Origin of the sequence: Streptomyces sp. NPDC047042, assembly GCF_040644035.1 — a bacterium.
In the GTDB taxonomy this organism is placed as follows: Bacteria; Actinomycetota; Actinomycetes; order Streptomycetales; family Streptomycetaceae; genus Streptomyces.
Genome location: NZ_JBEYVP010000012.1, coordinates 1 through 230,686 on the forward strand (window position 1 = coordinate 1; position 230,686 = coordinate 230,686).

At 68.9% G+C, this 230,686-nt stretch carries 189 protein-coding genes and 4 pseudogenes (1 of these 193 cut by a window edge); 86 read left to right on the plus strand and 107 right to left on the minus strand.

Annotated elements, in window-relative coordinates:
- Positions 1 to 106 precede the first annotated feature (106 nt).
- The gene (locus ABZ855_RS15675; protein WP_360806951.1) at positions 107 to 1,177 is read right to left on the minus strand and encodes a hypothetical protein; all 1,071 of its coding nucleotides are present in this window, start codon (positions 1,175 to 1,177) and stop codon (positions 107 to 109) included.
- A 92-nt stretch (positions 1,178 to 1,269) separates the two neighbouring features.
- On the opposite strand from ABZ855_RS15675, the gene ABZ855_RS15680 reads away from it, so the two are divergent.
- Positions 1,270 to 1,647 carry an NTP pyrophosphohydrolase gene (locus tag ABZ855_RS15680; RefSeq protein WP_360806952.1) on the plus strand — a complete coding sequence of 126 codons (378 nt, stop codon included), beginning with the start codon at positions 1,270 to 1,272 and terminating at the stop codon, positions 1,645 to 1,647.
- A gap of 62 nt (positions 1,648 to 1,709) precedes the next feature.
- Here ABZ855_RS15680 and ABZ855_RS15685 read toward each other — a convergent pair whose 3' ends face one another.
- The 9 genes from ABZ855_RS15685 to ngcE form a co-directional block, all read right to left on the minus strand.
- A complete protein-coding gene (locus ABZ855_RS15685; protein ID WP_360806954.1) occupies positions 1,710 to 3,215 on the minus strand; it encodes an amino acid permease in 1,506 nt (501 codons plus the stop codon).
- 145 nt (positions 3,216 to 3,360) lie between these two features.
- A complete protein-coding gene (gene dxs / locus ABZ855_RS15690) occupies positions 3,361 to 5,286 on the minus strand; it encodes a 1-deoxy-D-xylulose-5-phosphate synthase (protein WP_360806956.1) in 1,926 nt (641 codons plus the stop codon).
- Positions 5,287 to 5,547: 261 nt separating this feature from the next.
- A complete protein-coding gene (locus ABZ855_RS15695) occupies positions 5,548 to 6,867 on the minus strand; it encodes a sugar ABC transporter permease (RefSeq protein WP_360806958.1) in 1,320 nt (439 codons plus the stop codon).
- Positions 6,864 to 7,655: an ATP-binding cassette domain-containing protein gene (locus ABZ855_RS15700; protein WP_360806960.1), complete on the minus strand. Its 792-nt coding sequence runs from the start codon at positions 7,653 to 7,655 to the stop codon at positions 6,864 to 6,866. The genes ABZ855_RS15695 and ABZ855_RS15700 overlap by 4 nt, the downstream gene beginning before the upstream one ends.
- Positions 7,656 to 7,917: 262 nt before the next feature.
- The gene (locus ABZ855_RS15705; RefSeq protein ID WP_360806962.1) at positions 7,918 to 9,024 is read right to left on the minus strand and encodes a substrate-binding domain-containing protein; all 1,107 of its coding nucleotides are present in this window, start codon (positions 9,022 to 9,024) and stop codon (positions 7,918 to 7,920) included.
- Positions 9,025 to 9,146: 122 nt separating this feature from the next.
- A complete protein-coding gene (locus ABZ855_RS15710) occupies positions 9,147 to 10,346 on the minus strand; it encodes an ROK family transcriptional regulator (protein ID WP_360806964.1) in 1,200 nt (399 codons plus the stop codon).
- 193 nt (positions 10,347 to 10,539) lie between these two features.
- Positions 10,540 to 11,466, minus strand: a complete 927-nt coding sequence (locus ABZ855_RS15715; RefSeq protein WP_360806966.1) for a carbohydrate ABC transporter permease — start codon at positions 11,464 to 11,466, stop codon at positions 10,540 to 10,542.
- A 5-nt stretch (positions 11,467 to 11,471) separates the two neighbouring features.
- Positions 11,472 to 12,398 carry a sugar ABC transporter permease gene (locus tag ABZ855_RS15720; protein ID WP_360806968.1) on the minus strand — a complete coding sequence of 309 codons (927 nt, stop codon included), beginning with the start codon at positions 12,396 to 12,398 and terminating at the stop codon, positions 11,472 to 11,474.
- A 60-nt stretch (positions 12,399 to 12,458) separates the two neighbouring features.
- On the minus strand, positions 12,459 to 13,955 hold the full coding sequence (gene ngcE, locus ABZ855_RS15725; protein WP_360806970.1) for an N-acetylglucosamine/diacetylchitobiose ABC transporter substrate-binding protein: 1,497 nt from the start codon (positions 13,953 to 13,955) through the stop codon (positions 12,459 to 12,461).
- 454 nt (positions 13,956 to 14,409) lie between these two features.
- Here ngcE and ABZ855_RS15730 point away from each other — a divergent pair, with 454 nt between their 5' ends.
- On the plus strand, positions 14,410 to 18,240 hold the full coding sequence (locus ABZ855_RS15730) for a GH92 family glycosyl hydrolase (RefSeq protein WP_360806972.1): 3,831 nt from the start codon (positions 14,410 to 14,412) through the stop codon (positions 18,238 to 18,240).
- Positions 18,241 to 18,263: 23 nt separating this feature from the next.
- Here the strand turns inward: ABZ855_RS15730 and ABZ855_RS15735 are convergent, their stop codons facing one another.
- From ABZ855_RS15735 to ABZ855_RS15745, 3 genes are all read right to left on the minus strand, one after another.
- Positions 18,264 to 18,671 carry a hypothetical protein gene (locus tag ABZ855_RS15735; RefSeq protein WP_360806974.1) on the minus strand — a complete coding sequence of 136 codons (408 nt, stop codon included), beginning with the start codon at positions 18,669 to 18,671 and terminating at the stop codon, positions 18,264 to 18,266.
- Between the two features lie 12 nt (positions 18,672 to 18,683).
- Positions 18,684 to 21,971 (minus strand): GH92 family glycosyl hydrolase, encoded by a 3,288-nt coding sequence (locus ABZ855_RS15740; protein WP_360806976.1) that lies wholly within the window; start codon positions 21,969 to 21,971, stop codon positions 18,684 to 18,686.
- A 376-nt stretch (positions 21,972 to 22,347) separates the two neighbouring features.
- Positions 22,348 to 23,448 (minus strand): lytic polysaccharide monooxygenase, encoded by a 1,101-nt coding sequence (locus tag ABZ855_RS15745; protein WP_360806978.1) that lies wholly within the window; start codon positions 23,446 to 23,448, stop codon positions 22,348 to 22,350.
- A gap of 402 nt (positions 23,449 to 23,850) precedes the next feature.
- Between ABZ855_RS15745 and ABZ855_RS15750 the strand changes: the two genes are divergently transcribed.
- The 4 genes from ABZ855_RS15750 to ABZ855_RS15765 all read left to right on the plus strand — a co-directional run bounded on the left by ABZ855_RS15750 (position 23,851) and on the right by ABZ855_RS15765 (position 33,539).
- Entirely contained in the window at positions 23,851 to 27,525 is a 3,675-nt protein-coding gene (locus tag ABZ855_RS15750) for a S8 family serine peptidase (RefSeq protein ID WP_360806980.1), read from the plus strand.
- A gap of 105 nt (positions 27,526 to 27,630) precedes the next feature.
- The gene (locus tag ABZ855_RS15755; RefSeq protein ID WP_360806982.1) at positions 27,631 to 28,641 is read left to right on the plus strand and encodes a helix-turn-helix transcriptional regulator; all 1,011 of its coding nucleotides are present in this window, start codon (positions 27,631 to 27,633) and stop codon (positions 28,639 to 28,641) included.
- A 160-nt stretch (positions 28,642 to 28,801) separates the two neighbouring features.
- The gene (locus tag ABZ855_RS15760; protein WP_360806984.1) at positions 28,802 to 32,470 is read left to right on the plus strand and encodes a S8 family serine peptidase; all 3,669 of its coding nucleotides are present in this window, start codon (positions 28,802 to 28,804) and stop codon (positions 32,468 to 32,470) included.
- A gap of 58 nt (positions 32,471 to 32,528) precedes the next feature.
- Positions 32,529 to 33,539 (plus strand): LuxR C-terminal-related transcriptional regulator, encoded by a 1,011-nt coding sequence (locus ABZ855_RS15765; protein WP_360806986.1) that lies wholly within the window; start codon positions 32,529 to 32,531, stop codon positions 33,537 to 33,539.
- Positions 33,540 to 33,601: 62 nt separating this feature from the next.
- On the opposite strand, the gene acnA is transcribed toward ABZ855_RS15765, so the two are convergent.
- A complete protein-coding gene (acnA, locus tag ABZ855_RS15770) occupies positions 33,602 to 36,319 on the minus strand; it encodes an aconitate hydratase AcnA (RefSeq protein ID WP_360806988.1) in 2,718 nt (905 codons plus the stop codon).
- 209 nt (positions 36,320 to 36,528) lie between these two features.
- Between acnA and ABZ855_RS15775 the strand changes: the two are divergent.
- Positions 36,529 to 36,764: pseudogene (locus tag ABZ855_RS15775) on the plus strand (DUF4236 domain-containing protein).
- 65 nt (positions 36,765 to 36,829) lie between these two features.
- Positions 36,830 to 38,359 (plus strand): UDP-N-acetylglucosamine 1-carboxyvinyltransferase, encoded by a 1,530-nt coding sequence (locus tag ABZ855_RS15780; RefSeq protein ID WP_360806990.1) that lies wholly within the window; start codon positions 36,830 to 36,832, stop codon positions 38,357 to 38,359.
- A gap of 187 nt (positions 38,360 to 38,546) precedes the next feature.
- Here the strand turns inward: ABZ855_RS15780 and ABZ855_RS15785 are convergent, their stop codons facing one another.
- The gene (locus tag ABZ855_RS15785; RefSeq protein WP_360806992.1) at positions 38,547 to 39,002 is read right to left on the minus strand and encodes a hypothetical protein; all 456 of its coding nucleotides are present in this window, start codon (positions 39,000 to 39,002) and stop codon (positions 38,547 to 38,549) included.
- A gap of 678 nt (positions 39,003 to 39,680) precedes the next feature.
- On the opposite strand from ABZ855_RS15785, the gene ABZ855_RS15790 reads away from it, so the two are divergent.
- From ABZ855_RS15790 to ABZ855_RS15830, 9 genes are read left to right on the plus strand one after another with little or no spacing between them, the layout of a single operon-like run.
- Positions 39,681 to 40,565: a diiron oxygenase gene (locus ABZ855_RS15790; protein WP_360806994.1), complete on the plus strand. Its 885-nt coding sequence runs from the start codon at positions 39,681 to 39,683 to the stop codon at positions 40,563 to 40,565.
- Positions 40,562 to 41,410 (plus strand): aminoacyl--tRNA ligase-related protein, encoded by an 849-nt coding sequence (locus ABZ855_RS15795; protein ID WP_360806996.1) that lies wholly within the window; start codon positions 40,562 to 40,564, stop codon positions 41,408 to 41,410. Before ABZ855_RS15790 ends, ABZ855_RS15795 begins: the two co-directional genes overlap by 4 nt.
- Positions 41,397 to 42,434, plus strand: coding sequence for a nitronate monooxygenase (locus ABZ855_RS15800; protein ID WP_360806998.1), 1,038 nt, complete (start codon positions 41,397 to 41,399; stop codon positions 42,432 to 42,434). The genes ABZ855_RS15795 and ABZ855_RS15800 overlap by 14 nt, the downstream gene beginning before the upstream one ends.
- On the plus strand, positions 42,424 to 43,479 hold the full coding sequence (locus ABZ855_RS15805) for a methyltransferase (RefSeq protein ID WP_360807000.1): 1,056 nt from the start codon (positions 42,424 to 42,426) through the stop codon (positions 43,477 to 43,479). Before ABZ855_RS15800 ends, ABZ855_RS15805 begins: the two co-directional genes overlap by 11 nt.
- Positions 43,466 to 43,900 carry a 4'-phosphopantetheinyl transferase superfamily protein gene (locus ABZ855_RS15810; protein WP_360807002.1) on the plus strand — a complete coding sequence of 145 codons (435 nt, stop codon included), beginning with the start codon at positions 43,466 to 43,468 and terminating at the stop codon, positions 43,898 to 43,900. The genes ABZ855_RS15805 and ABZ855_RS15810 overlap by 14 nt, the downstream gene beginning before the upstream one ends.
- Positions 43,897 to 44,151 carry an acyl carrier protein gene (locus tag ABZ855_RS15815; protein ID WP_360807004.1) on the plus strand — a complete coding sequence of 85 codons (255 nt, stop codon included), beginning with the start codon at positions 43,897 to 43,899 and terminating at the stop codon, positions 44,149 to 44,151. Before ABZ855_RS15810 ends, ABZ855_RS15815 begins: the two co-directional genes overlap by 4 nt.
- Positions 44,148 to 44,819, plus strand: a complete 672-nt coding sequence (locus tag ABZ855_RS15820; RefSeq protein ID WP_360807006.1) for a cysteine hydrolase — start codon at positions 44,148 to 44,150, stop codon at positions 44,817 to 44,819. Before ABZ855_RS15815 ends, ABZ855_RS15820 begins: the two co-directional genes overlap by 4 nt.
- Positions 44,816 to 46,177 (plus strand): MFS transporter, encoded by a 1,362-nt coding sequence (locus ABZ855_RS15825; RefSeq protein ID WP_360807008.1) that lies wholly within the window; start codon positions 44,816 to 44,818, stop codon positions 46,175 to 46,177. The genes ABZ855_RS15820 and ABZ855_RS15825 overlap by 4 nt, the downstream gene beginning before the upstream one ends.
- Positions 46,174 to 47,565 carry a condensation domain-containing protein gene (locus tag ABZ855_RS15830; RefSeq protein WP_360807010.1) on the plus strand — a complete coding sequence of 464 codons (1,392 nt, stop codon included), beginning with the start codon at positions 46,174 to 46,176 and terminating at the stop codon, positions 47,563 to 47,565. Before ABZ855_RS15825 ends, ABZ855_RS15830 begins: the two co-directional genes overlap by 4 nt.
- Here the strand turns inward: ABZ855_RS15830 and ABZ855_RS15835 are convergent.
- The 4 genes from ABZ855_RS15835 to ABZ855_RS15850 all read right to left on the minus strand — a co-directional run bounded on the left by ABZ855_RS15835 (position 47,501) and on the right by ABZ855_RS15850 (position 49,806).
- Positions 47,501 to 48,373: an ATP-binding cassette domain-containing protein gene (locus ABZ855_RS15835; protein ID WP_360807012.1), complete on the minus strand. Its 873-nt coding sequence runs from the start codon at positions 48,371 to 48,373 to the stop codon at positions 47,501 to 47,503. The two genes, ABZ855_RS15830 and ABZ855_RS15835, sit on opposite strands and share 65 nt — an antisense overlap.
- 26 nt (positions 48,374 to 48,399) lie before the next feature.
- On the minus strand, positions 48,400 to 48,885 hold the full coding sequence (locus tag ABZ855_RS15840; RefSeq protein ID WP_360807014.1) for a hypothetical protein: 486 nt from the start codon (positions 48,883 to 48,885) through the stop codon (positions 48,400 to 48,402).
- On the minus strand, positions 48,882 to 49,016 hold the full coding sequence (locus ABZ855_RS15845; protein ID WP_360807016.1) for a hypothetical protein: 135 nt from the start codon (positions 49,014 to 49,016) through the stop codon (positions 48,882 to 48,884). Before ABZ855_RS15845 ends, ABZ855_RS15840 begins: the two co-directional genes overlap by 4 nt.
- 220 nt (positions 49,017 to 49,236) lie before the next feature.
- Complete coding sequence (locus ABZ855_RS15850) at positions 49,237 to 49,806, minus strand: TetR/AcrR family transcriptional regulator (RefSeq protein ID WP_360807018.1); 570 nt, start codon at positions 49,804 to 49,806, stop codon at positions 49,237 to 49,239.
- A gap of 190 nt (positions 49,807 to 49,996) precedes the next feature.
- On the opposite strand from ABZ855_RS15850, the gene ABZ855_RS15855 reads away from it, so the two are divergent.
- The 4 genes from ABZ855_RS15855 (at position 49,997) to ABZ855_RS15870 (ending at position 56,208) form a co-directional block, all read left to right on the plus strand.
- Complete coding sequence (locus ABZ855_RS15855) at positions 49,997 to 50,698, plus strand: SDR family oxidoreductase (protein ID WP_360807020.1); 702 nt, start codon at positions 49,997 to 49,999, stop codon at positions 50,696 to 50,698.
- A 682-nt stretch (positions 50,699 to 51,380) separates the two neighbouring features.
- The gene (locus ABZ855_RS15860; RefSeq protein WP_360807022.1) at positions 51,381 to 51,971 is read left to right on the plus strand and encodes a hypothetical protein; all 591 of its coding nucleotides are present in this window, start codon (positions 51,381 to 51,383) and stop codon (positions 51,969 to 51,971) included.
- Positions 51,968 to 54,352 (plus strand): carbohydrate binding domain-containing protein, encoded by a 2,385-nt coding sequence (locus ABZ855_RS15865; RefSeq protein WP_360807024.1) that lies wholly within the window; start codon positions 51,968 to 51,970, stop codon positions 54,350 to 54,352. Before ABZ855_RS15860 ends, ABZ855_RS15865 begins: the two co-directional genes overlap by 4 nt.
- A gap of 137 nt (positions 54,353 to 54,489) precedes the next feature.
- On the plus strand, positions 54,490 to 56,208 hold the full coding sequence (locus ABZ855_RS15870) for a CocE/NonD family hydrolase (protein WP_360807026.1): 1,719 nt from the start codon (positions 54,490 to 54,492) through the stop codon (positions 56,206 to 56,208).
- 72 nt (positions 56,209 to 56,280) lie between these two features.
- On the opposite strand, the gene ABZ855_RS15875 is transcribed toward ABZ855_RS15870, so the two are convergent.
- On the minus strand, positions 56,281 to 56,775 hold the full coding sequence (locus tag ABZ855_RS15875; RefSeq protein ID WP_360807317.1) for a MarR family transcriptional regulator: 495 nt from the start codon (positions 56,773 to 56,775) through the stop codon (positions 56,281 to 56,283).
- Positions 56,776 to 56,934: 159 nt separating this feature from the next.
- Positions 56,935 to 57,459, minus strand: a complete 525-nt coding sequence (locus tag ABZ855_RS15880) for a MarR family transcriptional regulator (RefSeq protein WP_360807028.1) — start codon at positions 57,457 to 57,459, stop codon at positions 56,935 to 56,937.
- A 122-nt stretch (positions 57,460 to 57,581) separates the two neighbouring features.
- Between ABZ855_RS15880 and ABZ855_RS15885 the strand changes: the two genes are divergently transcribed.
- Entirely contained in the window at positions 57,582 to 58,958 is a 1,377-nt protein-coding gene (locus ABZ855_RS15885) for a lanthionine synthetase LanC family protein (protein WP_360807030.1), read from the plus strand.
- 20 nt (positions 58,959 to 58,978) lie between these two features.
- Here the strand turns inward: ABZ855_RS15885 and ABZ855_RS15890 are convergent, their stop codons facing one another.
- The 7 genes from ABZ855_RS15890 to ABZ855_RS15920 form a co-directional block, all read right to left on the minus strand.
- Complete coding sequence (locus ABZ855_RS15890) at positions 58,979 to 61,075, minus strand: SpoIIE family protein phosphatase (protein WP_360807032.1); 2,097 nt, start codon at positions 61,073 to 61,075, stop codon at positions 58,979 to 58,981.
- 56 nt (positions 61,076 to 61,131) lie between these two features.
- Positions 61,132 to 61,803, minus strand: a complete 672-nt coding sequence (locus ABZ855_RS15895; RefSeq protein ID WP_360807034.1) for a GntR family transcriptional regulator — start codon at positions 61,801 to 61,803, stop codon at positions 61,132 to 61,134.
- A 63-nt stretch (positions 61,804 to 61,866) separates the two neighbouring features.
- A complete protein-coding gene (locus tag ABZ855_RS15900; protein ID WP_360807036.1) occupies positions 61,867 to 62,868 on the minus strand; it encodes a proline racemase family protein in 1,002 nt (333 codons plus the stop codon).
- A 67-nt stretch (positions 62,869 to 62,935) separates the two neighbouring features.
- Positions 62,936 to 63,835 (minus strand): dihydrodipicolinate synthase family protein, encoded by a 900-nt coding sequence (locus ABZ855_RS15905; RefSeq protein WP_360807038.1) that lies wholly within the window; start codon positions 63,833 to 63,835, stop codon positions 62,936 to 62,938.
- 99 nt (positions 63,836 to 63,934) lie between these two features.
- Positions 63,935 to 65,356 carry an FAD-dependent oxidoreductase gene (locus ABZ855_RS15910; protein ID WP_360807040.1) on the minus strand — a complete coding sequence of 474 codons (1,422 nt, stop codon included), beginning with the start codon at positions 65,354 to 65,356 and terminating at the stop codon, positions 63,935 to 63,937.
- On the minus strand, positions 65,340 to 65,651 hold the full coding sequence (locus ABZ855_RS15915) for a (2Fe-2S)-binding protein (RefSeq protein WP_360807042.1): 312 nt from the start codon (positions 65,649 to 65,651) through the stop codon (positions 65,340 to 65,342). Before ABZ855_RS15915 ends, ABZ855_RS15910 begins: the two co-directional genes overlap by 17 nt.
- Positions 65,648 to 66,832 (minus strand): FAD-dependent oxidoreductase, encoded by a 1,185-nt coding sequence (locus ABZ855_RS15920; RefSeq protein ID WP_360807044.1) that lies wholly within the window; start codon positions 66,830 to 66,832, stop codon positions 65,648 to 65,650. Before ABZ855_RS15920 ends, ABZ855_RS15915 begins: the two co-directional genes overlap by 4 nt.
- Positions 66,833 to 66,998: 166 nt before the next feature.
- On the opposite strand from ABZ855_RS15920, the gene ABZ855_RS15925 reads away from it, so the two are divergent.
- The 6 genes from ABZ855_RS15925 to ABZ855_RS15950 all read left to right on the plus strand — a co-directional run bounded on the left by ABZ855_RS15925 (position 66,999) and on the right by ABZ855_RS15950 (position 73,400).
- Positions 66,999 to 68,114: a TniQ family protein gene (locus tag ABZ855_RS15925; RefSeq protein ID WP_360807046.1), complete on the plus strand. Its 1,116-nt coding sequence runs from the start codon at positions 66,999 to 67,001 to the stop codon at positions 68,112 to 68,114.
- Entirely contained in the window at positions 68,095 to 68,871 is a 777-nt protein-coding gene (locus ABZ855_RS15930) for a TnsA-like heteromeric transposase endonuclease subunit (RefSeq protein WP_360807048.1), read from the plus strand. The genes ABZ855_RS15925 and ABZ855_RS15930 overlap by 20 nt, the downstream gene beginning before the upstream one ends.
- 124 nt (positions 68,872 to 68,995) lie before the next feature.
- A complete protein-coding gene (locus tag ABZ855_RS15935; RefSeq protein WP_360807050.1) occupies positions 68,996 to 71,017 on the plus strand; it encodes a transposase in 2,022 nt (673 codons plus the stop codon).
- Positions 71,017 to 72,207, plus strand: coding sequence for a TniB family NTP-binding protein (locus ABZ855_RS15940; RefSeq protein ID WP_360807052.1), 1,191 nt, complete (start codon positions 71,017 to 71,019; stop codon positions 72,205 to 72,207). The genes ABZ855_RS15935 and ABZ855_RS15940 overlap by 1 nt, the downstream gene beginning before the upstream one ends.
- 54 nt (positions 72,208 to 72,261) lie before the next feature.
- Complete coding sequence (locus ABZ855_RS15945; RefSeq protein WP_360807054.1) at positions 72,262 to 72,513, plus strand: hypothetical protein; 252 nt, start codon at positions 72,262 to 72,264, stop codon at positions 72,511 to 72,513.
- 5 nt (positions 72,514 to 72,518) lie between these two features.
- Positions 72,519 to 73,400 (plus strand): TniQ family protein, encoded by an 882-nt coding sequence (locus tag ABZ855_RS15950; RefSeq protein ID WP_360807056.1) that lies wholly within the window; start codon positions 72,519 to 72,521, stop codon positions 73,398 to 73,400.
- A 371-nt stretch (positions 73,401 to 73,771) separates the two neighbouring features.
- On the opposite strand, the gene ABZ855_RS15955 is transcribed toward ABZ855_RS15950, so the two are convergent.
- Entirely contained in the window at positions 73,772 to 75,247 is a 1,476-nt protein-coding gene (locus ABZ855_RS15955; protein WP_360807058.1) for a DUF6221 family protein, read from the minus strand.
- Positions 75,248 to 75,600: 353 nt separating this feature from the next.
- Between ABZ855_RS15955 and ABZ855_RS15960 the strand changes: the two genes are divergently transcribed.
- Positions 75,601 to 75,894 (plus strand): hypothetical protein, encoded by a 294-nt coding sequence (locus ABZ855_RS15960; RefSeq protein ID WP_360807060.1) that lies wholly within the window; start codon positions 75,601 to 75,603, stop codon positions 75,892 to 75,894.
- 234 nt (positions 75,895 to 76,128) lie between these two features.
- Here ABZ855_RS15960 and ABZ855_RS15965 read toward each other — a convergent pair whose 3' ends face one another.
- Positions 76,129 to 76,785 carry a TetR/AcrR family transcriptional regulator gene (locus tag ABZ855_RS15965; protein WP_360807062.1) on the minus strand — a complete coding sequence of 219 codons (657 nt, stop codon included), beginning with the start codon at positions 76,783 to 76,785 and terminating at the stop codon, positions 76,129 to 76,131.
- Positions 76,786 to 77,139: 354 nt separating this feature from the next.
- Between ABZ855_RS15965 and ABZ855_RS15970 the strand changes: the two genes are divergently transcribed.
- Complete coding sequence (locus ABZ855_RS15970; protein WP_360807064.1) at positions 77,140 to 78,216, plus strand: lipocalin family protein; 1,077 nt, start codon at positions 77,140 to 77,142, stop codon at positions 78,214 to 78,216.
- 220 nt (positions 78,217 to 78,436) lie between these two features.
- Positions 78,437 to 78,688 (plus strand): LysR substrate-binding domain-containing protein, encoded by a 252-nt coding sequence (locus ABZ855_RS15975; protein WP_360807319.1) that lies wholly within the window; start codon positions 78,437 to 78,439, stop codon positions 78,686 to 78,688.
- A gap of 64 nt (positions 78,689 to 78,752) precedes the next feature.
- Here ABZ855_RS15975 and ABZ855_RS15980 read toward each other — a convergent pair whose 3' ends face one another.
- Positions 78,753 to 79,175 (minus strand): heme-binding protein, encoded by a 423-nt coding sequence (locus ABZ855_RS15980; protein WP_010356455.1) that lies wholly within the window; start codon positions 79,173 to 79,175, stop codon positions 78,753 to 78,755.
- A gap of 119 nt (positions 79,176 to 79,294) precedes the next feature.
- Positions 79,295 to 79,936: a TetR/AcrR family transcriptional regulator gene (locus ABZ855_RS15985; RefSeq protein ID WP_360807067.1), complete on the minus strand. Its 642-nt coding sequence runs from the start codon at positions 79,934 to 79,936 to the stop codon at positions 79,295 to 79,297.
- Positions 79,937 to 80,147: 211 nt separating this feature from the next.
- On the opposite strand from ABZ855_RS15985, the gene ABZ855_RS15990 reads away from it, so the two are divergent.
- The 8 genes from ABZ855_RS15990 to ABZ855_RS16025 all read left to right on the plus strand — a co-directional run bounded on the left by ABZ855_RS15990 (position 80,148) and on the right by ABZ855_RS16025 (position 87,315).
- On the plus strand, positions 80,148 to 81,437 hold the full coding sequence (locus ABZ855_RS15990) for a Rieske 2Fe-2S domain-containing protein (protein WP_360807069.1): 1,290 nt from the start codon (positions 80,148 to 80,150) through the stop codon (positions 81,435 to 81,437).
- A 9-nt stretch (positions 81,438 to 81,446) separates the two neighbouring features.
- Complete coding sequence (locus ABZ855_RS15995) at positions 81,447 to 82,412, plus strand: PDR/VanB family oxidoreductase (RefSeq protein ID WP_360807071.1); 966 nt, start codon at positions 81,447 to 81,449, stop codon at positions 82,410 to 82,412.
- 32 nt (positions 82,413 to 82,444) lie between these two features.
- Positions 82,445 to 82,831, plus strand: coding sequence for a nuclear transport factor 2 family protein (locus ABZ855_RS16000; protein ID WP_360807073.1), 387 nt, complete (start codon positions 82,445 to 82,447; stop codon positions 82,829 to 82,831).
- A gap of 143 nt (positions 82,832 to 82,974) precedes the next feature.
- The gene (locus ABZ855_RS16005; RefSeq protein WP_360807075.1) at positions 82,975 to 84,465 is read left to right on the plus strand and encodes an aldehyde dehydrogenase; all 1,491 of its coding nucleotides are present in this window, start codon (positions 82,975 to 82,977) and stop codon (positions 84,463 to 84,465) included.
- A gap of 68 nt (positions 84,466 to 84,533) precedes the next feature.
- Positions 84,534 to 84,656 (plus strand): hypothetical protein, encoded by a 123-nt coding sequence (locus ABZ855_RS16010; protein ID WP_360807077.1) that lies wholly within the window; start codon positions 84,534 to 84,536, stop codon positions 84,654 to 84,656.
- Between the two features lie 45 nt (positions 84,657 to 84,701).
- On the plus strand, positions 84,702 to 85,298 hold the full coding sequence (locus ABZ855_RS16015) for a nuclear transport factor 2 family protein (RefSeq protein ID WP_360807079.1): 597 nt from the start codon (positions 84,702 to 84,704) through the stop codon (positions 85,296 to 85,298).
- Positions 85,298 to 86,365, plus strand: coding sequence for a maleylacetate reductase (locus ABZ855_RS16020; protein WP_360807321.1), 1,068 nt, complete (start codon positions 85,298 to 85,300; stop codon positions 86,363 to 86,365). The genes ABZ855_RS16015 and ABZ855_RS16020 overlap by 1 nt, the downstream gene beginning before the upstream one ends.
- An 11-nt stretch (positions 86,366 to 86,376) precedes the next feature.
- Complete coding sequence (locus tag ABZ855_RS16025; protein WP_360807081.1) at positions 86,377 to 87,315, plus strand: dioxygenase; 939 nt, start codon at positions 86,377 to 86,379, stop codon at positions 87,313 to 87,315.
- A gap of 72 nt (positions 87,316 to 87,387) precedes the next feature.
- Here the strand turns inward: ABZ855_RS16025 and ABZ855_RS16030 are convergent, their stop codons facing one another.
- From ABZ855_RS16030 to ABZ855_RS16050, 5 genes are all read right to left on the minus strand, one after another.
- Entirely contained in the window at positions 87,388 to 87,936 is a 549-nt protein-coding gene (locus ABZ855_RS16030) for a VOC family protein (protein ID WP_360807083.1), read from the minus strand.
- Positions 87,937 to 87,950: 14 nt separating this feature from the next.
- Positions 87,951 to 88,769, minus strand: coding sequence for an SDR family oxidoreductase (locus ABZ855_RS16035; RefSeq protein WP_360807084.1), 819 nt, complete (start codon positions 88,767 to 88,769; stop codon positions 87,951 to 87,953).
- 33 nt (positions 88,770 to 88,802) lie between these two features.
- Positions 88,803 to 90,500 carry a thiamine pyrophosphate-binding protein gene (locus tag ABZ855_RS16040; protein WP_360807086.1) on the minus strand — a complete coding sequence of 566 codons (1,698 nt, stop codon included), beginning with the start codon at positions 90,498 to 90,500 and terminating at the stop codon, positions 88,803 to 88,805.
- A gap of 197 nt (positions 90,501 to 90,697) precedes the next feature.
- Complete coding sequence (locus ABZ855_RS16045; RefSeq protein ID WP_360807088.1) at positions 90,698 to 91,798, minus strand: NAD(P)-dependent alcohol dehydrogenase; 1,101 nt, start codon at positions 91,796 to 91,798, stop codon at positions 90,698 to 90,700.
- Entirely contained in the window at positions 91,795 to 92,982 is a 1,188-nt protein-coding gene (locus ABZ855_RS16050) for an FAD-dependent monooxygenase (RefSeq protein WP_360807090.1), read from the minus strand. Before ABZ855_RS16050 ends, ABZ855_RS16045 begins: the two co-directional genes overlap by 4 nt.
- Positions 92,983 to 93,130: 148 nt before the next feature.
- On the opposite strand from ABZ855_RS16050, the gene ABZ855_RS16055 reads away from it, so the two are divergent.
- Positions 93,131 to 93,910 carry an IclR family transcriptional regulator gene (locus ABZ855_RS16055; RefSeq protein ID WP_360807092.1) on the plus strand — a complete coding sequence of 260 codons (780 nt, stop codon included), beginning with the start codon at positions 93,131 to 93,133 and terminating at the stop codon, positions 93,908 to 93,910.
- Positions 93,911 to 93,941: 31 nt separating this feature from the next.
- On the opposite strand, the gene ABZ855_RS16060 is transcribed toward ABZ855_RS16055, so the two are convergent.
- The 3 genes from ABZ855_RS16060 to ABZ855_RS16070 form a co-directional block, all read right to left on the minus strand.
- Positions 93,942 to 94,358: a nuclear transport factor 2 family protein gene (locus ABZ855_RS16060; RefSeq protein ID WP_360807094.1), complete on the minus strand. Its 417-nt coding sequence runs from the start codon at positions 94,356 to 94,358 to the stop codon at positions 93,942 to 93,944.
- Positions 94,359 to 94,514: 156 nt separating this feature from the next.
- The gene (locus ABZ855_RS16065) at positions 94,515 to 96,224 is read right to left on the minus strand and encodes an MFS transporter (RefSeq protein WP_360807096.1); all 1,710 of its coding nucleotides are present in this window, start codon (positions 96,222 to 96,224) and stop codon (positions 94,515 to 94,517) included.
- Positions 96,225 to 97,093: 869 nt separating this feature from the next.
- Complete coding sequence (locus tag ABZ855_RS16070) at positions 97,094 to 97,438, minus strand: helix-turn-helix domain-containing protein (protein ID WP_010356437.1); 345 nt, start codon at positions 97,436 to 97,438, stop codon at positions 97,094 to 97,096.
- A gap of 131 nt (positions 97,439 to 97,569) precedes the next feature.
- On the opposite strand from ABZ855_RS16070, the gene ABZ855_RS16075 reads away from it, so the two are divergent.
- The 3 genes from ABZ855_RS16075 to ABZ855_RS16085 all read left to right on the plus strand — a co-directional run bounded on the left by ABZ855_RS16075 (position 97,570) and on the right by ABZ855_RS16085 (position 99,889).
- Positions 97,570 to 98,472, plus strand: a complete 903-nt coding sequence (locus tag ABZ855_RS16075; RefSeq protein ID WP_360807098.1) for an NmrA family NAD(P)-binding protein — start codon at positions 97,570 to 97,572, stop codon at positions 98,470 to 98,472.
- Between the two features lie 78 nt (positions 98,473 to 98,550).
- Positions 98,551 to 99,375: an SDR family NAD(P)-dependent oxidoreductase gene (locus tag ABZ855_RS16080; RefSeq protein WP_360807100.1), complete on the plus strand. Its 825-nt coding sequence runs from the start codon at positions 98,551 to 98,553 to the stop codon at positions 99,373 to 99,375.
- A 265-nt stretch (positions 99,376 to 99,640) separates the two neighbouring features.
- Entirely contained in the window at positions 99,641 to 99,889 is a 249-nt protein-coding gene (locus ABZ855_RS16085) for a hypothetical protein (RefSeq protein ID WP_360807102.1), read from the plus strand.
- A gap of 115 nt (positions 99,890 to 100,004) precedes the next feature.
- Here ABZ855_RS16085 and ABZ855_RS16090 read toward each other — a convergent pair whose 3' ends face one another.
- Both ABZ855_RS16090 and ABZ855_RS16095 read right to left on the minus strand, forming a co-directional pair.
- On the minus strand, positions 100,005 to 100,436 hold the full coding sequence (locus tag ABZ855_RS16090; protein WP_360807104.1) for a cupin domain-containing protein: 432 nt from the start codon (positions 100,434 to 100,436) through the stop codon (positions 100,005 to 100,007).
- Positions 100,406 to 101,692 (minus strand): amidohydrolase family protein, encoded by a 1,287-nt coding sequence (locus tag ABZ855_RS16095; protein WP_360807106.1) that lies wholly within the window; start codon positions 101,690 to 101,692, stop codon positions 100,406 to 100,408. The genes ABZ855_RS16090 and ABZ855_RS16095 overlap by 31 nt, the downstream gene beginning before the upstream one ends.
- Before the next feature lie 695 nt (positions 101,693 to 102,387).
- On the opposite strand from ABZ855_RS16095, the gene ABZ855_RS16100 reads away from it, so the two are divergent.
- The 4 genes from ABZ855_RS16100 to ABZ855_RS16115 all read left to right on the plus strand — a co-directional run bounded on the left by ABZ855_RS16100 (position 102,388) and on the right by ABZ855_RS16115 (position 108,822).
- Entirely contained in the window at positions 102,388 to 104,685 is a 2,298-nt protein-coding gene (locus ABZ855_RS16100; RefSeq protein ID WP_360807108.1) for a LuxR C-terminal-related transcriptional regulator, read from the plus strand.
- 365 nt (positions 104,686 to 105,050) lie between these two features.
- Positions 105,051 to 106,877, plus strand: a complete 1,827-nt coding sequence (locus ABZ855_RS16105) for a LamG domain-containing protein (protein WP_360807110.1) — start codon at positions 105,051 to 105,053, stop codon at positions 106,875 to 106,877.
- A 40-nt stretch (positions 106,878 to 106,917) separates the two neighbouring features.
- Complete coding sequence (locus tag ABZ855_RS16110; protein ID WP_360807112.1) at positions 106,918 to 108,210, plus strand: RICIN domain-containing protein; 1,293 nt, start codon at positions 106,918 to 106,920, stop codon at positions 108,208 to 108,210.
- 279 nt (positions 108,211 to 108,489) lie between these two features.
- Positions 108,490 to 108,822, plus strand: coding sequence for a hypothetical protein (locus ABZ855_RS16115; RefSeq protein ID WP_360807114.1), 333 nt, complete (start codon positions 108,490 to 108,492; stop codon positions 108,820 to 108,822).
- 285 nt (positions 108,823 to 109,107) lie between these two features.
- On the opposite strand, the gene ABZ855_RS16120 is transcribed toward ABZ855_RS16115, so the two are convergent.
- The 5 genes and pseudogenes from ABZ855_RS16120 to ABZ855_RS16140 form a co-directional block, all read right to left on the minus strand.
- Positions 109,108 to 110,025 (minus strand): LysR family transcriptional regulator, encoded by a 918-nt coding sequence (locus tag ABZ855_RS16120; protein WP_360807116.1) that lies wholly within the window; start codon positions 110,023 to 110,025, stop codon positions 109,108 to 109,110.
- A 24-nt stretch (positions 110,026 to 110,049) separates the two neighbouring features.
- Positions 110,050 to 110,796 carry an SDR family oxidoreductase gene (locus ABZ855_RS16125; RefSeq protein ID WP_360807118.1) on the minus strand — a complete coding sequence of 249 codons (747 nt, stop codon included), beginning with the start codon at positions 110,794 to 110,796 and terminating at the stop codon, positions 110,050 to 110,052.
- Between the two features lie 130 nt (positions 110,797 to 110,926).
- On the minus strand, positions 110,927 to 111,400 hold the full coding sequence (locus ABZ855_RS16130) for a CoA transferase (protein WP_360807334.1): 474 nt from the start codon (positions 111,398 to 111,400) through the stop codon (positions 110,927 to 110,929).
- Between the two features lie 288 nt (positions 111,401 to 111,688).
- A pseudogene (locus tag ABZ855_RS16135) lies at positions 111,689 to 112,025 on the minus strand (CoA transferase); the annotation flags it as partial.
- Positions 112,026 to 112,288: 263 nt separating this feature from the next.
- Positions 112,289 to 113,206: a helix-turn-helix transcriptional regulator gene (locus tag ABZ855_RS16140; RefSeq protein ID WP_360807120.1), complete on the minus strand. Its 918-nt coding sequence runs from the start codon at positions 113,204 to 113,206 to the stop codon at positions 112,289 to 112,291.
- Between the two features lie 285 nt (positions 113,207 to 113,491).
- Between ABZ855_RS16140 and ABZ855_RS16145 the strand changes: the two genes are divergently transcribed.
- From ABZ855_RS16145 to ABZ855_RS16160, 4 genes are all read left to right on the plus strand, one after another.
- Positions 113,492 to 114,346 (plus strand): oxidoreductase, encoded by an 855-nt coding sequence (locus ABZ855_RS16145; RefSeq protein WP_360807122.1) that lies wholly within the window; start codon positions 113,492 to 113,494, stop codon positions 114,344 to 114,346.
- Between the two features lie 358 nt (positions 114,347 to 114,704).
- Positions 114,705 to 115,352: an SDR family NAD(P)-dependent oxidoreductase gene (locus ABZ855_RS16150; protein ID WP_360807124.1), complete on the plus strand. Its 648-nt coding sequence runs from the start codon at positions 114,705 to 114,707 to the stop codon at positions 115,350 to 115,352.
- Positions 115,285 to 116,088 carry an SDR family NAD(P)-dependent oxidoreductase gene (locus ABZ855_RS16155; RefSeq protein WP_360807126.1) on the plus strand — a complete coding sequence of 268 codons (804 nt, stop codon included), beginning with the start codon at positions 115,285 to 115,287 and terminating at the stop codon, positions 116,086 to 116,088. Before ABZ855_RS16150 ends, ABZ855_RS16155 begins: the two co-directional genes overlap by 68 nt.
- A gap of 727 nt (positions 116,089 to 116,815) precedes the next feature.
- Positions 116,816 to 117,541, plus strand: coding sequence for an MBL fold metallo-hydrolase (locus ABZ855_RS16160; protein WP_360807128.1), 726 nt, complete (start codon positions 116,816 to 116,818; stop codon positions 117,539 to 117,541).
- A 180-nt stretch (positions 117,542 to 117,721) separates the two neighbouring features.
- On the opposite strand, the gene ABZ855_RS16165 is transcribed toward ABZ855_RS16160, so the two are convergent.
- From ABZ855_RS16165 to ABZ855_RS16190, 6 genes are all read right to left on the minus strand, one after another.
- Entirely contained in the window at positions 117,722 to 118,111 is a 390-nt protein-coding gene (locus ABZ855_RS16165; protein ID WP_360807130.1) for a hypothetical protein, read from the minus strand.
- Between the two features lie 223 nt (positions 118,112 to 118,334).
- Positions 118,335 to 118,757: a hypothetical protein gene (locus tag ABZ855_RS16170; protein ID WP_360807132.1), complete on the minus strand. Its 423-nt coding sequence runs from the start codon at positions 118,755 to 118,757 to the stop codon at positions 118,335 to 118,337.
- Positions 118,757 to 119,134, minus strand: coding sequence for a nuclear transport factor 2 family protein (locus tag ABZ855_RS16175; protein ID WP_360807134.1), 378 nt, complete (start codon positions 119,132 to 119,134; stop codon positions 118,757 to 118,759). The genes ABZ855_RS16170 and ABZ855_RS16175 overlap by 1 nt, the downstream gene beginning before the upstream one ends.
- The gene (locus ABZ855_RS16180) at positions 119,135 to 120,334 is read right to left on the minus strand and encodes a hypothetical protein (RefSeq protein ID WP_360807136.1); all 1,200 of its coding nucleotides are present in this window, start codon (positions 120,332 to 120,334) and stop codon (positions 119,135 to 119,137) included.
- A 206-nt stretch (positions 120,335 to 120,540) separates the two neighbouring features.
- Complete coding sequence (locus ABZ855_RS16185; protein WP_360807138.1) at positions 120,541 to 121,557, minus strand: ABC transporter permease; 1,017 nt, start codon at positions 121,555 to 121,557, stop codon at positions 120,541 to 120,543.
- Entirely contained in the window at positions 121,557 to 123,140 is a 1,584-nt protein-coding gene (locus tag ABZ855_RS16190) for a sugar ABC transporter ATP-binding protein (protein WP_360807140.1), read from the minus strand. Before ABZ855_RS16190 ends, ABZ855_RS16185 begins: the two co-directional genes overlap by 1 nt.
- A gap of 505 nt (positions 123,141 to 123,645) precedes the next feature.
- Between ABZ855_RS16190 and ABZ855_RS16195 the strand changes: the two genes are divergently transcribed.
- Entirely contained in the window at positions 123,646 to 124,011 is a 366-nt protein-coding gene (locus ABZ855_RS16195; protein WP_360807142.1) for a nuclear transport factor 2 family protein, read from the plus strand.
- A 590-nt stretch (positions 124,012 to 124,601) separates the two neighbouring features.
- On the opposite strand, the gene ABZ855_RS16200 is transcribed toward ABZ855_RS16195, so the two are convergent.
- The 5 genes from ABZ855_RS16200 to ABZ855_RS16220 form a co-directional block, all read right to left on the minus strand.
- Positions 124,602 to 125,735 carry an AraC family transcriptional regulator gene (locus ABZ855_RS16200; RefSeq protein WP_360807144.1) on the minus strand — a complete coding sequence of 378 codons (1,134 nt, stop codon included), beginning with the start codon at positions 125,733 to 125,735 and terminating at the stop codon, positions 124,602 to 124,604.
- A gap of 221 nt (positions 125,736 to 125,956) precedes the next feature.
- Positions 125,957 to 126,772, minus strand: coding sequence for a maleylpyruvate isomerase N-terminal domain-containing protein (locus tag ABZ855_RS16205; RefSeq protein ID WP_360807146.1), 816 nt, complete (start codon positions 126,770 to 126,772; stop codon positions 125,957 to 125,959).
- On the minus strand, positions 126,769 to 127,332 hold the full coding sequence (locus ABZ855_RS16210) for a flavin reductase family protein (protein WP_360807148.1): 564 nt from the start codon (positions 127,330 to 127,332) through the stop codon (positions 126,769 to 126,771). Before ABZ855_RS16210 ends, ABZ855_RS16205 begins: the two co-directional genes overlap by 4 nt.
- Positions 127,333 to 127,491: 159 nt before the next feature.
- On the minus strand, positions 127,492 to 127,782 hold the full coding sequence (locus ABZ855_RS16215; RefSeq protein ID WP_360807150.1) for a putative quinol monooxygenase: 291 nt from the start codon (positions 127,780 to 127,782) through the stop codon (positions 127,492 to 127,494).
- A gap of 38 nt (positions 127,783 to 127,820) precedes the next feature.
- Positions 127,821 to 128,957, minus strand: a complete 1,137-nt coding sequence (locus ABZ855_RS16220) for an LLM class flavin-dependent oxidoreductase (protein WP_050987318.1) — start codon at positions 128,955 to 128,957, stop codon at positions 127,821 to 127,823.
- A gap of 1,137 nt (positions 128,958 to 130,094) precedes the next feature.
- Between ABZ855_RS16220 and ABZ855_RS16225 the strand changes: the two genes are divergently transcribed.
- On the plus strand, positions 130,095 to 130,700 hold the full coding sequence (locus tag ABZ855_RS16225) for a TetR/AcrR family transcriptional regulator (protein ID WP_360807152.1): 606 nt from the start codon (positions 130,095 to 130,097) through the stop codon (positions 130,698 to 130,700).
- A 522-nt stretch (positions 130,701 to 131,222) separates the two neighbouring features.
- Here the strand turns inward: ABZ855_RS16225 and ABZ855_RS16230 are convergent.
- From ABZ855_RS16230 to ABZ855_RS16280, 11 genes are all read right to left on the minus strand, one after another.
- Complete coding sequence (locus ABZ855_RS16230; RefSeq protein WP_360807154.1) at positions 131,223 to 131,666, minus strand: FmdB family zinc ribbon protein; 444 nt, start codon at positions 131,664 to 131,666, stop codon at positions 131,223 to 131,225.
- Between the two features lie 53 nt (positions 131,667 to 131,719).
- Positions 131,720 to 132,532: an N-acyl homoserine lactonase family protein gene (locus tag ABZ855_RS16235; protein WP_360807156.1), complete on the minus strand. Its 813-nt coding sequence runs from the start codon at positions 132,530 to 132,532 to the stop codon at positions 131,720 to 131,722.
- 80 nt (positions 132,533 to 132,612) lie between these two features.
- A complete protein-coding gene (locus ABZ855_RS16240) occupies positions 132,613 to 132,939 on the minus strand; it encodes a putative quinol monooxygenase (protein WP_360807158.1) in 327 nt (108 codons plus the stop codon).
- A gap of 89 nt (positions 132,940 to 133,028) precedes the next feature.
- Complete coding sequence (locus ABZ855_RS16245) at positions 133,029 to 133,784, minus strand: SDR family oxidoreductase (RefSeq protein ID WP_360807160.1); 756 nt, start codon at positions 133,782 to 133,784, stop codon at positions 133,029 to 133,031.
- Positions 133,781 to 134,908, minus strand: coding sequence for an alcohol dehydrogenase catalytic domain-containing protein (locus tag ABZ855_RS16250; RefSeq protein ID WP_360807162.1), 1,128 nt, complete (start codon positions 134,906 to 134,908; stop codon positions 133,781 to 133,783). Before ABZ855_RS16250 ends, ABZ855_RS16245 begins: the two co-directional genes overlap by 4 nt.
- 381 nt (positions 134,909 to 135,289) lie before the next feature.
- Positions 135,290 to 136,045, minus strand: coding sequence for an SDR family oxidoreductase (locus ABZ855_RS16255; RefSeq protein WP_360807164.1), 756 nt, complete (start codon positions 136,043 to 136,045; stop codon positions 135,290 to 135,292).
- A 175-nt stretch (positions 136,046 to 136,220) separates the two neighbouring features.
- The gene (locus tag ABZ855_RS16260) at positions 136,221 to 137,129 is read right to left on the minus strand and encodes an alpha/beta hydrolase (protein ID WP_360807166.1); all 909 of its coding nucleotides are present in this window, start codon (positions 137,127 to 137,129) and stop codon (positions 136,221 to 136,223) included.
- Positions 137,113 to 137,517: a hypothetical protein gene (locus ABZ855_RS16265; protein ID WP_360807168.1), complete on the minus strand. Its 405-nt coding sequence runs from the start codon at positions 137,515 to 137,517 to the stop codon at positions 137,113 to 137,115. The genes ABZ855_RS16260 and ABZ855_RS16265 overlap by 17 nt, the downstream gene beginning before the upstream one ends.
- Positions 137,517 to 138,341, minus strand: a complete 825-nt coding sequence (locus tag ABZ855_RS16270; RefSeq protein ID WP_360807170.1) for an N-acyl homoserine lactonase family protein — start codon at positions 138,339 to 138,341, stop codon at positions 137,517 to 137,519. The genes ABZ855_RS16265 and ABZ855_RS16270 overlap by 1 nt, the downstream gene beginning before the upstream one ends.
- A gap of 597 nt (positions 138,342 to 138,938) precedes the next feature.
- Positions 138,939 to 139,643, minus strand: coding sequence for a GntR family transcriptional regulator (locus ABZ855_RS16275; protein WP_360807172.1), 705 nt, complete (start codon positions 139,641 to 139,643; stop codon positions 138,939 to 138,941).
- 150 nt (positions 139,644 to 139,793) lie between these two features.
- Positions 139,794 to 140,213 (minus strand): carboxymuconolactone decarboxylase family protein, encoded by a 420-nt coding sequence (locus ABZ855_RS16280; RefSeq protein WP_360807174.1) that lies wholly within the window; start codon positions 140,211 to 140,213, stop codon positions 139,794 to 139,796.
- Between the two features lie 1,032 nt (positions 140,214 to 141,245).
- On the opposite strand from ABZ855_RS16280, the gene ABZ855_RS16285 reads away from it, so the two are divergent.
- From ABZ855_RS16285 to ABZ855_RS16300, 4 genes are all read left to right on the plus strand, one after another.
- Positions 141,246 to 142,478: a substrate-binding domain-containing protein gene (locus ABZ855_RS16285; RefSeq protein WP_360807176.1), complete on the plus strand. Its 1,233-nt coding sequence runs from the start codon at positions 141,246 to 141,248 to the stop codon at positions 142,476 to 142,478.
- 74 nt (positions 142,479 to 142,552) lie between these two features.
- The gene (locus tag ABZ855_RS16290; RefSeq protein ID WP_360807178.1) at positions 142,553 to 144,124 is read left to right on the plus strand and encodes a sugar ABC transporter ATP-binding protein; all 1,572 of its coding nucleotides are present in this window, start codon (positions 142,553 to 142,555) and stop codon (positions 144,122 to 144,124) included.
- 62 nt (positions 144,125 to 144,186) lie between these two features.
- A complete protein-coding gene (locus ABZ855_RS16295) occupies positions 144,187 to 145,137 on the plus strand; it encodes an ABC transporter permease (protein ID WP_360807180.1) in 951 nt (316 codons plus the stop codon).
- The gene (locus ABZ855_RS16300) at positions 145,134 to 146,183 is read left to right on the plus strand and encodes an ABC transporter permease (RefSeq protein WP_360807182.1); all 1,050 of its coding nucleotides are present in this window, start codon (positions 145,134 to 145,136) and stop codon (positions 146,181 to 146,183) included. Before ABZ855_RS16295 ends, ABZ855_RS16300 begins: the two co-directional genes overlap by 4 nt.
- An 87-nt stretch (positions 146,184 to 146,270) precedes the next feature.
- Here ABZ855_RS16300 and ABZ855_RS16305 read toward each other — a convergent pair whose 3' ends face one another.
- On the minus strand, positions 146,271 to 147,167 hold the full coding sequence (locus ABZ855_RS16305; RefSeq protein WP_360807184.1) for a LysR family transcriptional regulator: 897 nt from the start codon (positions 147,165 to 147,167) through the stop codon (positions 146,271 to 146,273).
- A 295-nt stretch (positions 147,168 to 147,462) separates the two neighbouring features.
- Between ABZ855_RS16305 and ABZ855_RS16310 the strand changes: the two genes are divergently transcribed.
- The 6 genes from ABZ855_RS16310 (at position 147,463) to ABZ855_RS16335 (ending at position 152,968) form a co-directional block, all read left to right on the plus strand.
- On the plus strand, positions 147,463 to 148,869 hold the full coding sequence (locus ABZ855_RS16310) for an NAD-dependent succinate-semialdehyde dehydrogenase (RefSeq protein WP_360807186.1): 1,407 nt from the start codon (positions 147,463 to 147,465) through the stop codon (positions 148,867 to 148,869).
- Entirely contained in the window at positions 148,866 to 149,249 is a 384-nt protein-coding gene (gene pcaC, locus ABZ855_RS16315; RefSeq protein ID WP_010356369.1) for a 4-carboxymuconolactone decarboxylase, read from the plus strand. The genes ABZ855_RS16310 and pcaC overlap by 4 nt, the downstream gene beginning before the upstream one ends.
- On the plus strand, positions 149,246 to 150,154 hold the full coding sequence (locus ABZ855_RS16320; protein ID WP_360807188.1) for an NAD(P)-dependent oxidoreductase: 909 nt from the start codon (positions 149,246 to 149,248) through the stop codon (positions 150,152 to 150,154). The genes pcaC and ABZ855_RS16320 overlap by 4 nt, the downstream gene beginning before the upstream one ends.
- Positions 150,147 to 150,521 carry a hypothetical protein gene (locus ABZ855_RS16325; RefSeq protein ID WP_010356367.1) on the plus strand — a complete coding sequence of 125 codons (375 nt, stop codon included), beginning with the start codon at positions 150,147 to 150,149 and terminating at the stop codon, positions 150,519 to 150,521. The genes ABZ855_RS16320 and ABZ855_RS16325 overlap by 8 nt, the downstream gene beginning before the upstream one ends.
- A 3-nt stretch (positions 150,522 to 150,524) precedes the next feature.
- Positions 150,525 to 151,439 (plus strand): alpha/beta hydrolase, encoded by a 915-nt coding sequence (locus tag ABZ855_RS16330; protein WP_360807190.1) that lies wholly within the window; start codon positions 150,525 to 150,527, stop codon positions 151,437 to 151,439.
- Between the two features lie 158 nt (positions 151,440 to 151,597).
- Entirely contained in the window at positions 151,598 to 152,968 is a 1,371-nt protein-coding gene (locus tag ABZ855_RS16335; RefSeq protein WP_360807192.1) for an MFS transporter, read from the plus strand.
- Between the two features lie 172 nt (positions 152,969 to 153,140).
- On the opposite strand, the gene ABZ855_RS16340 is transcribed toward ABZ855_RS16335, so the two are convergent.
- Both ABZ855_RS16340 and ABZ855_RS16345 read right to left on the minus strand, forming a co-directional pair.
- On the minus strand, positions 153,141 to 155,555 hold the full coding sequence (locus ABZ855_RS16340) for a SpoIIE family protein phosphatase (protein WP_360807194.1): 2,415 nt from the start codon (positions 155,553 to 155,555) through the stop codon (positions 153,141 to 153,143).
- 200 nt (positions 155,556 to 155,755) lie between these two features.
- Positions 155,756 to 156,361 (minus strand): TetR/AcrR family transcriptional regulator, encoded by a 606-nt coding sequence (locus ABZ855_RS16345; protein WP_360807324.1) that lies wholly within the window; start codon positions 156,359 to 156,361, stop codon positions 155,756 to 155,758.
- 243 nt (positions 156,362 to 156,604) lie between these two features.
- On the opposite strand from ABZ855_RS16345, the gene ABZ855_RS16350 reads away from it, so the two are divergent.
- Together ABZ855_RS16350 and ABZ855_RS16355 are read left to right on the plus strand one after the other, a co-directional pair.
- A complete protein-coding gene (locus ABZ855_RS16350; RefSeq protein ID WP_360807196.1) occupies positions 156,605 to 157,813 on the plus strand; it encodes an oxygenase MpaB family protein in 1,209 nt (402 codons plus the stop codon).
- Positions 157,814 to 157,959: 146 nt separating this feature from the next.
- Positions 157,960 to 159,471 carry an MFS transporter gene (locus ABZ855_RS16355; RefSeq protein WP_360807198.1) on the plus strand — a complete coding sequence of 504 codons (1,512 nt, stop codon included), beginning with the start codon at positions 157,960 to 157,962 and terminating at the stop codon, positions 159,469 to 159,471.
- 325 nt (positions 159,472 to 159,796) lie between these two features.
- On the opposite strand, the gene ABZ855_RS16360 is transcribed toward ABZ855_RS16355, so the two are convergent.
- From ABZ855_RS16360 to ABZ855_RS16375, 4 genes and pseudogenes are all read right to left on the minus strand, one after another.
- Positions 159,797 to 161,287, minus strand: coding sequence for a UvrD-helicase domain-containing protein (locus tag ABZ855_RS16360; protein ID WP_360807201.1), 1,491 nt, complete (start codon positions 161,285 to 161,287; stop codon positions 159,797 to 159,799).
- A 24-nt stretch (positions 161,288 to 161,311) separates the two neighbouring features.
- Positions 161,312 to 161,842: a hypothetical protein gene (locus tag ABZ855_RS16365; RefSeq protein ID WP_360807203.1), complete on the minus strand. Its 531-nt coding sequence runs from the start codon at positions 161,840 to 161,842 to the stop codon at positions 161,312 to 161,314.
- Positions 161,842 to 162,726, minus strand: coding sequence for a DUF6083 domain-containing protein (locus ABZ855_RS16370; RefSeq protein WP_360807205.1), 885 nt, complete (start codon positions 162,724 to 162,726; stop codon positions 161,842 to 161,844). The genes ABZ855_RS16365 and ABZ855_RS16370 overlap by 1 nt, the downstream gene beginning before the upstream one ends.
- Before the next feature lie 165 nt (positions 162,727 to 162,891).
- Positions 162,892 to 163,145, minus strand: a pseudogene (locus ABZ855_RS16375) (helix-turn-helix transcriptional regulator).
- Between the two features lie 618 nt (positions 163,146 to 163,763).
- On the opposite strand from ABZ855_RS16375, the gene ABZ855_RS16380 reads away from it, so the two are divergent.
- Positions 163,764 to 164,369, plus strand: coding sequence for a hypothetical protein (locus tag ABZ855_RS16380; protein ID WP_360807207.1), 606 nt, complete (start codon positions 163,764 to 163,766; stop codon positions 164,367 to 164,369).
- A 144-nt stretch (positions 164,370 to 164,513) separates the two neighbouring features.
- Here ABZ855_RS16380 and ABZ855_RS16385 read toward each other — a convergent pair whose 3' ends face one another.
- Positions 164,514 to 165,668, minus strand: a complete 1,155-nt coding sequence (locus tag ABZ855_RS16385) for a hypothetical protein (RefSeq protein ID WP_360807209.1) — start codon at positions 165,666 to 165,668, stop codon at positions 164,514 to 164,516.
- A gap of 248 nt (positions 165,669 to 165,916) precedes the next feature.
- Between ABZ855_RS16385 and ABZ855_RS16390 the strand changes: the two genes are divergently transcribed.
- The 4 genes and pseudogenes from ABZ855_RS16390 (at position 165,917) to ABZ855_RS16405 (ending at position 174,272) form a co-directional block, all read left to right on the plus strand.
- Positions 165,917 to 167,467 (plus strand): TIGR02677 family protein, encoded by a 1,551-nt coding sequence (locus ABZ855_RS16390; protein ID WP_360807211.1) that lies wholly within the window; start codon positions 165,917 to 165,919, stop codon positions 167,465 to 167,467.
- Positions 167,464 to 168,744 (plus strand): annotated as a pseudogene (locus ABZ855_RS16395) (TIGR02678 family protein). Before ABZ855_RS16390 ends, ABZ855_RS16395 begins: the two are co-directional and overlap by 4 nt.
- Positions 168,728 to 173,002: a TIGR02680 family protein gene (locus ABZ855_RS16400; RefSeq protein WP_360807213.1), complete on the plus strand. Its 4,275-nt coding sequence runs from the start codon at positions 168,728 to 168,730 to the stop codon at positions 173,000 to 173,002. The pseudogene ABZ855_RS16395 and the gene ABZ855_RS16400 overlap by 17 nt, the downstream one beginning before the upstream one ends.
- A gap of 1 nt (position 173,003) precedes the next feature.
- Positions 173,004 to 174,272 carry a Wadjet anti-phage system protein JetD domain-containing protein gene (locus ABZ855_RS16405; RefSeq protein WP_360807215.1) on the plus strand — a complete coding sequence of 423 codons (1,269 nt, stop codon included), beginning with the start codon at positions 173,004 to 173,006 and terminating at the stop codon, positions 174,270 to 174,272.
- A 212-nt stretch (positions 174,273 to 174,484) separates the two neighbouring features.
- On the opposite strand, the gene ABZ855_RS16410 is transcribed toward ABZ855_RS16405, so the two are convergent.
- From ABZ855_RS16410 to hisD, 4 genes are all read right to left on the minus strand, one after another.
- Positions 174,485 to 176,272: a thiamine pyrophosphate-binding protein gene (locus ABZ855_RS16410; RefSeq protein ID WP_360807217.1), complete on the minus strand. Its 1,788-nt coding sequence runs from the start codon at positions 176,270 to 176,272 to the stop codon at positions 174,485 to 174,487.
- Between the two features lie 36 nt (positions 176,273 to 176,308).
- The gene (locus ABZ855_RS16415) at positions 176,309 to 176,977 is read right to left on the minus strand and encodes a ThuA domain-containing protein (protein ID WP_360807219.1); all 669 of its coding nucleotides are present in this window, start codon (positions 176,975 to 176,977) and stop codon (positions 176,309 to 176,311) included.
- Entirely contained in the window at positions 176,974 to 178,584 is a 1,611-nt protein-coding gene (locus tag ABZ855_RS16420) for an amino acid permease (RefSeq protein ID WP_360807221.1), read from the minus strand. The genes ABZ855_RS16415 and ABZ855_RS16420 overlap by 4 nt, the downstream gene beginning before the upstream one ends.
- A 95-nt stretch (positions 178,585 to 178,679) precedes the next feature.
- On the minus strand, positions 178,680 to 180,005 hold the full coding sequence (hisD, locus tag ABZ855_RS16425) for a histidinol dehydrogenase (protein WP_360807223.1): 1,326 nt from the start codon (positions 180,003 to 180,005) through the stop codon (positions 178,680 to 178,682).
- A gap of 128 nt (positions 180,006 to 180,133) precedes the next feature.
- Between hisD and ABZ855_RS16430 the strand changes: the two genes are divergently transcribed.
- Positions 180,134 to 181,741 carry a PucR family transcriptional regulator gene (locus tag ABZ855_RS16430; protein WP_360807225.1) on the plus strand — a complete coding sequence of 536 codons (1,608 nt, stop codon included), beginning with the start codon at positions 180,134 to 180,136 and terminating at the stop codon, positions 181,739 to 181,741.
- A 20-nt stretch (positions 181,742 to 181,761) separates the two neighbouring features.
- On the opposite strand, the gene ABZ855_RS16435 is transcribed toward ABZ855_RS16430, so the two are convergent.
- A complete protein-coding gene (locus tag ABZ855_RS16435) occupies positions 181,762 to 183,345 on the minus strand; it encodes a GMC family oxidoreductase (RefSeq protein WP_360807227.1) in 1,584 nt (527 codons plus the stop codon).
- A 247-nt stretch (positions 183,346 to 183,592) separates the two neighbouring features.
- The gene (locus ABZ855_RS16440; RefSeq protein ID WP_360807229.1) at positions 183,593 to 184,354 is read right to left on the minus strand and encodes a DeoR/GlpR family DNA-binding transcription regulator; all 762 of its coding nucleotides are present in this window, start codon (positions 184,352 to 184,354) and stop codon (positions 183,593 to 183,595) included.
- A 91-nt stretch (positions 184,355 to 184,445) separates the two neighbouring features.
- Here ABZ855_RS16440 and ABZ855_RS16445 point away from each other — a divergent pair, with 91 nt between their 5' ends.
- The 4 genes from ABZ855_RS16445 to ABZ855_RS16460 all read left to right on the plus strand — a co-directional run bounded on the left by ABZ855_RS16445 (position 184,446) and on the right by ABZ855_RS16460 (position 188,667).
- Positions 184,446 to 185,702 carry an MFS transporter gene (locus tag ABZ855_RS16445; protein ID WP_360807231.1) on the plus strand — a complete coding sequence of 419 codons (1,257 nt, stop codon included), beginning with the start codon at positions 184,446 to 184,448 and terminating at the stop codon, positions 185,700 to 185,702.
- 103 nt (positions 185,703 to 185,805) lie between these two features.
- Positions 185,806 to 186,792 carry an LLM class flavin-dependent oxidoreductase gene (locus tag ABZ855_RS16450; RefSeq protein ID WP_360807233.1) on the plus strand — a complete coding sequence of 329 codons (987 nt, stop codon included), beginning with the start codon at positions 185,806 to 185,808 and terminating at the stop codon, positions 186,790 to 186,792.
- 35 nt (positions 186,793 to 186,827) lie between these two features.
- Positions 186,828 to 187,439 carry an HAD family phosphatase gene (locus ABZ855_RS16455; RefSeq protein ID WP_360807235.1) on the plus strand — a complete coding sequence of 204 codons (612 nt, stop codon included), beginning with the start codon at positions 186,828 to 186,830 and terminating at the stop codon, positions 187,437 to 187,439.
- A gap of 250 nt (positions 187,440 to 187,689) precedes the next feature.
- Positions 187,690 to 188,667 carry a M4 family metallopeptidase gene (locus tag ABZ855_RS16460; RefSeq protein ID WP_360807237.1) on the plus strand — a complete coding sequence of 326 codons (978 nt, stop codon included), beginning with the start codon at positions 187,690 to 187,692 and terminating at the stop codon, positions 188,665 to 188,667.
- A 379-nt stretch (positions 188,668 to 189,046) separates the two neighbouring features.
- On the opposite strand, the gene ABZ855_RS16465 is transcribed toward ABZ855_RS16460, so the two are convergent.
- Positions 189,047 to 189,565, minus strand: a complete 519-nt coding sequence (locus tag ABZ855_RS16465; RefSeq protein WP_360807239.1) for a DUF6299 family protein — start codon at positions 189,563 to 189,565, stop codon at positions 189,047 to 189,049.
- 291 nt (positions 189,566 to 189,856) lie between these two features.
- Here ABZ855_RS16465 and ABZ855_RS16470 point away from each other — a divergent pair, with 291 nt between their 5' ends.
- Positions 189,857 to 190,045, plus strand: a complete 189-nt coding sequence (locus tag ABZ855_RS16470) for a DUF5999 family protein (RefSeq protein WP_360807241.1) — start codon at positions 189,857 to 189,859, stop codon at positions 190,043 to 190,045.
- 15 nt (positions 190,046 to 190,060) lie between these two features.
- Here ABZ855_RS16470 and ABZ855_RS16475 read toward each other — a convergent pair whose 3' ends face one another.
- A complete protein-coding gene (locus tag ABZ855_RS16475) occupies positions 190,061 to 190,459 on the minus strand; it encodes a RidA family protein (protein ID WP_360807243.1) in 399 nt (132 codons plus the stop codon).
- Entirely contained in the window at positions 190,456 to 191,652 is a 1,197-nt protein-coding gene (locus ABZ855_RS16480; protein ID WP_360807245.1) for an acyl-CoA dehydrogenase family protein, read from the minus strand. Before ABZ855_RS16480 ends, ABZ855_RS16475 begins: the two co-directional genes overlap by 4 nt.
- A gap of 163 nt (positions 191,653 to 191,815) precedes the next feature.
- Here ABZ855_RS16480 and ABZ855_RS16485 point away from each other — a divergent pair, with 163 nt between their 5' ends.
- A complete protein-coding gene (locus ABZ855_RS16485; RefSeq protein ID WP_360807247.1) occupies positions 191,816 to 193,519 on the plus strand; it encodes an AMP-binding protein in 1,704 nt (567 codons plus the stop codon).
- Positions 193,520 to 193,594: 75 nt separating this feature from the next.
- Complete coding sequence (locus tag ABZ855_RS16490) at positions 193,595 to 194,410, plus strand: PaaX family transcriptional regulator C-terminal domain-containing protein (RefSeq protein ID WP_360807249.1); 816 nt, start codon at positions 193,595 to 193,597, stop codon at positions 194,408 to 194,410.
- 24 nt (positions 194,411 to 194,434) lie between these two features.
- Here ABZ855_RS16490 and ABZ855_RS16495 read toward each other — a convergent pair whose 3' ends face one another.
- On the minus strand, positions 194,435 to 196,726 hold the full coding sequence (locus ABZ855_RS16495; protein WP_360807251.1) for a bifunctional salicylyl-CoA 5-hydroxylase/oxidoreductase: 2,292 nt from the start codon (positions 196,724 to 196,726) through the stop codon (positions 194,435 to 194,437).
- The gene (locus tag ABZ855_RS16500; protein WP_360807253.1) at positions 196,723 to 197,553 is read right to left on the minus strand and encodes an enoyl-CoA hydratase family protein; all 831 of its coding nucleotides are present in this window, start codon (positions 197,551 to 197,553) and stop codon (positions 196,723 to 196,725) included. The genes ABZ855_RS16495 and ABZ855_RS16500 overlap by 4 nt, the downstream gene beginning before the upstream one ends.
- A 275-nt stretch (positions 197,554 to 197,828) precedes the next feature.
- Between ABZ855_RS16500 and ABZ855_RS16505 the strand changes: the two genes are divergently transcribed.
- A complete protein-coding gene (locus ABZ855_RS16505) occupies positions 197,829 to 198,281 on the plus strand; it encodes an ATP-binding protein (RefSeq protein WP_360807255.1) in 453 nt (150 codons plus the stop codon).
- A gap of 176 nt (positions 198,282 to 198,457) precedes the next feature.
- Here ABZ855_RS16505 and argF read toward each other — a convergent pair whose 3' ends face one another.
- Both argF and ABZ855_RS16515 read right to left on the minus strand, forming a co-directional pair.
- Positions 198,458 to 199,465 carry an ornithine carbamoyltransferase gene (gene argF / locus ABZ855_RS16510; RefSeq protein WP_360807257.1) on the minus strand — a complete coding sequence of 336 codons (1,008 nt, stop codon included), beginning with the start codon at positions 199,463 to 199,465 and terminating at the stop codon, positions 198,458 to 198,460.
- Positions 199,466 to 199,593: 128 nt separating this feature from the next.
- Complete coding sequence (locus ABZ855_RS16515) at positions 199,594 to 200,820, minus strand: arginine deiminase (protein ID WP_319199985.1); 1,227 nt, start codon at positions 200,818 to 200,820, stop codon at positions 199,594 to 199,596.
- A gap of 199 nt (positions 200,821 to 201,019) precedes the next feature.
- Here ABZ855_RS16515 and ABZ855_RS16520 point away from each other — a divergent pair, with 199 nt between their 5' ends.
- Both ABZ855_RS16520 and ABZ855_RS16525 read left to right on the plus strand, forming a co-directional pair.
- Positions 201,020 to 202,021 carry an SPFH domain-containing protein gene (locus ABZ855_RS16520; protein ID WP_360807260.1) on the plus strand — a complete coding sequence of 334 codons (1,002 nt, stop codon included), beginning with the start codon at positions 201,020 to 201,022 and terminating at the stop codon, positions 202,019 to 202,021.
- Positions 202,018 to 202,914 (plus strand): hypothetical protein, encoded by an 897-nt coding sequence (locus ABZ855_RS16525; protein WP_360807262.1) that lies wholly within the window; start codon positions 202,018 to 202,020, stop codon positions 202,912 to 202,914. Before ABZ855_RS16520 ends, ABZ855_RS16525 begins: the two co-directional genes overlap by 4 nt.
- Before the next feature lie 134 nt (positions 202,915 to 203,048).
- On the opposite strand, the gene ABZ855_RS16530 is transcribed toward ABZ855_RS16525, so the two are convergent.
- On the minus strand, positions 203,049 to 205,658 hold the full coding sequence (locus ABZ855_RS16530) for a polynucleotide kinase-phosphatase (RefSeq protein ID WP_360807264.1): 2,610 nt from the start codon (positions 205,656 to 205,658) through the stop codon (positions 203,049 to 203,051).
- Positions 205,655 to 207,166 carry a 3' terminal RNA ribose 2'-O-methyltransferase Hen1 gene (locus ABZ855_RS16535; protein ID WP_360807266.1) on the minus strand — a complete coding sequence of 504 codons (1,512 nt, stop codon included), beginning with the start codon at positions 207,164 to 207,166 and terminating at the stop codon, positions 205,655 to 205,657. The genes ABZ855_RS16530 and ABZ855_RS16535 overlap by 4 nt, the downstream gene beginning before the upstream one ends.
- A 192-nt stretch (positions 207,167 to 207,358) precedes the next feature.
- Here ABZ855_RS16535 and ABZ855_RS16540 point away from each other — a divergent pair, with 192 nt between their 5' ends.
- Positions 207,359 to 208,759: a M1 family metallopeptidase gene (locus ABZ855_RS16540; protein ID WP_360807268.1), complete on the plus strand. Its 1,401-nt coding sequence runs from the start codon at positions 207,359 to 207,361 to the stop codon at positions 208,757 to 208,759.
- A gap of 24 nt (positions 208,760 to 208,783) precedes the next feature.
- On the opposite strand, the gene ABZ855_RS16545 is transcribed toward ABZ855_RS16540, so the two are convergent.
- The 10 genes from ABZ855_RS16545 to ABZ855_RS16590 all read right to left on the minus strand — a co-directional run bounded on the left by ABZ855_RS16545 (position 208,784) and on the right by ABZ855_RS16590 (position 220,271).
- Positions 208,784 to 210,331 (minus strand): ATP-binding cassette domain-containing protein, encoded by a 1,548-nt coding sequence (locus tag ABZ855_RS16545; RefSeq protein WP_360807270.1) that lies wholly within the window; start codon positions 210,329 to 210,331, stop codon positions 208,784 to 208,786.
- Entirely contained in the window at positions 210,328 to 211,170 is an 843-nt protein-coding gene (locus tag ABZ855_RS16550) for an ABC transporter permease subunit (protein ID WP_360807272.1), read from the minus strand. The genes ABZ855_RS16545 and ABZ855_RS16550 overlap by 4 nt, the downstream gene beginning before the upstream one ends.
- Positions 211,167 to 212,120, minus strand: a complete 954-nt coding sequence (locus ABZ855_RS16555) for an ABC transporter permease (protein WP_360807274.1) — start codon at positions 212,118 to 212,120, stop codon at positions 211,167 to 211,169. The genes ABZ855_RS16550 and ABZ855_RS16555 overlap by 4 nt, the downstream gene beginning before the upstream one ends.
- On the minus strand, positions 212,117 to 213,700 hold the full coding sequence (locus ABZ855_RS16560; RefSeq protein WP_360807276.1) for an ABC transporter substrate-binding protein: 1,584 nt from the start codon (positions 213,698 to 213,700) through the stop codon (positions 212,117 to 212,119). The genes ABZ855_RS16555 and ABZ855_RS16560 overlap by 4 nt, the downstream gene beginning before the upstream one ends.
- 88 nt (positions 213,701 to 213,788) lie before the next feature.
- The gene (locus tag ABZ855_RS16565; RefSeq protein ID WP_360807278.1) at positions 213,789 to 214,574 is read right to left on the minus strand and encodes a class I SAM-dependent methyltransferase; all 786 of its coding nucleotides are present in this window, start codon (positions 214,572 to 214,574) and stop codon (positions 213,789 to 213,791) included.
- Between the two features lie 50 nt (positions 214,575 to 214,624).
- Entirely contained in the window at positions 214,625 to 215,872 is a 1,248-nt protein-coding gene (locus ABZ855_RS16570; protein WP_360807280.1) for an MFS transporter, read from the minus strand.
- Entirely contained in the window at positions 215,856 to 217,085 is a 1,230-nt protein-coding gene (locus ABZ855_RS16575; RefSeq protein WP_360807282.1) for a dipeptide epimerase, read from the minus strand. The genes ABZ855_RS16570 and ABZ855_RS16575 overlap by 17 nt, the downstream gene beginning before the upstream one ends.
- On the minus strand, positions 217,082 to 218,167 hold the full coding sequence (locus ABZ855_RS16580) for a pyridoxal-phosphate dependent enzyme (RefSeq protein WP_360807284.1): 1,086 nt from the start codon (positions 218,165 to 218,167) through the stop codon (positions 217,082 to 217,084). The genes ABZ855_RS16575 and ABZ855_RS16580 overlap by 4 nt, the downstream gene beginning before the upstream one ends.
- A complete protein-coding gene (locus tag ABZ855_RS16585; RefSeq protein ID WP_360807326.1) occupies positions 218,164 to 218,961 on the minus strand; it encodes a DUF364 domain-containing protein in 798 nt (265 codons plus the stop codon). Before ABZ855_RS16585 ends, ABZ855_RS16580 begins: the two co-directional genes overlap by 4 nt.
- A gap of 50 nt (positions 218,962 to 219,011) precedes the next feature.
- A complete protein-coding gene (locus ABZ855_RS16590) occupies positions 219,012 to 220,271 on the minus strand; it encodes an ATP-grasp domain-containing protein (RefSeq protein WP_360807286.1) in 1,260 nt (419 codons plus the stop codon).
- A gap of 445 nt (positions 220,272 to 220,716) precedes the next feature.
- On the opposite strand from ABZ855_RS16590, the gene ABZ855_RS16595 reads away from it, so the two are divergent.
- Positions 220,717 to 221,304, plus strand: coding sequence for an alpha/beta hydrolase (locus ABZ855_RS16595; protein WP_360807328.1), 588 nt, complete (start codon positions 220,717 to 220,719; stop codon positions 221,302 to 221,304).
- Between the two features lie 125 nt (positions 221,305 to 221,429).
- Here ABZ855_RS16595 and ABZ855_RS16600 read toward each other — a convergent pair whose 3' ends face one another.
- A complete protein-coding gene (locus tag ABZ855_RS16600) occupies positions 221,430 to 222,353 on the minus strand; it encodes an LLM class F420-dependent oxidoreductase (protein WP_360807288.1) in 924 nt (307 codons plus the stop codon).
- Positions 222,354 to 222,623: 270 nt separating this feature from the next.
- Between ABZ855_RS16600 and ABZ855_RS16605 the strand changes: the two genes are divergently transcribed.
- The gene (locus ABZ855_RS16605; protein ID WP_360807290.1) at positions 222,624 to 222,794 is read left to right on the plus strand and encodes a hypothetical protein; all 171 of its coding nucleotides are present in this window, start codon (positions 222,624 to 222,626) and stop codon (positions 222,792 to 222,794) included.
- A 154-nt stretch (positions 222,795 to 222,948) separates the two neighbouring features.
- Here ABZ855_RS16605 and ABZ855_RS16610 read toward each other — a convergent pair whose 3' ends face one another.
- From ABZ855_RS16610 to ABZ855_RS16625, 4 genes are all read right to left on the minus strand, one after another.
- Complete coding sequence (locus ABZ855_RS16610) at positions 222,949 to 223,422, minus strand: DUF6099 family protein (RefSeq protein WP_360807292.1); 474 nt, start codon at positions 223,420 to 223,422, stop codon at positions 222,949 to 222,951.
- A gap of 159 nt (positions 223,423 to 223,581) precedes the next feature.
- Positions 223,582 to 223,935, minus strand: coding sequence for a nucleotide pyrophosphohydrolase (locus ABZ855_RS16615; RefSeq protein WP_360807294.1), 354 nt, complete (start codon positions 223,933 to 223,935; stop codon positions 223,582 to 223,584).
- A complete protein-coding gene (locus ABZ855_RS16620) occupies positions 223,932 to 225,104 on the minus strand; it encodes an ATP-binding protein (RefSeq protein WP_360807296.1) in 1,173 nt (390 codons plus the stop codon). The genes ABZ855_RS16615 and ABZ855_RS16620 overlap by 4 nt, the downstream gene beginning before the upstream one ends.
- Before the next feature lie 95 nt (positions 225,105 to 225,199).
- A complete protein-coding gene (locus ABZ855_RS16625) occupies positions 225,200 to 225,589 on the minus strand; it encodes a cell division protein SepF (RefSeq protein ID WP_319199964.1) in 390 nt (129 codons plus the stop codon).
- 285 nt (positions 225,590 to 225,874) lie between these two features.
- On the opposite strand from ABZ855_RS16625, the gene ABZ855_RS16630 reads away from it, so the two are divergent.
- Positions 225,875 to 230,032, plus strand: coding sequence for a bifunctional nitrate reductase/sulfite reductase flavoprotein subunit alpha (locus tag ABZ855_RS16630; protein ID WP_360807299.1), 4,158 nt, complete (start codon positions 225,875 to 225,877; stop codon positions 230,030 to 230,032).
- A gap of 194 nt (positions 230,033 to 230,226) precedes the next feature.
- On the plus strand, positions 230,227 to 230,686 hold the start of the coding sequence (locus ABZ855_RS16635) for a hypothetical protein (protein WP_360807330.1). 1,268 nt of this gene lie beyond the right edge of the window; the window shows 460 of its 1,728 coding nt (coding positions 1–460); the start codon lies at positions 230,227 to 230,229; its stop codon lies off the right edge, out of view.

Genomic DNA, 230,686 nt, shown 5'->3' on the forward strand with positions numbered 1-230,686 from the left:
CGTCCGGCGTTTGAGGACGAGGCCGTTCAGGCCGAAGCGGGGGTCTGGGGGCGGCAGCCCCCAGGGATGGGACGGGTAGGGGCGGCGGGGGCGAGAGAGCTGCCCTCTACACCGTTTCCCACGCCTCCAGGGCCAGCCCAGGCTCGTTCTTTCGGCGGGACACCCTCAGGTTTCCGGCGCCCGGTGACGTCGTCGCCGCGACCACCTTGCCGTCCGCGTCCTCCGAGAGGGACACCCGTGCGTCCAGCGGCAGTTGGGGCCCCGACTCCGTCCACCACGCCCCCGCCGACTCCTGCTCGGTGGGATACGCGGCAAAGGCCACCCGCCCACTCGCCGACCGCTGGGCCAGCAACGTGCAGTCGACCCCGTCCAGGGTGCAGCGGATCACCGAGACCGGGCCGGGGCCGGCCCCCGGCAGCAGTTCGATCGGCTCGCTGCCCGCACGCCACACACAGACCGTGTCCGCCTCGTCCAGGTAGAACAGGCTCACGTGCTCCTCGGACGTGGCGACCGCCCGCAGGCTGCCAGGACGGGCCGACGCCTTCAGCGGGGCCTCGTCGAGCTCCGGGATGTGGCCGGGCCCGCGCTGCGTCCAGCGCAGGATGCCGTGCGGCGAGTTGCCGTACAGCTCGACGCGTCCGGAGGCACGCGTGACAGCCGTCAACTGCTCTTCCACGTCCTCGCCCTTGAGGTCCCGCCAGGGGCCCCAGCCGCCCTTCTCCTTCTGGCCGCGCATGCTGACACCGCCCACGGCGTTCCGTACGAACACATGGGCGCGCCCCTCCGCGTCGACGGCGACCGCAGGTACGCCGGTCCAGTCGCCCTTCTCGTTCGGGTGGCCCAGGCGCGTCCAGTCGAGGGCCGCGAGGGCGGGCCGGAAGTGCGTGGTGTGGACGAGGCCCGCCTCGCCGCGCACCGTGGGCCGCCATGTCGCCAAGTGGGCGTACTGGTCGGCGCCTTGGCCGACGCCGAGCATGGGATGCACACGCAGGTCTCCGCCGATGCGTCTGGGTGGGAGCCAGGGCCCGCCGGGCCGGGACTCCGCGCGGCAGACGATCTCGTCTCCCACGGCGTCGTACGTACTCAGCCGGCCGTCGCGACCCCGTATGAGCCAGTCACCGTTGACCGATTCGGGGCGCCCCGCGGCCGCGTTGGCGGAAGGAGGAACAATGGGCACTGGACCACTTTAGTGTGCTCTTACCTTCGTCGCGCCCCCAGGCCCCCTTATCCGGTACCTGGGATTCCGGTGCCGCGTGCGACCCTGAACCCATGGATGCCCCGCTGCTTGTGATCGTCGACGGCGCGAATGTCGTCGGCTCGGTTCCCGACGGCTGGTGGCGGGACCGGCACGGGGCCGCCGAACGCCTGCGGGACCGGCTGGTGGCGTACGCGGAGGGCGGACTGCCGGGCCGCACAGGGCCGTTGGAGATCGTCCTGGTGGTCGAGGGCGCCGCCCGTGGAGTGACGTCGGTCGCGGGCGTACGGGTCGTGCCGGCGCCCGGCAGCGGGGACGACCGGATGGTCGAGCTGGTCGCCGAGGCCGGGGACCGGGACGTTCTCGTCGTCACCGCCGATCGTGAACTGCGGCGGAGGGTCGGTGAGTTGGGCGCCGAGTGCACCGGTCCCCGTACGGTCAGGGGCGGTTAGGGGGCGGATGGGACGCCGACCTGCCGTACGGGGCCGATGGTCAACTCAGCTGAAGGGCCTGGTCAGTTGGTGCCTGTCTTCGCCGCCGGCTCCTCCTCGCGGCCGAGGCGGCTGTGGGAACGGCCATAGAGGAAGTACACGCCGAACCCGATGGCCATCCAGACGCCGAACCGCAGCCAGGTCTCGGTGGGCAGGTTGAGCATCAGCCACAGCGAGGCCAGTACCGACAGGATCGGCAGGACCGGCACCCAGGGGGTACGGAAGGACCGGTGCAGGTCGGGGCGGGTCCTGCGGAGGATGATCACGCTGATCGCGACGATGATGAAGGCGAACAGCGTGCCGATGTTCACCAGTTCACCGAGCGTCTCGAGACTGGTGAAGCCCGAGACGATCGCGATGATCACGCCGAGCAGGATGGTCGGCCGGTACGGCGTCCTGAAGCGCGGGTGGGTGTGCGAGAAGAACCGCGGCAGCAGCCCGTCGCGGCTCATCGCGAAGAACACGCGGGTCTGGCCGAGAAGCAGGATCATGCAGACGGTGATGAGTCCGATCGTGGCGCCGAAGCTGATCACACCCGCGAACCAGGGGTGTCCCGTGGACTTGAATGCCTCCGCGAGCGGGGCGGTCACGGACAGCTTCGTGTACTTCAGCATGCCGGTGACGACGATCGAGACAGCGACGTAGAGGGTGGTGCAGATCAGGAGTGAACCGAGGATGCCCCGGGGCATGTCGCGCTGCGGGTTGCGGGTCTCCTCGGCGGCCGTGGCCACCACGTCGAAACCGATGAACGCGAAGAACACGATCGAGGCACCGGTGAAGATGCCCATCACACCGAAGTTGGACGGTGCCCAGCCGAAGATCAGCTGAATCAGCGGGGCCTTGAGACTGCTCCCGGCCGGCACGGATTCGGCGGGAGGGATGAACGGGTCGTAGTTGGCGGACTTGACGATGAACGCCCCGGCGATGATCACGATGAGCACGACGGTCACCTTGATCGCCACGACCACCGTGGTGACCCGCGCGGACAGCTTCATACCGAGGACGAGCACACAGGTGAGGGCCAGGACCAGTAGCGCGGCGAAGAGGTCGAAGCCGAAGCCCGACGCACCGTCCCGGCCACCGAGCACCTCGGGAACCTGCCAGCCGAGGTTGTTGTCCAGGAACGACCGGAAGTAGCCGGACCAGCCCACCGCGACCACAGCCGTGCCCAGCGCGAACTCCAGGACCAGGTCCCAGCCGATGATCCAGGCGGGCAGCTCACCGATGGAGGCGTACGAGAAGGTGTACGCGGATCCCGCCACCGGGACCGTGGAGGCGAACTCCGCGTAGCAGAGGGCGGCGAGGGCGCAGACGACGCCCGCCACGACGAACGACAGGGAGATCGCCGGGCCGGAACTCAGCTTGGCGACCGAGCCCGTGTAGACGAAGATCCCGGTACCGATGATGACGCCGACGCCGAAGACCGTCAGGTCCAGCGCGGACAGGGATTTCTTGAGCGCGTGCTCCGGTTCCTCGGTGTCACGGATGGATTGTTCGACCTTCTTCGTTCTGAAGACGGTGCTGCTCACGGGTGTACCTCCCACGCTGTGTCGTCCCGGCAATGATCGGGAGGGGGCGTGGAGCGCCTGCCCCGACGCGAGGGATTTCACGCCAATGGGCCGGTCCCACCACCGTAAAGGGTGGGGAAACCGGCCCATCGGGGTTGCTCTGCGGTCAGTCGCGGGCGGGCTCCACCGAGTCGACCTCGGCCTGCTCGAACCGTCCGTCGATCTTGGAGACGAGCCCGGTGACCTGGCGGGCGATGTCCGGTGCGGTCAGCCCGATCTCCGCCATGACCTCGGCCCGGGAGGCGTGGTCGAGGAAGCGCGGCGGGATACCGAAGTCGCGCAGCGGTACGTCGACCCCGGCGTCCCGCAGTGCCTGTGCGACGGCCGAACCGACGCCGCCCACGCGGGAGTTGTCCTCGACCGTGACGACCACGCGGTGCCGCTCGGCGAGCGGGGCCATGGCCTCGTCGACCGGCTTCACCCAGCGGGGGTCGACGACGGTGGTCGAGATGCCCTGCTGGTCGAGCAGTCCGGCGATCTCGAGGCACATCGGCGCCAGCGCGCCCACGGAGACGAGGAGCACGTCGGGGGTGTCGGTGCCGGGCTCGCGCAGTACGTCCATGCCGCCGACGCGTCCCACGGCGGGTACGGCGGGGCCGACGGCGCCCTTCGAGAAGCGGACCACGGTCGGCGCGTCCTCGACCTGGACGGCCTCGCGGAGCTGGGCGCGGACCTGGTCGGCGTCGCGCGGGGCGGCGAGCCTCAGACCCGGGACGACTTGGAGGATCGACATGTCCCACATCCCGTTGTGGGAGGCGCCGTCGGTGCCGGTGACGCCGGCCCGGTCGAGCACGAAGGTCACGCCGCACTTGTGCAGCGCCACGTCCATGAGGACCTGGTCGAAGGCCCGGTTCAGGAAGGTGGCGTACACCGCGAAGACGGGGTGCACTCCCCCGGTGGCGAGCCCGGCCGCAGAGACGGCGCCGTGCTGCTCGGCGATGCCGACGTCGTAGATGCGGTCGGGGAAGGCGTCCGCGAACTTCTTCAGGCCGACGGGCTGGAGCATCGCGGCCGTGATGGCGACGATGTCCTCGCGCTCCCGGCCCAGTTCGACCATCTCGTCGCCGAACACGGAGGTCCAGTCGGCGCCCGAGGCCTTGACCGGCAGGCCGGTGTCGGGGTGGATGGGGCCGATGCCGTGGAAGCGGTCGGCCTCGTCCTGGAGGGCGGGCTGGTAGCCGCGGCCCTTCTCGGTGAGACAGTGCACGATGACGGGTCCGCCGAAGCGCTTGGCGCGGGCGAGCGCCGACTCCAGCGCCTCGATGTCGTGGCCGTCGATGGGGCCGACGTACTTGAGGCCGAGGTCCTCGAACATGCCCTGCGGGGCGATGAAGTCCTTGAGGCCCTTCTTGGCGCCGTGCAGGGTCTCGTACAGCGGTCTGCCGACGACCGGGGTCCGCTCCAGCAGGTCCTTGCCCTTGGCGAGGAACCGCTCGTAGCCGTCCGTCGTGCGCAGGGTGGCCAGGTGGTTGGCGAGGCCGCCGATGGTGGGCGCGTACGAACGTTCGTTGTCGTTGACGACGATGACCAGCGGGCGGTCCTTGGCGTCGGCGATGTTGTTCAGCGCCTCCCAGGCCATTCCGCCGGTGAGCGCGCCGTCGCCGATGACGGCGACCACGTGGTGGTCGTCGCGCCCCAGCACCTGGTTGGACTTGGCGAGGCCGTCGGCCCAGCCCAGGACCGTCGAGGCGTGCGAGTTCTCGATGATGTCGTGCTCGGACTCGGCCTGCGAGGGGTAGCCGGAGAGGCCGCCCTTCATCTTGAGCCTGGAGAAGTCCTGACGGCCGGTGAGCAGCTTGTGGACGTAGGACTGGTGGCCCGTGTCCCACAGCACCTTGTCCTTGGGCGAGTCGAAGACCCGGTGCAGGGCGATGGTGAGCTCGACGACACCGAGGTTGGGGCCGAGGTGGCCGCCGGTCTTGGAGACCGCGTCGACGAGGAAGGTCCGGATCTCCTCGGCCAGCTGATCGAGCTGCTCCGGGCTGAGCCGGTCAAGATCGCGCGGTCCCGTGATGCGGGTCAGCAGCGGCACCCGTGCCTCCTTGCAGTAGAGCTGATCGAGCTTTCGCCGGGTGTGTCGAGTCTAGTGTTCCGCCTCAGCAACCGACGCCCGGCCTCCGCGCGATAGGTCACGCAATCGGCCGTACCCAACGAATGTGCCCGGTATCGCCATGCGATACCGGGCACATTTGTCTGAAAGGCCGCCGAAGGCGCCTTTCAGGGGCGCGGGGAACTGCGCGACAAGCCACAGCGGGCCGGCAGCAAAAAGACCACCCTCACCCCTACGGCGCCATCACGCTCGACCAGCCGCCTTCTGACTCTTACGCGACACCGAGTCGATGACAACCGCACCCAACAGCACCGCCCCAGTGATCATGTACTGGATCGACGTGTTCATGTTGAGCAGATCCAGACCCGTCTGGATCGACTGGATCACCAACATACCCAGCAGCGCCGACCACACCGTGCCCCGCCCACCGAACAGCGACGTCCCACCGATGACCGCCGCCGCGATGGCCAGCATCAGCGTGTTGCCGCCACCGGACGTCAGCGAAGCGCTCTGCGTCTGTCCGGCGAAGAACATGCCGCCGATCGCCGCGAACATGCCGGCGATCGCGAAGACCGCGATCCGGATCAGCGGGACGTTGATACCCGCACGCCGGGCCGCCTCGATGCCGCCGCCGACCGCGAAGACCTTGCGGCCGAACGTCGTACGCCGCAGCACGAAGTCCACGATCACCAGGCACGCGAGGAAGATCACCAGCGCGTTGGACACGCCGGAGGCGGAGTTCAGCACGTACGCCGCGACGAACGCGGCCACCGCGAGCGCACCGACGCGCAGCGCGATCTCGGCGTTGGTCCGGTAGGGCACTCCCGCGGCCTTGCGGCGGCGCTGCTCGATGAGCGATCCGGCGAGCAGGGAGGCGACTCCGAGGCCGGCCAGCAGGTAGGCGCCGATGATGGCCTGGTCCATGAAGAAGGACCGCTGCCCGAGCAGGTGCACCGGGCCGGTGTCGGGGATGTTGATGGTGCCGGTCGAGCCGAGCAGCCACAGCATCAGGCCGTTCCAGCCGAGGAAGCCGGCCAGGGTGACCACGAAGGCCGGTACGCCGAGCCTGGCGAAGAACCAGCCGTGCAGACAGCCGATACCGATGCCGATCGCGATGGTCATCAGCAGGGCGAGCCATACGTTCACCCCGTGGTTGACCACGAACACGGCGAACAGTGTGGACGCCAGGCCGCTGACGGAGGCGACGGACAGGTCGATCTCGCCGAGCAGCAGCACGAACACCAGGCCGATGGCGATCATGCCGGTGGCCGACAGGTAGAAGCTGATGTTGGACATGTTCTCGGCGCTGAGGAACCGGTCGTTCTTCAACTGGAAGATGGTCCAGATGACGATCAGGCCGACGACGACCGGCAGGGAGCCGATCTCGCCGCCCTTCACCTTGCGCTTGAACTCGGTCCAGTAGCCCTTCAGGCCCTCTTCGCGGACCAGCAGCCGCGGGTCGACGACCTGGACGGCCGCGGCCGTCGGGTCGTCGGCGGGGGCCACGGTGGCCTGGGTCTCGACCACGCCGTCCTTCTTCGTTGTCTTCGACGTGTCGCTCACTTCGCGGCCTCCGTGCTGCGACGGCCCGCACGACGGGTCACGGCGTTCTCCGTGGCCCCGGTGATGGCGGAGATGATCTCTTCCTGACTGGTGTCCTTCACGGAGAAGGAACCGTTGTTCCTGCCCAGGCGCAGCACGGCGACGGTGTCGGCGACCGCCTTGACATCGGCCATGTTGTGGCTGATGAGGATGACGCCGAGGTTGCGCTCGCGCAGCCGCTCGACCAGGTCGAGGACCTGTGCGGTCTGCTCGACACCGAGGGCGGCGGTGGGCTCGTCGAGGATGACGACCTTGGGGTCTCCGATGAGGGCGCGGGCGATGGCCACGACCTGGCGCTGACCGCCGGAGAGGCTCGCGATCGGGATGCGCACGCTGGGGATGCGGATGGAGAGCGTGCTCAGCAGTTCACGCGAGTTCTTCTCCATCGTGACCTCGTCGATGACGCCGCGCCGCAGCAGCTCGCGTCCGAGGTAGAGGTTGCCGACGACATCGAGGTTGTCGCACAGCGCGAGGTCCTGGTAGACCGTCGCGACGCCGAGTCCCTGGGCGTCGTGCGGCTTGTTGATGCTGACCGGGTTGCCCTCCCACTCGATGACGCCGTCATCGATGGGGTGCACACCGGCGATCGTCTTGACCAGGGTGGACTTTCCTGCGCCGTTGTCGCCGACGAGCGCGACCACTTCTCCGGCGTGGACCTCCAGTTCGACATCGGTGAGGGCCTGAACCGCACCGAATCGCTTGGAGACTCCGCGCAACGCCAACACGGGCGTAGCGGACACGTGAACCATCTCCTTCGCCGCCTGACCGGCGGGGATGCCGCGCTGTCAAAAGGCGCGGAGGGTTGTGCACAAGGCACTGGTTTACAAGGTGAACATGCGCGATTTCGCTGCCGATGGCAACGGGTTCCGTCCGACGCCCGTCCCGGCAGCGGGGTCTGAAGGCCGGGGCGGGCGTCGGACAGGTCTCGCGGACCGCCGGGCGGTCATGTCCGGGCGGGCGCCCGTGAGAGCGCCCGCCCGGTGCCGGCGGACTCCTTTGCGCGCTGCGCGCCTACTGAAGACCGGCGGACTTGCAGGCGGCGGCGAACTCGCCGGTGCAGATCTCGGCGACCGTGTACAGCTTGTCCTTGACCACGGTGTCCTTGATGTTGGCCTTGGTCAGCGCGACCGGGACCAGCAGGTTCGAGGGCACGCTGTCGCCGGAACCGCTGGTCTGCTTCGTGGTGGCGAGCGAGTCGATGCTCTTGCCCTCCAGCAGGGCGACGGCAAGCTCGGCGGCGCCGTCGGCCTCGGGCTTGTACGCCTTGTAGATCGTGCTGGCCTGGGTGCCGGCGAGGATCCGCTGGATGCTGCTGAGCTCGGCGTCCTGACCGGTCAGCGGGATCTTGCTGATGCCCGCGCCCTTGAGGACGGTGGCGATGCCGCCGGCCATGCCGTCGTTGGCCGAGTAGACGCCCGCGATGTTCTTGGCGCCCAGCTGAGTGATGGCGGCGGACATCTTCTGGGCGGCGACCTTGTCGTCCCAGTCGCCGGCCTGCTCGTAGGCGATGTCGACCTTGCCGTCGAGGACGCTGTGGGCGCCCTTCTTGAACAGCGCGGCGTTCGGGTCCGAGGCCAGACCGTTGATCATCACGACCTTGGCCTTCGGGGTGGCCTTGGCGCCCAGCGCGTCGAGGAGGGACTGGCCCTGGAGCTGGCCGACCTTCTCGTTGTCGAAGGAGATGTACGCGGAGACCGGACCCTGGGCCAGACGGTCGTACGCGACGACCTTGATGCCCTTGTCGACGGCGGCCTGGATCGAGGACTTGATCGCGGCGGAGTCGACGGCGCTGATCGCGATGACCTTGACGCCCTTGGTGATCATGCTGCTGACCTGCTGGGCCTGCGTGGCAGCGCTGCCCGCCGCGTTGGCGTACTCCAGCTTGCAGTCGGAACAGAGTTCCTTGACCTTGGCGTCGAAGTACGGCTTGTCGAACTTCGCGTACCGGGTGGTGACGCTGTCGGGCAGGAGCAGACCGATCGACTTGTCGCCGCCCGAGCTGGTCTTGCTGCCGCTGTCGGAGTCCTTGTCGTCGCCGGCCTTGCCACAGGCGGCCACGGCAAGGGCCATGGAAATCGCCGTGGTTCCGATAACGACTCTACGCATCATGGCGTTCATTCGGTGGTGCCTCCCTGACAGGGCCGCAACGCTGCGGCCGAGGTGGCTGGAAGTCAACTCGGCCACACGTGCGACGTCAAGAAGTAAATCCTTAACGGGTTGGCAACGGCTTTGTTCGTTCTCTAGGTGAACGCAGGAGTCGCTGTGGTCAGCGTGCCGTCCAAAAGGGTCGAATCACCCATCTCGCTCAGCGCGAGAGCGAGTGCTCCGAGCACCTCCGCACGGCCTCCAAGTGCCCCTGGAAGAACGGACAGTTGACGTGCCGCACTGGGGATCGCGTAGCGGCCGACAGACTCTCTTATCGGACCGAGCACCAGCTCACCGGCCTCGGCGAGATCACCGCCGAGGACCACCCTGCTCGGGTTCAGCAGATTGCAGAGATTGGCGACTCCACTGCCGATGTGACGGCCGACGTCGGCGATCACGCGACGACAGCCCGGGTCGCCGTCCCGCGCCAGCCGTACGACACCTTCCATGGTCAGGTCGGTCCCGTGGCTGGACTGGAGGAGCGGCAGCACATAGCGCGCCGCCGCGAATGTCTCCAGGCAGCCCCGGTTTCCGCAACGGCAGACGGGGCCGGATTCATCAAGAGTAATATGCCCGATTTCTCCCGCTGTGCCACCCGGGCCCCGATAGATCTTGCCGCTGATCACCAGTCCGGCGCCGACACCGCTCGCGACCTTGATGTACGCCAGGTCGCGCACCCCCCTGCCGCTGCCCCAGACCAGCTCACCGAGGGCGCCCAGGTTGGCGTCGTTGTCCACGTGCACCGGCACGCCGAGGCGCCCGCGCATCTCCTCGCCCGGCCTGGTGCCGATCCAGCCCGGCAGGATCGCGCTGGAGCCCAGGGTGCCCGACTCCCCGTCGATCGGACCGGGTACGCCCAGGCCCACCCCGGCGATCTTGGACCGGTCGACCTCCGTTGCTACGATCAGGCGACTGACCAGCTCTTCCGCCCGGTCGAAGCCCTGCGCGGCGGAGGCGTCGACGTCCAGCGGCTCGGACTCCTCGGCCAGCACCTGGTGGGCGAGGTTGCCTATGGCGACCCGCAGGTGCGTATGGCCGAAGTCGATGCCGATGACGATGCCGGCGTCGCCGCTCAGCGAGACCGCGCGGGCCCTGCGGCCACCCGCCGAGGTGGGGGTGACCTCGACCGTTCCGCCGTCCTTCAGTTCGCGCACGATGTTGGACACCGTGGCCGCGGACAGACCCGTGGTCCGGGCGATCTCGGCCTGCGTGAGCGACCCGGCGAGGCGCACGGCCCGTACGACCCGTTCCAGGTTGGCTCGGTGCAGTGACGACTGCGACCCCGGAGTCTCCACGACGACCTCCTGCGCGCCGGGACCGCTGCGATGAGGCCCCGTCCATGTCCAACTAGTGAACTCTAAGCTGAGCCGTTAGGGTCGCCTCCCGTCAAGAGGTTGAACCGCATCCGAGGTCTTGTACACATTGGGGCGCGCGTGCGCCGTTTGTGGCCCGCACACGCGCGTACGGCGGCTGAACGGAAGGTTCCGGTTATTTCAGCGCGCCCGCCGTGAGTCCGGCCACCACCTGCCGCTGGAAGATGATGTACGCGGCCAGCACCGGCAGCATCGCCATCACCAGTCCGGCGAAGAGCCCTGACCAGTCTCCCTTGTAACCCTGGCTGGCGGCCAGCTGAACGAGGCCCTGGGTGAGGACCCGTTTGTCGGGGTCGGTGTTGAGCACCGTCGGGAGCATGTACTGGTTCCACTGGCCGAGGAAGTTGAAGATGCCCACGCTGATCAGGCCGGGCTTGGCCATCGGCAGCATGATCTGGAAGAAGGTCCGGGAGTGCGAGGCGCCGTCGACGAAGGCCGCCTCCGCCACCGACGTCGGCAGGGTCCGGAAGAACGCGGTCAGGAAGAAGACCGTGAACGGCAGCGAGTAGGCGATGTAGACCAGGATCAGCCCGTGGATCGAGTTCAGCAGCCCCATGTTGTTCACGACGTAGAACAGCGGGACCAGCGCCAGCATGATCGGGAAGCTCATGCCGCCGATGAACAGGAAGTAGATGAACCGGTTGCCCGGGAAGTCGAAGCGGGCGAGGACGTATGCCGCCATCGAGCCGAGCACCAGGGTGCCGATGAGCGAACCGCCCACCACCAGGATGGTGTTGAGGAAGTAGTCGCTCATGTTGGCGTCGGTCCAGGCCCGCGCCCAGTTGTCGAAGTGCAGCTCGTCCGGCAGGGCCCAGGGCGAGCTGAAGATCGCGTTGTCGTCCTTGAAGGAGGTCATCACCGCCCACAGGAGCGGCATCACGACCATGAACGCCCACAGGACGAGCATGCCGTGCGAGAAGACGTTGAGTACCCTGCCCTCCTTCTTCTCCCGCGTCCGTGTGCCGGGGCCGTTCTCCTTGCGCACGGGCCCACCGGACTGCTGGACAACCGTCTCCGACGGTGTGCTGTCGGTCGTCTTCATATGTGTCAGTACTCCAGCCGCTCGCGCCGGCCCAGCCGCATCACGAGGGCCGCGAAGGCCAGCGTGACGACGAGCAGGGCGACCCCGATGGTGGTTGCGTAGGCGGCCTGACCGTCGCGGAAGGCCTTCTGGTACACGTACAGGACCATGACGGTCGTCGAGTAGTCCGGGCCGCCGGGCCCGGTCGTCATGATCTGGACGACCGCGAACGACTCGGCGCCCAGCGCGAGAATGCCCATGTAGACCCAGCCGGACTGCACGGTGTCCCACAGCAGCGGCAGGGTGATCCGGAAGAACGTGGTCGCCCGGCCCGCGCCGTCGAGCAGCGCGGCCTCGTAGAGGTCCGCCGGGATGGACGCCATGCCCGCGGAGAACAGCACCACGAAGAAGCCGACCGTCGACCAGACCAACACGGCCATCACGCACCACAGCGCGAGATCCGGGTCGCCCAGCCAGAGCGGCTGGACGCTGTCGAGGCCGATGCCGCGCAGCAGCGAGTTGATCGCTCCGCTCTCCGGGTTGTACGCGAAGGCGAACAGCAGCGCGACGATCGCGATCGACAGCACCTGCGGGAAGAAGTAGACGATTTTGTAGAACGAGGAACCGCGGACCCCGGAAATCAGCGGTCCGCCGCGGCGGCGCTTCCCGCCCACATTGATCATGAAGGCGAAGAACAGCGCCAGACTGATCGTCACCAGCGGCAGCACCAACGCGAACACGAGGCTGTGCTGCAACGACTTCCAGAAGATTTCGTCGTCGAACATCCTCTTGTAGTTGTCCAGGCCGACCATCTTGAATTCCGGGCTCAGCCCGGTCCAGTCCGTGAACGAGTAATAGATGGACTGGATGAACGGCCAGATGACGAAAAGTGCGTACAGCCCCAGAGGGACCGCGAGGAATCCCACGATGAAGCGGTACTTGCCGTGCTGCATTACCACAGACCCCGTTCCGTACGCGGGTGCCGCCGCTGGTGACAGATCATCGGCTTCCGGTCACTGGTGCTTGTAGTGCTTGATCGACGAGTCCTTCGCGGTCTCGTCGGCGTAACCCTGGGCCTTCTTGACGGCCTCGGCCGGTGTGAGCCGCCCCGCCATCATCTCGCCGAGTACCGAGACCCCGATCTGCTCCTTCTGGAGCTTCACGTACCAGTCCTGCAGACGCGGGTTGACGACGTTGTTCCCGGCCTTCTCCAGCGCCGCCACACCGGACTTGAGGCCGGGGGTGAGGGTGATTCCGTCGGTGCCGCCGTTGAACGCGGTCAGCGACTTGACCTTGCTGGTGAAGTTCTTCGAGGACGCCTCGCTCAGCATGATGCGCAACTGCTCCATGCCGCCCGCCGTGTTCTTCGCCTTCGCGGGGACGATGAACGGCTCGCCGCCGGAGGCCCAGATCGTGCCGAACGGCAGCTTGTCGGAGCTGTCGATGCCGGTCGGCCCGGAGACGGCGAGGTCGAAGTCGGCGGGGATGACGTTGGCCGACTCGTTCTCCACCCAGGAGCCGTTCGGGATGAACAGCGCCTTGCCCTTGGCCCACGCGGTCTGCGACTGGATGTGGTCGAGACCGGGGGTGCCCTTGAGGACGTACCCCTTCTTGTAGAGCTCGTAGTACGCCTCGAAACAGGCCTTGACAGCCGGGTTCTTCCAGGCGTCGGGCTCCAGGTTGTCGATCGCGTCCAGAACCTCGACACCGCCGACCTTGCCGATCATCGCGTAGAGCGAGAAGGGCAGGTAGTACGGGTACTTGCCGGCGTAGGTCCAGCCGGCGATGCCCTTTTTCTTGGCCTTCTCGCACACGGCGAGCATCTCGTCCCACGTCTCCGGGTACGTGGCGTCGAGCGAGTCCAGGGCCTTCTGCGAGTACCAGACGCCGTACACCGTGTAGGCGTAGTACATGATCCACACCGGGTCGCCGTCGAACTGGCCCATCTCGACGATGCCAGGCCGCAGGGTGTCGCGGACCTTCTTGTTCGGGTCGTCGTAGGACGGGGCGTCCAGGAGCGGGGTCAGGTCGGCGAGCTGGTTCTTGCCGACCAGGACGCCCATGTCCATCTGTTCGGCGCCGGAGTTGTCGATCAGGTCCGGCGGGGTGCCCTGGTTGAAGCGGGGCTGGAGTGTGGACTGGATCTTCTGGGTGGCGGAGAACTTGACCTTCGCCTTCGGGAAGTTCGTCTCGTAGATCTTGACCGCGTCCTCGGCGTACTCCTTGCCGAAACCGCCGTCGAACAGCACGAACTCCAGCTGGGCGGTGTCGTTGACCGCCAGGGGGTTCTTCGCGGTCTTCTTGCCCGCCTTCGCCTTCTCCTCGTCGCCTCCGCCGCTGCTCGCACACGCGGACAGGAAGCCCATCGTGGGGACGGAGATCAGGCCGAGCGCCGCGGACCTCTTGATCAGGTCGCGGCGGCCGAGGCCGTCGGTCGTGGCGCGGGTGGTGCCGGTGGCGGCAGTGGTGGTGCGGTCGGGGGTGCGGCTGTCGTCGGAAGTGGATCCCATGCTCAAGTCCTCGCCTTCTCCAGGACTCAGGCGGTGAACCGGATCCTCCCGGCACCGCGATCGGGTCGAACTGGGTCGTGCAGGAAGTACTTAGTGCGTGATGCGCCCTGGTCAGAGGGAATACCCGGCGGGCCGCGCGTTCGGCACGTCAAACCACCCTTCCGGCTCCCCTCACACCTGGCGTCGACCGGTCGAACAGTGGCAGACGCCGACAGGTATAGTCCACTTCCCGTCAAAGGGGCAAGATCGAATGCAGGGTTGACCATCGGTCTTTTCCGAGTTGAGACCTCGCGGAAATATGCGGACCGCCCGCATCCCTTTGCGCGGGAAATTCGCGATATTGGGCCCGAATGCCGCACCCAACACCCTTGACATCACTGGTCACTTGACTCCCTACTGGTTCTTGCGCAACCAAGGTGACAACGTTGTCCAGGCGGCAGGAGGATGCTCTCGCATGCGGCAGGGAGTTCGGCGCAAACGTCGGTCCGGACTGGAGTTCGGATCAATTCCAGCCATCGCGGCAGTGTTCGCACTGGTGATCGGCGGACAGGGTGCGGCGACCGCACTGCCCGCCTCCGCACCGGCCGCACCGGCCGTCGAGAGGTCGTTCGCCTCCTCGTTCGAGGTGAACGAGCCGGCGCCCGACTGGCTGAACACCGTCGACACCGGGCCGGACGGCACGAAGCGGGCGTCCGGTGTCGACGGCGGCTACAGCAGCGGCATCCCGGGCAATGCGACCGACCATGTGACGGACGTCCGGGCGAGCGGCGAGAACACCGGCGGGGGCGAGGTGAAGGAGAACCTCGTCGACGGCGTGCCGGGGACCAAATGGCTCACGTTCGCGTCGACCGGCTGGGTCGAGTTCGACCTGGACGAGCCGATCGGCGTCGTCAGCTACGCGCTGACCTCGGCCAACGACCACGCCGAGCGGGACCCCGCCGACTGGACGCTCCAGGGCTCGCCGGACGGCACGACGGGCTGGACGACCATCGACAGCCGCAGCGGCGAGTCGTTCACCGAGCGCTTCAAGACCAGGTTGTACGACCTGTCGCCACCTGCCGAGTACCGGTACTTCCGGCTCGACATCGGACGGAACAACGGGGGTGCCATCACCCAGCTCGCCGACGTCCAGTTCTCGACGGGCGGCGTCGACGCTCCCGTTCCCCCGGACATGCTCTCGCTGGTCGACCGCGGCCCGAGCGGCTCGCCGACCGCGAAGGCCCGCGCCGGTTTCACGGGCAAACGGGCGCTGCGGTACACCGGCACCCACCGGGCGACCGGGCGGGCGTACTCGTCCAACAAGGTGTTCGACGTGAACGTGGCCGTGGACCCCGACACCGAGCTGTCGTACCGGGTCTTCCCGTCGATGGCGGACGGAGACCGCGACTACGACGCCACCAACGTGTCGGTGGACCTCGCCTTCACGGACGGAACCCTGCTGAGCGAACTGTCCGCGGTCGACCAGCACGGCTTCGCGCTCACGCCGCGGGGGCAGGGCGCGGCCAAGGTGCTGTACGTCAACCAGTGGAACCATGTCGCCTCGCGGATCGGGGCGGTGGCGCGGGGGAAGACCGTGGACCGGGTGCTGCTGGCGTACGACTCGCCGGCCGGTCCCGCGAAGTTCCGGGGCTGGATCGACGACGTGTCGCTGCGACCCGTCGCCCCCGAGGCGCCTCGGGAACACCTGTCCGACTATGCGGTGACCACTCGTGGCACCAACTCCAGCGGGGCCTTCTCGCGGGGCAACAACTTCCCGGCGACGGCCGTGCCGCACGGCTTCAACTTCTGGACGCCGGTGACCAACGCGGGTTCGCTGAGCTGGCTGTACGACTACGCGCGGGGCAACAACGCCGACAACCTGCCGACGATCCAGGCGTTCAGCGCGAGTCATGAGCCGAGCCCCTGGATGGGCGACCGGCAGACCTTCCAGGTGATGCCGTCGGCCGCCCCCGGGACCCCGGACACCGCCCGGACGGCACGGGCGCTGGCCTTCCGGCACGAGAACGAGACCGCGCGGCCGTACTACTACGGGGTGCGCTTCGAGAACGGCGTCAAGGCCGAGATGACGCCGACCGACCACGCGGCGGTGCTGCGCTTCACCTACCCCGGCGACGACGCGAACGTCCTCTTCGACAACGTCACCGACCAGGCGGCCCTGACCCTCGACCAGGACAACGGCACGTTCACCGGCTACTCGGACGTGAAGTCGGGGCTGTCGACGGGGGCGACCCGGCTGTTCGTGTACGGGGAGTTCGACGAGGACGCGGTGGTGACGGGCGGGGCGTCGAGCGGGGTCAAGGGCTATCTCCGGTTCAGCGCGCCGAGCGGGGTGGTGACCCTGCGGCTGGCCACCTCGCTCATCGGCGTCGAACAGGCGAAGGCCAATCTGCGTCAGGAGATCCCGGAGGGCACGTCCTTCGAGACGGTACGGGCCGGTGCGCAGCGGCAGTGGGACGGGCTGCTCGGCAAGGTCGAGGTGGAGGGGGCGACGCCGGACCAGCTGACGACGCTGTACTCCAGTCTGTACCGGCTGTACCTGTACCCCAACTCCGGCTTCGAGAAAGTCGGTTCGAAGTCCCAGTACGCGTCTCCGTTCTCCCCGATGCCGGGTCCCGACACCCCGACGCGCACCGGGGCGAAGATCGTGGACGGGAAGGTGTACGTCAACAACGGCTTCTGGGACACGTATCGGACGACGTGGCCCGCCTACTCCTTCCTGACACCACGTCAGGCGGGCGAGATGGTCGACGGGTTCGTGCAGCAGTACAAGGACGGCGGCTGGACCTCGCGCTGGTCCTCCCCCGGCTACGCCGACCTGATGACGGGCACCTCGTCGGACGTGGCGTTCGCCGACGCCTATGTGAAGGGCGTCGGGTTCGACGCTAAGTCGGCGTACGACGCGGCCGTGAAGAACGCGACCGTCGTGCCCCCGATGTCGGGCGTGGGCCGCAAGGGCATGGCGACCTCGCCCTTCCTCGGCTACACGAGCACCGAGACCCGTGAGGGCCTGTCGTGGGCGCTGGAGGGCTACCTCAACGACTACGGCATCGCCCGGATGGGCCAGGAGCTGTTCCGGCAGACGGGCGTGCAGCGGTACCGGGAGGAGTCCGAGTACTTCCTCAACCGGGCCCAGGACTATGTGCGGTTGTTCGACAAGGAGGCCGGCTTCTTCCAGGGCCGCAACGCGCGCGGCGACTGGCGGGTGGCGTCGTCGGCGTACGACCCGCGCGTCTGGGGCCACGACTACACGGAGACCAACGGCTGGGGATACGCCTTCACGGCCCCGCAGGACAGCCGGGGCCTGGCCAACCTGTACGGCGGCCGGACGGGCCTCGCGGACAAGCTCGACGACTACTTCGGGACACCGGAGACGGCCTCACCGGAGTTCGTGGGCTCGTACGGCGGGGTCATCCACGAGATGACGGAGGCGCGGGACGTCCGGATGGGCATGTACGGCCACTCCAACCAGGTGGCCCACCATGTGAACTACATGTACGACGCGGCCGGGCAGCCCTGGAAGACCCAGAAGAACGTCCGCGAGGTCCTCTCCCGCCTCTACGCGGGCAGTGAGATCGGCCAGGGTTACCACGGTGACGAGGACAACGGCGAGCAGTCGGCCTGGTTCCTGTTCTCGGCGCTGGGCTTCTATCCGCTGGTCATGGGCAGCGGCGAATACGCCATCGGCTCCCCGCTCTTCACCAAGGCGACAGTGCATCTGGAGAACGGCAAGGATTTGGTGGTCGAGGCGCCGGACAACAGCGCACGGAACGTGTACGTGCAGGGCCTGAAGGTCAACGGCCTTCCCTGGACGTCGACTTCACTCCCCCACTCGATCGTCTCCCAGGGCGGAACCCTTGAGTTCGACATGGGCCCCGAGCCCTCGACCTGGGGGACGGCGAAGAACGCGGCGCCGGTCTCGATCACCCAGGACGACGAGGTGCCGACGCCGCGCGCGGATCTGGTGGAGGGTGAGGGCGCGTTGTTCGACAACACGTCGGCGACGAGCGCGACGGTGACGTCCGTGGGCCTGCCGGTCGCCGGTTCCGTGAAGGCCGTCCAGTACACGCTGACGTCCGCCACCCAGGCCGAGGCCCCGACGGGCTGGAAGCTGCAGGGTTCCTCGGACGGCGCCAACTGGCGGACGCTGGACCGGCGTTCGGGTGAGTCGTTCAGGTGGGACCGGCAGACGCGGGCGTTCTCGGTGGCGTCCGGGGGCTCGTACTCGCGGTACCGGCTGAACCTCGACGGTGAGTCGACGCTGGCGGAGGTGGAGTTGCTGGGCTGACCGGTCCCCGCCTGCTTCGCCGGTCAGGGATCGGGGAAGCGGGCGGGGAGGTGGGGCAGCAAGCGGCGTAGGGCTGCGGCCTGCTGGTGGACCCGCATGAGCATGGAGCGGCGGTTGTGGACCGTGCCGGGGACGTCCTGGGGCGGGCCACAGCCGGCGGCGACGTAGGCCTTGTACAGTGACACGCTCCGACCTGCCGTGCTATCCGGCCCGATCAGGCTCAGACTCGTGCACACATAGGACTCGTGTCCGAGATAGACACTGATGCATACTTCCAGGCCCGCCCGGCGGTACGTCAGCTCAGCGCCGTAGAACCCCCACCGGAGGTCGTGCTCCTCCGGCTCCGAAAACTCCTCGGTCTCGACGAGGAACGCGAAGGCGTTGCGCGCCTCCGACTTGAACTCTTCGGGAAGGTTCGGCCGTCGCCCCATCTTTCGATGGTGTCAGCCAACAGCGAGGGTGAACACGTGCACGTTGGCATTGGCCGGAAGACGTACGCTCGCGATGCTCCGGCCCGGCGGTGCCTGGAACGGGCGGGTGGCGAAGATGTACGACGGGACCGGGTCGCGGCCCGATCCCGACACGTTGCGGTACGGCGTCCTCGCGACGACCTCGTTGCCGTACTGGACGGTGCCCGTCCCCCCGCCGAGCGTCCAGTCGGTGAGGGCCAGGTCGATCGAGTCGGTGGTGCCGTCGGTGTAGGTGACGGTCGCCTTCGTCTGTTGGTTGCCGAAGACTCCGCTGCCGAGGAACGACAACCGGGTTGCCGGGGCGGCGAGTTCGAGTGTCTGGGCCGTTGCCGACGCGTTGTCCGGGCGGCCCGGCGGTGAGGCCGGCCAGGTGAAGGCCAGGCCGGTCGCCAGCCTGCCCCGGGTGCCCGGGGTCAGGCCCGCCGCTGCCAGGGCCTGACGGGAGTAGCTCCAGCCGCCGCCGTCGTAGTCGGCCTCGGTGTGGTCGCCCGTGTCGTCGGAGGTGCCGGTGCTGTTGTAGGCGGCGAGGAGGGATCCCGGGGCCGCCACCGTGAGGGTGATCGGCTGCTCGTACGCCGTGTCCGTCGACGTCACCTTGATCCTCGCTTCGTGGAAGCCCTGCTCGACTCCGGTCCGCGCGGTGAGCGTGACCCGGCGGGAGCCGTCAACCAGCGTTCCGGAAACGGGTGTTGCCGTGATTCCCGGCGGGGTCTCCACCTCGAAGCGCACCTCCGGACCGGCGGTGTCGGCTTCCGTCATGGACAGTGCGCGGATGTCCACCGCCGCGCTGCCGCCCGGTGCGATCGTCGCGATGTCGGGACCGATCCCGATCTGGTACGGCTGTTCGCCCGCCCGGAAGGACGGTGGCGCGTCGGACGGGGCGCTGCCCCAGGTGGGGTCCGGGGTGGCGGCCAGGGTGTAGTCCAGGGTGCCACCGTGCCGGACGAAGGACGCCGGGAGCCACGGGCGGTCGCTCGTACGGCCGTTGACGGCGAGGGAGTGGACGTACGGGGTGTTCGCCGCCGCTCCCTGTGCGTGGATCGAGATGTCGTTGCCGTGGGGGCGGTTGATCTCGATCCTCGGGAACAGGGGTGAGGCCAAGACCAGTTCGGCTCGGGACGGCACCTGGGGGTACATGCCGAGCGCGGCGAAGACGTACCAGGAGGACATCGCGCCGAGGTCGTCGTTGCCGGGGATGCCGCCGGAGCGCGTCGACCAGAGCCTTGTCATCGCCGCGCGCACGGTTTCCTGGGTCTTGTGGGGTGCGCCCGCGTAGGCGTACAGGTAGGGGACGTTGACCGAGGGTTCGTTGTCCAGTTCGGACTTCTCGCCGCCGCTGCCCGTGAGGGCCCAGCTGCCGTCCGGATGGTGGAAGAAGGTGTCCAGGCGGTCAACTGCCCTGGCTGGGCCGCCCATTGCCGCGAACAGGCCTGCCGGGTTGTGCGGGACCATCCAAGTGTACTGGGCCGCCGTGCCCTCGACGAAGCCGTTGCCGGTGGACGGGGTGAAGCCGGGGACCCAACTGCCGTCCGCCTTGCGGTTGGTGACGTAGCCGGCGCCGCCCGGACGGGCCGCGATGTTGAAGTTGTTCTGCCACCACTGGGCGCGCTTCATGAAGGTGTCCGCCGTGTGTGCCCTGCCTGCCGCGCGGGCCAGTTCGGCGAGGGCGAAGTCCGCGCCCGACATCTCCAGTGTCTCCGCCGCGCCACCCCACGCGTTGGACACGGACGGCATGTAGTGATGGGCCAAGTACTTGTCCAGGGAGGGGCGTTGACCGACGGAGAGGACCGGCCTGCCGGCCGGTGACAGGTCCTGCCGCGTCGGTGTCGTCGCCGCCCGCAGCAGGGAGTCCAGCGCGCCGCGCAGGTCGAAACGGGTGCCGCCGAAGGCGCGGATCCCGGCGAGGGCGGCGGGCGACGGGTCGCCGTTCATGACGTGGGTGCCGCTCGCGCCGTGCAGCCAGCGGTCCCACAACCCGCCGTTCTGGCGGGCGAGTTCATAGAGGGACTGGGCGATGTCCGAGCCGGTGTCGGGGTCGAGGAGAGTGAGCAGCTGGACCTGGGAGCGGTAGACGTCCCAGCCGGAGAAGGTGCCGTACTGGTCGGCGTGGCCCGCCCGGACCGGATGGACTCCGCCGTCGGCCCCCCGGTAGCGGCGGTCGGTGTCGCTGATGACGTTCGGGTGGAGGAGGGAGTGATAGAGGGCCGTGTAGAAGGTGGTGCGTTCGGCTTCCGTGCCGCCGCCGACGCTGATGGCGGCCAGCCTTTCCCGCCAGGCCTTTCGGGCTGCGGACTCGACCGACGCGAAGGACCGGGTCGGCGGGTTCTCGGCGTCGAGGTTGGCCTCGGCGCCCTCCCGACTGACGTACGAGATACCGACCTTGATGCCCACTGGGCCTGCTCCGGGCTCGAACTCCACGTATCCGCCCGCCCCTTTGCCCGGCACGGGACGTCCGCCTGCGGCGGTGAAGCCGCCCGTTCCGCCGGACGCGGTGGTGGCACCCGGGGTCAGCCGGTCGTCCTGCCAGGTGCCGGACGTCTTGAAGGCGCGGTCGAAGCGGGCCGTGAAGTGGAGGGTGTAGTAGGGGCGCCGGGCTTCCGGGTCGATGTGGCCGCAGAAGTTGCCGGAGGTGACCGAGCCGGAGACCGTGCGGGCGGCGGGGTCGATCGTGACCGTCGAACCGGTCGAGCCCACCTCGGAGTTGGCGGTACGGATCAGCATCGAGGCCGGTCGGCCGGACGGATAGGTGAAGCGGGCGGAACCCGTGCGGGCGGTCGCCGTGAGGTCGGCGGTGACCCCGGAGGCCATGGTCACCCTGTAGTGGCCGGGCTCGGCCGTCTCGTCGGCGTGGCTGAAGTCGGCCGCGTACACCGCATCCTTGGTGTCGCTCGCCGGGGAGGACGTGACCTGGCCGGCGTACGGGAAGAAGGGGATGTCGCCGCTGCCGCCCGCGCAGCCCGTGCCGGACATGTGGGTGAGGCTGAAGCCACGGATCCGGGTGGCGTCGTAGTGGTAGCCGCCGGGGGCCGCCGTTCTGGTGGCGTCACCCCGGGTGTTCTCCGGACTCCAGGAGAGCATGCCGAACGGGACGACGGCGCCCGGGAAGACATCGCCGCCATTGCTGGTGCCGATCAGCGGATCGACGTACGGCGTCGGGTCCTCGACCAGGGGGTTCGCGGGTGCTGTCGCCGCGTGCGCCGGGACGGGCAGGCCCAGCGCCAGGGCGGCGGCCAGCAGCAGGGACGTAGGGCGGACACGCATGACGCGGCCCCTCCTCCTTCGGACGGGTCGCGCAGCACAGGTCGCACAGACCGCGGGGACAGTGACGTGCGCCAGCGGTACCACGGGAGAATGTCCGCCCCGGAGAGGACGCGCCCTGGTGTCACGCGTGCGGGGTACGGGGTGCACTCGCGTGGGTGATCAACGGGCTTGACGATGTTGTCCGTTGGGGCGATAGAGTGTTGTCCAGACCACTGGACAACGTTGTCTCACGTTGCCGTCTCACCCAGTTGTCGCACCCGAAGACGTACTTCCCCGGGCCCCTTCCCCCGTACCGGCCCGGCTCGCGGACCCGGTGGCCGGCAGCCACCGGGTCCGCCCTGAGCGGACTCAGCTTGCGATGTGCAGCCCCGCGGGTCTAACCGACCCGGCAGGGCAGGGTAGTCGCCGTGTCACCGCCCGAGCCCCGGACGACGTATCCGAACGTCGCCGACTTGCCCGGATCGAGGGAGCCGTTCCAGTTGGCGTTGTGGACCATCACCGCCTGGCCGTTGTAGGTCGCGTTGCCGTTCCAGAGGCTGTCGATCGCCTGGCCCGCCGGGAGCGACCAGTCGACCATCCAGCCGAGCATGGGCACGTTCCCGGAGTTGGTGACGGTCACCTCGGACTGGTAGCCGCCGTTCCAGCTGCCCGTCGTACGGCGGGTGGCCGTGCACGCGCCGGGCGGGGGCTCGGTGGGCGGGTTGCCGGGGTCCTTGATACCCGTCACCTCGCCGTTGCCGCCGTCGAAGACGACGTCGGAGCAGGAGTAGAACGTCTCCTGGCTGTCGGAACGCTGCCACACCATGTAGATGATGTGGCGCCCGGACTTGTTCGCCGGAAGCTTGCCGTTCCAGGAGTAGTTGGCCTCGACGTTGCCCGGGGTGCCGTTGAGCGGCGGGTGGTCGACGCTCAGGAACGGCTGGGACTCGATCGCGTCCCAGGTGAGCGTCTTGGTCGGGTCGAAGCCGTCCTTGGTGATGTAGACGTAGAACCAACCCGGATGCGCCGCCCACGCGTTGTACGAGAAGTCGACGTTGGCGCCCGAGGTGAGGTGGGTCAACGGCCAGTCGGCGCTGGGGGTGTTGAACCCGGTGAAGTTGGTGTTGCCGCCGCTGCACAGCTGCCCGTCCGGGACGAAGCCCCGGGTGCGGCCGGCGCCGTCCGAGCGCAGCACCGAGAACCAGTTGTAGAACGGCGTGGTCCCGCTGACCTGTTGTGCCGTCTTGCAGGCCGGGTTGATCGCCTTGATCTCGCCGGTGTCGGTGAGGGCGTCCTGCCAGCACAGGAAGGTGCGGCTGCCGGGTTTCATCGGGGTGCCGTGGGCCTCCGCGTCACCGCCCGCCGTGACGACCAGGCCGAGGGCCGGGATCGCGGTGAGCAGGGCCAGGAGGACGAGGAGGAGGGATCTGCCCCGGGTGGGGAGCAGTAATCGGCGTGGGGTGCGGGGGGAAGGTGGGGGTGATGATGTCAGGGCCATGTCATGAACTCCTTCAGTCGTACGCGGTGCGCCGTACGCCGTGGGATGCGTACGGAACGTGCGGGTGAAGGGGCGCACCCGGCGAGGGGTGCGCGTGAAGTGCCATGTGCGCGGGGGTGATACGTGGGGGGCGGTGGGGTGGGAGCGGCCCCCGCTTACGGGTTCCGGTCCGCTCGGTGTGGGAGCGCTCCCACCTCACTCCCTCTCGAAGCTAGCGCCGCGGGGTGAAGATGTAAACGCCTGACACATGGTCACGGAGCAGGGGCTTGGCCGAAGGCTGCATTGGCACTCCCCGGCCACAGGAATCCCTTGAGCATCATTTGGTGCGGCGCCCACGCTGATCACTGGCTTCCGCTCAACAGGCCGGAAGCTCTTTCAGCGTTCAGGGGAGGACGTCCACACATGCGAAGACTCCACGCGCTCGGAACCGTGGCGGGAGCGGCCGGACTGGTCGCGGGCCTGGTCGCGCCCGCGACGGCCGGTTCCGGGTCCACGGCCACCACCACCCTCGAGAGCCCCGGCAAGACCGCTTCCACGACACAGACCATCACCCTCATCACCGGCGACACCGTGTCGCTCACCACGGGAGCGGACGGCAAGAACGCCGTCGACGTCCGACGCGGCAAGGGGCGCGAGGCTGCCACCTTTCTGTCCAGCGAGAAGAACGGCGAGGTCAGCGTCCTGCCGACGGACGCCATCCCGCTGATCCAGGCCGGCCGACTCGACCCGACCCTGTTCAACGTCACCCAGTTGGCGAAGCAGGGCTACACCGACGCGAAGACCGGCGCCACCCCCGTGATCGCGACGTACAGCAGGGGCGACGCGACCCCCGACGGCGCGCGCCGGACGCTCGCGCTGCCCGGGATCGACGGCGCCGCGCTGAGCGCGAGGAAGTCCACCGCGTTCTGGGCCGACATCGCCCCGGAGCTGGGCACCGAGCCCACCGCGAAGGCCGCCAAGCAGCTCGGCGACGGCATCGACAAGCTCTGGCTGGACGCCCAGGTGCAGGCGTCCCTCGACGTGAGCGTGCCGCAGATCGGCGCACCCGAGGTGTGGAAGTCCGGTTACGACGGCAAGGGCGTCAGGGTCGCGGTACTCGACACGGGCGTGGACGCCGGGCACCCGGACCTCGCGGGAAAGATCGCGGAGTCCACGACCTTCGTGCCGGGAGAGTCGGTACAGGACGGTCACGGCCACGGCACGCATGTGGCATCCACGATCGTCGGTTCGGGCGCGGCCTCGGGGGGCCGCCTCAAGGGTGTGGCGCCGGGTGCGGAGCTGCTGGTCGGCAAGGTGCTGAACAACCTCGGCAAGGGCCAGTCCTCCTGGATCATCGCGGGCATGGAGTGGGCGGCGCACTCCGGTGCGAAGGTCGTCTCCATGTCGCTGGGCGGTACGGCGACCAGCTCCTCCGATGTGCTCAGTGAGACCGTCGACGAGTTGTCCGCGTCCACCGGTGCCCTCTTCGTGATCGCGTCGGGCAACGCGGGCCCGGGCGAGCAGACCGTGGGCACCCCGGGCATCGCCGACTCGGCGCTGACAGTGGGCGCGGTCGACAAGTCCGACAAGCTGGCCGATTTCTCCAGCCGGGGTCCGCGCCCCGGCGACTCGGCGGTCAAGCCGGAGATCACCGCGCCGGGCGTCGGCATCGTGGCGGCCCGTGCGGCGGGCACCAGCATGGGCAAGCCGGTGGACGACAACTACACGTCGGCGAACGGTACGTCGATGGCGACCCCGCATGTCGCGGGCGCGGCGGCGCTGGTAGCGCAGGCCCATCCGGACTGGACGGGAGCGCAGCTCAGGGAAGCGCTGGCGAGCACGGCGAAGACGAACGCCGACAACTCCGTCTTCGAGCAGGGCGACGGCCGGGTCGACGTCGTACGGGCGGTGCGTCAGAACGTCTTCGCCACCCCGACGCTGAGCTTCGGCAGGTTCGAAGACGGGGACAGCGGCGTCACCTCCAAGGACATCACGTACACCAACATCACTGACAAAGCGGTGGAGTTGAAGCTCTCGTCGTCGCTCGCCGACGTCACCTTGGGGGTCGCTACGCTGACCGTGCCCGCGCATGGCACCGCCTCGGTTCCGGTCGGCGTGGACCCGGCGCAGGAGACCGAGGGCCGGTACACGGGCCATGTCACGGCCACCGCCGACGGCGTCCAGGTCACCACGGGCATCGGGTTCGAGAAGGCCCCGAAGACGTACGACCTCAAGGTCTCCCTGCTGGACCGCAAGGGCAACCCGTCCACCGCAGGGTCGACCTACACACTCCAGGAGCTGAACGGCGCGTATCCCAACGAGTACGGCACCCTCGGCACCGGCTGGACCTGGCAGGTTCCGGCCGGCACCTACTCCATCGCGACCTGGATCCCGGACAAGGACGGAGGCGGGGTGACCGTCGGCACCTCGGTCGTCGGCAACCCCGAGATCAAGGTGAACGGGGACACCGAGGTCGTCCTCGACGCCCGCAAGGCGGTGGAGATCAAGCCGAGGACCAAGCAGGACTCCGAGTTCCAGGGCTTCACCACCAGCTGGCACCGCGAGGGACCAGGCAGCAAGTGGGGCTTGACGTACAGTCAGGGCTGGTGGACGGACCACATCTATGTCGCGCCGACGGCGCAGGTCACCGAGGGAACCCTGGAGTTCTCCGCCAAGTTCCGCCTGTACGCCAAGGAGTTGACGGCGAGTGTCACCGGCCCGGAGAAGTATGAGCTGTCCTCGCTCTACTACTGCCAGACGTACAACGACTTCCCGTTGAAGATCAGCGGTGACCGCAAGGTGCAGGCGGTGGACGCGGGCGGCGGTACCGCGGCCGACTTCGCCGGGCTGGACGTCAAGGGCAAGGTCGCGGTGGTCGGGCTCGGCGCCACGGAGCGGGCGCAGGGCGCTCTGGACAACGCGACCAAGGCCGGCGCCGGTTACCTCATCGCCTACCGCAAGACCCCGGGTTTCTGGCTCGAGGCCGTGGACCGCGCGACCACCGTTCCGCTGATGATCGCCACCGGCGAGGAGGGCGCCAAGCTGGCCGGACTGTTCAAGACCGGTAAGAAGGTCACCCTGAAGCTGGGCGGCACGCCGGTCAGCCCGTACGTCTACAACCTGCTCTCGGCGAACAGCGGTGCCATCTCGGCGAACCAGACGTACACCCTGGACAAGTCCAACACCGTGAAGAAGAAGGCCCGTTACTACGGGGCGACGGCCGGCGAGATCGGCGCGGACACCGTGTACACCTTCCGCCCCTGGCAGCTCTTCAGCATCGAGAACCCCAAGTACATGCAGCTCGGCACGGAACGCGACGAGTACTACTACGCCGACCCCGGCACCCGCACCCGGCACGTCGTCTACCCGAACTGGGACACGCTGAGGGGCCAGTGGAGCCCGATGCGGACCTTCGACAAGGCGGGCACCGAGAAGTCGACGGAGAACTGGCTGCGCCAGGTCGTCCGGCCCGGGACCAGCGAGGAGTACGGCCTCTCCGAGCGCACCGGCGACAAACTCACCATGTCGGTGACGGAGCTGAACGACCCCACGCCCGGTCACTACGGGTACATCGACGGCACCGACAACACCGCGAAGGGCAAGCTCTACGCGGACGGGCAACTGGTCGGTGACTCGCTGCTCGGCGGGTACGGCGTCTTCGACGTGCCGGCGGACAAGGCCGCCTACCGCTTCGTACTGGACGTGCAGCGCCGGGCGGCCTGGGCCAGGTACTCCACGAGTACGCACACCGAGTGGACCTTCGCCTCGGCCCGCACCGGCGCCACGACCGCGCTGCCGCTGCTGACCGTCGGCATCGCCCCGCGGGGGCTGGACCTCCTCAACAGGGTCGACCGCAAGCAGGAGTTGGAGATCGGGCTGCCGGTCGCCAACCAGCTGGGGAACGTGAAGGCGAGCAGTCTCAAGGCCTGGGTCTCCTACGACGACGGCACGTCCTGGAAGGAGGTGAAGGTGCGGGGCGGCAAGGCGCGGTTCAAGGCCGCGAAGGGCGCCGAGTCGGTGGCACTGCGCGTACGGGCCGCCGACAGTGACGGCAACGGGATCGACCAGACCGTGCTGCGGGCGTTCGGTCTGAAGTAGAGGACGTCTCTGAAGTAGAGGACGTCTCTGAAGTAGACGACTCCGAGGCGGGCCACCCGTAACCTGTGCGCCGGCCTTAACAAGCATCATCTAGCGTGCCCAGCCATGAACACGGCACACGAGAGCGCGCACGACACGGTAGGACAGGCCCCCGCCGCGAGCCCTTGGTCCGCGGTGGGGGTCTCCGCCTTCGACGAGCTGGTGTACCAGTCGGTCCTCCACCAGCCCGACGCGGGCGCGGCCGGCTGGGCGCTGCTGACCGGCGCCACTCCGGCCCGGGTCCGAGAGGCCTGCAACCGGCTGCTGGGGCTCGGGCTGCTGCAACCACCGGACTCCATGGGCGGGTTACGGGCGGTCGACCCGCGGGTGGCGATCCGCGCGCTGATCCGGCGGCGCGACACGGATTCCGAACTGCTGTCCGCCACCGCCGAGGAGATGGCGACGGCGTACGAGGCGGGGCTGCTGCGGGAGCAGCCGTCCCGGCTGGTCGAGGTGGTGTCCGGGGAGGGCGCCAACGCGGCCCGGCTGGAGGAGCTGTACGCGCGCGCCGAGCACGAGGTCTGCGTGTTCGACACTCCCCCGTATCTGGCCCCGCGTACCCCGCAGTTGGACCTCCAGGCCGATCTGCTCAGCCGCGGGATCGTGTACCGCACGGTGTACGCGGCGACCGCCCTGGAGGATCCGGACGTTCTCTTCCACGCCTGGAAGATGGTCGAACTCGGCGAGCAGGCCCGGGTGTTGCCCTCGGTGCCGGTCAAGTTGCTGGTGGTCGACGGCCGTCGCGCGATGCTTCCCCTGACCTCGTCCGACGCGGGCGGCTACTGCGCGGCGGTCGTGCGCCACTCGGCGGTGACCGAAGCCCTGCAGAAGCTCTTCGAGCTGGCCTGGCAGCAGGCGACGCCGCTCGGCCAGGGCACCGGTGAAGGTGAACTGTCCGAGGGCGAGCGGACGTTGATCCGGCTGCTGACCGCCGGGATGAAGGACGAGGCGGTGGCCCGCCATGCGGGCGTGAGTCTCCGGACCCTGCGGCGACGGCTGAGCGAGCTGCAGGACCAGGTGGGCGCGTCGAGCCGGTTCCAGCTGGGGGTACGGGCCGCGCAACGGGGCTGGGTGTAGGGGCGGGTCGGCCCGTCAACTTCCGTGGCCGAGAGAGGCGTTGGCACCCACCGGCCACAGCAATCCCTTGAGTCGCTGTGTGCGCAGGACCCACGCTGAGCACTGGCTTCCGCTCCACGAGGGCGGGGGCGTTTCAGCGTTCAGGGGAGGATCTCCACACATGCGAAGACTCCACGCCCTTTGGGCCGTGGCAGGAACGGCCGGGTTGCTCGCCGGGGCGGTCACGCCCGCGGCGGCCGGGCCCGCGTCCCCGCTCACCCGGGCCGGCACCACGCGGGCACCACAGGCCGAGACCCAGACCGTCACCCTCATCACCGGCGACACGGTTTCGGTCACCGCCGGACCCGACGGCAGGTCCGCCGTCGAGATCGAGCGCGGCAAGGGCCGCGCGACCGCCACGTTCTTGTCCACCGAGCGCGACGGCGAGGTCAGTGTCCTGCCGGTGGACGCCATCCCGCTGGTGAAGGCGGGCCGTCTCGACCCGGCCCTGTTCAACATCACCCAACTGGTGAAGCAGGGGTACGCCGACGCGAAAACCGGCACCACCCCGGTGATCGCGACGTACCGGAGCGGCAGCGCGACCCCGGACGGCGCACGTCGGACGCTCGAGCTGCCCGGGATCGACGGGGCCGCGCTGAGCGCGAAGAAGTCCACCGCCTTCTGGGCCGACATCGCCCCCGCCCTCGGCACGGAACCCACCACGAAGGCCGCGAAGCAGCTCGGCGAGGGCATCGACAAGATCTGGCTCGACGGCAAGGTGCAGGCGTCCCTCGACGTCAGCGTGCCCCAGATCGGCGCACCCGAGGTGTGGAAGTCGGGCTACGACGGCAAGGGCGTCGAGGTCGCGGTCCTGGACACCGGCGTGGACACCGGGCATCCGGATCTGGCCGGAAAGCTCGCCGAGACGCAGAGTTTCGTGCCGGGCGAGACAGTGCAGGACGGCCACGGGCACGGCACCCATGTGGCGTCCACGATCGTCGGCTCGGGCGCGGCATCGGACGGTAAGCGCAAGGGCGTGGCGCCCGGTGCGAAGCTGCTGGTCGGCAAGGTGCTGGACAAGACCGGCCACGGCCAGGACTCCTGGATCATCGCTGGCATGGAGTGGGCGGCCCGCTCCGGGGCAAAGATCGTGTCGATGTCGCTGGGCGGTGACGCGTCCGGCCCCTCCGACCTCATGAGCGAGACCGTCGACGAGCTGTCCGCGTCCACCGGCGCCCTCTTCGTGATCGCGGCGGGCAACTCCGGCCCGTCCGAGCAGACGGTCGGCACCCCGGGCATCGCCGACTCGGCGCTGACGGTCGGCGCGGTCGACAAGTCCGACAGGCTGGCCTCGTTCTCCAGCCGCGGCCCGCGCCTGGGCGACTCCGCGGTCAAGCCGGAGATCACGGCGCCGGGAGCGGCCATCACGGCGGCCCGCGCCGCCGGCACCCACATGCCCGGCAGCACGCCCGTCGACGACTACTACACGACGGCGAACGGTACGTCGATGGCGACCCCGCATGTCTCGGGCGCCGCCGCGCTGGTCGCCCAGGCCCATCCGGACTGGACGGGGCAGCAGATCAAGCAGGCGCTGGCGACCACGGCGAAGACCATGCCGGACGCCGATGTCTTCGAGCAGGGTGACGGCCGCGTCGACGCCGTACGGGCGGTGCAGCAGGGCGTCTTCGCGACGCCGACGCTGAGCTTCGGCAAGTACGAGGAGGCCGACACCGCGGCCGACAGCAAGGACATCACGTACACCAACACCACGGACACGGCCGTGGAGTTGAAGGTGTCGTCGTCACTCGCCGGCGCCTCGGCGAGCGCGGACAAGGTCACCGTTCCGGCGAAGGGCACCGCCACCGTCGCGGTCACGGTCGACCCGGCGAAGGAGGCGACGGGCCGGTACACCGGCCACATCACCGCGAGCGCGGACGGAGTCCTCGTCACCACCGCCGTCGGCTTCGAGAAGCTGCCGAAGACCTACGACCTGAAGGTGTCGCTGCTGGGCCGCGACGGCAAGGCGCCCACCTACGCGTCGATCTTCATGCTGCAGGAGTTGAACGGCGCGTACCCGGACACCTACGGGTTCCTCGGCAAGGGCTACACCTTCAAGGTGCCGGCCGGTACGTACTCCACGGCGTCCTGGATCTCGCAGCGGGACGCGGCCGGACTGGAGATCAGCACCTCGGTCGTCGGTGATCCGGAGATCAAGGTCGACAAGGACACCGAGGTGGTCCTCGACGCCCGCAAGGCGGTCGAGATCAAGCCGAGGACCAAGGAGGACTCCGAGTTCCAGGGCTTCAGCAGCAACTGGCACCGGGAGGGACCCGGCACCGCCTTCGGGGTGACCTACAGCCAGGGCTGGTGGACCGACCACCTCTATGTGGCGCCCACCGAGAAGGTCACCGAGGGCATGTTCGAGTTCTCCCCGAAGTTCCGGCTGTACGCCAAGGAACTGACGGCGAGCGTCACCGGGCCGGAGAAGTACGCACTGCCCCTCGACTACGCGCAGACCAACAGCGGCCTGCCCGTGAAGGTCAGCGGTGACCACACGGTTCGGGCGGTGGACGCCGGCGCCGGCACCGCGGCCGACTTCGCGGGACTCGACGTCAAGGGCAAGGTGGCGGTCGTCCGGATCGCCGCCGGTGGAACGCCGGACGAGGCACTGGTCAACGCGACGGCGGCCGGGGCCGGTTACGTCCTCGCCTATCGCGAGTCGCCCGGGTACTGGCTCGCGTCAGTGAAGAGCACGACGATCCCGCTGATGCTCGCCACCGGCGAGGACGGCGCGAAGCTCGGGACCCTGCTGAAGAGCGGGAAGAAGGTCAAGCTGAAGCTGGCCGGCACTCCGGTCAGCCCGTATGTGTACAGCGTGATGTTCCCGCAGGTGGGAGCCGTCTCGGCCAACCAGACGTACAACTTGAACAGCTCCAACACCGTGAAGCAGACGGTTCGTTACCGCGGAACCGGGGCCGGTGATGTCGGCAAGGACGCCGTGTACCGGTACCGCCCCTGGCAGCGGACCGACATCGCGACCACCACCAACGTGCGGCTCGGCACGGAGCGCACCGAGTACTACAACGTCTCCGACAGCCGGATCTGGCACGCCGTTTTTTCCGACTGGAAGGCGAACCAGCCCCAGTGGGGTCTCGTGCGGACCTTCGACAAGGCGGGCAAGCAGCCCGCCGAGGAATGGCTGGGCTCGGTCGTGCGCCCGGCGACCAGTCCGCAGTACGGCCTCTCCCAGCGCACCGGCGACAAACTCACCTTCCGCGTCCCGGAGTTGAGCGACGCCACACCGGGCCACTACGCGGCTGTGGACGGCGTCCAGGACACCGCGAAGGGCACGCTGTACGCGGACGGGCAGTTGGTCGGCAACACCGCGCGCGGTGGCTTCGGCGCCTTCGACGTCCCGGCGGCGAAGTCCTCGTACCGCCTTGTCGTCGACGCACAGCGCAGGTCCGACTGGGGGGTGTACTCCACCGGCACCCACACGGAGTGGTCCTTCGCCTCGGCGCACGCGGACCAGCAGACCGCGCTTCCGCTGCTCTCGGTCGACTATGCGGTGGCCGGGCTGGACCTCCTCAACAGTGCCAGGGCCGGGCACACTTCGAAGGTCGGCCTCTCGGTCCGGAACCAGTCCGGCGCCGTCACCGCCGGTTCCCTGAAGGCCTGGGTCTCGTACGACGACGGCACCTCCTGGAAGGAGGTGAAGGTCAAGCACGGCAAGGCCGAACTCAAGCACCCGAAGAAGGGCGCCGGGTTCGTGTCGCTGCGGGTGCGGGCCGCCGACCGGGAGGGCAACACCGTTGACCAGACGGTCGTAAGGGCGTTCGGCGTGAAGTAGGCGACAGCCGCCAGGTGTTGCGTAAATCCTTAACAAAGATCGTCTACCGTGCCGAGCCATGGTGAACACGGCATACGACACGGCAGGGCAGACCCCCGCCGCGAGCCCCTGGGCCGCGGTGGGGGTCTCCACGTTCGACGAGCTGCTGTACCAGGCCATCCTCAACCAGCCCGACGCCGGTGCGGCCGGCTGGGCGCTGCTGACCGGCGCCTCCCCGGCCCGGGTCCGCGAGGCCTGCAACCGGCTGCTGGGGCTCGGGCTGCTGCAACCACCGGACTCCATGGGCGGGTTACGGGCCGTGGACCCCCGGGTGGCGATCCGCGGGCTGATCCGGCGGCGTGAGACGGAGTCGGAACTGCTGTCCGCCACCGCGGAGGAGATGGCGACGGCGTACGAGGCGGGGCTGCTGCGCGAGGAGCCGACCCGGCTGGTCGAGGTGGCCTCCGGCGAGGGCGCCATCGCGGCCCGCCTGGAGGAGATGTACGCGCGCGCCGAGCACGAGGTGTGCCTCTTCGACACACCGCCCTATCTCGCGCCGCCCGCTCCGCAGGTGGATCTCCAGGCCGATCTGCTGCGTCGTGGAATCGTCTCGCGCGGGATCTACGCGGCGACCGCCCTGGAGGATCCGAACGTTCTCTCCCGCGCCCTGACGATGGTGGAACTCGGCGAGCAGGCGCGGGTGTTGCCGTCCGTGCCACTGAAGCTGCTGGTGGTCGACGGGTGCCGGGCGCTGCTGCCGCTGACCGCCTCCGCGGCCGGCGGCTACTGTGCCGTCGTGGTGTGGCACTCGGCGGTGACCGAGGCCCTGCAGAAGCTGTTCGAGATGGCCTGGCAACGGGCGACTCCGCTGGGCCAGTCGGCCGACGACGGTGAACCCGGTGAACTCTCGGAGAGCGAAAGGACGTTGACCCGGCTGCTGGCGGCCGGAATGAAGGACGAGGCGGTGGCCCGTCACCTGGGCGTGAGCCTCAGGACCCTGCGGCGCCGGGTGAGCGAGTTGCAGGAGCGGCTGGGAGCGGCGAGCAGGTTCCAGCTGGGTATGCGGGCTTCCCAGCGCGGCTGGGTCTAGCCGGGCACGGCGAAGGCCGCGCCCCCGGAAGGAGCGCGGCCCGAACCGCCGTACCGGATCGCCTACTTGCGGATCAGGTTGCGCAGCACGTACTGCATGATGCCGCCGTTGCGGTAGTAGTCCGCCTCGCCGGGCGTGTCGATACGGACGACCGCGTCGAACTCGACGCCCGTGTCGGTGGTCACCTTGACCGTGCGCGGGGTGGTGCCGTTGTTCAGCTCCTCGATGCCGGTGAAGGAGAAGGTCTCCTCGCCGGTGAGGCCGAGGGACGCGGCGGTGGCGCCCTCCGGGTACTGGAGCGGCAGGACGCCCATGCCGATGAGGTTCGAGCGGTGGATGCGCTCGTACGACTCGGCGATGACGGCCTTGACGCCGAGGAGCGCGGTGCCCTTGGCGGCCCAGTCGCGGGACGAGCCGGAGCCGTACTCCTTGCCGGACAGGATGACCAGCGGGATGCCCTGCTCGATGTAGTTGCGCGAGGCGTCGTAGATGAACGCCACGGGCGCGTCGGGCTGGGTGAAGTCGCGGGTGTAGCCGCCCTCGGTGCCCGGCGCGATCTGGTTGCGCAGGCGGATGTTGGCGAACGTACCGCGGATCATCACCTCGTGGTTGCCTCGGCGGGAACCGTACGAGTTGAAGTCACGGCGCTCGACGCCGTGCTCCGTGAGGTACTTGCCGCCGGGGGTGTCGGCCTTGATCGCGCCGGCCGGGGAGATGTGGTCGGTGGTGACCGAGTCGCCGAGCTTGGCGAGGACGCGGGCGCCGGAGATGTCCGAGACCGGGGTGGTCTCCATCGTCATGCCCTCGAAGTACGGGGGCTTGCGGACGTACGTCGACTGCGGGTCCCACTCGAAGGTGTTGCCCTCGGGGATGGACAGCGCCTGCCACTGGGCGTCGCCCGCGAAGACGTCCTGGTAGGACTTGGAGAACATGTCCTCGCCGATGGCGTTCGCCACGACGTCGTTGACCTCGGCCTCGGAGGGCCAGATGTCGGCCAGGAAGACCGGCTTGCCCTCCTGGTCCACACCGAGCGCGTCGCGCGTGATGTCCACCTTCATGGAACCGGCGAGGGCGTACGCGACGACCAGCGGCGGGGACGCCAGGTAGTTCATCTTGACGTCGGGGTTGATCCGGCCCTCGAAGTTGCGGTTGCCGGAGAGCACCGAAGTCACGGCCAGGTCATGGTCGTTGACGGCCTTGGAGACCTCGTCCGGCAGCGGGCCGGAGTTGCCGATGCAGGTGGTGCAGCCGTAGCCGACGAGGTTGAAGCCGACCTTGTCGAGGTAGGGGGTGAGCCCCGCCTTGTCGAAGTAGTCGGTGACGACCTTGGAGCCCGGGGCGAGGGTGGTCTTGACCCACGGCTTGCGGGTCAGGCCCTTCTCCACGGCCTTCTTCGCGACCAGCGCGGCGGCGACCATGACGTACGGGTTCGAGGTGTTGGTGCAGGAGGTGATGGCCGCGACCGTCACCGCGCCGTGGTCGATCTCGTACGTCGAGCCGTCGGGGGCGGTCACGGTGACCGGGTTGGACGGGGCGCCGTTCGGCGCGACGGCCGGGGAGTCGGAGGCCGGGAAGGACTCCTTGCCGGCCTCGTCCACGGCGTCGACGTAGTTGAGGACGTCCGTCTTGAACTGCTCGGCGGCGTTCGCGAGGACGATGCGGTCCTGCGGGCGCTTCGGGCCGGCGATGGAGGGGACGACCGTGGAGAGGTCGAGCTCGAGCTTCTCGGAGAAGTCGGGCTCGGCGGCCGGGTCGAGCCAGAGGCCCTGCTCCTTGGCGTACGCCTCGACGAGCGCGAGTTGCTGCTCGCTGCGGCCGGTGAGCTTGAGGTACTTGATGGTCTCGCCGTCGATCGGGAAGACCGCGGCGGTGGAACCGAACTCCGGCGACATGTTGCCGATGGTGGCGCGGTTCGCGAGGGAGGTGGCGGCCACGCCCTCGCCGTAGAACTCGACGAACTTGCCGACGACGCCGTGCTTGCGGAGCATCTCGGTGATGGTCAGCACGAGGTCGGTGGCGGTGGTGCCCGGGGTCAGTTCACCGGTCAGCTTGAAGCCGACGACGCGCGGGATGAGCATCGAGACGGGCTGGCCGAGCATCGCGGCCTCGGCCTCGATACCGCCGACGCCCCAGCCGAGTACGCCGAGGCCGTTGACCATGGTGGTGTGCGAGTCGGTGCCGACCAGGGTGTCGGGGTACGCCTGGCCGTTACGGACCATGACCGTACGCGCGAGGTGCTCGATGTTGACCTGGTGGACGATGCCGGTGCCCGGCGGGACGACCTTGAAGTCGTCGAAGGCGGTCTGGCCCCAGCGCAGGAACTGGTAGCGCTCCTTGTTGCGGCCGTACTCCAGCTCGACGTTCTGCGCGAAGGCGTCCGCCGTGCCGAACCGGTCGGCGATGACGGAGTGGTCGATGACCATCTCGGCCGGGGAGAGCGGGTTGACCTTCGCCGGGTCACCGCCGAGCTCCTTCACGGCCTCACGCATGGTCGCGAGGTCCACGACACAGGGCACGCCGGTGAAGTCCTGCATGATCACGCGGGCCGGCGTGAACTGGATCTCCTGGCTGGGCTGCGCCTGCGAGTCCCAGCCACCGATGGCCCGGATGTGGTCGGCGGTGATGTTCGCGCCGTCCTCGGTACGGAGCAGGTTCTCCAGCAGCACCTTCAGGCTGTACGGAAGGCGAGCCGAGCCTTCCACCTTGTCCAGCCGGAAGATCTCGTACGACTCGTCGCCCACGCTGAGCGTGCTACGGGCGTCGAAGCTGTTCGCCGACACGACAGTCTCCTTCATTGATGTGCGCGTTACACCGCATCCTGCCGCCACGACGACTTGGCCGATCCGCTAAGGTAAGGCTAAGTTAGGTAACCCTTAGTGGCGGAGATATCTCGATGTCGAGATAACTCTAGTACATGGGTGGCGAATGGTCATGCCCGGCGGCGGTGTGATGTGGCCATCACCGCGCGGGATCGGGGTAACCGACCCCTATGCCACTCACCTTCCGCAAGAGCTTCCGGATACTCCCGGGCGTGCGCCTCAACATCAACAAGCGCTCCTGGTCCATCACGACCGGCGGCGGCAGCCACGGGCCACGCCACACCCACAGCAGCACGGGACGCCGTACGACCATGGGGGTCCCCCCGCTCGAGCGGAGTCGAGAGTGGGGGAGGACCTGCCCGGCCCGTTCGGCTGGCGCCGCACCCGTGGCGGCAGGCGCGACTGACGGCAGGTCACCCGCACGGACTCCCCCAGAGGGCGCCATCTCATATCTGAGATAACCTCAACCCCATGGCAGACGACTACCTCGTACGCATCGGCAAGCTCATCCGTGACGCCAGGCAGCACCGGGGCTGGACACAGACGCAGCTTGCCGACGCGCTCGGCACCAGCCAGAGCGCGGTCAACCGCATCGAGCGCGGCAATCAAAACATCAGTCTTGAGATGATCGCTCGAATCGGTGAAGCCCTCGACAGTGAGATCGTCTCGCTGGGCTATGCGGGGCCCATGCATCTGCGCGTAGTGGGCGGTCGTCGGCTGTCCGGCGCCATCGACGTCAAGACCAGCAAGAACGCGTGCGTCGCGCTGCTGTGCGCCTCGCTCCTCAACAAGGGCCGCACAGTGCTGCGCCGGGTCGCCCGCATCGAAGAGGTGTACCGCCTGCTGGAGGTGCTGAACTCGATCGGCGTCCGCACACGGTGGATCAACGACGGCGTCGACCTCGAGATCGTGCCGCCGGCCGAGCTGGACATGGCCGCGATCGACGCCCAGGCGGCCCGCCGGACCCGCTCGATCATCATGTTCCTCGGTCCCCTGCTGCACCGCGTGGACAGCTTCCGGCTTCCGTACGCGGGCGGCTGCGACCTCGGCACCAGGACCATCGAGCCGCACATGATCGCGCTGCGCCGGTTCGGGCTCGACATCGCGGCGACGGAGGGCCTCTACCATGCCCGCGTCGACCGTTCTGTCTCCCCCGGGCGCCCCATCGTGCTGACCGAGCGCGGGGACACCGTCACCGAGAACGCGCTGCTCGCCGCCGCGCGGCACGACGGTGTCACCGTCATCCGCAACGCGTCCTCCAACTACATGGTCCAGGACCTGTGCTTCTTCCTGGAGGCGCTGGGCGTACGGGTCGAGGGCGTCGGCACGACGACGCTCACCGTGCACGGCGTTCCGAACATCGACGTCGACGTGGACTACTCGCCCTCCGAGGACCCGGTCGAGGCGATGAGCCTGCTGACGGCGGCGGTCGTCACCGAGTCCGAACTGACCGTGCGCCGGGTGCCGATCGAGTTCCTGGAGATCGAACTGGCGGTCCTGGAGGAGATGGGCCTCGATCACGACCGTACGCCGGAGTACTTCGCGGACAACGGCCGCACCCGGCTGATCGACCTGACGGTCCGCCCCTCCAAGCTGGAGGCGCCGATCGACAAGATCCACCCGATGCCGTTCCCGGGCCTGAACATCGACAACGTGCCGTTCTTCGCGGCCATCGCCGCCTCCGCGCAGGGCCAGACCCTCATCCACGACTGGGTCTACGACAACCGCGCGATCTACCTCACCGACCTGAACCGCCTCGGCGGCCGCCTCCAGCTCCTCGACCCGCACCGGGTCCTGGTCGAGGGCCCGACCCGCTGGCGAGCGGCCGAGATGATGTGCCCGCCGGCACTGCGCCCGGCGGTGGTGGTCCTGCTGGCGATGATGTCGGCGGAGGGCACGTCCGTGCTGCGCAACGTGTACGTGATCAACCGGGGGTACGAGGACCTGGCGGAGCGGCTGAACTCGGTGGGGGCGCAGATCGAGATCTTCCGGGACATCTGAGGGCCCTTCCAGGCAGCGCCGACACATGTTCAGGCCCAACTTTCGAATTCCGTGTTCTCAGTGATCGCCGGTCAGCGTGAAATGGTTCACTTGACAAGCACTGGAAATGCACGCATACGGCCTCGAAGCGATTACGTGAGGTCGGCGAACCTCACGTAATCGCGGTTCACGATGTAAAGGGCAAAGCTCAACTGCTCCTGTACATCCAGACCGTAAAGCTGACCTTCCTACCGCTGTGGTAGGTGGTGCTGTCCCACACCGAGATGCGAGAACTGTCCTGCATCCGCAGTTGCAGCACCTCATCGGCGTTGTTCCAGTTGTATCCGACGAACTGGAAGTTGGGCTCGGGACTGTCTCCCATTCTCCTGTTTCCCCAACTGCAGATATGCGAAGAGTCGTTCTCGCAGATGGACCAGGCCCTGGCGTACAGGTGACAGTCCTGTCCCTGCCAGACGTCGATACGCTTCAGCCTCGCGTCGGACGAGCGCCACGTGCCGTTGAAGCGGTTGGCGGAGCACAGGGCGGCTGCTTCTTTCGTCGAGGCGACGGTGAGCACCACCGAGAGGGAGAGAGTCAGGGCGGCCGTCAGGAGCAGGGCCATGATCTGGCGCAGTGGAATGCGGGCGGAAGATACCTGGGTCATCGTGAACCTCCGATAGCGGGTCGCAGCGCGGGATATCCCGTCGTCACACGACGCGTCGTCCCCCTGCTTCGGCTGAACGCCACCCATTCGGACCCGGATCGTTTATCTCTTTATCCTCTACCTATTCCAGAGCAGCACTCCGCAACCCTGATCGCAAGTCGGCACGATTTTGCATTTCGTGCACGATTCAATGATGAATGCAGCCCAAAGTGGATCGGTCAACGAGCCTCTGATCCGGGTGGGTGCGGACAGCGGTCAGGTCGCGGGCACGGCCCGGCAGCGCGGGCGTGAGCCGCCACCGTCGCGCGCCGGGACGGGCGGAACTCGCAGCGCCGGCGGTCGCCCTCGCTCTCACGGGTGACGACGACCGCACCCGTCTCGGCATCCGAGATCAACTCGATAAAGACGCCCTTCGCTGGCGCAAAACCGTCCACGGCGTGCCCACATACTGAAACAGCGCACCCCTTTCCTTCCCCGATGTACCACTTTCGCCAAGCCCGCTTTAGAAGATCTTTAAGAACGCTTTCCGCGCACTCCGCTCCCTTCAGCCAATAGTTAAGACAACCCTTGTACGAAGCAGTTAACGATCTCTACGCTTCCTCAGGCGCTCACGGCCATCAGCCATGAGAGCGCTTTCCATCCCGTTCACCCAGCCCTATAGCGCGAAGGACTTCAATCATGTCCGTAAGCACCATCTGGGACAGTGAAATGGCGGCAGCGGTGGAGCGTCTCGCCCGCGCCTCGGTCGACGACTACTACAACCCGTACCAGAAATTCGAATGGCCCGACAGCATTCCTCATGACGCCGTGTGGATGAGCCCTCACCTGCTCACCGTCCATGGCACCACCGAGGCCGATTCCCTGACGTCCGAGCAGCTCAGGGAGTTGTCACGCTGGGAGAGCATCCACTTCTACAGCCTGAACGTGCACGGCATCAGGGAACTTCTTCTCGAAGTGGTGCAACGCATCCACACACCGGGCTTCGAGGTACCGACGCCGTTCTTCCATCACTTCCTCGGTGAAGAGAACGAGCACATGTGGTTCTTCGCGGAATTCTGCCTGAGGTACGGCAAGAAGCTGTACGAAGACCGCTCGCTCCAGTTCCCCCAGGAGGACACCTCACCGCTGATCGCCAACTTCCTGGTTTTCAGCAGGATCCTCATCTTCGAGCAGATTGTTGACTACTTCAACAGCTCGATGGCCGCAGATGAGTCCCTGCCGGAAACCATCCGCGCGATCAACCGTATCCACCACCAGGACGAATCCCGTCACATCGCATTCGGTGGCCAGCTGGTGCGCACCCTGTATCAGGCCGTGCTGGAGAAGTCGACGCCCGAGGAGATCGCGTCCGCCCGGGAATACGTCAGCCGGTACATCGACGCGTCGGTGGCCCAGCTCTACAGCGTGGACGTCTACAAGGACGCGGGCCTGCCCGACCCCTACGGACTGCGCCGCCGGCTGCTCGCCGACCCGGCACGGAAGCCGGCCCACGACCGCATCACGGCACGCACGCGCAGCTTCTACCGCCGTATCGGCGTCCTGGACGCGGAGGTGGCGTCATGAGTGCGAACACCACCGCCCTGACCACCATCGATCCAGGCGCAGGTGTGGTCACGCTGGACCCGCCTCGCGCGCTCCTGCTGCACAAGCTCGACGAGAGCTTCCGACAGCTCGCGGACGAGGTCGGCGCCCAACCCCTCGTTCCTCCGGCGCTCCTGCCCGCCGAGTGGCTGGCCGACCTGGACTACTTCAAGAACTTCCCCCACCTGTGCCTCACCACGGGACGGTTCTCCGAACAGGGCGCCGAACTGCTGGCGGCGGGAACACCGGTCACCACGCTTCCCGCCGAGTCGCACGAGCCCACCGGGTACGTCCTGCCCTCGGCCACCTGCTACGGAATGCTGCTGTCGCTGCGCGGCCAGCGGCTCTCGGACGAGGTACGGCTGACAGCCATCGGCCGCTGCTTCCGGAACGAGGACTACTTCGACGGGCTGCGTCGGCTCCGGGGCTTCCACATGCGCGAGGTGATCTACCTCGGCCACCGGGACGGTGCTGAGCAACACCTCGCGCTCTCCAAGGAGTTCGTCGAGCGGCTCGCCGAGCGACTCGGCCTGGAGCTGAAGGTCGTCACGGCCAACGACCCGTTCTACGACCGTGACGGCTCCCGCGCGAAGCTCATGGCGCTGGATCCGGTCAAGCACGAGTTCGTCATTCCGGACGGTACGGCCATCGCCTCGATCAACCGCCACCGGAACTTCTTCGGCGACCGGCTCGACATCGCCTGGAACAGCACGTCGGCCTACACCAGTTGCACCGCCTTCGGGGTGGAGCGATGGATCCACGCACTGGAGCTTCAGTACGGCTCTGCGGAAAAGGCGCTGGAGAGGCTGGGCGATGACCGGCTCTGACATGGCCGACGGGCATCCGCCCGCCGGGCTGCCGGTCTCCTTCCCCCTCGTCCAGGCGGGCATGGGCGGCATCGCGACTCCGCGGCTGGCCGCCGCCGTGAGCGACGCCGGCGCCCTGGGCACCGTCGCGCTGTACAAGCTGGCGGCGGACGGCTGCCGGGCGACCGTCGAGGAGACGGCGGCTCTCACGGCACGGCCCTTCGGGGTCAACGTGATCCCGGAGGTCGCCGGCGAGACGCTGCTCCGCGCGCAGGTCACCGCGGCGGTGTCGGCGATGACCGACGACCGGCCGATGGTCCTCAACAGCTACGGACTGCCGCCGGCATGGCTTTCGTCCGAACTCGAGGGTTCCCGCTTCACCTTGATGGTGCAGGTGGGCACACCGGACGACGCGGCCAGGGCCGCCGACCTGGGCGCCCGCACCGTCGTTCTGCAAGGGACGGAGGCTGGTGGGCATCTTCTGGGGCAGCTTCCCCTCGACCGGTTGCTCACCCGCACCACAGCCCTGGACGTGCCGGTGCACCTGCTGGCGGCAGGTGGCGTCGCGGACGGACGACGCATGCGCGAGTTGCGTGAACTCGGCGCCGAGGGGTGGCTGTTGGGCACGGCCTTCGTCGCCGCCCGCGAATCCGGCGCCCACGAGCTGTACAAGAGCGCGCTGATCGATGCCCGGGGAGCGGAGGACACCGTGGTCACCGATCGCTTCGAGATCGGCTGGCCGCACCGCCCGCACCGTGTCCTGCGCAGCGCGGTGACCGACAGTGTCTCCGCCCTGCCCTCGCAGTTCATCGCCTGGACGTCGGTGTCGGGCGGCCGCTACCCGGTACCTCGCGGTTCGGCGGCGGCGCCGACGACCGAGACGACCGGCCGGATAGACGAGATGGCCAGGTACGCGGGGCACGGATGCGGCGCTGTACGGGCGGTGCTCCCAGCGGCCGACATCGTTGCCGCGCTCCGTGAAAGCCACGACCACGCCCTCGCGGCGCCCCTCCCCCCGAAGGAGTCGGTAATCCATGGCACTTGACCTGGGAATGGCCCAGATCAGTCAGATGGCGTTCGGATACTGGCAGGCTCAGGCGCTCTTCGCAGCGGTGCGCACCGGAGTGTTCGACGCGCTCGCCGGAGGTTCCCTCACCGTGGAGAAGGCCGCCGCCGCCTGCGCCCTGCCCGAGGACTCCGCGCTGCGCCTGCTCGACGCCTGCGTGGCACTGCGCCTGCTCACGCGCTCCGCCGACGGCGAGTACGCCAACACACCGCACGCGCAGCGGCTGCTCACCGAAGGGTCGGCCGAATCCGTCACGCGGTGGGTGAAGGTGATGGCCCGCTGGTACGAGCCGTGGGGCGGTGTCACGCAGGCCCTGCAGGACGGGCAGCCGGTGGAGGAACGGCGGCTGCGGCTGGGTGACGACGAAGAGTACGCCGCGGACTTCATCCTCGGCATGCACGAGTACAACTCCCGTTCCGCCACCGCGCTGGCGCAGCTGATCCCTCAGCAGGGCGCCGGCACGCTGGTCGACGTCGGCGGAGGCGCGGGGACGTACAGCATCGCCTTCTGCGGGCAGTGGCCGGGGCTCACGGGCGAGGTGATCGACCTGCCGGCCGTGCTTCCGCTGACGGAACGCACGGTCGCACGGGCCGGCCTCGCCGACCGGATCCGGGTCCGGGCGGGTGACTACTACACCGATCGCTTCGGCTCCGGCGTCGACGTCGTCCTGCTCTCGAACGTCCTGCACCAGGAGAGCCCTGAGGCGGCCCTCGACATCCTGCGCAGGGCCCGCGAGGCGCTGTCGGAGTCGGGACGGGTCCTGGTGCACGGTCACTTCCTCGACGAGACGCGCACCGCTCCCCTCTTCACCACGCTGCACAATCTCTCCGCTCTGGCCCTGTGGGACGGAGGGCGCAGCTACACGGTCGCCGAGATGGTGGAGCTGATGCGGCGGGCCGGGCTGACCGACGTCGAGGTGGTGCAGGCACCGGAGGCGTCCGCGAAGCTCCTCGTCGGCACCGTCGGCACCGTCGGCAGCGTCGGCACCCCGCCGGGCGCGGACGGGAGCCATGAGCGGGCCTAGTCCGATACGGGTCGGCGTCGACCTGGTGAGCGTCGCGCGGATCTCACAGCTGCTGGACTCCTCGTCGGGCCGAGTGCTGGCGGACCATTTCACCGACCGGGAACGGGAGGAGCTCGAGCGAGTCTCCAACGGCAGGCTGGAGACGCTGAGCGGCCGGATCGCCGCCAAGGAAGCCGTGATCAAGGTGCTCGCGCCGGAAGGCGAGATCATCCGCTGGGCGGAGGTGGAGATTCTCGGCCCGGCGGGCCGGGCTCCGCGCGCCCAGCTGTCGGGCCGGGCCGCCCGGCTCGCGTCGGAGCGTCAACTGCAGGCCATCGACATCAGCATCAGCCATGAGGGCCCCTGGGCCGTGGCCGTCGCCGCAGGCGCCATCGGCGCGCCGGGCACGGACAGAGATCGACACAACGGAGGAGAAGCATGAACGACCGGATCGTCTCGTGGATCATGGAGAAGAACCCCCATCTCACAGAGCCCCCGTCCAGGGACGACGACCTCATCGAGGGCAGGCTCATCGACTCCCTGGCCTTCCTGGAGTTCGTCTACCTCCTGGAGGAGGTCACCGAGACGAGCATCGATCTCAGCACCATCACCGCCGAGAACTTCCGCAGCCTCGCCGCCATCGAGACCCGCTTCCTGGCCCCGGCCGGTCAGAGCGCGGAGGCCGCCCGATGAGTGCGCCAGGGATCAACGACCCCCACACGGCACCGGACTTCGCGTCGTCCGCCCTCGTGACCATCGACGTCCAGAACGACTTCCTGTCCGACGCCCCCTACGGCATCCCCGGCACGACGGAGGTCCTGCCGGCGCTCAGAACCGCCGTGTCCGCGTTCCGCTCCGCCGGCCGCCCCGTGATCCACGTCGTACGGCTCTACGATGCCGCGAGCGGTGACGTGGACCTCGTCAGGCGCGGACTGATCAGCAGCGGGGTGCGCATCGCCGCACCGGGCAGTACGGGAAGCGGCCTCGCCCCGGGACTGGCCCCCGACGGCGCGCCCGACCTGGATGCCGGCCTCCTGCTCTCGGGCCGGCCGCAGCGACTCGGCCCCGACGAGTACGCGATCTTCAAGCCCCGCTGGGGAGCCTTCTACCGCACCCCGCTGCAGGAACTGCTGGACGAACTGGGCGTGAACACAGTGGTGTTCGCGGGCTGCAACCTGCCCAACTGCCCGAGGGCGAGCATTTTCGAGGCGTCGGAACGCGACTACCGGGTCGCCCTGCTCAGTGACGCGGTCTCCCGGGTGAGTGACAGCGCGCTGTCCGAGATCGGCGGCATCGGGGTCCACCTGTTGACCGTCTCCGCACTGAGCGACCGCCTGCTTTCGACGGGTGCCCATCCATGAGCATCCGTCAGGAGACGGAAACCGACGGGCGGACACCGCCGGGCGGGCAGCCGGACACGCTGCCCGCCCGGCGGGCGACCGGGCTGCTGTCCAAGGTCACACTCGATCTGACGCCGATCCGCAGCAGCCGGGACTACCGAGTGTTCTGGACAGCCCAGGTGGCCTCCCTCACCGGAAGCCAGATGACAGTGGTCGCGCTGGCCGCCCAGGCATTCCTGCTGCGGCACAACTCACTGGACGTGGGCATCGTCAGCGCGGCACAACTCGTGTCCCTCGTCTTCGGCGCGTTCGCCGGCGGTCACCTCGGCGACCGGGTCAACCGCCGCACGATGCTGGTCACGCTGCAGATCGCGCAGGGGCTGTGCATGGTCGCCCTCGCCCTCGGAGCCGGGCTGAGCGGGACGACGGGACTGGCGTTCCTGGTCGCACTCGCGACGGTCCTGGCCCTGTGTACAGCCATGGACGAGCCCGTACGCGACGCCCTGGTGCCCTCGCTGCTGCGAGACCGGGACCTGGAAGCGGGACAGGTACTCAACCAGACCCTTTTCCAGATCACTTCCCTGGCAGGCCCCCTGGTCGGCGGTGTGGTCCTTTCGCTGTGGGATGTACGCGCCGTCTACGTCGTCGACGCGCTGACCTTCGCCGTGGCCGGGGTCGGCTACTACCTGATCCGGACCGGGCGGGAGAAAAACCCCACCGGCGCGAGCACCTCGGGGCCGGCGCTGCGGGGTCTGTGGTCCGGCGTACGGTTCTTCCTGCGCCATCCGCTCATCCAGGCCGTCGCCGTCATCGACCTGTTCGCGATGGTCTTCGGGATGCCCCGGGCCCTGTTCCCGCAGCTGGTCACAGACCACGACACATGGCCGTCCGGCTCCCTGGGCCTGCTGTTCACCGCTCCGGCCCTCGGCGCCCTCCTGGCGGGAGCCACCGGCGGCTGGATCGGGCGGGTACGGCGACAAGGACTCGGGGTGATGGTCTCCGTCGGTGTATGGGGGCTGGCCATCGCCGCCACCGGGCTGGTGCTGAACAGCCTCTGGGCGGTTCTGCTGCTCCTGCTGGTCGCGGGCGCGGCCGATGCCGTGAGCGCGGTCCTGCGGGTGACGATGATGCAACGGCACACGCCCGTCCTGCTTCGCTCGCGGGTGAACGCCCTGTTCCTGCTCTTCGTGGTGGGCGGGCCACGTCTGGGCGACATCGAAGCGGGTGCCGTAGCGCACTGGGGCCTGCGGTTCTCCATCGTCAGTGGCGGCCTTCTCTGTCTCACCGGTGTCGTGATCACCGCTGTCGTCTGGCCCGGGTTCGCCCGCTACCGCCGCCGAGCACTCGCGACCGACAAGCACATCGAGGAGGAACGGTGAGCGGCACATCTCCCCGCAGCGAGCGGGAGGGCCGGCTGAATCACGCCCAGGAGGACTGGTTCGCCGGACAGCCCGACCAGCCCGACACCACCTGCGACAACAACTCGGTCGCGGCGGTGAGCGTCGACGAGGTGCCCCTCGCGGAGGTCATGGACGCGATCGGCGTGCTGCTGACCCGCCACGAGGCGCTGCGCACCCTCATCGATCCCGCCGCCGGACCCCACGGACACCAACGGGTGTGCGCCGCGCCGCGGACATCGGAGGAACTGCACACGGTCGTCCGGACGGAGGAGACCGCAGCCGCGCCCGACGCCTTCACGGAACTCCGCGGGACCTGTTTCGACCTGGCCCGCGAGTGGCCCATCGGCTTCCTCGTCGCGCACCACGGCGGCAAGGTGCGCGACATCGGTGTGGTGGCCGACCACGCGGCGCTGGACGTGGGCGGTATGAACGTCCTCCGCCAGGACCTGCACACGCTGCTGACCACCCCGAACGCCGCCCTGTCCGGTGTGCCAGAACAGCCTCTCGACGTGGTGGACTGGGAGGAACTGCCCGAAGCCGCTCGCTACCGGGAACGGGCCGAGGGCTTCTGGCGGGGACAGTCACAGCGGCTGACCGACCTGCTGGAACGGTCGGGAGCCGACACGACCGCGGCCGGCGGCCTGCACGGAGACGGCAGCACCTATCGCACCGTGTGGCTCTCCACCCCCGGCCTCCTCGACAGCGCCCAACGGGCGTCCGCGGCTCTGCGCGCCCCGCTCCCCGCGGTGCTGCTCACGGCCTTCGGGCTCGCGCTGACCCGGGCGAGCGGCTCCCCCGTCAGCAGCCCGCTGGCTCTGTCGGCCAACCGGCGGACGAAGGAGGCCCGGCTGTCGGCCGACAAGAGGTTCATGCAGGGCCCGGTGGTGGTCCACGCCGACGACGACACCGTCCTCAGCCGCCTCGTCGCGGACTGCGCGTTCCAGCTGATGTGCACGAGCACGCTGTCGCACATCAGAAAAGACAGGGCCGACGCCCTGTGGTCGGCCGCGTTGCCGCCCGGTATCGCGCCGGAACTCGCAGGGGCCTTCTTCAACTACGTGGACGAGACCGTCCTGGAGGCCGTGCCGTCGTCGGGACGGCTGCCCGGTTCGGGGCTGGTCGGCGACTGGGTCCCCCTCGACGCCTTCGCCCCGGACGCCCGGCTCAGACGCGGACCCGACCTGATGCTGCTGGCCGTGGAGGGGCGCACCCGCATGCGGCTGGGGCTGAAGTACCGGGAGGACCACCCGGCAGCCGACCTCGGCGAAGGATTCCTCCGCGGCCTGGCCGAACTCGTGCGGTTCATGGGCGGAAGCCCGGAGGGGGCGGAGGCTCGCGTCGGCGACGCGCTGGCGGCACTGCCGTAGACCGGGCGTACCAGCGGCCGTCGTGCGATTCGACGCGGATGGGGCGGCCGTAGCACGCGGTGAAGTTCTCGGAGGTGAGCACTGATTCCACGGGGCCGGAGACGAGTTCACGGCCGTCCCGCAACAGGTAGGCGTGCGAGGTGGAGGGCGGCAGTTCCTCCGGATGATGGGTGACGGTGACCGTGCACAACCCCGGCCGGTCGGTCGCGAGGCGGTGCAACGCGTCCACCAGGTCCTCCCTGGAGGGAAGGTCGAGCGCGTTGAACGGCTCGTCGAGCAGCAGCAGGGACGGGTCGGACATCAGGGCGCGGGCGATGAGAATCCTCGCGCGCTGCCCACCCGAGCAGTCACCGTAGGCACGCCGGGTGAATTCCTTGCAGTCCAGCTCGGCCAGCAACAGGTGGGCCCGCTCCCGGGCAGCGGCGTCGTACATCCTCCACAACGGCTGTACGGTGCCGGTCGCACCGGTGAGGACCACGGTATGAGCGGTGGCGTCCAGCGGCACCTTCTGCGCGGCGTTGACAAAACCGACGCGGGCGCGCAACTCCCGTACGTCGACCCGGCCGAGACGGTGCCCGAGCACATCCACGGTGCCCGTGGTCGGGTGGATCAGGGCTCCGGCAAGCCGCAGCATGGTGGTCTTGCCGGCTCCGTTCGGCCCGAGCAACGCCCAGTGCTGTCCCCCATGGACGGTCCAGTCGACCGAATCCAGGACGATCTCCTGGCCCGTCGTACGTCGGCGAATGCTCACCCCGGACAGGACGATGACGGGACGGGGCTCGCTCTCAGCTGCGAAGTGGGCCGGCATTCGGGCAGCCTACCCGCCGGCGGAAATCACGCGAGCCGCAGATGAGCGCGGGCGGCCGCGGTGACGTGCGGGCCGCCGCGCGCTTCGTCGCCCGCGCTCTGCAGGGCGCGCACCAGGGCCCGTTGGCTCTTCGCCGAGGTGAGACCGAGGCGCACACCGTCTCCGTCGCGCACCACGACCGTGTGAGAGGGGCCGTTGTAACTGAAGCTGGTGAGCAGTCGGACATCCCTGACGCGCTTGAGATCCACCGACCGCTCACCGGTCGGCGTCCTGGCGGTCACGCGGGTCATCGAACAGTGGACCAGGCCGGTTTCCCGGCACTGCTCCGACAGCAGCAGGAAACCGGTGGTTCCGCCGATCAGGGCGCAGATCATGGACGCGACGGCCGGAAGCGGACTCACCAGCGCCAACAGCCGTGCCGCGAAGGGCGAAAGGATGAGGAGGACGGCCACGGAGGCCGCGATCCGAGCGTGTGACCGGGCCCCGGCCGCGGCTGTCTCGGTGGGGTTCACGGGAACAGCGTGGAAGGGGTCAGGTCCTGGTCCGCCGTGAGCCCCCGCCCGATTCGCCCGTCGGGCATCACCCGCTGGACCGCGCCGGCGACCGACGCGTCGCCGGTCACGTCGAGGTCGTGGAACGCCACACCGCCGGGCGGGGTGACGCGCGATGTGTCACGCCCGTGCCGACCACGTCGAACCCCGCCGCGACCTGCGCGGACGCACCTCCCTGCCGATGCGGACGACGCACCCGTCACGGGCGCCACCGGTCGATCCGTCGCCATCACGCACTCCCTCAACCCGGAAGCGGACATCCGGGTCTACCGGACGACGATCCGGCGGATCGCGCGCCTGCCCGGCGTTCCGTCAGCGCACACCTCCCGCGTCGAGCAGGGCGGTCACCGTGGGCGCGATGAGCCCCGGCAGGCTGTCGGCGCCGATCCCGGCGCGGGCACTGGCACCGTCGAAGACCAGGCTGAGCTGCCGGGCCAGCAGGTCGGGGTCGCTCGCCCCGCCCCGTTCGGCCTCGGCACGGAAATAGACGGTCAGGTTCTCCTTGACCTCGAGGGCGACCCGGCTCGCGGGGTGCCCCTGATCCTTCAGCTCGATCTGCGCGGCCAGATACCGGCAGCCGCGGAACTCGGGTGCGCCCGCCTGTGCCTTCACCTGCTCGAAGACATGCAGGATGCGCTCGCGGGGCGCCCGGTCGTCGTCCGCCTGAGGCAGGAGAGCCGCGGCGAACTCGGAAGCACCTCCCTTCAGGCTTTCCGCCAGGAGCTGATCCTTGCTCTCGAAGTACTGGTACATGGAGCGCTTCGACACTCCGGCCGCTTTGCACAGCGCCTCGACGCCGACGCCGACGCCGTCTCGATAGGTGAGCGTGGCCGCTGCCTCCAGCAGCCGCTCTCTTGGGCTTGGTTTCAGTTCGGTGGTCATGTTGTGAGATTAACTCGAATCGGACGAATTGAAAACCGATCGGTTTCCGAGCCTCACCCCCCTCACCCCCCTCACCCCTCACCCCCACCCCCCCCCGCCGCCTCTCGTCGGGCTTGCATTGAGAACCCGATCGGTTTACTGTTCTGGAAACCGATCGGTTTCTCACTTCTTCTTCTCCGTGGAGGCAGTCATGACCGCACTCAAGGGCGCCAACGTGTTCGTCACCGGCGGCAGCCGGGGCATAGGCAAGGCCCTGGTGGAGGAGCTCTATGTGCGCGGCGCGGGCAAGGTCTACGCCACCGCCCGCGACCCGCGCACCGTGACGCACCCCGACGCCGTCCCGGTCGCCCTTGAGGCCACCGACCCGGCCTCCGTCGCGGCAGCGGTCGCGCAGGCACAGGACGTCACCGTACTGATCAACAACGCCGGCGGCTCGAACGGCGCCTCCTTCCTCAACTCCCCGGTCGAGGACGTGCGCCAGGAGTTCGAGACCAACTTCTACGGCCCGCTGCTGCTCACCCGCGCCTTCGTGCCGGTCATCGAGGGCAACGGCGGCGGACACATCCTCACCATGCACTCCGTGCTCTCCTGGATCGCCCTCGGCGGCGCCTACGGTGCCGCGAAGGCCGCCCTGTGGTCGCAGACCAACTCCCTGCGCCTGGAACTGCAGCCGCGCGGCATCTCCGTCACCGGACTGCACATGGGGTACGTGGACACGGACCTGACGGCCGGCGTCGACGCGCCCAAGGCCGACCCCCGCGACATCGCCGTACAGGCCCTCGACGGGGTCGAGACGGGAGCGTACGAGGTGCTCGGCGACGACCTCACACGGCAGGTCAAGGCGGGCCTCGCCGCGGACCTGGCCGCGCTTTACCCCCAGCTCGCGAAGTAGGGCGAGCGGGGCCGGGGGCTGAGCACGGCCGGGGGCTGAGCAACTCCTGGCGTCGCGGGTCACCCGGGGCGGAGCGGGCGCCGCGGCCGGCGGCCGGCTGTGAAGACCTTTGCGTCCATGTACCTCGAAGAAGACCTCTGCGCCTATGCACCTCGAATCCGAATAGTCACCTGGGCACTCGCCCGGCGTTCAGCGGCCTCGGCCTGATCTTGTGGTCCTCCCAAGGACCATCCGATCAGGCCGAGGCCGCTGTCGTGTGTGCGCCCCTCCCCCGGCCGGTCTCGCCCCGGTCCGGCGGTGCGGGCCGAGAATGGCGGGTTCTGGCCTCTTGACACGTCCTCGTAACGCAACTTAACGTTCGCGAAAGTTTCAGTCAACCGGTTTCCTCAGACGGAAATAACCCACCAAGTCCGAGCAGAGCCCTCGAAGCCGGTCATATCAATATCGCTGGATGTCGGCCACAGTTGACGCGAAGTCAACCGGGCCGAGGAGCCGATCCCGGCTCGCCGCCGACGCGACCACAGTCGCACCCGCGGTCCAGTCACATCGGTGCGCGCACTCGTCCACGCAGACGTCTCCGGGCCCCGCACCTCTCCGTGCCCTCCATCGGCGGGCACGCCCGACCGCACGACCGCGAACCGGTGTCCTGGGGCACCGTCGTACTCACTCCTGGGAAGAACCGATGACAGCCGTTGCCCGCCCCCTGTTCCGCGACCCCGTTCGCCGAAGCGCGGCCGTGAAGGTCCGTCGTGCGGGGATGATCCCCGTCGTCGCCGCCGCACTCCTGCTCGTCGGCGCGTGCCGGGCCGAGGTGCCGGCGGGCAGCGGTGTGACCCTGCTCGACGGGGACCGGATCTCGGTCTCCGGCCCGACCATCGTCTCGGCCCTGCCCATCGACGACCAGGGCGACGTCGACGCGGCGACGGCCCGGAGCCAGATCCCGTCGCTCAAGAGCATGGCGCTCCAGTACCCCGACGTCCGGGTCCTCGTCACCGACTCGGACGGGCACACGACCGAATCCGCACTCCAGAACTTCGCGGCGAACTGGGCCCTCCCGCCCGAACTCGTGGTCGCCGCGGACTCCGCATCCGTGGGTGGGCAACCGCCCACGGACGGACAGCTCCACACCCTGCTGATCGGAGCCGACGGACACGTCGCCGCCGAATGGTCGAACCAGGCCGCTCCGACGCAGGCCCTCGTCGCCGCACTCCGCAAGGCGACGGCGAGTCACTCCACCCCTTCCGACAATGTCGTACGGAAAGAAGCACCATGAGACAAGTCGCAGAAATCAGACGACTGTTTGTAGGCGCGGTCGTCACCATGCTGCTCGCCTGCGCCGCGGTGGCCCTGACACCGGCCGCACCGGCCCACGCGGCGGGCTCGGCGTATTACGTGGACTGCTCGGCGGCGTCCAACGGGACCGGAACCTCCTCCGCGCCGTGGAACTCGCTGGCGGGCCCGAACGCGACGACGTTCGCCCCCGGCGACCAGTTGCTGTTCAAGCGGGGAACGACCTGCACCGGGCTGCTGCACCCGCTGGGCTCGGGCAGCGCGGCCGGTGGATCGATCACCATGAGCGCCTACGGCACCGGCGCCCTGCCGGTCATCGCCGGTGGCGGCGGCACGGACGCGATCTACCTCTACAACCAGGAGTACTGGGAGATCTCCGATCTGGAGGTGACCAACACCGGTGCCGTGAAGGGCGCGAACGCGCGGCGCGGCGTCTACGTGGTCCTCGAGAACTTCGGGACCGGAGACCACTACAAGGTCAGCAACCTCAACATCCACGACGTCAACGGAAACCAGTCGAAGGAGGTCGACGGCAGCGCCGGAATCCTCTTCTCCGTCATCGGGACCACCACCCCCAGCGCCTTCAACGACGTCGACATCGACGGCAACACCGTGGCCAACATCGCCCGCAGCGGTATCAACATGTCCAGCACCTGGCTCTGCCGGCCGTCCATAGGCTGCAACAACCCGGCCTGGACCCCCTGGAGCGGCGTCGTCGTCCACAACAACACCGTCCATGACACGGACGGTGACGGCATCGTCGTCCAGATGTCGCAGAACGCCCTCATCGAGCACAACGTCGTCTACAACGCGGCGAAGGCCCCCAACGCGGCGAACGCCGGCATCTGGGCCTGGGACTCCGACGGCACCGTGATCCAGTACAACGAGGCATACGGGACCCAGAAGAACACCGGGAACACCGACGGCCAGGGCTTCGACGTCGACTACGGACAGGACGGCACCGTCGTCCAGTACAACTACAGCCACGACAACGCGGGAGGGTTCATCCTCTTCTGCGGCTGCGGTGGCGGATCGCACCTCGCGAGCAACGCGGTGGTCCGCTACAACGTCAGCGAGGACGACCGTCTTCGCGCCATCACCATGGACGGCTCGCAGGACTCGGCGTTCTACAACAACACCATCTACATCCCGTCGGGTTCCACCGCCAACGTCCTCGAGGTCACCGGCGCCTGGAACGACCTGACGCTCGCCAACAACATCATCTACAACCTGGGCAGCGGCGGCTACGTCTACACATCCGGCCAGCCGGCCTCGAACTTCGCCTGGCGCAACAACCTCTTCTACGGCAACCACCCGGCCAGCGAGCCCTCCGATCCGGGGAAGATCACGGCGGATCCGCTGCTCTCCTCGCCCGGCAGCGGCGGTACGGGCATCGGCAGCGTCGCGGGCTACCAGCTCACCGCGTCGTCGCCGGCCATCGGCGCGGGAGTCGTCGTCCCGAACAACGGCGGCAAGGACTACTGGGGCTCGACCGTTCCCGCGACCTGCGCTCCCGACATCGGCGCCGACCAGTTCAGCACGCCCTCCGACGCGACCTGCCTCGCCAACCAGAACCTCGGCTTCGAGAAGGGCACGACCTCGGGCTGGAGCGCGTGGAACTCCGCCTCGGTGGTGAACACGGGCGCCCGCTCCGGGACCTACGCGGCGCGTGTCGGACCGTCGCCCGCCTCGCTCGAGCAGTACGTCCCCGTTGCGCCCCGGACGACGTACCGTGTCTCGGGCTGGGTGAAGTCGGCGGTCGCCGGCGAGGTCATGAACGTCGGTGTCAAGAACACCGGTGGGCTGGAAACGGTGGCGAGCTCCAGCGGCACCGCGTGGACGTTCGTCTCCGCCGACTTCACCACCGGGGCGACGAACAACACCGTACGGCTGTACTGCTACAAGAGTTCGGGCACGGGTAACGGCTACTGCGACGACCTGGCCGTCACCCCCGTCAAGAACTACGCGATCAACGGCAACTTCGAGTCCGGTCACACCGTGCCCTGGCGCAACGGCGACTTCTCGCTCACGGGCACGGCGGCCAACGGCAACGCGGCCGGGCTGACCAACGCGTCCCTGACCTCGGCCTCCCTGTTCCAGATCATCACCGGCCTCACGCCGAACACCACCTACCGGCTGACCGGCTCCATCGCCAGCCAGACCGCCGGTACGACGACAGCACTGGAGGCCAAGCTGTACAACGGCAGCGCCGTCACGAGTGCGTCGACCACGTCGAGCACCTACTCGAAGCAGTCGACGACCTTCACCACGGCCGCGGGCGTGACCTCCGCCCGTATCTACTGCCACCTCGTCTCCGGAAGCGGAGACGGCTACTGCGACGAGGTGACCCTGACCCAGCAGTGACCGACGGCGTGACCGACAGCGTGGGCGTTCCGCACGGCCAGTACCGTGCGGGACGCCCACGCCTGTGCGTGACCGTCCCGCGCGGGCCACGGTCACCCCCGTTCGGGTGTAGTGCGTGACCCGGACGAGGTTCGACCATGGCGCGTGACAGCGTCGTCGCCCACGCACAGGAGCAGTACGTGACAGAGATGCAGATCGAGTTCGATGTACCGGCCGAGATGCGTGACGGCACCGTGCTGCGCGCCGATGTCTACCGCCCGGCGGGCACGGGACCGTGGCCGGTGCTGCTGAGCCGGCTGCCGTACGGGAAGCAACTGCCCCTGGCGGTCGCGGTCCTCGATCCCCTGACGGCGGCCCGGCGTGGCTTCATGGTGGTCATCCAGGACACCCGTGGCCGGTTCGCCTCCGAGGGCGAGTGGGAGCCGTGGACCCACGAGGAGAACGACGGCTACGACACCGTGCGGTGGGCCGCCGCCCTTCCCGGCGCGAACGGCTCCGTCGGCATGATCGGCGCCAGCTACTTCGGCAACACACAGTGGATGGCGGCATTGGCCAAGCCGCCGGAGCTGAAGGCGATCGCACCGGTCGTCACCTGGTCCGACCCGGACGACGGACTGTGGACGCGCGGCGGAGCGATCGAGCTGGGCATCACCGCGCCCTGGACCCTCATGATGGGCGCCGACGCGCTGATGCGCCGGCACGGAGCCGACCCCGCCGCGCTCGTCGGCAGCATCGGAAGTCTCGTACAGGATCTCGACGGTCTGGCCGAGGGCGGCTACGGCGAACTGCCCGCCGGGCGGTTCCCCGCGTTCGCCCGGCACGATCTTCCCGAGCTGGGCTACGAGCGTTCCCGGCGCGAGCCCGAGTGGGCGCGCACGTCCCGGGTCGCCGGCCGGCACGACGAGGTCGACCTGCCCACGTTCCAGGTCGGCGGCTGGTACGACATCTTCAGTCAGGGCACGCTCGACAACTTCACCGCCATGCGCCGGGCCGGCCGGTCCGCCACGCTGATCATGGGTCCGTGGACGCATGCCAACCAGCAGCACGTCATCGGCGACGTCAACTTCGGGTTCGCCGCGAACTCCGCCTTCATGGGCATGCGCGGACCTCTGAGCGGCCTCCAGTTCGACTGGTTCCAGCGCACGATCGGCCATGGGGAGGCTCTGGAGCCGGACACGGGCAAGGTGCTGCTGTTCGTCATGGGCGTCAACCAGTGGCGCGAGGAGACGCAATGGCCCCTGTCGCGGGCCGTGGACACGGACTTCCACCTGCGGGCCGACGGACGCCTGACACAGGAGCCGCCGGCTGTGGCCGAGCAGGCCGAGGAGTTCACCTACGACCCGATGGAGCCGGTGCGGACCACCGGCGGGGCGCTGCTGCTGACCGACGAGTTCCGTCCCGGGCCCCTCGACCAGCGGGACGTGGAGGCGCGTGCCGACGTCCTGGTCTTCACGACCGAACCCCTCGCCGAGGACCTCGAGGTCACCGGCCGCGTCAAGGCCGTGCTCTTCGCCGCCACGGACGGGCCCTCGACCGACTGGGTGGCACGGCTGTGCGACGTCGACGAGAAGGGTGTCTCCCGCAATGTCACCGACGGCGTCGTGCGGGTGCGCGCGGCGACGCCGGGCGAGGCGGCGGAGCATGTCGTGGACCTGTGGTCGACCAGCATCGTCTTCCGGGCGGGCCACCGCATACGCCTCCACGTCACCTCAAGCAACTTCCCCCGCTGGGACCGCAACCTCAACACGGGCGAACCCGAGGACAGCGCGACCACCGCCCGAGTCGCCCGACAGCAGGTCTTCCACGACCCCGCCCGTCCGTCCCGGCTCGTCCTGCCGGTGGTGGCTCAGGCCTGAGCGGGGGCGCGTCGGTGGGAGGCGCTCCCCTCCCACCGGGCCTGCCGCGCGACGATCGACACTCGCCTCGGCTCAGGGCAGCCGGGGCAGTTCGTCCCGTGCGTTGTGGCTGAGGATGCGCAGGTCCTCGGCGAACCGTTCCCAGTCCTCGGGCGGCAGTGGCGCCACGAAGTAGCGGCGTATGTTCTCCACGTGCAGCCGGGACGCCCGTACGACGGTCTCCTCCCCCAGCGGCGTCAGCCGTACGAGTCGGCCGCGCCGGTCGTCCGGGTCCTCGGCGCGCTCGACCAGCCCGGCCGCCGCCATCCGGTCCACCAGCCGGGTCACCCCTCCCGTGGTCAGCACCTGCTCCTGGGCGACGGCCCGCATGGACAGCCCCGGCCCTCCCGCCCGCCCCAGGATGAGCAGCACCTCGAACATCAGGTGACTGATGCCGCACTCCTGCTCCAGAGACCGGCCGAGGATGTACTCGAGCCGGTTGGCCGCGCCCTGCAACCGCCCGAACGCCAGCACCAACGCGTTGTTCGCGGCGTCCTTCGGCGTCGACAACTCCGCCGGTTCCGCCACGTCACCACCTCGCCCCTCGTTCTCCGCACCTCGCATCCACCGATCATGCCGTGTATCCGGCAGCGAAGCGCACCGCCCCCCGGGAAGCCCGGGAAGCCCACGGGAAGCGCCCGGGAAAGGGGGGCCGGGTTCAGCAGAGTTTCGCCGCCGGGCGCGGCGTCACCCGGTCACGATGTCCGCCCAGCCGAGCGGGTGCGGCTCCGTGTCGTCCGCCGCCGGGGCCGGGGGCTCGCCGCCCGCCTCACTGAAGGCGGTGAGCGCCTCGACGAGTGCCGCCCGCTGGGTCGGGGCGAGGCGTGCCACGATCGCCGCGACCTCGGTCCGCCGCCTGGCCATGACGTCCTCGACCGTGCGACGCCCCTCCTCGGTGAGGCCGAGCTGTGTCTCACGGCGGTTTTCGGGGTTGAGGTGCCGTTCGGCGAGGCCCGCCGCGATCAGCCGGTCGACCATGCGCATCGCGGTCGACGGGGCCACCCGGAGCAGGTCGGCGAGCGTGACCAGCTTGGTGTCGCCGCGGGTGGACAGGACGACCAGCATCCGGAACTGCGGGAGCGTCACGCCTTCCTCGACCTCGGCGAGGGAGCGGGCGGAGACCGCCATCAGCAGCCGCGACGCGGTCAGCACCGCACGGGTCACCGCGTCGACATCGTCCATGTCCCCCGCGGGGGTCTCGTGCTCCGCCATGGTTCCTTTCTACCGTGCCTCAGCGACCGCTCCCGCACGCGAGGTGAACAGATTTCCCGCCCCCGACCGTCACGCCGGACCGGAACCCCCGGCCGCGATCAGGCGGTTGTAACGTTGGCCGGATGCCGGACAACGACACGAGCGCCTCGATGAATCCGTACGACATATACCGGGAACTCGGCGAGGACGCCTGGTCCTGGGTGCTGGACCAGGTCCGTGAGGACGACGGCCCCTGGCTGCCCGAGACGGTGTCCGAGGACGCGGCGCGGGACGGTTCGGACATCGCGCCGGCGAAGGACCGCGACTGTCTGTACGCGGGCATCGCCGGCCTGGCCCCCGTGCTGGCCGAGATCGCCCGCTACCGCGAACCGACCGACCGGGAGCGTTCGTTGGCGGCCGGCATCGTGGCGAGACTGTCGGCGAAGGCGGAGGAGCGGACGGAACCCTCGCTGTACGACGGTCTCGCGGGCGATGTGACGGCGCTGCGGCTGCTCGCCCCGGGCTCGGAGTCGGTCGCGCTGCGACGGCTCGCGGAGCTGGCGACACCCGATGGCTGGCGGACCACCGTGGAGTTCGAGGCCGGGTCCGACGCGCCCCTCAACGACATCATCATGGGCAGCGCGGGTGTCGTGCTGACCGCGGTCTGGGCGGGCGGCGAGTTCGCGGAGTCGATCGCGACGACCGGCTGCGAGGCGCTGCTGCGGGTGGCGGACCGCACGTCGGCGGGCCTGGACTGGGGCATCGGGGCCACGACGGTGTCACGCGCGCCCAACTACTCCCACGGCACGGCCGGGGTGGCCTCGGCGCTGGCCGTCGCCGGGAAGGCGCTCGGCAGGGAGGACTTCGTCGAGGCGGCGGTCCAGGGGGCCCGGCATGTGCTGTCGGTGGGTTCGCTGGACGACGGCGGCTTCGTCGTTCCGCACACGATCCCGCCGTCGAGGCGGGAGGTGGAGCCGGTCACTTACACCTGGTGCCACGGCCCGGCGGGCACCTCGCACCTGTTCACGGCCCTGGCCCACGCGGGCGTGACGGAGGTGGCGGGTCATGGCGTCGGCGAGCTGCGGCAGCGCTGTCTGACGTCGATCCTCACCTCGGGCCTTCCGGAGCGCCTGCGCCCCGGGTTCTGGGACAACGACGGCCGCTGCTGCGGCACGGCGGGCGTGGGCGACGTACTCCTGGACGCGGCACAGGACTGCGCGGACGCGGACACGGCGGCGACGCTGGTGCGGGGGGCCCGCACGATGGGGGACGCGTTGGTGAAGCGGGCGCTGAGGGACGGGGCGGGCACCCGCTGGCGCTTCGTCGAGTACCGCAAGGAGCCGCCGCTGCTGCCCCCGAACACCTCATGGATGCAGGGCGCGGCGGGCATCGCGGCATACCTGCTGAGACTGGCCCGCTTCCTGGAGACAGGACCGCGGTCACCGGTGGTGGACCGCCCCGACCAGTGGTGGGCGGTACCGGGGCGGCTGCGTACGGCGGCGGTTCGGACCGAGGGCTGAGCGCACCCGGGGCAGGTCGCTCACGTCAGGGACTGTTCCGCCCAGATTGTTTTGCCCGTTCTGGTGTGTCTTGTGCCCCAGCTGGTGGTGAGCTGGGCCACCAGCAGGAGGCCCCGGCCGCCCTCGTCGGAGGTTCTTGCCCGGCGCAGGTGGGGTGAGGTCGAGCTGCCGTCGGTGACCTCGCAGATGAGTGTGCGGTCGTGGATCAGCCGGAGCTGGATCGGGTCGGCGCCGTAGCGGATGGCGTTGGTGACCAGTTCGCTGACGACCAGTTCGGTGACGAAGGCGGCCTCGTCGAGGCCCCACTGCTCCAACTGGGCGACGGCATGTCTGCGTGCCTCGGCGACCACCTCGAAGTCGGCCGGCAGGTCCCAGACGCGGACCTGGCCGGCGTCCAGCGCACGGGTGCGGGCCAGCACCAGGGCCACGTCGTCGTCGGGGTGCTCGGGCAGCAGGGCGGACAGGACCTGGTCGCAGCCGTCCTCCAGCGAGGCCCCCGCGCGGTGACCGGCCGCGAGGGTCCGGGCCAGGAGCGCGATCCCGAGGTCGGGGTCGGGTTCGGCGGCCTCGACCAGTCCGTCCGTGAAGAGGGCGACGAGGGTGCCCTCCGGCAACTGGATCTCGGTGGTCTCGAAGGGCAGGCCGCCGACCCCGAGCACCGGCCCGACGCCCACGTCCACGACCCGCGTCTCGCCGTCCGGCAGGACCAGCACGGGCGGCGGATGGCCCGCGCTGGCGACGGCCAGCTCACGGGAGACCGGGTCGTACACCGCGTACAGGCACGTCGCCCCGGTGGCGCCGACGGCCAGCCGGGCGCCGCCGGTGGCGCTGTCGTCGTCGGCGGCGAGCCGCAGGACCAGGTCGTCGAGGTGGGCCAGGAGTTCGTCGGGCGGCAGGTCGACGTCGGCGAGGGTCTGGACCGCCGTACGCAGCCGGCCCATGGTCGCCGACGCCTGGATGCCGTGGCCGACCACGTCGCCGACGACGAGGCCGACGCGGGCGCCCGAGAGCGGGATGACGTCGAACCAGTCGCCGCCGACGCCGGCGCCCGAGTCGGCGGGCAGATAGCGGGAGGCGACGTCCACCGCCGACTGCCGGGACGGCCCGCGCGGCAACAGGCTCTCCTGGAGGGCGAGGGCGGTGGTGCGCTCGCGGGTGAAACGGCGGGCGTTGTCGACGCAGAGGGCGGCGCGGCTCGCCAGCTCCTTCGCCAGCACGAAGTCGTCCTCGTTGAAGACGTCGGACCGGGTGCGCAGCAGAACGGCCACCCCGAGGGTCGTACCGCGCGCGATGAGCGGCACCGCCACCAGCGAGGTGACGACGACTCCGCCCAGGCTCTGGGCCCGTACGGGCGCGCTCGCCATCCACTCGTCGAAGTCGGCGGCCCCGCTGCGGCTGAGCACCGTCTGTCCGGTGCGCAGCGCCCGGGCGGGCGGGGAGTACGGCGGGTAGGTGTCGGTGCTGCCCAGGCCGAGCACGGCCCCGGGCACCCACTCCGTACCCGTGGCGTGGGCGACCCGGCGCAGCACGACCTCGCCGTCCGGGCCGGCGTCGGCGGGCTCGTCGCCGCGCATGACCGCCTCCAGCAGGTCGACACTGGCGAAGTCGGCGAACCGGGGCACGACCAGGTCGGCGAGTTCCTGGGCGGTGCGGTCGAGGTCCAGGCTGGTGCCGATCGACACGGCCGCCTCGTCGAGCACCGCCAGCCGCTGCCGCGCCCAGTGCTGCTCGCTGCTGTCGAACCCGGCCATCCCGACCGCGCACACCTCGCCGGAGGCGTCCCGCACGGGCCACAGCTCCAGGTTCCAGGCGTGCTCGCGGATCCCCGAGGGCGCCCGGGTGAAGCTCTCGTAGTGCGCGGGCCTGCCTGTGGCGGCCACGTCCTTCAGGGCCCGCAGTGTGCCGCGCCAGCTCACGTCCTTCGGCACGCCGTGCGGGAAGACCCGGCCGCGCAACGCGTCCTCGTCGACGCCCATCACCTGGCAGGCCACGTCGTTGAGCCGCTGGTACCGCTGGTCGATGTCGAAGACGGACATCGAGTACGAGGCCTGCCGGAACGCCTGTTCCACCAGGTCGCGGCCGTCCTGATGTTCGTCGTCAGCGTGCGCGGAGACCATGGATTCAGTGTCCTCCCCCCGCCCGAACGGCAACAACCGAACACGTCCGAACGCGCTCAGTGGGCCCAGTCGCCCCGCACATGCCCCAGATGCCGGGTCATCACGGCCCGTACGCGCTCCGCGTCCCGGGCGAGGAGGGCGTCGAGGATCTCGAAGTGCTCCTCTGCGGTCGACTTCAGCAGACCGCGTTCGGCCAGCGCGGTCAGCCCGTAGAGGCGGGACCGTTTGCGCAGGTCGCCGACGACCTCGACCAGGTGCTGGTTGCCGGCCAGGGCGAGCAGCCCGAGGTGGAAGCGGCGGTCGGCCTGGACATGGGCGATGAGGTCACCGCTGTCCGCCGCGGCCACGCTCTCCTCCGCGTGCGTGCGCAGTGCCTCCAGCGCGGCCGGGTCGGCGGTCGCGGCGAGGCCGACGGTCGTCGGGATCTCGATCAGCGACCGGATGTGGGTGTACTCGTCGAGCTGCCGCTCGGACACCGTGGTGACCCGGAAGCCCTTGTTGGGCACGGTGTCGATCATGCCCTCCTTCACCAGGTCGAGCATGGCCTCGCGCACCGGGGTCGCCGAGACGCCGAAGCGGGCGGCGAGCGAGGGCGCCGAGTAGACCTCGCCGGGCCGCAGCTCCCCGGCGACGAGCGCGGCCCGCAGCGCGTCGGCGACACTCGCCCGGTAACTGGGCCGGTGCCCGCCGATGCTGGGCAGGGCGGGGCCGGTGCGCTGAGCGGCCATGGGTTCTCCTGGATGGAACTCGGAACGCGCGAGATCTCGTCTCGCCGGGGTGTGGTGGCGGTGTCAGAGTACGAAGCCGGACGGGAACGGGTCGTCCGGGTCCAGCAGGTACTGTGCGGTGCCCGTGATCCAGGCGCGGCCGGTGATCGTCGGCACCACGGCGGGGCGCCCGGCGACCTCCGTGCTCTCGACGAGCCGCCCGGTGAACGACGTACCGATGAAGGACTCGTTCAGGAAGTCCTGGTGCAGCGGGAGTTCACCGCGCGCGTGCAGCTGCGCCATCCGGGCGGAGGTGCCGGTGCCGCAGGGCGAGCGGTCGAACCAGCCGGGGTGGATGGCCATCGCGTGCCGGGAGCGGACGGCGTTCGAGCCGGGGGCCGCGAGGTAGACGTGGTGGACGCCGTTGATGGTCGGGTTCTCGGGGTGTACGGGCGGGTCGGCGGCGTTGATCGCGTCCATCAGGGCGAGCCCGGCGGCGAGGATGTCGTCCTTGCGCTCGCGCTCGAAGGGCAGGCCGAACTCGTCGAGGGGCAGGATGGCGTAGAAGTTGCCGCCGAAGGCGAGGTCGTAGGTCACCGTGCGCCCGTCGGCGAGGGTCGCCTTACGCCCCAACTCCACCGCGAACGAAGGCACGTTGCGGATCGTGACCGCCTTCGCCGCGCCGTTCTCCACCGCCACCTCGGCGACGACCAGTCCGGCCGGGGTGTCGAGGCGGATCGTGGTGACCGGCTCGACGACCGGGACCATGCCGGTCTCGACGAGCACGGTCGCCACCCCGATCGTGCCGTGGCCGCACATCGGCAGATAGCCGGAGACCTCGATGTAGACCACGCCGTAGTCGCAGTCGGGCCGGGTCGGCGGCTGGAGGATCGCCCCGCTCATCGCGGGGTGCCCGCGCGGCTCGTCCATCAGGAAGTGCCGGACGTCGTCCCGGTGTTCGCGGAACCACAGCCGGCGTTCGTTCATCGTGTCGCCGGGGATCGTGCCGATCCCGCCGGTGACGACCCGGGTCGGCATGCCCTCGGTGTGCGAGTCGACGGCGTGCAGGACGAGCTTGCTGCGCATACGGCGATCCTCTCAGGTCGTGGGGTTGTGCCTCGTGCCTCGTGCCTCGTGCCTCCTGCCTCATGTTTCAGGCGAGGCCCAGCGCGACGGCCTTCTCAGTGGCTTCGCGGACCGCCTTCTCCTGTTCCGGCAGCAGCGGCATGCGCGGCGGGCGGACGGGGCCGCCGTGCCTGCCGACGATGTCCATCGACAGCTTGATCGCCTGCACGAACTCGACCTTGGAGTCCCAGCGGTGCAGGGCGTGCAGCTGCTGGTAGAGCGGCAGGGCGGTGGCCAGGTCGCCCGCCACGGCGGCCCGGTACAGCTCGACCGTCGCCCGGGGCAGGGCGTTGGGGTAACCGGCGACCCAGCCCACCGCGCCGGCCGTGGCCAGCTCCAGCAGGACGTCGTCGGCGCCGATCAACACATCAAGTTCCGGGGCGAGTTCCTGGATCTGGTAGATGCGCCGGGTGTCCCCGGAGAACTCCTTCACGCCCTTGATGAGCCCGGCCGAGTGCAGCTTGGCGAGCAGTTCGGGGGTGAGGTCGATCTTGGTGTCGATCGGGTTGTTGTAGGCCACGATGTCGATACCGGCCTCGGCGACGGCCGCGTAGTGCGCGAGCACCGAACGCTCGTCGCCGCGGTAGGCGTTGGGCGGCAGCAGCATGACGGCGGCGCAGCCGGCGTCCCTGGCCTGCGCGGCCCAGCGGGCGGACTCCGCGGAACCGTAGGCGGCGACGCCGGGCATGACCCGGTCCCCGCCGATCGCGGCGACCGCGGTCTCGACGACCTTCACCCGCTCCTCGACGGTGAGCACCTGGTACTCGCCGAGCGAGCCGTTCGGTACGACACCGTCGCAGCCGTTCTCGACGAGCCAGCGGCAATGGTCCGCGTATGCCGTGTAGTTGACGCTCAGGTCGTCGTTCAGCGGCAGCGCGGTGGCGACGAGGACGCCTCGCCAGACGGGGGTGGGGGCGGTGCTGCTCATGGGTGCCTCAGCTTTCGAAATCCGGGTTGGGGAAGCGCCCCATGGGGGCGCGGGGAACTGCGCGACCAGCCACAACGGACCCGCAGACGACTTGCGTTCTCATGGATGTTCGGGCTCCTGCGCCAACACGCTCAGCGGAACCGGCCGCGCGAACGGCCGTTTCGCCGGCCCGGCAGGGCAACCCGCCACCCCGGCGACGCCGGACGCGCAGATCCGCCCCTGGCACCAGCCCATGCCGGCCCGGGTGAGGAGCTTGACGGTCCGCAGATCGGTCGCGCCCAACTCCTCGACGGCTTCCCGGACTTCGGCCGCCGTCACCTCTTCGCAGCGGCAGAGGACGGTGTCCTCGGTGACCTGTTCCACCCAGTGCGCGGGCGGGGCGTACGCGGTGTCGAGGGCCGCGAAGAACTTCCGCAGCCGGGTACGGGTCCGGGCGGCCCTCGCCCGGTCGGCGGGACGAGGCTCAACTCCCCTCACACGGGCGGCGATCGAGTGCCCGGCGAGCTCGCCCTCGGCCAGGGCGAGCGCCGCTCCCCCGATACCGGTGGCCTCGCCCGCCGCCCAGACACCGTCGATGTCGGTGCGCTGTTGGGCGTCGGTGACGACGAAGGGGTCCCCGGTGGTGTCGATCGCGCACCCGAGGGTCTCGGCGAGGTCGGTGTGGGCGAGCATGCCGTGCCCGACGGCGAGGGTGTCGCAGGCGATCCGTCGTGCGGTGCCCGGCCGTACCCGGCCGTGCGGGTCGAGGGCGGCGACGGTGACGGACTCGACGCGGTCGGTGCCGTGCGCCGCGACGACTGTGTGACGTACCGTCACCGGCACTTTGTGCCGCAGCAGTTGGGCCGCGTACCGGGCGGCCTCCGCGACCTTCGCCGGGTTGGCGGCGAGCGTCGCGGTGTGCCGTACGAAGTCGGCGGGATGCGTGGACTCGACGTACGCGGCGACCTCGGCACCGGCCGCCGCGAGGCCGGCCGCGACTGGCATCAGCAGCGGCCCGGTCCCGGCGACGACCACGGTCCGGCCCGGCAGGACGAGGCCGCCCTTGAGCATCGCCTGGGCGCCACCCGCGCTGACCACACCGGGGAGGGTCCAGCCGGGGAAGGGCAGCACCTTCTCGTAGCCGCCGGTGGCGAGGAGGACGGCGTCGGCGGTGACCGTCTGCGACTCGGTCTGCGCGGGACCGAGGAGCGCGTGCACCCCGAACTCGCCCCCGCCCCCTCCCCCGAACTCCCGCTCCACGGACCACACATGACGATCCGCCAGATGATCGATACGACCTGCGGCGACATGGGCCGCGAGCCGGTCGCGGAGCTTCTTCCAGGTGCCCCAGGCGTGGTGCAGGGCCTGCGGTCTGCGGGCGTTGAGCGCCGCCGCGGGCTGCCGGTAGAACTGCCCGCCCGCCTGCGCGCCCGCGTCGAGCAGCACGACCCGTACGCCCCGGTCGGCCGCCGTCAGCGCGGCGGCGAGGCCTGCGGGACCGGCGCCGATGACAGCCAGAGAAGGTTCAGCCGAGGTCGTCATGACCGGTTCCCTCCTGGGTGCGGATCGCGTCGCCGGGCGCTGCCGGGACGAGGCAGGCCCGTTGGTTGGGGCGGCCGTTGACGGTGACGAGGCAGTCGAAGCAGACGCCGATGCCGCAGAAGATCCCGCGCGGTGCTCCGCCGCCCCGGGTACTGCGCCAGGAGGTGATGCCCTGCGACCAGAGCACGGCGGCGACGGTCTGACCGGGCAGCGCGGCGATCTCCCGTCCGTCGACGGTGACCGTGTGCGCCGGTCCGGGCTGTGCCTGGGCCAGCTCCAGGGGGGTTCCGCTCATCGTGTCCCTGCCTCCTTCGTCTCCTCGAAGCGGTCCGGTCGGAAGGGCGCGAGGTCCAGATCGGGGGTCCGGCCCGTCAGCGACTGCGCGATCAGGTGCCCGGTGCCGACCGCGAGCCCGATCCCCGCCCCCTCGTGACCGCACGCGTGATGGAGCCCCGGCGCCCGGGGATCGGCCCCGATGGCCGGCAGATGGTCCGGCAGATAGGGGCGGAAGCCCAGGTAGGCGCGCATCGCGTGGACCGTGCCGAGAACGGGGAAGAGAGCCGTGGCCTGGGCGGCCAGTCGGCGTACGACGGGCAGGGAGAAGGTCCGGTCGAAGCCGACCCGTTCGCGGCTGGCGCCGATCAGCACCGGGCCCGCGGCCGTGCTCTCGACGACCGCCGAGGACTGGAGCCCGGCGTCCCCGCTGGCGACGTCGGCGACGTAGTCGGCGGCGTACACCTTGTGCCGGACGGTGCCGGGCGGCAGCGGTTCGGTGACCAGGACGAAGCCCCGGCGGGGCAGCACGGGCAGGTGGACCCCGGCGAGCGCGGCGACCTCACCGCCCCAGGTGCCGGCCGCGTTGACGACGACCGGGGCGTGGATGTCGCCGTCCCCCGCCGTCCGGACACCGCGCACCGAGCCGTCCGGTGCGCGCAGGACGCCGGTGACGGTCGTGCCGGTGCGGAGTTCGGCGCCGGCCCGCCGGGCCGCCCGGACGACATGGGCGGCGGCGAGGGAGGGCATCACCTGGCAGTCCTGCGGATACCGGACGCCACCCGCGAGGCCGGGGGCCAAGTGCGGTTCCAGGTCGCGCAGTCGGGTGGCGTCGACGATGTCTGCCTCGACTCCCGCCGCCCGCTGTCCGGCGGCGAAGCCGGTCAGCGCGGCCATGCCCGCCGCGTCGGAGGCGACGACGATCCCACCCTTCGCCTCGAACTCGACGGCGCCGCCGAGACCGCGTTCGCCGGCGAGGTCGTGCCAGAGGCGGGCGGAGAGCAGCGCGAGGTCCAGCTCGGGGCCCGGCTCCTTGTCGGAGACGAGCAGGTTGCCCTCCCCGGCGCCGGTGGTGCCGCCGGCCACCGGACCCCGGTCGAGGACGAGGGTCGCGAGGCCCGCCCGGGCGAGGAACAGGGCGCAGGCGGCGCCCACCATTCCGGCACCGATGACCACAACATCGCAGGTCAGTCGCTTGCTCACATCAGTACAATGTCACATGTCGCAGATCCCGCCAAGGGCGCCGCGCAAGTCGTTCCGCCTGAGCGCGGCGCTTCAAAATGAGAGTGAATACCTCAACATGAGAGTGCAAATGAGAGTGAATACGTCAAAATGTTAGTGATGCAGGTCACTCTCAGGAGGTGGGAGCATGCTGCCACGGCGATTAGCGCTGGTCACAGCTCCGCGGGCGGATGAGGCGTTCGCGTCGTGGGTGGATCGGATGGCTCGCGTGAACAGATGCCCACTGGCCGAGGTAGCCGATCTGATGGGACTCCACCTTCGGGGTCTGTATGTGAATGCGCGGCCCCCTGTGTTCGGGGTCCAATGCGATGAGGCGGTCCGGCAGACCGTGTACGCGGCGACGGGTGTCCCTGGCGGCATGGTGGACAGGATGCACCTGTCGGTTTTCGAGGGTGGGCCGCTGAGCGTGGCTGCGGTGCTCTCCGCGGCAAAGGCACACTGGCCGTCGGCAGCCCGGGAGTGGGTGGAGGTGTACGGCAGCCGCGCCTGTCCGCAGTGTCTGCTGGCGTCGGGCGGAGTGTGGCAGCTGTGGTGGAAGCTGTCGTGTGCGGCGGTGTGCCCCAAGCATCAGGTGATGCTGCTGGATCGGTGTCCAGCGTGCGGTTGGGTACTGCGATGGGGTGGGGACCGACCTCGGGTCATGCCGGCGCAGTGGGTCCGGTCGCCGACTCGCTGCGCGAATGCCGTTCGCGGGAAACCGTGCTCGCAGTGGCTGCCCGCGATTCGCGTGCACCAGGCAGACAAACGGACTGTCGCCGCGCAGCGACGATGGCTGGACACCGCGTACAACCGGGCCTGCCCCGCGCTGGGGGGCGTGAACGTGTCGGCAGGAGAGTGGTTCGCGGCGTTCCGAGCATGCGTGATCTTGTTACGCCTCGGACTGCCCCAGATCCTAGAGCGTCTACCGAACGTGCCTGACTGGTGCTGTCGCGCCCTTCTGGATGAACGCATCGAGCGCGATGTGTACCGGAACCAGTTTGGCTGGGGTCCCGCTTCGGCCGGAGCCGCAGCAGCGTTTCTCACAGTGGTGACCCCTCTTCTGGCCGCAGCTGACACGCGGAGGCTGGCTCGGCGGTTGGCACCGTTGGTGCGGACGGCGGTTGAAGAAGGCTGCTGGACGGCCCGGCCGTTGGCGCGGCTCCCGGTGCCGGAGGTCTTCGCGGAGGCAGTGGCGGCGCAGGTGCCGATGGGACGTTCGGCCAGGAGTCAGCGAGGAGGAGGAGGTGCTCGCGGTGAGCGGTGATGCGAAAGCCCCGGAGCCCTCCGGTCGAGACATCGACATGGTGCGGGTACGGTACGTCGATTCCGAGGGGATCCAGCATCTGGTGCGGCTGGAGGAGGCTGCTGACGTGCCGTTCGAGGACGGCAGGATGGTGCGGGCCATCCCCAGTCACCGGGACCAAGGACACATGCCGGGCCAGTACTGGGTGGCGAAATGGGGTGACTTCGCCGACTACGAAAGCGTGCTGGAGTCGAGGTGGCTGACGTTGCTGGACTTCGACCCGCAAGTGACCGCATTCGCCACGCAGCCCTTGGAGTTCGACGCAATCGACGCCCGCGGGGCTTGGCAGCACACACCGGACGTCTTCGTGCGCCACCGTGACGGCAGCGTGCTGCTGCTGGACGTGAAGAACCCCGAGCTGCGTGACGATCCGGACGTGCTGCTGCAAGAGGAGCGCACCCGACGTACTTGCGGTCGGCTGGGCTGGGACTACGCGATGGTTTCGGAGCCGAGTGGGCAGCGCTGGGTGAACGTCGATCTGCTGTCCAGTGCCCGGCGCCCGCTGCATCTGGGTGCGGATCTGGTGCCGCGCCTGCTGGAACTGGCCCGTGAAGCAGTGGAGATCGGGGAGCTCATTCGGTTCATGGAATACCCGGATCTGGCACGCGGGGTGCTGTATCACCTGATGTGGCATCAGCGGATCGTCACCGATCTGGATCGCCCGTTGCGGGACACGACGCTGGTGAAGACCGCAGCGGAGGCTCAGCATGACGTTTGACGGAGCGGTGCGACTGCAGCGTGGATCCAGGGTGTGGCTGGACGATGAGTTGTACACGGTGACCGGGGTGACCGACGACGGTGTGTGACTTCGTTCGGAGAGCGGTTCGTGGACCGTGATCGGCGTGGGACACCTTCTCGCAGACCCGACCTTCCGTCCCTACGAAGGCGACGCGAACCCGGAAGGCGGGACCGCCGCCGAGCACGACTCCTCGGAAAGGAAACTGTGGCTGGACGCCGCCGCCCTGTTCGACAAGCTGAGTGACAAGCAACTGAAGGAACTGCAGCGCGCCCAGGAGCACCTCCTGGAAATGACGACCGGTTTCCGCAGTGGAAATCCAGAAGACGCCGCGCCGGGAGAACCCAGGCCGAAGTATGCCCCTGACGTGTCGCTGGCCCAACGGGTGCAGAGCAAAGCGCGGGAGCTGGGCTACAGCGAGCAGCAGATTTGGCGGCGTCTGCGGAAATGGCGGGACGAAGGCCCGTGGGGCCTGGTGGACCGGCGCAGTCATCGGCCGTCGGATCCCCTGGCTGGAGCGGATCCACGGTTGATCGACGCGATCGTCGCCCAGTACCACGTGACCGAGGCGCTCGACTCGACCGGCAGTCTGAACCGGCTGCGCCGCCGAGTGGAGCGCCGCCTGGCTGACGCCCACGGGCCGGGCACGGTGAAGATGCCGGTGCCCAAGACGTTCAACAGGTATGTCGCCGCTCTCCTGCCCGGCCGTTACACCACTGGGCCGGCCACGACACGGCAGTCTGTGGAGAACCGGCCGGGCGGCCATTACCGGCCGATCACCGCCGGTCGTCCCGGTGAACTGGTGATGATCGACACCAGCTGGCTGGACGTGCGTGCCTATGACCCGGTCGAAGACGTCGTCTTTTCGGTGGATCTGACTATCGCGATCGACGTGTGCACCCGCAGCCTGCTGGGATGGCGTCTGGTGCCCCAGGGAACGAAGGGCGTGGATGCGGGACTGGTGATCGCGGACGCGATGATGCCGGAACCGATGCGGCCCGGATGGCCGGACGGGCTGCGACACCGCATGCTGCGCCTGCCGTGCGAGCCGAAGCTCGCGCAGGACGAGCGGTTCGCGGCCGCCGCAGCCCGCCCGGTGGTGTTCCCCGAGAGGATCGTGATCGACCACGGCAGGGCGTTCGCCTCTCAGGCGGTGAAAAACGTGTGCCGCCGCTACGGGATCACCATCCAGGACACCCGTAAGTACCGGCCCACCGACAAGCCGCAGGTCGAGTCCGCTTTCAAGACGATCAGAAGCCAGTTCTCCGAACACATCGCCGGTTACAAGGGCAACCACGTGGTGCACCGCGGCCGGGATGTCGACTCGACCGCCCGGTGGACGATCGAGGAACTGGAGGAGTTCTTCGCGGAGTACGTCGTCTCCGTTTACCAGCGCCGCCGGCACACAGGGCTGGTGCTGCCAGGGTTCCCGGAGATCACTCTGTCTCCGAACGACGCCTACCGACTGGCGGTGCACCGCTGCGGCTTCATCGCCGCCCCGCGCGATCCCAATCTGTTCCTGGAGCTGCTGCCGATCCACTGGTGTGGCATTCACGACCGCCGTATCCAGAAGGACTACCTCCACTACAGCGCGCCCATCACCGGCACCTACAACGAGTCCAAGTCCCCCTACGCGCACGCCGTGGGCGCCTGGCCTGTCCGCTATGACCCACGAGACATGACACAGGTCTACCTTCATGACCCCTACACCGGAATCTGGCACACGCTGCGCTGGACACATGCGCTGACCGGGCTCGAGCCGTTCACGGACATCACTCTGCGCCAGGTCAAGCAGGAACTGCGTGTACGAGGCCGCGCCCCACAGGACCAGGAGGCCGTGATGGACGCGTTGTTGGACCTGCAGAACCGCACTGACGCCGCCGAGGCGTCCACCGCACGCTCCCGCCGGGCCCGGGCCCGTGACGCCCAGCGAGCCAGGGCGGCGGCGCGAGACAAAGCTCGCACTGAGTTGGTCGATTCCGCCGCCGACGCCCCGGTCAAGGATTCCCATCTGAGGGCCGTGCCGCCACTGCCCGCAGACGACGAGGAAGAGGTCACGATCGACTTCGACGCCCTGCCGTCGTACGAAGTGTGGGGCGGCCGTCCGGGGAAGGACGACACACCGTGATGGCCCCGCGACCGGAGGAGTCCAAAAGCCTGCACCCGGGCCTGGCCGAACCGCGCACCAATGAGGAGTGGTTCGACTACATGTTCTACGAGCCACCGTCCCGCCCCCACCTCCCCCCGTACGACACCTACCTGGCGATGGACAAAGAGGATCCTCGACGGCGTCGTCTCAACCGCAGTCGCAACCGGTATCACAGCGCGTTGGTCCTGGCTTGGACTCCTGCCGTTCAACACTTCGAATCGGAGATCATGGAACTGCTCGATGCCAACGAGGAGGCTCCGCCCGGCGCCCGGCCCGGACTGTTCATCGACGGTCCGCCCACGGTCGGCAAGTCCACTCTGGTCAAGATGATCGGCCGGAAGTTCGAACAGGGTCTTCGCAGGGACTTCCCCGAACGGTTTGCCCCAGGGCGGCTGGGGATCTACGTCCCCGTCGTCTACATCTCCCTCACGGACCAGGTCACCCCCAAGCAGATCTCCCTCGCGATCGCCCGCTACCTGAGCGTCTCGACCAGCGGCACCAAGGACGCCGTCGATGATCGTGTCCTGACCGCGCTCACGGCGTGCGGTACGCAGCTGCTCATCTTCGACGACCTGCATTTCCTGGACTGCGCCCACAAGGAAGGGCGGGCCTCCAATGACCACATCAAGTTCCTCGCCAACCACGCCCCCTGCACGATCATCGGCACCGGCGTCGACCTGGAGGACAGCCCTCTACTCAGCGAGGGAGGGCCTACCGGACCCGTCAAGCGGAACTCCCGCATCAAGTCTCCGCCGCGCAGCGGTCCCAGGACCCAGACAGCCGGCCGGTTCAGCCGCCAGGAACTCGCGCCCTTCGCTCTGGACACCGAAACGGAAATCCTGCAATGGGTCGGCGTCGTCAACTCCCTGGAGAACGCGCTGTGCTTGTACCTACACGAAAAGAACAGCCTGACCCGTCGCCACTGGCGCTATCTCCACGATCGCACCAACGGCAGCATCGCCGGTCTCCACACCCTCCTCCGCCGCAGTGCAGTGCGCGCCGTCAAGCAGGGAACCGAGGCCGTCACGCGCGAGATCATGGACTCCATCACCCTGTCGTACACCCACGAACGCGCCTACGCCAAGGTCGTCGAACTGCAGTCACGCCCGTCAGCGAAGAACAGGAACAAACCGAACAAGAAGCCGACCGCAGCAGACGGAAGTGCCTGAGGAGCCGTCAGCACCTGACGTGCACCTGATACAGGGCACTGGCATGCTCTGCGTGTGCCCACGTCGTTGCGTCGCCTCGCGCTGGTGCCGGACCCGTACCCCGGTGAGTCCCTGCTCAGCTGGGTCGACGCGCTCGCCGGGCTCAACCGGATCAGCCGTCTGCAAGCCCTGCGTTTCGCGGCCTTCGTCCGTCCCGGCAGCTCCGCGTACCGCCCCAGCTTGCGCTTCGTCGCCCATCTGCCCACGGATGTGATGGCCCGTGTGCAGGCCACCACGGTCTGTCCGCCGAGCAGCTGCATCGGATAACCCTCATGCACTACGCCGATGGTGTTCTGCCGCCGCCGCCTTCCTCCACGCACCGCCGGACTATCGCCATGTGGCTGCACCGCCTACAGCTCGCGCAGCCGGTCAGTTCGCGCGCGTGCCCGCCCTGTTTGCGGGAGAGCGGTGGGCGTTGGCTGCTGCGCTGGCGTCTGATCTGGTCTTTCGCTTGCGTACGCCACCGCGTTTTCCTGCTCAGCGTCTGCCGCGGCTGCGGCAATGGTCTGCACCAGGTGCTTCCTGGTCCGGGAAGCCCTGTGATGTGCGGCCAGTCCGACTGGAAGCGTCCGGGATACGTCTGCCGGCACTCCATCTGGCGCATGCGGCCTCCCCGGCTGTCCGACACGCACCTCCTCGAATGCCAGCGCCGCCTCGACGATCTCATCGACCATCCCCACCGTCCGGGCAGCGTGGACATCCTGCGCACGCTGCACCTGGCGCTGGAGGACATCCGCGGCGGCTATGACTTCGCCCCATCGCTACCGGACACCGATGCCGTGCTCCATCGGCGGTGGCACGGCCACGGCGGCGTCTTGTCGTATCTGGACGATCCTCTGCTCACCGCAGCCCTCATCAAGATCGCCACGCTGGGCGGCATCGGTACGTCCCGAACAGCCCGCGCTCAGATCGACATGGCCTCGTGGTCGACCGACGGCTTCCCTCGGACCACCGGCGTATCGCCGGTCAACCGCTTCGGCGGAACGTGCCGAGCCATCGCCTGCCTGGCCTGGGTACCGCCCGGACAGGGCGTCGTAGCTCGTGCGAAGGACGGACCGTTGATTCTGTGCCCCGCGCACGTCGATCACGCCACGTCGGACAGATACAACCCCCTGCCCCCTGCCGTCGCCGAGGTCTTCTCCCCACGGCCGTGACTCGCTGAAGTCCAATCCGGGTCGTACGCGCGGTGTGGGCGGCGATGCATACGAGGACGGAGAGTGCGGAGACACGTCGTTGGACGTGGACAGCCTTCTCGTCCTCTGAAGGGATTGCCGGGATCTCCGGCATCCGGAACCCACACACATTGGCCCCCATACGGCTCGTTACGACCTTTGCGCCCCAACAGCCGAGCAGGGCCCAGATGAATTGCAACCGCCTGAATGTCGCCTAACCCGGCAGCCTCAGCTCCTGCACCGTCGCCGCACGTGACAGCCTCAAGGTCGCCGCCAGCGTATCGACCCAGCTGAGGAACGACTCCCCGGCGAAGGGAATCGGGACGACACCGAGCCGCCAGACTCGCTCCTGGTCAGCTACGGTCCACCATGTCTCCGCTCGTCCTGCCGGCCGTGTACTCCACGATGGGGTTCGCGGGGCTCTCACCCTGTCGTGGCAGCCACGCTGGTCGAAAGTCCGGGTGGGCGGAGTAGGGCAACAGCAGGCACCGTACGGCGTACCTCAGCGCCTTCCCCTCAATGGTTCGTGGATCGGTGTCCGCGCAGGCGTCCAGGATCAGCCGTTGGGATTCGATCCCCAGCACTCGCAGTTCGTGGTTTCCCTTTTGGAGGCGCTGTTCCTCATCACGGAGCCGGGCGTCGAGGAATCGTAGTCGTGGGTCGGTGCTCGTGATCGGCCCGGAGCGTTCCCGCGAACGTGCCCGGACGGTGAACTGATCCGCGTGCTGTGGACAGTGCGTGCCTCCGTCGGACGCGTCGTTCACTGTCGCGCCGTGCCCCGCCGGAACCCAGGTCCCGCAGCCAGGGTGGTGGCAGTATCCGCCGAAGCGGTTCGCCGGCAGTTGGAATTCGCCATGGCGTAGCGGGAGTCTTGGCTGGGGAGGGCCCCAGTTCGGCCGGACCTTCACCTGTTCTGCCGCCCCGCTGTCCGTCGAGCCGAGCCCGGCCTCGGTTGCGACTTTCAGGGCGGCGGCCACGATCAATGGCCGAGGCTGCCAGCGGAAGCCGTCGGGTGCGTGGTCACTGTCCCACGCCTGGTGAACGACCTTGTCGGTATGAGGAAGGCGCACCGGCCGCTCCGCATCCCACGCATCCTGCATCGAGCGGTACAACGCTCCGAAAAGCTCGTGAATCTGTGCCTGCGTCAGATCTTCCGAACCCTCCAGAAGGCGGTCGATCCGCTGCTGGCAGTCGAGAAGCCGAAGGTCATGGACCGGCTTTGCAGGCATTCGGCGGATGTCACGGCCGCAAGGCCTACTCGGCTTGGAGCGCCCCCAGCCCGGAGCGGGTCCCGGACAGATCCAGGACTGCGGAGTCCCAGGCCGCGGGGGATGAAGTCCGGCGTCACAACCCCGGCATTCCGAGATCAGGTAACGCTGATGCTCCACGCACGCGAAGGACCAAACCAGCCGCCATTTGAGGAGCCATCGGGCGCCGTTCTCCCTCAGACATACCGGGCAGACGTTGGAACGCTGGCGCAACACCATTCGTTGCCAATATCTCCAGCCGGCCAGGGCGTCCTGCCCTTCCGCGTCAGGCTGTGGCAGCGGATCCAGAGCCCCTCCTGCGTAGCGAGCAAGCGTTATACCCCGCACCTGCTCCTCCGTCAGCCCAGTGGTGAGCCAGACGGATCGGACGACGGCGTCGCTGACGTGGTGGCCGAAAGCGTCCGACACCGAAGAGCCATTGGCCATGCCCGTCATCCGCAGTGCCGTGAGTCGGGAAACCTGGTTGAGTCGCGCGAGCGCGTCCACCCAGCTCAGCAGCGACTCACCGGAATACGGCTCGGGCACCAGTGCAAGCCTGCGCAGGGGGCTTCGGACGTTCATGATCTCCTCTCCGCGTTTCCCCAGGGTGCACAGACACTCCCGGAAAGCGGGGACTCCAACCCTTTGAGGCGAGTCGCCCATAGCACTGCCAATCATCACCAGACCGGTGCGGGACTGTCCGGACCGGACAGTCCCGACGACGCCTATGTCACGCCTATGCCCTATCGGAGACCAGTGGATTTCGCCCACCGCCGCCGGCGCACGCACACCATGTCCACCGGGACCCATCACGCAAGCGTGATCCATTCATTGACCCAGGCCGAGAAACTCGGGCCCTGGATCGGGGTCGTGGTGTGCTTCGAGCGGACTTCGTTGAACGAGCGGGCCCAGCCCGCGTCGAAGGGGCCCGTGACATGAACGCAGTGAAGATCATGACGCCGAAGGGCACGGCGATGTCACTGCTCGGTCCGAGGGCGACGTCGAACAGTCCGTTGCGAGGCCCGGCGGATGTCCCGTCCGGCGACTTCGGTGACCCTGCGGCCGCGGCCGCAGGAATCGGTGACAACGTGGGAGCCGGATCCCCTGACTGCTCCGAACAGCACGTTTCTGCTCCTCGTCGACTGCTGCCCGATCACGTCCGGAAGTTCGACACCTTGGGTGCCGACAAGGCACTGCGTACGGATATCGATCAGAACAGCGCGTCGTAGCCCCGGAGCGCCACGGGCCTGCCGACGCACGACTTCCCCTTGTCCTGAGCGGCTCGCGCGTGGCTGACGTTCGAGCGGAGCACCGAGCTGACAGGAGCGAACCCGCCCCGCGCATCAGTCCGCGGCGGGAACAACGGACCGACCAGGGCGGACGACGACGTCGGCACAAGGTGCGCCGGGGCGATCAGCTCACCGATTGCCCCACCCACGGTTCCCCGCCTCGTGCCCAGTGGGTCAGTGGCGTCTTGCTGCCAGCAGGCCGTCCACCACCAGTCCGGCCAGGGCCTCCGCCCTGGCGTGGCGGTCCGCCTGCTGCATGTGTTCCGGGCGCCCCAGGCGCCGGGCGAGAGGTTCCTGGACCAGCCCTGACACGGGAGCGATGATGGCGAAGACCACAACGTCCAGTGGGACCCGCGCCATGCCACCGGAGGCCATCAGCCTCTCGATGCTGGGCACGACGAGGGCGAGCGTCGGCTCGATGTAACGCTGGTAGAGGTAGTCCAGCCGCTCGGTGTCCTGTGCGGACTCGTCCGCCATCAGCATGGCGAGGTACGGCCGACCGACGCTGACGCGGTAGAACTCCATGACGAACTGCCGCACCACGTCCTCGTCGTCACTCCCGGGGACGGGCGGCACCATGCCCTCGAGTTGAGCCCCGAGCGCTGCGTCCACCACGGCTCGCCAGTAGGCCGCCTTGGAGCCGTAGCGGTCGTTGATGAAGGTGGGGCCGACCCCGAGACGGCGGGCGAGTTCCCGCGCCGACGCCCGGTCGTATCCGAGCGTCGCGAACGCCTCCAGGCCCCGGAGCAGGACGTCCCGCTCGGCCGGCACGCCGGTGGAATCCGCCCTGGGACGGCCCGGGCGTCGGGTGGTACTCGGCTGGTCTCCCAAGCATCCTCCTCAGTCGGCTGTACGGGCGCGTGCCCGCCAGTCGGACCAGCGTAGCCGTCCCGATCTTCACGCTTGAGCACCGTCAATGGGTCAGCAACCTCCCCGGATCCGACACCGAGGTTCCCGCCGGGACCTCGCTTGACACGGAGCGAGCAAGGGGTAATCCTACAGGTGTTGGATTTAATCCGGGTCACTCACGGAGGGCCCGCACGAAGCCGCCCGCACCGCCGGGCGGAGCATCCATTTGCCCACCACGCAGATTTCCCTCAACCCGGCATCGCGACCTCGGATAGTACGAAACCGTTTCGTACACAACGGATCGCGCCAGTTCAGGGAACGGCACAAGGAGCCATCATGCGTAAGACCACCGTCGGTGCGGCCACTGTCGCCTCCGCGCTCATCGCCTCGATCACCCTCGCCGCGGGAGGGACAGCCACCGCGACGACCGCCGACTCGACCGCGGCGCACCCCATCGCCGCCCAGAAGGGGCTGTCCCAGACCAGCATCCCGACCCTCGTCGATCCTGCTGCGGGCCTCACCTACGACCCCGACCAGCCCAACCAGTCCTGGTACCTGACCGCGCACGTGACCGCGGGGGGCCACCGGTACGGCTTCCTGGTCCACTACCTCAACGCCAACTTCGGCACGCAGGGCAGCGCCATCTCGAAGGTGTCGGTGATTAACGAGGAGACGGGCTGGTACACGAAGTCGGAGACCCCCCTCCCCCTCGGAACAGGTCTGTCCGACAAGCAGGGGGTGGACATCCACACCGACAACGTCACCTGGACCGGCGATGCCAAGGAGATGAAGCTGCGCGCCAAGGTCCCCGAGGGGACCATCGACGTCACGCTGCGCCCTCGCGGAAACGTTCTCTACAACCTGGGGACGGGATACTTCCCCATGTTCGGTGACGCGAAGTACTCGAACTACGAGTACGCCCTGCCCACGGTGGACACCTCCGGGACCCTGACCCTCAACGGCCGCGCCGAGAAGGTCCGCGGGCAGTCCTGGCTGGACCGCCAGTGGGGACCTCTGCCGGATCTCACCACGGGTCGCGCCTCCTGGTCCTGGATGAACCTCAACCTGTCCAACGGCGACAAGGTCAGCGTCTGGAACCAGCAGTACGACGGCAAGAAGAACAACTTCGCGACCATCCTGAAGCCCGACGGCACCCAGACCCTCACCGAGGCGACCCTCACGCCAGACGAGTCCACCCGCTGGACCAGCCCGGCCAGCGGCAAGAGCTACCCCACGCGTTGGAAGGTCACCATCCCCGGCGAGCACGCCAAGCTGAACGTCGAGGTCTACGCCGAGGACCAGGAACTGCTGGTCCCGGGCCCCGGCTATGAAGGCAGCGCCAAGGTCGCCGGCACCTACGACCACCGCCCGGTCACCGGCACCACGTACGTCGAAATCACCAGCGGAAAGTAGCGCCGACTCGTCGATGGCCTCGGCGCCGCCCTTACAGGGGAGGCGCCGAGGCCATAGGCAGGTACCCGGCTACGCGGAAAACGCCAAGGCAGCGTGATGCCGAGGCGCTCTGCGAGTTCGCCGGCGCTGACGCCGTACGTCTCGCGGATCCGTACACCCTCGGGGCCGACGTCGAAGACGCCGTGGTCCGTGTGGACGCGACTGATGCAGCCCGTTCCTCCTGCGCGACGTCGGCGTCGAGCCGCGCATCCGCCACGAGGTCGGCGAGACATCAACGCTGGTCACGCTCATGGCCGGCGGGCTCGGCGTCGCCGTCGTACCCGAACCTGTGACCGCGTTGGCGCTCGACGACGTCGCCTACCTTCTCCCGGCAGGGGCCGACGCACACGTGGAGCCGGCCGTCGCCCACCGAGCCGACCGCACTGAGCCGCTCCTGGCGCGTACCGTGGGAATCATCCGTGCGGTGATCTGAGAACCAGGGACCTCTGTACTCCGGCGACGCCCCCAGGTTGCCCCTGGCTCACCAGGAACAGGGCCTACGCGACGATCTTCGCCACGGAGTCACGAGCCTGGTTCGCAATGCGGTCGTCCGTGGTGTCGTCCGCCCCGCCCACCCCGATGGCGCCGATGACCTCGCCGTCGGCCGTCACGATCGGCACGCCGCCGGCGACCGGCAGAAGGTTGGCATCGACCAGGTGGGGAGGCGCCACCCGCATCTGCGGGGACGCGGCGAAGGCCGCGAACTTGGCGGTCGGGACACCGCTCACTGCCGAGGTGTAGGCCTTGCGTCGCGCGGTCTCCACACCGAGCAGGCCGACGCCGTCGTCACTGAGCAGAACCTTGGTGACGCCGCTTCGGTTGACCACGACAGCGCATACCTTGTGCCCCTCCGCCCTGCCTGCTTCCAGAGCGGCGAGTGCGGCGCCGTGGGCGATCTCGTAGCTGAGCGGCTCTCGCATGGAGCGGTTCCTTCCCTGGCGACCGCATGGTCGAGCGGCCGTCTTCCGTGGCGGAAGCCCAGTATGTCGCCGCCAGCCATAAATGTGAAGCGGGGCTCGCATTCACATCGGATCACGACTCACGGCGCCGGCCTGCCGAGCAGGTACAGGCAGGCGACGTTCACCAGCTCTTCCGTGAGCTGACGCCACGTCAGCGGCCGGTCGGACTCGAAGAGATCGCCGTACAGCACACGGTTCTGGCAGGTCCCGTAGATCAGGCGGTAGACGACGTCCAGGCGTCGCTCCGGCTCCGGCGCGTCGACCATCGGGACGATCGGCTCCAGGAACCGGCGGAAGACCCGGTCGGCATCGATGGCGGCCTCCGAGCCGACCCGGGCCACCCCGGGATCGGTCGCGCCCGCGGCCAGGAAGACGCGCATCAGCCGCTCGTGCGCCTGATAGGTCTCGGTGAGCCCGGTGACCGCCGAGGTGACCAGCGCAACCGGGTCCGTACTCAGCGGGGTGAAGCGGCGGATGATGTCGGCGCGGAACTCCTCGATCATGTCGTGCTGCAGAGCCGCGATCAGGCGGTCCTTGTCACCGAACCGCCGGTAGACGCTGCCCACCGAGACGCCCGCCCGAGAGGCGACGGCCGCGACGGTGAGCGCCTCGGTACCGCCCTGTTCGAGGAGGGCCGTACCCGCCTCCAGGATCCGCTGCTGGGTCAGCCGACTGCGGGCCTGCTGCGCCGGCGGCAGATCGAGTGACGGTTCGGTACTCACCGTCCCAGCCTATACACGGTCGGCATCCGCCCCGGCGGCATGCCTGCCCGGCCCACTCGCGAACACGGCTCTTGACGTCCACGAGACGTAATGCGAATGTGAATCCACAATCCTATTCGAGGACCGCACACGACGGTGCCCTCGCAGGTGAGCCGCCACACCCCTGCACGCGCTACGCGTTGTGCGCCCGAGCCGCACGGGAGACAGCACGATGACCACCACTTCAGAGATCGACACCGGCACGGCCTACGGCCGCCCGAAGCCCTCGTACAACGCCCGGCTGCGTGAGGTCGGGCCCGGTACGCCCATGGGCGAGGCACTGCGCCGCTACTGGCACCCCGTCGCCAGCTCGGAGACGCTCGTCGCCGGCGCCCTGCCGCAGAAGACCCGCGTCCTGGGCGAGGACCTGGTCGTCTTCCGGGACGGACAGGGCAACCCCGGTGTCGTGATCGAGCGCTGCACCCACCGTGGCGCCAGCCTCTTCTACGGCCGCGTCGAGGACGACGGCATCCGCTGCTGCTACCACGGCTGGAAGTTCGACGTCCAGGGCCGCTGTATCGAGCAGGCGTGCGAGCCGAGCCTGGGGCGCAGGCGCGACGCGGCCCGTCAGCCCTGGTACCCCGTCGAGGAGCGCTACGGCCTGGTCTTCGTCTACATGGGACCGCCCGACCTCAAGCCCGAACTCCCCCGCTACGACGTGCTGGAGAACCTCGAGGACGACGAGAGGTACTTCGCGAGCTGGCCGGTCCCGCACGCGGCGGTCCTCGGTATGCCGGGGGACTTCAGCTGGCTCAACATGTACGAGAACGGCGCCGACCCGACGCACGTCACCTGGCTGCACTCCTCGCACAGCGGGTACCAGATGCTGGGCACCGGCACCTTCGGCTACCCCGAGAGCTTCTTCGACCCGGCCACCATCGCCGAGCGTGTCTCGTACGAGCGCACCGACCACGGCGTGAAGTACGTCCAGCGGTTCGAGGTCGAGGGCGAGGACGGCGGGGCAACCGAGTTCGGCTTCGCGGTCGAGCAGCACCTGCCCAACGTCTTCGGCCTGCCGGACTACGTACGGATGACCCCGGACCGGCAGGACCAGCTGCTGTGGGTCGTGCCCTCGGACGACACCAGCCACCGGCTCTTCTTCTCGATCCGCACGAACGATCCCGAGCGCATGATCCGCTTCGTGATCGGCATCACGCAGAACGGCAAGCAGAACCACGAGCTGACAGACGAGGAGCGCCACCTGTTTCCCGGTGACGCGGAGGCCCAGGGCTCGCAGGGAGCGATCACCCTGGACTCCGAGGAGACCCTGGTCACCGGAGACCGCGGTGTCGTCATGCTGCGCCGCATGCTGCTCACGATGGTCGACGACGTCGAGGCCGGGCGCGACCCGATCAACATCGTCCGTGACACGTCCGAGGTCCACCGCCACCAGTCAGGCCTGTTCACCCTCGGCAAACGCCCGGCGAACGACGCCGACGCCAACGCCACGGCTGGAATCTGAGCGAGCACCATGAGCAACGAGTGGCTCGACACCATCGTGATCGCCCGGCGCGACGCGACCGCGCGGATCGTGGTGCTCGACCTGATCAGTCCCGACGGAGCCGAGCTCCCGGAGTTCGCCGCCGGCGCCCATGTCGACGTCCTCCTGGACGGTGAGGGCTGCGCCGGACTGGTCCGCCAGTATTCGCTGTGCGGGCCGCCGCACGACCGCACCCGGTACCAGCTGGCCGTGCTGGCCGAGACGGCGTCGCGCGGCGGCTCCCTCGGGATGCACCGGCTCCGCGCGGGTGACCGGCTGCGGATCTCGCGTCCGCGCAACAGGTTCGGAGTCTCGGACCGGGCCCGTCGCCATCTGCTGGTGGCGGGCGGTATCGGTGTCACTCCCCTGCTGGCCATGACGCACGTGCTTCAGGTCACGGGCGCCGAGTACGAGTTGCACTACTGCGCCCGCGGTCGTGCGGACGCGGCGTTCGTCGACGAGTTGGAGCGCAACCCCCGGGTACGGCTGCACTTCGACGACGGCCCGGACGACCAGCGCTTCAGCGCCGGCGACCTCGGCCTGCCCGACCCGGACACGGCGGTCTACGTGTGCGGGCCCGGAGGCTTCATGGACTTCGTGATCTCCTCCGCGCAGGGAGCGGGATGGCCCGCCGAAGCGATCTACAAGGAACGCTTCGCACCCGTGCAGGACGCCGAAGCGCACACGCAGGGCGGCGCGTTCACGGTGCGGCTCGCCAAATCCGGCGGCGAGTACGAGATCAAGGACGGCGAGAGCGTCCTCGACGTCCTGCTCGCGGAGGGCGTCGACGCCCCCTACTCCTGCCGGCAGGGGATCTGCGGCGAGTGCATCGTGCGCGTGCTGGCGGGAGAGCCCGACCACCGCGACGACATCTTGACCGACCGTGAACGCGCCAACGGCATGTTCACCACGTGCTCGTCCCGAGCACTCTCACCGATTCTGGAGTTGGACCTGTGACGACCGCATCCACCACATCCAGCCCATCCACCATGCCCAGCAAGGCGGTTCAGGCGGTCGAGCAGGCGGAGGCCGCCTGGCTGGTGGCACTCACCGAGGGCGAGGAGGCGATGACCGCCCTCATGCTCGACGACAGCCGGGCGGTCCACGGCCCCGTGGGGAAGATCGACGATGCAAAGACTTTCGCCCACTTCACCTGGACTCGCCGACGCCACGTCTTCGCGAGGGCCGAGGAGCTCAGCATCACCGTGCGCGGCAACACCGCGATCACCACGTGTCTCCAGGAGATGCACATCGTCTTCGACGAGAACCTCCCGCCGTTCCCGGTGCAGGAGGCCGTGACACGCGTGTGGGAGGAGACCGCCGAGGGCTGGCGCCTGGCACACATGCACCAGGCCAAGCGCATGCCGCCGGTCTGACATCCCGCACGGCGGGCGGCCGTGTCCTCACGCCGCTGTTCGATGAACGGACAAGAGGGTTCGGGGCAGGCCGTCGGCCGAAGAGAGTTCGACATGCAGTTTTCGTGCGGCAGTGAGCCGCTGTCGTGGAGATGAGGCAACACATGTCAGCCACTGAGATCGAGGCGCCCCCGTCCGGCGCGGTCCGGACCAGCGACCTCCTCATCGCGGGCGAGCGCGTCGCGGCCCGGGACGGCCGCTACTACGAGACGACCGAGGCCCTGACCGGCGAACCGATCGCACGGGTCGCCGCGGCCTCCGTCGAGGACGTCAACCTCGCGGTGGACGCCGCAGCCGGCGCCCTCGCGGAGTGGTCGGGCCTTCCGCCCGCCGCCCGTCGGTCGGTACTGGAGCGGGCGGCCACCCTGCTCGGCGAACGCACCGACGACATCGTCGCCACCATGAGCCGCGAAATGGGCGCCACCCTGCCCTGGTGCGGCTTCAACGTGCACGTCGCCAAGGGCATGCTGGTCGAGGCGGCGGCCCAGGCCTACGCGGCCATCGGCGAGGTCATCCCCTCGGACGTACCCGGCCTCACCGCCCTCGGCGTACGTCAGCCGGTCGGTGTCGTCGTCGGCATCGCACCGTGGAACGCCCCGCTGATCCTCGGCGTGCGCGCCATCGTGTGGCCGCTGGTGTGGGGCAACACCGTGGTACTGAAGTCCTCCGAGCAGACACCGCTCACCCAGGCCGCCATCGTCCAGGTGCTGCACGACGCCGGCGTGCCCGCCGGAGCGGTCAACCTCATCAGCAACGCGCCCCAGGACGGCCCGGCCGTCGTCGAGGCGCTGATCGCCCACCCCGCCGTGACCCGCGTGAACTTCACCGGATCCAGCAAGGTGGGCCGTGTCATCGGCGAACTCGGCGGTCGCCACCTGACCCGCGTGGTCCTCGAACTCGGCGGCAAGGCACCCTTCCTGGTGCTTCCCGACGCCGATCTGGAGGAGGCCGCCGCCGCGGCCAGTTTCGGCGCCTTCATGAACCAGGGCGAGATCTGCATGTCCACCGAGCGCGTCATCGTCAACAGGAGTGTCGCCGACGAACTCTCCTCCCGACTGGCCGAGCGTGCCGCCAAGCTGGTCGTCGGGCCCCCGAGCGACCCCGGCTCACAGATCGGCCCGCTGGTCCACGCCGCCGCCCGCGACCACGTCGTCGCGCTGATCGAGGACGCCCGTGACAAGGGTGCCCAGGTCCTGACCGGGGGCACGGCCGACGGTCTGTTCGTGAAGCCCACCGTGCTGCGCGGTGTCACGCCGGACATGCGTATCTACAGCGAGGAGTCCTTCGGCCCGGTCGTCTCGATCATCGAGGTGGACTCGACCGACGAAGCCGTCGCGGTCGCCAACGACACCGAGTACGGCCTATCCGCCGCGGTCTTCGGCAGGGACGCGGCGGCGGCGCTCGACGTGGCCCGCCGGATCAGGTCCGGCATCTGCCACATCAACGGTGCCACCGTGCACGACGAGCCACAGATGCCGTTCGGTGGCGTCGGCGCCAGCGGCTGGGGCCGCTTCGGCTCCCGCGCCGCGCTGGAGGAGTTCACCGAATTGCGCTGGATCACCATCCAGTCCGGATCCCGCCACTACCCCATCTGATGACACGAGGCCGCGGGTGGGGCACGCATGACTGCCGTGCGCCCCACCCGCAACCTCCGCTCCCCCGGATGTGGTTCCTCGCCGCGGCTTTCAGCCCCTCGGTGGGAGCCGCATGGCTGGCGGACGCCCTGGAGACGCAAGCCTCCCGACAACTCGACCGGGAACTGGAGGAGTTCTTCCGGTCTCTCTGACGAGACCCCTGTACCGGGGATCTCCACCCCTCCAAGGAGTCAGCGATGTCGCAGAGCGACAAGGACCGCCACGAGATCCGGCAGCTCGTCGAGAACTGGGCGCTGTGGCGCGACGCCGGCGACTGGGACCGCTTCGCCACGGTGTGGCACCCTCGCGACGGCTGGATGAGCGCCACCTGGTTCCAGGGCAGCGCCACCGACTTCGTCGAAGCCAGTCGTGAGGGCTTCGAGAACGGAGTCAGCATTCTCCATTTCCTCGGCGGTCACACCGCGGACATCAGCGGCGACCGGGCCATCGCCCAGACCAAGATGACCATCAACCAGCGCGCCGCAATCGACGACGTGGAGGTCGACGTCGTCTGCACCGGCCGCTTCTACGACTTCCTCTCACGCCACCAGGGGCACTGGACCCTCGTACGCCGACAGCCGATCTACGAGAAGGACCGGCTCGACGTCGTCGACCCCGCTGCCTCACTCACGCTCGACCCCGACCTCCTCAACCGGTTCCCGACCGGCTACCGGCACCTGGCCTACCTGCAGACCAAGGCGGGTTTCATGGTCAAGCAAGGACTCCCCGGCCTCACCGGCCCGGCGGTCGAGCAGCTCTACTCGGAAGGCAAGCAGTGGCTGACGGAAGCCTGATGCGGTTCACCCACGAGACCCTTCCCCAACGGGTCGTGTTCGCAGCGGGGGGATCGCCTGCCGCCGTGGCGGCGGAGGTCGAGGCACTCGGCGGTACCAGGGTCATGTTGATCGCGTCGGACCGCGAGAAGGAACTGGCCGACCCGATCGACAAGGAGATCGCGGTCGTCCTGCGTCACGAGGAGGTCGTGATGCACGTACCGGTGGAGGTCGCGGAGCGAGCCCGTCGGGCCGCGGCGGACGCCGGCGCGGACATCCTGGTCAGCGTCGGGGGCGGCTCGACCACGGGCCTGGCCAAGGCCGTGGCGATGACCACCGGTCTGCCGATCGTCGCGGTTCCCACCACCTACGCGGGCTCCGAGGCGACCAACGTGTGGGGCCTGACCGAGGGCGAGACCAAGACCACCGGTGTGGACGACAAAGTGCTGCCCGCCTCGGTGGTGTACGACGCCGCCCTGCTGACCACACTGCCCGGCGACATGACCGTGGCCAGCGGCCTGAACGCGATGGCCCACTGCGTCGACTCGATGTGGGGACCGCGCGCCGACCCGATCGACCGGGCACTGGCCCAGGAGGGCATCCGCGCACTGGCGACCGGCCTGCCCGCGGTCGCGGTGGACTCGACGAGCGTCCAGGGCATCGAGCAGACGTTGTACGGCGCCTACCTCTCCGCCGTTTCCTTCGCCTCGGCCGGCTCCGGTATGCACCACAAGATCTGCCACGTCCTCGGCGGCATGTTCAACCTCCCCCACGCCCAGACCCACGCGGTGGTCCTGCCTTACGTACTGGCCTTCAACGCCCCGCACGCCCCGGAGGCGGAGGCTCGGATCGCCCAGGCCCTCGGCACGGTCTTCCGCACCCGGACGGCGAACGGCGGCCTGGCCGCCCTGCGCCGGGCCCTGGACGCACCGAAGGCGCTGCGCGACTACGGCATGCCCGAGGACGGCATCGCCAAAGCACTGGAGCCGATCATCAAGGCGATCCCGGCCAACAACCCCACTCCCGTCACCCACGCCAACCTGACCCTGCTGCTGCGGGCGGCGTGGGCAGGCGAACCGATCAGCTGAAAGAGGCCATCATGGCTACCTACGTCAACCCCGACTCGACCCGGACCGACGACGCCGGCACGATCCACCGCGAGGTGTCGCCGGACCAACAGGCGGTCGAGCAGCGGCTGGTGGACAATGTCGTCGCCTCCTTCGACGCCTGCGACGACGCACGGCTGAAGGAACTCATGGTCGGTCTGGTCAAGCACCTGCACTCCTTCATCCGTGAGGTCCGGCTGACCGAGGACGAGTGGGGACAGGCGATCGGGTTCCTCACCCGGGCCGGCCACATCACCGACGACGTACGGCAGGAGTTCATCCTGCTGTCCGACACCCTCGGCGCGAGCATGCAGACGATCAACGTCAACAACCAGGCCTACAAGGGCGCCACGGAGGCGACCGTGTTCGGACCGTTCTTCGTCGAGGACGCCCCACGGATCGAACTCGGCGAGGACGTGGCCTTCGGCGCCCCCGGCGAGCCCTGCTGGGTCGAGGGCACCGTCACCGACACCGACGGCACCCCGCTCTCCGGCGCGCGGATCGAGGTCTGGGAGGCCGACGAGGACGGGCTGTACGACGTGCAGTACGACGCCGGAAAGCGCGCAGGCCGGGCGCATCTGTTCTCGGCGGCCGACGGCACGTACCGCTTCTGGGGCCTGACGCCGACGCCGTACCCGATCCCCGATGACGGGCCCGTCGGCAAGATGCTCGACGCGGTCGGCCGTTCGCCGCTGCGCGCCGCCCACCTGCACTTCATGGTCTCCCACGAGGGCGCGCGCACGCTGGTGACGCACATCTTTCCCGAGGGTGACCCGATCGGCTTCAAGGACACCGTGTTCGGCGTGAAGGACTCCCTGATCAAGCGATTCGAGCGGCAGCCCGCCGGCACACCGACACCCGACGGCCGTGGCATCGACGGCACGTGGAGCCGGGTGCGCTTCGACATCGTTCTCGCGCCCACGGGTGTGTGACCGCGAGACCCCGGACATCACGAAGGAGGGGCGGTCCGACCGGACCGCCCCTCCTTCGTGATGGCAGCATGGTCAGTCCGGCAGCAACTCCGCGAAGTCCCGGACGGGTCGCGACCCGTCCCAGTCGACCGATGCCCGCCAGACAGCTGTGAACATCTGCCGTGTCATCTCGTTGTCCTGGACCAGCTCGATCATCCCCGGGGCATCTTCACCACCGTCCAGGAAGAAGACGTCGCCGCCCGGGGCCACATCGTGGAAACGCACCACCGCCCCACTCGCCTCGCGCTGTACGACCTCCGCCTTGACGTCCGGCACGACCTTGGCGACATGGTGGAAGCCGTAACCGTGGCGTTCGTAGGCGTCCTTGTAGATGGAAGGCTCGTCGTCGAGGGTCTGGACGAGCTCGATCATCATGTGCCCCGAGAAGGCGAGCGCGAGGGCGAACTCGGCCTTCCCGGGCTCGCCGCGGTAGGTGGAACCCTCGCCGCCGATCCTCTGGTTCACGAACCAGGGGCCGACGCCGAGTTGGCCGGTCCACCAGCGCATCGCGGTGGTGAGGTCGGGGACGGCGTACGCGAACTGGACGACGGCGTCGGTCGGTTGGCCGAAGGGGAACTCCACGGTGGTGGTCCTCTCTAGGCCGACGGGCGGATGAAGCTGGTGATGCCGCCGTCCACCACGAGGGAGGCACCGGTGATGTAGCCGGCTTCGGACGAGGCCAGGAAGAGTACGGCGTCGGCGAGTTCGTCCGGTTCACCCTCGCGGAGCATGGGAGTGCTGAGCCTGATCCGCTCCCGGAAGGCGTCCGCTCCCCCGGGCGCCAGACCCGTCGTACGGGAGGCGATGTCGGTGTTCATGCCGGCCGGAATGACGATGTTGACGCGGATACCGTCGGCGACGACCTCGGCGGCGAGAATGCGCGTCAGGTGCTCCAGTGCGGCCTTGCTGGCTCCGTAGGCGGCGGTTCCCGCGCTGGCCCTTCGGCCGGCCGCCGAGCCGCAGAAGACGACGGCCCCGCCGGATGCGAGCAAGGGCTTCAGGCCCTGCATGAGGAAGAACGAGCCCTTGACGTTGGTGTCGAACACCCTGTCCCAGGTGGCTTCGTCCATGTCGTCGAGGCGCTTCATGCCGGCGTGCCCCGCGTTGATGTAGGCGGCGTCCACGTGGTCGACCTCCGCGGCGACCTCGGCGAGCGCCGCCTTGATGCCGGCCACCGAGGAGAGGTCGGCCGCGACGGTGATCGTGCCGTCGCCGATGAGACCGCTCGCGACCTTCAGTTGGTCCGGGTCCCGCGCGATGACGACCACGCGCGCGCCCTCCCGCGCGAAGGCCCGGGCGGCTGCCAGGCCCAGTCCTCTGCTGCCGCCGGTGACGAGGCAGGTCTTCCCGAGGAACCGCCGGCGCCGGTCCCCGACGGCGGGGTCGCGGGACTCGGTGTCAGTCGTGGCGTTCATGATTCCTCCTTCATGGGGGTCAGGAGTGGCGGTTCACGCGTCGATCTCGACGCCGCCGAACGGAGCGCCGCCGTTGAGGACACGCTCCTCCGGAGGAATGGGCGCGAGACTCACGCGTACGTCGATGCAGGTCGGCCGGCGGGCCGCGAGGGCCGCCTCGATCGCGGGGCGCAGCTGGTCCAGGTCGGTGACGTCGACGCCGTCCGCGCCGAGGGCCCGGGCCACACCGCTGTAGGAGCCGTTCTCCAGGCGGTTGTTGGTGACGCGGTCCTGTCCGAAGAAGAACTGCTGGGTGTGCAGGGTGGCGCCCCAGGCCCGGTTGTTCAGCACGATCACGACGACCGGGAGCCCCGCCCGGACGAGGGAGTCGAACTCGGCGAGGCTGTAGCCGACAGCACCGTCTCCGGTGACGAGGATCGTCGCCTTGTCGGGATGCGCGTACTGCGCCCCCAGCGCCACACCGAAGTTGCTGCCCATCGCACTGAGGTAGCCGTGGCCGAGGTAGTGGGCCAGCGGCGCGAGCGCGATCGTCTCGGAGAGCCACAGCTCGGTCAGAGCACCGTCGACGACCACCGTGGCCTGGTCGGGAACGCTCTCGGCGATCGTACGGACCGCGAGGTAGGGGTGGATCGCGGCGTCCTCGTGCTGCTCGGTCTCGTCGGCGAGCGCGGAGCGCCGGGTGGTGGAGATGTCCCGCAGGGCCGTGAGCCGGTCCTCGCGCCCCGACGGAACGGGGCTGTCGCCCAGGCGCTCGTTCAGCAGGCCGATCGTGCCGACCGGGTCGGCCTGGACGCCGAGTTCGACGTCCTGCAGACGGCCGAGCTCACGGCCGTCCGGGTCGATCTGGAAGATCCGCGCGCTCTTCGGGAGGAGTCTGCCGGTGCCGAACTGGGTGGCCATGCCGAAGCGCAGCCCGAGCATCAGGACCAGGTCGGGGCGCTCGTCCTCGGGGACGGTGGCCAGGGTCTGGAGGAGGCCGACGTGCTGTGCGGAGCCGGCGATCGCCCCGAGGCCCTCCCAGTCGGAGAAGAGGGGCACTCCGGTACGGGCGGCGAAATCGTGCAACTGTGCCCGCGCCTCGGCGGTGACGAAGGACTTTCCGACCAGCGCGATCGGGCGCCGGGCGGTGCTGAGCGCCTCGATGATGCGGTCGACGGCACCGGCGGGGGATACGCCGATGCCGTCGACCTCGACGCGGTGGTCGTCGACATCGTCGACGTCCACCGACTGGCGCAGGACGTCCCAGGGAATGTCCAGGAGCACCGGGCCCTTGGGCTCCGACTGCGCGATACGGATCGCCTGGGCGACCAGTCGCGGGATCAGCTCGATACGGGTGACGCGGTGCGCGAACTTGGTCACCGGGGCCGCCATGGCGACCTGGTCGAACCCGGCCTGCTGGTCGTTGACCTCGTCCATCTCCAGCGGGGCCGATCCCGCGATGTAGAGGACGGGGGTCCGGTCCAGGTGGGCGTTGGCGACCGAGGTCAGGACGTTGGTGAAGCCGCCCCCGGCAGTGACGACGGCGACGCCCAACTGTCCGGTGACCCGTGCGTATCCCTCGGCCGCGTGGCCGGCGTTCATCTCGTGCCGTACGTCGACGACCCGCAGCTTGGCGTCCAGGGCGTCCTGGAGGATGCCGTCGATGTGCGCTCCGGGCAGACCGAAGGCCACGTCGACCCCGGCTCGCCGCAAGGTTCTGACGACGAGCCCACTACCGGTTGCGGTTGCCATGCGATGGTCCGCCTCTCTGGACGTACTAGGGGTTTCGACAAGGGGGCGTTGAGGCCGGGCCGCATCTCGGGCCGCCCGTGCCGCAGTCTGGGTGGGGTCGTGGGGTACGACAATGGCTGTGTTCGTTGGACGGCCAATGTCTTGATCGTCATCGCCCGGGCGTGACCCCGTCGACCAGGCTGTTGGCCGAAGTGATCTCAGATTTCGGACATCCTGAGCACGGCCTTGATCACCCGTCCGGACCCGGTCTCCGTCCACGCGCGGGCGAAATCGCTGAACGGGAACTCCTCGATCATCCGGTCGAAGGGGAACCGGCCCGCCCGCCAGTACTCGACGAGTTGGGGGATCAGCACGTGGGGGTTGGCCGAGCCTCCGATGATCCCTTGGAGCCTGCGGCCCCCGGCGAGGAGAAAGCCGGTGTCCGGAATCCATTCGCCTGCGGGTGCCGCCACGTAGCCGAGGGTGCCTTCGACAGCGAGGCACGTCGTCGCGGTCCTGTAGACGGACGGTGCGTCCGCGGTGACGTACGCGAAGTCGAAGCCGTCCGGGTCGATGTCCCGCAGTGCCTGTACGGCACCTGCGCCGCCCAGCACGGTGTCCGTCGCTCCCAGCTCGCGGGCGAGGTCGAGCCGGGGCCGGTTGATGTCGACGGCGACGATGTGCCGGGCGCCCGCGAGACGGGCCGCCATGATGGCGGCGAGCCCCACGCCTCCGGTGCCGAACACCGCGATCGACTGTCCGGGGCGGAGCCGGAAGGACTCCAGGACCGAACCCGCCCCCGTGATGACACCGCAGCCGAGCGGTCCCATCAGGTGCAGCGGGACGTCCTTCGGCAGGAGGACCGCGCTCCGTGCGGGTGCCAGCGCGTACGTCGCGAAGGAGGACTGGCCGAAGAACATCGCCGCGATCCGGTCACCATCCTGGGTGATCGGTGAGCTGCCGTCGAGTCGCGCGCCGCCGAAGGCGACCCGCATCGCCTCCCGGCAGTAGGTGGGCCGCGCGTCGAGACAGCGGGGACACGCACCGCAGGAGTTGCCGGAGAGCACCACGTGGTCACCAGGGACGAGGCGCGTCACGCCGGCCCCGACCGCCGCCACGACCCCCGCACCCTCGTGTCCGAGCACGATCGGGCGTGGAACGGGAACCCCACGGCCGTTGTGCGCATTGATGTCGGTGTGGCAGATGCCGGTCGCCACGACGCGCACCAGAACCTCGTCCGGCCTCGGTTCACCGAGTTCGACCTGCTCCAGTTCGGGGACGGTCCGGCTCTCTCGCGAAACCGCCGCAGTGATCTTCATGAGACGGCGACCTCCGGGTCGTACTCGTAGATCCAGCCGTTCTCCCTGAGCGGGTCGGCCTGCGAGTACCGAAGGTCGCGTGCCTGCTGCTCGGGGCCGTCCGGCAAGTGGTTGATGTGCGACCTTCCGTGCGAGACCTCCTGGACGAGGGCCGTGCGGCGCCGGCGCAGTTCCTCGTAGCGGGTCAGGGCCGCGATCGGGTTGTCCGGGTCCGCCGCGAGGCACAGGGCCAGAACGGCGCCGTCCTCGATCGCCTGGGCCGCGCCCTGGGCGAAGAACGGGAACATGGGGTGGGCCGCGTCGCCCAGCAGGGTGGCGTTGCCACGGTTCCAGCGGTCGAGGGGCTCACGGTCGAGCAACGCCCAGCGCCCGGGCGTCTCGGCCGACTTGATCAGCTCCACCAGCCGGGGGTCCCAGCCGGCGAACTCGTCGAGCAGCTCCTGGACCGTCGCAGTGGCCGTCCAGGACTCCACGCTGTCGGCGCCGGCCGGCGCGAAGGCGACGAGGTTGACGTAGTCCTCGCCGGAGACCGGGTAGTGCACGAGGTGATGGTCGGGGCCGATCCAGAGGGTCTGGGCCCGCCGCTTCGCGAAGTCGGGTGCCTTGTGCGCCGGTACGAGGGCCCGGAAGGCGCAGATGCCCGACTCCCGCGCCTGAGTCGGGCCGACGATGGCACCGCGCACGCGGGAGTGGACCCCGTCGGCGCCGACGAGGACGTCCGGACGAACCGTCTCGCCGTCCTCGAACCGCAGAACAGCCTGGTCGCCCTCGAACTCGACCGACACACAGCGTCTGCCGAGGTGGATGGAGCGCTCGGGGACGGCCGACCTCAGCGCCTCCAGCAGGTCGGCGCGGTGGGCGGCGTAGGTGTGCTCGCCGTACAGGCGTATGCACCCCTCCTCCAGGTTCTCCGCGGAGAGAACGGTGCCGTTCTGCCAGCGCCGGAACTCCCAGCCGATCTCCATCCGGACCGCGCGCTCGATGAACCGGTCCAGGACGCCGAGACGTCGCAGCAGACGGGCGGCGTTGGGCGCGATCACCAGACCGGCGCCGACCTCGGTCAGGGCTGACGCCTGCTCGTAGACATCACTGTCGAAGCCCTGGTCCCGCAGGAACGCCGCGGCGGCGAGGCCTCCGATGCCACCACCGAGGATCGCGATCTTGGGGCCGTTGTCAGTACTCATGGTCTTTCACTCCCGTGGACCTCGAAGCGAGGTGGTGACTGGCTATGGGCAAGAGTCCGGCAGAATGCGCGTTGATAGAACTCCTATATCCATCCAACGAACATGAAAGGTAGACTGGCCGGACTCAGGAACGATGAAGGAGAGGCCCATGCCTCGCGCGAACGAGCCCGGCCGGACCGTCAGCTCCCGGTTGTGGGACCTGCTGTTCGCCTTCGACCCCGACCACACCGAGCTGACCCTCGCCGACCTGGTCAGGCGCACCGGCATTCCGCACGCCACCGCGCGGCGCCTCACCCTCGAACTCGTGGAGGCCGGCGCGCTGGAGCGCACCAGCGACAACCGGTTCGCGATCGGCCTGCGGCTGTGGCGTCTCGGCACGCTCGCGCCCCGCGCCGAGACGCTCCGCAGCGCCGCCCAGCCGTTCGTCGAGGACCTGTACACGGCTCTTCGCCAGCATGTGCAGCTGGCCGTCCTACAGGGCGACCAGGCCGTGGTCATCGAGCGTCTGTCGGCGGTCAACGCCGTCGGGCTCACCTCGCAGGTCGGCGGGTATCTGCCGCTGCACTGTTCGGGTGTCGGCAAGGTGCTGCTGAGCCACAGCGGTCCGGAGTTCATCGAGGAGGTGCTGGCGGGCAGGCTGCGGCGCTTCACTCCCCGGACGATCGTCGACCCGGCCGAACTCCGTCGCGAACTGGCGTCCTGTCGCTCGACCGGAACGGTTGTCGTCAAGGAGGAGCTCAGCGAAGGGGCCGAGTCGGTCGCGACACGCATCGTCGACGGCCGCGGCCAGGTCGTCGCCGCACTGTCCGTCGTGGTGGCCGCCGGCTCGATCAAACTGCAGGCGGCCGTTCCCTCGCTGGTCGCGAGCGGACTGGGGCTGTCCCGGAGCCTCGGCTGGCGGCCGGGCATCCCCATTCGTACGTCGTGACCTCGCACGCGGCGGGGAAACCGGGGTGTCATTACGCGGGTTGCCGCCGGGAGAGCTGCATGTGGCCGAGTCGCCATCCCTCGGCGGTGGCGAACCACACCCGGGTGGCCACCGCCTGCACCAGGAACGGCGGCAGGTCGGGCACGCGCCGGATGCTCATCTTCTGAAAGCACGTCACGATGGCCCGCCCCTCTCGCTCCCGGCACGTCACCTCGCTGGTCTCGGCTTCGAGGGTGGTTCCCATCGACGCGTTGTAGGTGAGGAAACGCTCGCGGTCGTGGACGTTGCCGACCGGCCCGTGCACGATCACGCAGTCGGGGAGCATGAGCGCGCGCTGCTCCTCGTCCCCTTTCGTGATCGCGACGAGCCATGCCGCCTCAGCCTCCGCGACCGTGTCCGACATGTGGAGGTCGCCCGTACTGCTCGGCGCTGACTGTGTGGGGGTCATGGTCCGACTCCTGTCCGAGTGGGTCGTGTGATCGTTGTGCGGGGTACGGCGTCGCCCGCCGCGGTGGCTCCTCCCGGGGAGGAGAGTCGCGGCGGGCGCCCTGGCGTTACTGGCCGACCTGCTGCCTGGTCGAGCACCGGCCGGTTCGTCGAGCGGTCAGTCGTCGAGGGTGTGCGGGTCGTCGTCGAGATGCGTCTCTCCCGGACCGCCGCGCCCGCTCGCGAGGGTGAGTGCCGCGGCCACGAGAGCGGCCACGCCGCCCAGCACGTACGCGTGGGAGTAACTGTTGCTGAGGGCATCGAACGCGACGTCCTTGAGCGGGTTGAAGGGGATGACCTGACCGTCCGGCGAAGTGACGGTCGCCGGAACCGAGTTGGCGCCGAGGGGTCCCGAGGCGACGGCGTGCACGGCGGCCTCCAGCTGCGGTCTCTGCTCCGCGGGGGCGTGGGCCGGAGCGGCCTGGAAAGCCTCGTACGCCTTGCTCAGGGCGGGATTTCCGGCCACCTCGCGGGCCATCTCCTTAGCCGCCTGGCCCAGCGCGACAGCGCCCGCGATCGCGGGGCCGAAGGCGAACCCGAGGTCCCGGAAGGTGCTCGTGGCGCCGCTCGCCATCCCGGCGAGGTGGTTGGGCAGCGCGTTGACCGCGACCGCGCTCATGGCGGCGAAGGCGAGTCCCGAGCCGGTGCCCGCGAGGATCAGCGGCCCGACGATGGAACCCAGCGCTCGGTCACTCGCCGGAACTCCGGCGAACCACAGCCCGCCGACACCTATGAGGACCAGGCCCGCGAAGAGAACCCACCGGGGGTTGTAGCGCTCCAGCAGCTTCGACGTGAGGGGCAGCAGCACAAGGCCGATGCCTCCGAAGAAGAGGTAGGCGATGGAGCTCTTCAGCGGGCTGAATCCCTGGACGGTGGTGAGGCGGATGCTGGTGGAGTACATGATCGCGAGGAAGCCGAACATGCCGACCAGGGTGACCACCGAGTTGACGGCGAACGCCCGGTTCTTGAAGGCGCTCAGGAGGAGGAGCGGCTGGGCGACCCGGCCCTCCACGAAGACGAACAGCACGAGGAAGACGCCCGCGGCGATGAACGCGATGACGATCTGCGGGCTCCCCCAGCCGCTCTCGGGGCCCTGGATCACCGCGTACAGCAGGGCGAACAGACCGAGCGCGGCGGTGATCTGCCCGGGCCAGTCCAGGGAGCGGCCCTGGGGCGCGGCGGAGTTCTGGGCGAGGGTCAGCGACAGCAGCGCGCTGACCGCGGCGATGACCAGGACGCCCACGTAGGCCCAGCGCCAGTTCCCGGTTCCGTCCCAGCCGGTGTGGATCTTTGCGGCGACGCCTGCCAGCAGGGGTCCGAGGAAGCCGCCGATGGAGAGCGCGGCGGCCCAGACCGCCACGCCACGCGCGCGGGTGGCGGTGGTGTGCGTGCCAGCCGCCACCATGGCGAGGCTCGTCGGGAAGATGGCCGCGGCCCCGATGCCGCTGAGGAGTTGGCCGATGATCAGCATCGTCACCCGGGTGTCCGTCGAGGACCCCTCACCCGGCACCAGGACAGCGACAGCCGAGCCCACGACGATGAGCGCGGCTCCCCAGACGAGCAGACGCCTGCGGCCGAACAGGTCACCGAACACGCCAAAGCCCAGTTCCAGCGCGGCGACGGGAATGAAGAAGGCGTCGACGATCCACGTCAGCTGCGCCGAGGACGGCGCGAGATCCTGCTGGATCAGCCCGGTGATGAGCGAGGGGACGGAAAGGGCCATCTGCGAGAGGCACACGGCGAGCACCACCGCGGCCAGGGTGCCCGGCCTGAGGGTGTATCTGCCACTCTCCCCGCTCGCCTCGGCGGGTGAATCGATCTGGACCATGGACGACTCCTTGCGCGCGACGTCGCGCGCTGCTGTCGGAACCGGCGTTCACCGCCGGACCTTGCTGGGGGTGCTTCTGTACGGCCGTGCGGCGACACCGCTGCCGAACCGCCCCGGGGCCTGCGCGGACCGCCTCCGCGTGGCTCTGCGACCAACCTGATTCAGGTCGCTCGGCGTGGTGACCGACCCGTGCCGAGCAGCGACAAGGTAGGAAGCGACCCCGTCACGCTCAATGGACATGTTCATCAGACGAACAGAACATCCCTGGCGGCGATCTCTGCATGCACCATTCATGAGTGATCGCCTAACCGAGGCTGTCCGCCGCTTTGAGGCCGCGCGCCGCCCCGGTTCAGTTCGAGCGCCGGCAGGAAAGACAAGCCATGGCTGGACCTGACGAGCAAGAAAGCCGTCGTGACGGGGGGCAGCAACAAGGTCGACATCTCGGACCATGGCGCGTCCACGTATTCGCAGCACGTGTCCGCTGCGAACTCGGCGCGACCGACAACTTGGTGAACAACGCCGACATCGAGCACGTGGCCTTCGAATGGCGTCGCAGGTTCGCCGCCGACGCTGACGGCGCTTTCCTGGCCTCCATGGCGTTCCTGCCGGACCTGGAAGCCTCCGGAGCTGATCGTCAGACATCACATCATCGGACTACTGGACCGCGACAACCGTTGCCGGCCGATGCCTCGGGCGTCGTGGCGTCCCTCTTTTCCGACGACGCCGCGTTCATCACAGGGCAGCTCATCCTCGCGGACGGCGGCAGCACCCGCCGCTATGACCGGCAGTCACCGACGCTTCGTCACAGCAGACGGAGGGGGGCGAGGTGCGGTGGTGTTGCGAGTCGCCGGTCACCTCGACCGTACCCGTCAGTCAAGGTGATCGCCCGCCCACACGGCGATCTGTTCGAGGATCGGAAGCAGCGCCTCCCCAGCGGGCGTGAGGCCGTACTGGACGCCGGGCGGCCGCGTATCGGTGACGCGCCGTTCGACCAACCCGGCCTCTGCCAGTTCGGCGAGCCGGTCCGACAGCACCGAATCGCTGATCGCACCGATCCTCCGGCGAAGTTCGGCAAAGCCGATCGGTCCCCTGCCCACCATCGCGATGACCAGACCGTTCCACCGCTTGCCGAGCAGGCCGAACGCCCGGCCCAGCGCAGCCTCGCATCTGGATGCGTCGTGTCCGAGGTGTCCGAGGTGTTCCGCCTTCGCCATGGGGCGGAGTTTACCTACCGCACCCACCGCACAAGCTGCTAGGTTTTTACTAGCACCTAGCATTTTAAAAGTTTCTGCCAGGTGTTGCGTGCCTTTGACGAACATCGCCATCCCGAACATGGAGAGACACCATGAGCACCAAAGTCATCGCAGTTGTGGGCGCCAGCGGACACCTGGGCGGTCTCATCGCCGACGAAGTCCTCGCACAGTCGGACGCGCAACTGCGGCTGCTCGTGCGGCCTGAGAGCCGGGCCAAGGTCGCCGACCTGGAGAGCCGCGGCGCTCAGATCGTGGAAGGAGTATTCGGAGCGGTCAGCGACGACACGCTGGCCGCGTTCACCGCCGGCGCGACCACCGTGGTCTCGGCAGTACAGGGCGGCCCCGACGTCATCGTCGACGGGCAGGCGGCGCTGCTGCGGGCGGCCCGTTCCGTAGGCGTGCGACGTCTCATTCCCTCGACCTTCACTCTGGACCTGTTCAAGCTGCGGCCCGGGCGGATCGTGGCAGCCGACTGGCGCCGCCAGTTCGCGGAGTTGGCCGACGCCGAGTGCGGCGAGGTGGAAGTGGTTCACGTACTCTGCGGTAGCTTCCTCGCCCGCGACGTGCTGTTCGACTTCCACCGCATCATCGACCCGGTGGAGCGGACCGCGTACGTCTGGGGCGACGGCGAACAGCCGGTCGACTACACCACCTGGGACGACACCGCCCGCTACACAGCTGCGGCGGCCCTCGACGACAACTCCATCGGCCGAGTCCTTCCTATAGCCGGCGACCGAGTCGACTTCCGTGGTCTGGTCGCGGCCTACGAGAAGGCCACCGGTACGGCGCTGCGCGTCGAGCGTCTCGGATCGCTGGCGGACCTCGACGACCGCATCACCGAACTTCAGGCCGGTGGCCCCGGCAACTTCCTGGAGTTCCTCAAGCTGATGTACCTCCGGGCGAACCTGGCGGGCGAAGGCAAGCTCGACGCACTGGCGAACGACCGCTACCCCTCGATCCGGCCGACCACCGTCGAGCAGTACCTCACTGTCTGAGACGTTCGACTGCCGCGGACCCGGCAACCGCAGCGAAGCCTGACTTCCTCCCCCCACCCCCCACGCAGAGGAAAGATCATGAACAAGGTCTGGTTCATCACGGGCACTTCGAAGGGATTCGGGCGCGAGTTCGCACGCGCCGCACTGGAACGCGGTGATCGGGTCGCGGCCACCGCTCGCGACACCGCCGCGGTGGGCGACCTCGCCGACCGGTTCGGCGACGCCCTGCTGCCCATACGCGTCGATGTCACCGACCGCACCCAGGTGTTCGAGGCGGTCGCCGCCACCAAGGAGCGGTTCGGCCGGATCGACGTGGTGGTCAACAACGCCGGATACGGCCTGTACGGCGCAGTGGAGGAGCTCAGCGTTCAGGAGTTGCGCGACCAACTGGAAACCAACCTGTTCGGCGTGCTCCATGTCACGCAGGCGGTCCTGCGGATCCTGCGCGAGCAGGGTAGCGGCCACATCTTCCAGATCTCGTCGGTCGGTGGGATCCTCGCCGCGGGCGGCATGGGCGCCTACAGCACATCCAAGTGGGCGTTGGAAGCCCTCAGCGAAGCACTCGCCGAGGAGGTAGCGCCGTTCGGTATCAAGGTCACCCTGATCGAGCCCGGCGCTTTTGCCACCAATATTCACCATGCGCCGGTCTCCGTAGCGCGTCCACTGGCCGCCTACGAACCCCTGCGTGCGTCGCTGGCCGACATGGTGGGCACGCTCGTCCAATCGGCCGCCCGACCCGAGGGTGCCGCTGCCACACTCCTCCTACTCTCCGATATGGAGCAGCCCCCGCTGCGCGTGCTCTTCGGCGAGGCACCCACCCGGCAGGTTCCCGCCGCATACCGGAGGCGTCTGGAGACTTGGGCCGAATGGGCGCACCTGTCCAAGGCCGCTGACGGAAACTAGGGTGCGTTCTACGTCGTGATCAATCCGCGAGGTCTGTCTGCGCGGGAGGGGCTGCGCCGGCAGACCTCTGCGGGTGACGCGAGTGCAACTGACGGATAGGGGTTGGGAGTTCATCGGGCCGCACCTGCCGATCGGCGAGTACTGCCCGTACCGCGGGCGAGCACTTCGAGGGCGTGACGCCTGAGCCTTCGAGGCCCTGCTGGAGGGCCTGATCGCGAAAGCGGCGGGAGGTGGGCATGCCCTGGTCGGGGCCGGATTCTCTGCCATGCGGCGAGAGGCGCTGGAGCGCTGCAAACACGGCCCGGAAGGCCTCATCATCGGCACGCCGCCACTGCCGGACCCGACCGCATTCACGGTGACCGGGCTGCTCCACGCGGCGGCGCGGCAGATCGTGCAGGTCGAGAACCGCCGGACCGCCAAGCGGGTCGCGGACTGCTTCATCGACCTGCTCATGTGCCTGTTCGACCCGGCCTCAGCTCTGGAGGAGCAACCCACGAAGCAGAGCTGGCACTGACACACAGGTCATCGGCCGACTCCACCGGCCGGGCCGGCAGGCGCAGTGCACCCAACTGACCTGCCATCAAGCGGAGTTCAGAGCCGCCCCCTTCGATTCCAAGCGGTACGTCCGGTCACTGGAAGTCGCACCCGGGGTTGGACGCGTCCACTGTGAGCGAGGTGCCGGCCGAGTCGACGTACAGCGCGTCGAGGACGACCGGGGTGCTGCCCAGGTTGCGGCCGATGTGGACGTGGTCCGGTCCGGCCGGTTCGGTGATGGTGTCACCCGAGGAGTACACGCCGTCGGTCGCGCAGTCCGCGTCCGAGTGGGTCAGCGTGCCCTCCAGCACGATCCCGTGCACCGTCCCGGGGTGGTAGTGCCATCCGGTCGTACCGCCGGGGCTGATCGTGATCCGCTTCAGTGTGTACGTCGTGCCGTCAACCGTCGCTTCATAGAGGGTGGTTGACGAGACTCCCGAACTCGGCGTGGCATGGGCCACCCCCGGTACCAGGACGAGGGGCAGGGCCGACATGCCTATGAGGGCTGCCCGGCGGGTCGTGCGCATGTGCTGCGGTCCTTTCGTAGCGTGCGGAGTTCGTAGCGTGCGGAGTCGGGTGCGAGTGCGGGTGTCAGCGGACCCGGTGGCCTGCTCGGTACACCGCGCGGACGTCGGTGACGGCGGCGATGTCGTCGAGGGGTGAGCTGCCGAGCACCAGGGAGGTCGGCATCGGCCCGGGGACGCAGCACTCCCTTGCTCCCCGCCCGGTCCACCGCCTCGGCCGCCTCGGACGTCGCGGCCCGCAGCACACCGCGGGCAGGCATTCCCAGTTCGGCGAGATGTGTCAGCGCGTGCGGGTAGATGCCGTGCGGTTTCCCGGGACCGACGCCGGCGTCTGTCCCGGGAACGACCCGGGCGCCCGAGGCAATGATCTTGCTCATGACCTCGATGATGGCGGCGAAGCGAGCGGCGATGGCCGGAACGGGCACCGGCATCCCGGGCAGCATCCCCACCGTCATGCTGACGAACGTCCCTCGTCGTACGACCTCGTCCAGCACCTCCTGGCGCAGTTCGACGCCTTCGGGAGTGAGGAACGAGAAGTGCTCGACGGTGTCGAAGCCCGCCTCGACCACGTCCGTGACCGCCTGGACGGCATGTGCGTGGGCGGCCGCGCGAAGCCCGTGCCGATGCGCCTCGTCGGCGATCAGCCGCAGGTCGGACCGGTCGTACTGCTGATGCAGCGAATGGGAACCTGGGGTCACGTTGCCGCCGCTGGCCATCACCTTCACCAACTCGCAGCCACGCTCGGCACGTTCTCGTACAGCCGCCCGGAGCGCATCGGAGCCCTCGGCCTCGCCGCCGAGAAAGTGGCAGTGACCGCCGCGGGTGGTGATCGGCGGCCCCGCGGCGACGATCTCGGGGCGTTCCGTGGGCGACATCTGCTCGCGCAGCGCGAGAGAGAGATAGTCACGGTCGCCGACGTCGCGGACGGTGGTGACGCCGTCCCGAAGTGTGGTCGCCGCCGCCGCACGCGCGGTCTTCAGTACGGTCTCGCGGTCGTCGGACGACACATGGGCCACGGCATCCTCGGTGCCGTCCCAGCACAGATGCACATGGGCGTCGATCAGTCCGGGAAGCAGCCAGCTGTCCGGCCCGAAGTCCGTCACCACAGCGTGCTCAGGCGGCGCCGCTCCCGTGAAGTCGACGTCACGGATCACACCGTCCTCGACGAGGACCATGCCCGGTCCCCTGACGTCGACGCCGTCGAAGACGTGTCCTGCACGTAGCGCCTGCAACTCGCTGCGCATCACTTGCATCTCCATGCGAAGGGAAAGTGGGGGGATGGCGGTCGACGCCCGCCGTACCGAAAGGAGGCCCATTGCACGCGCACGCCGTGGGGGCAAGTCCAACTGTCGCCGCTGAGTAGCGCCTTGGGGAACGAGAGATCATCTATGGCAGGTATAGACCGGACCGATACCGTACTGGCCGCTCGGGCCGTGCGCTCCCCGCCAAGTCGGCAGCGACGAGTCGGCCGGCCTCGGCCGCAGTCCGCCGGAACCAGATGTGCGCAGGGTCGTCCGGGCCGGATGCGCCACGGAGCGCGGCACCTTCCTGGGTGCGGCGCCGAGGTCCTGGGCCTCGTCGACGACGTGTGGCTGTGGCGGTGACGCAGGTCGCGCATCGCGGAGCTGTCGTCGTCGAGGTGGGCCAGGTCGCCGCCGCCGATGTCCGCCTTGTGCTCGGCCCGGATCTGGATCCTGCGGGCACGTCGCCGAGCGTTTGTGCCCTTCGCGCCGGCAGCGTGTCCCGCCCCGATTCGCACCGGGCGGGCGCCGCAGGGGGGAAGCCTGGCCTCGACGCTTGAGCGGCACCAGAGAGAGCACCGGCGCTTCTCACCGATCAGCACCCGACTCGCCGCACCACCCAACCTTCACGGCAGTCTGATTTATCATATTTAGGTCACGATAGAGAGCCGTCCGCTCGGTCCGCGCGGACGGCACTGGCGAGGACGGTGTCGGTGCCTGGCGTGATCTCGGAAGCGGGAAATCTACCCGCGGCCTTCACCACTTTCGTAGGCCGTCGGCGCGACATCGTCGAGATCCGCCGCCTCCTCGGCTCGGCACGACTGCTGACGCTCACCGGGGTGGGCGGGGTGGGCAAGACGCGGCTGGCGCTGGCAGTGGCCGCGATGTGCGGTAAGGCCTTCGCGGACGGGTGCTGGCTGGTGGATCTGGCGCCGGTGCGGGATCCGTCGGCGGTCGCGGGCGCGGCGGCGACCGCGCTGGGGGTGCCGGACCTGGGCGCCAGGCCTGTCCTGAACGACCTCGCGAGGCATCTGGCCGGGCGTCGGGTACTGATCGTGCTGGACAATTGCGAGTATCTGGTCGACGCCTGCGCCGAACTGGCCGACAGGCTGCTGTCGGCCTCCGCCGAACTACGGATCCTGGCGACGAGCCGCAAGACTCTGGGCATAGCGGGCGAGCACGTCGTCGCCGTACCGCCGCTGTCCGTGGCGGACGAGGCGGTCGAGCTGCTACGGGACCGGGCCACCGCCGTCCGGCCGGACTTCCGGATCACCGACGCCAACTGGGCCGGGATCCGCCGGCTCTGCGCCGACCTGGAGGGGTTGCCGCTGGCGATCGAGCTTGCCGCGTCCAGGTTGCGCACCCTCACCGTCGACCAGGCGGTGGACCGGCTGGAGGAGGACCGGTTCAAGCTGCTTACGGGCAGGAACCAGGCCGCCCATCCGCAGCAGCGCACCCTACGCGCGCTGATCGACTGGAGCTACGACCTGTGCTGTCCCTCCGAGCGGCTGCTGTGGAACCGGCTGTCGGTCTTCGCCTCCGGTTTCGGCCTGGACGCCGCCGAGGGCGTCTGCTCGGGAAAGGGCATCGCCCGGGACGAGGTGCTCGACCTGCTGGACCGGCTGGTCGCCCAGTCCGTCGTCCTGGCCACCGAGCACGAGGGCCTGCCGCGCTACCGGCTGCTGGAGACCATCCGCCAATACGGCAGACAACGGCTCGCCGCATCCGGCGAGGAGCAGCGACTGCTGCTGCGACACCGCGACTTCTTCCTTGCCCTGGCCGAACGGATCGCCGACGGCTGGTACGGCCCCGGCCAGGAGGCGGCCCTGGCCCGGCTCCGCGCCGAACACGGCAATATGCGGGCCGCGCTGGACTGCGGCGGTGACCCGCAGGCCACCCTCGCACTGGCCGCCGCGCTGCGCTTCCACTGGTGCGCCGACGCGCTCCTCGGCGAGGGGCGCCGACAGCTCGAACGGGCGCTCGCGGCCGCGCCCGAGCCCACCCCGGCCCGGGCCAGGGCACTGTGGGTCGCCGCCTGGGTAGCGCTGCTGCAGGGCGACCACCCGGCGGCCGAGCGGTGGCTGGACGAGGCGGAGGAGCTCGGCGAGCAGTCGAACGACTTGGTGGTGCGTGCGACCGTCCTGTCTTTCCGCGGCACGCTGGCCTTGAACAAGGGGCGACGGAAGGAGGCCGAGTCGCTGTTCGAGGACGCGCTCGCCACCCCGACGACGCTGGGCGAGGGGCCCGAGGCGGTTTTCCTGCTGTTCCAATTGGTCGCCGCCCAAACACATCCGAAGGACCAGCGCGCGGCAGAGACCGGCCGGCGCGCGATCGCGATCTCCCAGGCGCACGGTGAGCGGTGGGCCCGCGCGCACGCGCTGTGGGCACTGAGCCTGGACGCCTGGCTGCACGACGATCTGGAGGCGGCCATGGCCCTGGTCCGGGGCGCCCTGGAGATCGAGAGAGGCTTCGGCGACTACGTCGCGACGGCGCTGATGCTCGAACTGCTCGCCTGGATCACCGCCTCCCACGGCGACCACGAGCGGGCGGCACGGCTGCTGGGCGCGGTGCGCCCCCTGTGGCAGGACATCGGCACTACCATCCTGACCTTCGGCCCGCTCCTGGGTGTGCTGCACAGCCGCTGTGAGGAGGCGGTCGTACGGGCCCTGGGTCCGGAGGCATACGAGAAGGCGCTCACGGAGAGCGGTCGCCGCCACGACAGCCCTGCCCGGGTCATCGCCTATGCCCTGGGCGGCGACAACGGCGACACGGGCCAGAGCGGTGCCGAAACGGCCACCCCGGCCGACGCCATGACCCCGCTGACGCCCCGGGAGCGGGAAGTGGCCGCGCTGGTGGCTCAGGGCATGAACAACCGGGTGATCGCCGCGATGCTCGTGCTGTCGCCACGCACCGTCGAGGGACATGTCGAGAACATCCGGGCCAAGCTCGGCTTCGGCGGCCGTGCCCAGATCGCGGCCTGGTGGGCGGCGAACCAGGCGCGCACTCCATAGGGTGAACAGGGACAGATGATGATGAACGGGGCATTCATCCCGTAACCCGTTCGGCGACCGGCGGACCAGGCACACGGGAGCCGCCACAGCAATCGCATGGGAACCACATCAGAACCCCGTAGATATACGTATGGCCCGGGGCCGGACCCCGGGCCTTTCATGTGTCGAGACGCCATACCGAGGCGGACGACGCCGGTCGAGTGTCCTCCCTCTCGGTACGGCGCAATCCCTCACGGGCGGGCTGCGGCCCGGCTCCCGGACCCCGGCGACCGCACGCACGCCCGGTTCGCGCTCGGCAGCGGCCACGGCATCGGATGTCCTCATCCCGCTGCCGCATGCCGCCCACCGCTTTGAAAAGGATAACGATGCGAAGAACGAACGCGGCCGGGACAGCCCTCGCGTCCTCTCATGTCATGGCCTCGCTGAGCCGGCTCCCGGCTGCCGCTCGGGCCGCCTTCCGAAGGGCGAGCGGCCCGAGCGCCTCCGTGCGTCGACGGACGTCCGCCGCACTCCTGGCCGTTCTGTCCCTCGTGCTGGCCGCCGGGGGCACGCTGACGACCGCCGCCCCCGCGCAGGCCGAGATCACCGACGGGCTGCTCCTGCGGTACAAGCTGGACGAGACGTCCGGCACGGTCGCGCACGACGCCTCCGGCCACGGGAGCGACGGCACGGTCAACGGCACCGCCGACTGGGGCGACGCGGACGGCTTGGGCTTCAACGGCTCCAACACGTACATCAAGGTGCCCAACAACATCATGGCCGGGCTCGGTGCGATCACCATCTCGTTCGACGTGTGGATCGATCCCACCATGGGCAAGCCGTACTTCCTCTACGGATTCGGCAACACCAGCGGCGCCAGCGGCAACGGCTACCTGTTCGGCACCGGGAACCAGTTCCGGACCGGCATCACACTGACCGACTACCACGGCGAGCAGCAGACCCGGCCGTCGACTTCGTACGAGCTGTACCGCGGCATGTGGAAGCACGTGACGTACACGCAGACGGGGAACACCGGCGTCCTCTACGAGAACGGCGTGGAGAAGGCCCGCAACACGTCGGTGACGATCACCCCGGGCGCGATCGGCGGCGGGACGACCACCGCGGACTACATCGGACGGTCGCTGTATTCCTCCGACCTGTACTTCAAGGGCCGGATGCGCGACTTCCGCATGTACAACCGGGCCCTGTCCGCCTCCGAGGTACAGGCGGTGGCCACCGGCGCCGAAGGGCAGTGGGAGCAACTCCAGGCGCTCGCCTCCTACAACGGCGCGATCGCGGCGTTCGACGACCCCGACGTCGGACCGGTCGTCATCTTCCCGTCGGACTACACCGGCGACATCGACGACCTGCAGACACCGCCGGACTGGACCGATGAGTTCGGGCAGACCCCCAGCGACTGGCCCCACCCCACCCCCGGGCTCAGCCAGCAGTTCACGGTCGACCAGATCAACGCCCTCCAGGACGCGGTCACCGCGCAGATACAACCGGGCGGCGACACCACCTACCAGCTGAACGTCCACTACGACGGGATGCACGACTGGGTGGTGGCGGACACCGACGCCCCCGCGTCGGTGACCGATCCGCTGGCCGCCCAGTACGCGGGCAAACTCGAGATCAAGGCGTACACCCTCGACAATCCGCCGCCGGCCAAGTGCACCCCGGACCAGATCGCCGTAGGCGAGGTGGTGACCACCGCCGCAGCGCCCGCGTCCGGTTTCAGCGACGCCACGACGAAACTGCAGTGGCAGCAGATCCAGGCGCTCGCCGACTACAACTGCGCGCTCGCCGCATTCGACGACCCCGGTGTCGGACCGGTGATCATCTTCCCCTCCGACTACACCGGTGACATCGACGACCTGCGGAAGCCACCCGGCTGGACCTCCGAGTACGGAGAGATCCCGGCCGACTGGCCCGCCCCCACCACCGCGAAGAGCCCCCAGTTCACGCTCGCCCAGATCACCGACATCCAGAACGCCGTCGTCCGGCAGGTGTCGGCCGACGGCGACACCACCGCCTACAGCGTGGCCGTGCACTACGACGGTACGAGCGACCGGGTGGTGGTGGACACCGACGCCCCGGCATCGGTCACCGATCCATTGACGGCCGCCTACCCGGACAGGGTCGTGATCAACACCGTCACGGCACCCACTCCGGCCGCCACCACCGACAGCTCAGCCGTGATCGGTGGCTGACCCTCGTGCACGCGTCACGCACTCCTCGAAAGGACACAGCATGAGGATTCCCCTCCCCTGGGTATCCCGCGAAAGACCGCACCGGCGCCGTGGCGGCGGTCTCCCGCGGACCAAGTTCCTTGCGCCCCTGCTCGCCGTGGCCGTGCTGGCCGGCGTGCTCATCTCCCTCGGAACACCGCAACGCGCCGCCGCCGCGGTGGAGGACTACCGGCCCGCGACCTACAACATGCAGGGCGGCGGCGGCAAGTGGTCGACCGATATCCCCCAGCTGACCAGCGCCGGCTACAACGTGATCTCCTTGCAGGAGGCCGGCCCCAACCCACCCGGACAACTGATCTGGACATCCCGCTACCTGTCGGAAACCACGCATTGGAGTGGGTGGCGCGTACAGGAGTACCTGTGGCGGCCGCCCGGCCAGTCCCAGAACTGGCACATCTACTTCGTGCGCACCGACTTCGGCGCCAACAGGGTGAACCTCGCCATTCTGACCAGCTTCGACGCCCCTCAGGTACACGTCGCACGGCCCGCGTTCTACGGCAACAACGGCCTTCCGACATCCCGGCCGGCCCTCGGTATCACCCTGGGCAGCACGCTCTTCTTCTCCGTACACGCCCTGGCGAGCGGGGGCAACGACGGCGCACAGCTGCTGGCGAACATGAGCGCGGTAGCGGGAACCCGCATCTGGGCCGCCATGGGCGACTGGAACCGCGACCCGAGCAATCTCGCCATCAGACGAGGTTGGCACAGGTACACCGCCGGAACCTCCACCCAACAGAGCGGTGGGGAACTGGACTACATGGTGTCCAACGAGCGGATCGCTGGCTACGGCGGCGTCCTGCGCGGCATGACGTCCGACCACTACGCCGTCGGGTTCCGCCGCCTGGCCGCGAACGCGGGCGTCCACCTGCTCAACGCCCACGACAGCAACCGTGACCTGGGCGTCGATACGACCGCCAACGGTGCACACGTGAACGTATCAGGATACAGGGGCTACAGCACGGTGAACGGCAGCTGGAAGTTCGTGTCCGCCGGCAACGGTCTGTACAGCATCGTCAACCGAACCACCGGAAAGTGCTGGAGCGACAACTCCGGAAGGATCATCCAGTGGTCCTGTAACGGCGCCTCCGATCAGCTCTTCGACCTGAACTACTGGGACGACACCGGCCAACTCTCGATCAGGCCCAAGAACCGCACCACATGCGTCGGGGACGATTCCCAGTTCGGATATGGAACCGACATCCTCACCACCGATAGCTGTAGTGGAGGCGAGACCCGGATCAACTTCAGATTCGACTACGACCCCGGCCCGAACGCACCCCTCGTCGTGTTCTGACCGGTAGGGGATCCGCTTTCCGACGGCAGCATGCTGCACCCGCGCTCAGAACGGCGGTTGGCAGCATGCTGCCGTGCGAGGGTGTGACCTGCTCGCCGAACGGGTGTCTCCTGGTCCTCGCGGGGATATCGATCTTGTCTATGCCCACCATCGGCGATCTCTTGTTCCCCAAGGGCATGTTCAGGAGCGAGAGTTGGGTACGCAAGCCTCCCCCCACGCACTGAGGACACGAGTCCTGCTGTCGCGGGACCTTCGTGTCATCACAAGGAGCCTACAGACATGAATTTGAGTAAGCGCCGGTCCACCAGCACATCGAATACGCGGCGCGGCCCGAGGATGCGGACAGCGGGTACCGCATTCGCCCTCACCGCTGTCGCCGTCGTAGGCGGTATCGCTGTGGCCACCCCGGCCAGCGCCGCCGTCCTCGGGCAGGTGCCCGCCACGGCATACGGATTCCCCAATGACATCGAGGACGCGACCAAGGACCTGGCATTGGCCGTGTGCAAGGCCAATTACCCGGGGACCAAGTCGGTCCAATACCTGGACGGCAGCATCCTCACCGACAGCTCAGGCAATGTGTACGCCCTGGCGCACTACAACTGCATCGGCTGATCTGACAGGTACATGGGCCGTCGGGGCAAATCCGCCGACCGACGGCTACAGCTGGTGTGACAGCGGGGTTCTCCGCCCGTAGCCATACCCGAGGTTGTAGTGCTGTCAGGGGTTCCCGTCGGCCGTGGCGCCGGAGGCAACGGCGCCCCGGTCGACGAGGACCTCGATCGTTCGGAGGTTGTGGAAGAAGTACCCGGCATCGCCGTACGCCCTGGTCCACAACTGCCGTACGAGCGGGCGTGAGCGTCGGCAGCGTCTACGCCGCCACTGCCTGACTCGACCGGGCTAGGCGCTCCGCGCCATGTCGGCGGTGACGAGTCGGCCGGCCTCGGCCGCGGTCCGCCGGAACCAGATGTGGGCGGGGTCGCGGGCGTGCGCGGGGTGCCACCACAGGGACTCGACCGACGTCGCCGTGCGGGAGGGCCAGTCCACGACAGCCGTTCCGCTGTCGGCGGGAAACAGGCTGGCGGCGCGTTCGGGAACCACGCCCACCCGGTCGGTGCCCGCGATGAGGTACGGCATCGTGAGGAAGGTCTCGATGGTCATCTCGACCCGTGGTTGGGTGCCGTGCGCGAACGATTGACGCATCGCCGCGAAGCCCGTCGCCAGGAAGGGATACGGCACCACCCAGGGGCGGGCGGCGAGTTCCTCGGGGGCAGGCGGCGTCGGCGTGACGGTGTCGACGGAGACGACACACACCCAGCGGTCTTCGTACAGGTCTATGGCCGGGACGTTCGTCAGCGCTCCCTGCGGCAGCAGCATCCCGTCGACGACCCGCAGATGTTCCTGGGCGTTCATGACGAGGTGCGAGGTGGTGTGCTGGAACCGCAGCCGCACCTCCGGTGCCGCTTCGCGCACCAGAGCGGCGAGGGTGCGCCCGAAGGTCGCCAGCTGGATGTCGGACACCACCACGCTGAACTCCCGCCGGGCGCGGGCAGGATCGAAGGCCGACCGGGCCTGGAAGACCCGGTCGGCCGAGCCGAGCGCCTGGACGGCGTGCTCAGCCAGGCTCTCTCCCAGCGGGGTGAGCTCGTAGGCGTTTCCCATCCGGGTGAGCAGTTCGTCGCCGAAGTGCCGGCGCAGCCGGGCCAGCGCCGCGCTCACGGTCGGCTGGCTCAAACCGAGCCGCCGCGCCGCCCGGCTCACGCTCCGCTCCTGCAACAGCGCCTCCAACGGCACCAGCAGGTTCAGGTCCAGCCCCATGACGCCAGGCCTCCACCGAGCCTCTCAGCGACGTGTGCTGCCGCCGTCCGCGACGACGATCTGCCCCGTGATGAACGAGGCGTCCTCGGAGGCGAGGAACGCCACGACGCCCGAGACGTCGTCCGGCATCTGCACCCGCTTGATGTTCTGCCCCTGCACAGCCTGGTCGAAGAATGCCTCGCTGGTGTTCTCCAGGGCCGCGGCGGTCCGGACCAGACCCGCCGCGACGCCGTTGACGGTGATGTCGTGCACGGCGAGGTTGGCGGCCAGGACGGAGGTGAGGCCGTTCAGCGCACCCTTGGCGGAGACGTAGGAGACAAAGGGCGGCGGCGCGGTCCAGTAGCTCGACGAGGTGATGTTGATGATCCGTCCCGACCTGGACTTCTTCAGATCCGGCAGGAAAGCCCTGGAGGCCAGGAAGGGACCGTCCACGTTGACTGCGAAGGTGCGACGCCAGTCGTCGTAGGTCACATGGTCGAGGTCGGCCAGCAGCACCACGGCCGCGTTGTTCACCAGGATGTCGACGGACCCCAACTCGCCGCGGACCTTCGCGGCAAACCCGTTGATCGCCTCCTCGTCCGAGACGTCGACCTTGTCACTGAAGAACCGACGGCCGACCCGAACGACCAACTCCCGCGTCTCGTCCGCCGGGTTGACATCCGCGACCGCGATGTCCACTCCCTCCGCCGCGAGCCTCCGGGCGATCTCCTGCCCGATACCGGTACTGCCTCCGGTCACAACGGCGGTCCTGCCCGCCAGTCGTCCAGCCATGGCTCATGTCTCCTCGGTCGGCGTTCGCACACAGCCAGAGCGGGCACTGCCCCGTGGAGCGCCCGGTGCAGCAAGGCCGTCGCCCTTGATCTTTGTGCGTCGGGGCTGCGGACGAGTACGTCTTGTCCGTTCAATGAACACCCACCCACGACGCTCGTGAGAGAGCCGCGACGACCGTCTCACCGGTAGGGGGCAGGTAGGTGATGTCGACCGGGGAACCGTCGATGACGACGCCGGAACGAATGAGGGTCTCTGTCTCCTCGGCGGTCGCGCCGCTGTCCGCCAGCAGTTCGACGGAGCGTTCGCCGAGGCCGGGCGCCATGAAGTACGTGTCCACGATGGTGCGGGCGAAGTCCGCCAGACGGTCGGTGGTAACGAAGCGGCGCCCGTCCGTGGCAGTGAACGTGCCGAGGAGGTGTCGGGCGTGCAGCCCGGCGTCAGTCGCCACTTCCGACGCGCGCCGCGCCGGCACGGCAGCAACGCCCGCGGCGGTGAGCTTCGCGGCCGCGCTCTCGCGGGTGCATGACGAAAGCACCCGGGATATCACCGTCACCGGGTCCGATCGCAGTGCCGTGTCGTCCAGGTCGATCCGGCCGCGCGCCATGTCTCGGGTTCCAAGACCGCTGTCCGCAGGCGTACATAACCGACGCTCACGGGACAGAAGCGGTCCGTGGGCGCCGGCCCGGCGTAGTCCCGCCCTCCCCACCGGCCCGCCGGGCGATCCGCGTACTCGACGAGGTCCGCCGACTGAAGGAACACGGACGTCGTCGCGAGCGAGGTCAACAGGTGCTGTACCTCCCCGGTCATTGCCCGGTGGTAGATACCGAGCACCGAGGCGAGCGTCCCGCACACTCCGGTCGTCATGTCGTTCGGCCGTTCGCCGTGCGCCGTGCGCCGTCACCGAAACCGTGACGATGTCCTTCGTGTCCTTGGCGAGGTCTTCATGGCTCGTGCCGAGTCGCCGTGTGACACCGAGTCGAAAGTTGTCGACGACCACATCGCAGGAGGTGAGAAGCCGATAGACCGCGGTTGCGGCTGCAGCCCTGCATGCGCCACGGATCGCCGACCAGCGGTTCGACCTTGATGACGTCGACACCCAGCTCGGCCAGCAGACGACCGACGTAGGGTGCGGCGACATAGGAGCCTGAGACTGCGGCCCATAGCCGGCCAGCGCTCCGAGTCGCTCCGCGCCCCCCAGGGCACGCCTTAGCCCGGTGGGCCCCGGACACCCCGGCTCACCGGGTCGGCCGGGGCACCACGGTGCATGTCAGCCTGGCCGCCGAGCCGGTCTCGGTGGAGGGGGCGGTCACCGAACTGGTCGTCGAGCACGGCGCGGTGCAGGTGGTGTGAGCGCTGGACGGGGCCCGATCGGTGATCGGGGTCGAACCGGTGACCGTTCCTTGCTGGCCTGATGTCGGCCCCCTATGCGCCCATCAGGGCCGACGACGCACCTCGAAGCCCAGGCCGGCCCGGGCGCGACGCCGCAGCGGGCCTACGCCTGGCGGGGCTCTTGTTCGCCCGGCTCTCCCCGTTGCGGCTGGGCAGTGCCCTGTCCGGCAGTGATGGGGTGGGTGGTGGACTGGGCGTACCAGCTGGCCAGGATACGTAGTCTTCCAAGGTCGTCGTCGGTTTTGCCGGAGTAGACGAAGAGGATCTGGTCGGGGTCGCCCGGCAGGGAGAGGGCTTCGTAGGTGATGTCGAGGCGGCCGACGACGGGATGGTTGAACCGTTTGCTGCCCCAGGTGCGTTCGACCACGGTCCGCTCGGCCCACCACGTGCGGAACTCGGGGGATGCGGAGCGCAGTTCGGCGACGAATTCGGCGATCTGCGGGTCGTCCGGGTTACGGCCGGCCTCCGCACGCAGCACGCCGACGACCTCGGAGGTGATCTGCGCCCAGTCGAGGTACAGAGAGCGGGCGGCGGGGTCGAGGAGCAGCCAGCGCAGCAGGTTGCGCTCGCCGGGCGGGCGGTGGTTGAACGGGGTGAACAGGGCGTCGAGAAGGTCGTTGGAGGCCAGAACCTCGTTGCGGCGGCCGAGGACGAAGGCGGGCTGGTCATGCAGCCCGTTCAGCATGCGCAGCAGAGCGGGCCGCACCTGCTGGGGCGGCGCCGGTTCAACGCTGCGGCGGAGCTGGGGGCGCAGCAGGTCACGCAGGTACTGGGTCTCGGCCTGCGTCAGTCGCAGGGCCTCGGCGATGGACAGGATGACGCCTTCGGAGGCGCTGGTGAGGCGTCCCTGTTCCAGGCGTGTGTAGTAGTCCACGCTGACCCCGGCGAGCTGCGCAACCTCTTCGCGGCGCAGGCCGGGTACCCGTCGGCCCGGGTAGTTCGCCAGGCCGACTTCGGAGGGGCGGACCGCGTCGCGCCGGGCGCGCAGAAACTTCTTGATCTCCTCGGCATTGTTCGCCATGTCCGCCAGTGTTCCCCGGGTCGCCGCGGGGATCCACGGGCGTGAGGGGGAAGGTTTTTCCCCGGCAGCAATGGCCCCCGTTCACAGCTTGGTCCGCCGCCGCGCGGCGTGCATCAATGGTTGGGCGGCCATCGCAGCGACCTTGAGAGGTGCGCGGCCCGCCTGCCGTGTGCGTGACACAGGCCGGGGCGGGCGTCGCTTTCCCCTGTACATAGCGCCCCCTTCACTGTCACCCCTGGTGATCGCCGTGGGAGAGGTGCACCCGTTTTGAGGAAGATCCGCATCGTGACTGTTCAGCAGAAGGTCTGGTTCATCACCGGATGCTCGACCGGCTTCGGCCGCGCTCTGGCCCAGGAGGTCCTCGCCGCCGGCCACAAGGCGGTCGTCACCGCCCGCGACGTCACCCAGGTCCAGGATCTCGTCGAGGGCAACGACCAGGCGCTCGCCCTGCCCCTCGACGTCACCGACGGCGCTCAGGTCAGGGAGGCGGTCAAGGCGGCGGAGAAGCACTTCGGCGGTATCGATGTGCTGGTCAACAATGCCGGCATCGGCTACTTCGCCGCCGTGGAGGAGAGCACCGACGACGAGATCCGCCGGATCTTCGACATCAACGTCTTCGGCCTGTCCGACGTCATCCGCGCCGTCCTGCCCAGTATGCGCGATCGCCGCTCGGGAACGGTCGTGAACTTCTCCTCCATCGGAGGACTCCGCGCCTTTCCGGCTGTCGGCTACTACGCCGCCACCAAGTTCGCCGTCGAGGGCCTGACCGACGCCCTGCGCCAGGAGGTCGCCCCGCTGGGCATCACCACGCTGCTCGTCGAGCCCGGCCCCTTCCGCACCGACTGGGCCGGCCGTTCCGCCAACGAGACCCTGCCCGAGCGGGAGATCGCCGACTACGCCGACACGGTCGGCGCGCAGCGCGCGGCGTTCCGCGCGGACACCGGCAAGGAGCCCGGCGACCCCCACGCCGCCGCCCGGGCGATCATCACCGCCCTCGCCGCCGACACCCACCCCCAGCGCCTGCTGCTGGGCGCTCCGGCGTACGGCATGGCGATAGAGCAGTTGGAGTCCATGCTCGCCGAGATCCGCGCGAACGAGGCGCTGACGAAGTCGGCCGACTTCCACGCCTCCGCCGCCTGACCTCGAAGTCGGGCGGGCCGGCCGGTGACGACGCCGTACAGCCTGTCGTCGGCCGCGGCCTCACCCACGGCCCAGGGAACGCTGGTACCGCACACGGTTCTTCGACGACCTGACCTACCAGCCCGACGCGATCACGGACGCCGATGTGGACTTCTGCGCGCGCACCGTCCGACCAGTGCGCACCGCAAGGAGGAAGCCACCTTGGCAGACAGCCACGAACCCCACTTCCAAGGCCGCGTCAGCGCCATCACCGCGCCTCCTCCACGTCGGCGCGACCACCGTCCGCGTCGTCCCAGCCGCCCACAGCGCCGATGTCACCCACCCAGACGACGTCGAGGGTCTATGGGTTTCACCGCCAGTGAGTACGGCCCTGCCGGCCGCCTGGTCAGCAACGCAGGCCCGATGCTGTTTCTCCAAGTGGTCCGACCGTGCCGTCGACGACTGGGACAAGATGATCGACACCAACCCCCACGGCTTCCCGCACGCCGGCAGTGCCGTCCTGCCCGGAATGATCGCCCGCCGGTCGGGCCACATCGTCAACCTCAGCTCGGTGGCGGGCATCCGCGTCGGGGACGCCCGCAGCGTCCACAGCGCCACCAAGTTCTTCATCCACGACATGACCGACAGCCTCCGCCAGGAGGTCGGCACCGTCCACGGCATCCGGGTCTCCATGATCATCCCCGGTGTCAACGACACCGGCTGGGCCTACGAGGTCTGCAACGCCGAGGGCAAGCAGATCGCCCAGGACCGCAGCGGGTGCCATCCGCCCGGACCGCGTGACCGACGCCGTCCTACGCCCTCGGCCAGCCCCCCGACGTCACAGTCAACGGCCTCGTCATCCACCCCACCTTCCAGGACTGATAACGCCACCCCCAGCCCCGTGGTCGGCGATCGGCAGACCGGACGACCGCCGGCACACGGAACAAGGAGCACCTCTCATGAGCAGCATCACCTCCCACCGCCCGCTCGCCCTGGTGACCGGGGCCTCCGCGGGCATCGGCCATGAACTCGCGAAACTGTTCGCCATCAACGGGTTCGACCTGATCGCCACCGGCCGCAGCGAGCACACCGACCAGGCAGCGGCCGACCTCTCGCAGCACGGCGTCCACGTCACACCCGTGCGCGCCGACCTCTCCCGGAGCGAGGGCGTCGAGACGGTGTGGCGGGCAGTGCGGGAGACCGGCCGACCGCTCGACGCCGCCGTCCTCAACGCCGGCCGGAGCATCGGCGGGGCCTTCCTCGACACCGACCTCGACGACGAACTCTCCCTGATCCACCTGAACGTGGCCTCCGTCGTCCACCTGGCCAAGCACGTCGCCCGGCACATGGCCGGCAACAGCCGCGGCCGCATCCTGATCACCTCGTCGCTGTCGGCGACGCTTCCCACCCCCTACGAAACCGTCTACGGGCCCTCCCGCGCCTTCACCCGCATGTTCGCCCTCGGACTGCGCGAGGAACTCAAGGAACACGGCGTCAGCGTCACCTGCCTCATGCCCGGAGCCACCGACAGCGACTTCCACGCCAGCGCCGGCATGAACAACACCGCCTTCGGCCCCGGCATGAGGAAGAACAGCCGCAAGGAAGTCGCCCGCCAGGGCTTCCTCGCCCTGATGAACGGACGTGCCGAGGTCGTCGGCGGCGACACCGCCACCAAGCGCACCGCCATCAAACACCGCTTCCAGCCCGAGACCTACAAGGCCGCCCGCCACGCCACCAAGGCCAAGCCGCGCCCTGAGCACTAGCTATAGCTAGGCAACCGTCACGTTTCAGGGCCCGGGGTGGCTCGCAGTCGGGTTCGCGAAACGCTTCCTGGTACCCGTCCCGTTCCCCCGGTTACGCCACCGGCTCGCGGGTTCCGTCGGCGCGCTGAGCGCGAACCGGAGCATGGGAACGGACCAGCGGCGCGAACGAGACATCGTCCAGTGCTCTGCCGGGGGCTGTACGTTCTCCAGCTTTACAGACCCGGTGGGTGCCGACGGTCCACCAGGGCAGCCACATCTCACCGGCAGCGACGGTGTTCGGCAGCAGCGGACCCCTGTGTCTTCCGCGACGGTGACGTCATTGGTGATGCAGCGGTCGTACCCACCTTCCAGCGGACGCGATAGCCCACCCTATGGAGGCGGACAGCCTCGTCCTAACGCCATTGTTCGATGAACGGACAGACGGCTTAAGGACAGGGCGTCGGCGAAAGAGAGTTCGCTCAGCGGAGGTGAGGCACCACATGCCAACGTCACGGCCATCCCACTCGGCGAGCACCACGAAGACATCGCGGCCACGAAAAGCCGCGAGCTGGGCGCCGCGCTGCTTTGGCGGGTCTTCAACGTGCACGTCGCCAAGACCGTCGTCCGCCAATCCCCCCCGGAGGGCGAGCCGATCGGTGTCATCGGCGGGACAGGGAGCCGAGATCGCTTCGACATAGTCGTCGCCCCCGCGCGGGCATGAGGTATTAGGACAAGGAGAAGACAGACCATGGGCGATCGAGCGACGGAGATCCGTAAGCTTGCTCCCGATCTCTTCATGATTCGGACGGGCTTCCCACAGGTCTACCTCTGGTGCGACGGGTCAGAGGTCACGATGATCGACGCGGGGTTTCCCGGGGACGAGCCCCGGCTCGCCGCCGCCTTCGCCGAGCTGGGCTTCCGTACCACGGCCCTCCGGCGGCTGGTGCTCACGCATCATCATGAGGACCACACGGGCGCGGCCGCGGACGTGGCGAACTGGGGCGATGTCGAAGTGATCGCGCATCGCGCGGACGCTCCGATCATCCGCGGCGAGCGCCGGCCTCCGCGCCGGACGCTCACTCTCGAAGAACGCGTGGTATTCGAGCGGCTTTCCGCCGGCATCCCACCTGCCCCTCCGTGTCGCGTCGATTCCGAGGTGGAGGCGGGAGCCATCGTCCCGATCGGGGGCGGGGCGGCGGTGATCAGTGGAGCAGGGCACACGGAGGGCAGCATCGGCCTGCTGGTGAGGGAATCCCGCGTCCTGTTCACCGGTGACCTCATCGTCACCACGCCGGAAGGGCCGACGCTGGGCCATTTCAACGCTGATGCGGCTTTGGCCCGTCGCTCCGCCGCAGCCATGGCCGCCCACGACGTCATGCTTCTGTGCCCCGGACACGGCGAGCCGCTGGCTGATCCGCGGGTGCTGAGCGGGGTGGGATCGGCGCTGGCGCCCTCCGCACCCGGCGACCTGTAGCGTCGCGCGCCGGCCCCGGCGACACGACCCGCGCAGACGCCCCGTCCGGCTGAGTGGGGAAACCCCAGCCGCGTACGCCCTGAGAACGCTCACGGTCGATCCACGTCGCTGACGCGGGCATGCCGACGCGATCCGCTTCCAGCAGGGACCGGATCGCGTCAGTGCTCAAGTCTGGTGGGGTCACTCGAGTCCGTGGATGACCTTGCCGCCGGGCGGAGGACGGAAGGCATCCCAGTGCTCGACGAGCAGCCCGTCCCGTATGCGGAAGACGTCGATCAGCATCCCGTCCTCGCGGATTGCCTGGCGGGCGACGAACTCGCCGTCGGCGATGACGTTCACCTGGATCTCCTTCGCCGGGTCGAGACGCTCCTCCGGGGGCAGCGAGAGGATGTAGGTGAAGAATTTCCGGAGCCCTTCGCGCCCCTGCTCGATGTTCGGGTTGTGCTGGATGTAGTCCGCGGCCACATACCGGTTGAGGTGCTCCAGGCCCGCCACCGTGCCGTGGGCGACATCGAAGAACTCGGCGACGATCTGCTTGTTGCGCTCAAGATCGTGAGTCTCGTCGGCCATTCCCATTCCCTTCGCTGGATCAAAATTTCAGAAGAAGCTCGTTCCCGGGCGGGAGCGCCGGGTTTCTCAGTGCTCACGCAGCATGCCGTCGCTCAGTCGACGGAAATCGTGCCGCGGGCGCGGTCCCCGATCGAGCGCGCCCTTGTTGAAACCGCCAGGGACCCTCGGACGCCTCGCGGCCCTGGCCGGCGTGAGGATTCTGCTGAACGCAGTTTTTGACGCCTCATTCGAGACCGTGGATGATCGCGCCGCCGGGCGGCGGGCAGAATGCGTCCCAGTGCTCCTTGACGAGGCCGTCCTCCAGACGGAAGACGTTGATCAGCAACCCGTCTTCGCGGATCTCGTGCCGGACGACGAAGTCGCGCTCCGCGATGAGACGCACCTCGATTTCCTTGGAGGGGTCAAGTCGCTCGGAGGGCGGAAGCGAGAGGATGTGCGCGAAGAACGTGCGCAGTCCGTCGAGCCCTTGCCCGATGTTCGGGTTGTGCTGGATGTAGTCCGCGGACACGAACTCGCCGAGCCGGTCCAGGCCCGCGAGATCGCCGTGGGCGACCGCCAGGAAATCCTCGACGAGCCGCTTGTCGCGTACCAACCGCTCGGACTCCGGCTCCGATCCGGGCGCCTCACCGGGTCCGATTCCCGCCATCACGAGCCCGCCGGTGGGTCACAGCCCGGCGCCGAACGCCACGCGTCCCAGTGCTCCTTGAGCATGCCGTCCCGAACCCGCCAGATGTCGATGTGAAGGCCGTTGACACGGATCTCGTGACGCACCACGAGATCCCCCTCGCCGATCAGGTGGATTTCGATGGTCCCGGAAGGATCGAGGTCCTTCTCGCGTGCGCGATGAAATCCGGCGAAGTACGCGCGGACGCCCTCTCGCCCTTGCCCGGCGTGGGGGTTGTGCTGGATGTAGTCGACCGCGACGAGGTCGTCAAGACGGTCGAGTCGCTTGGCGATCGCCACGTCGCTGACGAACGCCTCGACCACCTGTTTGTTCCGCTCGGTGGTTTCGTCGCCTGTCATCTAGTTCTTGCCCCAGAGCTTGAGGAACCCGTTCGCGTAGTCGGCCTTGCCGTACCACGAGCCGCTCGACCACCCCTTCTGGGTGAGGTCGAGGCCGGTGACGTTGGCGGACGTGAACAGACGCTGGAACGGGAAGTCCAGCTCGCCCGCGCGCGGCTGACCGACCATGAGCCGCAGCAGCGAGTCGGACATGTACCAGGAGAGTGCCGGAAGACTGAACGCGGCGACCGCGCCGACCCACTGGGACTGGCCGAGCTGCTGCATCACGGCCAGGGCACCTCCCACGGTGCCGATCCGGATGTCCGTGGCACTGCGGCCCGCGGCCTGCGCTCCCGCGACGACATCGGGGATGTAGTTGTTCGTACCGGCCACGATGTACTTCATCCGGGAGTCCGACACCAGCGACGTCGACACCCCGGTGGAGATCTTGTCCTGGTTGACCGTGTTCACGTCGATCACCATCGACGAACAGCCGCCGCAGTCGTCCTTCAGCACCTTGACGACGCCGTTGTCGGCCCAGGCCGGCGTGATGTCGTTCGAGGTCGTGCGCATCGCGAGCACATGGGCCGACCCCTTGGAGTCGACGATGAACTGTTCGGTCAGCCAGGAGTGGAGCTTCACGAAGCCCGGGGCCACGTAGCTGACGAGCTTCGGGGCACCGGGGCCGGAGGACGTCGTCATACCGTTCACCAGCGGGATACCCGCCTTCGCGACGTCGGCGATCGCGCTCGGGGCGGTGTTCTGAGTGATGCCGACCGTGACGATGCCAATGGCCTTCGCGTTGATCGCCTGGTGAAGGCAGTTGGCGACGCCGTCCGGTGAGCCGCCGGTCGTGCCGCACGCCTCCACGTCGATGCCGAAGCGTGCGAACACGCTCTTGATCTCGTCGGCGACGACCGAGAAGTCCTGCACCTCCAAAGCCGGCACGACGACGTAGACCTTGCCGCCGGTGATCTTCGACGTGTCGATGGCCGGCCCTGGCCCCGCGAACGTGTCGATCGGCTGTCTCGCCGCCTTGACCGCCTCCGCGACGCCGGCCGGGACGGCACCCTTCGCGTCCCCGGACGAGCCTGAGCTCTCGGCGGTGCTGCCGCAGCCGACGAGGGTGAGTGCCAACACCGTGCAGGCCGCGAGAAGTCCGTGCGACCGATTGCGCCCGTTCAGCATGAGATTGCCTCTCTTCATCGAGTGTGTGATCACTTGGCTCTCCTTCGAGAGCAGACCGCTGTCACGTCTGCGGGCGGGCAACGTCAGGGCCCGGCCCGGGTCTGACTTGGCGACGAGATGTGGCAGCCGCCGGTCAGGAGGGCTGCCGCGGAACGAGCTGCCCTTCATGAGCCGCCCGACTTCACCCGCCGTGTCGCGCTTCGCTTCCTGGCTGGAGGAAGTGGCGTGCAGCAGCCGGTTCAGGTACGTGTGCGGCGCCGGAGAAGCAGCGACACGGTGATGGCGATGATCAACGCCGCACCGTAGAAGACGTTCGTCACCCAGCCGGACAGCCCGAGCAACTGCAGCCCGAACATGCCCGTCAGCAGGAAGTAGGCGGCGATGAACATGCCGATCGCGTTGAAGCGCCCAGGGACCACCGCGACCGTTCCGAGGAACACCGCGGCGAGGGCCGGCATCATCTGCGCCTGGGCCGTCGCGGTGCTGAACCCGCCGACGCCGCACGCGAGGATGACGCCGATGCCGCCGCTGAGCAGGGAGGCCATCAGGTAGCCGCCGAAACGGATGCGGCGGACGGGGATACCGGCGAGCCTTGCCACGTTCGGGTTCGAGCCGACGAACAGCATCGATCGGCCGAGCGGGGTCGCGGTCATGACGTACGCGGTGATGACGACGAGCACGACGCCGTACCAGAACACCGCAGGCAGGCCGAGGAAGCTGCCGATCGCGATCTGCGCGAGCCCCGGGTCGAGGCCGCTCACGTTCGACTGGTTCGACATCAGCAGCGCGATCCCCAGGGCGAGGCTCCCGGTGCCGAGGGTGACGACGATCGAGCTGATCCCGACGATGACCACGAGTACCGCGTTGAGGAGGCCGACGAGCACCGCGGCGGCGAGGGCTGCGAGGATCGCCAGCGGAGCCGGCCAGTCGTGCAGGACGACCAGGGCGGGGAAGGTGGTTCCCGCCAGGCCGTAGATGTAGGCGAACGACAGGTCGAACTCGCCGACGGCGATCGTGACGATGACCGCGAGGCCGAGGAATACCACTGGTGTCTGCTGGCCGAAGACCGCGCGTGAGGCGCTCGTGAGGTCGACGCCGTTCGGAAGCAGCGTCAGGAAGAGGACCACCATGATGATCCAGAGCAGCACGAGGCTGTAGCGCTGGAGCACGTAGGAGGCCGCCCGGGTGAACGGAAGGTCTGTCTTCCGAGGTGCGACGCCCGAGGCGATCGTGGGTTGTGACCGTGTGGTTGCCATCAGGCCTCGTTTGCGGGAGTCGGTGCGGAGGCGGGAGTGTGCGCCGCGTCGTCGACGGCGAAGACCGCGGAGAGAAGGGCGTCCGCGTCGAACGGTCGCGTCATCTCGCGGATGATCCGGCCGTCCTGGAGGATGAGAACCCGGTCGCAGATCGCCGCGAGATCCTCGACCTCGGCGGAGCAGACCATGACCGCCGATCCGTCGGCGGCTGCCTGCCGGCTCGCCGTGAGGATCGCGTGCCGCGCGCCGACATCGACCGCCTGGGTGGGGTCGTCGAGCACGAGCAGGTCGGGCGTCCCGAGGAGCCATTTGCCGAGCAGCACCTTCTGCTGGTTGCCACCGGACATCGAGGCCACGGGCATCGTGGGGTTCGGCGGCCGGATGTCGAACCGCGCGATGATGCCCTCGGTCTCGGCGCGCTGCCACTTGAACCCGGTCCACCAGGGCTTTCCTCTGCGTCGCAGGTGGGGAAGGGTCGCGTTCTCCTCAACCGTCAGTTCGAGCGCGACGCCCTTGTCGTGCCGGTCGGCGGGGATGAAGGCGATCCCGGCGTCGAGGAGGTCGACGACCTTGCCACGGGCCAGGTCGACGACGCGTCCGCCGAGCCTGACCTTGCCCGTGCCGCGCCGGTCGCCGCCGAGGAGCGGCCCGAGGTCAGACAGGCCGGAGTCCACCGTCCCCGTGAAGCCGACGACCTCGCCGCGACGGATGGTGGCGCTCACACCGTCGACCCGTCCGCCGCGGACGTCGACGAACTCGACCGTCTCGGGCCGGGGCCCGGGCGGCAGGCTTTCCATGATGTCGCCGAGCTCAGCGGCGCGCCCGAGGACGAGTCCGGCCAGTTTGGCCTCATCGAGCCCGGCCGTCTCAATGCCCGTCTCCACGACGCGGCCGTTGCGCAGGACGGTCGCCCGGTCGGCGATCTCGAGTACCTCCTTGAGGTTGTGGCTGATGAACAGCACAGCCGTGCCCTGGCTCTTGAGCAGGCGGATCATGTCGTAGAACACCGGCAGCGCGTCGTGAGGGATGGCGCGCGAGGACTCGTCGAAGACCACGACACCCGCGCCGGGGGTCCGGTCCTGCAGCGCGCGTGCGACAGCGACCGCGACCCGCTCGCTGGGCAGCAGGGTCGAGACCTTGGCCGACGGGTCGATGTCGGTGCGCAGGTAATTCAGCGTCTCGCCTACGGCGACGGCGTCCTCGGAGGTGCGGATCCAGCGGAAGATCCGGTTGGCCGAGTGCCGGCCGACCCGCACGTTGTCACGCACCGAGAGGTCGGGCACGAGACCGAGATCCTGGTGCACGAACGACAGGCCCTGTCCGTGCAGCGCCTTCGCGTTGACCGGCGGGCCGATCCGCTCGCCGTCGAGGAGGATCTCGCCGCCCGGATCCGCCGAGTGGACACCGGAGATCAGTTTGATGAGCGTGGACTTGCCGGAGCCGTTCTGCCCGACGAGGCCGTGCACCTCCCCTGGGGCGATCGTCAGGCTCGCGTTCTCGAGGACCGTGACGCCGGCGAACGTCTTGGAGAGACCGCGGACCTCAAGTCGGGGGATCGTCGGTATCGCGGATTCAGCGGCCATGGCTAGCGACCGTGCCATGCGGGTTTGGTCTCAGCGACGCCGCCGAGGAGACCGGAAAGGGCGGTCCACGCGTGGCGGACGGCGTGAATCGCGGCGGGCAGAGTTCCCGAGATCCGGGGGTGTCTGCCCCCTTCCCCCTGTGCCTCATCGGGTGAATCGGTCTGAACCATGGATGACTCCTTGCGCGTAAAGCGCTCCTGTCGGAGCCGACGTTCACCGGCGACCCCTGATGCGGGTGCTTCTGTCGCGGCCACACCGGCAACACCGCTGCCGAACCGCCCATGGGCCTTCGCGGAGTTCCTCCGCGCGGCTCTTCAACCGACCTGACGAACCACTCGGCACGGTGACCGGCCGACGAGCAGCGTCAAGGTAGGAAGTGACCGGCGTCACGCTCAAGGGACATGTTCATTGGATGAACAAGTCACCCATATCGCCGACTTCGCTGTGCACCATCCAGTTACGACCTGGCCGACCGGCCGCCCCTGTCCTGGCTGGAGGCCAAGAAATGACGGTCCCGACAAGCCGTGATGTCCTTGAAGGCTTTCTCTCGGCCCTGGAGGCTCATGGTGCTCGCCAGGCCTTCGAGCAGTACGCGGTTGAGGACTACGTCCAACACAACGCCAAAGCCGGAGAAGGCCGAGAAGGCGCCATCGCCTATCTGGAGGAAGAAGCAGTCAGGGGCGGTCGGGCCACGGTCAAGCGGATCATAAGCGACGGGGAGATGGTCGCCCTTCACCTGCACATGGAATTCGCGGACGGGAGTCCCGATCTGGCGATCGTCGATATATGGCGCGTCGAAAAAGGTAGGCTCGCGGAGCATTGGGATGTTTCTCAAGAGATCTCGAAGACGAGCGCCTCTGTAGTATTTTGACAATTCATCCAGCCGTCGGACAGAAATCGCCTGACGGCTGACGGGCGGAGCGCCAGAGGGCGTCCGAGCACCCCCGTCGGGGCGGTCGCCACACACTCCGGCGCGCGCATCCGGATACGCGGTCCGCGTCAGCCGCCTAACGAGGCCCGGGCCCCGACACGTGAACGGGGCCGGCCCGCGGAGTGACACCCGCGATGGGCGCCCACCATGATGCGGAGCTGGTCGTGGCCGCGCTGAACATGGCTGGGGCCACCCGGTGTGGTGACGTCCGCGCCGCAAGCTGGGCGTCACCCTGTCCATGGGCCGGGTCGGCTCGTGTTTCGACGACGCTGTCAGCGAGGCGTTCGACAGCGTTCTCAAGGTCGAGTACACACAGCGAGTGCCGGTTCAAGAGTCCGACGGACTACGAGAACGAGTACTGCGCCGGCCTCACCTCCCGGGCGGCAAGGCAGGCCGATTGCTCGGAGAAACGCTCACCGAGGCCGATCCGACACAACGCGCTCGCCGATGGTCCGCCGCGCCGGTCAGCTCACCTGTGGCGGCGCTCGGCCTGAATCCCCACCAAATCACCGGGAAAGTCAGCGACTTGTTCAGCCGCGCAATGCCTTTCGGACGGTCTCCGTGGGAGTCTCACCATATTGCTGCCGGTAATACGAGGAGAATCGGCCTAGGTGCAGAAATCCCCAGTGTGTGGCGATGTCGGTAATAGAACGCCGACCGGCCAGGGCCATCAATTCATTTCGGACTCGTTCGAGACGGACTTTTCGAACGTATGCCATCGGTGTGATTCCCGTGGCCTCACGAAATCCTACTTGCAGCGACTTCGCGCTGACACCTGCGACCCCGGCCAGACGCGCGAGGGACAGGTCTGACTCAGGTTGCGAATCGACAAGGTCGATGACGTCCTTGATCCTGTTGCGCTGCGCCGGCTTCGTCGGCGTACAGAGCTCGTCACTATAGCTGTGCGGCACGGCCAAGAGCAGTTGAGTCAACACGAATGACTCCAACTGCCTCAGAGCGAGCGGAAACTCGGCAACGCCCCCGGGCCGAACTAGTTCAGAACGCAGAAAGCGGATCGCTGAGACCAGGCCCTGGCCGGCTCCTGTAGTCATGTCGAAGCCGAGCGAAAAATCGATGGGCCCTTCCACAGGACGGTTCAGCAACACTCCCAGATGTTCCTCGACCGCCTTGCTCGGCAGCAGGACGGCGTACTGCAGAGCATCGGGGCTCCAGCGGACGGTGAAGTCATCGAACGGCCGGACCATCACCCCCTGACACATCCCCGTCGTCACCGCACGCCGGCCGGCCTGTGTCACCCTGCTCCTGCCCTGCATGGTCAGGTTGAGGTGGTAGTTCTGCAGCATCTGCGGGACCAGCAGCTCGGCGTCCGCCCCGTAACCGAGGTGCCCGATGAGCAGTTGCTGAGACCGTAGAAAGTGAAATTTGAAGTCCAGCGGTTTCCCGTCGTGAGACTTCAATTCGTGAGGCACGTAAACGGACGCAATCACGTCATGGGCCTCGTCGAAGTCCCTGGTCCTCAGGGTGTCGGGCCGCAGTTGCGGATCCGGCTGCCGAGAAGATCGATCAGGGGTGCGCGAAAGGAGGCGCCCCGGTGCCGGCATGGCGGGCTCAGGGCTGTGAAGAAGATCTCCCGCATCTCGCTGCACATGCTTGGATTCCACTCCGGAGCGGCCTTGAGTATCGCCGCTCAAGCCTGTGATCACTTCGCCACCTCCACCCGCCACCATGGGAAACCGCATGGCCTAGACTTGCGCAAGACAATAGAGCAAGCGTGGGCGGGTGTCACTATCCACAGAACGTCGCGACTATCCGTTCCGCGAATTCATCCACCGATAGCGGCTCTCACTTTTTCACGCCGCCCACCACGGCACCCCTGTCGTCCGGAATGGACTCGCTGCTCCATCGCGACTGTCGGAACGACGGGTCAGACGATGTCCAGTGCGTCGAGCAGTGGAACAGCGAGCTCTTGCGGGCCGTCGATCTTGCAGTGGTCCACCCAAGGACGCCGGGTTGTTCCCCACGCCACGAACGCACTCGCGTCCGAAATCACGCGCACCGCTCCGAAGTCACCCTCGCCAGTGCTCAGGCCTCCCTCCATGGACCGGCTGACCGTCCACACACTCGCCCCGGCGCCAGTGAACTCGAAGGTCACGGGCGCCGTCACCGTCTCGTCGAGCAACGAGCCCTGCATCTGCGGCAGCCCCCACATCATCCATTGCACCGCCGCGTACAGTGCGGCGTGGCTCACAGGCTCGAGGGCTCGGGCCGCCGGGGTGGGATCGAGAGGCCCGTACGGCCGCAGGATGTCGTGCCGCAGATGACAGAAGTAGTCGAACACCTGGGCGTTGGCCAGGGCGTGTGTTGGATAGGTTCCCAAAGTCGGGATCGTCACGGGAACCGACGCTTGAGGCTCTTCCTGCTGGGCGAGCAGCTTCTGCTCGAACAGCGGGACATAGGTGTGGAACTCTTCGAGAATCTCCTCGATCGAACGGTTCCGGCGCCGGTCGACCCGCACATCGTGCTGTCGTTCACGGTTCGATGGGAGCGGCGGCGCGCCCTCGGGTTCGGGGATGGGATCGATGGCCTCATGAGCGTTCGCGGCCATGTGGGCCACCACATCACGGATCCGCCACCCGGCACAGGCCGAGTCCATCATCCACTCTTCGCGAGTCAGTGTCCCGATGACGCGCTCTACGTCGCGCCGCAGGGCGGGGAACTCCTGAGCTGCTTCCCTGGTCACGAGTTACTCACCTTTTCCTTGCTGGTGACAGTGGAGGCGTTGCCCGCAGGCACAGGAAGCCCGTACTTGCCGCCGAAGAATACGAGTGGATGCTGAGTCGCATCGGAGCCCAGCGTCCGTATCTGCGCGGCGACGATCGTGTGGTCGCCACCGTCGTACTCCGCCCACACGGTGCAGTCGGCCCACGCGATGGCACCGTCCAGGATGGGGGCCCCGGATGGTGCGGGCGACCAGTGCACACCCGCGAACTTGTCGGCGCCGGACCTGGCGAAGGCGTTCGAGATCTCTTCCTGGTGTGTCGCCAGGACGTTGACGCAGAAGTTGCCCACGGCGCGGATGCGCGGCCAGGTCGTCGAGGTACGTGCGGGATTGAAGCTCACCAGTGCCGGATCGAGAGAGAGCGAGGCGAACGACTGGCACGTGAAGCCGATCGGACCGGTTTCGTCGGCGGCGGATATGACGGTCAGACCTGAGCAGAACAGCCCCAGAGTTTTGCGCAGATTCCGTGGGCTGAGGGGTTCCTCGACCAGAAGAGTTTCTGGCATGGTGTCGGATGACATAGACATGACGCTCCCATCACTTTCCAGATGACTGGGGAAATCCGTGGGATGAGTTGTGCCGCCAGAGCCGACGGCATCGGCGGCACAATTCGATTGAAAGACTGCGAGTCTTCAGCGGTATGCCGAAGAGGGGCCATGGCCGCTTCTTCTGACCGAACGTCAGAAGATGGGCGGCCCTTTGGTGACCACTCGATCCGACAGCAGAGGAACAATCTGCCCGAACACGATGTCCTTCACGTGAGGTGTGGAGAAATGGTGATCGAAGTCAGCTGCTTCCTGGTACCTCTCGACGATGAAAAAGACATTTTCATCGTCGGCCGATCGATGCGGTTCGTACGAAATGCAACCGGGCTCCTTCAGAGTCTCTTCCCGTACCTGCCGCAGCAGGTCCAGGAGCCGGTCAGCGTGTCCATCGGTGACGGTGTATCGAGCGACAACCGTGAAGGTCACGTTTGCTCCCTTTCCGGAGACGACGCGCGGTCGGTCGATCAGTGCCTGAGCCCGGCATCACGCATCAGGGGCATGACCTTCTCGTTGAAGTACTCGAGTTCCTCGGCGTAGTCCAGGAATCCGATCAAGGCGCCGTCCATTCCGGCATCAGAAAGCTGCTGGAACTGCTCGACGACCTGTTCGGGCGTGCCGACCAGGTTGATGCCGCCCCAGCCGGCGATGAACCGCTCCTGCATCTTCTCGATCTGCGCGTTCGACGACTGGCTCTCGATCCCGAGGACACTCATGATGTTGCGCGCACCCGGCCAGTCACCCTGGTCGATGATTTCCTGGTGCACCGCCTTGGCTTCGGCTTCGGTGTCGCGGCACACGACCAGCGCCATGGTCATGACCTGGATGTCGCGCTGGTACCTGTTCTTCGCCCGGGCCTTGATCGTGTCGGAGTACTCCTTCATGCTCTCGCGGGTGTCGAGAGCGGTGAAGTTGACGTCGACGTGCTTGGCGTTGAACTCCAGTGCGGCGCGTGACGTGCCGGCGTTGAGCAGTAGGGGCCGGGGCTTCGACAGTGGCTTCGGGTATGCCTCGACGCCCTTGGACTGGAAGTACTTGCCGTCGAAGTCGAATGAGCCGTCCTTGGTCCACAGCTCCTCTGCGAACTCGACCCACTCGCTACCGAACGCGTACCTGTCGTCGTGTTCCAGCTGCTTCTTGCCGAACATCTCCATTTCCGGCGTGAACCAGCCCATGACCAAGTTGATGCCGTAACGGCCGTTGGAGATGTGGTCAATGGTGGTGGCCATCTTGGCGGCCGCGATGGGATGCACCGTCGGCAGGTGACAGGTGGTGAAGACGTGGATGTTCTCCGTGGCCTCCGCAAGGCCCGCCGCCCACGTAAAGGTTTCGTAGCACACGCCGTTGAAGTTTGTCTCACCACCGAAGCCTCGCCACCGCGCGATGGGAACGATCGCTTCGAAGCCGCTCCTGTCGGCGAGCTGCGCGATTCGCTTCTGCTGCTCCCAGGTGACGCGGAAGGACGTGGGGGCGTGGCTGTTGACGATGCCGCCGCTGCAATTGAAGGCAAAAACCCCGAGCTTGAACTTCTGGTCGTTCATCATGGGCGTGGTGGCGACATCAACTTCTCCGACGCCGAAGGTGTCCTGCTGATGCACGGGCATGGTCACGGAATTACTCCGGTCACGTCGAGATGAGTACCAGCCGAAACGGCTGGGCTACCTGGCTGTCACACGGTAGCCATCTGTGGCCGCTATCACTATCCGAAAAATAACGCCGATGTCCGTCTGCCAGAGAACTCGACCCAGCGATACAGGAACATCTGGTTCAGTCGTAAAGCCTTCGTCAGAGAACGCGGTGCGGGAACAGCGTCGGCGACGGGTGAATCGTGGCCCTTCCAAGATTTCCGTGAAGCCGGTCATGCTTCCGTGCGCCGGTGACGCTCCGTTACGAACGGCGGGATGCTCGGCCAGTGTGAGGAGTTGCTGAAGACGGTGCTTCCGCACCTTGGCGGGGTGCTGGTGGAGCAAGTGGTGGCAGAGGGCTGTCTGGAATGCGAGGTTTCTGGCGAGGCGTCGGCTCAGCGGCTACGAGCGCCGGCTCGCCGACGACGCAGTCGGAGGCCGACGAGTGTCGTCACGTGGACCATCCGGCACCTGTTCTGCGACAACCCGGGCTGCGCGAGAGTGACGTTCGCCGGCGTCGGTGAACGCCTGGCGGCCCGGCTGCCGGCTCCGGTCAGCGACACCACGCGCTGAGCCTGGGGAGGATCATCTGTCGCGACCGCGGCGGCGCCTCGCGGACGGCGCTCGCACCGGTGCCCCCAACGCCGTCCAGGTCGCCGATTTGTGGCACGTCTGGCACGGCCTCGCCGAGGCTGTGAAGTCCCTGGTCAGCAAGCACAGTTCCTGCCTTCGCGAACCGGCACCTGCCCCGGACTCGCCCCCTGAAGTCCTGCACCCGCCGCTCTCCCACGCGGGCCCTGCGGTCAGCAGCGCCACGCTGGTCACCGCGAGCAGCGCGGTGACCAGTGGTCGGCATGGAGGCGGTCCCCGAGGGGGACGAGCAGGAAGATCCCGACGGCGTAGCCGGGCTGGGTCAGCGTTTGTGAGGGTGGTTGCCGTGCTGTCGGAGACGTTAAGACTCCGGCCGATCAGGGGGGGGTGACGGCTTGCGGGAAGTAGGCGTTGGCCACGGTGACACCGCAGGCCAGCGCCATGACGAGGGGGGCCTGCGGCCGAGGGGCGGCGCCGCGAGGCCTCAGCTCGTCGTCCGGGGCGTCCCGGCGCGGACCTCCCGCGGTGCCGGGGGAGGAGAGCATCCTGCGGCGCGGGCTCGAAGCCTTCGCGGAACTGGGGTACGACCACGCATCGGCGAGAGAGTTGGCCCGCCGCTTGGGTGTCAGCCACAACTTCATCAACGACCGGTACGGGTCCAAGGCCGCGTTCTGGCGGGCGGTGGTGGAATTCGCCCTCGGGGCACAGCTGGCCGGTATGCCGCAGGTGGACCCTTCGCTGGACGATGCCGAGCAGTTGCGGCAGATCATCAGCAACTTCTACCGAACGGCGGCGGACGCGCCCCTCGTCGGACGGCTGTTCGTCGACGAGCTCAACCGGGACACGGAGCGGCTGGACTACCTGTACACGCACTACATCGGCCCGGTCCTGCAGACCATCACGGCCTGTGTCGATCGGCTCGTCGCCTCCGGCCGCATGGCGCCCATCCCGGTGGACGTGTTCTTCTTCGCCGTCATCCCGCCTGTCTCGGGCATGGTGGACGTGCCCCTGGCTCGCCGCCTGGGCCGACCCGCGCTGTCCTCGCCGCAGCAGCTGACCGCCACGGCGGACGCACTGGCGACGCTCGTGGTCAACGGCATGCTCGCGACGGGAGCGGATGGTCGCCGCTGAGACCGACGCCGCGGCGTGAGTCCGCTCAGGGGACGTTCGTTCCGTGCCGGCCGCGACCGGTCGGCACCACCCTGCAGGGACATGCGGCGACCGGTAGCCCAACAAGCGCCGGGAGAACAGGTCAATGACCGTGGCGAGGTAGAGCTTGCCCTCCTCGGTGACGATCTCCGTCATGTCGCCCGCCCGGACGAGGTCGGGTTCCCCGGCCGTGAAGTCCTGCTTGACGAAGTCGGGGGCAGCGGGCCGCTTGCCCGGCCTGGTCAGCCCGCTTCGGCGTCTTACCACCCGGGCGACGAGGCCGAGTTCGGCCATCAGCTTCGCGACGGTGTTCACCGAGCTGCGCCAGCCCTGCGGACCAGCAGAATGAAGATCTTCGGTGATCGGCGTGCGCTTGGACCAGCTCGACGACGTCGTGACCGCGACGATGACAAAGGCCCGCACAGCACTGGCCGCCGCGCCACAGCCCGTGACGGCGCGGGATGTCCGGGCCTTGCTGGACAGGCGTACTGAGGGGCGGGGAGGTCACTCTCCCGGGTTCTGCCCCGCCGGAGACTGGTGTGAGTGCGGATGGGGGTGCGGGTGCGCGTGGTGGCGCGGCTTGATCGCGCCCGACGCCAGTTCGTGCGCCGTCAACGGGGCGGCGTGGTAAGGGCCTTCGTGGGCAACGACGGGTGAGCGTTTCTCGGCAAGTTCCGGGTGGCGCTCCTCCAGTGCCGCGCGTGCGTCGAGGGTGCGGCGCCAGTGCGCAATGTACTCGGTGTTGCCCTGGTGGGTCCCGTCCCAGGACTTGGGCGCGGCGTCGGCGGTTGCGGGCAGCCGAGCCTGGCCGAGCAGGGCAGCGCCCGCGGACGGCAGGCGCCGGGTCGGCCGGCCGCAGTCGGCGCATGGGGGCGGGGGCGCGTCGGGGCCGCTGACCATCGCCTCGAAGCGGGTGCCGCACGCGCAGGCGTAGTCGTAGATTCGCATGGTGACCGTCCTTGGGCCGGGGGCCGGCGATGCCCGCCCCCGGCGGTGTGTCATCAGGAGTAGAAGGCGGGGGTGACCTTGAGCTGGGTGATCTGCTCCTCGTCGTGCCCGAACACCACGGTGGCGTTGGTCCGCTCGGCGATGCTGCGGATCTTCTCCACCGAGGCGAACCACTTTCGGCTGTCGTACACGACTCCGGCGCCGACCGACGGGGGGCCGTAGCTCTCGGAGCGGTAGACGGCGTCCGACGTGAAGATCATGGTGCCGCTGTCGGGGAGGTCGACCTGCAGGGACATGGTGCCCCAGGTGTGGCCGGGGGTCTGCAGCAGGGTGACCCCGGGCAGGATCTCGGTGTCGCCCTCGACCGTCTCGAAGTGCAGTCCCGCGTAGTCGTTCTTCACGTGGGCGCCGAGGTTGTACCCCTCGAAGCCGAAGGCGCCTTCGTACTCGTCCTTGCTGCAGATGACCCTCGTGCGTGGAGCGTCGTTCCACAGGTCGGCCTGGCCGGCATGGTCGAAGTGCAGGTGGGACAGGACGAGATGATCGATGTCGTGGGGCTCGTAGCCGAGTTGCTCCAGCCGCGAGTCCAGCCACTGGTCCTCGGTGACCTCATCGACGGGGAAGTACTCCTGCAGGCCTGTCGGGGCCCAGCGGGTCTCCCAGTCGCGGGGCACACCGGCGTCCCAGAGCAGCTTGCCCTCGGGGTGGTCGATGAACACACAGTGCGTGGGCACGCCGACCCACTGCGCGGGCCTGTTCTTCTCCGCGCGCGACGCCATCACCCTGGAAGGGTCCAGGAGCAGCCAGGTGAGGTCGGCGTGCATGGTGCCGGTCGGCAGGATCTGCAGCTTGATGTTGTCCGGCATGGTTCACGTCCTCAAAGTCCGTGTCGGGGACGGGGGTGGAGTGCTGCTGGAGGTTCGCGCTGTGCGGGTGGCCGCGCCGGTCACGGGCGTTCTCCCGTTCCCTCGTAGACCCGTACGGTGCGGGCTGCGAGCCGCGGAATGATCTCGGTCTTGCCAATGGTCTCGAAGTGATCGGTCTTCAGGTGGGCGTCGAAGCCGGCGGCGTCCACGTACCGCTCCAGGACGACGACGTGGGCCGGATCTTCCGCGTCGCGGAAGAACTCGTAGCTGATGTTGGCCGGTTCGGTCCGGCTTGCCGCGGCGAGGCGTGCGAGGTGGCCGAGCACCACTTCCTCGGTGCCTTCCCGCAGCCGGTAGTCGGCGATGACCTGGAATCGTGCGACCTGTTGGGCGTCGTTGCCCATCATGGCGTTCTCCCCTTGCAGTCTTCTGTGCTTGTTGTCCGTGCGATCAGGGCGCCTGCCGAGCCCGGACGGTTCGACGGGCACGGTCGAGGTCAGCGGCCCCAGATGGAGGTACCGCCGTCGACGGTGAGCACGCTGCCCACCACGAACCCGGACTCTTCGGACGCCAACCAGACGATGGCGTCCGCGATCTCCTCGGGCTCCGCCATCCGGCCGACAGGAGCACGGCCGTCGAGCGAGGCCCGCAGGCTCTCCGGGTCCGGCGACTCGGCGAGCATCCTGGCGAAGTAAGGCGAGTTGACGGTGCCGGGCGCCACGGCGTTCACCCGAATGCCCTGGCCGATGTGGTCCACCGCCATGGCCCGGGTCAGGGACGCGATGGCCCCCTTCGACGCCACGTAGGCCGCGCGGTCGGCGATGCCCTGGGCCGCCGTGTACGAGGCGACGTTGACGATGCGGCCGCCGGTCTTGGCGAGCTCAGGGATGGCGTACTTCGAGCAGAGGAAGACACCCTTGGCGTTGACCGCCATCACACGGTCCCAGTCGGCTTCCTCGATGGTCTCGACGGTGCCCCGGAACCCGAAGCCGGCATTGTTGACCAGGACGTCGATCCTGCCGAAAGACTGCACCACGGTGCTGATCAGCGCCGCGACCCGGGCACTGTCGCTGACGTCCACAGACACCGCCTTGCCGGGCGTCTTCAGCTCGGCGACGGTGCGGGCGGCCGCGCCCTCGTCGACGTCGGCTGCGACGACCGTCCAGCCGCGCTCGGCGAACCGCAGCGCGGTCGCGCGACCGATGCCGCTGCCCGCACCGGTGACGATGACGACCTGCCCTTGTCCACTCATGCCGGCTCCTGCTCGTTCGCGAGATCGATGATCTGGCGCAGGACCGATCCCGCGTGGAGGTCGTCCATCGCCTTGTTGATGTCAGCGAGGGCTATGTGGCCCGTGATCAGCTTGTCCAGTGGCAACCGGCCTTCGAGGTACAGGGCGGCATAGCGCCTGATGTCCTCGGCGGGGTCGCCGGAACCGAGGTACGAGCCGATCAGTGAGCGCGCCTCGGTGACGAGGGAGAGCGGCGAGATGGTCAGCTGCGTCGAGGGGTGCGGCAGGCCGACCGTGACGGTCCGACCGCCCGGACGCGTCAGAGCGATCGCCGTCTCCAGCGCACGTAGGTTGCCGGTGCACTCGACGACGAGGTCGTAGCGCGCGTCGGCGGCGACCGCGTCCTGCGGGGTGAGCGAGCGCGTCGCACCGAAGCCCCCGGCCCGGGTGAGCTTTCCGGGCAGGACATCGACCGCGAGGACCGCTGACGGCTCGGCGCTGGCGGCGATCATCATGGCGGCGAATCCGACACCGCCCAGACCGACCACCGCGACCGACTCCCCGGGCTTCAGTCCTCCGGCGTTGAGCACGGCGCCGCCGCCGGTCAGCACCGCGCATCCGAGCACGGCGGCGACGTCGGCCGGCACCTCGGGCGGAACGACCACGAGCGAGGCGATGTCGACGATGGCGCGGGTCGCGAACGACGACACGCCGCCGTGATGGTCGATGTGCCCGCCGCGCCGGCGCAGCCGTCGCCCGCCGCCCAGCATTTCACCGCGCGCGTTGGCGGCGCTCCCGCGCGAGCACAGGGCCCATCCGGGGCTGGTGCACGCCTCGCAGGTGCCGCAGATCGGGAGGAAGGTCATGACGACGCGGTCACCAACCGCGACACCGTCGGTGTCGGGCCCGCAGCGCACGACGGTGCCGCTGCCCTCGTGGCCGAGCAGCATCGGCACGACGACCTCACGGTTGCCGTTGACGCGGGAGAGGTCCGAGTGGCAGACGCCCGCCGCCTCCATGCGGACCTCGACCTCGCCCGGTCCGGGGTCGTCGAGTTCGAGCACGTCCACCGTGATCGGGGTCGACTTCGACCACGGCTCGGCGTCACCCACCCGTTCGAGGACTGCGCCTCTGATCCGTGTCATTGGGGACCATCTCCCTTCACCTTCGTGCTGTACATGTCGGTTTCGCGGACAGATGTGCCGAGGGCTTCACCGGGCGCATCCGCTGCCTCTCCGTGATGCGTCCTTCTGCGGCGTCAAGGCCGGACGACGGCTCTTGGGTCACGGGGGTCAGGGGCAGGCGCCGCTTCAAACAGAGTCGGCGGGCCAGCCGGAGGCTCTGGATCAGTTTCCGAAAACCCGACAGCCATATGACCGTAATACCGTAATCGGCAATGTCAAGGGACCGGGACGGATCCCGTCAGGATCGACATCGAGCGAGGCCGGCGTGGGACTGCGCGGCCGCCCACCTGGGCATCCTGATGGCCGTTGACTGACACCCTCACGCCCTGTGGGCAAGGGGGGTCAGCGACCCCAAATGGACGTGCCGCCGTCGACGGTGAGCACGGTGCCGACGGCGAAGCGCGACTCGGAGCCGGCCAGCCAGGCGATGGCATCGGCGATCTCCTCCGGCTCGGCCATGCGGCCGATCGGCGCGCGACCGTCGAGTGAGGCTCGCAGCTTCTCCGGGTTGTCGGACTCGGCGAGCATCCTGGAGAAGTACGGGGAGTTCACGGTCCCCGGTGCGACCGCGTTGACGCGGACGCCCTGGCCGATGTGGTCGACGGCCATGGCCCTGGTCAGTGCCGCGATCGCGCCCTTGGAGGCGACATAGGCGGCACGGTCGGGGATGCCGACCTGGGCGGTGTAGGAGGTGACGTTCACGATGGCGCCGGAGGTCTTGACCAGTTCAGGAAGTGCGAACTTTGAGCAGAGGAAGACGCTCTTGGTATTGACGGCCATCAGTCGATCCCAGTCGGCTTCGGAGATCGTCTCCACCGTGCCGCGGAAGCCGTACCCGGCGTTGTTGACCAGGATGTCGAGCCGCCCGAACGCCTCGACCGTCGCGGCGACCATCTTCTGCACGTCAGCGGAACTGCTGACGTCGGTGCAGGTTGCCACTGCCCGCTTTCCGGCCAGGCCCGCCGTTTCCTCTGCTGCCGCCAGGTTCTTGTCCGCGGCAGTCAGCGAGGCGCCGAGTGCGGCCAGCCTCAGTGCCGTCGCCCGGCCGATGCCGCTGCCGGCGCCGGTGACGATCGCGGTCTTCCCGTGGAAATCCATGGATGCTCCTCAGTCAAAGGTGTTGATGTGGCCCAGGGCGCGGCCTTCGTGGAGTCCGTCCATGGCCCCCGCTGCTTGTGTCGTACCGCCGAATGTCCTCGGCAGGGGAGCCCACGGAGAGCCGATCGCGCATGGGTGACCAAGGCCAGTGGGGCTGCCACACCGCATGTGTTGATCATGTTCCTGCTGCGGTCGCCGGGTTCTCGGGTGGCGCCGTAGCAGTGTCAGCTTCGCTGATCTCGTCGAGGGCCGGCAGGAGGTATTCGCGAAACAGCGCATAGTTCTCCGCCATCGGGAAATGCCCGATCCCTGCCATCCGCCCGCCACGGGCGCCGCTGATCCTGCTGATGGCTTCCTGGGTTTCGTCGGCCGTGCAGGCATGGTCGTACTCACCGGTGAACAGATAGACGGGGCACCGCTTCGTGTCGAACTCCCCTGTCTTCTCCGTCAGGTCCAGGTCCTCGGAGTAGAAGTAGGTGTCGCCCCGGTAGATGCCCGGGCCGCCCTGGCTGTAGATCCACCACACCTCACGGCGCCATTCCTCCGGACTCGACGGGGCCATCAGGCTGTAGGTCCAACTCGGCACGGACTGCTGGGCGTTGACGTCCGGGCGCAGCGACCAGTCCTGGAACCGACCGTGCACCTTGAGTGCACCGGAGAGGCCGATGACGGCACGCCAGCGGTCCGGGGTGCGCCGGGCGAGTTCCAGCACGATCGATCCGGCCATCGAGCACCCAAGGACGATTGGGGAGCGCAGTTCGAGCGCGTCGGCGAAAGCATGGATGATCTGCAGGTAGGAGTCCGTCGTCAGCAAGTACTCCTCGCGCCACCAGCCGTCGGGAGGCAGGGAGCGGCCGTGCCACGGAAGGTCGAAGGCGATCACGCGATAGCGTGAGGTCAGCTCTCGGTCATTGATCATCTGCCGGAACTGCCGCGAGTCGGCGCCGGCCGTGTGCAGGCACAGCAGCACCGGGCCTGAACCCGCTTCTTCGAAGTAGATGCGGTAGCGCACACCGCCTGCAGTGAGATGGACGTAACGTCCGACCGTCTCTTCCAGGACGACCGGTTCACTGGATTTCGACATTCTTCCCCAATTCCACCAGGCGCGTAATGACCCGCAAATTACGAATGAGTGTGAGCCGACCTTTGCGTAGTTCGATTCCCTGAGAATGCTTGAGCAGGGCCAGGAGATCGTGCCGGAGCGGCTGGGGTGGGCCGTGGAACAGCTCGGTCCACGTGCGGAGATCCGCGCACAGGGTTACGGTTTCTCCGTCAGATTCTTCACTGTCGCCGAGGGCCAGTGTTCCCGCTCGATAGGTCAGCTTGATTTCTCGACCGTCACTCACGACAAGCTCGATCAGGAAATTGCTGAACCTACCCGTGTGGCACAACTCGGGGTCTGCCCAAGCGTGTTCGATCCATCGCCCGATCCATGATTCATCGGGAAAACTCCCGGTGCCCGATGCGGTCACTATTCCTCCTTGGATCCGATAACGGCGGCGTGTTCCCCCAGATCGCCCCGTTGAGGGCGGAATCGCTGGAGTGTCGAGGCGTCGTGGCCCGTCACCAGGTGGCGCACTCCGGACGCCTGCAGGTCACGGACGGTCTGGAGTCCGCTGTACGTGTCGAGAAGGCTGGTCAGCGAGACGAAGGGCATGTCTCGCTCCACCTCCTCGTAGAAGTGCACCGCGTCGGACGCGAGCAGTGTCGATCCCTCTGAGGTCTCCACCAGTACAGCCAACTGACCTGGGGTGTGCCCGCTGATTTCCAAGAGGATGATCCCGGGCGCGGGCGAGTATCCGTTCTCCACGAAGATCATGCGGCCCGTTTTCTCGGCAGCAACGAGTTGATCGATCTCCGCGGCTTCGGTGAATTGCCGGAGAAGGGTCTTGTCGGAGATCTCGGAGGTCCAGAAGTCGTATTCGCGCCGGGATATGAAGACGGTGCTGTTCGACAGGGAGCCGAGATTGCCGATGTGATCGTAGTGTGCATGGGTGACGATGACGTCGTTCTGGGCCTCCGGGTCAATACCCAGGGACCGCATCGCTGTCACGGGGTCCACACACGTCGTGCGTTGCCTCTTTCGGCCCGCCTCGCTACTGAAGCCGGTGTCCACGATGAATGTCCGGTTGGAGCCACGGACCACCCAGAAAAAGTAATCGACAGTCATAGGCCCGTCGGAGAGGCCGTAGAACTGGTAATTGAGGAAGACATCGCTGCGCAGGGTTTCTCTGGTGCCATAGCGAACAATGGTCACCTCGTAGAGGTCTTCGGGAACAGCCTGTTTGTTGCTCATCTTTTCTCCGTGAGGTCGCGTCAACCCAGAGTGCTGGGCCGCCGCAGCGGCCGCCTGCCGGGGACTCCTCGAGAGGCGTAGAACGCCGGTGGCGCTTCGGACGCACAGTGAACCGAGCAGAGCCACCGGAGGAGTCGAGCGAGGGAGAACAGCCGGCCCGCGGTCGTCGCGAAGAACGTGACGAACGCGAAGTCGGACTACCCCGTCAAACTGCCGACACCGACCGCGACGGTGGTCCTGGCCCCATGTCCGGCAAGCGGCAGCCAAGGACCTGTCGGCACTGTTGTGTCCGCTGTGGCCACGGGAATGTCGATGCCTTTCGGATGGAGCCAGCCGGCTACGGACGGCCTCATCGGGGCGGGGTGACTGCGTCCATCCTCTCACCAGCCTTGGATGAGATGACGATATTACGGTATGACGCTATGAGCAAGGATTACTTCTGCTGCCCTGGGGGGTGTACAACCGGCGGTGGCCTCAGGGAGGTGGCGCGCGCAGGGCGCCCGGCTCCTGCCCGTCGGGCGTTGCTGGGCCGACGAGACGTGTGATGCGCAGAATGCGCTGTAGATGGTCAGGGCGTGGCGAGGCCGGCCTTTGTGATCAGGCCTCGGCGGCCCGCCTGGCTTCGCGTGCGGAGCGCATGGCGGTGGCGGCCGCTCCCACGTGCTCCAGGCAACGGATCCGGGCCAGTTCGGGGTCTCGGCGCACGACGGTGGCTTCTACGATGCCCTCCAGTTCCCGCAGTGTGTGGGGGAGGCGGCCCTCGGCCTGCAGCGACAGCGAGCGCAGCATGCGGATCTGGGTGTGGATGTTGCGCAGGGCCGTACCGATGACGCCGTTGCCCGACCCTTCGATCAGGGCGTCGTAGAAGCTGTCCTTCACCTCCAGCAACCTGGCAAGCGAGCCGTCGGCGAGCGCCGTACGCACCTGATCCAAAGCACGTAGGAGCTGTTCCCGCTGGGCGGGCGTGGCTCGCTCGGCGAACAGCTGGCCGGCCAGGCCCTCAAGTGCCCCGCGCACCTCGTACAGCGAGTCTGCCTCCTGGTCGGAGAGCACCCGCACTACAGGACCCCGGTTCGCCACGATGTCGACCAAACCCTCGGCCTCGAGATGCCGAAGGGCCTCACGGATCACCGTCCGGCTCACGCCGTAGCGCGCACACAGGACTTTCTCCACCAGCCGCTCACCTGGTTGGAACTGCTCCCCGGAGATCGCGTCGCGAAGCCGTTCGATCACCTGCTGACGCAAAGGGGCAGCCATCCTGGGAACGGCATCGACGGTCGAATCTGCAGCCTCAGTCGTCATGTTCCTGATAATACGGTAACACCCGATGTACTAGTCGAGGAGGGCGAGGGCATGGCGGCATTCCGGGTGGCCGCGGGGGTCCCAGTTGCTGACGGAGCCGCGCCTTGGTCCCGGAGCGATGAGGGGGGGACCAAGACACGGAAGACGAGGTCAGTTGGAGCCGGAACCGCCCTCGTGCACCGTGACGGTGGGCTCCAGACCATCGGCCCCCACTACCTCGCGCCATGCGTCGAAGCCTGTCTGGAAGGCGACGATGCCGGCCTCCGGCAGGGCGATCTCGATGGCTTCGAGGATCTCCCCCGGACTCAGCCCGAGGTCCAGGGCGACGCGGATGTGGGTCTGGATGTGACCCTTCGAGGCCCGCATCACGGTGAGGCTGACGATGAAGATGAGTTCCTTGGTCGCACGGTCCAGCTTCCGCTGCTTGAGATAGGCGCTGGACACCAGGTTGTTGGCCGCGGTCAGGACGTCGAAGTCCTGCTTGGCCATCACCTTGTGGTAGTCCAGCACGTAACCGCGCGCGCGAGCCATGTCGTCGATGTATGCCTGAGCCTCGGCCTCGGTGGCCATGCGGCTCTCCTTTCGTTGTACGGATGGATGTTGCCGATGTGGTGCGGGCGGCTCCTACGCTCAGCGCAGCTTGGCGCCGACCGTGCGTTCCACGCACGGGTAGGTGGGCGACGCGACGCAGGGACGCAGCCCTGGCCGCTTCGCCCGCGCCCGCAGGTTTGGGCGCTCAAATGGATTCGACACGGAGTGGTCCGCCCATGCGATGTTGCCCGCCGTGAGCACGCGGCATTGATGCTCGCTCCGAGACGGGAACCGGCCCGCAACGCGGGTCTGCCCATCCGCCATGTGCTGGGTCTCCTCGCGAAGCGGGCGGCAGGCTAACGGGCGACTCTTGGAGCGCCTGAGCTCGTGGCCTTGGCTGTGTACGTGGGGCGGCGACCCGTCATCCGGAGGGAATGGGTCGCCCCCGGCCGAAACAGTATTACGGTAATACGAGTCGGGCAAGTATGTGACTCACCGTTGCGCGAGCGGCAGATGCCGGGCGCCGGCTTGGTAGAGCCAGGCAGGGGGCGATCCGCCAGGCTTGGGCCCGACTCCCCCTGCGAAGCCGCTGTTTGCGTGCGCCCTTGCGAGCGAGGAGCCCCAGCTGAAGACGAGCGAGGCCCAGGTCATCGTGGATGTTCTCCCCGGTAGGACCGCAATCGATCAGAGGGTGTTGGGGTACGGAGTGTCGAGGATCTTTGCCCACCCTCTTGTCTGCGCATGTCGACGGTATTACTGTCTGCTCGCCGCAGTGCATCGGGCGGTGCGACGATCAGGCGCGGCAGATCGGCCGCGAAGGACATCGGCGTCGAGCTTCCGGCGAACCACCGGCATGCCGGCCCGGCGGGCCCATCCGACCTAGCCGCATTTCCCTCTATCTCCTTCCGGGACAACCAGATCGCACCGGATGAAAAATGTCTCACTATCACTGAGGGAACGGGCGCTCAGCGATAGCTGAATGGATCCGACGGCGAGGATCACGGTTATTTTCGCCAGGCCTCAAGACGGATACAGCGCGGGTTACGCATGCGGCAGATGCAAGCCCCTCCGATGAAGGAACTCACCTTGTTGAAACGAACCCAACTTGCCCTGCTTGCGGTCCTCGCCGCACTGGTCCTGGCAGTCGCCGGATGCGCCGGATCGAACGGAGCAGAATCCGGCACACAGAAGTCATCACAGCAGGGGCTGAAATCGCTGCCGAGCGACATAAGAGCGGCTTACACGGACTTTGACGGGCCGACCGGCTCATCGCCCTTCGCGAACTTCAAGCCGAAACAGAGCCCACCGTGGACCATCGGATACGCCAGCTCGTACGCCGGCAACACATGGCGATCCGGGTCGCTCAACCAGCTGCAGAAGGTCCTCGTCCCCGCCTACAAGAAGGCCGGGCTGGTGGACAAGCTGATCGTGACCCAGTCCAACCTGAATGACTCGACGCAAATCCAGCAGATACATCAGCTGGTCAACCAGGGCGCCGACATCATTCTGCTGTGCTGCTCGTCCGCCGCCATCAACCCTGCCGTCACCTACGCCCAGGCTCGCGGCGTTCCCGTCGTGACGTTCTCGGGATTCACGTCGGCCGAGGGATCGGTGAACGTGTACGGCAACTACGTCCAGGGCGGTGCCGCCATGGCCGACTTCGTGGCCAAGCAGATGGGTGGCAAGGGCAACATGCTCTATGTCAACGGCATTCCCGGAGCCGCGTCCAGTGACAGCGTCGACAGGGGCGTCAAGGCTGCCCTGAAAAAGTATCCGAACATCAAGCTGGTCGGAACCGTGGCCGGACAGTGGACCGATCAGATCGCGAAGACCGAGGTCCTGAAATTCCTCTCTACCCACCCGGAGCACATCGACGGCATCGTCACCCAGTCCGCTCAGGAGATCGGCGTGATGCAGGCCGTGCTCGAATCAGGGCGCAAGCTGCCCCCGATGACCATCGGCGGTGAGAAGGGCGCCGCCTGCTACTGGACGAAGCACCCGGAGTGGAAGACCCGGCTGTTCAACGTGTGGCCGCCCGGAAGCGAGGCGACCGGTGCCATGAGCATCATGGTCCGCATCCTCCAGGGGCAGGGTCCCAAGATCCAGTCGATCACCCGGAAGCTCACCGAGTACGGCATCGACGACATCCGCAAGATCACGCCGAGTGGCTGTGACGTGAACGACGCGACCTGGATCGAGCCCGCGGAATGGTTCTCGGAGAAGTATCTCGACACCTTCTTCCTGCGGCCCAAGGCACCGCTCGGCAAGGACGTGGCAGTCCCGGGCAGCGGGAGCACGGGATGACACGTACTACGCGCCGGAACCGGAGGGAGGACACCTTGACGGCTGAGGTCACTTCCGGTCCGCGGGACGCGAGCGTGACCGCACGGGACGACATCGCGGACGATGTGCTCTGCGTGCGTGACGTGCACAAAGCGTTCGGTGACACCAAGGCGCTGCAGGGCTGTTCGTTCACCGCCCGGCGCGGCGAGGTCCACGCGATCGTGGGGGAGAACGGCAGCGGCAAGAGCACGCTCGCCAAGATTATTTCGGGTGTCTTCCCCGCAGACTCGGGGACCGTCGAACTGCGGGGCGGCACGCCCGGCAGCCCCGCGCATGCGCGAAGCCTCGGTGTGGCCACCGTCTTCCAGGAGGTCCTCCTGGCGGAAGGCATGACCGTGTTCGACAACCTCTTCATCGGCGCGGAGGCACCCCGGACCCGGAAGGGGCCCAGGGCCGAGCAACTTGGCCGCGCCGCAGAGGTGTTCACCGGGCTGCTCGGTGAACCACTCGACCTGTACGGCCTCGTTGACGACCTTCCGTTGAGCAAGCGCCAGTGGGTCACCATCGCACGGGCTCTGCTCAGCGAGCCGCGTGTTCTCATCCTCGACGAATCCACGGCCGCCCTGGACCACTCCGGAGCAGAGCGGCTGTATGAGGCGGCGGTCCGCCTCAAGGCCGCAGGGATGTGCGTGCTCATCGTGACGCACCGGATCGAGGAACTGACGAGGTTCGCCGATCGGGCCACAGTCCTGCGCAACGGGGTGGATGTCGGCACGCTCGAGGGCGCGCAGATCACCGAGAACCGTCTCCTGGAGATGATGACTGGCGATGCCGCCAACTTCGGCGAGGGGGCGGCGACCGCCGCACATTCGCCGCCCGTGCTCCCTGGAGAGCGTGCCCCCGTGGTACGTGCGACCGGTGTACGCCTCCGCCATGGTGCGACGCCGTTCGAACTGGACGTGGCCGAAGGCGAGATAGTCGGCGTCATAGGCCTGGACGGCCAGGGACAGGCCGGGTTGATCCAGGCAGTGGCCGGCATCCGGCCCGCGGCCGAAGGCACGATCACTGTCGCCGACAGGCAGGGAAACGAGCTGCGGATCTCCAGGCAGAAGGACGCGGTGAACGCAGGCGTCGCCTACATCCCCGGTGACAGGAAGCTCGAAGGAACCTTCCCCAACCTATCGATCCTCGAGAACTTCGGTATGCCCCTGTTCCGCACCCAGCGGTCCGGAGGCGTGATTCGATTCGGAGCCGTGCAGAAGGCCTTCGAGGAGCAGCGGGCAGCGTTGTCGATCCGTCTGAACCGGCCCTCAGCGCCCATCGGCACCCTGAGTGGAGGCAACCAACAGAAAGTACTCATCGGCCGAGCACTCGCAGCCGATCCCGGGGTCATCCTGCTCAACGATCCCACCCGTGGGGTCGACATCTCCGCGAAGCACAGCCTCTACGACCTGCTGCGTCAGCTCTCCTCGCAGGGAAGCACCGTCCTGTTCCTCTCCTCGGAGATCGTGGAGTTCATCGGACTCTGCCATCGCGTCGCCGTGTTCCGCGACGACTCGCTGTTCACGATGTTGGAGGGCGAACAGATCACTGTGGACGGCGTACTCGCCGCCATGTTCGGCCAGGCAGACGGCAGTCCCGACGGGGACAGGGAGTTGCGATCATGACTGCGAAAAACAGTTCCCTCCTTCGTCGGCTCGCCGATCGCCATGGATATGCGGCTGTTCCCGTGAGCCTGCTGGTGTGTCTGCTGGCGCTCGCCGCGGTCCGCGGCCCCCACCTGTTCACCAGCGACGGAGCGGCGTATGCGATCGTCAGCGCCGCACCGCTCATCATGGCCACGATGGCCCTGACTCCTGTCGCCATGGCCGGCCGGGGAGGGGTGGACCTGGCGATCGGGCCGCTCGTGGGCTTCGTCAACGTGAGCCTGGTGTTCTGGCTGATCAAGTCCGGAGTGACCAGCCCCCTGCTCATCATCGCCTTCGCGATCGGGGTGTCGGTGCTCTTCGAGGTCGTCCAGGGCCTCCTCATCGCCGGTCTCAGACTGCAGCCGGTCATCGTGACGTTGAGCGGATTTCTGGTCCTGGCCGGTGTCAACCTGATGATCACCGACAAGCCCGACGGCATGGCGCCCGCCTGGCTGACCGCCTGGGGTGCCCCGACGTCGGTGTTCTCCCCTGTAACGGGTGTCCTCGTGGCAGGTTTCGTCGTGTGGACGCTGATCGCGCGGACCTCTTTCTTTCACAACCTGCGGGTTATGGGGTTCAACGAGCGCACCGCGTTCGCAAGCGGCGTACCACTCGTCCTCACGCGTGTCGGCGCGCACGCCATCGCCGGTGTCTACGCCGGTCTCGCCGGGGTGCTCTACACCTCGGTGATCGCCTCGGGCGATCCGGCGTTCGGTCAGCAGTACACGCTGATCGTCGTCACCGCGCTGCTGCTCGGCGGCATCAGCGTCGGCGGCGGACGCGGGGGCGCGCTGGGCGCGGTCGTCGGGGCGATCGATGTCTTCCTGATCAGTGATGCCCTGGCGACGTTCGACTTCGGGGCCGCTGCCAGCTTCGTGGTGCAACTGGTGTACGGCCTGATTCTGGTTCTCGCGTTGGCGGTCGGGACCGTCTTCACGAGGAGCGGTCTGCGAAGGCGACGTCGTCATGGCCGAGTGGAGGTGCACGCATGAGTGGGATGTCCGCGCGGAACGAAAACCCCGTTACCGGTGACGGCCACGTGCAGCCGCGCGCTACGCGTGCTGTTCTGCGCAAGTCGGTGCAGAACAGCAGCCTCATGGCCGGCGTTCTTGTGGTCGCCCTCGTCCTCACCGGCATGCTCGCCGTGGACGGCTTCGGGTCGGGCACGAACCTCAAAACCATGCTGGTGTTCGGCGCCTTCCTGGGCATCGTGTCCATAGGCCAGACGCTGTGTGCACTCCTCGGCGAGCTCGATCTCTCGATCCCGTTCGTCGTCGGCGCCGCCAACATCGTGATGCTCTGGCTCCTCGGCCAGGGGCTGTCCTCGTGGTCCAGCGTGCTGATCGTCGTCGCACTGGCGCTCATGGTGGGCACGGTCACAGGCCTGATCAGTTACTTCCAGCCCGGAAGATCCCTGATCCTGAGCCTGGGCATGGGCTTCGCCGTGCTGGGAGGCGCGCAGATCGTCGTCAGTGTCGGTGCCGACCAGGCGGGGACCGTGTACGGCCGCGTTCCCAGATGGCTCACCGACGCCGGGTCCGCCAACGGCAGTTTCCTCGGGACCGGCGTCGGACTCACGGTGTGGCTGTGGGCCGCGCTGTCCGTCGTGGTCATCCTCGTCCTGCGCCGCACCTGGCCGGGGCGCGGGCTGTATGCCATGGGAGGCAATCGGACGGCTGCCGAGAGAGCCCTGGTGCCGCAACTCGGCATCTGGCTGGGCACCTTCGCCCTCAGCGCCGCGATGGCATCGGTCGTCGGCATCCTGCTGCTCGGGTTCAGCGGAGGCGCCTTCGCGGATGTCGGCCGCCCGTACCTGTTCACGACGGTCGCCGCGGTCGTCGTCGGTGGCACGTCGCTGCTTGGTGGCCGCGGCGGATACGGGGCCACGGTGCTGGGCGTCGCGGTCATGACCCTGTTGGGGACTGTTCTCGTGGGACTGGGGCTGTCCGCAGCGGCGCAGCAGGCGGTGCTCGGACTACTCATCGTGCCCATGGTCGCCCTGTACGGGCGCCAACCGCATCCCCGCACCCAGATATAAGGCAGTGCACCGAAGTGGTTCCCGCCATGCGCACAGCATGGCGGGAACCACTTCCGTGCTGTCCGGCGACAACGCGGGCGTCCAGGCTCAGGCGGCGAGGGGGGCCTGCTGCTCGGAGAGGTCGGCCAGGTGCGCCCTGACCTGCCGTACGAAGGCCCGCAGGTTCGCGGAGCGGGCGTCACGGCGCCAGGTGAGCCAGGTCTCCGCACGTCCCAGGTCACCCTCGATGGGGTGGCAGGTCACCCGGTTGCTTCCGGGCAGGGACTCGTAGAGGCAACGCGGCATCATGCAGATGCCGGCTCCCGCGGCCACGCACGCGAGCATGCTGTAGTAGGACGAGATTTCCACCATCCTTCCGGGTTTGATGCCGCTCTCCTCCAGCCAGTCCTCGAATCGCTGGCGGTAGGAGCAGACGGTGCCGAAGAGGAAGACAGTCGGGTTCGACTGTCGGAAATCGTCATCGATCGTCTTCACCGACTCGGGGGTGAGGATGACCAGATTCTCGGTGAACGCGTGCATTCCCGTGAGAACCGGGGAGGCGGGCGGGCCGTCGGTGAAGACGGCGCTCACCTGACCCTTGAGTACATGATCGAACAGCATGCCGGAGGCTCCGGCTTCCAGTTCGAGGTCAACTTCCGGATAGCTCAGATGGAACTCGGCCAGCAGCGAAGGGATCCGCACAGCAGAGGTGCTTTCGAGAGCGCCGATGCGGAATCGGCCGTGCGGCCGCTCACCGTTGGCCAGGGACTTCGCCTCGTCGGCGATGTCGATCAAACGCCGAGCGTATTCGAGGAACGCCTCCCCTTCGGCGGAGAGGGTGACCTGTCGCTTGTCACGCAGAAGCAGGTCCATACCCAGCTCCTTTTCCAGGTGCCGGATACGGGTGGAAACGTTGGAAGGGGCTCGTAGCAACCTCTCGGCAGCGGCGGTGATCCCGCCATGCTCGGCCACAGCCACGAACATCTCCAGCTGGGCGAATTCCATCGTTCTCTCTCGCTGAAGTTTAGGTTCTGAAACTGCTCGTTCACAGCAGCGTGACACTCTCCTAACCTTTTATCAAGCGGTCACCGGCCCTGAGAAGCGTGGGGCTCACCAGCCGCCCCGGACGGAATCGGTACCGCGCCGTGAATGCGGCGCTCACCTTTGACAGGCCGGCATGAGGACGCACACCGCCCCTCCGCCGCCGGCCCCATCAGACGCCCGCTCACTCACTGCACTGCGCGGAGCTGTCCTCCCACTTTGTGCTCTTTTCCCCACCCGGCTCCGAGAGGACCAGATCGTGACTCTGCAAGCACCCGCGGCCGCGAGGTCGGTCAACCCCGCCACGGGAGAGGTGATCGACACCTACCCGTTCGTCGGTGGTGACGAACTGGACGCCGTCCTTCGCCGTGCCCGGCAAGGCTTCGCACAGTGGAGCCAGAGCAGTCCCGGGGTCCGGTGCGCCGCTCTGGCCCGCATGGCCCGGCTGCTGCTGCGGGATGTGGAGGAACTGGGCGCGCTGATCACCGCCGAAATGGGCAAGCCCATCACGCAGTCGCGTGCCGAAGTGGAGAAAGCGGCCTGGGTGGCGTCCTGGTACGCCGACAACGGCGCGAAAATGATCGCCGACGCTCCCACCTCGATCGGGCCCGCGGCTCATGTGGCCTACCGTCCACTGGGACCCGTGCTGGCTGTGGAGCCGTGGAACTTTCCTGTCTGGCAGGTGATGCGCGGGGCGATCCCGATCCTGCTGGGCGGCAACGCCTACGTCCTCAAGCCCGCCCCTAACGTGGTCGGCTGTGCTCTGGCCGTCGAACGGTTGTGGCGGGAGGCCGGAGTTCCGGAGGGGACGTTCAGCGTCCTCAATGCCGACAACGACGTGGTCTCCCAGGCCATCGCTCATCCGGCCGTTGCGGGTGTGACGGTCACGGGCAGTGTTCGTGCGGGCTCGGCCATCGCCGCCCAGGCCGGGCGGGCCATCAAGCGCAGTGTGCTGGAACTGGGGGGCTCGGACGCCTTCATCGTTCTCGGCGACGCGGACCTGGACGCGGCCGTGGAGGCGGCGATCCACGGCCGGTTCCAGAACAGTGGACAGATCTGCATCGCGGCCAAGCGCATCATCCTCGACCAGGCCATCGCGGACACGTTCACCGAGCGGTTCGTGGCCGAGGTGCGCAAGCTGACGGTGGGCGACCCCACCCAGGAATCGACCTACATCGGGCCCATCGCCCGCGACGACATCCGCCAGGAGATTCACCGCCAGGTCGAGCGCACCGTCGCCGAGGGCGCCCGGCTTCTGACGGGAGGGAGTCCGATCGAAGGACCGGGCAGCTTCTTCCAGCCGACCGTGCTCGCCGATGTCACACCGGCCATGACGTCCTTCCGTGAGGAGATCTTCGGCCCTGTCGCCTCTCTGGTGGTGGCCGAGGACCTCGAGGACGCCCTCGCGATGGCCAACGACTCCCAGTTCGGCCTGAGCGCCAGCCTGTGGACCGGCGATGCGGACCTCGCTTCCCGCGTGGCCCAGCGTCTGGAGGTGGGCGGGGTGTTCATCAACGGCATAGCGGTCTCCGACCCCCGTATCCCCATCGGTGGAGTGAAGAACAGCGGCTACGGCCGCGAACTGTCCCACTTCGGGGTCCACGAGTTCACCAACATCCAAGCCGTGTGGAACTGCACACCAGGTTTCGAAGGAGCAACACGTTGAACAAGGAACTGTTCGAGAAGGGCCTGGCCACCCGCCGTGAGGTACTCGGCGACGCCTACGTCCAACGCAGCCTCGACGGTGCCGATGACTTCTCGATGCCGATTCAGGAAGTGGTCACCCAGTACTGCTGGGGCGATGTGTGGGACCGCCCGGGTCTCGATCGATCTCAGCGCAGCCTCATCAACCTGGCCATGATCAGCGCCCTGAACCGCCCGCACGAGCTGAAAGTGCATGTGCGCGGCGCGGTCCGCAACGGGGTGACCAAGGAGCAGATCCAGGAGGTCTTCCTCCAGGTCGCGGTCTACTGCGGTGCCCCCGCCGCCCTCGAAAGCTTCCGGCTGGCACGGGAGGTCTTCGCCGAAATGGAGGCCGAGGCATGACGACCATCGGGTTCATCGGCCTGGGCAACATGGGTTTCCCCATGGCTCAGCGCCTCGTCCAGGCCGGACACAGTCTGATCGTCCACGACCGGAGCACCGAAGTCGTGGAGAAGTTCCTGGCCGCCCACCCCACTGCCGCCGCGGCCGGGACCGTCGCCTGGCAACGCGCGGACGTCATCATCACGATGCTGCCGACCTCCGCCATCGTCCAGACCGCTCTGCTCACCGAACAGGTCGTGGCGACGGCCTCACTGAACACCCTGTTCATCGACATGTCCTCGGCCGAACCCAGCCGCTCTCAGCAGTTGGCGGTCACCCTGGAGGAGAAGGGTATGCGCTATGTCGATGCCCCGGTCTCCGGGGGAGTGCGAGGAGCACTCAACGGCCGGCTGGCCATCATGGCCGGCGGAACCGCCGCCGACGTGCATGAGGCGAAGCCGCTGTTCGAGGTGATGGGCAAGTCCCTCATTCACGTCGGGGGACCCGGCTCCGGGCACGCGGCCAAGGCTCTGAACAATCTCGTCTCGGCCGCGTCGGTGGCCGTCACAGTCGAGGCGCTTCACATCGGGCAACGGTTCGGAATCGAACCACAGACCCTGACCGACGTGCTGAACGCCTCCTCCGGGCGCAGCAACACCTCGGAGAACAAGGTGGCCCAGTTCATGCTCTCGGGCAGCTTCGGTTCCGGATTCCCCGTCGGACTGATGACCAAGGACGTGGACATAGCCATCGCCCTGTCCGAGGAACTGGGCGTCGACGCGGAGCTCAGTCACCACTGCGCCGATGTGTGGCACAAGGCCGTCGACAACGGCTTCGCCGCCGAGGACCACACGAGGATGTACGAGCTCCTCGACCGCCCTGACAACACCCTCCGTACTACACAGGAAGGACGCGCCCATGCGTGACTTCGCTGCTGTGCTGAAGCAGGCCAACGAGGACTTCGAGTTCTCCCGGGAGATGCGCTACTACACCGGCAAGCTCCATGTGACCATCGGCGACCAGGCGTGGCTGGGCGTCTATGACGACGGCCGCCTCCTGTCGGTGGACCCGAGCGACATCGATCCCAAGGATGCGGCGATCGCCGTGTCCGGCACCCGCGAGCAGTGGGAGGAGATGACCGCCGAGCACCCGCGGCCGTTCTTCCAGTCGCTGCAGAGTTCGTCCATCAAGCATGGCGTGCAGCTGAGCAACACGGAGCAGCTCTACGCATATCTGCCGGCCCTGAACCGGCTGATGCAGATCTTCCGCCGGCTCAACGCACAGGGAGCGTGAACCATGGCCAGGCATGAACCGATCACCGGACGCTACGTCCACCTGACCGTGGAAGACGTCGAGTACCGCGTCTACTACGAGGAGGCCGGTCAGGGCATCCCTCTGATCGTGGGGCACACCGCCGGCTCGGACGGGCGTCAGTACCGGCACCTGCTCAATGATCCGGAGGTCACCGACCGCTATCGCGTCATCGCATTCGACCTGCCATATCACGGCAAGTCCCTGCCGCCGCACGGAGTCTCGTGGTGGACGCAGGAGTACCAGATGACCAAGGCGCGCATGATGGCGTTCCCCAACGCGCTGTCCGAGGCCCTGGAGCTGGACCGGCCGGTCTACATGGGCAGTTCCATGGGCGGGCATCTTGCCATCGACCTGGCTTCCAACTGTCCCGACAGCTACCGGGCGACCATCGCTGTGGAAGGGGCCTTGCGCTCAGCCGCCGAGTACGTGGACGTGGGTATGGCCGGGATCCGCCGGGAGTTCGACAACCCCAACGTGTCCCGCACCTCCACCGGGGCCGCGATGCTGCTGAACATCTCCCCGTACAGCCCCGAGGAGAACGTCCGGGAGCTCCAGTGGGAGTACCAGTGCGGCGGACCGGGCGTGTTCGCGGGCGACCTCTATTACTACTACTACGACCACAACGTCTCCCCCGAGGAGGCGCGGGCCATCGACACCGACAAGTGCATGCTGTACCTGCTCACCGGTGAGTACGACCCGAACACCTCGCCGGCCGACACCAAGGAACTGGCCGACCTCGTGCCCGGGTGCAAGTACTGGGAGATGCCCAAGCTCGGCCACTTCCCGGTGACCGAGAACTACGAGGAGTTCCGCAGGTACCTCCTGCCGATTCTGCTGGAGATCGAGGGTGGCTCCGAGGCACCCGCACCCAGTCGGACCGGCAGCCTGAGCCAGTAGGTCGCAGGCGGAGGCCGGCTGAGCAACCGGCCTCCGGTCCCCTTTCCCTTGCAGGCGCATGAGGCGCATCGCCCTCATGTCGCATGCGCACACACCCTCCGTTCGCGACTCTCGGTAATCGATCAACAGCGAACGGTAGCCATCCTGGAGGTGGGTCGATGACGATCCAGAGCGAGAACACCTGGCGGCCTCGGCCCGTCACCAATCGACAGATCACATACGCCACTGTGCTGGCCTTCCTGGCCTGGGCGTTCGCTGTCTACGACTTCATTCTCTTCGGCACCCTGCTGCCGGAGATAGGCAAGGACAAGGGCCTGGACTCAGCCGAGCAGGCCACCCTCGTCACCTGGATGTCCATCGGCGCGGTGGCACTCGGCCTGTTGGCCGGGCCGGTCGTCGACAGGTTCGGCCGCAAGGCCGGCGTGGCCGTCACCACCGCCGGAGCCGGCGTAGCCTCGGTTCTCACGGCTCTGGCAGGTGTCGTGCCGGCCTGGGGGCTGGTCGCCATCCGCTCGCTCAGCGGTCTGGGTCTGTCGGAACAGGGTGTCAACGGCGCCTATCTCAGCGAACTCTACGGGGCCTCGGACGATCCGCGGATCAAGAAGCGTCAGGGCTTCATCTACTCGCTGGTGCAGGGCGGTTGGCCGATCGGAGCGATCCTGGCCGCCGCACTGACGGCAGTGATGCTGCCGATCACCGGCTGGGTCGGGTGTTTTCTCTTCGCCGCTGTCCCGTCACTGGTCGTCGCGCTCCTCGCACGCAAGCTGCGTGAGTCCCCGCAGTTCGAGACCGTGCAGAAGCTGCGGCAACTTCAGTCCCGCGGCGCACGCCGAGAAGCCGAACAGCTCGCGGCCGCCCTGGGCGTCGACGAGTCCGAGACCCGTAGCACCTTGGCCGACATCTTCCGCGGCAGGGGCCTGCGAACCACGCTCTCCCTGGGGCTCGGACACATCCTCAACTACTTCCCCGTGCAGGTCTTCAGCGTCCTGGGCACCACCGTACTCATCAACGTGCACCATGTGTCGTTCACGAACTCGCTGGTCATCCTGCTGCTGTCCAACGTCATCGCCTACTTGGGCTATCTCACTCACGGATTCCTCGGGGACCGGTTCGGCAGGCGCAACGTCATTGCCGCCGGCTGGATCACCGGAGGTCTCGTCTTCACCGCGATGATCTACGGGCCCAGCAACTTCTGGACCGTCGTCGCGCTCTACAGCATCGGGACCTTCTTCCTGATCGGTCCCTACTCGTGCGTCCTGTTCTTCGTCGGCGAAAGCTACGAGACGCGTATCCGAGGCCGCGGCGCCGCCTTCGTCGCGGCGGTGGGTCCGATCGGGGCGATCCTCTCCTCTGCCCTGGCAGCCACTCTGCTGAGCAACCACGGCACCTGGGCCACCGCTGCGTTTCTCTTCGGCGCGGTCCCCTGCACGCTGTCAGGCCTGGCGGTCCTGTTCTCGCGGAAGCGGCAGAGCGTCGCCGCGCCGGTACATGTCGGCCGCCACGCTCGGAAGACTGAGCCGGCCATCTGACGTCGCGCCCCTGCCCGCCCCCTGCCTCGCCCTTGCGTTCGAGGGCCGCCCTCTGGGGGGCGGGTTCCCGCTCCTCCAGCAGGCTCACGCGACGCGACCCCGGCGGGGCGTTCCTGCCTCGCCGGGGTGGGGTGCACCTCCGCCCGAGCCGCTGAGATCAGTCGTCAGAGGGTTACTGGCTGAGCGATAGTTCGGCCCAGATGGTCTTGCCCCTGTGTGTATGGCGTGTGCCCCAGCGTTGTGCCATCTGGGCGACCATGAGCAGGCCGCGTCCGCCCTCGTCGAAGGCGCGGGCGTGTCTGAGATGGGGAGCGGTGCTGCTCCCGTCGGTGACTTCGATGACGAGTGCGCTGTCACGGATGAGCCGAAGCCGGATGGGAGGGGCGCCGTAGCGGATGGCATTGGTGACCAGTTCGCTGACTACGAGCTCGGTGGTGAACTCGAGATCGCTCAGTCGCCAGGCGGTGAGTTGCCGGCGCGCGTCAGCACGCGTGGGAGCCACGGCCACCGGGTCGCTCGGCAGGTCCCAGGTGGCGACGTGGTCGCCGTCGAAGGCCCGGGTGCGGGCAAGGAGCAGGGCGACATCGTCGTCGGGGGCCTTGGGGACGAGTGCATCCATGATGGCGTCGCACTTGGATTCCAGCGAGCGGTGCGAAGCTCCCAGGGCCTCGCGCAGCGTATCCAGGCCGACGGAGATGTCATGGGCTCGGGATTCGATGAGGCCGTCGGTGTACAGGGCGAGGAGACTGCCGGCCGGCAGGTCGAATTCGGCGCACTCGAAGGGCAGGCTGCCCAAGCCGAGGGGCGGCCCGGCCGGTATCTCGGGAAAATCGACCGTATCGTCCGGGAGCACGATGGCAGGCAGGGGGTGTCCGGCACGGGCGATGCTGCAGTGCAGCGAGACGGGGTCGTACACGGCGTACATGCAGGTCGCACCGACGTCACCGTCGATTCCCTGGCCGCTCACGCCGTCGGAATCGACGGACAGGCGGATCACCAGATCGTCGAGGCGGGTGAGCAGCTCATCCGGGCTGAGGTCCACATCGGCGAGTGTGCGTACAGCGGCCCGCAGGCGTCCCATCGTGGCGGAGGCCTGGAGCCCGTGCCCGACGACGTCACCGACGACGAGGGCGACCCGCGCGCCGGAGAGAGGAATGACGTCGAACCAGTCGCCGCCCACGCCCAGGGGGGAGTCTGCGGGCAGGTAGCGGGAGGCGAATTCCACAGCGGGTTGTTCTCGAAGCCGCTGGGGCAGCAGGTTGTGCTGGAGTGTCAGGGCGGTGGCGTGCTCGCGGGTATAGCGGAGGGCATTGTCTATGGACACCGCCGCTCTTGCGGCGAGCTCTTCCACAAGGACCGCGTCGTCCCTGTCGAAGGGATGCTCAGGGTGGAGGCGACGTAGCAGGGAGAGGACACCCAGCGTCGTACCACGAGAACGCAGCGGTACCGCCAGCGTCGAATGGAACCCGAACTCGTGCACACGGGCCCTGCGAACGCTGTCGTTCGCGAGCCACCGTTCCCATGCGGGGTCTCCAGCTCTCGCCAGAATCGCTTCTCCCGTGGCCAGACAGCGTGTGTAGGGCGAGTCCGCCGTCTGAGCGGTGGACTCGCCGACGGCGACTACCGCCTCCGGAGAGCCCGCAGTGGCCGAGCATTGCGCGACACGGCGCAGCGCGAGCGGCGAGTGGTCGTGCCTCAGAGCGGGATCCGTCCCTTGGAGCACCGAATCGAGGAGATCGACGGTGACGAAGTCCGCTAGTTGTGGCGTGATCGTCTCGGCGAGTTCTTGAGCGGTCTGCGACACGTCCAGGCTGGTGCCGATACGGGTGGCCGCATCGTTCAGCAGAGACCACCGCCGACGGCCCCAGTATTGTTCGCTGCTCTCGTAGGTTGTGACGATCGCACCGCACAGGCGCCCCGAAGCATCCCTGACGGGCCCTATCTCATGCGCCCAGGGGCGCTCGTGAATCACGCCCGGCACGCTGTAGTAGCCCTCGTAGTGCACCGGCTCCCCGGTCTCGATCACTTGACGCAGATGTCGCTGGAATGCCGCGTAGACCGGCGCCGAGAAGACATCGGAGACCGGACGACCCCGCAGCTCTTCCTCCGTGGCGGCGAACCGGCGGGCGGCGGCAGCATTGACCCGTGCGAAACGTAGTTCCGTGTCGTAGATCACCTGGACGACCGGGCACTGGGTGAAAGCCTGGTCTGCGAGAGACTGGCCGCCTTCCGACCTCGTCGGCTCACCGGGCCGGGCCATCGTCAGAACCCAGCGAAGCTCCCCTCTCCCCGACGGCATCGGCTGCGCCCGAAGTACCAGCTCCAGGGCCTGTCCGTCGTTACGCAGAAACGCGAGCCGACCACTCCAACTCGCCTGACGCGCAAGCACTCGCTGCAAGGTCGCGGCGTCGTCCCGGGACAGCAGGTCCTGCACCGGGTGCCCTTCGATCTCGGTACGAGAGAGGCCGAGCGGCTCACGGGTCTCCGGACCCCAGCCGATCACCACTCCTTCGGCGTCCGTCAGCGCCACAGCCGCGTATGACATATCAGCGGCTGCACCCCAAGGAGCCGTGCCGAAATCCTCCATCGCAAAGCCAGTCTCCCACCGATGCGGGCATTCAGCAGCGGTGAGAATTTCGATGTCAGAGGGGCGTCCTGTTCCTAGTGATGTGGCCGGCCCGCGGGATAACACCTGGTCGCCGCATATCCCTGCACGGCGGTGCCGACCGGTCGCGGCCGGCACGGATACGAACGCCCCCTGAGCGGTCTCACGCCGCGGCGTCGGTCTCAGCGGCGACCATCCGCTCCCGTCGCGAGCATGCCGTTGACCACGAGCGTCGCCAGTGCGTCCGCCGTGGCGGTCAGCTGCTGCGGCGAGGACGGCACGGGTCGGCCCAGGCGGCGAGCCAGGGGCACGTCCACCATGCCCGAGACAGGCGGGATGACGGCGAAGAAGAGCACGTCCAACGGGATCGGCGCCATGCGCCCGGAGGCGACGAGCCGGTCGATACAGTCCGTGATGGTCTGCAGGACCGGACCGATGTAGTGCGCGTACAGGTAGTCCAGCCGCTCCGTGTCCCGGTTGAGCTCGTCGACGAACAGCCGTCCGACGAGGGGCGCGTCCGCCGCCGTTCGGTAGAAGGTGCTGATGATCTGCCGCAACTGCTCGGCATCGTCCAGCGAGGGGTCCACCTGCGGCATACCGGCCAGCTGTGCCCCGAGGGAGAATTCCACCACCGCCCGCCAGAACGCGGCCTTGGACCCGTACCGGTCGTTGATGAAGTTGTGGCTGACGCCCAAGCGGCGGGCCAACTCTCTCGCCGATGCGTGGTCGTACCCCAGTTCCGCGAAGGCTTCGAGCCCGCGCCGCAGGATGCTCTCCTCCCCCGGCACCGCGGGAGTGTCCGCGCCGGGGCGCCCCGGCCGACGAGCCGATTCGGCGCTTGCTCCCATTTCCTGCCTCCATGCCTGACTATTCGTGCCCGCGCAGCGCGCACCCTGTGCTGCCGCGCGGCGGCCTGATGGACCAGGAACAGCTTACTTGACACATGTCAGATTGAAGATAATCTGACATGTGTCAGGCGACCTTCCCCCATGATCGTCGGTCCGCCTCGCCCTCTCGGAAGTGAGAGCCACATGACTGAGAACCAAGCACCCCGCGAAGCCCCCGAGCGAGTGATCGACCTGGAAGCCGCGCGACAGCGGCACACCTCACAGACCCAACACCTCGTCGTCCTGCTCACCGCCGGGGATCTGCTCGCCGACGCCGCCATCGCCGAACTGGACCTCCACGGCACGCCGGCGCGACAGGCCCTCGACATGGGCCTCAAGGAAGGGTTGGCGAGCCTCGGCGAACGCTCCTTCACAGCCATCACCGCGCTGCTGAAGGACCTGGAGGCCACTCCGTCCTGGGTCACCCCTTCGACGCTCCACCGCGGCGATGTCGTGAGCCAGTCCGTGCCACCCATATGGTCCGGGCTCTGCTCGATCACCAGCGCGCTGGCCCACACCTACGCCTCCCCGACCGTCGCGCGGCTCCTGGCCGGGCGCGGCACACCCACTGCCACGGCTTCGCGCAACCTCGTGGAGACTGCGGTGTGGGCCCGTCAGATCGTCCAACCGGGCGGGCTGCTGCGCGGAGGGCAGGGGTACGTGGCCGCCGCCGAGCTTCGACTGCGCCATGCCCGTATGCGTGCCAAGTCTCTCGCGGACTGGGACGCGGGCGCCCCCGGCCTGCCGATCGGTCAGTTCGACATGGCCCGTACCTGGCTCGGCTTCACCCTGATCTCCTACCGAGCCCTGGCCGCCGTCGGCATCGAGATCAGCCCCGAGGAAGAGCGCCACCTCTACCGGTACTGGTCGTACGTGGCCCACCTGCTGGGACTCGACGAACGCCTCCACCAGGACGTCGCCGACCACGCCGGAGCCCGCCGGTTGCAGGACCTGCTGGACTCCGTGACACCGTCGCCGGACGAGAACTCACGCACCCTGACGATCGCGATGGTCGAGATTCAGGCTCACGCCATGGCCCGCGCGCCGGGAATGGCCCTCTCCAAGGAACAACTCAGCACGCTGATGCACACAGTGCTGCGGCAGACCTTCGGAGAACCGGCGTCAAATCGTATGGGCCTTCCTGCCTCGGCCACGCCGGATCTCATGCCGCTGATCGGCACTCTCGACCGGCAGGCCCGGGGCTGGCAGACCTTCTCCCCCGCCTCGCCGCGAGAAGTCCACCTCCGGGCACTCAAGGACTCCGGTCCGGGCGTGGTCCCACGTGTCCCGCGCCGTGGCACACGTCGTCGACAGAACTCAGGAGCGGGTCTCCCGAGGTTCCCGGCTGCCTGATTCTCCCGCCTCCAGTTCGCGCGGAGCACCGGCCGTCTCACCGGCTGCCGTGCACCGCCCCGAACCACATGACGAGCTCCGACGACGCAGCCGTCCCGCACCGCGCCACCACTATTTGCACTCCTCGATTCGTCTGGAGCCCCGCCATGCCCAAAACCACCACCGACGCCCGTGAGGGCGCGGCCAACGTGTCCCCACTCCCTGCGGCCGAGTCACCGCCCCACCATCGCTGGTGGATCCTCGCCATCATCGGTGTGGCTCAGCTCATGGTCGTCCTGGACGCCACCATCGTGAACATCGCCCTGCCCTCCGCACAGAAGGACCTGGGTTTCTCCGACGGTGACCGGCAGTGGGTCGTCACCGCGTACGCCCTCGCCTTCGGCAGTCTGCTACTACTCGGCGGACGCATAGCGGACCTGTTCGGCCGCAAGATGACCTTCCTCATCGGCCTGGTCGGCTTCGCCGGCATGTCCGCCCTGGGCGGTGCCGCCACCAGCTTCGAGATGCTCGTCGTCGCCCGTGCCGGGCAGGGCCTGTTCGGCGCCCTGCTCGCCCCCGCCGCCCTGTCACTGCTGACCACGACCTTCACCGACCCAAAGGAACGTGCCACGGCCTTCGGTGTCTTCGGCGCCATCGCCGGCGCCGGCGGCGCCATCGGCCTGCTCCTCGGCGGTCTGCTCACCGAGTACTTCGACTGGCGCTGGACCCTCTACGTCAACCTCGCCTTCGCGGCCGTCGCCTTCATCGGCGGCATGATGCTGCTGCGCCGCACCGCACGCAGCAAGACCACCTCCCTCGACGTCCCGGGAGCCGTTCTCGTCGGCGCCGGCCTCTTCAGTCTGGTCTACGGCTTCTCCAACGCCGAGTCCCACGACTGGAGCTCCCCGCAGACCTGGGGTTTCCTCATCGCCGGAGCCGTACTGCTCGCCGTGTTCACGTGGTGGCAGACCCGGTCCTCCCACCCCCTACTCCCTCTGCGCATCCTGCTCGACCGCAACCGCGGCGCCTCCTTCGTCGCCGTCATGATCAGCGGTGCCGGTATGTTCGGCGTCTTCCTCTTCCTCACCTACTACCTGCAGCAGAGCCTCGGTTACACGCCCGTCAAGACCGGCCTGGCCTTCCTGCCCATGGTCGCCGCGCTCATGGTTGCCTCCACCCTCGCCACCAGCGTGCTCGTCCCCCGCATCGGCCCCAAGCCGGTGGTCCCGCTCGGTATGGGCCTGGCCGCCGCCGGTATGGCCTGGCTCACCGCTCTCGGCCTCGACAGCAGCTACACCGCCGACGTCATGCCGCCGCTCATCGTCGCGGGCCTCGGCCTCGGCCTGGTGATCGCCCCGGCCATGAGCCTGGCCGTCGCCGGCGTGGACACGGAGGACGCCGGTGTCGCCTCCGCAACCGTCAACGCCATGCAGCAGGTCGGCGGTTCGATCGGTACGGCCCTGCTCAACACCCTGGCCACCAGCGCCGCCGCCGACTACATGATCGGTCGCGACCCCAAGGACCCGCTGGTCCAGGCGCACGCCAGCCTTGAGGCCTACTCCACCGCGTACTGGTGGTCGGCCGTCTTCTTCGCCGCCGGCCTGGTCGTCAGCGTCGTCCTCTACCGACGCGGAGTACCCGAGCAGGACCCCGATGCAGCACCCGTCGTCCACATGTGAGAACCGGCAAAGGACGGCCCGCGAGGAACTCCTCGCGGGCCGTTCCGCATAACTGGGAGACCGCCACCGAACCGCCTTTGACACCTGGAATGCCTGGATGAGCGGCATGGACGGCATGGACGGCAGACAGAAACGGCGATACCTGTCGCACGAATTCGACCCGAATGCGATCCCCAAGGGTTTATTTACTGGAAAACATGGGCTCTGAACTTCGGAAATACGAAGCGCCAGAAGAGTCGGGCTGTACCAGGGTTCTGCACGCAGACGGACTTCTGCTTGCTCGTGGCGACGCCAGCCACGTGGGACTCTGAAGCTGAATTATGGGTCAGTCATGTGCGTCGATTTGTCGGGCGCAATCGACAGGAGCTGGTTGGTTCTCGATCCATGCGAGTCCTCCGAGGTCCAGTTGGTGGCGGGCGCGAGTGACGGCGACGTAGGCGAGACGGGCGCCCGTCTCACTCACAGTCTCAGGGATCGGCCGGCCGTTGCCGTCCACCTGGTCGCTGTCCGGTGGCGGGGGAAAGTCGTCGGCGATTCTGATCCCGAGCCACTCCCGGCCTTTTGCCTTGTGAGCGGTGGATACCGTGACCTCGGCTTTGTCTTCGTCGGTCAGTGCGTCGACGGCGGCGATGACGGCTTCGGGCCCGTGGGTATCGACAAGCTCCACGAACGGCTGGAGATCTCGGCCGGCAGGATCGTATTCCGCGTATTCCTGCAACTCACCCCATGAGGCGAAGAGAACCAGTTCGGGGTGGGATGTGCGTCGGCCGTCCTTGAGGTCCTGCGCGGCGCGTGCCAGTGCGGTGAGCGTCTGTCCGCCTCGGGTGAGCGCCACCCGACGACCCTCCTCCAGCAGTGTCATGACCTCGGTCATGGCCCCGATGTTGGTGCGGCACAGCACCGCGTCCGGACAGGTGACCGGGCCGACCTTCGTTGGAATGGCGTCGGAACCAGTCAGCCGGATCGGCGCGTCGGTGAACGCGAGCCACCTGTTGGCTTGTTCGGCGAGGAGCGGGCCGAAGCGGAAGGAGCGGGTCAAGGTGAGGTGGGTGGCGTCGAAGCCTGTCATCACGTCGTGGGCCCCGCGCCACCCGTAGATGGCTTGGGCGGAGTCGCCGACCATGACCAGTTGGGCGTGGCCGCGTTGGGCTGCGAAGACCCGCTCCAGGACGGGGTTAGTGTCCTGGGCCTCGTCGAGGAGGAGGAAGTCGGCCTCGATCTTCGGCTCGGTCAGGGCCCACATCTTCAGGTAGTGGTCGTGGTCGAACCGGACTACGCCGTCATCGGCATTCTGTAGATCGTTCCATGCCTTTCCTGCGAACGGCATGACGGCTTCGGCGAGTTGGGCACGCTCTTTCAGTGTGCCCAACCTGCGCAGAGCCGGCACGTGGTGGGGGGCCAGGGTCCTGTCGGCGGACTGGCAGAAGCGGGTGACCGTACGCAACACCGTGTGGGACAGGGTCCGATGGCTGATCTCGTGATCACCGATACGGACGAGGGATCTGATGCCCAGGGCGTGCCCGATCCGCCAGGCAGGCTGGCGCGGACTGTTGAGCCGGCGAGTGAACCGGTGACCGACGGCTGCGAAGGCCGTGGCGTGAGCGGTCCTGCACTGCACCGAGCGCGGAAACCGTGTGGCGGCGTCGTCGGCGATGTCCTTGTTGAAGGCGAGATAGCGGCCTCGGCGTCGAGTGTTCGCAGCCAGCAGAGCCAGCGTGCTGGTCTTGCCTGTGCCGGCGCCGGCCTGCAGCACCATGTGGTGGCCGTCCCGGAAAGCGTCGACGGCGTGGGTCTGTTCGTCGGTGGGGGTGTGCAACAGGGGCTCCGCGGTGGAGAAGGGTCAAGGGGTCGTGTGTACGGTGCTTCGCCTCAGGTCGTCCGCTTCGGGCGAGGAACCCGTTGGTTGGCGCCGGCGGTCGAGCAGGACGCGTGCCGCACACGCGAGTAGGGCTTCAGGCGTGTGATCGACGAGAAGGTCCTGGAGCTGTCTGGTCAAGTGGCGGGTGCGAGCTTGCTCGGCCCCTTCAAGTGCTCCTACGACGGCCTGGGCGAGGAAGTCCGCGGGCTTCCGTCCCCGAGCTGTCGCGGCCTGGCAGATCGTGGAGTGCATGGTGCGGGTGAAGGCGACGTTGAGAAGGACCTGACCTGATGCGTCGGGGTAGTGGGTCGTCAGGACGTCGATGGGCAGGAGCCGGTCGAGTTCGTGGCGGAGGGACCGCAGCGCGTGTCGTGATGACTTTGCCCCGCGCACGGCCATCAGGCGGGTGCGGTCCGCGTTCGCGGCGAGCGGCACTCGGCGGCAGGCTCTGTGCAGCTCTGCTCGGGTGACCGGCCTGGTCAGGATGATTTCTACGGCGTGCCGTCTTCTCATCACCGGACCGCCTTCTGCGCCCCGCCGCCCGGCTGCGGTCGGCGGCTGTGGGTGGGGAGACGTCGGTGTACGTACGTGTGGTGGACGAGCGGGTCGAAGGGTTCCCAGTCCGTCAGTGCCAGATCTGCGGCTGTTGGGGTGGCCGCGTGCTGGGGGCAGCGCTGTGTTCGCCAGCGGAGCTGTTCGGCGTACGGCAGGGAGCTCAGGTCGTACAGGGCCATCATCTCGGCAGGCAGAGCCAGTTGCCCCTGGGTGGCCGTTGCGGGAACCAGTTTCCAGACGCCCGCTGGGCCGTCGGAGGCGAGCATCCCGGCGGTGCAACGGACGCGGCGCCGTGTCTGGGCCACGCACTGGATCTCATCCAGAGGGCGCGCGGCGAGGTAGCGGACGTACAGGATTTGGACGACGGGTCTGGCGGGCCGGCAAGGGCCCTCCGGCTGTCGGGCCGCAGGACCCGTCGGTGCTGCCGCTGGGGTGAACCGTCCGGCGTCCACCATGCGACGCGTATTCACGGCCAACGTCCGGCGGAGTCCCGTCAGTTCGGGGACAGCGGCGGTGTCGATGTCACGGGCCGGGCAGACGCTGGCGTGCGTCAGTCGGCACCATGCGCTGCCGTCTCCTGAGGGATACGCGAGGCCGGAGCTGACGTGCCAGTGGTGGTCGGCGGGCACTGCGGCCGTCGGCAACTCCTGAGGATGCAGGCGGACGGGACGGTCCCGGACTCGCTGATACCACTCGACCTGATTGCCGCATTCACGGCAGCGGTCGCGCTGAGCACAGCGCAGAAGTCTGCTGGGGCTGTCGGGATCGACACACAGCGAGCGTCGCGGGTGGGCCAGGACCGGGCTGCCGTCCCAGCGTCGGGGTACAGGTGAAGGGCGCATGTGCGCGAAGGTGCCAGCTCACACGCCGTAGAGAGACGTCTAGGCTGCGAATGTCCACCGAACAGCCCCACCAAGGCGACAAGCGTTCGGCTTTGCGCCCAGGTGTTCGCACCGAGCTGCCCGATCGACTGAACACCCGCCAGACCCGGACGGCTCGTCAGTCACTCATCGGTCGCGGGGGTTCACGCCCGGGCACAGAGCACCGAAGAGCTCGTCGAGCAAAGTGCCGAGCGCGTGGGCGAGGGCGTGTAATGACTGGACGGTGCCGATCGCACGGCCTTGCTCGATCTCGATGAGCGTCCTCCTGGCCAGGCCACTTCGGGCCGGGAGCTCGTCGTAGGTCCATCCCGCACCGCGCGCAGCCGGGCAGTCTCCAGACGGAGGGCCTCGAAGTCCGAGTCGGACGGGAAGATCGTCACCCACCCCTCGGAAGATGCAGACACCTGCCCTGCCAGTGCATGCCGCTGCCTCATTTCGGCCTGTCAGGGGCGAGGTCGACGGGCAGAGCTCTGCACTAGCGTGTGCGCCCGAGTCCAGTCCGGCAGAGCGCCGGCGCAGCGAACGACGGGAGGAAGACACGCGCCATGAGGCTCTGCTCCGTACGCCCGGGAGTCCGGCGCACCTGGACGGTCGAACTGCGCCCGCAGCCCGGCGGACCGGTACTCGTATGCCAGCAGTGCACCCACAGCGGGCGGCCGCTTGTCGGCTCCGCCGCTCGAGCCGAGCTCTTGGCCCACCTGGCCGCGCACGCCAGTCAGGATCCGCTTGCGGCGCACCTGCGGACCTGTCAGTGCCACGAGCGGGGTTGTCGCCAGCATTCCCGCCACCGTGGGTGCGACGGCCCGATCCGGCTCCTTCTCGTCCGGGAACGAGGCGGACGCCGGTGGCGCCTCTCCGACGCCTGCGCCGCGTGCGCGGCGGCCACCTCCCAGGCCGCCGTCGTCCCCGAATCAATCCTGGCCGCCACGGCTCCACCATCCGGACAACCGCGCGCTCGACGCAGACGATCCCCAAGAGGGCCAGACAGCCAGATTCGGGTGCGCGAGATGCTGAACTATCTCTCCACGGCCCTGCCCGGGGAGACGGGAGCCGGTGCCCGCATGCTCGCCCTTCAGGGCGCACTACGCATGAACGACTCGGCTCAAGTCAGGCTGCCCTACGGCGTGCTGCGCAGTCTTCGCCTCGAATCGGCTGCGGACGTATGGCGCGAGCTCGACAAAACAGGACTGTTGCGTACGCGTACCTGCCCATCCGCCCCTCGTGTGATGGCAGTTCAGGTACTCGACGCGGGTCTGCTCACCCAGCACCCGGCACGGCCCGACCGGCTCCGCGCCGCCGACTGGGCATTGCGCGGCGCCTGCTCCGCTCGTACCTCTACCCCGCTGCTACGACTTGCCGCCCTGTCCTTCGTCGTCCGCACTGCACTCGGAAGTGATCACGGCGTGGCGGAGATGGACCATGTGGCGCGAGAGTGCGGAGTGCCTACCGCCGCTCTTCCCCCGCTACTGGAGCAGTTGGTAGCCGCGGAGGTTCTCATGACCTGGCAAGCGGTACTGGACACGGGACTGGACATAGGAGAGGTGTCATGGAGGCTGGGTCCGAAAGGGTTGCGTCCGCGCTCTGCCATCGAGGACGCCAACTGAACGCCCTGGACGCAACCCCGCCAACGGCGACCTGAAACCAGAGTGAGGAAGTCCGGGACACATCCGTCCGGCGGGCGGGGAGGCCGAACTCGGCTACCTGCTCATTCCGCAGGCGTGGGCCCGCGCCAGGACGGTAGGACAGACTCAGGTCTCGGCGGGAAGGCCCCGGGACGCCGTGAGCTCGTTGGTCAACTCCACCGTGGCCAGGTACCACCAGAAGATCCAGTCGAGGAAGGCTTCGTCGTAGTCGCCGCGCTGGTCGGCCCGGCGGTGACGCAGGTCGAAACGATTGGCGATCTCGAACAGAGCGCCCTCGTCCTTTCCGAGGTGTTCCTTGATCAGAGCGCGGCGCTCCTCCAGGACGCGGGCGAGGTTGAAGATCGCCGACCTCTTGCTCTCGGCTGACGTTCCGCGTCCTCGGAAGAGTGCGATGGCGTGGTGCACGCCGGCGGTGATGTCGGGCGGGCTGTCATGAAGCGCTCGGTGCACGAGTTCGGAGCGGGCATCGTCGGTGACGGCGACGAGGCGGCCGAGGTCCTCTCCCTCTGCGGCCAGCTCGTACTCGATGCCGGCTTCACGCAGCAGCCGATTCGCTCTCCACCGGTACAGGATGCGAGCGGGGCGATTGTCGAACTCCGAGTAGTGCCAGCCACAGTTGTCAAAACTGTGAGGGTGTCGCCGCCGAGGGCGGCTGGCCAGATAGTGGAACACCTCCGTGAGGCCATAGAAGGTGTCAACGTCCCATGTCTGAGGGGCCAGGGGCCACAGGCCGGGAGTTCCGAGCCGGCCCTCGATCACCTCTGAGGCATCGGGCAGGTCAGCGTGGTCGTCAACGCAGTACTGGCCGAACGACTCAACCAGGTATCCGTTCTCGGCGAAGTCCCCGATGAGTCGGGCGAATTCCTGCTGGGCGTCTTGCACTGTCCGGCTGCCGGGAGATACGCCGCTGCCGTGCCGCAGCGGCCAATACGGCCGGGGTACGACCCCGTACCGGAGCTCGGACGCTCGCTTGACGAGCTCCTCGAACCAGTCACACCGATCCTCTACACACGGCACGCTGCGCCAGCGGCCGGTCGTAGTGGCCCACGGATCGTCCGCCGGATCTCTGTGGGCGGGGGTCTCCTCGAAGTCCAAGGCCGCGCCGCCCGCGAGGGCCTCCGTCAGAAGCCACTTTGCCTGCTCCTCCCACGAGGAGCCCGTCACCCGAAGAATCCGCTCCCCTTCGGTGACGAACAGCTCTGTGGGCCAGCGGAGTTCGTAGTTGCTGAAGTCGAAGCTCACCGAAGCATCATCACCCATATTGACGCGCTACGAACATGAGTTACCAGTCCCGTCCTCGTGGTGCCGCACGGCATCGATTTCCAGAAGCTCCCGTACTCTTCGAGAGCCGACACTATTGACCGGCCGGCCGCTTCACTGACACAAACACGGACGCCAGAGAACCAATCCGCTGTACCCTCCGTAAACGGGAGTTCTGCAGCGCAAGCGGCACCTGGTGGCATTGGGGGGCTCGATGCGTCTGTGATCAGGGGGCAGGAGTAGCGCACGTGGCCGCATTCGGCGGGCGTATGAAGATCGTGGCCTACCTCAACCACGAGAAGACGCTGTTTTACCGCTTGGTCCTGGATGTATTGCTGGACGAGGAAGCCCGACTCGGCGTCCACCTCAGCACGGAGCAGATCAGGCAGCGGGTCCAGGACAAGCTTGCGGGCGAGCCGGAACTGCTGGCGGCCCTACCGGCGGTAGATGGCCTGCTCGAAGACCTGTACGGCTGGCAGAACGTGGACCGGATTCACAACACCCGTTACACCACCACGCCCGAGGAGTACCTTCAGCGAGACCATCTGTACCAGCTGACCTCGGCCGGCGCCCGGGTCCATCGCGAGATGACCCGGATCGACGAGGACATGTCCGATGCCGGCTCGCTGCAGGCCTCGATGCTTCCGGAGGTTCTGGCGTCCCTTGCGGCACTGTTGCGGGCCATTCGCGAGGAGGACTGCGACCTCAGCAGCGCCCTCGGCGCTTTCCGACGCACGACCGAGGGATTCGTGCGGTTGTCGGAGGACGCGAAGCTCTTCGTCCAAGGCCTGGGCGGCTCGTTGGCTTCCGAGGAGATTCGGGACACCGAGGCGTTCATCGCCTACAAGAACGTCGTGGTGGGGTATCTGCAGTCCTTCACGGTCGTCCTGCACCAGAGCGCTGCTCCGATTGCGAAGCTGATCATTCAGTTGGAGCGGGCGGGGCTTTTGGCCCGGCTCACCGAGATGGCGGCGCTCGAGGCCGCGCCCGTCCTGGGTGTCAGCCACGAGGAGGTCGTCCTGCGTGACGCGCAGCGGATGCAACAACAGTGGGAGGGGCTGCGCCGCTGGTTCGTGGCTGCCAGCAACCGTCCTCCGGTCGCCGAGTTGCTGCTTGACCGGGCCTCCGATGCAATCGCCTTCATCGTCATGACTGTCGGGCACATCAACGACCAGCGGTTCCGGCGGGCGAGCAGGACGGCCGATCTGGTGGCCTTGGCCGGCTGGTTCGACGGCTTCGACAGGACCGGCGGCGGGCGCGATACCACTGCCTTGTGGCGTACGGCTTTCGGCTCCTACTCATCCCGACATCTGGGCCATCCCGGTGCGTTCGAGGACGACTGCGACACGGGCCCCGAGGTCGGCTGGTGGCAGAGTGAGCCGGCTCCGGTGTCGGCAGAGTTGCGCTCGCGTGGCCCTCGGGCTCACACGGGAACTCCGCCGCGGGTCCGTGACCCGCGGCGTGCCAAGAGCCTGCTGGCTGCCCGGCAGAAGCAGGAACATGCGGCTACGGAGGCCGCGGAGCGGTCACTGGCAGACAGAGGCCCGGTGCGGCTGTCGGAGCTCGGTCAGTTGGACTCCGCTGAGGCGGAGGTCTTCCTGACCTGTCTCGGGCTCGTTCTGTCCACGCGCAGGCGAAGCAGGGGCATTCGACGTGCGCGTACCCCCGACGGCCGTCTGCTGATCACGCTGGGGCCTGCGGCTGAAGGGGCTGCCGCCGCGGTGGAGCTGCGGGGCGGGGTGTTGAGCACTCAGGACTTCGAGTTGACGCTGCTGGTGGAGGAGCGTGGGCGCCGGTGAACGCGTGGACAGGGCAGGAGGGGCACGAACGCCGTGAGGTTGTTCGCGCCCTGCTGCACACCCCCGTGCTTCGGCGCGAGGGCCGACACAGGCGGCTGGTCGATCAGGCTCGTCGGCACGAGAAGGAACTGCGCGCTTGGTTCGACCGGCAGTTGGGATGGCCGCTGGTGGTCGAGCGCGATCTGATACGGCTGCTCAAGATCCCCGAGAGTCCCGGGCGCTATCCCGATCCGACCGTCCCCACCCCGAGGCAGTGCGCACTGTACTGCCTGCTGTTGGCGGTTCTGGTCGACTGCGGTGGGCAGACCGTGATCAGCGAGCTCGCTGACCGTGTGACCGCACTCACAACCGCGCACCGCAGTCTGCGCAGGTTCGACGCCACCTCGACGCGGGAGCGCCGCGATCTGGTCGCGGCGCTCCGGCTCCTCGCCGAGGGCGGCGTTCTGCGGTCTCCCCGGGAGGCGGGCGTCACGGCCGACTCCGAACAGGCCTACGTCGCGGGTCAGGGCAACGCCCTCTACGACGTAGACCACCGCTTGGCCGCCTCGGCCGTGGTCTGCCCGGTCCCACCCAGTTAGGCCGAAAGCCCGGACGCGCTGCTGCGTGTCGCCGAAGACGAACCCGGGCTCGGGGCCAGGACCGATTCCGAGCTTCGGCAGGCACTCATGCGTCGTCTGGTCGACGACCCGGTCGTCTACGTGGAAGACCTGCCATCGGACCAACGGGAGTATCTGTCCGTTCACCGGGAGGAGTTGGCGGCGGAACTCGTCCTCGGGCTCGACACCCGGGTGGAGGTGCGGGCCGAGGGCCTCGCGATCGTCGACTTCCGCTTCTCCGATACCGAGTTCCCTGCGGCCAGCGCCGTCTCAGTGGCGGCGCTGGCCCTGGCCGACCTGCTGGCCGGAGAGGCCATCCCGGGGCAGACCGGCAGCTTCGTGGTCGGGCACGACCGTCTCCTCGAGCTGGTGGACCTGGTCGCGGAACAGATCCGCCGCGTCGTGCCGAACATCGAGCGCAAGCCCGTGGACGGCGCCGTCGTGCTGAGGTACTCCGTGCCCGTGCTGATGCAGTTCGGACTCGTCGATCCTCATGAAGACGGTGTACTCGTCCGTCCCGCCCTCGCCCGCTACCGCGACCCTTCCGGCCGCGGGGCCCGTGTCACCGGGGAGGCATTGCTGCTCTTCGGCCAGGATCTCGACACGCCGCCCCGCCGGAGCAAGACGCAGGCCGTTCGTACCTCAACTCCGGAAGGCCGCCCCGATGGCATCGCCGACTGACCGAACACCGACGCCCGCGCTGCAGCGCATCCTCGACGGGGAGCTGCCCCTGCCGGAACGGGAGCGGTTCCAACAGTTACGCCTGGGTCTCATCGGCATGTGGGAGTACGAGGAGCAGGAGTTCGTCTCCTACCGCAATGGACTGATCCTGCGCGGGCGGAACGGGGCCGGGAAGACCAAGGTGATGGAGGTCACCAGCCCGCTGCTGCTGGACGCGCGGCTCAGCGCGCGGCGCCTGGACCCGTTCGGCTCGACCGCACGCCCGATGCGGGACAACCTGTTGCACCGAGGACGCGGCCATCGCGTCGGGTACAGCTGGTGCGAGTACGGGCGGGTCACCGAGGACGGCAGCTACGAGTTCGTCACCATCGGCATGGGAATGAGAGGCAGCACGTCCGTCAAGGGAGGGGTCCACAAGCCCTGGTTCTTCGTCACCGCCAAGCGCGTCGGCCAGGACTTCAGCCTGCTGAACGAGCAGAGACAGCCCCACCTACGTAAGCAACTGGCAGTACGGCTCGACGCCTGCGACGTCTTCGAGGACCGGCGCGCGTACCGGACGGCTGTCGCGGAGCGCCTGTTCGGCGTCGGTGTCGGAAAACTGGCCGCCCTGGTGGAACTCCTGCTGGTCCTGCGCAAACCGAAGTTGAGCGAGAACTTCAACGGCGAGCAGCTCAGCCGGATGCTGAGCAACGGACTGCCGCCGGTCAGTACGACGTTGCTGGACGACCTGGCCGTCCGCTTCGATCAGTTGGCCCGTGACCGCGACGACCTCGAACAGCAAGAGCGGCATCAACTGGGCATGTCCACCTTCCTGTCGGTGTACTCCCGCTACGCGCGCCAGTGGACCAGAAGCATCGCGGAGCGGTTGGCCGAGGCAGATTCCCAACTCACCAAGGCGCAAGAGGGCAGTAAGAGCGCTACTGAGGAGGTCGACCGGACTGGGAAAACACTGAAGGAGAGGCAGGAGCAGCGGCGGCGTTTCCTCGACGAGCGCGAGACCTTCCGGATTGCCGTCGAAGAACTTCGTACCGACCCGCTGATGGATCAACATGAACTCCTCAGACGGCTGTTGGAGCAGGCCGAGGAAGCGGAAGCAAAGCTCCCTGACCTCCGACAGCGTCTGAAGACGGCAGCGTCCGCCACGACTTCTGCGGACGACGCAGCCGCCAAGCAGTCCCGGCTTCTCGAGGCGGCCGCCGCCGTGCTGCTGGAGGCCGAGGAGCAGGCCCTGGCATGGGCGGCCAGGACCCGCATCGGGGATACCCATATCGAGCTCGCCGCAGTTGTCCGCGAGGACCCCGCTCAGACGGAGCTCACGCTCTTGGGGCACGTAGAGGCCCGCGCGAACGTTCTCCGGCGCGCCGTCGTCCTGGCCCAGGCCACGCACAACGCCAAGGCCGCACGCGATCAAGCAGAGGAAGCCTTCCAGAAGACCTTGGCTCTGCGCGGAACGGCCAAGCGCACCGTGGACGAAGGCGAAAGGCAACTCGCAGACCGGATAGCCGAGTTGCGAGTCAAGCTCGTCGACTGGAGCGAGCGGTGCAAGGAGTTGCGGCTGAGCGACGGCGAACTGGGTGAGCTCCAGTCGCTGACGCCGACCTTCGGACTTCCGGGCGGCACCACCCTCTCCCAGGAGGTCGCCCGTCTCGCCCGTCCCCGAGAGGGCTTGCTCGCTCAGCAGGCATCCGATCTGGTCACCGAACTGCGTGTCCTGCAAGAGGAAAGGGACCGGACCGCCGCCCTGCGGTTGCGCGTCGCCAAGGAGAAGGATCCCCTTCCGACGGCCCCGACACACGAGAGGCGGGATCGCAACGAAGCCGGCGACGGTGCTCCGTTGTGGCGGCTGCTCGAGTTCGCCCCGGACATCGACGACCGGGCTCGGGCGGGCCTGGAGGCCGCCCTGCTTGGTTCGGGGGTACTGGATGCGTGGGTCACCCCTGCGGGAGGCCTGCTGGACGGCAGTACTCTCGACAGTCTCCTGCCCGCCGACCGGAAGGCGGCCCCTGGCCGGTCCCTCGCAGACGTTCTGCACGCAGTCGACCACGAGACAGTCCCGCCACAGGTGACCACGCGTATTCTCGCCGCTATCACGCTCGCCCCCACGAACTCGGAGCAACCGCCGGGCGATTGGGTGTCGACCGACGGCTCGTGGCGGATCGGCCCGGTCCACGGCCGTACGACGGCGAGACGGGCCGCTTTTATCGGCGCCGCCGCCCGCCAAGCCGAGCGCCGCCGTCGCCTGCAGGCGCTGGACGATCAGCTCGCCGAACTGGACGGCCGGATCGTACAGAGCAACAAGCGGCAGCAGCGCCTCATGGAGCGGCAGGAAGACCTGCTGGCCGAGTGCGCCGAGATCGCTGACTTCGACCGGCCGCTGGGGGACTGCCAGATGGCGCTGTCTGCGGCCAGACACGTATATGAAGCTCACGACGCACAAAGCCGCCTCGACAAGGCCACGCTGGACGAGAGGGAGACCGTTTGGAAGGCGGCCCGCGCGGAGCTTGAGCGCTACGCCAGACAACGTTCGACCGACACCCGGCTGGAAGCTCTCACCGCAGAACAACAGGCACTCACCGAATACGGGACCAGTCTCGGCCTCCTCTTCCGCCGACTGGGCGCCTGGCAGGCCCGGACAGAGCAGTGCACCAGCGCCGACGCACTGCTGACCACTTGTCGCGACCATCAGAATTTGGTCGGGATGGACCTGGACAACGCCGAGCGCGACGCCAAGACGAAGCGCCAACAACACGATGTGCGGCGCAGTGTCGTTGGGTCGGACGTCGACGACGTATTGAAGAAACTCGCCCTTGCCCAGACCGACTTCGCGAAAAACCTCGCCATGGAGAGCGAGAGCCTGGCAGCGCTGGAAGCTGCAAACAGGCAGGACACCCTCGCTCAATCGGCGTGCGCGCAGGTCCACGAGGTCGTCGAGCAGCGAAAGCAGGCCTTGGACGAGCAGGTCAGAGGGTACCGGGAGCTCGATCGGCTCGGATTCCTCGCGCTGGTCCCCGCAGAGGGACCATGCGGGGACGCCTTCGACGCTGTCGCTGCCGCACGGTCCTTGATCCCGCAGCTCGTCGACGATCCCTCGGATCCGCGCGCCCTCGACCAAGCACGGGACGAAGTGGACAGCGCCCGCCAAGACCTCGAGACCGTGTTGGCGGGCCCGGACTGGAAGGTACGAGCCGGCAACGAGGACCGGCTCGTCTCTGTTCGTCTGTTCCACAACGGTCAGCACCTCACTGTCGCGCAAGGGCTCGCCATCGTGCAGAGGGAGGTCCACGAACGGAACCGTTTGCTTGACGCGAGTGAACACGATCTGTTCACGGAAGTCCTGCTCGGACAGGTGGGCGACCATTTGCGCCGCCGCCGTGCGCGGGCCAAGGCGCTCATCGAAGAGATGAACAGGCTTCTCGGATTGCGCCGCACAGCCTCGGGGCACGTCATGCGCTTGGTCTGGGAGCCGGACCCCGACAAGGGTGAGGAGACTCGGGAGGCACTGGCGACGCTGGACCAGCAGGCCAACCGATTCCTGCCCGACGAGGCCCGCGAGCACTTGATCGCTTTCCTCAGCCGACAGATTGCCGTGGCCAGGGAGGCGGAAGGCGGCGTGGACTGGAAAAGTCACCTGCGCATCGCCCTCGACTACCGGACCTGGAGCCGGATCCGCGTCCAGTACAAGACCGGCCCGCAACAGAGATGGACAGACATCGACGCCGGCATGCACGGCAAAGGATCCGGCGGCGAAAAGGCCGTCATGCTGCAGCTCCCGCTTTTCGCCGCTGCCGCGGCCCACTACGCCGGAGCTGCGCGGACCGCTCCGCGCCCGGTGTATCTGGACGAGGCGTTCGCCGGCATCGACGCCGAGATGCGGGGCGAGTGCATGGGACTGCTCGTCGAACTCGACCTCGACTTCGTCATGGCGAGCCACGACGAATGGGGTTTCTACGAGGAGGTCCCTGGTGTGGCGACCTACCAGCTGTTCCGCGACCCGCAGACGGAGGGAGTCCTCACCACCCCCATCCTCTGGGACGGGGCCCAGCGGCACCCCATGCTCGATCCGGCGCTGCTCGGTGGCAGCGGCCTCGACTTCGACGCTGACGACCGGCTCGACGACGATCAAGCCGACGACGAGACCGACGAGGACGAAGACCTGGACGACGAACCCGAAATGGAGGAGGAGTTCGAGGACACGGACGAGGACGCCACCACCTACCGCCGGACCGGTGGGCTGCTGGATGACATGGACCTCGACTGACATGGGAACTCACGTCGCCCTCCACCCCGATCTCATGGAGTGGGCGGTCAGCCCGGGCGGGGCCCTGTTCTGCGCCCGCGTGCGCCAGCACATCGCCAACGGTGGCAAGCTGAATCGCCGCCTGCGCCTACAGATGACAGACCGTGAACGCGCCGATCTCATAGACCTGTTCGGCGACGCCGTCAGTGCGACCGACGTCCAGCTTGCACGCGCAGACAGAGTGCTGCGCAGCAGCCGGCACACCTTGCCGCTCCGGATGCTGATCATCGGTGCCGGCGGGCCGATCCGCACGAAACGCGGCCAGACCCGGTACCGGGCAATCATCAAACGGGAACGCCTGATGAGGGAACGCGCCGAGACTCTGACCGCCATCGCCGACGTCTCGGAACTGGCCACAGAACATGGACTGCTTGCTTCCCTGCCGAACGACAACAGACGTGTGCCCCCCAAAGGCTCACGCGCCGGCACTCCTCACTGGGACACGTACTGCGCCGCGTTGCGGGCAGCAGCCGAGTGGTTCCGCACCGCGAGCCGAGACTGGAAATGCAGCGAACGTGAACTGGCAGCGCGGGCACTGGGCGGAACCAAGACGTGGACCGAAGCCTCCAAGGCCGCCTTCTCCAAACTGGTCGGCCTCCCGTTCACCGAGGCCGTCCACACCAGCGACACGGGCCTGAGGATGACCGGCCCGGCCGAATGGCACCGACAAGGCCTCGTGGCGGACCTCTCTCTCGCTGAACCCTTCATCGAACTCCCCGGCTGGACGGTCACGAGAGATGGCCGGTTCGACCTCCAGGCTCATGGCATCCTCCTCATCGAGAACCAGGAGACCTTCGAAGCGGTCACCTCGCGCACCAGCGTCCCCAGGAACTGGCTCTGCATCTGGACCGAGGGATTCGCCTCCGGAGCACTGGCGCACTTCCTGGGTATCCGCGTACCCGAGTCGATGCCGATCGCGGCTTGGGGGGATCTCGACCCGCCGGGCATCGACATCATCCTCGACCTTTCCGCGAAAAGCGGTCGCAGCATTCTCCCGATCGCGATGGACGCGGAGCTGTACCGCCGCGGGCGCAAACTCGTGGAGGAACCGTCACAGCTCGAGAAGTGGCTGAACGAGGCAAAGAAACATGCCGAAACCGTCCCGAGCCCCTTCAAGGACCTCGTGACCGCCATGATCGAGCACGGAGGACTTCGCTGCGAACAGGAAGGTATGCACGAACAGATCCTCCCGTACCTGCACCACTGGCTGGCCGAACTGAAACCGTTCTAGGTGTGACCCTCGACTGGGCCTCTCGATAAGCGCAGGTCAGCGCCACTCTCATTTCCAATGTCCCAAAATCGCGCTAGTACGATGCCTGTCGAACTGAGAGTGCGCAGGTCAGAGACCTTGTCAACTCTCATTTTCAGCGTCGGTCCTCATCCGCCCGTGCGGCCGGGTCTCGGCTGCACGGGCGGTCGTCAGTCGGCGGGCGCGGGGCCGTCTCAGAGGTGCTGCTCGGTGGCGCGGGTGCGGTGGTACTCGTCCTGGCGTTCGTCGGTGATGTACGCCGGGATCGGGAAGTCCCACCAGCCGGGGACCCAGGGGCCCGCGGCGTCGCGGTCCGTGGGGACCTCGATCACGGCGGGCGCCCCGGACTGGACCGCCTTGCGCAGCGTCGGCTCCAGGGACGCGGCGTCGTTGACCTTCCACGACTCGATCCCGAAGGCCCGGCCCATGGCCGCGAAGTCGGGGCTGTACGGCGAGCCGTCGGGGTGGGAGAACTCGGTGCCGATGTGGCGCGAGGTCTGCTTGCGCTGGCCGCCGCGGATGGACATGTAGCCCGCGTTGTTCTGGATCACGAAGATGACCGGGGCGCCGGCGGTGACGCTCAGGGCGATCTCCTGGGAGGTCATGAGGAAGTCGCCGTCGCCGAGGACACAGACGACCGGGCTGTCCGGTCGGGCGAGTTTGGCGCCGACGGCCGCCGGAATGGCCCAGCCCATGGAGGAGAAACCGCCGGAGGTGAGGTGGGTGCGCGGGGAGTAGACGGGGAAGGTCTGCTTGACCGCCCCCTGGGTGTTGCCCGAACCGGCGACGATGATCGCGTCGCGCGGGAGCACGTTGCGCAGGGCGCCGAGCGGGCGTTGGGAGGTGAACGGGAAGCGGTCGCTGTCGCGGCGGCCGGCGAGCTTGTCCTCCCAGTCCTGCTTGAGCTGGGCGAGTTCGGCGAGGTACTCGGAGCGGTCGGCGCCCTGGGAGGGCAGGGAGTCGACGATGGCCGCCACGGCGCGCTGGGCGTCGGCGACGATGCCCACTTCGGCGGGGTAGTTCTTGCCGATCTCGTGCGGGTCGATGTCGATGTGGATGAGCTTCGCGGGCGGGATGGAGAAGCTGATGCCCTTGGCGTAGCTGGAGGCGGACCAGTCGGTGAAACGGCAGCCGACCGAGATCACGACGTCGGCGGAGCTCGCGATCGCGTTGCCGGTCATCGTGCCGGTCTGGCCGACGCTGCCGGCGAACAGTTCGTGGTCCTCGGGGAAGGCGCTCTTGCCGTTCCAGGTGGTGACGACCGGGATCTGCCACCGCTCGGCGAGCGCGACGACCTGGTCGGACGCCTCGGAGGTGATCGCACCGCCACCGACCACGATGACCGGCCGGGTGGCCGCGCGCAGCACGTCCACAGCGCGCTCCACGGCTTCCGGGTCGGGGTGCTGACGGCCGACCGGGATGCGCCGCTCCAGGTCGTGGAGCTGCACATCCGCCGCCTCGGCCTGGACGTCCATGGGGACTTCGAGGTGCACCGGGCCCGGGCGGCCGGTCAGCATGGAGTTGAAACAGCGGTGCAGGACGAAGGGGAGTTCCTCGACCCGGGTGACGACCCAGTGCCGTTTGCTGACGGCCTCGGCCACCTTGGGGAAGTCGTTGGCCGTGTAGCGGTCGAGTTCCTGCAGCAGTCCGTGGCCGCGCATGTGGGTCGGCGGTCCGCCGGTGACGACGAGAACACTGGTGGAGTCCGTGAACGCGGTGCCCATGCCGATGACGGTGTTGCTCGCGCCGGCGCCGATGGAGGTCACCGCGGCCTGCGGGCGGCCGGTGACGCGGTAGTAGCCGTCGGCGAGGTGGACGGCGCTCTGCTCGTGGAAGGTCTGGATGAAGGGGATCCTGGACTCGTCGTCGAGGAAGGCGTCGGTCAGTGACCAGATGCCGTGGCCGGGGATGCCGGCGACGACGTCGACCCCGTAGTTGCGCAGGGTCCGCGCGACGATCTGGCCTCCGGTGAGGACGGGCATGGTGGGTTTCCGATCAGCTCGGGTCGGACGGTGGGATCAGGCGTTCTGACGGGCGGCCCAGGCGAAGCCCTGGGTGCACAGGCGGGTGACGTCCGGGTTCTGGAGGTCGTCGAGGTCGTGTCCGACCGCGCTGTAGAAGACGCGGCCCTGCCCCCAGGTGCGGGTCCAGGCCTGGGGGATCGTCCTTCCCTCCAGCCACGGCAGGTGTTCACCGGTGAAGGCGGTCTCGGCCAGGACGTGATTGTTGGGGTCGACGGACATGTAGTACTGCTCGGAGGCGACCCGGAAGTCCTTCACCCCGGCGGTGATCGGGTGGCCGGTGTCCGTGAGCGTGACCTCGTAGGCGTACTTCACGCCTTCGCCGGCGGGGTGTTCGAGGAAGCTGCCGCCGAGCAGCCAGTGGTACTTGAGGCTGGTGCGGAACGCGGCGGCCGCGCCGTGCCAGGCGGCGATCCCGGTGCCGCTCTCCACCGCGCCCAGCAGGTTCGACTCCTGGGCGGCGGTCAGCCCCTCGGACAGCAGGGCGTTGTTCCAGTTGAGCGCGATGAGGTCGTAGCCGGTGAGGTCGGCGTCGAGCGAGAAGATGTCGTTGGTCTCGTCGACGTCGAACCCGAGGTTCTTGAAGATCGGCAGGGCCCATTCCTCGGCCACCTGGTAGGGCTTGTGCCCTGGCCAGCCTCCGTACAGATACAGAACTCGGGTCATGCGGTGCTCCCTGAGGTCGTACGGGCAAGGGCTTCGGCGCGGCTGCGCAGGCGCTCGGCCACCTCTATGGCGTCGCCCTCCGGCGCGGTGGACTTGCGCTCAGGTTTCGCGGCCAACAGGTACACCAGACCCACGGCGGAGACGACGAGGAAGCCGATGAGCGCGATCCACCGGTCCACGAACGGGGTCGCGGAGTCGCCGGTGGGCCAGGCGAGAAGGACCATCCCGAGCAGGCCGTAGGCCAGAGCCGCCACGTTCACCACGAGACCCCAGCGGCCGAGCGTCCAGGCCCCGGCGGGGCGCCAGCCCTTCATGCGCATCCGCAGCGCGGCCAGTACGACCATCATGAAGGCCGCGTATCCGGCCAGCATCTGGAACGCCGCGATCTTGGTGAGGGAGTCGGGCGAGTAGTAGACGAACACGAAGAGCAGCAGCGGCAGGACGTTCACGGCCAGCAGCGCGTTCATGGGGACGCGGTGCTTGCGGGTGATCTGCGAGAAGACGCGGGAACCCGGGAACATGTCGTCGCGGGCGAAGGAGAAGACGATCCGGCTCGCGGCGGCCTGCTGGCTCATGACACCCGCGATGAAGGACGTCATGATCACCATGAGCACCACCTTCGTGCCGCCGGTGCCGAGCGAGCTCTGCAGGATCGAGGGGATCGGGTTGGTGTCCTTGCCGGAGAGGATCGAGGCGAGGTCCGGAGCCGCGAGGGCGTAACCGACGAAGGCGAACAGCGCGGCCACCCCACCGACGGCGACGGTCAGCTGCATGGCCCGCGGGATGCTGCGGGAGGGATTGGGAACCTCTTCCGCGATCTCGCCGCACGCCTCGAAGCCGTAGAAGAGGAAGAGCCCGACGAGCGAGGCGGCGATGAAGGCCATGACGTAGTTGTCGTGGGTGGAACTGCTGGTCTCGAAGAAGATCGAGACGGAGTTGTGCCGTTCGAAGATCAGCAGGTAGAAGCCCACGAGGACGATGCCGATCAGTTCCGCGGCGAGTCCGATCTTCGAGATCAGAGCCAGGGTCCTCGTGCCGAAGCAGTTGCAGATCAGGCAGACGACGGTCACCGCGGTCGCGATCCACAGGCGCTGGACGGGAGTGGAGCTGATGGCGGGATCGTCAGCGGTTCCGGCGAAGAGGCTGGCCGCGAAGTCCGAGCTGAACAGTGCCGTGCTGGTGATGCCGATGGTGATGCAACAGATGTACGTCCAGGCGTTGAACCAGGCATAGCGGCCGTTCCACAGTCGTCTGACCCACTGGTACAGGCCGCCCGCGAGCGGGAACTGCGAGACGACCTCGCCGAAGACCAGCGCGACCAAAAACTGCCCGGCTCCGACGATGCCGATCCAGAAGACGGACGGTCCGCCTGCGGTCGCCAGACCCAGCGCGAACAGGGCCACGACACCCACGAGGGGCGAGAGGTACACGAAGCCCAGGGCGAAGTTCGCCCACAGGCTGACCTTTCTGTCGAACTTCTGCTCGTAGCCGAGTGCGGCGAGCATCTCCGCGTCCGCGGCCGAGGAGGCGGGGCTCCCGGCCCCGCCGGATGGGCCTACGGGGGTTGATGTGGGCGCGGTGTGCGCCTCGTTGTCGGTCGCTGACATGACGATCTCCGTGGGTTGAGGGGGAGGTGCTCCTTGTCGAACGGCTGCCGGGACGCTGGTTCGGTCCGGCATAAATCGCGATCCGTCATCGCGGATCAGCTCTGCTCGAAGGTGTGGTCGGACCAGTCCAGTCGGGCCGATCCGTAGCGCGCGGCGCGTACGTCTCCCGAGCGCGCGTGTCCCTCGAAGTTCTCGATGCGTGAGGCCCTGCCGCAGATCTCGCCGAGCCGGGCGCTGGACCCGGGATCCCTGATCTCCTGGTAGGTCACGGTCTTGAGGTACTTGCCGACCCAGAGGCCGCCGGTGTAGCGGGCCGCGCCCAGGGTGGGCAGTACGTGGTTGGTGCCGATGACCTTGTCGCCGTACGCGACGCAGGTCTTGTCCCCGAGGAACAGGGCGCCGTAGTTGCACATCCGGTGCAGTGCCTCGCGGGGCTCGGCGGTGAGGATCTGGACGTGCTCGCTCGCGTACTCGTCGGCGAGTGCGTAGGCGGCGTCCAGGGTGGGGGCCACGATCACCTCGCCGTGGTCGCGCCAGGCCCGGCCGGCGACCTCTCCGGTGGACAGGTCCGGAAGCAGCTTCTCCACCCAGGCGATGGTCCGTGTGCCCACTTCCTCGGACGTCGTGATGAGGACCGCCGGGGAGTCGGGGCCGTGCTCGGCCTGGGACAGCAGGTCCGTCGCCACCACGAACGGGTCCGCGGTGTGATCAGCGACGATCAGCACCTCCGTCGGTCCGGCGAAGAGATCGATGCCGACCTCGCCGAACAGCTGGCGCTTGGCCTCCGCCACGTAGGCGTTGCCGGGGCCGGCGAGCATGTCCACCGCGTCGATCGTCTCGGTGCCCAGCGCCAGGGCGGCCACGGCCTGGACACCACCCATGACGTAGATCTCGTCGGCCCCGGCCAGGTGCATCGCGGCGATGCTGACGGGTGGCGGGGCGCCCCGGTCCGGCGGCGTCGTCGCGGCGACCCGTTCGACACCGGCGACCTTGGCCGTCAGGACGGTCATGTGGGCCGACGCGGTGAGGGGGTAGCGGCCACCGGGGACATAGGCACCGGCGGCGCCGATGGGGATGTTGCGCTGGCCAAGGAAGACTCCGGGCAGGGTCTCCACCTCGAACGCGGTGAGGGAGTCACGCTGTGCCTGGGCGAAGCCGCGGACCTGCTTCTGGACGAAGCGCAGGTCGTCGAGGACCGTCTCCGGGACGGAGGAGACGACGGAGGCGATCTGGTCGGGACCGAGCCGGTAGGACTCCGGGCTCCAGTAGTCGAACTTCTGCGACCAGCGGCGCACGGCGGCGTCCCCGTTGGCACGTACGTCGGCGATCACGTCCGCGACGGTCTCGACGATTTCCGGACGGCTGGTCCGTGCCGCCTTCACGGCGACCGGAACCTTGATGGTCTTGTGCTGTGCTGACACTCTGCACTCCTTGCACGGGGGTCGTGCCTGCGGGCTTGACCTGAAGTCTGGGGAAACGGAGGGTGTGGGGACAGGCACAACATGTGCAATATTGGCCGCGTATCCTGCACACAACGAGGTCGTGGCTCATGGCTGAAGTCCTGACGGTTCGCACCGCGCTGGAGCTGGAGGTGTTCACGCGCACCACCGTGCGGGTGTACGCCGGGGAGAGGAATCTGGACCGTCCTGTGCGCTGGGTGCACACCGGTGAGATCCCGGACATCCACCGCTTCCTCACGGGTCAGGAGATGCTGCTGACCGCAGGCCTCGGCATGGGCGCGACACCGCTCGAGCAGAGCGCCTTCGTCCGACGGCTCGCGGACGCCCACGCGGCCGTCCTCGTCATCGAACTCGCCGGGCGCGTGTTCGACTCCATGCCGGAGGCCGTGATCGAGGAGGCCGAGGCGGTCGGCCTGCCCCTGGTGGGCCTCGCCGACGAGATCCCCTTCGTCGAGACCTCGGCCCAGGTCCACGAGATCCTGGTCGGGATGCGCGTCAAGCAGCTGATCGCCGAGGAGGCCACCAGCCAGGCGTTCATGGACCTGCTCCTGGCGGACGAGGACTACGTCGGCGTGGTCAGGGAGTTGGCCCGGCGCACCGGGCACCCCGTGGTGCTGGAGGACGTCACTCATCAGATGCTGGCGTACGGGGGCGCGACGCCGGAGGCCGACCGGATCGTGGACGAGTGGACCGCGCACTCGCGGGCGATCCACGAACGCCATCCCTCGCTCCTGGCGCAGGCCGCCGGCGCCCCCACCGCCCCGGCGGCCTCGTTCCGCGAGGTCGCGCCGTGCGCCCGCCAGCCCGTGGTGCTCCGCGGCGAGTCATGGGGCTGGCTCCACCTTCTGCACGGCGGCCGGCGCCCGAGTCCGCCCGAACTGCGCACCCTGGAGCGGGCCGCCGCGGCCGTGGCGATCTCGCTGCTCAGCGAGCGGGAGAGCGGCGCCCGTGCCTCCCAGCGCCAGACGGCACTGCTCAATCGGCTGCTGCTCGGCGACATCACCGGAGAGCGGTTCGTCACCCTCAGCCTCGCGCTCGGTCAGGATCTGCGCGGACGGGACCTGGTCGTCGTCACGGCCTGGGCGGGGGACGAGGAGCCCGCCAAGGACCACATCCTCGCCCGCCTGCTGCAGGAGGCCGGCCTGCCCGCCGTCGTGGGCGACACCGGGGACTTCGACGTGGCGGTGGTGGGCCTGCCCACCGCCGCACACGCCACCCATGTGCAGACCCTGCTGACCGATCACGGGACACGGGCCGGCATCAGCCGGATCGTGGAGCCGGCCGCCCTCCCGCTGGCCCTGCGCCAGAGCCGCAGCGCGGCGTCCGTCGCGGCCGCGGCGTCGACCACGGAGGTGCGTCATTTCGACGATCTGGGCGCGCTGCGGCTCCTCGTCGCGCTCTCCGAGGGCCCCGAGCTCAGACGGTACGTCGAGGACGAACTCGGTCCGCTCCTCGAGCACGACGCGCTGGTGAAGAACCCCTTGCTGCCCACTCTCCGCACGTTCCTCGACTGCGGTGGCAACAAGGCCCGGGCGGCGGAGGAACTCTTCATCCAGCGCCGCACGCTCTACCACCGCCTCGACAAGCTGTCCGAGATCCTCGGTCTCGACCTCACACAGGTCAGCAACCAGCAGCGACTGCAACTGGCCGTGCGCGGGCACGACTTGCTGCGCAAGCCGACGCTGCGACGGACCTGACCGCCCTCGCCGACACGGCGTCAGCCCTTGGTCGCCCTGGCGAGGGACGGGGCGATGCGCAGGGCGTTCGCCCCGATCGTCAACGCCGGGTTGAGCGCAGCCGAGGAAGGGAAGAACGACGCGTCGGTCACCCAGAGATTGTCGATGTCATGACTACGGCACAGGGGATCGAGCACGCTCTGGGCCGGGTCGTGACCCGCGACGGCCGTGCCGCACATGTGGGAGTTGGTCTCGATCCCCATGCGCTGGGTGAAGATCAGCGGATAACCGGCCCGGCGGACCGCACGGGTCACCCGGCGCACGAGTTCGTGGTGGGGTGCCAGGTTGTTCGGTGTCCAGTCGATGAGGATGCGGTCGCCGTCCACCCGGACCCGGTTGTCCAGGGACGGGAGGTCCTCGGTCGTCAGGTAGATGTCGAGGCTTCTGGCCGCCATGAACTTCAGGGCCCAGGTCGGTGCCCACGGGCGCGCGGGCTTGAGCATCGGCGCCTGGAGCTTGCCCAGCATCTGGAGGTTCCCGAGCGGGAAGCGCGTGCCCGGGCCGGCTTCGTAGAAGTCGTTCAGGCCGAGCGTCTTCTGCCATTTCGTGGGGTTGGTCCGCAGCGGGTTGACCCCGACGAAGAACGTGCTGTTGTGGACCATGTAGTTGCGGCCCAGCAGTCCGGAGGAGTTGGCGAGCCCCTGGGGGTGCGCGTCGTCGGCCGAACGCAGCAGCAGCGCGGCCGAGTTGACGGCGCCTCCGGCGAGGGCGAAGGTCTTGGCGCTGACGCGGATCATCCGGCCCTCGTGCCGTGCCTCGGCGGCGACGACTTTCCGGCCGTCCGGCGAGGTGATCAGGCGGGTGACCTCCGCACCGGTGAGGATCCTGACGCCGTCGCTCAGCGCGGGGAGCAGGAGCCGGTTCTCGGCGTCGGACTTCAGGCCCGTCTCGTCCGGACAGCCGTCGGCGGTCGTCACGGCTGCGCGGTCGGCCTGCGTGCTGATGTTCAGGGCGTTCGGTGTGTGGAACGGGTGCAGGCGCTGCCTGCGCAGCGACTGGGCGAACCGTTCGATCTCGGGTTCGTGCTGGAGCGCCGGATACGGGTAGGGCTTGGAGCGGGGCGGCTCGGTCGGGTCCTCGCCGGTCTGTCCGTGCACCTGGAGCAGTTGCTCCAGGGCGGTGTAGAAGGGTTCCAGGTCGTCGTAGGCGAAGGGCCAGGCGCGCGAGACTCCCTCGTGGTGCTGCACCTCGGTGAAGTCGCTGCTTCGGAAACGGGGCAGCATGGCGCCGTAGAAACGGGTGTTTCCTCCCACCCAGTAGTAGACGCCCGGCGCGAACGGCTTGCCGGTGCTGCCGTCGTACCAGTAGCCCGCGTTCTTGTACCGGCCCTTGAGATACATTTCGGCCGGCTGCGAGTTCTCGGGTTCACGGGGCAGGAAGCGGCCCCGCTCCACGACGAGTACGTCGAGACCGGAGTCCTTCAGCGCCCAGGCCAGCGAGGACCCGCCCATGCCGGAGCCGATGATCAGGACGTCAGTGCTGATCTCCTCGGCGGTACCGACTGGGACGAGGGCTTCTGGCCGGAGTTCCGGAGGCGTGTAATCCTGGCGGACCGGGTCGGACATGGGTCGGGATCCCCTCTTTGCCGCGATAGTTCGAGGAGAGCCTAAGGAGCGGCACGGGTACAGCACATGCACGGAATGCGTAACGACTGGCGCCCCGAGTGCTCACTTCGTGCATGTACGGGCCAGGCCAGGCCAGGCGTCCCTGTCTCGCAGCAGCTGAAGACGGCGATCGGCGGCACCAGCTCGATGACCGCCATGCTGTACGTGGTCGGGCACCGCGTCGACGGGCTGACGCCCGAAGCGCAGGTCACACGGTCCGGACGACAGTTCCGCCGGCTTCGAGCGCGGTGACCTCATCGGGGGGCGCGGAGGCGTCGGTGACGAGGGTGTGCACGAGGGTGGCGGGCCCGACGTGGGCGTAGGCGGTGTGGCCGAGCTTGCTGCCGTCGGCGGCGGCGATGACGCGGCGGGAGGAGGCGATACCCGCCTTCTTCACCGCCGCGTCGTCGAGGTCGTACGCGGTCAGGCCGTCGGCCGCGGACAGTCCGCAGCAGCCGACGACGGCGGTGTCGAAGCGCAGGGCGGCCAGGGAGGCGAGGGTCAGGGGGCCGGTGAGGGCCCCCTCGGCGGCGCGGGGCTGGCCGCCGGGCACTACCAGGGTGGCCGGGCCGGGTCCCTCGCCGAGCAGGTGGATGGCCTGGAGGGAGAGGGGCATCACGGTGACGGGCCGCTCGCGCAGGAGCCGTGCCACCTCCAGACAGGTGGTGCCGCTGTCCAGCAGGACGCTCTCACCGTCGGCGACGAGCGCGGAGATCTCGGCGGCGATCCGGCGTTTGGCGTCGACCGCCTCGTGGGCGCGCAACCCGAAGGGGGGCTCCTCGCCACGAAGCAGCAGGGTGCGCGCCCCACCGCGTACGCGTTCGAGGACACCCTGGGCGGCGAGGGTGTCGAGGTCGCGCCGGATGGTCATCTCCGAGGCGCCCGTCAACTCCGCGAGTTCCTGGACCGTGGCGCCCCCGGAGTCCCTGACGACCTTCGCGATCAGTCCGTGCCGGTCTGCGTTGCTCATAGCGCGAATTGAACACCACCGTGAAATGAACAACAAAGCTGTTCGTTGGGCCGGTAACCAAACATAGAAAATGTTCGTTACGCTGTTCGGCATGGATCGTTCCCTGCGAGCCGCCCGCGTGGCGACCTACGTCTACTTCGTCCTGTACGGCACCTTGCTGGGCACCTGGGTGGTGAACATCCCCGCGATCGAGGAACGCGTGGGCATCAGTCACGCCGCGCTCGGCGGTCTGCTGGTGGTGCTCGGACTCGGGGCCTTCGTGGGCATGCAGGTGGCGGGTCCGCTGACCGACCGCCTCGGCACCCGTGTCGTGGTGCCCGTCGGCGGCGTTCTGTGCGGCACGACCCTGTTCCTGCCCGGTCTCGCCCACGATCCGTGGACGCTGGCCGCCGCGCTGCTGGTCTTCGGCCTCTGCAACGGCTGCCTGGACGTGAGCATGAACGCCCACGCCGTGCACGTGGAGAAGGCGTACGGCCGCCCCGTCATGTCCGGCTTCCACGCCACGTTCTCCGTCGGCGGGGTCCTCGCCGCACTCGCCGGAGCGGGCACGGCCGACGCCGGCCTGAACCCGGCCGCGGCCATGGCCGCCATGGGAGCCGTGGGCGTCGTCGTCGCCCTGGCCGCGGCACGCGCCCTGCTGCCTTCCGCCCCCACCGCCGAGGACCCCGCCTCCGTGCGGGAGACAGGGACCTCACCGGCCGCCGGGGGCCGCGGCACCACCGGCCGGGTCTGGCTGCTGGCCGTCCTGGCGCTGATGGTCATGCTGTGCGAAGGCGCCGCCAACGACTGGAGTGCCCTGCACCTGAAGGACGTCATGGGTGCGTCCACCGGCACGGCCGCCTTCGCGTACGGCACCTTCGCTGCGGCCATGACCGTCGGCCGTCTGCTCGCCGACCCCTTCGCCGCCCGGTTCGGCTCCCCGGCGATCCTGCGCCGCGGCGCGGCCCTGGCCGCCGTCGGCATCACCCTTGTGGTCCTCGGCCCGTGGATGTGGGCCGTGTTCACCGGCTGGGCGCTGTTCGGCCTGGGCCTGTCCGGCTGTGTCCCGCAGTTGTTCAGCGCGGCCGGGCACGTCGACCCCTCCGCGGCCGGGGCCAACGTCTCCCGCGTCGCCGGACTCGGCTACGTCGGCATGCTCGCCGGCCCCGCCGTGATCGGCTGGCTGACCCACCTCGTCGCCCTCAACCACGCCTTCGTCCTGCTGATCCTGCTGTGCGTGACCACCGCCGTGGGCGCCCGCGTGCTCCGCACCGGACCCGGCCTCGTCCGCCGGGCGAGGACGGAGACGGAGACGGAGACGGCAGCCGACCATCCCCGCCAGTGCGAGATGGCGGCCGGCAACCAATGACCGCTTGTGCGGCACGGTCCCTGACAACCGTGCCGCACAAGCTCTCCTCTCCCCGGTCGCCAGAGCCGGGAGCCAAGCCCTCAGCCAACCGAAGGAGCCCCCGATGTCCGAGGTCCACGCACACCCCGCCCGCGGCAGTGTCGGTGTCATGCTGCCGCTCGATCTCCCCGTCGGCGAAGTGCTGCCCTACGTCCGGCGGGCCGAGGAGCTGGGGTTCGACCAGGTCTGGGTCGTGGAGGACCTCGGCTGGCGCGGCGGCGTCGCCCAGGCCGCCACGGTCCTGGCCTCCACCACGAACCTCACCGTCGGGACCGGGATCATGCCCGCCGGCGCCCGCAACGTGTGCTTCGCCGCGATGGAACTGGCCACCCTCGCCCAGCTCCACCCCGGCCGACTCATCGCGGGCATCGGCCACGGCATGCCCGGCTGGATGCGCCAGGTCGGGTCCTGGCCCGACAGCCCCCTGACGCTCATCAAGGAGTACGCGAGAGCACTCCGCCTGCTCATCGCCGGCAAGCCCGGTCCCGAGAACGGCCGGTACGTACGCTGCGAGGGCGTGGTCATCACCGAGATCCCGGACATCGTCCCCCCGGTGATTCTCGGCGTCCGCGGCCCCAAGTCGCAGGCCGTCGCGGGCGAGGTCGCCGACGGACTCCTCCTGGCCGAGCCCGCAGCACCCGCCTACATCACCGCCTCCCTGCGCAACCTGGGCTCCTCCGCGCACCCTCGGGAGATCGTCGTCTACGACGCCGCAGCCGTGGACGACGACGAGGAAGCCGCCCTCGCCCGCGTCCGCACCACCCTCGAGTCGGTCGGCGAGCCGCAGTGGGCCGCGCACATCGACCCCCTGCCCTTCGCCGAGGAACTGCGCGCACATCGCGCCGCCAGCAGCGACGCCCGGCACTTCGCCCGGACGATGCCCGCCGACTGGGTCCGTGCCTTGAGCATCGCCGGCACCCCGGCCCAGGCCCGCGCGGCGATCGACGCCCGCCACGCGGCCGGCGCGACCAGTGTCGTGCTCGCCCCGGCGGGCCCAGACCCCCTGGCCGCCCTCGACTCCCTCGCCCGCGCCCTGCCCCACCGGCACTGACCCAACGCCCCGCGACCGCAAGGAAACCGACCCGCATGACCACCGACCGCCACCGCATCGTGCTCTTCGACCTCTTCGGGGTCATCGCCCGCCACCAACGCCCGGGCGCCCTGGAGAAGATGGCCGCCCGCTGCCACGCCTCCGCCGACGCCTTCACCACGGCCTACTGGACCCACCGCCCGCCCTACGACGCCGGCCGGCACACCGCGTCCGCGTACTGGACCGACGTACTGAACTCGCTGTCCCTCCGCGCCGACGCCGACACGATCGAAGAGCTGCGGCTCACCGACATCGAGAGCTGGTCCCGCGTCGACGACCGCATGGTCACCTACGTGCGGACCCTGCGGGACCGCACCCGGGTCGCCCTGCTGTCCAACATCCCGGCGGACCACGCGGACGCCTTCCTCGCCGCCCAGCCATGGCTGCACGACCTCGACCACGTGGTGTTCTCCGGCAAGATCGGCGCGGCCAAGCCCGCCCCGGCCGCCTTCCAGCACTGCGTCGCCGCCCTGCGCGCCACACCCGCCGACTTCCTCTTCGTCGACGACCGCGAGGAGAACGTCCGCGCGGCACAGGCGGTCGGCATGAACGGACACGTTTTCCGGAGCCAGGACGACCTCGCCGCCGCCGTCGACGCGTGGCTGTGAACCCGATGAGCGGCGCTCGCCGCCTCTCGTCGAACCCGGACGTCCTTCCTCGAGTACGTCCGCAAGGGTGACAGGCGTGGGGATTCGCGCAGCGACTGAGCAAACGTCACCCGGCGACGTAGTAACCCTGACATATCCCCCCACGCACCCGACCGAAAGGTTCTGTCGCATGCGATGCCCCAGCCATGGCGGCCCGAAGTGCCAGTTCATCCCCCCGCACATTCTCAATCACATCGCCAAAGCCACCGGAATGGACACCAGAGAGCCCCACCCGGCCACCCTGTCGGCGACCGCCAGCACGCAGTTCCGGGACGAAAGGGCCCGCGGAGCAATCAATCTCGCGGCGCTGACGACTCCCCGTCCGGGTAAATCCGACCGAGTGGTCCACGACTCCAAGAACCAGTGGGACCTGGCCCTGGCCCAACAGGTCCGCGGGGAGAGCGACCCGGCGGTGGGCAGCCCCAAGAACGCGAACATGGCGTACGACCACGTCGGGGAGGTGCGTTCTTTCTACGCCGACACCTTCGGCCGGGACAGCATCGACAACCGCGGTATGAGCATCAAGGTCTTCGTCAATTACGGCGTCGACTTCGACAACGCTTTTTGGGACGGCGAGAACATCGTCCTGGGCAACGGCGACGAAATGATCTTCACGGATTTCTGCAAGTCGCCCGACGTCCTGGGTCACGAACTGACGCACGGCGTCGTGCAGCACACCGCGAACCTGGAATACCAGGGCCAGTCCGGTGCCCTCAACGAGCACTTCGCCGACGTGTTCGGAAGCCTGATCGAGCAGCGGATGCGGAAAGAGGACGCGGGGACCGCCAACTGGCTCATCGGTGACGAGGTGATGGCGGAGGAGCTGTTCGGCGAGGCCCTGCGGTCGATGGCCCACCCCGGCACCGCGTACGACAACCCCACCATGGGGAAGGACCCGCAGCCGGCGCACATGAACAAGTACTTCCCGGGTCCGGAGGACAACCAGGGCGTCCACATCAACAGCGGTATCCCGAACCGGGCGTTCTATCTGGTGGCGTCCGAGATCGGCACCGCCCACGCCGGCCAGATCTGGTACGCGGGACTGCAGAACCTCTGGTCGACCGCGAAGTTCGAGGACGCGGCAGCGGTACTCAGCGCTCAGGCGCGAATTCTCGCCCGCGAGAGCAAGGTGGCGAGGCACGCCCCGCAAACGGTGCGATCGGCATTCCGGGACGTCGGCATCATCTAGTCCCGATCATGGGTGAGGGCCCGCCAGTGACTGGCGGGCCCTCACCCATGATCAGGAAAGCAATTTCTATGAATGTGGTTCAATAGGCAAATATCTATAGAACTGCATGCACGAGGAATTGATCTTGAGTACTGTTTCATCACCGGATTCGCCGACCGTGACCGCGGCTCTCGACAACAACCACATAGAGATCCAGGCCGCGTGCTGGTCGTGCGACAGAACGGTGAGAAAGCTCGTGCCGCGCAGGAGCCGGACTCATCAGCATTTCCACTGGAACTGCGACACCTGCGAGGTCGCATGGGAAGGACCGGGCTCCCACCCGGCATGACAGACAGTCGACAGGGCCCTGTCCTGGGGAGAGGGCCCTGTTGTCCGCGTCTCAGGCCTCGGTGAGGACGACTTCCTGGATCTGCTCCGAGTGGACGGTCGGCATCGGGATGAAGCCGGTGCGGCGGAACTCCACCAGGCTGGTCTTCACCCGCACGGGGCCGGGCTCGTACGCGCCCGGCTCGGTGGCCTTGGTGTTCGACCACTGGTGCCAGGAGCCGTCACAGCTCGCGGCGATGCTGTCCATGCCGTACCAGACGTTCTCGCCGCGCTCGATCGAGGCCGCGACGCGGACGGAGTCACCGGTGCTGAGGCAGCGGTAGCTGCCGGCGAGGGTGAGCTCCCCGTCGGGCGTGATGCGGCCGGATTCGACCGTCACCTGGTCGAAGCCCTCGTCGGCGGCCTGGGCCGCCGCCACGGCGGCGGGCGACACGGCAAGCAGCACGACACCGGCGGCGACGGCCACCGCGCGGGAGACGGCCGAGCGGACCGAGCGGGACGAGCAGGACGAGATCGGGGAGACCGGAGAGAGCGGGGAGAGCGGGGAGAGCGGGGAGCGGGGAAATGCCATGGGGAACCTCCTGGGGCGACTCGGGGGGACTCCACAGGTACTGGCCCCGCGCGCTCGCGCGCGTGATCATCACCCCTTCGTCGGCGAGTCGTGCGCGCCGACTGCTCCGCTTTTCGGATTCGGGAGCTTTTCGGATCGCGGATCTTTTCCGAATGTCAGGGTGGTGTCACAGCACGTCCGTGTGCTGTCACGCTTCCTCGACACGACTTGGCACCGGCCCCGGGCACGGGCATCGTCGGAAGTGGCAAGGAAGCGCCACCCGAGCACCAGCATCCGATCCGGAGGCACACCATGTGTTCACACCAGCCCCCGTGCCCCTCGGCCGACCGTCCCGACCGGGACGCCGCGCACATCGTCGCCTTCCACCCCGAGCAGGGCTGGAACCTCCTGTGCAACGGCGCGATCGTCTTCGACGACACCGGCGAACTGCTGCCCGACGGCAGCGTGATCATGCCGCACCGTCTGGCGACCGCCGCCTGAACCACCCCCGGTCCGTTACGGCAGCACAGCAAAGCCGTCGAGTTCCACCAGGGCCCGTTCGTCCCAGAGCCGTACGATCCCGACGACCGCCATCGCCGGATAGTCACGTCCCGCCAACTTCCGCCAGATACGGCCGAGTTGCGAGGCCTGGACGCGATATTCCGCGACGTCCGTGGCGTACACGGTGACCCGGGCCAGATCGGCGGGCGTACCGCCGGCCGCGCGCAGTGCGGAAAGCAGATTCCCCAGGGCCCGCTCGAACTGCTCGGGCAGGGTGTCCCCCACGAGTTTCCCGCCGTCGTCGAGCGCGGTCTGCCCCGCGAGGAACACCAGCCGGGAGCCGGTGGCGACGACGGCGTGCGAGAAGCCCACGGGCGGCGCGAGGCCGGGCGGGTTGACCCGCTCGGCGGTCACCGGACCTCCTCCGCCGAATCTGCCGCATCCGTCGCCCGGGTCGCATCCGTCGCATCCGTCGCATCCGTCGCATCCGTCGCCTGCCGGTACAACTCCTTGGCGATGACCGTCCGTTGGACCTCGCTGGCCCCCTCGTAGATACGCGGCGCCCGTACCTCCCGGTAGAGGTGCTCGAGGAGATGGCCGCGTCGCAGCGCCCGCGCGCCGTGCAGTTGGACGGCCGCGTCGACGACGTACTGCGCGGTCTCGGTGGCCAGCAGCTTCGCCATCGCGGCGCGCGCCGGGACATCCTGGGCGCCCTCGTCGTACGCCGCCGCTGCCGCGTAGACCATCAGGCGGGCCGCCTCCGTGCGCAGGGCCATCTCGGCGACCTGGTGGGCGACGGCCTGGAGGTCCTTCAGCTTGCCGCCGAAGGCGTCCCGGCGGCGGGTGTGGGCGAGGGCGGCGTCCAGGGCCGCCTGGGCCATGCCGACCGCGAAGGCGCCGACGCTCGGCCGGAACAGGTTCAACGTGCCCATGGCGACCCGGAATCCACCGTCGGGTTCGCCGATGACGTCGTCCACGGTGACCGGTACGGCGTCCAGCGCGAGGGCGCCGATCGGGTGCGGGGAGAGCATGTCGAGGGCGGTGCCGGTGAGGCCCGGCCGGTCGGCGGGGAGCAGGAAGGCCGTGACTCCACGGGCCCCGGCCCCCGCTGTCGTACGGGCGAAGACGGTGTAGAAGTCGGCCTCGGGGGCGTTGGAGATCCAGCACTTCTCGCCGGTGAGGCGCCAGCCGGAGGAGCCGTGCGGGGTGGCCGTGAGGGAGAGGGCCGCCGCGTCGGAGCCCGCGCCCGGCTCGCTCAGCGCGAACGCGGCCACCGCGCTGCCCTCGCTCACCCGGGGCAGCCAGCGTGCGCGCTGGGCCGGTGTGCCGTGGGCGTGGACCGGGTGGGCGCCGAGGCCCTGGAGGGCGAGGGCGGTCTCCGCCTCGGTGCAGGCGTGGGCGAGGGACTCGCGCATCAGACACAGGTCCAGCGCACCGGAGGTGAACAGCCGGTCGAGCAGCCCGAGTTGACCGAGTTCGGCGACGAGGGGACGGTTGACGCGGCCCGGTTCGCCCTTCTCGGCGAGCGGGCGCAGCCGGTCGGCGGCCAGCGCGCGCAGCTCCACGCACCAGGCGGCCTGGGCCGGTTCGAGCGAGAATGCGGGCATCGCCGGTCCTCTCTCCGGGGCCGTCGTTCGCGGTCCCACCCCGACGGTATCGCGCACCGTTGACTGTCGTCACCAACACGATACGCTCCTGGGGCGAGCCCACCACTACGCCCACACGGCAAGGGGGCGAACCGCCATGGACCCCATGCGGCCAATGCAACCCATGCAGTCTGTGCAGCCCGCGCAGCCCATGCGGCCCCTGCGTCCGAGGCAGCCCGGACACGACGGGACCCCCGAGGACCGTGCGGACCTCGATGACCGCGCCGACCCCGCCCACCCGATCCCCTCGGCCCACGTCGACACCTTCGCGCGCGACCGTCTCCCGCCCCCGGACCAGTGGCCCCGCCTCCACTTCGACCTGCCCGAGCTGCGCTACCCCGACCGGCTGAACTGCGCGGCCGAGCTGCTGGAGGGCGCCGGTGACGATCACGGGCGCCCGGTGTTCCGTACCGCCTCCGGCGAGGTGTGGACGTACGGCGAGCTGCGCACCCGTGTCGACCGGGTCGCGCATGTCCTGACCCGGGATCTCGGGGTGGTGCCGGGCAACCGGGTCCTGCTGCGCGGCCCCACGACTCCATGGCTCGCGGCCTGCTGGCTGGCCGTGCTGAAGGCGGGCGCGGTCGCGGTCACCGTGCTGGCCCAGCAGCGGCCGCACGAGCTGCGCACGATGTGCGACATCGCCCAGGTGCGCCACGCCCTGTGCGACGTCCGGGCCCTCGACGATCTCACCGAGGCGGCGATACCGGGGCTGCGGATCATGCCGTACGGCGGTCACGGCCTCGACGACCTGCTGAACCGTCCGGTGCCCGGCACGCCGTACCCGGCCGTGGACACCGCGGCCGACGACGTGGCGCTGATCGCGTTCACGTCCGGCACCACCGGCCGCCCGAAGGGGTGCATGCACTTCCACCGGGACGTGCTCGCCGTCGCGGACACCTTCTCGCGGCATGTACTGAAACCGCGTGCCGACGACGTGTTCGCGGGCAGTCCGCCGCTCGGTTTCACCTTCGGGCTCGGCGGGCTCGTGGTCTTCCCGATGCGGGCCGGGGCGAGCGCGTTACTCCTCGAACAGGCGGGCCCCAGGCAGCTGTTGCCGGCCATCTCCGAGCATCGTGTGTCGGTGCTGTTCACGGCCCCGACCGCCTACCGCGCGATGCTCGACGAGCTGGACGCGTACGACACCGGTTCGCTGCGCCGCTGCGTCTCGGCGGGCGAGAACCTGCCCGCGGCCACCTGGCGGGCCTGGTACGAGCACACCGGCCTGCGCCTGATCAACGGTATCGGCGCGACCGAACTGCTGCACATCTTCATCTCGGCGGCCGACCAGGACATCAGGCCCGGCACGACCGGGATTCCGGTGCCGGGCTGGCACGCGCGCGTGCAGGACGAGAGCGGCGAACCGGTGCCGGACGGTACGCCCGGACTGCTCGCGGTGCGGGGCCCGGTCGGGTGCCGTTATCTCGCTGATCCGCGCCAGGCCGCGTATGTGCGGGACGGCTGGAACATCACCGGGGACACGTACGTCCGGGAGGGCGACGGCTACTTCCGGTACGTGGCACGGGCCGACGACATGATCATCTCGGCCGGGTACAACATCGCGGGCCCGGAGGTCGAGGAGGCGCTGCTGCGCCACCCGGACGTCGTGGAGACGGCCGTGGTGGGACGGGCGGACGAGGTGCGCGGACAGGTCGTGGTGGCGTACACCGTGCTCAAGGAGGGCGTACGACGGGACGCGGAGGCGCTGCGCGCGTTCGTCAAGGGGGAGCTGGCCCCGTACAAGTGTCCGCGCGAGATCGTCTTCCTGGACGCGCTGCCACGGACGGCGACGGGAAAGCTTCAGCGCTTCCGGCTGCGCGGGTTGAAGTGATCTTGACCAGAAATCAACCGCCGAGGGTAGTTGACCAGCGGAAATGGCGACGAGCAGTGATCCCGGCGGCCTAAAATGATCAACGTGTCCGAACAGCACGCCCCTCGGTCCCTCATCGTCACGCTCTACGGCGCCTACGGCCGCTTCATGCCCGGCCCGGTCCCCGTGGCCGAGCTGATCCGGCTCCTGGCCGCGGTTGGCGTCGACGCGCCCTCCGTACGGTCGTCCGTGTCCCGCCTCAAGCGGCGCGGCCTGCTCCTGCCCGCCCGTACGGCGCAGGGCGCGGCCGGGTACGAACTGTCGCCGGACGCCCGCCAGTTGCTCGAGGACGGTGACCGGCGTGTGTACGCCGCCGCGCCTCCCCCGCAGGACGAGGGCTGGGTGCTCGCCGTGTTCTCCGTCCCCGAGTCGGAGCGCCAGAAGCGCCATGTCCTGCGGTCCCGGCTGGCCGGACTCGGCTTCGGTACGGCGGCGCCGGGCGTGTGGGTGGCCCCGGCGCGCCTCTACGACGAGACCCGCCACACCTTGGAGCGGCTGCGCCTCGACGCGTACGTCGACTTCTTCCGCGGCGAGCACCTGGGGTTCGCCGCGACGGCCGAGGCGGTCTCCCGCTGGTGGGACCTGGCCGCCATCGCCAAGGAGCACGAGGCGTTCCTCGACCGTCACGCGCGCGTGCTGCACGACTGGGAGTCGCGCGAGGACACCCCGCCCGAGGAGGCGTACCGCGACTACCTGATGGCCCTGGACTCCTGGCGTCACCTGCCGTACACCGACCCCGGCCTGCCCGCACACCTACTGCCTGCCGACTGGCCGGGCGTCCGCTCGGCGGCCGTCTTCCAGGGGCTGCACACACGGCTGCGGGACGCGGGCGCCGCTTTCGCGGGGCTGTGACGCACTCGCACCCACGCACACGGGTCAACTCTCCAATGTGAGCCGGGGTTTGGGGGTGTCCGTGCGTCCGGTGCGCGGGCGTCGGCTGCCCGCGCGGTACGGTGCCGGCCAGCCGGCGCCCGGACCCTCGTACCCCTGCTCGGCTGCCGCGTGCAGGGTCCAGTTCGGGTCGTAGAGATGGGGGCGGGCCAGCGCGCACAGGTCTGTACGGCCCGCCAGGATCAGGGAGTTGACGTCGTCCCAGGAGGAGATCGCGCCGACCGCGACCACGGGGGCGCCGGTCTCGTGGCGGATCCGGTCCGCGAACGGGGTCTGGTACGAACGGCCGTACTCCGGACGCTCGTCGCCCACCACCTGACCGGTCGACACATCGATCGCGTCGGCGCCATGGTCGACGAAGGCGCGCGCGATCGAGACGGCGTCCTCGGCCGTCGTACCGCCGTCGGCCCAGTCCGTGGCCGAGATACGGACGGTCATGGGGCGGTCCTCGGGCCACATCTCCCGTACGGAGTCGAAGACTTCGAGGGGGAAGCGGAGCCGGGCGGTGAGCGGACCGCCGTAGGCGTCCGTGCGGTGGTTGGTGAGCGGGGAGAGGAAGCCGGAGAGCAAGTACCCGTGGGCGCAGTGGAGTTCGAGGAGATCGAAGTCGGCGTGCGCGGCTCGGCGCGCGGCTGACGTGAACTGCTCCCGAATGAGGCCGAGTTGGGCGACGGTCAACTCGTGCGGAGTCTGACTGCGCGGCCCGTACGGAATCGGGGACGCGGCGACCAGCGGCCAGTTGCCCTCCTCCAGCGGTTCGTCGATGCCCTCCCACATCAGCTTCGTCGAACCCTTGCGGCCGGAGTGGCCGAGCTGGATGCCGATCGCGGTGCCGGGGGCCCGCGCGTGCACGAAGGCGGTGACGCGCCGCCAGGCCTCGGCCTGCCCGTCCGTGTAGAGGCCGGCGCAACCCGGGGTGATGCGCCCTTCGGCGCTGACGCACACCATTTCGGTCATCACCAGGCCGGCGCCGCCCAGCGCTCTCGCGCCCAGGTGGACGAGGTGGAAGTCGCCGGGGACGCCGTCCGTGGCCGAGTACATGTCCATGGGGGACACGACGACACGGTTGCGGAGGGTCAGCCCGCGCAGCCGGAACGGCGTGAACATCGGCGGGGTGGCGGGAGGGCAGCCGAACTCCCGCTCGACCGAGGCGGTGAAGCGCGGGTCGCGCAGCCGCAGGTTGTCGTGCGTGACCCGGCGGCTGCGAGTGAGGAGGTTGAACGCGAACTGGCGGGACGGCTGGTCGAGGTAGCGGGGCAGGTTCTCGAACCACTCCAGACTGGCGCGGGCCGCCCGCTGGGTGGACTCGACGACGGGCCGCCGCTCCGCCTCGTACGCCGCCAGCGCCTCGGCCAGGGTCGGCCGCTCCTCCAGGCAGGCGGCCAGCGCGAGGGCGTCCTCGACAGCGAGCTTGGTGCCGGAGCCGATGGAGAAGTGGGCGGTGTGGGCGGCGTCCCCGAGGAGCACGACGTTGCCGTGCGACCAGCGGTCGTTGACGACCGTACGGAACGTGGTCCACGCCGAATTGTTGGCGCGCAGCGGACGTCCGCCGAGGGCGTCCGCGAAGATCTTGGCGCAGCGTTCGACGGAGGCCGGCAGGTCGGTCTCGTCGAAACCGGCCGCCCGCCACACCTCCTCACGCATCTCGACGATCACGGTCGAGGCGTCGGCGGCGTACGGATATCCGTGGAGTTGCATCACGCCGTGCTCCGTCTCCGCGATCTCGAAGCGGAAGGCGTCGAAGGCGAAGTCGGCGGCGAGCCAGAGGTAGCGGCAGCGGTGGGTGGTCACCCTGGGCCGGAACTCCTGGGCGTAGGCGTCGCGGGTGGCGCTGTGGACGCCGTCCGCGGCGATGACCAGGTCGTACGTCTCTGCCAGCCGGGCCGGGTCCGGCGCTCGCGTACGGAAGCGCAGCTCGACGCCGAGTGAGCGGCAGCGGGCGTGCAGGATCTCCAGGAGCCGCCGCCGGCCGAGGGCGGCGAAGCCGTGTCCTCCGGAGGTGTGGCGGGTGGCACGGTGGACGATGTCGATGTCGTCCCAGCGGGTGAAGTGCCGGCGCAGGGCGTCGTAGACCACCGGGTCGGCGTGTTCTATGCCGCCGAGGGTCTCGTCGGAGAGCACGACTCCGAAGCCGAAAGTGTCGTCGGGGGCGTTGCGTTCCCAGAGGGTTATGTCGCGGTCGGGGCGGAGGCGTTTGAGGAGGGCGGCGGCATAGAGACCGCCGGGGCCGCCGCCGATGATCGCGACGCGGTCGGCCGCCTGGGAGGGAGGTTTCATCGGCCCCGCCATTTCGGGGGGCGTTTCTGCGTGAACGCCTCGTGGAACTCCCTGTAGTCCTCGCCTGTCATGAGGAGCGCCTGGGTCGCGGCGTCCAGTTCGACGGCTGCCGACAGCGGCATGTCCAGTTCGGCGGTGAGCAGCGCCTTCGTCTGGGCGTACGCCAGTGCCGGGCCCCCGGCGAGGCGGCCGGCCAGCGTCTGGGCGGCCTCGTCGGCGCGGCCCTCCTCGGTCAGCTCGCTGATCAGGCCGATGCGCTCCGCCTCCGGCGCCCGGACGGGCTCGCCCAGCATCAGCAGGCGGGTCGCGTGGCCGAGTCCGACGACCCTGGGCAGCAGATAGGCGGCGCCCATGTCCCCGCCGGAGAGGCCGACCCGGGTGAAGAGGAAGGCGAACCGCGCGGACGGATCGGCGACGCGGAAATCGGCGGCCAGCGCGAGAACCGCACCGGCGCCCGCCGCGACCCCGTGCACCGCCGCGATCACCGGGAACGGGCATTCCCGTACGGCCCGTACGACCTGCCCGGTCATCCGGTTGAAGTCGAGCAGCTGGGCGGTGTCCATGGAGAGGGTGGCGCCGATGATCTCGTCGACGTCACCGCCGGAGCAGAAACCGCGGCCTTCCCCCGCCAGCACCAGCGCCCGTACGGATCTCTCCCGGGACAGCTCGGCGAGCAGATCGCGCAGGTCGGCGTAGGCGCCGAAGGTGAGGGCGTTGAGTTTCTCGGGGCGGGCGAGGGTGACGGTGGCCACGCCGGTGAGGGTGACGTCCAGGCGGAGGTGACGCCAGGCGGAGGTGCGGGGGGTCGAGCCGGTGAAGGGACTCATGCGCGGTCTCCTCGGCGAACGGGGGACGGCTTCGCATGAATTTATCATCTGTCCGTGACTGTCGTCACGAGGGCGCGATAAGGCATGTGATCTCGATCCGGTCCCGTCACGAGGTGTCAATAGCGCGGTAACAGTGGGAGTGGGCGAGGGAGACGGGCCGTTGGTCTGGGTAAGTCGACGGTGAGCGGGGCCGAAGGTCCCCTCGGCGCCCGACCAGCGCCTCTGCCGGACCCCGCCGTACCATTCCCATTGTTGAAAGCAGGACAGCCTGCTCCATGAACGGAACCGCCGTGCAAGAACCCCCCGCCCCCGCCTCCTGGCGTATCGCCCTGCCGCACACCGCCGCGGCGGTGCCTGTCGCCCGCGCGCTGGTTCGCACGGCTCTGGCCGAGCTGGAACACGCGGCGGCGGACTGTGACACGGCGGAGCTGCTCACCGCGGAGCTGGTGGCGAACGCCGTGGAGCATACGGCGGGCAGCGCGCCGATAGAGCTGGTGGTGGAGCTGTTGCCGACCAGCTGTCAGGTGGAGGTGCACGATCCCGATCCGGCGCCGCCGGGGAATCTGACGCGGCCGGTGTCCGAGGAGCCGGATCCTTGGCAGGAGCATGGGCGGGGGCTGCTGCTGATTCGGACACTGAGCTCGTCGTGCGGCCACCGGCCGACGGCATCGGGCAAGGCGGTGTGGTTCAGGGTCCCGGTGGTACCGGCCCAGTGGCACCGGGCGTAGGGGTTTTCGCCCCCGCCGCCCCGAACCCCCGCTCCTCAAACGCCGGAGGGGCTAGATTTTCAGCCCGTCCGGCGTTTGAGGACAAGGCCCGTTCAGGGCCATAGGGGGGTCTGGGGGCGCAGCCCCCAGGGACAGGATGGGACGGGTAGGGGCGGCGAGGGCGGGAAAACCGGACCTCAGCCCAGCGTCGCGACCAGTACCGCCTTGATCGTGTGCAGCCGGTTCTCCGCCTCGTCGAACACCACCGAGTGCCCCGACTCGAACACCTCGTCCGTGACCTCCAGCGACTCCAGCCCGTACGTCTCGTATATCTCGCGCCCCACCTTCGTCCCGAGATCATGAAACGCCGGCAGACAGTGCAGGAACTTCACCACCGCGTTCCCCGTCGCCCGCAGCACATCCATCGTCACCGCGTACCCCGCCAACGCCGCGATCCGCTCCGCCCACACCGCCTTGGGCTCCCCCATCGACACCCACACGTCGGTGGCGACGAAGTCGACACCCCGCACCCCCTCCGCCACCTCCTCGGTCAGCGTCACCCGCGCACCGCTCGCCTCCGCCAGCTTCCGCGCGTCGGCGACGATGTCCTCGGCGGGCCAGTAGGCCCGCGGCGCGACGATCCGTACGTCCATGCCGAGCAGTGCGCCGGTGATCAGATATGAGTTGCCCATGTTGAAGCGCGCGTCGCCCAGGTAGGCGAAGGCGATCTCCTTCAACGGCTTGTCGCTGTGCTCGGTCATCGTCAGTACGTCGGCCAGCATCTGGGTGGGGTGCCAGTCGTCGGTCAGACCGTTGAACACCGGGACGCCCGCGTACGCGGCGAGCTCCTCCACCGCGGCCTGGCTGTCGCCCCGGAACTCGATCCCGTCGTACATCCGCCCGAGCACCCGGGCGGTGTCCTTCACGGACTCCTTGTGCCCCATCTGCGAGCCCGACGGGTCCAGGTACGTCGTCGAGGCGCCCTGGTCCGCCGCCGCGACCTCGAACGCGCAGCGCGTACGCGTCGAGGTCTTCTCGAAGATCAGCGCGATGTTCTTCCCCGCCAGGTACCGCGTCTCGGCCCCGGCCTTCTTCGCGGCCTTCAGCTCGGCGGCGAGGTCGAGGAGCCCCCGGAACTCCTCCTCGGTGAAGTCGAGCTCCTTGAGGAAGTGGCGCCCGGCGAGGGCGGTCGGGACAGTCGCCATGGGGGGGCACTCCTGGTGATCCGGCAGGACTTACATGACATCGCAACAACAGACGAATGGAAGTCTATACGACGACTTACATTTCTATGCGGACACGGAAGCCCGTTTACAGGACGGGACGGCTTGGCTCACACCACCGCGTCCCGCTGCACCGGACAGCTCATACAGCGCGGCCCGCCCCTCCCCCGCCCCAGCTCACTGCCCGGGATCTCTATCACCTCGAGCCCCTGCTTGCGCAGATGTGTGTTCGTGGTCGCGTTGCGCTCGTAGGCGACGACCACGCCCGGCTCGACGGCGAGGACGTTGCAGCCGTCGTCCCACTGCTCGCGCTCCGCCGCGTGCACGTCCTGGGTCGCGGTCAGGACGCGGATCTCGCTCAGCCCGAGCGCGGCGGCGATCGCCCGGTGCATGTGCTCCGGCGGATGGTCGGTGACCTTCAACTCCTTGTCTCCGACGCCCGGTTCGATGGTGTACGAGCGGAGCATGCCGAGGCCTGCGTACTGGGTGAAGGTGTCGCCGTCGACCATCGTCATCACCGTGTCGAGGTGCATGAACGCGCGCCGTTTGGGCATGTCGAGCGCCACGATCGTCTCGGCCGAACCGGCGGCGAAGAGCTTGTGCGCGAGCATCTCGACCGCCTGGGGCGTGGTCCGCTCGCTCATGCCGATGAGTACGGCGCCGTTGCCGATGACGAGCACGTCACCGCCCTCGATGGTGGAGGGGTAGTCCGCCTGTCCCTCCGACCAGAGGCGGAAGGTTTCGTCACGGAAGAGCGGGTGGTGCCGGTAGATCGCCTCGAAGTGCACGGTCTCCCGCTGGCGCGCGGGCCAGCGCATCGCGTTGATGGAGACGCCGTCGTAGATCCAGGCGGAGGTGTCGCGGGTGAAGAGATGGTTGGGGAGGGGGCCGAGGAGGAAGTCGTCCAGGTCCATGACATGGAAGCGGACCGAGGTCGGTTCCGCGTGCGCGGCGAGGAACTCGCGCTTGGTGATACCGCCGACGAGGAGTTCGGCCAGCTCGGCGGCGGCCAGGTTCTCGAAGGCGGCGCGGAGATGGTCGGTGGCGAGCGGCCCGTACTCCTTCTCGTCGAAGACGCGGTCCAGTACGAGGGTGCGGGCCGCCGGGATCGCCAGGGCCTCGGTGAGCAGGTCGCCGAAGAGGTGGACGGCGACGCCACGGTCACGCAGGACGTCGGCGAAGCCGTCGTGCTCGGCGCGCGCCCGGCGCACCCACAGGACGTCGTCGAAGAGAAGGGCGTCCTTGTTGCTGGGGGTGAGCCTTTTGAGCTCTAGATCCGGCCGGTGCAGGATGACGCGGCGCAGCCGCCCGGCCTCGGAGTCGACGTGGAATCCCATGCCTCCATCCTGACCACTTCGCACCCTGTTCACCCGCTGGTCGACGGTATATGTGCGATAACCCTCTCCCTCCCGCTTCCCCCCTCCCGCTCCTCCCTCCCACTCCCCATCTCGTCCTCTTGACGATAAGGAGGCCGACCGCATATCGTCCACGTGACGACAAGTGGTGCCCCACCACGAGGGAATGGAAGACAGGCACATGGCCGACATCACCCGGCGCTTCGGCTGGCGCCATCTGCGCGGCACACCCACGGCCCACATCCGCCACCACCGCTCCGGCCGACTGGCGCACGACGGTCCCGGACTCAGCTTCTGGTTCCGCGCACTGACCGCCACCCTCTCCGAAGTCCCGGTCGACGACCGGGAGTTGGCGATGACCTTCCACGCCCGTACGTCGGACTTCCAGGACGTGACGGTCCAGGCGACCGTCACCTACCGGATCAGCGACCCCGCCCTGGCCGCCGGCCGCCTCGACTTCTCCGTCGACCCGGACACCGGAGTCTGGCGGAGCGCGCCCCTGGAGCAGCTGGCGACCCTGCTGACGGAGACGGCCCAGCAGCACGCTCTGGACGTCCTGGCCCGTACGGCACTGTCGTCCGCGCTGGTCGACGGGGTGGCGTCGGTGCGGGAGCGGGTCTCGGCGGGGCTGGCCGCCGAGCCGCGGCTGCCGGCCACGGGCATCGAGGTCGTGGCGGTGCGGGTGGTGGCGCTGCGGCCGGAGCCCGAGGTGGAGCGGGCGCTGCGGACTCCCGCCCGCGAACTGATCCAGCAGGAGGCCGACCGGGCGACGTACGAACGCCGTGCGGTCGCCGTGGAGCGCGAGCGGGCCATCGCCGAGAACGAACTCGCCAGCCAGATCGAACTCGCCCGCAGGGAGGAGCAGTTGGTCGACCAGCGGGGTACGAACGCCCGCCGGGAAGCCGAGGAGTACGCGGCGGCCGACGCGGTACGGGCGGACGCCGAGGCGGCACGCGTCATACGGTTGGCGGAGGCCGAGGCCGAGAGCGTGCGCGGAGTGGGCGAGGCGCGGGCCCAGGCCCAGGTGGCGTGGCTGCAGGCCCACGCCGACGCGGATGTGACGCTGCTGAACGCCCTGACGGGCACGCGGCTCGCCGAGAACCTGCCCCGGATCGACAGCGTGACGGTGTCGCCGGACGTACTGACCGGCCTGCTCGCGAAGCTGGGCGGAGCACAGCAGTGAGTCTCGCTCCCCGGGCCGTCCTGGTCCATCGCACCACGGAGTACGAGGAGTTGGTGGCCCGGCACGGCACGCACGGCCAGGCCGCCTTCTTTCTGCGCTCGCGGGGCCGGGACATCGAGGAGATCGCCGAACGCCACCGCCGGACCCGTCGGTCCATGGCGGAGGTGACGGCGGCGATACCCCTGACCTGGCGTCAGACCCAGGTGGAGCGGGCCGACTTGGACCGTTTCCTCTTCGGCCCCGAGGACGTGGTCGTCGTGGTCGGGCAGGACGGGCTGGTGGCGAATGTCGCCAAGTACCTCACGGGACAGCCGGTTGTAGGGGTCGACACCGACCCCGGGCGCAATCCCGGAGTGCTGGTGCGACACCGACCGGAGTCGGTGGCGGGCCTACTGCCCGCGGCGCTGGCGCGGGGCACCGGCGCCGACGAACTCACCATGGTCGAGGCGGTGGCCGACGACACGCAGCGGCTGGTCGCCCTCAACGAGATCTACCTGGGGGCACCCGGCCACCAGACGGTCCGGTACCGCCTGGGTCTCGACGACGACAGGGGTGCCGTCGAGGCCCAGGCCTCCTCCGGGGTGCTGGTGGGGACGGGGACCGGGGCGAGCGGATGGCTGCGCTCACTGTGGCAGGAACGCGGCGCGACCCTCCCCCTGCCCCGCCCCACCGACGACCGCCTCCTGTGGTTCGTACGGGAGGCATGGCCGTCCCCGGCCACGGGAACGTCCCTGGTGGCGGGCGAACTGGCGGCAGGCTCCGCCCTCCACCTCACAGTGGAGTCGGAACGCCTGGTCGCCTTCGGCGACGGAATGGAACAGGACGCGGTACAGCTGACATGGGGCCAGAGGGTCCGGGTCGGGGTGTGCACGGAGAGACTCCGACTCCTGTAGCCCTCTTCTTTTAGCCCGTCCGGCGTTTGAGGACGAGGCCCGTTCAGGGCCGAAGGGGGGTCTGGGGGCGCAGCCCCCAGGTTCAGGATGGGATGGGTAGGGGCGGCGGGGGCGAAAACACCCCCGCCGCACACCTACAGCCGCGGATCCACCGGCTCGGACTCCAACGCCAACACCCCGAACACAGCCTCATGCACCCGCCACAACGGCTCCCCCTCCGCCATCCGGTCCAACGCCTCCAACCCCAACGCATACTCCCTGATCGCCAGCGACCGCTTGTGATTCAGAAACCGCCCCCGCAGCCGCCCAAGGTTCTCCGGCCGCGTGTACTCCGGCCCGTAAATGATCCGCAGATACTCCCGCCCCCGGCACTTGATCCCGGGCTGCACGAGCCGCCCCTTCCCATCACGCACCACCCCGCCCAGCGGCTTGACGACCATGCCCTCACCACCCCGCCCGGTCATCTCCAGCCACCAGTCGACACCGGCCCGCACCGACTCCGCGTCCCCGGTGTCGACGTACAGCCGACGCGTCGTCTGCAGCAGACCCGTACCGTCGCTCTCCACGAGCCGGTCCAGCAGGGCGAGTTGCTCGTCGTGAGGAAGCCCCGCCAGGCTGCGCCCCTCCGTCGCGAGGACCTGGAAGGGCGCCAGCCGGACCCCGTCCAGCCCTTCCGTGGGCCAGCAGTAACGCCGGTAGGCCGCCGTGAACGCCGAGGCGTCCGAGGCCCGTTCACGCTGGCGCGCGAGCAGGTCCCCCACGTCGATGCCCCGCGCCGCGACACCCTCCAGCGCGGCGAGCACCCCCGGGAACACCGCTCCGGAGGCGGCGCCGACCGCCGCGTACTGCGACCGCAGCAGTCCGGTCGCCTTCAGCGACCACGGCATCAACTCGGCGTCCAGGAGCAGCCAGTCGGTGGCGAGGTCCTCCCACAGGCCGGCCGTGTCCGCCGCCGCCCGTACGCGGCCGAGGATCTCCTCGGTCACCGCCGGGTCGTCGACGAACGGCCGCCCGGTACGGGTGTACAGCGCGCCGGTCGGGCCGTTGGCGTCCTCCCCGGCACCTCCACCCCCACCGTGCACACCGAACCGTTTCCGGGCCACTTCCGCGTCCCGGCACACCAGGACCACCGCCCGCGACCCCATGTGCTTCTCCTCGCACACGACCCGCTCGACGCCGTCCGCCCGGTACTGCTCGAACGCCTCCGCCGGGTGCTCCAGATAGCCTTCCACCTGGGAAGTCGCCGTCGGAGCCATCGTGGGCGGCAGGTAGGGCAGCAGCCGCGGGTCCACCGCGAAGCGGCTCATGACCTCCAGGGCCGCCGCCGCGTTCTCCTCCCGTACGGTGATCCGGCCCGCGTGACGCGTCTCCACGACCCGGCGGCCGTGGACGTCCGCCAGGTCCAGCGGGCGGCCGTCGTGCCCGCCCGGCGCCTCCGACCGCAGCGGCCTGACCGGCTCGTACCAGACCTGCTCCGCCGGTACGTCGACCAGTTCCCGCTCCGGCCAGCGCAGCGCGGTCAGCTTGCCGCCGAACACGGCACCCGTGTCGAGGCAGATGGTGTTGTTCAGCCAACTGGCCTCCGGGACAGGCGTGTGACCGTAGACGACCGCAGCCCGGCCCCGGTAGTCCTCCGCCCACGGGTAGCGCACCGGCAGGCCGAACTCGTCGGTCTCGCCGGTGGTTTCGCCGTACAGCGCGTGCGAGCGGACCCGGCCGGACGTACGGCCGTGGTACTTCTCGGGCAGACCGGCGTGGCAGACCACCAGGCGTCCGCCGTCCAGGACGTAGTGGCTGACCAGACCGTCGATGAACTCCCTTACCCGGGCCCGGAACTCGTCGCTCTCGCCGGTCATCTGCTCGATGGTCTCGGCGAGGCCGTGCGTGTGCTGGACCTTGCGGCCCTTGAGGTGGCGGCCGTACTTGTTCTCGTGGTTGCCGGGCACGCACAGGGCGTTGCCCGAGCCGACCATGGCCATCACGCGGCGCAGGACACCCGGGCTGTCCGGCCCGCGGTCGACGAGGTCACCCACGAAGACGGCGGTACGGCCGGCCGGGTGCACCCCGTCCTCGTAGCCCAACTTGCCGAGCAGTGACTCCAGTTCGGACGCGCAGCCGTGGATGTCGCCGATGATGTCGAAGGGGCCGGTGAGGTGGGTCAGGTCGTTGAAGCGCTTCTCGGTACGGACCTCGGCGCCGTCGATCTCCTCCACTCCGCGCAGGACGTGCACCTTGCGGAATCCCTCGCGCTCCAAGTGGCGCAGGGAGCGCCGGAGTTCGCGGATGTGGCGGTGGATGACCCGGCGCGGCATGTCGGCGCGGTCGGTGCGCTTGGCGTTGCGGTCGGCGCACACGTCGTCGGGCACGTCGAGGACGATGGCGATGGGCAGTACGTCGTACTGCCGCGCCAGCTCGATCAGCTGCTTCCGGCCGCTCTCCTGGACGTTGGTCGCGTCGACGACCGTACGGCGGCCCGCGGCGAGTCGCTTGCCGGCGATGTAGTGCAGGACGTCGAAGGCGTCACCGGAGGCGCTCTGGTCGTTCTCGTCGTCGGCGACCAGGCCACGGCAGAAGTCCGAGGAGATGACCTCGGTCGGCTTGAAGTGCCGCCGGGCGAAGGTGGACTTGCCCGCGCCGGACGCCCCGATCAGCACGACGAGGGAGAGATCGGTGACGGGCAGCACGCGCCCCTTCTTCTCGACGCTCTCGCCGCTGTTCTCGACGTCGCTCTCGATAGTGCTCATGCTGCCTTCGCCCCCTTCTCGTTCACGGTGTTGTCAGTTGTCGCGGTGGCTGTCGTGTCGGCGGTGTCGGTCTTCATCGTGAACACAGCCATCTGGGTGGGCGGACCCACTTCCGGGTCGTCGGGGCCGACAGCCACGAACTCCGCCTGATATCCGTGCCGTTCGGCCACCGCGCCCGCCCAGGCGCGGAACTCCTCACGCGTCCACTCGAAGCGGTGGTCGCTGTGGCGGCTGTGGCCGGCCGGGAGGGACTCCCAGCGCACGTTGTACTCGACGTTCGGCGTCGTCACGAGGACCGTGCGCGGGCGGGCCGCGCCGAACACCGCGTACTCCAGGGCGGGCAGCCGGGGCAGGTCGAGGTGTTCGACGACCTCGCACAGCACGGCGGCGTCGTACCCCTTGAGCCGCTTGTCGGTGTAGGCCAGCGAACCCTGGAGCAGCTTGACGCGCGAGGCCTGCCGCTCCCCCAGCCGGTCCAGCTTCAGCCGCCGTGAGGCGATGGTGAGCGCACGCATCGACACATCGACGCCGACGATCTCGGTGAACGCCGGGTCCTTGAGCAGCGCCTGCACCAACTGGCCCTGCCCGCACCCGAGATCGAGCACCCGGGCGGACCCGGACGCCTTCAGCGCGGAGATGATCGCGTCCCGGCGCTGCACGGAGAGCGAAGTCGGCTTCGCCTCTGTCTCCGTCTCGTCCTCGACGGCGTTGTCGATCTCCTCGACGTCGCTGTCGTCGGCCTCGGCCAGCCGGACCAGCTCGAGGCGTTCCATCGCCTCCCGGGTCAGCGACCAACGGCGGGACAGATAGCGGCTGGTGATCAGTTTCTGTTCCGGGTGCGCGGGCAGCCAGCCCTCGCCGGCCCGCAGCAGTTTGTCGACCTCGTCGGGTGCGACCCAGTAGTGCTTGGCGTCGTCGAGGACCGGCAGCAGGACGTACAGATGACGAAGCGCCTCGGCGAGGGTCAGCGTGTCCGACTCGAGGACGAGTCGCACATAACGGGAGTCGCCCCAGTCCGGGAACTCCGTGTCCAGCGCGACCGGTTCGGCGGTCACCGTCCAGCCGAGCGGCTCGAAGAGCTTCCGTACGAGATCGGCGCCGCCCCGGGCGGGCAGCGCGGGCACCTCGATGCTCAACGGACGCGCCTGGTCGGGGAGTTCGGGCTTCGCCCGGCACTGGCCCTTCATCGCGCTGCTGAACACGGCGCTGAGCGCGACCGCGAGCAGCGAAGAGGCCGCGTACGGGCGGTCGTTGACGTACTGCGCGAGTGCCGCGTCGGGTGCGCCGCCGCGTCCCTTGCCCTTGCCGCGCCGGACCAGCGCCACGGCGTCGACCTCCAGCAGCAGCGCCGCCGTGCAGCGCTCGGCGGACGCCTCAGGGTAGAGGACGTGCGCGGTGCCGTAGGAGGTGGAGAACGTCTGCGCGTTGTCGGGATGCTTGTGCAGCAGGTAGCCGAGGTCGGTCGCGGGGCGTTCAGGGGTGCCGGTGGTGCTGATTGTCAGGAACACGGTGGGCCAGGCCTCAGGGAAGGGGTTGAACTGGACGTTTGCTGTGCGTCAACGTACAGGGAACGGACCCGGCTCACTCAGGCATTTTCCCTCGTCGGCGGGCGCGCCCCCCGGCCACCGAAGCGGAGCCGTTCCTCTCTCTTCTCGCAGGCCGGGGCCATGTGCCGCGCCGTCGTGACAAGATCCGCTGCCATGTCATCGTTGCCCGCGTGGTCATCCAGAACCTGTCGTCGGCTGCTGGTCGTCCTGCTCGCGCTGCTCGCGGCGGCGGGCGCCACTGTGGCGGAGGCGGGCACGGCCTCCGGGGTCAGGGCGCGGCCCGCCGCCGGGGCCGCGACGCCCGACCGTCCGCACTACGACGTGAAGCTGCGGGGCGACGCCGACGGCTCCCACTGGACGGGCCGGCAGCGGGTGTCGTTCCGCAACGCCTCCGCCCGCCCTCTGCGCGAGGTGTACGTCCGGCTGTGGGGCAACGGCGAAGACGGGTGCGGCACGCCCGGCAAACCGTCCCCGATCCGGGTGTCCAAGGTGCGCGGTGGTGCTCCGGGCCGGCTCACCGTGAACTGCACGGCGCTGCGCATCGCCCTCCCGAAGCCGCTGGCACGCGGCGAGCGGACGGCCGTCGCCTTCGACGTGTCCATCGCCGTGCCCCAACGGAACAACCGCTTCGGCCGCGAGGGCGCGTTCCGCTTCCTGGGCAACGCGCTGCCGGTCCTCGCCGTGCACGACGCGTCGGGCTGGCACCTCGATCCGTATGTGTCGACCGGCGAGAGCTTCTACGCATTGGCGAGCGACTTCCGGGTACGCCTCGACCACCCCTCGTCCCTCAAGGTCCCGGCGACAGGCCGCACTTGGACCCTTCGAGGCAAGCCCGGGCGTACGGTCACCCACAGTGTCGCCCAGCGGGTGCGGGACTTCGCGTGGGCGGCGGGCCCGTTCCGCAGCGCGACCGAGACCTCGCCCGGCGGGGTGCGCGTGAAGTCGTACTGGTCGCCCGACACACCGGCCGCGGGCGTCCGCCTCAACCGCAAGGACGGCGTCGCCGCCGTCGACCTGTTCAGCAAGGAGTTCGGCCGCTATCCGTACGGCGAGATCGACCTCGTGATGACCCACGATTTCGCCGGCGGCATGGAGTACCCCGGCGTGGTCATCCTCGGCACCACGGAGGAGGGCGGCGCCACTGTCCACGAGATCGCCCACCAGTGGTGGTACGGCATCGTGGGCAACGACGAGTACAACTCGCCCTGGCTGGACGAGAGTTTCGCCCAGTACGCCAACGCGCGCTACTACCGCTGGGACGGTTTCGACTGCTCGGGCGACCCCTGGCCGAGCCCCACCGCCGCGCTCACCAACTCGATGACCTACTGGTCCGCACACCGTGACGAGTACTTCCGGACCGTGTACATGGCCGGCCCGTGCGCCCTGGCCGACCTGGAGCGCGTTCTGGGAGCCGGCACCATGGCGCGACTCCTCAAGCGGTACGCCCACGACCACTGGTACGGCGTCTCCACCACGGCCGACTTCAAGAAGGCCGCCCAGTCCATGACGAACAAGGACCTGACTCCCTTCTGGAAGAAGTACCGCATCCGGTGACCCGCCACTCCACCGCTACTGCGTCTACTTCGTCGCGGCCAGCAGCCGCTTGGTGAACTGGTCCGATGGTGCGGTTAACACCCTTGCCACCGGCCCCTGTTCGACCACCTCGCCACCATCGAGCACGGCGATGCGGTCGGCCAGGGCGGCGATGTCCAGGTCGTGTGTGATGAGTACGACGGACAGGTCGTCGCGTCCTCGCCGGAGCCCGGCGAGGACGTCCAGGAGACCGCGCCGGGTGACCGTGTCGAGGCCCGAGGTGATCTCGTCGCAGATGAGGACGCGGGGTTCGGCCAGCAACGCCCGGGCCAGAGCGGCACGTTGGAGTTCGCCGCCGGACAGCCGGCCGGGGAGGCGGTGGGCCTGTTCCTCGGTGAGGCCCAGTCCGGTGAGGGCCGCGAGGGCCGCTGCCCGGGCCTCCGGAGCTCCGGCGCCACGCAGTCGTACGGCCGTCCGCGCGACCTGGTCGACAACGGGCCGGTACTCGTCGAACGCGGCTCGCGCGTCCTGGAACACGTACTGCACGGCAGCCAGTTGAACCCGGTCGCGGTCGCGCAGGCTGCGCGGGAGGGGACGGCCGTCGAGGGTGACCTGACCGTCGTAGGCCCGGTGGAGCCCGGCGAGGCAGCGGGCAAGGGTGGTCTTCCCGCTGCCCGATCGGCCGACGACGGCAAGACATTCGCCCTGGTGGAGGCCGAGTTCGGGGACGCGGAGCACCTGGGTGCGGTGATGGCGTGCGGCGAGGTCTCGGACGCGCAGGACGGGGGTGCCGATCGGTCCGTGAGCGCTGTCACCAACGGGGTTTTGTCCGAACTGTGCTTGCTGGGAGAGGAGTTCGCGGGTCCACGCATGGCGGGGCGCGAGCCACACGCGTTCTGTCGGGCCCGACTCGACGACCCTTCCGTCACGCATCACCAGTACCTCGTCGGCCAGTGCGCGCACGACATCGAGATCGTGGCTGAGCAGGACCAGCGCGATGCCCTGGGCGACGACGGCTGTCAGCTCGTCGACGATGCGGCGCTTCGTCAACGCGTCCTGGCCGGTGGTGGGTTCGTCCGCGACGACGACCCTGGCCCCCAGCAGCAACGCCTGGGCCAGCACCACCCGTTGCTGCTGGCCGCCGGAGAGCTGATGGGGATAGCGGCGCAACAGGACTTCCCCGTCCGGCAGTTGGGCGTCGGCCAGAGCGCGCAGCACGCGGCTGCGAGCCTCTGTCCGACGCGTCGCGCGGGGCAGGTCCCGTACCTGCTCGCGGGCGATGTCGTCGAGGAGGGTGCCCACTCGGCGGGCGGGGTTGAGTACGGCGGCGGGATGCTGGGGGACATATCCGACCGGTCCGCCCCCGGGCACCCGTATCTCGCCCGACACCCGGGCGCCGGGCGGGTGTTCGCCGAGGAGGGCCAGGCCGGTGGTGGTCTTGCCGCTGCCGGACGCGCCGACCAGGGCGGTCACCCGGCCGGGCAGCACACGGAGGTTGACGCCGTCGACAAGGGCGCGGCCGTCGATCTCGACGCGGAGGTTCTCGATCTCGGCGACAGGAGTGTCGAGAGGAGCGCTGACGGGGGCGTTCATGCCGGTCGTCCCTTCTCGGCGGTACGTCGGCCGTCGCCGGGTCGCTTGTCCCCGCCGGTACGCCGGTCCAGCGCCGCGTCGAAGAGCAGGTTGCTGCCCGTCGTCAGCGCGACGATCAGCAGCGCGGGTACGACCACGGCCCAGGGCTGCACGAACAGCCCGGTGCGGTTGCGGTCCACCATGACCGCCCAGTCGGCGGCGTCCGGGGCGACCCCGACACCGAGGAAGGCGGCCGTGGCCACCAGGTACAGCACGCCGGTGAGCCGGATGCCCGCGTCGGCGGCGAGGGTGCGGAGGATCGCGCGACCGACATAGCCGACGGCCATGCGCCACCAGGTCTCGCCCTGCATACGCAGCGCCTCCACGGCCGGCCGGGCGGCGGCCTCGGAGGCCGCCGCGCGCACGATCCGGGCCGCGTCCGGGATGTTGGCCAGCGCTACCAGCAGGGCCAGGCCGACCGCGCCCGGCTCGAACACCGAGGCCACGAGCAGGATCAGCAGCAGTGAGGGCACGGCGATCAGCACGTCCAGCGGCCGCATCAGCAGCTCCTCCAGCCAACTCCGGTGGGTGAGCGCGCCGATGAGACCGACCGGCACGGCCACGAGGTAGGCGAGCGCCGTCGCGGCGAGTGCGGTCACCACCACCGGCCGGCCGCCGTGCAGCACCTGCTGGCACACGTCCCGGCCCACGAAGTCGGTGCCGAGCCAGTGCCCGCCCCCGAGGGTGAACGACACAGCCCGCGGGCCCGGTTCACCCGCGAACAGCGGCCCGAGCAGGGCGAGTACGAGGGGTACGCCGATGACGGCCGCCCCGAACACGAAACGCGAACGGCCCTTCACGCGGCCACCCCGGCCCGGGGCGCGAAGCGGTGTGCGACGAGATCGGCGCCCAGGTTGAGGACGACGGTGAGTACGCCGAACACCACCGCCAGCCCCTGCACGACGGGCACATCGCGTTCGGCGACGGCGTTCATCAGGACGGTTCCCAGGCCCGGGATCACGAACAGCGCCTCCACGACGATGACTCCGCACAGCAACCAGTCGACGGTGCGGGCGAGTTGCTGTGCCGCCGGGGCGACGGCGTTGGGCAGGGCATGGGCGTACCGGACGCGGGCGCCCGGGATGCCGTACCGGTGCGCCTGGGCGACGTACGGCGAGTTCAGCGCGTCGACCATGCCGGCGCGTACGAGCCGGGACAGTGAGCAGACCGGCCGGGACAGCAGGACCAGGACGGGCAGGACCAGTGCGGCGGGGTGGGAGAGCAGGTCGGTGCCGTAGCCGACGGCGGTCGGCGGCAGCCAGCCGAGCCGGAGCGCGAAGACGGTCACCAGCAGGACCCCGAGGGCGAACTCCGGTACGGCGTACACCCCCAGGGTGAGGGAGCTGACCAGCCGGTCCACAAGCCGCCCTTCGTGCCGTGCGGCCAGCACGCCGAGCCCAACTCCCAGCGGGATCAGGAGGGTTACGGTGATGGTCGCGAGCAGCAGGGTCGGACCGAACCCGTTCTCGATGTACCCGCTGACCGGGCGTCCCGAGGTCAGCGAAGTGCCGAAGTCCCCGTGAGCGAGGCCCGCCGTCCAGTCCAGCAGCCGTTCGTAGGCGGGCCGGTCGAGGTGCATGGCCTCGCGGATGGCCGCGACACGCGCCGGGTCGGGCTGGTCCCCGGCGAGTGCCACGGCCGCGTCGCCCGGCAGCGCCTCGGTGAGCGCGAAGACCAGCAGCACCACGGCCACGGTCTGCGCGCCGCCGAGGAGCAGCCGCCGGACGACGAAGGAGCGCAGTCCGCTCACGCCAGCCAGACCTTGTCGAACCGCGCCCAGTCGAGCGAGTTGGCGGGCGCCTTCGCCTCAACTCCCTTGACGTTTCTTGCGGTTCCGAGAATCCAGTCGGCGAACCCCCACACCAGGAACCCGCCCTCCGCGTACAGCCGACGCTGCATCCGCTCGTACACGGCGGTCCGCTCGGTCGTGTCCTTCGTCGACTGGGCCTGCTGGTAGAGCGCGTCGAAGTCCTTGTGGTGCCACTTCGTCGCGTTGGTGGTGGAGTCGGTGAGCAGCCGTTGCGAGATATGGGCCTCGATGGGCATGGCGCCGGAGCGGTAGCAGCAGATCGTGCCGTTGTCGAGGACGTCGCTCCAGTACGTGTCCTTGCTGCCCATCTTCACGTCGATCGTGACGCCCGCCTTCGCGGCCTGGTCGCGGAAGATCCCGGCGGCCTCGGTGAAACCCGCGGCGACGGTCGAGGTGTCCAGGCCGACCTTGAGATTCTCGGCTCCGGCCTGCTTCAGCAGGGCCTTGGCCCGGTCGAGATCCTGGGCTCGCTGCGGAAGGTCGCCGGCGTAGTACTCGTACCCCTTCCCGAACAGGTCGTTACCGACGACACCCGCGCCGGACAGCGCGCCGTCGACGAGTTCCTGCCGGTCGGCGATGAGGAAGAAGGCCTCGCGGACGCGCTTGTCGTCGAAGGGCGCCCGGTCGGTCTTCATCGCGAACCCCTGCATGGAGCTGTTGCGCAACCGCACGATGTCGATCTGCCCCTTGCCCTCATGGGCCCGGGCGGTGGTCGGGTTCAGCTCATGCGCGTACTCGACCTGCCCGCCGAGCAGCGCGTTGACGCGCGCCGACTCCTCGTTGGCGACGACGAACTCGATCTCGTCGAGGTGCGGTGCGCCCTCCCAGTAGTCGTCGAAGCGGCTGAACACGGCGGACCGGCCGGGCGCGAAGGACACGAACCGGAAGGGCCCGGACCCGACGGGCTTGGTGTCGAAGTCGGTGCCGGTGGCCCCGGCGGGCACGATGTACGCGCCGAACGCGGCCAGCACGTTGGGGAATTCGGCCGTCGGCCGCTTCAGCACGAACTCGATCCCGTTCGGGCCCGTGGCCCGGCTGGCGTCGAGGTCGATCGGCTCGAGGGAGGCCTTCGCGCGGAACGTCTGGTCGGGGTCGGCGATCCGGCGGTAGCTGTACAGCACGTCCTCGGCGGTGACCGGCTTGCCGTTGTGGAAGGTGGCCCGGCGCAGGGTGACCCGCCAGCGGTCCAGGGTCTTGTTGGCCTCCCACTTCTCGGCGAGGCGGGGCTGCGCGGAGAGGTCGGCGCCGTAGTCGGCGAGCTTGTCGTACAGCGCCTTGGCGCGGGCCGCGTCGGCGAACAGGCCGGCCAGATGCGGGTCGAGGGTCTCGCCGGCACCCCCGCCGGCGAAGGCGGCACGCAGCCGCCCGCCCCGTCTGGGCGTACCGCTGCCGGAGCCGCTGCCCTCGGAGGTGTCGTCCGAGGAGTCGGCACAGCCCGCGAGGCCGAGCACACCGAGCGCGGCGGTACCGCCCACGGCGGTGAGGAAGCCGCGCCGGCGCAGGGCGGAGAAGTCGTTCATGGGAGTCCTTCGGGTCTCTACGGGGTGAGCGATGAGTGAGCGCGATAGCCCAGGGTGTTGACGTGTGGGACAGGTGGGTCGCCGGGTGTCAGTGCCGACGGCGCGCGACCAGGTGCAGTCGGTCCGCGTCGGCGGTCTCACCGGGCAACTCGCCCTCCTGCCATGGGGGTTCGGTACGCGGTCCCGGGCCGTCGTGCAGTTCGAGTACGTCGAATCCGTGTGCGGTGAGTACGTGACGCAGCTCCTGCGGGAACAACAGCCGCCAGGCCGACCGCTGTTGGACGGGGGGCGTACCGTCGTCGGCCGTCCAGTCCCGTATCCGCCGCAGCAGCCCGGCCGTCCGGTCGACGGTGAGCGTGGTGACGGACCGGTAGGAGGTGCCCCGCCAGGTGAAGCCTCCGATGGCAGGGGTGTCGAGCAGGTCGGTGCGGCCGAGGAAGTAGGCCCCGTTGCGCATCTCGGCGACGAGGAGCCCACCGGGGGTGAGCGCGCGCCGGCAGGAGGCGAGGAACCCGTCGAGCTGGTCGTTGGTGTGGCAGTACAGCAGCGCGCTGTCGAGACAGACGACGGCGTCAAAGGCATCGGCGCCCAGTTCGAACCAGGTGAGATCGGCGCTGACGTACTCGGGCCCGGGATGCTTCGTGCGGGCGTGCGCGAGCATCGCCTCGGAGGTGTCGGCTCCGGTGACGGTACGGCCGGCGCGCTGCAGATACTCGGCGTCACGCCCGGTACCGCACCCGAGGTCGAGCACCCGCGTCCCGGCACTGTGCCGACGCAGACAGTCCTCGGCCCAGCGCCCGGCTAGCCGGTGGGGGTCGGGGAACCGGGCCTCGTACAGCTCGGGGTGGTCGGTGAGCAGGTTGCCGCTGTTCACAGGGGGTTCCTCGGAACGGGGGTTCACACTGGCCTCGCCGCCTGGCCTGTTCACACCGTGCTCCTCTCCCGCACCGGCGCCGGGGTCGTCGGCAGTGCACCCAGCCTGTTCAGCCAGGCCACTCCCCCCGCCGACGCCAGGCCGAACACCGCGCAGAACGCCCACGGCAGCCACTCCGCGCCGCCCCGCTCACCCGCGTCCATCGCCCAGCCGACGACCGTGTTGCCGACGGCTGCGGCGATGCCGGAGACGACGTAGAAGATGCCGAAGTAGGTGCCCGTCAGCTCGGGCCGCCCGAAGCCCGGTATCAGCTCCATGACGAACGGCGAGGCGACCATCACCCCGACGTAGAGGATCAGCGCGCCCACCAGGACGGGTACGGCGGCCCACCACGACGCCTCCCCCTCCCCCGCCACCAGCATCGGCGGCACGAACGCCAGCCCCATCAGCGCCAGCCCCGCCACGATCCAACGGGCCCGCACACCACGCGACTTGAGCGAACGGGTGATCCTGAGCTGGAAGGCGAGGTTGGAGAGGGTGCCGACGACGAAGACGAGGCCGGCCGCGCCGTCCCAGCCGGTGGCCCGGCGGGCACCGTCGGGGAGGAGCAGATAGAGCTGGTTCTCCAGGGTGAACATGCCGACCATGGCGAGCGCGAACGCCACGAAGGCTCGGTTGCCCACCACTTCGCGCCAGTCCGCGAGGACCCCGCTCTTCGCGGGTTCGACCTCCCGCGCGGGCAGCACCAGGGCCTGGGCGACCGTGAGGACCGCGAAGATCGCTGCGGCGGTGAGCGCGGACGCCCTGAAGTCCACCAGAAGAAGTGCGCTGCCGAGCAGTGGCCCGACCAGCGCGCCGGTGGTGGCGAACACGTTGAACAGCGCGAACGCCTCCGCCTTCCGGCCCCCGGCCTCCTGCGCGAGGTAGGCCCGTACCGCCGGGTTGAACAGCGCCCCGGCGAGCCCGCTCAGCACGGACGCGGCCAACAGCACCGGCAGCCCGTCGCCGAGGGCGAACAGTCCGAACCCGACCGACCGCAGCCCGCACCCGGCGATGATCACTCCGCGCGCGCCGAGCCGGTCGGCGGCGGACCCCCCGATGATGAAGAGCCCCTGCTGACTGAGGTTGCGCACCCCGAGGACGATGCCGACGACGGCCGCCGACATCCCCAGGTCCCCGCTGAGGTGGGTCGCGAGGTAGGGGATGAGGAGGTAGAAGCCGGTGTTGACGCCGAGCTGGTTGACGAGCAGCAGTTGGACGGCGACCGGGAAGCGCCGCATCTCACGCCACGTCTTCATACTCGCCCCCCGCGTCGACCTCGTCGCACGCGATGCCCTCGATACCCACGTCGCCCCCGTCGCCCCCGTTGCCCCCGTTGCCCCCGTTGCCCCCGGCACCGGACTCGTCGACCCCGTGCTCCTGAACTCCCAGACCAGGCCGGTCACTTGCGCGTACGACACCGTCGGCACCGCCGATTCCGGACCACGGATCCCGGGCCAGCAGCAGGTGTCCGTCCAGGTCGGTCCAGCGGGCGTGGTCGGCGAGGTGGACGGCGGGTGCGATGCCGAGGGTGCTGGCGGTGAGGCAGCCCAGCATCAACTCCGTACCGCTGCCCTCGATCAGCCCGGCGATACGCAGGGCCGCGTGCACCCCGCCGCACTTGGCGAGCTTGACGTTGATGCCGTGCACGCGTCCGGCGAGTCGTCGCGCGTCCTCCAGGTCCACCGCGTCCTCGTCGGCGATGAGCGGCAACGGCGATCGCTCGGCCAGGGCCGCGAAGGACTCCGGGTCGCCGGGGACGACGGGCTGTTCCACCGCCTCGACGCCGAGTTCGGCGAACCGGGGCAGCAACTCCCGTGCCTGGGCGATGTTCCAGGCCCCGTTGGGATCGAGGAGCAGTCGTACGCCGGGCGCGGCGTCGCGGATGACGCGTACGCGTTCCACGTCGTCCTCCGGGTCCGGCGTCCCCGCCTTGACCTTGACGATCCGGAAGCCGCTCGCGGCGAGCCGTCGAGCCTCGTCGGCCGCGTGCCCGGGGGAGGTGATGCCGATGGTGCGGGCGGTGTCGGCGACAGGCGCGGCAGGCGCCCCCAGCAGCCGGTGCACGGGGACCCCGGCGCGCTTGCCGACGAGGTCGAGGAGCGCGGCTTCGACGGCTGCGACGACGGCGGCGGGCATGCTGTCGCCGTTCGCCGACCTTCCACGCAGCCCGACCGCCCCTCCACGGCGCCCGACCGACCCTCCAGGCCCTCTCTGCCCTCCCTGTCCTTCTCGCAGGGTCTCCAACGCGTCTTCCGGAGCGGCGAAGCGGCTCAACTCCATGTCGTTGAAATGCCTTTGGAGTGTGGCGGTGTCGAGTCCGTAGTAGAGGCTGGTGACGGCCTCGCCGTGCCCGTACGACCCCTCGTGTTCGATGGTGAGCCACACCGCGTCGCGGGCGGCCATGGTGGAGCGGGAGATGCGCAGCGGCTCGGTGAGTTCGAGGCGGGCGGTGCGCAGGCTGGCCTTCACTGGTTCCTTTCCTGCGGGGAGAGCGGGTCGGTGACGCGGGTGCAGCGGACCCAGCCGGTGGCCTCGGCGGCGCGGGGGTGCGGAATCTCGACCGGACGGGTGGCCGCGGTGGCCGGGTCGAGGCCGTGGGCGAGGGCGAAGTCGTCGTCGTAGACGGTGCCGAGGTAGCGGTGCGGGCCGTCGGGGAAGACGGTCGCGACGACTGCGCCGGGGTGGACGCGGGCTGCCCAGGCGGCGACTCGGGCGACGGCGCCGGTGCTCCAGCCGCCGCTGACGAAGCTCTCGCGGGCTAGTCTGCGGCAGCTGTCCACGGCTTCGGCGGGGCCGACCCAGTGGACCTCGTCGAAGGCGTCGTAGGCGACGTTGCGGGGGTGGATGCTGCTGCCGAGGCCGCGCATCAGGCGAGGGCGGGCCGGCTGGCCGAAGATGGTGGAGCCGGTCGCGTCGACACCGATGAGCCGCAGCGCGGGCCAGCGCCTGCGCAGGGGTCCGGTGATGCCGGCACTGTGTCCGCCGGTGCCGACGCTGCACACCAGGACGTCCAAGTGGTCGAGCTGGGCGGTGAGTTCGGCGGCCAGGGAGGTGTAGCCGGCGATGTTGTCGGGGTTGTTGTACTGGTCGGGCCAGTAGGCGTCGGGGAGGGCGGCGAGGAGTTCGCGGAGACGGGTGAGGCGGGCCGCCTGCCAGCCGCCCTGTGCCGCCGGCCGGTCGACGATCTCCAGCCGTACTCCGTGGGAGCGCAGCAACTGCCGCATGGACGGCTCGAGTTCACTGTCGCCGACCAGCACGATCGGATGTCCGAGGGCCTGTCCGGCGAAGGCGAGTCCGACTCCGAGGGTGCCGGAGGTCGACTCCACCACCGGTGCGCCGGGACGCAGTTCGCCCCGTTCGCGGGCGCCGAGCAGCATGGACACGGCGGCGCGCGCCTTCATGCCGCCCGCGCCGAGTCCTTCGAGCTTGGCCCAGAACCCCGGTTGCGGTCCCGGGAGTTGGGCGGTGATCCGGGCGAGGGGGGTGCGACCGAGGAGCGACAGCAGCTCATGACGTGCCGCTGGGGTGGACCGTACGGCGGTCGTGGTCATCGGGGGCCGCTCCCGCCGTAGCAGTGGATGGCGCCGGGGCCGCCGTCCAGCCAGAAGAAGGGGTACGGTTCGGCGCAGACCGCGCTCACCCCGTGTCCGAGGAAGCGGGGCAGGATGGCGCTGCCGGTCTGGGCGAACATCACCAACTGCCTTCCGTGGGCCAGCGCATGGCGCCGCAGGGGCTCGAAGGTGCCGTTGCCGAGGGTCATCCCGGAGGCGAGTACGGCGTCACAGCGCCCGCTCTCCGCCTCGGCGAGGGCGTCGGTCACCACCGGCTCGCCCCACTCCGTCGTACCGCCCTTGAGATCGCACGGAACGTAGTTCAGCCCCCGTGAACGCAGCGCCTCCAGAAGGGAGTTGACGACTCCGACCACCAGGACCGTGGCCCCGGCGGGCAGGTCGAGCAGCGACACGACGGTCTTCGCGCGCGCCTGCGACTTCACCAGCGAGGAGCCGGCCGGGAGGTGGACCGTCCGGGCCCCGTGCTCCGGGAGGTGCGGGGTGATGTGCATGAGGTAGGCGTCGAGGGCGGCCACGCGTACGGGAAGCAGGGGGTGTTGGAGGAGCCCGGCGACGTCCGCGCCCACGCAGGTGTCGATCGCGTCGTCCGGGAGTTGTCCGGGTTCGACAGCGCAGGAACCGACGGCCGCGCCAAGTCGCAGGCTGAGCACCTCGTTGCGGTAGCCGCTGCCCCGCCCGTCGTGCCGTACGGCCTGCCGGGTGGCGAAGGAGACGGAGACGCGGAGTTCCTTCGGATCCGGTCCGAGGTCACCGGCGAGGGCGCCGACCGCCAACTCCTCGTAGGAGTCCGCCCGGGCAAGGGTCGTGGTGGGTGCTGCGGCGTTCACTGGATCACCAGTCCCGCGCGGAGTTCGCCCAGCAGGGACTCGACGCGGGCGCGGGCGCCGAGACCGTCCGGGTCGGCCGCCATGACGTGTCCCAGGTATTCGTTGTTGCTGCCCGCCGCCTTGACAACGGTTCCCGGCTCGGCGAGCTGGACCTCCAACACGCCTTCTCTCTGGCGCAGTTGGTCGCCGCCGGGCAGTGACTCCAACGTGCCCTCCGTCTCCGGGACGAGGAAGCCGATGGCCGCGCTGCGCACCCCCGTGTCCGTGCGGCGCAGGTCGGGCGCACGGCCGAGGGAGACGTCCACGAAGGCGGCGGCGAGGTCGATGCCGGTGACATGGCGGACGAGTTCGGTGATCCGGTTGCCGGCCGGACGGGGGTTGACCTCGACGACGCGCGGCCCGGCGGAGGTCAGTTTGATCTCGGTGTGGGCCACGACCCCCTCCACCAGTCCGAGCGCCTTCAGGGCGCCCAGCGCGGTCTGCTCGGCGGCCTCGGTGTCGGCGGCCGTGAGCGCGGCCGGGAACATATGGCCGGTCTCGATGAAGGCGGGCGCCCCGCCGATGCTCTTGTCGGTCACCCCGACGACCTGCACGGCGCCCGCGCAGGACACGGTCTCGACACTCACCTCGGGCCCGTCGAGGAGCTCCTCGAGGAGGACGACGGGCGGGCGCCGCTGCCCCCGCGCGTTGACCGGAAAGGCGCTCAACGCCCGGCAGGCTTCGGCAAGTTGGGCCTCGTCGTCGACGCGTCGGACGTACATCCCCGCGCACAGGTCGACCGGCTTGACGACCAGCGGATAGCCGATGCCGGCGGCCTCGCGCACGATGTCGGCCCATTCCTCGCACACGGCGAACCGCGGCCCCGGCACGCCGGCGTCCGCCAGCACCCGGCGGGTGGCGTCCTTGCGGCAGGCGTTCTCCACGGCTTCGGGGCCGGAGCCCGGCAGGCCGAGGTGCCCGGCGATCCGGGCGACCGTGGGCAGGTAGTAGTCGCACGAGGTGATCACCCCGTCGAAGCGGAGCACCCCGTGCAACCGCTCGACGTACGGCAGCAGTTCGTCGAGGTCGTTGGTGTCGGCGGTGACCACGTTGCGGGCACCGAGCAGTGGATGCGCCGCCCCCTCGGGGGCGCTGCGCAGGTAGTGGTGCAGGTCACGGGTGAGGAAGGTGAACTCGTGCCCGCTCTCCCGGATCGCCCGTGGCAGCAGTCTGCTCATCGATCCGACCCAGCTCTCGACCACCAGCAAATGAGCCACAACTCCCCTTTCCACCCCGGCGGTCACGGCCGTCAGGGCAGCGCGAAGGCACCCCCGCCAGGGAGGGCTCCGGACTTGACCGTGGACACGTTATCGACAATCGTTTTCATTGTCATCTGATGACCGGAGGATTACCGAAGTCGACACCGATACCGAGATTGCGAGACCCGTGGCCCGTCCCCCACGCAGTACGGCCCGTGTACCGCGCCCTCGGCCGCACCGAATACTGGGAGGGCTCCTGGCCGACGGGCTGCGAACGTATCTGCGGGACGGCACCCCGGGCACCCTCCGCCCCGCGACCGCCCTCGACTCCCCGGACCCACGCGTCTTCGAGGCGGCGAACCGGACCGTGAAGTGCGCGGACGGACCCGGTCCTGCACCCGGACGCGTCCTGGCCGACCTCCACCGCACACGACGGCTGGACCCGCAGCCCGTGCTGACCGGCATGGAGGCGTCGGCCTGCGCCTTCTGGCCCCACCGGACCGGACGCCGTACGGTCCTGGGCAGCCCCGCCGCCCCGCCCGTACTGCTGATCGCCTCCGCCCACGACCCGGTCACCCCGATCGGGGGCGCCCGCGAACTGCGCCGGCTGCTGCCCGGCTCGCGCCTAGTCACCCCTCGACGAGGACTACTCCCACGGCGTGTTCGCCAGCCGGGGCAACGCGTGCGTGGACTCGACGGCCGCCGCCTAGCTGGTCGACGGGCGGGTGCCGCCGGCGGATGTGCGGTGCGCGGGGCCGGGGCTCCCGGTGGTGACCGGCCGGTAGCCCGCACACCGGCGCACCCCCGGCACGTTCCCCGTCCGGACCGGAAGCCGAGCTGGCTGAAAGCCCCGACCCGAGGCCGACCCGAAGCCCAACCGGAAGGGCGACCCGAAGCCCGACCCCAAGCCCGACCCGAAGCCCGACCCCAAGCCCGACCCCAAGCCCGACCCCAAGCCCGACCCCAAGCCCGACCCCAAGCCCGACCCGAAGGGCGACCCCAAGGGCGACCCGAAGGGCGACCCCAAGGGCGACCCCAAGGGCGAGCCTAGGGGCGACCGGAAGGTCGAGCCGAAGGGCGAGCCGAGTTGCGACCGAAGGGCGAGCCCAAGCCCGACCCGAAGGGGGACCCAAGGAGAGACGCCCGACGGGGTACACCCCGGCCACGCGCCACGGATTACGACAGCTGCGTCTGCACCTGCGAGGAGATCAGCTCCAGGTGGTCCAGGTCGTCGAGGTCGAGGATCTGGAGGTAGAGCCGCTGGGAGCCGATCTCCTGGTACCGGCCGATCTTCTCCACGACCTCGGCCGGGGAACCCGCCAGTCCGTTGGTCTTCAGTTCGTCGACCTCGCGGCCAATCGCGGCGGCCCGGCGGGCCACCTCCTGGTCGTCCTTGCCGACGCACACCACGAGGGCGTTCGAGTACGTCAGCGCGTCGGCCCGGCGGCCCGCCTGCTCGACCGCCGCGCGCACCCGGCCGAACTGGCGCTCGGTGTCCTCGAGCGACCCGAACGGCATGTTGAACTCGTCGGCGTACTGGGCGGTCAGCCGAGGGGTACGGGCCGCGCCGTGGCCGCCGATCAGCACGGGTATCTTCGCCTGCGCCGGCTTGGGAAGGGCCGGCGAGTCGGTGAGTTCGTAGTGCGTGCCATGGTGGCTGAACGTTTCACCGGTCTTTGTCTCCCAGAGGCCGGTGACGATGGCCAGCTGCTCCTCGAGACGGGCGAACTTCTCCTGCGGGAACGGGATGCCGTACGCCTTGTGCTCCTGCTCGAACCAGCCCGCGCCCAGGCCGAGTTCGACCCGGCCGCCGGACATCTGGTCGACCTGCGCGACCTGGATCGCGAGGACGCCGGGGAGACGGAACGTGGCGGCGGTCATCAGGGTGCCCAGGCGGATGCGCTTGGTCTCGCGGGCGAGTCCGGCGAGGGTGATCCAGGCGTCGGTGGGGCCGGGCAGGCCGTCCCCGTCACCCATGCGGAGATAGTGGTCGGAGCGGAAAAATGCGTCGAAGCCCAGGTCCTCGGTGGCCTTCGCCACGGCGAGCAGGGTGTCGTAGGTCGCGCCTTGCTGGGGTTCGGTGAAGATACGAAGATCCATGCCTCCATCCTGCACGCTCGAACAGCGGTCAACCCCACCGGTCTCCCCCGCCCCGCACTTCCCCGGGCGAGTGAAAAACCGTCAACCCCGTACGAGCTGCGGCTCCGGACCAGTGACCCCGCACGGCGATGATCGTTGGCTCGGGCGGAGCCGGCCCGACCGGCGCCCGCGCCGGCGTCGACCGGCCGGCCAGTTCGATTGCCGGCCCGCTCGTTTCCGGCGCGCACCCGTGTCGGCTCCGCTGGGAGCCAGGGGCCGAGGAGGCCGTCATTGTCCGAAGAAGTCGTGCCGCAGCAGGCGGGGCCCGCACAGCCGAAGGGGCTGCTGCAGCAGATGGAGGAGCTGATGGCCGCGCTGAACGCGGATCTGTCGGCGCTCGACGCGGATCTTCAGTCGGCGGGAGTGTCGTCGGCGCCCGCGGAGGAGACCGAGGCGGGCTGAGGCCCGCCCCTGCCGGGGGCTTCGCCGCCGGGTCCCCGACCGGCCTGAACGGCCTCGTCCTCGGACTCCCCCAGCGGGAGAACCCCCGGACAGGCTGAGATCGCCCGGGCCGAGCTGCAAGGCTCGGCCCTCTGCCCGACAGGGCTCGACCCCTCTACCCGGGCACCCGCTCCGCACCTCCCGCCGCCTCCCTGGCCGCGAGCTTGCGGAGCATCTCCAGGACCCGGTCGCGGGACTCGTCCGCCGCGTCGATGGATTCCATGCACTGCCAGTACGTCGTCTCGTCGGCCGCCGCGCTGGCGATGCCGACCAGGGCTATGCCGGCCTCGCCGAGCAGGTTGCCGAGGCAGACGAGGGCCTGGCGGGCGTCGCCCAGCTCGGTGAGCTGGGCCGCGCGTAAGTCGCCCACGGCGAGGCACGGTTCGTCGAGAACGCCGCAGCCCCGGCCCGCCAGTTCCGTCAACCCCAGTGCCTCGCCCCGCAGTTCGGGTGGTCCGGTGACCGCGAGACGGCTGCCTATCGCCTGCGCCAGGGCCTGCGCCTGCCACACCTCCATCAGGGTCTGCCGCACACCCTCGCTGATCGCCAGGGCATGTCTGCTCGTCAGGATGAGCCGCACAGCGTCCATGCGCTGCCCCCGTCTGTCCCCGACGCGCTTTTCGCACGTCCGCCCGAACTCCACCGTCCACTACCCAGAGTGAAGGGCAATGGGACGAAAAGCCAGAGGAAGGCGGAAATCTGCGGACACGAAATGAGCAACAGATCGCATTTTGACTTCGGAGAGTGACTATTCCGGTGCGGGGAACCTCCGTTCGTTACGGTCGATCTTCGCCGCGAGGGCGGCCAGCGCGTCGATCCCGAGCACCTCGCACAGTTGGAGCAGATACGCGAGCACATCCGCGACCTCGTCCGTCACCCGGTGGGCGGTGTCCGGGTCGTCCATCACCCGCGCCGACTCCTCGGGCGTCAACCACTGGAAGATCTCGACCAGTTCGGACGCCTCGACACTGAGCGCGCTGACGAGGTTCTTGGGGGTGTGGAACGGCTGCCAGTTCCGTGCCGCCGCGAACTCGGCCAGCCTGCGCTGGAGTTCCGCCACGTCCAACTGGCCGGGTTCTTCGGGGTGTTCCTGGTCTGTCACGGCTTCAGGTGTACCACCGTCACCCCCGCCACCTCCTCCGCCCAGGACGCGTCGCTCACCGTGCCGAGGAGACGGATGTGCCCTCGGTCGCACATCCGGGCGGCCAGGCGCAGGAGTTGCTCGCGCTGCGGTACGTCCAGGGACCGGTCGAAGCCGTCGGCCAGGACCGTGAGCGCCTGGAGGGCGTCGGGCACCTCGCCGGGCCGGTCGACCATCAGCACACCGGGGCCGGTCAGCAGGACCAGCGCCAGTCCCGCGTACCTCAACTCGCCGTCGCCCAGCCTGCCGAAGGCGGTGAGCAGACCGTCACCCCGGTCGAGTACGGCTCGCACGCGACCGTCGGCGACCCGGTCCGCCCGTACGTCCGTGACCGGGCCCGCGCAGCCCTCGCGGACGGCGGCGACCAACAGCCCGTGGCGGATGGAGCATTCGGACCGGGTGCGCCACAGGACCTCGGCCAGGTTGTCGCACCCCGGCAGAAGCCGTCCGCTGCGCACCGGGACCGCGGCGCGCATCCGGTCGGGCAGTGGGTCACAGGCGAAGACGGACCGCAGGGCGAGCACCATCTGCTCGGCGGCGGCGATGACTTGGCGCTGCCCGTCCGTCTTCCCGGCGACCCGCAGCGGCAGCAGGGTCGTGCCGAGCCGGTCGTCGGGCATCGGGGCGCGGGTGACCGACGCCGAACCGGCCGTGTGCCAGGCGGCCTGGACGGTGCGCCTGCTGGGATCGACCAGTGCCGTCTCCAGCAGGACCACCCCGCCCGCGCTCAACCGCTCGCCCACGATGCGCAGTTCGGGCTCGGCCTGGACGGCGACGTCGAGCCGTACGGGACCCTCGGGGCCGTCCGCCGTACAGCCGATGCGGAAGCCGCGCCGGCGTTGGGCGTCGGGGCGGGCGCGTTCCGGGACGCAGGCGGCGGGGTCCGGGAACGCCTCCCCGACGGTGGCGCCGGAGCCGAGGCGGGCCAGCGACTCGTACGCCCTGAGGGCGGTCGACTTGCCGCTGCCGCTCGACCCGGCGAGGAGGGTGAGCCGCCCGAGCGGGAACCCGGCCCCGCGGTGTCCCGCGTAGGCGGACAGTCTCAGTTCGGTAAGGCTCGGCCGGTCGGGACGCGCCGCCCTCTGCGCTGCGGTGGCCGGGGAGGGCGGTGAGTCCAGTGACAGGGTCATATCCGGACCGTAGGGCTCCGCCGCGAGGCGAACCGTTCCGCCCGCCGCACCTTCCTACGAACGGGGGACCACCGGATTTCGCTGTGAGCCCGCTCTCAGTTCTCCGGCACCCCGGCTCCGCCCATGAGCCCGCCGACCTCGGTGCCGGGCGGGGTGAGAAGGAACACGTTCCGGTCGACCCGGTGCATCCCGCTCGCGAGGCCGAAGACGACACCCGTACTGAAATCGAGGACCCGCTTGGCGGTGTCCGTCTCGGCGCCGGTGAGATCCAGGAGGACCGGGATGCCCGCCATCAGCGTCTCGGCGACCTCGCGGGCGTCCGCGAAGACATTGACGCGCAGGACGACGAAACGCCGCCTGGCCTCGGTTTCCGCCTCGGGTATCGACCGGTGGCCCACCGCGGACGGCCATGCGTCCCGGCCTCTCAGCGGTACGACCTGGGCGAGCCCCTCCCACTGTTCGTCGGTGACATCGTGGCTGTTCATCGGCGCACTCCGTCCTGGCTCGCGCTGACAGTCTGCATCAGCCAATTCTTACTCATGGTCACCCGATCGGCCCAATACGACACGCTCAGCGACCCCCTGTGTGAGAAATATCCGAACACCCATACGTACCTCACAGCACTGACACTCTGGCTGTGCAGCGGGCGTAACCGCTCATGATCGGATCACGTGACATCGACGTAACGGGCAATTCGTACGCTCGGCGGTAGCGGGCCGGCTTGATGCAGGAAAGCGGAGCAGGACAGCGGAAGACGAGAAAGGCAGCACGTGACCACAACCCCCACGACAACGCAGGTGCGCACCGTGTGCTCGTACTGCGGGGTGGGCTGCGGAATCGTGCTGGACGTCGGGCTCGGACCCGACGGTCGGCGTACGGTCTTCAAGGCCTCCGGGGACAAGGCGCACCCCGCGAACGCCGGGCGGCTGTGCACCAAGGGCGCGACCACCGCCGACATGCTCAGCGCACCCGGACGGCTGACCACCGCGCTGGTCCGGGGCGGCCACGACGACCGGGGCGAGGAGCTGGTCCCCGCGCCCGTCGCCGACGCCATCGCGGAGACCGCGCGGCGGCTGCGGGCGATCGTCGACGAGCACGGGCCGGACGCCGTCGCCTTCTATGTCTCCGGGCAGATGGGCCTGGAGGCCCAGTACCTGGCGAACAAGCTGGCGAAGGGGTTCGTGGGAACGAACCAGATCGAGTCGAACTCCCGGCTCTGCATGGCGAGCGCGGGCACCGGATACAAGCTGTCGCTGGGCGCCGACGGGCCGCCCGGCTCGTACGACGACTTCGATCTCGCCGACGCGTTCCTGGTCATCGGGTCGAACATGGCCGACTGCCATCCGATCCTGTATCTGCGGATGATGGAGCGGGTCAAGGCGGGGGCCAAGCTCATCGTCGTCGACCCCCGGCGGACCGCCACCGCCGCGAAGGCCGACCTGTTCCTCCAGATCAAGCCCGGTACGGACCTGGCCTTCCTCAACGGTCTCCTCCATCTCCTGCACGCCGACGGGTACACGGACCCGGAGTTCATCGCCGCCCACACCGAGGGCTGGGAGGAGATGCCGGCCTTCCTCGCCGACTATCCGCCGGACGCCGTCTCCGCGATCACCGGTATCCCCGAGGACGACATCCGGGAAGCCGCCCGGATCATCGGTGAGGCCAGTGCGTCCGGTGAGTGGATGAGCTGCTGGACGATGGGCCTCAACCAGTCCACGCACGGCACCTGGAACACGAACGCCCTGGTCAACCTGCATCTCGCCACCGGCACGATCTGCCGTCCCGGCAGCGGGCCGTTCTCCCTCACCGGGCAGCCCAACGCGATGGGCGGCCGGGAGATGGGGTACATGGGGCCGGGGCTGCCGGGGCAGCGGTCCGTGCTCGTCGACGAGGAGCGGGCGTTCGTCGAGGACCTGTGGGAGCTGCCCGCGGGCACGCTACGCAAGGACGGCGCCGGGCTCGGCACGATCGAGATGTTCCGGCGGATGGCCGAGGGCCAGATCAAGGCCTGCTGGATCATCTGCACGAATCCGGTCGCCTCGGTCGCCAACCGCCGGACCGTCATCGAGGGCCTGGAGGCCGCCGAGTTCGTCGTCACGCAGGACGTCTTCGCCGAGACCGAGACCAACGCGTACGCCGATGTCGTCCTGCCCGGCGCGATGTGGACCGAGGCGGAGGGCGTCCTCGTCAACAGCGAGCGCAACCTCACCCTCGCCCGCGCCGCCGTCGACCCGCCCGGCGACGCCATGGCCGACTGGCGGATCATCGCGGCCGTCGCCCGCGCGATGGGGTTCGACGGGTTCGCGTACGAGAGCGCCCAGGATGTCTTCGAGGAGCTCAAGCAGGCGTGGAACCCGAAGACCGGGTGGGATCTGCGGGGCGTCACCTACGAGCGGCTGCGGGAGACTCCCGTGCAGTGGCCGGCCGCCTCGGTGGACGGGCCCGCGCGCAACCCCATCCGGTACCGGGAGGCGGAGGGTGAGGGGCTGCGGTTCCCCACCGCCAGTGGACGTGGCGTGTTCTACGGCCGGCCGTATCTGCCCGCCGCCGAACTGCCCGACGACGACTTCCCGTTCGTCCTCAACACCGGGCGTGTGCAGCACCAGTGGCACACGCTGACGAAGACGGGGAAGGTCGCCAAGCTCAACAAGCTGAACTCCGGCCCGTTCGTGGAGGTACATCCCGAGGACGCGCGGGAGTTGGGAGTCGAGGACGGCGACTCGGTCGAGGTCGCGTCACGGCGCGGACGGGCCGTGCTGCCGGCGGTCGTCACGGACCGGGTGCGGCCGGGATGCGTCTTCGCGCCGTTCCACTGGAACGACCTGTTCGGTGAGTACCTCAGCATCAACGCGGTGACGAGCGACGCGGTCGATCCGCTGTCCCTGCAGCCGGAGTTCAAGGTGTGCGCGGTGTCCCTGGTGAAGGTGCACCGCCCCGAGCCGCAGCTGCCACCCCCTGCGGCCCTGCCGACAGCTCTCCCCCAAGTGCCGCTCACCGTGCCGGAGTTGGCGTTCACGCCCGCTCCTCCGCCCGTGCTCAGCGCGCAGGAACGCCAGTACCTCTCGGGCTTCCTCGCCGGTCTGCCCACCGGCGCCGTGGGGATTCCCGTGCTGCCCGCCTCCGCTCCCTTCAGCGCCGAGCACGCCGACTGGGTGAACGGGATGCTCGCCGGCATGTACTCCAGGACCGTGGAGGCTCCGCCACGGGAACGGGTCGGGGTCGAAGTCGAGGTCGACGGGCGCGATGTCGTCGTGCTGTGGGCCTCGCAGACCGGCAACGCCGAGGAACTCGCCGGCGCGGCGGCCGAGCGGCTGAACGCGGGCGGGCACCGGGCGAAGCTCGTCGGCATGGACGAGGCCGATGTGGCCACCCTCGCCCGCAGCGCCGATCTCCTCTTCATCACCAGCACGTTCGGCGACGGCGACGCCCCCGACAACGGCTCCGGCTTCTGGGACACGCTCTCCGGGGAGCAGGCGCCACGGCTGGACGGCGTGCGGTACGCCGTCCTCGCGCTCGGTGACTCCTCGTACGACGACTTCTGCGGGCACGGGCGCCGACTGGACGCGCGGCTGGACGAGTTGGGCGCGGTACGGATCGCGCCGCGCACCGACTGCGAGCCCGACTTCGAACCGTCGGCGGACGCGTGGCTCGACCAGGTGCTCGACGTGCTGGACACGACGAGCGGCACGGACGGCGCGGTCGGCAAGGTCGGCATGGGCAGCAAGGAGGGTGAGAGCGCCCAGGCCTCCGCTCTCACCGTCTCTCCTGCGCCCGCTCCCGCTCCCGCTCCCGCTCCCGCCGTACGGTCCGCCAAGCCCGCCCCCTCCCCCGCCCGGCTTGTCGGCAACCGGCTGCTCAGTCTGGCCGGGGCGACCAAGGAAGTGCGCCGGTTCACCTTCGACACCAGCGGTACGGGGCTCACGTACGAAGCGGGAGACGCGCTCGGGGTGCGGCCCGTCAACTCCACGTCCCTGGTGGAGGAATGGCTGGCCGTGACCGGGCTGGACGCGTCAACCGGCGTGGAAGTGGACGGAGTTGGCGAGTTCACCCTCTCCGAGGCGCTGTACCGGCAGCTCGACATCACCCGGATCACACCCGACCTGCTGCGCTTCGTCTCCGAACGGGCACGGGACAACCGTGAGTTGAAGAAGCTGATGCGGTCCGACAACAAGGACGGGCTGGCCCGCTGGTCGTGGGGGCGCCAAGCCGTCGACGTGGTGACCGAGTACGGGGTGCGGGCGTCCGCGCAGGAGTGGGCGAAGGTGCTGCGGCGGCTTCAGCCCCGGCTGTACTCCATATCGTCGAGCCCGCTCGTCGACCCGGCGCGGGTGTCGCTGACGGTGTCCGTGGTGCGGTACGAGAACCTGCACGGCCGGCCGCGCGGCGGGGTCTGTTCGCCCTTCCTCGCGGACGCCGGGCCGGACACGGCGGTACCCGTCTTCGTCCAGCGTTCGCCGCACTTCAGACCGCCCGCCGACGCCTCGACGCCGATGGTGATGGTCGGGCCGGGCACCGGGGTGGCGCCGTTCGTGGGGTTCCTGGAGGAGCGGCGGGCGCTCGGGCACTCGGCGCCGAACTGGCTGTTCTTCGGTGAGCAGCACCGCGCCACGGACTTCTACTACGAGGACGAGCTGGCCGAACTGGTGGCCGAGGGCACGCTGACCCGCCTGGACACGGCGTTCTCCCGCGACCAGCGCAACAAGGTCTACGTTCAGGACCGGATGCGCGAGCACGGACCGGAGTTGTGGCACTGGCTGCAGGACGGTGCCCACTTCTACGTCTGCGGTGACGCCTCGCGCATGGCCAAGGACGTGGACCGGGCGCTGCGGGACATCGCGGTGGCGCACGGCGGTCTGAGCGAGGACGAGGCGGGCGCGTATGTGAAGCAGCTCATGGCGGCGAAGCGGTATGTGCGAGATGTCTACTGAACCGCATGAATAGCCCATAAGAGCCCATAAAGAGCTCATAAATAGCCCATAAATGCTACTGGCGGACATTCTTACCGGCCTCACACCGGAAGCTTCACGTCCGACCGCACGCGGCACACCGGGCACGATTACCTTCCGATGTCGTGCACTTGGCAGAACGAGCGCCGGAAGTCACGGCGAAGACGAAGCCTCTCGTGGTGGCCGCGCCGGAGGCCGACGCCCCCGCGCAGTGGCATCGCGTCCTGACGCTCCTCGCGATCGTCAGCCTGTTCATCGGCACGCGCGCGGTGTGGACGCAGGCCGCCAGTCGCGAGCTCGTCATCGCCGCCGTGATCTCGCTCTGCTATCTGTCGATCCTGGCCGGCGGGGTGCTGACGCTGACCGCGCGCCGGACCCGGACACTCGCCCGCCTCGACCTGTGCGTCCTGCTGACGGCCATGACGTTGACCCTGTGCACGTTCGCCCTGAACCACGCGGGCGGCGACGAGGGCGTCCTCACCGCGCAGGCGGCCCGTGAACTGGCCGCCGGGCACCCCGTGTACGGGCAGCCCTGGCCGTGGCTCTTCCAGCACAACCCCGATGTCGCCCTCACCCCGACGATGAACGGCGGCTACGACCTCACCTACGGCTACCCGCCCCTCGTCCCGCTGCTGA

What these genes read in the sequence shown, in the direction of transcription:
- ABZ855_RS16560 (WP_360807276.1), bottom strand. Translation starts at nt 213,700, where the DNA reads ATGAACGACTTCTCCGCCCTGCGCCGGCGCGGCTTCCTCACCGCCGTG.
- ABZ855_RS16455 (WP_360807235.1), top strand. Translation starts at nt 186,828, where the DNA reads ATGACCACCGACCGCCACCGCATCGTGCTCTTCGACCTCTTCGGGGTC.
- argF (WP_360807257.1), bottom strand. Translation starts at nt 199,465, where the DNA reads ATGGCGACTGTCCCGACCGCCCTCGCCGGGCGCCACTTCCTCAAGGAG.
- ABZ855_RS15980 (WP_010356455.1), bottom strand. Translation starts at nt 79,175, where the DNA reads ATGCGAGAGCCGCTCAGCTACGAGATCGCCCACGGCGCCGCACTCGCC.
- ABZ855_RS16190 (WP_360807140.1), bottom strand. Translation starts at nt 123,140, where the DNA reads ATGGCCGCTGAATCCGCGATACCGACGATCCCCCGACTTGAGGTCCGC.
- ABZ855_RS16330 (WP_360807190.1), top strand. Translation starts at nt 150,525, where the DNA reads ATGGCCAGGCATGAACCGATCACCGGACGCTACGTCCACCTGACCGTG.
- ABZ855_RS16280 (WP_360807174.1), bottom strand. Translation starts at nt 140,213, where the DNA reads ATGGCCACCGAGGCCGAGGCTCAGGCATACATCGACGACATGGCTCGC.
- ABZ855_RS15760 (WP_360806984.1), top strand. Translation starts at nt 28,802, where the DNA reads ATGCGAAGACTCCACGCCCTTTGGGCCGTGGCAGGAACGGCCGGGTTG.
- ABZ855_RS15705 (WP_360806962.1), bottom strand. Translation starts at nt 9,024, where the DNA reads ATGAACGCCATGATGCGTAGAGTCGTTATCGGAACCACGGCGATTTCC.
- ABZ855_RS16115 (WP_360807114.1), top strand. Translation starts at nt 108,490, where the DNA reads ATGAATTTGAGTAAGCGCCGGTCCACCAGCACATCGAATACGCGGCGC.
- ABZ855_RS16110 (WP_360807112.1), top strand. Translation starts at nt 106,918, where the DNA reads ATGAGGATTCCCCTCCCCTGGGTATCCCGCGAAAGACCGCACCGGCGC.
- ABZ855_RS16165 (WP_360807130.1), bottom strand. Translation starts at nt 118,111, where the DNA reads ATGGCCGACGAGACTCACGATCTTGAGCGCAACAAGCAGATCGTCGCC.
- ngcE (WP_360806970.1), bottom strand. Translation starts at nt 13,955, where the DNA reads ATGGGATCCACTTCCGACGACAGCCGCACCCCCGACCGCACCACCACT.
- ABZ855_RS16195 (WP_360807142.1), top strand. Translation starts at nt 123,646, where the DNA reads ATGACGGTCCCGACAAGCCGTGATGTCCTTGAAGGCTTTCTCTCGGCC.
- ABZ855_RS15990 (WP_360807069.1), top strand. Translation starts at nt 80,148, where the DNA reads ATGACCACCACTTCAGAGATCGACACCGGCACGGCCTACGGCCGCCCG.
- ABZ855_RS15800 (WP_360806998.1), top strand. Translation starts at nt 41,397, where the DNA reads ATGACCGGCTCTGACATGGCCGACGGGCATCCGCCCGCCGGGCTGCCG.
- ABZ855_RS15910 (WP_360807040.1), bottom strand. Translation starts at nt 65,356, where the DNA reads ATGACGACCTCGGCTGAACCTTCTCTGGCTGTCATCGGCGCCGGTCCC.
- ABZ855_RS16485 (WP_360807247.1), top strand. Translation starts at nt 191,816, where the DNA reads ATGCAGTCTGTGCAGCCCGCGCAGCCCATGCGGCCCCTGCGTCCGAGG.
- ABZ855_RS16040 (WP_360807086.1), bottom strand. Translation starts at nt 90,500, where the DNA reads ATGGCAACCGCAACCGGTAGTGGGCTCGTCGTCAGAACCTTGCGGCGA.
- ABZ855_RS15895 (WP_360807034.1), bottom strand. Translation starts at nt 61,803, where the DNA reads ATGGCCGCTCAGCGCACCGGCCCCGCCCTGCCCAGCATCGGCGGGCAC.
- ABZ855_RS16625 (WP_319199964.1), bottom strand. Translation starts at nt 225,589, where the DNA reads ATGAACAGCCACGATGTCACCGACGAACAGTGGGAGGGGCTCGCCCAG.
- ABZ855_RS15825 (WP_360807008.1), top strand. Translation starts at nt 44,816, where the DNA reads ATGAGCATCCGTCAGGAGACGGAAACCGACGGGCGGACACCGCCGGGC.
- ABZ855_RS15940 (WP_360807052.1), top strand. Translation starts at nt 71,017, where the DNA reads ATGGCCCCGCGACCGGAGGAGTCCAAAAGCCTGCACCCGGGCCTGGCC.
- ABZ855_RS16340 (WP_360807194.1), bottom strand. Translation starts at nt 155,555, where the DNA reads ATGGAGGATTTCGGCACGGCTCCTTGGGGTGCAGCCGCTGATATGTCA.
- ABZ855_RS16220 (WP_050987318.1), bottom strand. Translation starts at nt 128,957, where the DNA reads ATGCCCGTGCATCAGCAGGACACCTTCGGCGTCGGAGAAGTTGATGTC.
- ABZ855_RS16175 (WP_360807134.1), bottom strand. Translation starts at nt 119,134, where the DNA reads ATGACAGGCGACGAAACCACCGAGCGGAACAAACAGGTGGTCGAGGCG.
- ABZ855_RS16545 (WP_360807270.1), bottom strand. Translation starts at nt 210,331, where the DNA reads ATGAACGCCCCCGTCAGCGCTCCTCTCGACACTCCTGTCGCCGAGATC.
- ABZ855_RS16055 (WP_360807092.1), top strand. Translation starts at nt 93,131, where the DNA reads ATGCCTCGCGCGAACGAGCCCGGCCGGACCGTCAGCTCCCGGTTGTGG.
- ABZ855_RS16385 (WP_360807209.1), bottom strand. Translation starts at nt 165,668, where the DNA reads ATGGGTGATGATGCTTCGGTGAGCTTCGACTTCAGCAACTACGAACTC.
- ABZ855_RS15720 (WP_360806968.1), bottom strand. Translation starts at nt 12,398, where the DNA reads ATGCAGCACGGCAAGTACCGCTTCATCGTGGGATTCCTCGCGGTCCCT.
- ABZ855_RS16170 (WP_360807132.1), bottom strand. Translation starts at nt 118,757, where the DNA reads ATGGCGGGAATCGGACCCGGTGAGGCGCCCGGATCGGAGCCGGAGTCC.
- ABZ855_RS16025 (WP_360807081.1), top strand. Translation starts at nt 86,377, where the DNA reads ATGGCTACCTACGTCAACCCCGACTCGACCCGGACCGACGACGCCGGC.
- ABZ855_RS16465 (WP_360807239.1), bottom strand. Translation starts at nt 189,565, where the DNA reads ATGGCATTTCCCCGCTCCCCGCTCTCCCCGCTCTCCCCGCTCTCTCCG.
- ABZ855_RS16020 (WP_360807321.1), top strand. Translation starts at nt 85,298, where the DNA reads ATGCGGTTCACCCACGAGACCCTTCCCCAACGGGTCGTGTTCGCAGCG.
- ABZ855_RS16305 (WP_360807184.1), bottom strand. Translation starts at nt 147,167, where the DNA reads ATGGAATTCGCCCAGCTGGAGATGTTCGTGGCTGTGGCCGAGCATGGC.
- ABZ855_RS16490 (WP_360807249.1), top strand. Translation starts at nt 193,595, where the DNA reads ATGATCAACGTGTCCGAACAGCACGCCCCTCGGTCCCTCATCGTCACG.
- ABZ855_RS16530 (WP_360807264.1), bottom strand. Translation starts at nt 205,658, where the DNA reads ATGAGCACTATCGAGAGCGACGTCGAGAACAGCGGCGAGAGCGTCGAG.
- ABZ855_RS15835 (WP_360807012.1), bottom strand. Translation starts at nt 48,373, where the DNA reads ATGCCGGCCCACTTCGCAGCTGAGAGCGAGCCCCGTCCCGTCATCGTC.
- ABZ855_RS16070 (WP_010356437.1), bottom strand. Translation starts at nt 97,438, where the DNA reads ATGGCGAAGGCGGAACACCTCGGACACCTCGGACACGACGCATCCAGA.
- ABZ855_RS16240 (WP_360807158.1), bottom strand. Translation starts at nt 132,939, where the DNA reads ATGATGGGCAACGACGCCCAACAGGTCGCACGATTCCAGGTCATCGCC.
- ABZ855_RS15955 (WP_360807058.1), bottom strand. Translation starts at nt 75,247, where the DNA reads ATGAACGTCCGAAGCCCCCTGCGCAGGCTTGCACTGGTGCCCGAGCCG.
- ABZ855_RS16090 (WP_360807104.1), bottom strand. Translation starts at nt 100,436, where the DNA reads ATGCGCACGACCCGCCGGGCAGCCCTCATAGGCATGTCGGCCCTGCCC.
- ABZ855_RS16140 (WP_360807120.1), bottom strand. Translation starts at nt 113,206, where the DNA reads ATGGCGAACAATGCCGAGGAGATCAAGAAGTTTCTGCGCGCCCGGCGC.
- ABZ855_RS16015 (WP_360807079.1), top strand. Translation starts at nt 84,702, where the DNA reads ATGTCGCAGAGCGACAAGGACCGCCACGAGATCCGGCAGCTCGTCGAG.
- ABZ855_RS16580 (WP_360807284.1), bottom strand. Translation starts at nt 218,167, where the DNA reads ATGACCACGACCGCCGTACGGTCCACCCCAGCGGCACGTCATGAGCTG.
- ABZ855_RS16420 (WP_360807221.1), bottom strand. Translation starts at nt 178,584, where the DNA reads ATGTCAGCGACCGACAACGAGGCGCACACCGCGCCCACATCAACCCCC.
- ABZ855_RS15700 (WP_360806960.1), bottom strand. Translation starts at nt 7,655, where the DNA reads ATGGTTCACGTGTCCGCTACGCCCGTGTTGGCGTTGCGCGGAGTCTCC.
- ABZ855_RS16570 (WP_360807280.1), bottom strand. Translation starts at nt 215,872, where the DNA reads ATGAAGACGTGGCGTGAGATGCGGCGCTTCCCGGTCGCCGTCCAACTG.
- ABZ855_RS16520 (WP_360807260.1), top strand. Translation starts at nt 201,020, where the DNA reads ATGGCCGACATCACCCGGCGCTTCGGCTGGCGCCATCTGCGCGGCACA.
- ABZ855_RS16610 (WP_360807292.1), bottom strand. Translation starts at nt 223,422, where the DNA reads ATGGACGCTGTGCGGCTCATCCTGACGAGCAGACATGCCCTGGCGATC.
- ABZ855_RS16270 (WP_360807170.1), bottom strand. Translation starts at nt 138,341, where the DNA reads ATGAGCAACAAACAGGCTGTTCCCGAAGACCTCTACGAGGTGACCATT.
- ABZ855_RS15790 (WP_360806994.1), top strand. Translation starts at nt 39,681, where the DNA reads ATGTCCGTAAGCACCATCTGGGACAGTGAAATGGCGGCAGCGGTGGAG.
- ABZ855_RS16500 (WP_360807253.1), bottom strand. Translation starts at nt 197,553, where the DNA reads ATGAGTCCCTTCACCGGCTCGACCCCCCGCACCTCCGCCTGGCGTCAC.
- ABZ855_RS15820 (WP_360807006.1), top strand. Translation starts at nt 44,148, where the DNA reads ATGAGTGCGCCAGGGATCAACGACCCCCACACGGCACCGGACTTCGCG.
- ABZ855_RS16210 (WP_360807148.1), bottom strand. Translation starts at nt 127,332, where the DNA reads ATGTCATCCGACACCATGCCAGAAACTCTTCTGGTCGAGGAACCCCTC.
- ABZ855_RS16350 (WP_360807196.1), top strand. Translation starts at nt 156,605, where the DNA reads ATGACTGAGAACCAAGCACCCCGCGAAGCCCCCGAGCGAGTGATCGAC.
- ABZ855_RS15960 (WP_360807060.1), top strand. Translation starts at nt 75,601, where the DNA reads ATGAACGCAGTGAAGATCATGACGCCGAAGGGCACGGCGATGTCACTG.
- ABZ855_RS16470 (WP_360807241.1), top strand. Translation starts at nt 189,857, where the DNA reads ATGTGTTCACACCAGCCCCCGTGCCCCTCGGCCGACCGTCCCGACCGG.
- ABZ855_RS16595 (WP_360807328.1), top strand. Translation starts at nt 220,717, where the DNA reads ATGGAGGCGTCGGCCTGCGCCTTCTGGCCCCACCGGACCGGACGCCGT.
- ABZ855_RS16320 (WP_360807188.1), top strand. Translation starts at nt 149,246, where the DNA reads ATGACGACCATCGGGTTCATCGGCCTGGGCAACATGGGTTTCCCCATG.
- ABZ855_RS16255 (WP_360807164.1), bottom strand. Translation starts at nt 136,045, where the DNA reads ATGGATTTCCACGGGAAGACCGCGATCGTCACCGGCGCCGGCAGCGGC.
- ABZ855_RS16260 (WP_360807166.1), bottom strand. Translation starts at nt 137,129, where the DNA reads ATGTCGAAATCCAGTGAACCGGTCGTCCTGGAAGAGACGGTCGGACGT.
- ABZ855_RS16335 (WP_360807192.1), top strand. Translation starts at nt 151,598, where the DNA reads ATGACGATCCAGAGCGAGAACACCTGGCGGCCTCGGCCCGTCACCAAT.
- ABZ855_RS15765 (WP_360806986.1), top strand. Translation starts at nt 32,529, where the DNA reads ATGGTGAACACGGCATACGACACGGCAGGGCAGACCCCCGCCGCGAGC.
- ABZ855_RS15860 (WP_360807022.1), top strand. Translation starts at nt 51,381, where the DNA reads ATGACAGCCGTTGCCCGCCCCCTGTTCCGCGACCCCGTTCGCCGAAGC.
- ABZ855_RS15680 (WP_360806952.1), top strand. Translation starts at nt 1,270, where the DNA reads ATGGATGCCCCGCTGCTTGTGATCGTCGACGGCGCGAATGTCGTCGGC.
- ABZ855_RS16600 (WP_360807288.1), bottom strand. Translation starts at nt 222,353, where the DNA reads ATGGATCTTCGTATCTTCACCGAACCCCAGCAAGGCGCGACCTACGAC.
- ABZ855_RS16365 (WP_360807203.1), bottom strand. Translation starts at nt 161,842, where the DNA reads ATGAGAAGACGGCACGCCGTAGAAATCATCCTGACCAGGCCGGTCACC.
- ABZ855_RS16060 (WP_360807094.1), bottom strand. Translation starts at nt 94,358, where the DNA reads ATGACCCCCACACAGTCAGCGCCGAGCAGTACGGGCGACCTCCACATG.
- ABZ855_RS15795 (WP_360806996.1), top strand. Translation starts at nt 40,562, where the DNA reads ATGAGTGCGAACACCACCGCCCTGACCACCATCGATCCAGGCGCAGGT.
- ABZ855_RS15905 (WP_360807038.1), bottom strand. Translation starts at nt 63,835, where the DNA reads ATGAGCAGCACCGCCCCCACCCCCGTCTGGCGAGGCGTCCTCGTCGCC.
- ABZ855_RS15785 (WP_360806992.1), bottom strand. Translation starts at nt 39,002, where the DNA reads ATGACCCAGGTATCTTCCGCCCGCATTCCACTGCGCCAGATCATGGCC.
- ABZ855_RS15870 (WP_360807026.1), top strand. Translation starts at nt 54,490, where the DNA reads ATGGCGCGTGACAGCGTCGTCGCCCACGCACAGGAGCAGTACGTGACA.
- ABZ855_RS15755 (WP_360806982.1), top strand. Translation starts at nt 27,631, where the DNA reads ATGAACACGGCACACGAGAGCGCGCACGACACGGTAGGACAGGCCCCC.
- ABZ855_RS15855 (WP_360807020.1), top strand. Translation starts at nt 49,997, where the DNA reads ATGACCGCACTCAAGGGCGCCAACGTGTTCGTCACCGGCGGCAGCCGG.
- ABZ855_RS16540 (WP_360807268.1), top strand. Translation starts at nt 207,359, where the DNA reads ATGTCATCGTTGCCCGCGTGGTCATCCAGAACCTGTCGTCGGCTGCTG.
- ABZ855_RS16000 (WP_360807073.1), top strand. Translation starts at nt 82,445, where the DNA reads ATGCCCAGCAAGGCGGTTCAGGCGGTCGAGCAGGCGGAGGCCGCCTGG.
- ABZ855_RS16415 (WP_360807219.1), bottom strand. Translation starts at nt 176,977, where the DNA reads ATGACCCGAGTTCTGTATCTGTACGGAGGCTGGCCAGGGCACAAGCCC.
- ABZ855_RS16230 (WP_360807154.1), bottom strand. Translation starts at nt 131,666, where the DNA reads ATGCGAATCTACGACTACGCCTGCGCGTGCGGCACCCGCTTCGAGGCG.
- ABZ855_RS16435 (WP_360807227.1), bottom strand. Translation starts at nt 183,345, where the DNA reads ATGTCCGACCCGGTCCGCCAGGATTACACGCCTCCGGAACTCCGGCCA.
- ABZ855_RS16080 (WP_360807100.1), top strand. Translation starts at nt 98,551, where the DNA reads ATGAACAAGGTCTGGTTCATCACGGGCACTTCGAAGGGATTCGGGCGC.
- ABZ855_RS15740 (WP_360806976.1), bottom strand. Translation starts at nt 21,971, where the DNA reads ATGCGTGTCCGCCCTACGTCCCTGCTGCTGGCCGCCGCCCTGGCGCTG.
- ABZ855_RS16085 (WP_360807102.1), top strand. Translation starts at nt 99,641, where the DNA reads ATGCGGCGAGAGGCGCTGGAGCGCTGCAAACACGGCCCGGAAGGCCTC.
- ABZ855_RS16505 (WP_360807255.1), top strand. Translation starts at nt 197,829, where the DNA reads ATGAACGGAACCGCCGTGCAAGAACCCCCCGCCCCCGCCTCCTGGCGT.
- ABZ855_RS16450 (WP_360807233.1), top strand. Translation starts at nt 185,806, where the DNA reads ATGTCCGAGGTCCACGCACACCCCGCCCGCGGCAGTGTCGGTGTCATG.
- ABZ855_RS16440 (WP_360807229.1), bottom strand. Translation starts at nt 184,354, where the DNA reads ATGAGCAACGCAGACCGGCACGGACTGATCGCGAAGGTCGTCAGGGAC.
- ABZ855_RS16035 (WP_360807084.1), bottom strand. Translation starts at nt 88,769, where the DNA reads ATGAACGCCACGACTGACACCGAGTCCCGCGACCCCGCCGTCGGGGAC.
- ABZ855_RS16620 (WP_360807296.1), bottom strand. Translation starts at nt 225,104, where the DNA reads ATGACCCTGTCACTGGACTCACCGCCCTCCCCGGCCACCGCAGCGCAG.
- ABZ855_RS15915 (WP_360807042.1), bottom strand. Translation starts at nt 65,651, where the DNA reads ATGAGCGGAACCCCCCTGGAGCTGGCCCAGGCACAGCCCGGACCGGCG.
- ABZ855_RS16065 (WP_360807096.1), bottom strand. Translation starts at nt 96,224, where the DNA reads ATGGTCCAGATCGATTCACCCGCCGAGGCGAGCGGGGAGAGTGGCAGA.
- ABZ855_RS16515 (WP_319199985.1), bottom strand. Translation starts at nt 200,820, where the DNA reads ATGGGATTCCACGTCGACTCCGAGGCCGGGCGGCTGCGCCGCGTCATC.
- ABZ855_RS16155 (WP_360807126.1), top strand. Translation starts at nt 115,285, where the DNA reads ATGAGCAGCATCACCTCCCACCGCCCGCTCGCCCTGGTGACCGGGGCC.
- ABZ855_RS16075 (WP_360807098.1), top strand. Translation starts at nt 97,570, where the DNA reads ATGAGCACCAAAGTCATCGCAGTTGTGGGCGCCAGCGGACACCTGGGC.
- ABZ855_RS16045 (WP_360807088.1), bottom strand. Translation starts at nt 91,798, where the DNA reads ATGAAGATCACTGCGGCGGTTTCGCGAGAGAGCCGGACCGTCCCCGAA.
- ABZ855_RS16300 (WP_360807182.1), top strand. Translation starts at nt 145,134, where the DNA reads ATGAGTGGGATGTCCGCGCGGAACGAAAACCCCGTTACCGGTGACGGC.
- ABZ855_RS16495 (WP_360807251.1), bottom strand. Translation starts at nt 196,726, where the DNA reads ATGAAACCTCCCTCCCAGGCGGCCGACCGCGTCGCGATCATCGGCGGC.
- ABZ855_RS16130 (WP_360807334.1), bottom strand. Translation starts at nt 111,400, where the DNA reads ATGGCGCGCGGCCGGATCGACCTGGACGACACGGCACTGCGATCGGAC.
- ABZ855_RS16460 (WP_360807237.1), top strand. Translation starts at nt 187,690, where the DNA reads ATGGACACCAGAGAGCCCCACCCGGCCACCCTGTCGGCGACCGCCAGC.
- ABZ855_RS15865 (WP_360807024.1), top strand. Translation starts at nt 51,968, where the DNA reads ATGAGACAAGTCGCAGAAATCAGACGACTGTTTGTAGGCGCGGTCGTC.
- ABZ855_RS16125 (WP_360807118.1), bottom strand. Translation starts at nt 110,796, where the DNA reads ATGGCTGGACGACTGGCGGGCAGGACCGCCGTTGTGACCGGAGGCAGT.
- ABZ855_RS15715 (WP_360806966.1), bottom strand. Translation starts at nt 11,466, where the DNA reads ATGAAGACGACCGACAGCACACCGTCGGAGACGGTTGTCCAGCAGTCC.
- ABZ855_RS16250 (WP_360807162.1), bottom strand. Translation starts at nt 134,908, where the DNA reads ATGACACGGATCAGAGGCGCAGTCCTCGAACGGGTGGGTGACGCCGAG.
- ABZ855_RS16105 (WP_360807110.1), top strand. Translation starts at nt 105,051, where the DNA reads ATGCGAAGAACGAACGCGGCCGGGACAGCCCTCGCGTCCTCTCATGTC.
- ABZ855_RS16400 (WP_360807213.1), top strand. Translation starts at nt 168,728, where the DNA reads ATGGCATCGCCGACTGACCGAACACCGACGCCCGCGCTGCAGCGCATC.
- ABZ855_RS15810 (WP_360807002.1), top strand. Translation starts at nt 43,466, where the DNA reads ATGAGCGGGCCTAGTCCGATACGGGTCGGCGTCGACCTGGTGAGCGTC.
- ABZ855_RS16245 (WP_360807160.1), bottom strand. Translation starts at nt 133,784, where the DNA reads ATGAGTGGACAAGGGCAGGTCGTCATCGTCACCGGTGCGGGCAGCGGC.
- ABZ855_RS15805 (WP_360807000.1), top strand. Translation starts at nt 42,424, where the DNA reads ATGGCACTTGACCTGGGAATGGCCCAGATCAGTCAGATGGCGTTCGGA.
- ABZ855_RS15730 (WP_360806972.1), top strand. Translation starts at nt 14,410, where the DNA reads ATGCGGCAGGGAGTTCGGCGCAAACGTCGGTCCGGACTGGAGTTCGGA.
- ABZ855_RS16005 (WP_360807075.1), top strand. Translation starts at nt 82,975, where the DNA reads ATGTCAGCCACTGAGATCGAGGCGCCCCCGTCCGGCGCGGTCCGGACC.
- ABZ855_RS16430 (WP_360807225.1), top strand. Translation starts at nt 180,134, where the DNA reads ATGGCTGAAGTCCTGACGGTTCGCACCGCGCTGGAGCTGGAGGTGTTC.
- ABZ855_RS15780 (WP_360806990.1), top strand. Translation starts at nt 36,830, where the DNA reads ATGGCAGACGACTACCTCGTACGCATCGGCAAGCTCATCCGTGACGCC.
- ABZ855_RS16235 (WP_360807156.1), bottom strand. Translation starts at nt 132,532, where the DNA reads ATGCCGGACAACATCAAGCTGCAGATCCTGCCGACCGGCACCATGCAC.
- ABZ855_RS16370 (WP_360807205.1), bottom strand. Translation starts at nt 162,726, where the DNA reads ATGCGCCCTTCACCTGTACCCCGACGCTGGGACGGCAGCCCGGTCCTG.
- ABZ855_RS16410 (WP_360807217.1), bottom strand. Translation starts at nt 176,272, where the DNA reads ATGCCCGTCCTCACCGGAGGCCAGATCGTCGCGCGGACCCTGCGCAAC.
- ABZ855_RS16325 (WP_010356367.1), top strand. Translation starts at nt 150,147, where the DNA reads ATGCGTGACTTCGCTGCTGTGCTGAAGCAGGCCAACGAGGACTTCGAG.
- ABZ855_RS16010 (WP_360807077.1), top strand. Translation starts at nt 84,534, where the DNA reads ATGTGGTTCCTCGCCGCGGCTTTCAGCCCCTCGGTGGGAGCCGCATGG.
- ABZ855_RS16120 (WP_360807116.1), bottom strand. Translation starts at nt 110,025, where the DNA reads ATGGGGCTGGACCTGAACCTGCTGGTGCCGTTGGAGGCGCTGTTGCAG.
- ABZ855_RS16275 (WP_360807172.1), bottom strand. Translation starts at nt 139,643, where the DNA reads ATGACGACTGAGGCTGCAGATTCGACCGTCGATGCCGTTCCCAGGATG.
- ABZ855_RS15925 (WP_360807046.1), top strand. Translation starts at nt 66,999, where the DNA reads ATGCTGCCACGGCGATTAGCGCTGGTCACAGCTCCGCGGGCGGATGAG.
- ABZ855_RS16095 (WP_360807106.1), bottom strand. Translation starts at nt 101,692, where the DNA reads ATGGAGATGCAAGTGATGCGCAGCGAGTTGCAGGCGCTACGTGCAGGA.
- ABZ855_RS15750 (WP_360806980.1), top strand. Translation starts at nt 23,851, where the DNA reads ATGCGAAGACTCCACGCGCTCGGAACCGTGGCGGGAGCGGCCGGACTG.
- ABZ855_RS16160 (WP_360807128.1), top strand. Translation starts at nt 116,816, where the DNA reads ATGGGCGATCGAGCGACGGAGATCCGTAAGCTTGCTCCCGATCTCTTC.
- ABZ855_RS15850 (WP_360807018.1), bottom strand. Translation starts at nt 49,806, where the DNA reads ATGACCACCGAACTGAAACCAAGCCCAAGAGAGCGGCTGCTGGAGGCA.
- ABZ855_RS15900 (WP_360807036.1), bottom strand. Translation starts at nt 62,868, where the DNA reads ATGCGCAGCAAGCTCGTCCTGCACGCCGTCGACTCGCACACCGAGGGC.
- ABZ855_RS15885 (WP_360807030.1), top strand. Translation starts at nt 57,582, where the DNA reads ATGCCGGACAACGACACGAGCGCCTCGATGAATCCGTACGACATATAC.
- ABZ855_RS16445 (WP_360807231.1), top strand. Translation starts at nt 184,446, where the DNA reads ATGGATCGTTCCCTGCGAGCCGCCCGCGTGGCGACCTACGTCTACTTC.
- ABZ855_RS16480 (WP_360807245.1), bottom strand. Translation starts at nt 191,652, where the DNA reads ATGCCCGCATTCTCGCTCGAACCGGCCCAGGCCGCCTGGTGCGTGGAG.
- ABZ855_RS15970 (WP_360807064.1), top strand. Translation starts at nt 77,140, where the DNA reads ATGCGTAAGACCACCGTCGGTGCGGCCACTGTCGCCTCCGCGCTCATC.
- ABZ855_RS15950 (WP_360807056.1), top strand. Translation starts at nt 72,519, where the DNA reads ATGCACTACGCCGATGGTGTTCTGCCGCCGCCGCCTTCCTCCACGCAC.
- ABZ855_RS15735 (WP_360806974.1), bottom strand. Translation starts at nt 18,671, where the DNA reads ATGGGGCGACGGCCGAACCTTCCCGAAGAGTTCAAGTCGGAGGCGCGC.
- ABZ855_RS16185 (WP_360807138.1), bottom strand. Translation starts at nt 121,557, where the DNA reads ATGGCAACCACACGGTCACAACCCACGATCGCCTCGGGCGTCGCACCT.
- ABZ855_RS15995 (WP_360807071.1), top strand. Translation starts at nt 81,447, where the DNA reads ATGAGCAACGAGTGGCTCGACACCATCGTGATCGCCCGGCGCGACGCG.
- ABZ855_RS16355 (WP_360807198.1), top strand. Translation starts at nt 157,960, where the DNA reads ATGCCCAAAACCACCACCGACGCCCGTGAGGGCGCGGCCAACGTGTCC.
- ABZ855_RS15880 (WP_360807028.1), bottom strand. Translation starts at nt 57,459, where the DNA reads ATGGCGGAGCACGAGACCCCCGCGGGGGACATGGACGATGTCGACGCG.
- ABZ855_RS15815 (WP_360807004.1), top strand. Translation starts at nt 43,897, where the DNA reads ATGAACGACCGGATCGTCTCGTGGATCATGGAGAAGAACCCCCATCTC.
- ABZ855_RS16050 (WP_360807090.1), bottom strand. Translation starts at nt 92,982, where the DNA reads ATGAGTACTGACAACGGCCCCAAGATCGCGATCCTCGGTGGTGGCATC.
- ABZ855_RS15890 (WP_360807032.1), bottom strand. Translation starts at nt 61,075, where the DNA reads ATGGTCTCCGCGCACGCTGACGACGAACATCAGGACGGCCGCGACCTG.
- ABZ855_RS15745 (WP_360806978.1), bottom strand. Translation starts at nt 23,448, where the DNA reads ATGGCCCTGACATCATCACCCCCACCTTCCCCCCGCACCCCACGCCGA.
- ABZ855_RS16285 (WP_360807176.1), top strand. Translation starts at nt 141,246, where the DNA reads ATGAAGGAACTCACCTTGTTGAAACGAACCCAACTTGCCCTGCTTGCG.
- ABZ855_RS16405 (WP_360807215.1), top strand. Translation starts at nt 173,004, where the DNA reads ATGGGAACTCACGTCGCCCTCCACCCCGATCTCATGGAGTGGGCGGTC.